This window comes from Pseudomonas saxonica, from assembly GCF_007858365.1.
Classification (GTDB): domain Bacteria; phylum Pseudomonadota; class Gammaproteobacteria; order Pseudomonadales; family Pseudomonadaceae; genus Aquipseudomonas; species Aquipseudomonas saxonica.
This window is the reverse complement of record NZ_VFIO01000003.1, coordinates 171,021-401,706: the sequence shown is the minus strand read 5'-3', so window position 1 is coordinate 401,706 and position 230,686 is coordinate 171,021. Positions and strand designations below refer to the sequence as shown.

At 56.2% G+C, this 230,686-nt stretch carries 205 protein-coding genes, 1 tRNA gene and 2 pseudogenes (2 of these 208 only partly in view); 125 read left to right on the top strand and 83 right to left on the bottom strand.

The genetic code is table 11. The features are described from left to right. From hmgA to FJD38_RS11520, 4 genes are all read left to right on the top strand, one after another. Positions 1–877: the 3' portion of a homogentisate 1,2-dioxygenase gene (hmgA, locus tag FJD38_RS11535; RefSeq protein ID WP_146385400.1), read on the top strand. 428 nt of this gene lie to the left of the window's left edge; 877 of the gene's 1,305 nt are visible here — the last part of the coding sequence; the start codon falls outside the window, past its left edge; it ends in the stop codon at positions 875–877. 3 nt (positions 878–880) lie between these two features. Further along, a complete protein-coding gene (fahA, locus tag FJD38_RS11530) occupies positions 881–2,185 on the top strand; it encodes a fumarylacetoacetase (protein WP_146385398.1) in 1,305 nt (434 codons plus the stop codon). Positions 2,186–2,196: 11 nt separating this feature from the next. Further along, positions 2,197–2,835 carry a maleylacetoacetate isomerase gene (gene maiA / locus FJD38_RS11525; protein ID WP_146385396.1) on the top strand — a complete coding sequence of 213 codons (639 nt, stop codon included), beginning with the start codon at positions 2,197–2,199 and terminating at the stop codon, positions 2,833–2,835. A 249-nt stretch (positions 2,836–3,084) separates the two neighbouring features. Beyond that, a complete protein-coding gene (locus FJD38_RS11520; RefSeq protein ID WP_122786442.1) occupies positions 3,085–4,116 on the top strand; it encodes a Leu/Phe/Val dehydrogenase in 1,032 nt (343 codons plus the stop codon). An 82-nt stretch (positions 4,117–4,198) separates the two neighbouring features. On the opposite strand, the gene FJD38_RS11515 is transcribed toward FJD38_RS11520, so the two are convergent. After that, positions 4,199–4,456 (bottom strand): YebG family protein, encoded by a 258-nt coding sequence (locus FJD38_RS11515; RefSeq protein WP_019410845.1) that lies wholly within the window; start codon positions 4,454–4,456, stop codon positions 4,199–4,201. A gap of 427 nt (positions 4,457–4,883) precedes the next feature. On the opposite strand from FJD38_RS11515, the gene FJD38_RS11510 reads away from it, so the two are divergent. Further along, positions 4,884–5,384, top strand: a complete 501-nt coding sequence (locus FJD38_RS11510) for a phosphate-starvation-inducible protein PsiE (RefSeq protein ID WP_146385394.1) — start codon at positions 4,884–4,886, stop codon at positions 5,382–5,384. Positions 5,385–5,461: 77 nt separating this feature from the next. On the opposite strand, the gene FJD38_RS11505 is transcribed toward FJD38_RS11510, so the two are convergent. From FJD38_RS11505 to FJD38_RS11490, 4 genes are all read right to left on the bottom strand, one after another. Then, entirely contained in the window at positions 5,462–5,890 is a 429-nt protein-coding gene (locus FJD38_RS11505) for an HPF/RaiA family ribosome-associated protein (RefSeq protein ID WP_146385393.1), read from the bottom strand. A 202-nt stretch (positions 5,891–6,092) separates the two neighbouring features. Continuing rightward, complete coding sequence (gene fecA, locus FJD38_RS11500) at positions 6,093–8,432, bottom strand: TonB-dependent Fe(3+) dicitrate receptor FecA (RefSeq protein ID WP_146385391.1); 2,340 nt, start codon at positions 8,430–8,432, stop codon at positions 6,093–6,095. A 233-nt stretch (positions 8,433–8,665) separates the two neighbouring features. After that, positions 8,666–9,631, bottom strand: a complete 966-nt coding sequence (locus FJD38_RS11495; protein ID WP_122786446.1) for a FecR domain-containing protein — start codon at positions 9,629–9,631, stop codon at positions 8,666–8,668. Further along, positions 9,628–10,116, bottom strand: coding sequence for a sigma-70 family RNA polymerase sigma factor (locus tag FJD38_RS11490; protein ID WP_122786447.1), 489 nt, complete (start codon positions 10,114–10,116; stop codon positions 9,628–9,630). The genes FJD38_RS11495 and FJD38_RS11490 overlap by 4 nt, the downstream gene beginning before the upstream one ends. Positions 10,117–10,300: 184 nt before the next feature. Between FJD38_RS11490 and FJD38_RS11485 the strand changes: the two genes are divergently transcribed. The 3 genes from FJD38_RS11485 (at position 10,301) to FJD38_RS11475 (ending at position 14,388) form a co-directional block, all read left to right on the top strand. Beyond that, entirely contained in the window at positions 10,301–10,855 is a 555-nt protein-coding gene (locus tag FJD38_RS11485; protein ID WP_122786448.1) for an RNA polymerase sigma factor, read from the top strand. Then, positions 10,852–11,841 carry a FecR family protein gene (locus tag FJD38_RS11480; RefSeq protein WP_146385389.1) on the top strand — a complete coding sequence of 330 codons (990 nt, stop codon included), beginning with the start codon at positions 10,852–10,854 and terminating at the stop codon, positions 11,839–11,841. The genes FJD38_RS11485 and FJD38_RS11480 overlap by 4 nt, the downstream gene beginning before the upstream one ends. 126 nt (positions 11,842–11,967) lie before the next feature. Beyond that, on the top strand, positions 11,968–14,388 hold the full coding sequence (locus FJD38_RS11475; protein WP_425281168.1) for a TonB-dependent siderophore receptor: 2,421 nt from the start codon (positions 11,968–11,970) through the stop codon (positions 14,386–14,388). An 8-nt stretch (positions 14,389–14,396) separates the two neighbouring features. On the opposite strand, the gene FJD38_RS11470 is transcribed toward FJD38_RS11475, so the two are convergent. Continuing rightward, on the bottom strand, positions 14,397–15,272 hold the full coding sequence (locus FJD38_RS11470; RefSeq protein WP_146385385.1) for a helix-turn-helix domain-containing protein: 876 nt from the start codon (positions 15,270–15,272) through the stop codon (positions 14,397–14,399). A gap of 118 nt (positions 15,273–15,390) precedes the next feature. Here FJD38_RS11470 and FJD38_RS11465 point away from each other — a divergent pair, with 118 nt between their 5' ends. After that, positions 15,391–16,287, top strand: a complete 897-nt coding sequence (locus FJD38_RS11465; protein ID WP_146385383.1) for a DMT family transporter — start codon at positions 15,391–15,393, stop codon at positions 16,285–16,287. Positions 16,288–16,331: 44 nt separating this feature from the next. Here the strand turns inward: FJD38_RS11465 and FJD38_RS11460 are convergent, their stop codons facing one another. Continuing rightward, on the bottom strand, positions 16,332–17,321 hold the full coding sequence (locus FJD38_RS11460) for a 2-hydroxyacid dehydrogenase (protein WP_146385381.1): 990 nt from the start codon (positions 17,319–17,321) through the stop codon (positions 16,332–16,334). Positions 17,322–17,473: 152 nt separating this feature from the next. Here FJD38_RS11460 and FJD38_RS11455 point away from each other — a divergent pair, with 152 nt between their 5' ends. Continuing rightward, positions 17,474–23,902 (top strand): NEL-type E3 ubiquitin ligase domain-containing protein, encoded by a 6,429-nt coding sequence (locus FJD38_RS11455; RefSeq protein ID WP_146385380.1) that lies wholly within the window; start codon positions 17,474–17,476, stop codon positions 23,900–23,902. A 90-nt stretch (positions 23,903–23,992) separates the two neighbouring features. Here FJD38_RS11455 and FJD38_RS11450 read toward each other — a convergent pair whose 3' ends face one another. After that, positions 23,993–24,925: a LysR family transcriptional regulator gene (locus FJD38_RS11450; RefSeq protein WP_122786454.1), complete on the bottom strand. Its 933-nt coding sequence runs from the start codon at positions 24,923–24,925 to the stop codon at positions 23,993–23,995. 223 nt (positions 24,926–25,148) lie between these two features. Between FJD38_RS11450 and FJD38_RS11445 the strand changes: the two genes are divergently transcribed. The 4 genes from FJD38_RS11445 to FJD38_RS11430 are packed head-to-tail and all read left to right on the top strand — an operon-like array spanning position 25,149 to position 29,952. Continuing rightward, positions 25,149–26,660 (top strand): efflux transporter outer membrane subunit, encoded by a 1,512-nt coding sequence (locus tag FJD38_RS11445; RefSeq protein WP_122786455.1) that lies wholly within the window; start codon positions 25,149–25,151, stop codon positions 26,658–26,660. A gap of 36 nt (positions 26,661–26,696) precedes the next feature. Further along, complete coding sequence (locus FJD38_RS11440; RefSeq protein WP_122786456.1) at positions 26,697–28,883, top strand: FUSC family protein; 2,187 nt, start codon at positions 26,697–26,699, stop codon at positions 28,881–28,883. After that, positions 28,873–29,073 (top strand): DUF1656 domain-containing protein, encoded by a 201-nt coding sequence (locus FJD38_RS11435; protein ID WP_122786457.1) that lies wholly within the window; start codon positions 28,873–28,875, stop codon positions 29,071–29,073. The genes FJD38_RS11440 and FJD38_RS11435 overlap by 11 nt, the downstream gene beginning before the upstream one ends. 9 nt (positions 29,074–29,082) lie before the next feature. Beyond that, positions 29,083–29,952 (top strand): efflux RND transporter periplasmic adaptor subunit, encoded by an 870-nt coding sequence (locus FJD38_RS11430; protein ID WP_122786458.1) that lies wholly within the window; start codon positions 29,083–29,085, stop codon positions 29,950–29,952. A gap of 7 nt (positions 29,953–29,959) precedes the next feature. Here FJD38_RS11430 and FJD38_RS11425 read toward each other — a convergent pair whose 3' ends face one another. The 15 genes from FJD38_RS11425 to yaaA form a co-directional block, all read right to left on the bottom strand. Further along, a complete protein-coding gene (locus tag FJD38_RS11425) occupies positions 29,960–30,352 on the bottom strand; it encodes a DUF4440 domain-containing protein (RefSeq protein WP_122786459.1) in 393 nt (130 codons plus the stop codon). 163 nt (positions 30,353–30,515) lie between these two features. After that, positions 30,516–31,340 (bottom strand): SDR family oxidoreductase, encoded by an 825-nt coding sequence (locus FJD38_RS11420; protein ID WP_146385379.1) that lies wholly within the window; start codon positions 31,338–31,340, stop codon positions 30,516–30,518. 170 nt (positions 31,341–31,510) lie between these two features. Beyond that, entirely contained in the window at positions 31,511–32,962 is a 1,452-nt protein-coding gene (locus tag FJD38_RS11415) for a mannose-1-phosphate guanylyltransferase/mannose-6-phosphate isomerase (protein WP_122786461.1), read from the bottom strand. A gap of 31 nt (positions 32,963–32,993) precedes the next feature. Continuing rightward, positions 32,994–33,650, bottom strand: a complete 657-nt coding sequence (locus FJD38_RS11410) for an alginate O-acetyltransferase AlgF (protein ID WP_233609116.1) — start codon at positions 33,648–33,650, stop codon at positions 32,994–32,996. A gap of 31 nt (positions 33,651–33,681) precedes the next feature. Then, the gene (locus FJD38_RS11405; protein WP_122786463.1) at positions 33,682–34,860 is read right to left on the bottom strand and encodes an alginate O-acetyltransferase; all 1,179 of its coding nucleotides are present in this window, start codon (positions 34,858–34,860) and stop codon (positions 33,682–33,684) included. Positions 34,861–34,872: 12 nt separating this feature from the next. After that, entirely contained in the window at positions 34,873–36,312 is a 1,440-nt protein-coding gene (locus FJD38_RS11400) for an MBOAT family O-acyltransferase (RefSeq protein ID WP_122786464.1), read from the bottom strand. A 290-nt stretch (positions 36,313–36,602) separates the two neighbouring features. Beyond that, complete coding sequence (locus tag FJD38_RS11395) at positions 36,603–37,724, bottom strand: mannuronate-specific alginate lyase (RefSeq protein WP_122786493.1); 1,122 nt, start codon at positions 37,722–37,724, stop codon at positions 36,603–36,605. Between the two features lie 8 nt (positions 37,725–37,732). Beyond that, entirely contained in the window at positions 37,733–39,151 is a 1,419-nt protein-coding gene (locus FJD38_RS11390) for an alginate O-acetyltransferase (protein ID WP_122786465.1), read from the bottom strand. Positions 39,152–39,162: 11 nt separating this feature from the next. After that, positions 39,163–40,734, bottom strand: a complete 1,572-nt coding sequence (gene algG, locus FJD38_RS11385; RefSeq protein WP_122786466.1) for a mannuronan 5-epimerase AlgG — start codon at positions 40,732–40,734, stop codon at positions 39,163–39,165. A gap of 26 nt (positions 40,735–40,760) precedes the next feature. Further along, positions 40,761–42,233, bottom strand: coding sequence for an alginate export family protein (locus FJD38_RS11380; protein ID WP_122786467.1), 1,473 nt, complete (start codon positions 42,231–42,233; stop codon positions 40,761–40,763). After that, complete coding sequence (locus FJD38_RS11375; protein ID WP_244302721.1) at positions 42,230–43,543, bottom strand: alginate biosynthesis protein AlgK; 1,314 nt, start codon at positions 43,541–43,543, stop codon at positions 42,230–42,232. Before FJD38_RS11375 ends, FJD38_RS11380 begins: the two co-directional genes overlap by 4 nt. Positions 43,544–43,545: 2 nt before the next feature. Further along, positions 43,546–44,715, bottom strand: a complete 1,170-nt coding sequence (locus FJD38_RS11370; RefSeq protein ID WP_122786468.1) for an alginate biosynthesis protein Alg44 — start codon at positions 44,713–44,715, stop codon at positions 43,546–43,548. Between the two features lie 34 nt (positions 44,716–44,749). Next, entirely contained in the window at positions 44,750–46,231 is a 1,482-nt protein-coding gene (alg8, locus tag FJD38_RS11365) for a mannuronan synthase (protein WP_122786469.1), read from the bottom strand. A 101-nt stretch (positions 46,232–46,332) separates the two neighbouring features. Beyond that, a complete protein-coding gene (locus tag FJD38_RS11360) occupies positions 46,333–47,649 on the bottom strand; it encodes a nucleotide sugar dehydrogenase (protein WP_122786470.1) in 1,317 nt (438 codons plus the stop codon). Between the two features lie 660 nt (positions 47,650–48,309). Continuing rightward, positions 48,310–49,089 (bottom strand): peroxide stress protein YaaA, encoded by a 780-nt coding sequence (yaaA, locus tag FJD38_RS11355; RefSeq protein ID WP_122786471.1) that lies wholly within the window; start codon positions 49,087–49,089, stop codon positions 48,310–48,312. A gap of 949 nt (positions 49,090–50,038) precedes the next feature. Between yaaA and FJD38_RS11350 the strand changes: the two genes are divergently transcribed. Together FJD38_RS11350 and FJD38_RS11345 are read left to right on the top strand one after the other, a co-directional pair. Continuing rightward, entirely contained in the window at positions 50,039–51,163 is a 1,125-nt protein-coding gene (locus FJD38_RS11350) for a polysaccharide deacetylase family protein (protein WP_146385377.1), read from the top strand. 309 nt (positions 51,164–51,472) lie between these two features. Next, positions 51,473–52,369, top strand: a complete 897-nt coding sequence (locus FJD38_RS11345) for a lipid II-degrading bacteriocin (RefSeq protein ID WP_146385375.1) — start codon at positions 51,473–51,475, stop codon at positions 52,367–52,369. Between the two features lie 489 nt (positions 52,370–52,858). On the opposite strand, the gene FJD38_RS11340 is transcribed toward FJD38_RS11345, so the two are convergent. Then, positions 52,859–53,179 carry a hypothetical protein gene (locus tag FJD38_RS11340; protein ID WP_146385373.1) on the bottom strand — a complete coding sequence of 107 codons (321 nt, stop codon included), beginning with the start codon at positions 53,177–53,179 and terminating at the stop codon, positions 52,859–52,861. 474 nt (positions 53,180–53,653) lie between these two features. Between FJD38_RS11340 and FJD38_RS11335 the strand changes: the two genes are divergently transcribed. Together FJD38_RS11335 and FJD38_RS11330 are read left to right on the top strand one after the other, a co-directional pair. Beyond that, the gene (locus FJD38_RS11335; protein ID WP_122782527.1) at positions 53,654–55,048 is read left to right on the top strand and encodes a PhoH family protein; all 1,395 of its coding nucleotides are present in this window, start codon (positions 53,654–53,656) and stop codon (positions 55,046–55,048) included. 232 nt (positions 55,049–55,280) lie between these two features. Further along, positions 55,281–56,261, top strand: coding sequence for a LysR substrate-binding domain-containing protein (locus FJD38_RS11330; RefSeq protein WP_122782526.1), 981 nt, complete (start codon positions 55,281–55,283; stop codon positions 56,259–56,261). On the opposite strand, the gene FJD38_RS11325 is transcribed toward FJD38_RS11330, so the two are convergent. After that, positions 56,178–56,624 (bottom strand): DMT family transporter, encoded by a 447-nt coding sequence (locus tag FJD38_RS11325; RefSeq protein ID WP_122782525.1) that lies wholly within the window; start codon positions 56,622–56,624, stop codon positions 56,178–56,180. The genes FJD38_RS11330 and FJD38_RS11325 overlap by 84 nt on opposite strands. 158 nt (positions 56,625–56,782) lie before the next feature. Here FJD38_RS11325 and moaC point away from each other — a divergent pair, with 158 nt between their 5' ends. The 4 genes from moaC (at position 56,783) to FJD38_RS11305 (ending at position 59,541) form a co-directional block, all read left to right on the top strand. Further along, positions 56,783–57,256, top strand: coding sequence for a cyclic pyranopterin monophosphate synthase MoaC (moaC, locus tag FJD38_RS11320; RefSeq protein ID WP_122782524.1), 474 nt, complete (start codon positions 56,783–56,785; stop codon positions 57,254–57,256). Further along, complete coding sequence (gene moaD / locus FJD38_RS11315; protein WP_146385371.1) at positions 57,253–57,498, top strand: molybdopterin converting factor subunit 1; 246 nt, start codon at positions 57,253–57,255, stop codon at positions 57,496–57,498. Before moaC ends, moaD begins: the two co-directional genes overlap by 4 nt. A gap of 2 nt (positions 57,499–57,500) precedes the next feature. After that, positions 57,501–57,953 carry a molybdopterin synthase catalytic subunit MoaE gene (gene moaE, locus FJD38_RS11310; protein WP_146385369.1) on the top strand — a complete coding sequence of 151 codons (453 nt, stop codon included), beginning with the start codon at positions 57,501–57,503 and terminating at the stop codon, positions 57,951–57,953. Positions 57,954–58,947: 994 nt separating this feature from the next. Next, positions 58,948–59,541 (top strand): hypothetical protein, encoded by a 594-nt coding sequence (locus FJD38_RS11305; RefSeq protein WP_146385367.1) that lies wholly within the window; start codon positions 58,948–58,950, stop codon positions 59,539–59,541. Between the two features lie 86 nt (positions 59,542–59,627). Here FJD38_RS11305 and rhlB read toward each other — a convergent pair whose 3' ends face one another. Continuing rightward, on the bottom strand, positions 59,628–61,118 hold the full coding sequence (gene rhlB / locus FJD38_RS11300) for an ATP-dependent RNA helicase RhlB (protein WP_122782520.1): 1,491 nt from the start codon (positions 61,116–61,118) through the stop codon (positions 59,628–59,630). Positions 61,119–61,203: 85 nt separating this feature from the next. Continuing rightward, positions 61,204–61,860, bottom strand: coding sequence for an alpha/beta hydrolase (locus FJD38_RS11295; RefSeq protein WP_146385365.1), 657 nt, complete (start codon positions 61,858–61,860; stop codon positions 61,204–61,206). 420 nt (positions 61,861–62,280) lie between these two features. Between FJD38_RS11295 and FJD38_RS11285 the strand changes: the two genes are divergently transcribed. The 4 genes from FJD38_RS11285 to FJD38_RS11270 all read left to right on the top strand — a co-directional run bounded on the left by FJD38_RS11285 (position 62,281) and on the right by FJD38_RS11270 (position 66,441). After that, positions 62,281–63,309 (top strand): amino acid ABC transporter substrate-binding protein, encoded by a 1,029-nt coding sequence (locus FJD38_RS11285; protein WP_122782519.1) that lies wholly within the window; start codon positions 62,281–62,283, stop codon positions 63,307–63,309. Between the two features lie 68 nt (positions 63,310–63,377). After that, positions 63,378–64,559: an amino acid ABC transporter permease gene (locus tag FJD38_RS11280; RefSeq protein ID WP_122782518.1), complete on the top strand. Its 1,182-nt coding sequence runs from the start codon at positions 63,378–63,380 to the stop codon at positions 64,557–64,559. 10 nt (positions 64,560–64,569) lie between these two features. After that, the gene (locus FJD38_RS11275) at positions 64,570–65,667 is read left to right on the top strand and encodes an amino acid ABC transporter permease (RefSeq protein WP_122782517.1); all 1,098 of its coding nucleotides are present in this window, start codon (positions 64,570–64,572) and stop codon (positions 65,665–65,667) included. A 9-nt stretch (positions 65,668–65,676) separates the two neighbouring features. Beyond that, positions 65,677–66,441: an amino acid ABC transporter ATP-binding protein gene (locus FJD38_RS11270; RefSeq protein ID WP_122782516.1), complete on the top strand. Its 765-nt coding sequence runs from the start codon at positions 65,677–65,679 to the stop codon at positions 66,439–66,441. A 103-nt stretch (positions 66,442–66,544) separates the two neighbouring features. Here the strand turns inward: FJD38_RS11270 and FJD38_RS11265 are convergent, their stop codons facing one another. Both FJD38_RS11265 and FJD38_RS11260 read right to left on the bottom strand, forming a co-directional pair. After that, entirely contained in the window at positions 66,545–67,036 is a 492-nt protein-coding gene (locus tag FJD38_RS11265) for a type II toxin-antitoxin system MqsA family antitoxin (RefSeq protein ID WP_122782515.1), read from the bottom strand. After that, a complete protein-coding gene (locus tag FJD38_RS11260) occupies positions 67,036–67,344 on the bottom strand; it encodes a type II toxin-antitoxin system MqsR family toxin (protein WP_146385363.1) in 309 nt (102 codons plus the stop codon). Before FJD38_RS11260 ends, FJD38_RS11265 begins: the two co-directional genes overlap by 1 nt. A gap of 165 nt (positions 67,345–67,509) precedes the next feature. Between FJD38_RS11260 and FJD38_RS11255 the strand changes: the two genes are divergently transcribed. The 4 genes from FJD38_RS11255 to FJD38_RS11240 all read left to right on the top strand — a co-directional run bounded on the left by FJD38_RS11255 (position 67,510) and on the right by FJD38_RS11240 (position 70,282). Next, entirely contained in the window at positions 67,510–68,169 is a 660-nt protein-coding gene (locus FJD38_RS11255; RefSeq protein ID WP_122782513.1) for a FadR/GntR family transcriptional regulator, read from the top strand. Next, complete coding sequence (locus tag FJD38_RS11250; protein WP_146385361.1) at positions 68,159–69,457, top strand: CynX/NimT family MFS transporter; 1,299 nt, start codon at positions 68,159–68,161, stop codon at positions 69,455–69,457. The genes FJD38_RS11255 and FJD38_RS11250 overlap by 11 nt, the downstream gene beginning before the upstream one ends. Positions 69,458–69,522: 65 nt before the next feature. Beyond that, entirely contained in the window at positions 69,523–69,987 is a 465-nt protein-coding gene (locus FJD38_RS11245) for a nuclear transport factor 2 family protein (RefSeq protein WP_146385359.1), read from the top strand. Further along, positions 69,974–70,282 (top strand): GIY-YIG nuclease family protein, encoded by a 309-nt coding sequence (locus tag FJD38_RS11240; protein ID WP_122782510.1) that lies wholly within the window; start codon positions 69,974–69,976, stop codon positions 70,280–70,282. Before FJD38_RS11245 ends, FJD38_RS11240 begins: the two co-directional genes overlap by 14 nt. Positions 70,283–70,629: 347 nt before the next feature. Here the strand turns inward: FJD38_RS11240 and FJD38_RS11235 are convergent, their stop codons facing one another. Together FJD38_RS11235 and yejK are read right to left on the bottom strand one after the other, a co-directional pair. Beyond that, entirely contained in the window at positions 70,630–71,004 is a 375-nt protein-coding gene (locus FJD38_RS11235; protein ID WP_122782509.1) for a glutaredoxin family protein, read from the bottom strand. Further along, positions 71,004–72,008 carry a nucleoid-associated protein YejK gene (yejK, locus tag FJD38_RS11230; RefSeq protein WP_146385357.1) on the bottom strand — a complete coding sequence of 335 codons (1,005 nt, stop codon included), beginning with the start codon at positions 72,006–72,008 and terminating at the stop codon, positions 71,004–71,006. The genes FJD38_RS11235 and yejK overlap by 1 nt, the downstream gene beginning before the upstream one ends. Positions 72,009–72,406: 398 nt before the next feature. On the opposite strand from yejK, the gene FJD38_RS11225 reads away from it, so the two are divergent. Beyond that, positions 72,407–72,688 carry an HU family DNA-binding protein gene (locus tag FJD38_RS11225; RefSeq protein ID WP_122782507.1) on the top strand — a complete coding sequence of 94 codons (282 nt, stop codon included), beginning with the start codon at positions 72,407–72,409 and terminating at the stop codon, positions 72,686–72,688. A 71-nt stretch (positions 72,689–72,759) separates the two neighbouring features. On the opposite strand, the gene rlmF is transcribed toward FJD38_RS11225, so the two are convergent. The 5 genes from rlmF to FJD38_RS11200 all read right to left on the bottom strand — a co-directional run bounded on the left by rlmF (position 72,760) and on the right by FJD38_RS11200 (position 79,317). After that, positions 72,760–73,776 (bottom strand): 23S rRNA (adenine(1618)-N(6))-methyltransferase RlmF, encoded by a 1,017-nt coding sequence (gene rlmF, locus FJD38_RS11220; RefSeq protein WP_146385355.1) that lies wholly within the window; start codon positions 73,774–73,776, stop codon positions 72,760–72,762. Between the two features lie 89 nt (positions 73,777–73,865). Continuing rightward, positions 73,866–76,712, bottom strand: a complete 2,847-nt coding sequence (locus FJD38_RS11215; RefSeq protein ID WP_122782505.1) for a valine--tRNA ligase — start codon at positions 76,710–76,712, stop codon at positions 73,866–73,868. Positions 76,713–76,944: 232 nt separating this feature from the next. Further along, a complete protein-coding gene (locus tag FJD38_RS11210) occupies positions 76,945–77,319 on the bottom strand; it encodes a DNA polymerase III subunit chi (RefSeq protein ID WP_122782504.1) in 375 nt (124 codons plus the stop codon). 7 nt (positions 77,320–77,326) lie between these two features. Beyond that, positions 77,327–77,767 carry a DNA polymerase III subunit chi gene (locus FJD38_RS11205; protein ID WP_146385353.1) on the bottom strand — a complete coding sequence of 147 codons (441 nt, stop codon included), beginning with the start codon at positions 77,765–77,767 and terminating at the stop codon, positions 77,327–77,329. Positions 77,768–77,826: 59 nt separating this feature from the next. Next, positions 77,827–79,317 (bottom strand): leucyl aminopeptidase, encoded by a 1,491-nt coding sequence (locus FJD38_RS11200; RefSeq protein ID WP_146385351.1) that lies wholly within the window; start codon positions 79,315–79,317, stop codon positions 77,827–77,829. 318 nt (positions 79,318–79,635) lie between these two features. Between FJD38_RS11200 and lptF (FJD38_RS11195) the strand changes: the two genes are divergently transcribed. From lptF (FJD38_RS11195) to pdxJ, 8 genes are all read left to right on the top strand, one after another. Continuing rightward, positions 79,636–80,754: an LPS export ABC transporter permease LptF gene (lptF, locus tag FJD38_RS11195; RefSeq protein WP_122782501.1), complete on the top strand. Its 1,119-nt coding sequence runs from the start codon at positions 79,636–79,638 to the stop codon at positions 80,752–80,754. Beyond that, positions 80,747–81,808, top strand: a complete 1,062-nt coding sequence (lptG, locus tag FJD38_RS11190; protein ID WP_122782500.1) for an LPS export ABC transporter permease LptG — start codon at positions 80,747–80,749, stop codon at positions 81,806–81,808. The genes lptF (FJD38_RS11195) and lptG overlap by 8 nt, the downstream gene beginning before the upstream one ends. 162 nt (positions 81,809–81,970) lie before the next feature. Next, positions 81,971–83,770, top strand: coding sequence for a translation elongation factor 4 (lepA, locus tag FJD38_RS11185; protein WP_122782499.1), 1,800 nt, complete (start codon positions 81,971–81,973; stop codon positions 83,768–83,770). Positions 83,771–83,775: 5 nt separating this feature from the next. Further along, positions 83,776–84,630 (top strand): signal peptidase I, encoded by an 855-nt coding sequence (gene lepB, locus FJD38_RS11180; RefSeq protein ID WP_122782498.1) that lies wholly within the window; start codon positions 83,776–83,778, stop codon positions 84,628–84,630. Between the two features lie 259 nt (positions 84,631–84,889). Then, on the top strand, positions 84,890–85,579 hold the full coding sequence (gene rnc / locus FJD38_RS11175) for a ribonuclease III (protein WP_122782497.1): 690 nt from the start codon (positions 84,890–84,892) through the stop codon (positions 85,577–85,579). Then, positions 85,572–86,474, top strand: coding sequence for a GTPase Era (gene era / locus FJD38_RS11170; RefSeq protein WP_122782496.1), 903 nt, complete (start codon positions 85,572–85,574; stop codon positions 86,472–86,474). The genes rnc and era overlap by 8 nt, the downstream gene beginning before the upstream one ends. 144 nt (positions 86,475–86,618) lie before the next feature. Beyond that, positions 86,619–87,308 carry a DNA repair protein RecO gene (recO, locus tag FJD38_RS11165; RefSeq protein ID WP_122782495.1) on the top strand — a complete coding sequence of 230 codons (690 nt, stop codon included), beginning with the start codon at positions 86,619–86,621 and terminating at the stop codon, positions 87,306–87,308. A 50-nt stretch (positions 87,309–87,358) separates the two neighbouring features. Then, positions 87,359–88,102 carry a pyridoxine 5'-phosphate synthase gene (pdxJ, locus tag FJD38_RS11160; protein WP_146385349.1) on the top strand — a complete coding sequence of 248 codons (744 nt, stop codon included), beginning with the start codon at positions 87,359–87,361 and terminating at the stop codon, positions 88,100–88,102. Between the two features lie 174 nt (positions 88,103–88,276). Here pdxJ and mltF read toward each other — a convergent pair whose 3' ends face one another. Beyond that, a complete protein-coding gene (gene mltF / locus FJD38_RS11155) occupies positions 88,277–89,734 on the bottom strand; it encodes a membrane-bound lytic murein transglycosylase MltF (protein ID WP_122782493.1) in 1,458 nt (485 codons plus the stop codon). Between the two features lie 285 nt (positions 89,735–90,019). Between mltF and purL the strand changes: the two genes are divergently transcribed. Continuing rightward, positions 90,020–93,916: a phosphoribosylformylglycinamidine synthase gene (gene purL, locus FJD38_RS11150; RefSeq protein WP_146385347.1), complete on the top strand. Its 3,897-nt coding sequence runs from the start codon at positions 90,020–90,022 to the stop codon at positions 93,914–93,916. A 20-nt stretch (positions 93,917–93,936) separates the two neighbouring features. Next, positions 93,937–94,248 (top strand): YqfO family protein, encoded by a 312-nt coding sequence (locus tag FJD38_RS11145; RefSeq protein ID WP_122782491.1) that lies wholly within the window; start codon positions 93,937–93,939, stop codon positions 94,246–94,248. Positions 94,249–94,319: 71 nt separating this feature from the next. Here the strand turns inward: FJD38_RS11145 and FJD38_RS11140 are convergent, their stop codons facing one another. Together FJD38_RS11140 and FJD38_RS11135 are read right to left on the bottom strand one after the other, a co-directional pair. After that, a complete protein-coding gene (locus FJD38_RS11140) occupies positions 94,320–94,886 on the bottom strand; it encodes a L,D-transpeptidase family protein (RefSeq protein WP_122782490.1) in 567 nt (188 codons plus the stop codon). A gap of 33 nt (positions 94,887–94,919) precedes the next feature. Further along, on the bottom strand, positions 94,920–95,477 hold the full coding sequence (locus FJD38_RS11135; RefSeq protein ID WP_122782489.1) for an NUDIX hydrolase: 558 nt from the start codon (positions 95,475–95,477) through the stop codon (positions 94,920–94,922). Between the two features lie 145 nt (positions 95,478–95,622). On the opposite strand from FJD38_RS11135, the gene FJD38_RS11130 reads away from it, so the two are divergent. The 5 genes from FJD38_RS11130 (at position 95,623) to purT (ending at position 98,981) form a co-directional block, all read left to right on the top strand. Then, a complete protein-coding gene (locus tag FJD38_RS11130; protein WP_122782488.1) occupies positions 95,623–96,225 on the top strand; it encodes a CoA pyrophosphatase in 603 nt (200 codons plus the stop codon). A gap of 40 nt (positions 96,226–96,265) precedes the next feature. Next, complete coding sequence (locus FJD38_RS11125; RefSeq protein WP_122782487.1) at positions 96,266–96,793, top strand: gamma carbonic anhydrase family protein; 528 nt, start codon at positions 96,266–96,268, stop codon at positions 96,791–96,793. Further along, the gene (locus tag FJD38_RS11120; RefSeq protein ID WP_122782486.1) at positions 96,786–96,989 is read left to right on the top strand and encodes a DUF1289 domain-containing protein; all 204 of its coding nucleotides are present in this window, start codon (positions 96,786–96,788) and stop codon (positions 96,987–96,989) included. Before FJD38_RS11125 ends, FJD38_RS11120 begins: the two co-directional genes overlap by 8 nt. 248 nt (positions 96,990–97,237) lie before the next feature. Next, a complete protein-coding gene (locus tag FJD38_RS11115; protein WP_146385345.1) occupies positions 97,238–97,702 on the top strand; it encodes a 7-cyano-7-deazaguanine/7-aminomethyl-7-deazaguanine transporter in 465 nt (154 codons plus the stop codon). Positions 97,703–97,799: 97 nt separating this feature from the next. Beyond that, positions 97,800–98,981 (top strand): formate-dependent phosphoribosylglycinamide formyltransferase, encoded by a 1,182-nt coding sequence (gene purT, locus FJD38_RS11110; protein ID WP_146385343.1) that lies wholly within the window; start codon positions 97,800–97,802, stop codon positions 98,979–98,981. 151 nt (positions 98,982–99,132) lie between these two features. Here the strand turns inward: purT and FJD38_RS11105 are convergent, their stop codons facing one another. From FJD38_RS11105 to FJD38_RS11095, 3 genes and pseudogenes are all read right to left on the bottom strand, one after another. Next, on the bottom strand, positions 99,133–100,449 hold the full coding sequence (locus FJD38_RS11105; RefSeq protein ID WP_122782483.1) for an MFS transporter: 1,317 nt from the start codon (positions 100,447–100,449) through the stop codon (positions 99,133–99,135). Between the two features lie 257 nt (positions 100,450–100,706). Next, positions 100,707–101,399: pseudogene (locus FJD38_RS11100) on the bottom strand (transporter associated domain-containing protein); the annotation flags it as partial. Positions 101,400–101,597: 198 nt separating this feature from the next. Then, positions 101,598–102,410: a cytochrome C assembly family protein gene (locus FJD38_RS11095; RefSeq protein ID WP_122782481.1), complete on the bottom strand. Its 813-nt coding sequence runs from the start codon at positions 102,408–102,410 to the stop codon at positions 101,598–101,600. A gap of 207 nt (positions 102,411–102,617) precedes the next feature. On the opposite strand from FJD38_RS11095, the gene ffh reads away from it, so the two are divergent. The 6 genes from ffh (at position 102,618) to FJD38_RS11065 (ending at position 106,714) form a co-directional block, all read left to right on the top strand. Continuing rightward, on the top strand, positions 102,618–103,994 hold the full coding sequence (gene ffh, locus FJD38_RS11090) for a signal recognition particle protein (protein WP_122782480.1): 1,377 nt from the start codon (positions 102,618–102,620) through the stop codon (positions 103,992–103,994). Positions 103,995–104,243: 249 nt separating this feature from the next. Beyond that, the gene (gene rpsP, locus FJD38_RS11085; protein WP_095028900.1) at positions 104,244–104,501 is read left to right on the top strand and encodes a 30S ribosomal protein S16; all 258 of its coding nucleotides are present in this window, start codon (positions 104,244–104,246) and stop codon (positions 104,499–104,501) included. 5 nt (positions 104,502–104,506) lie between these two features. Then, positions 104,507–105,046, top strand: coding sequence for a ribosome maturation factor RimM (gene rimM, locus FJD38_RS11080; protein WP_146385341.1), 540 nt, complete (start codon positions 104,507–104,509; stop codon positions 105,044–105,046). Between the two features lie 2 nt (positions 105,047–105,048). After that, the gene (trmD, locus tag FJD38_RS11075; protein WP_003440270.1) at positions 105,049–105,801 is read left to right on the top strand and encodes a tRNA (guanosine(37)-N1)-methyltransferase TrmD; all 753 of its coding nucleotides are present in this window, start codon (positions 105,049–105,051) and stop codon (positions 105,799–105,801) included. Positions 105,802–105,846: 45 nt separating this feature from the next. Next, entirely contained in the window at positions 105,847–106,197 is a 351-nt protein-coding gene (gene rplS, locus FJD38_RS11070; RefSeq protein ID WP_003175895.1) for a 50S ribosomal protein L19, read from the top strand. Positions 106,198–106,294: 97 nt separating this feature from the next. Beyond that, positions 106,295–106,714 carry an acyl-CoA thioesterase gene (locus FJD38_RS11065; RefSeq protein WP_122782534.1) on the top strand — a complete coding sequence of 140 codons (420 nt, stop codon included), beginning with the start codon at positions 106,295–106,297 and terminating at the stop codon, positions 106,712–106,714. A gap of 67 nt (positions 106,715–106,781) precedes the next feature. Here FJD38_RS11065 and FJD38_RS11060 read toward each other — a convergent pair whose 3' ends face one another. After that, the gene (locus FJD38_RS11060; RefSeq protein ID WP_146385339.1) at positions 106,782–108,587 is read right to left on the bottom strand and encodes a cation:proton antiporter; all 1,806 of its coding nucleotides are present in this window, start codon (positions 108,585–108,587) and stop codon (positions 106,782–106,784) included. 122 nt (positions 108,588–108,709) lie between these two features. Here FJD38_RS11060 and xerD point away from each other — a divergent pair, with 122 nt between their 5' ends. From xerD to FJD38_RS11030, 6 genes are all read left to right on the top strand, one after another. Further along, positions 108,710–109,606, top strand: a complete 897-nt coding sequence (xerD, locus tag FJD38_RS11055) for a site-specific tyrosine recombinase XerD (protein ID WP_146385337.1) — start codon at positions 108,710–108,712, stop codon at positions 109,604–109,606. Positions 109,607–109,733: 127 nt separating this feature from the next. Then, positions 109,734–110,465: a thioredoxin fold domain-containing protein gene (locus tag FJD38_RS11050; protein WP_122782477.1), complete on the top strand. Its 732-nt coding sequence runs from the start codon at positions 109,734–109,736 to the stop codon at positions 110,463–110,465. Between the two features lie 137 nt (positions 110,466–110,602). Further along, a complete protein-coding gene (locus tag FJD38_RS11045) occupies positions 110,603–111,907 on the top strand; it encodes a homoserine dehydrogenase (RefSeq protein ID WP_122782476.1) in 1,305 nt (434 codons plus the stop codon). Between the two features lie 106 nt (positions 111,908–112,013). Next, positions 112,014–113,423 (top strand): threonine synthase, encoded by a 1,410-nt coding sequence (thrC, locus tag FJD38_RS11040; RefSeq protein WP_122782475.1) that lies wholly within the window; start codon positions 112,014–112,016, stop codon positions 113,421–113,423. Positions 113,424–113,542: 119 nt separating this feature from the next. After that, the gene (locus FJD38_RS11035; protein ID WP_146385335.1) at positions 113,543–115,636 is read left to right on the top strand and encodes a transporter substrate-binding domain-containing protein; all 2,094 of its coding nucleotides are present in this window, start codon (positions 113,543–113,545) and stop codon (positions 115,634–115,636) included. 127 nt (positions 115,637–115,763) lie between these two features. Continuing rightward, entirely contained in the window at positions 115,764–116,180 is a 417-nt protein-coding gene (locus FJD38_RS11030) for a response regulator (protein WP_122782533.1), read from the top strand. A gap of 165 nt (positions 116,181–116,345) precedes the next feature. Here the strand turns inward: FJD38_RS11030 and FJD38_RS11025 are convergent, their stop codons facing one another. Both FJD38_RS11025 and FJD38_RS11020 read right to left on the bottom strand, forming a co-directional pair. After that, positions 116,346–117,227, bottom strand: a complete 882-nt coding sequence (locus FJD38_RS11025) for a TIGR02285 family protein (RefSeq protein WP_146385333.1) — start codon at positions 117,225–117,227, stop codon at positions 116,346–116,348. 33 nt (positions 117,228–117,260) lie between these two features. Beyond that, entirely contained in the window at positions 117,261–118,460 is a 1,200-nt protein-coding gene (locus FJD38_RS11020) for a CaiB/BaiF CoA transferase family protein (RefSeq protein WP_122782472.1), read from the bottom strand. 191 nt (positions 118,461–118,651) lie between these two features. Between FJD38_RS11020 and FJD38_RS11015 the strand changes: the two genes are divergently transcribed. From FJD38_RS11015 to FJD38_RS11000, 4 genes are all read left to right on the top strand, one after another. Then, complete coding sequence (locus FJD38_RS11015; protein WP_122782471.1) at positions 118,652–119,194, top strand: YaeQ family protein; 543 nt, start codon at positions 118,652–118,654, stop codon at positions 119,192–119,194. Positions 119,195–119,237: 43 nt separating this feature from the next. Further along, positions 119,238–120,947: a single-stranded-DNA-specific exonuclease RecJ gene (gene recJ, locus FJD38_RS11010; RefSeq protein ID WP_122782470.1), complete on the top strand. Its 1,710-nt coding sequence runs from the start codon at positions 119,238–119,240 to the stop codon at positions 120,945–120,947. 206 nt (positions 120,948–121,153) lie between these two features. Continuing rightward, positions 121,154–122,260: an NADH:flavin oxidoreductase/NADH oxidase gene (locus tag FJD38_RS11005; protein ID WP_146385331.1), complete on the top strand. Its 1,107-nt coding sequence runs from the start codon at positions 121,154–121,156 to the stop codon at positions 122,258–122,260. 44 nt (positions 122,261–122,304) lie between these two features. Further along, positions 122,305–123,069 (top strand): tellurite resistance TerB family protein, encoded by a 765-nt coding sequence (locus tag FJD38_RS11000; RefSeq protein ID WP_146385329.1) that lies wholly within the window; start codon positions 122,305–122,307, stop codon positions 123,067–123,069. Positions 123,070–123,529: 460 nt separating this feature from the next. Here FJD38_RS11000 and FJD38_RS10995 read toward each other — a convergent pair whose 3' ends face one another. Further along, a complete protein-coding gene (locus FJD38_RS10995) occupies positions 123,530–124,849 on the bottom strand; it encodes an IS4 family transposase (RefSeq protein ID WP_146385530.1) in 1,320 nt (439 codons plus the stop codon). A 601-nt stretch (positions 124,850–125,450) separates the two neighbouring features. Between FJD38_RS10995 and FJD38_RS10990 the strand changes: the two genes are divergently transcribed. Genes FJD38_RS10990 through FJD38_RS10960 form a run of 7 tightly spaced genes read left to right on the top strand, consistent with a single transcriptional unit; the run spans position 125,451 to position 133,889 of the window. Further along, on the top strand, positions 125,451–127,073 hold the full coding sequence (locus tag FJD38_RS10990) for a methyl-accepting chemotaxis protein (RefSeq protein WP_146385327.1): 1,623 nt from the start codon (positions 125,451–125,453) through the stop codon (positions 127,071–127,073). Beyond that, complete coding sequence (locus FJD38_RS10985; protein WP_122782466.1) at positions 127,073–127,588, top strand: chemotaxis protein CheW; 516 nt, start codon at positions 127,073–127,075, stop codon at positions 127,586–127,588. Before FJD38_RS10990 ends, FJD38_RS10985 begins: the two co-directional genes overlap by 1 nt. Further along, positions 127,585–128,859, top strand: coding sequence for a CheR family methyltransferase (locus tag FJD38_RS10980; RefSeq protein WP_146385325.1), 1,275 nt, complete (start codon positions 127,585–127,587; stop codon positions 128,857–128,859). The genes FJD38_RS10985 and FJD38_RS10980 overlap by 4 nt, the downstream gene beginning before the upstream one ends. Continuing rightward, on the top strand, positions 128,856–129,542 hold the full coding sequence (locus FJD38_RS10975; protein WP_122782464.1) for a chemotaxis protein CheW: 687 nt from the start codon (positions 128,856–128,858) through the stop codon (positions 129,540–129,542). Before FJD38_RS10980 ends, FJD38_RS10975 begins: the two co-directional genes overlap by 4 nt. Beyond that, complete coding sequence (locus FJD38_RS10970; protein ID WP_146385323.1) at positions 129,539–131,830, top strand: hybrid sensor histidine kinase/response regulator; 2,292 nt, start codon at positions 129,539–129,541, stop codon at positions 131,828–131,830. The genes FJD38_RS10975 and FJD38_RS10970 overlap by 4 nt, the downstream gene beginning before the upstream one ends. Beyond that, positions 131,827–132,837, top strand: a complete 1,011-nt coding sequence (gene cheB / locus FJD38_RS10965; protein WP_122782462.1) for a chemotaxis response regulator protein-glutamate methylesterase — start codon at positions 131,827–131,829, stop codon at positions 132,835–132,837. Before FJD38_RS10970 ends, cheB begins: the two co-directional genes overlap by 4 nt. A 50-nt stretch (positions 132,838–132,887) precedes the next feature. Continuing rightward, positions 132,888–133,889: a response regulator gene (locus FJD38_RS10960; RefSeq protein ID WP_122782532.1), complete on the top strand. Its 1,002-nt coding sequence runs from the start codon at positions 132,888–132,890 to the stop codon at positions 133,887–133,889. A 111-nt stretch (positions 133,890–134,000) separates the two neighbouring features. Here FJD38_RS10960 and FJD38_RS10955 read toward each other — a convergent pair whose 3' ends face one another. After that, positions 134,001–134,363, bottom strand: coding sequence for a DUF3077 domain-containing protein (locus FJD38_RS10955; RefSeq protein ID WP_146385321.1), 363 nt, complete (start codon positions 134,361–134,363; stop codon positions 134,001–134,003). 572 nt (positions 134,364–134,935) lie between these two features. Here FJD38_RS10955 and prfB point away from each other — a divergent pair. The 7 genes from prfB to FJD38_RS10920 all read left to right on the top strand — a co-directional run bounded on the left by prfB (position 134,936) and on the right by FJD38_RS10920 (position 141,746). After that, positions 134,936–136,031 (top strand): peptide chain release factor 2 gene (gene prfB, locus FJD38_RS10950; RefSeq protein WP_122782459.1). Its coding sequence is split into 2 segments (ribosomal slippage): positions 134,936–135,007 and positions 135,009–136,031, totalling 1,095 coding nucleotides; the frame shifts between segments, so codons are not numbered across the junction. Between the two features lie 114 nt (positions 136,032–136,145). Beyond that, positions 136,146–137,648: a lysine--tRNA ligase gene (gene lysS / locus FJD38_RS10945; RefSeq protein ID WP_146385319.1), complete on the top strand. Its 1,503-nt coding sequence runs from the start codon at positions 136,146–136,148 to the stop codon at positions 137,646–137,648. Between the two features lie 95 nt (positions 137,649–137,743). Continuing rightward, positions 137,744–138,460, top strand: coding sequence for a TetR/AcrR family transcriptional regulator (locus FJD38_RS10940; protein WP_146385317.1), 717 nt, complete (start codon positions 137,744–137,746; stop codon positions 138,458–138,460). Between the two features lie 12 nt (positions 138,461–138,472). Then, complete coding sequence (locus FJD38_RS10935) at positions 138,473–139,021, top strand: hypothetical protein (protein ID WP_122782456.1); 549 nt, start codon at positions 138,473–138,475, stop codon at positions 139,019–139,021. A 23-nt stretch (positions 139,022–139,044) separates the two neighbouring features. Continuing rightward, positions 139,045–140,322, top strand: coding sequence for a flavohemoglobin expression-modulating QEGLA motif protein (locus tag FJD38_RS10930; protein ID WP_122782455.1), 1,278 nt, complete (start codon positions 139,045–139,047; stop codon positions 140,320–140,322). Between the two features lie 183 nt (positions 140,323–140,505). Next, on the top strand, positions 140,506–141,423 hold the full coding sequence (locus tag FJD38_RS10925; protein ID WP_146385314.1) for an alpha/beta hydrolase: 918 nt from the start codon (positions 140,506–140,508) through the stop codon (positions 141,421–141,423). Further along, entirely contained in the window at positions 141,420–141,746 is a 327-nt protein-coding gene (locus tag FJD38_RS10920) for a PA3694 family proteiin (protein ID WP_122782453.1), read from the top strand. Before FJD38_RS10925 ends, FJD38_RS10920 begins: the two co-directional genes overlap by 4 nt. Before the next feature lie 31 nt (positions 141,747–141,777). Here the strand turns inward: FJD38_RS10920 and FJD38_RS10915 are convergent, their stop codons facing one another. The 4 genes from FJD38_RS10915 to FJD38_RS10900 form a co-directional block, all read right to left on the bottom strand. Further along, positions 141,778–143,160 carry a lytic polysaccharide monooxygenase gene (locus tag FJD38_RS10915; RefSeq protein WP_146385313.1) on the bottom strand — a complete coding sequence of 461 codons (1,383 nt, stop codon included), beginning with the start codon at positions 143,158–143,160 and terminating at the stop codon, positions 141,778–141,780. Between the two features lie 45 nt (positions 143,161–143,205). Next, positions 143,206–144,648, bottom strand: a complete 1,443-nt coding sequence (locus tag FJD38_RS10910) for a glycosyl hydrolase family 18 protein (protein WP_244302720.1) — start codon at positions 144,646–144,648, stop codon at positions 143,206–143,208. A 258-nt stretch (positions 144,649–144,906) separates the two neighbouring features. After that, entirely contained in the window at positions 144,907–145,686 is a 780-nt protein-coding gene (gene lptF, locus FJD38_RS10905; protein WP_122782451.1) for a lipotoxin F family OmpA-related lipoprotein LptF, read from the bottom strand. Positions 145,687–145,751: 65 nt separating this feature from the next. Further along, entirely contained in the window at positions 145,752–146,153 is a 402-nt protein-coding gene (locus tag FJD38_RS10900) for a DUF4398 domain-containing protein (protein WP_199750899.1), read from the bottom strand. A gap of 283 nt (positions 146,154–146,436) precedes the next feature. Between FJD38_RS10900 and ppc the strand changes: the two genes are divergently transcribed. The 5 genes from ppc (at position 146,437) to FJD38_RS10875 (ending at position 152,034) form a co-directional block, all read left to right on the top strand. After that, positions 146,437–149,067: a phosphoenolpyruvate carboxylase gene (ppc, locus tag FJD38_RS10895; RefSeq protein ID WP_146385311.1), complete on the top strand. Its 2,631-nt coding sequence runs from the start codon at positions 146,437–146,439 to the stop codon at positions 149,065–149,067. 274 nt (positions 149,068–149,341) lie between these two features. Continuing rightward, positions 149,342–149,989 (top strand): adenylate kinase, encoded by a 648-nt coding sequence (gene adk, locus FJD38_RS10890; protein ID WP_122782448.1) that lies wholly within the window; start codon positions 149,342–149,344, stop codon positions 149,987–149,989. Positions 149,990–150,084: 95 nt separating this feature from the next. Beyond that, a complete protein-coding gene (tsaB, locus tag FJD38_RS10885) occupies positions 150,085–150,762 on the top strand; it encodes a tRNA (adenosine(37)-N6)-threonylcarbamoyltransferase complex dimerization subunit type 1 TsaB (protein ID WP_146385309.1) in 678 nt (225 codons plus the stop codon). 101 nt (positions 150,763–150,863) lie between these two features. Continuing rightward, entirely contained in the window at positions 150,864–151,160 is a 297-nt protein-coding gene (locus FJD38_RS10880) for a hypothetical protein (protein ID WP_146385307.1), read from the top strand. Between the two features lie 4 nt (positions 151,161–151,164). Continuing rightward, entirely contained in the window at positions 151,165–152,034 is an 870-nt protein-coding gene (locus FJD38_RS10875) for a DUF72 domain-containing protein (protein ID WP_146385306.1), read from the top strand. Here the strand turns inward: FJD38_RS10875 and FJD38_RS10870 are convergent. Further along, on the bottom strand, positions 152,031–152,651 hold the full coding sequence (locus FJD38_RS10870; RefSeq protein ID WP_146385304.1) for an energy transducer TonB: 621 nt from the start codon (positions 152,649–152,651) through the stop codon (positions 152,031–152,033). The two genes, FJD38_RS10875 and FJD38_RS10870, sit on opposite strands and share 4 nt — an antisense overlap. 93 nt (positions 152,652–152,744) lie before the next feature. Here FJD38_RS10870 and FJD38_RS10865 point away from each other — a divergent pair, with 93 nt between their 5' ends. After that, on the top strand, positions 152,745–153,527 hold the full coding sequence (locus tag FJD38_RS10865; protein WP_122782443.1) for a class I SAM-dependent methyltransferase: 783 nt from the start codon (positions 152,745–152,747) through the stop codon (positions 153,525–153,527). A gap of 193 nt (positions 153,528–153,720) precedes the next feature. On the opposite strand, the gene FJD38_RS10860 is transcribed toward FJD38_RS10865, so the two are convergent. Further along, positions 153,721–154,359 (bottom strand): TetR/AcrR family transcriptional regulator, encoded by a 639-nt coding sequence (locus FJD38_RS10860; protein WP_146385302.1) that lies wholly within the window; start codon positions 154,357–154,359, stop codon positions 153,721–153,723. Between the two features lie 90 nt (positions 154,360–154,449). Between FJD38_RS10860 and FJD38_RS10855 the strand changes: the two genes are divergently transcribed. Together FJD38_RS10855 and FJD38_RS10850 are read left to right on the top strand one after the other, a co-directional pair. Continuing rightward, a complete protein-coding gene (locus tag FJD38_RS10855; RefSeq protein WP_146385300.1) occupies positions 154,450–155,550 on the top strand; it encodes an efflux RND transporter periplasmic adaptor subunit in 1,101 nt (366 codons plus the stop codon). 5 nt (positions 155,551–155,555) lie between these two features. Beyond that, the gene (locus tag FJD38_RS10850) at positions 155,556–158,621 is read left to right on the top strand and encodes an efflux RND transporter permease subunit (protein WP_146385298.1); all 3,066 of its coding nucleotides are present in this window, start codon (positions 155,556–155,558) and stop codon (positions 158,619–158,621) included. A 132-nt stretch (positions 158,622–158,753) separates the two neighbouring features. On the opposite strand, the gene FJD38_RS10845 is transcribed toward FJD38_RS10850, so the two are convergent. The 3 genes from FJD38_RS10845 to plsB all read right to left on the bottom strand — a co-directional run bounded on the left by FJD38_RS10845 (position 158,754) and on the right by plsB (position 162,131). Then, positions 158,754–159,155: a YbaY family lipoprotein gene (locus FJD38_RS10845; protein WP_146385296.1), complete on the bottom strand. Its 402-nt coding sequence runs from the start codon at positions 159,153–159,155 to the stop codon at positions 158,754–158,756. A 170-nt stretch (positions 159,156–159,325) separates the two neighbouring features. Next, positions 159,326–159,490: a hypothetical protein gene (locus FJD38_RS24455; protein ID WP_158637860.1), complete on the bottom strand. Its 165-nt coding sequence runs from the start codon at positions 159,488–159,490 to the stop codon at positions 159,326–159,328. Positions 159,491–159,635: 145 nt separating this feature from the next. Beyond that, positions 159,636–162,131: a glycerol-3-phosphate 1-O-acyltransferase PlsB gene (gene plsB, locus FJD38_RS10840; RefSeq protein WP_122782438.1), complete on the bottom strand. Its 2,496-nt coding sequence runs from the start codon at positions 162,129–162,131 to the stop codon at positions 159,636–159,638. 239 nt (positions 162,132–162,370) lie between these two features. Here plsB and FJD38_RS10835 point away from each other — a divergent pair, with 239 nt between their 5' ends. Continuing rightward, positions 162,371–162,580 carry a cold-shock protein gene (locus FJD38_RS10835; protein WP_122782437.1) on the top strand — a complete coding sequence of 70 codons (210 nt, stop codon included), beginning with the start codon at positions 162,371–162,373 and terminating at the stop codon, positions 162,578–162,580. 57 nt (positions 162,581–162,637) lie between these two features. On the opposite strand, the gene FJD38_RS10830 is transcribed toward FJD38_RS10835, so the two are convergent. From FJD38_RS10830 to FJD38_RS10815, 4 genes are all read right to left on the bottom strand, one after another. After that, complete coding sequence (locus FJD38_RS10830; RefSeq protein ID WP_146385294.1) at positions 162,638–163,018, bottom strand: hypothetical protein; 381 nt, start codon at positions 163,016–163,018, stop codon at positions 162,638–162,640. A gap of 79 nt (positions 163,019–163,097) precedes the next feature. Then, positions 163,098–163,907, bottom strand: coding sequence for a putative RNA methyltransferase (locus FJD38_RS10825; protein WP_122782435.1), 810 nt, complete (start codon positions 163,905–163,907; stop codon positions 163,098–163,100). Beyond that, a complete protein-coding gene (dapE, locus tag FJD38_RS10820; protein WP_122782434.1) occupies positions 163,907–165,058 on the bottom strand; it encodes a succinyl-diaminopimelate desuccinylase in 1,152 nt (383 codons plus the stop codon). Before dapE ends, FJD38_RS10825 begins: the two co-directional genes overlap by 1 nt. A 107-nt stretch (positions 165,059–165,165) precedes the next feature. Further along, positions 165,166–167,757, bottom strand: a complete 2,592-nt coding sequence (locus FJD38_RS10815; RefSeq protein ID WP_122782433.1) for a glycosyltransferase — start codon at positions 167,755–167,757, stop codon at positions 165,166–165,168. A gap of 262 nt (positions 167,758–168,019) precedes the next feature. Between FJD38_RS10815 and tcdA the strand changes: the two are divergent. Then, positions 168,020–168,820: pseudogene (gene tcdA, locus FJD38_RS10810) on the top strand (tRNA cyclic N6-threonylcarbamoyladenosine(37) synthase TcdA); the annotation flags it as partial. Positions 168,821–169,060: 240 nt separating this feature from the next. Here tcdA and FJD38_RS10805 read toward each other — a convergent pair. Genes FJD38_RS10805 through FJD38_RS10790 form a run of 4 tightly spaced genes read right to left on the bottom strand, consistent with a single transcriptional unit; the run spans position 169,061 to position 172,170 of the window. Then, positions 169,061–169,468: a SufE family protein gene (locus tag FJD38_RS10805; RefSeq protein WP_146385292.1), complete on the bottom strand. Its 408-nt coding sequence runs from the start codon at positions 169,466–169,468 to the stop codon at positions 169,061–169,063. Next, positions 169,465–170,670 carry an aminotransferase class V-fold PLP-dependent enzyme gene (locus FJD38_RS10800; RefSeq protein WP_146385290.1) on the bottom strand — a complete coding sequence of 402 codons (1,206 nt, stop codon included), beginning with the start codon at positions 170,668–170,670 and terminating at the stop codon, positions 169,465–169,467. Before FJD38_RS10800 ends, FJD38_RS10805 begins: the two co-directional genes overlap by 4 nt. A 57-nt stretch (positions 170,671–170,727) precedes the next feature. Then, complete coding sequence (gene dapD, locus FJD38_RS10795; RefSeq protein WP_122782430.1) at positions 170,728–171,762, bottom strand: 2,3,4,5-tetrahydropyridine-2,6-dicarboxylate N-succinyltransferase; 1,035 nt, start codon at positions 171,760–171,762, stop codon at positions 170,728–170,730. A 45-nt stretch (positions 171,763–171,807) separates the two neighbouring features. After that, entirely contained in the window at positions 171,808–172,170 is a 363-nt protein-coding gene (locus tag FJD38_RS10790; protein WP_122782429.1) for an ArsC family reductase, read from the bottom strand. Positions 172,171–172,401: 231 nt separating this feature from the next. Here FJD38_RS10790 and FJD38_RS10785 point away from each other — a divergent pair, with 231 nt between their 5' ends. Beyond that, complete coding sequence (locus tag FJD38_RS10785) at positions 172,402–174,048, top strand: Na+/H+ antiporter (protein ID WP_146385288.1); 1,647 nt, start codon at positions 172,402–172,404, stop codon at positions 174,046–174,048. Positions 174,049–174,152: 104 nt separating this feature from the next. Here FJD38_RS10785 and dapC read toward each other — a convergent pair whose 3' ends face one another. The 3 genes from dapC to map form a co-directional block, all read right to left on the bottom strand. After that, a complete protein-coding gene (dapC, locus tag FJD38_RS10780) occupies positions 174,153–175,352 on the bottom strand; it encodes a succinyldiaminopimelate transaminase (protein ID WP_146385286.1) in 1,200 nt (399 codons plus the stop codon). A gap of 26 nt (positions 175,353–175,378) precedes the next feature. After that, positions 175,379–178,081, bottom strand: a complete 2,703-nt coding sequence (locus tag FJD38_RS10775) for a [protein-PII] uridylyltransferase (RefSeq protein ID WP_146385284.1) — start codon at positions 178,079–178,081, stop codon at positions 175,379–175,381. A 64-nt stretch (positions 178,082–178,145) separates the two neighbouring features. Continuing rightward, positions 178,146–179,006 (bottom strand): type I methionyl aminopeptidase, encoded by an 861-nt coding sequence (gene map / locus FJD38_RS10770; RefSeq protein ID WP_122782425.1) that lies wholly within the window; start codon positions 179,004–179,006, stop codon positions 178,146–178,148. A gap of 821 nt (positions 179,007–179,827) precedes the next feature. On the opposite strand from map, the gene rpsB reads away from it, so the two are divergent. The 23 genes from rpsB to ispD all read left to right on the top strand — a co-directional run bounded on the left by rpsB (position 179,828) and on the right by ispD (position 206,229). Then, on the top strand, positions 179,828–180,571 hold the full coding sequence (gene rpsB, locus FJD38_RS10765; RefSeq protein WP_122782424.1) for a 30S ribosomal protein S2: 744 nt from the start codon (positions 179,828–179,830) through the stop codon (positions 180,569–180,571). A gap of 206 nt (positions 180,572–180,777) precedes the next feature. After that, positions 180,778–181,647: a translation elongation factor Ts gene (gene tsf, locus FJD38_RS10760; RefSeq protein ID WP_122782423.1), complete on the top strand. Its 870-nt coding sequence runs from the start codon at positions 180,778–180,780 to the stop codon at positions 181,645–181,647. Positions 181,648–181,854: 207 nt separating this feature from the next. After that, complete coding sequence (pyrH, locus tag FJD38_RS10755; RefSeq protein WP_003440426.1) at positions 181,855–182,598, top strand: UMP kinase; 744 nt, start codon at positions 181,855–181,857, stop codon at positions 182,596–182,598. Beyond that, positions 182,595–183,152 carry a ribosome recycling factor gene (gene frr, locus FJD38_RS10750; RefSeq protein ID WP_122782422.1) on the top strand — a complete coding sequence of 186 codons (558 nt, stop codon included), beginning with the start codon at positions 182,595–182,597 and terminating at the stop codon, positions 183,150–183,152. The genes pyrH and frr overlap by 4 nt, the downstream gene beginning before the upstream one ends. Before the next feature lie 15 nt (positions 183,153–183,167). After that, positions 183,168–183,923 carry a polyprenyl diphosphate synthase gene (uppS, locus tag FJD38_RS10745; RefSeq protein ID WP_122782421.1) on the top strand — a complete coding sequence of 252 codons (756 nt, stop codon included), beginning with the start codon at positions 183,168–183,170 and terminating at the stop codon, positions 183,921–183,923. Next, complete coding sequence (locus FJD38_RS10740) at positions 183,923–184,729, top strand: phosphatidate cytidylyltransferase (RefSeq protein WP_146385282.1); 807 nt, start codon at positions 183,923–183,925, stop codon at positions 184,727–184,729. Before uppS ends, FJD38_RS10740 begins: the two co-directional genes overlap by 1 nt. Then, complete coding sequence (gene ispC / locus FJD38_RS10735) at positions 184,726–185,913, top strand: 1-deoxy-D-xylulose-5-phosphate reductoisomerase (protein WP_146385280.1); 1,188 nt, start codon at positions 184,726–184,728, stop codon at positions 185,911–185,913. Before FJD38_RS10740 ends, ispC begins: the two co-directional genes overlap by 4 nt. 45 nt (positions 185,914–185,958) lie before the next feature. Beyond that, entirely contained in the window at positions 185,959–187,311 is a 1,353-nt protein-coding gene (gene rseP, locus FJD38_RS10730) for a sigma E protease regulator RseP (RefSeq protein WP_146385278.1), read from the top strand. Between the two features lie 76 nt (positions 187,312–187,387). Next, entirely contained in the window at positions 187,388–189,736 is a 2,349-nt protein-coding gene (gene bamA / locus FJD38_RS10725; protein WP_122782417.1) for an outer membrane protein assembly factor BamA, read from the top strand. A 45-nt stretch (positions 189,737–189,781) separates the two neighbouring features. Further along, positions 189,782–190,285 (top strand): OmpH family outer membrane protein, encoded by a 504-nt coding sequence (locus tag FJD38_RS10720; protein WP_122782416.1) that lies wholly within the window; start codon positions 189,782–189,784, stop codon positions 190,283–190,285. A 2-nt stretch (positions 190,286–190,287) separates the two neighbouring features. Next, positions 190,288–191,343 carry a UDP-3-O-(3-hydroxymyristoyl)glucosamine N-acyltransferase gene (gene lpxD / locus FJD38_RS10715; RefSeq protein WP_146385276.1) on the top strand — a complete coding sequence of 352 codons (1,056 nt, stop codon included), beginning with the start codon at positions 190,288–190,290 and terminating at the stop codon, positions 191,341–191,343. A 109-nt stretch (positions 191,344–191,452) separates the two neighbouring features. Continuing rightward, positions 191,453–191,893 carry a 3-hydroxyacyl-ACP dehydratase FabZ gene (gene fabZ / locus FJD38_RS10710; RefSeq protein ID WP_122782414.1) on the top strand — a complete coding sequence of 147 codons (441 nt, stop codon included), beginning with the start codon at positions 191,453–191,455 and terminating at the stop codon, positions 191,891–191,893. Beyond that, positions 191,890–192,666, top strand: a complete 777-nt coding sequence (lpxA, locus tag FJD38_RS10705) for an acyl-ACP--UDP-N-acetylglucosamine O-acyltransferase (protein WP_122782413.1) — start codon at positions 191,890–191,892, stop codon at positions 192,664–192,666. The genes fabZ and lpxA overlap by 4 nt, the downstream gene beginning before the upstream one ends. A 2-nt stretch (positions 192,667–192,668) precedes the next feature. Then, a complete protein-coding gene (gene lpxB, locus FJD38_RS10700) occupies positions 192,669–193,796 on the top strand; it encodes a lipid-A-disaccharide synthase (RefSeq protein WP_146385274.1) in 1,128 nt (375 codons plus the stop codon). A gap of 14 nt (positions 193,797–193,810) precedes the next feature. Next, positions 193,811–194,428, top strand: coding sequence for a ribonuclease HII (rnhB, locus tag FJD38_RS10695; protein WP_122782411.1), 618 nt, complete (start codon positions 193,811–193,813; stop codon positions 194,426–194,428). A 78-nt stretch (positions 194,429–194,506) separates the two neighbouring features. Then, positions 194,507–198,028 (top strand): DNA polymerase III subunit alpha, encoded by a 3,522-nt coding sequence (gene dnaE, locus FJD38_RS10690; protein WP_146385272.1) that lies wholly within the window; start codon positions 194,507–194,509, stop codon positions 198,026–198,028. Between the two features lie 184 nt (positions 198,029–198,212). Beyond that, positions 198,213–199,160, top strand: a complete 948-nt coding sequence (locus FJD38_RS10685) for an acetyl-CoA carboxylase carboxyltransferase subunit alpha (RefSeq protein WP_122782409.1) — start codon at positions 198,213–198,215, stop codon at positions 199,158–199,160. A gap of 407 nt (positions 199,161–199,567) precedes the next feature. Beyond that, entirely contained in the window at positions 199,568–200,884 is a 1,317-nt protein-coding gene (gene tilS / locus FJD38_RS10680) for a tRNA lysidine(34) synthetase TilS (protein ID WP_146385270.1), read from the top strand. A 272-nt stretch (positions 200,885–201,156) separates the two neighbouring features. After that, entirely contained in the window at positions 201,157–202,788 is a 1,632-nt protein-coding gene (locus tag FJD38_RS10675; protein WP_122781855.1) for a CTP synthase, read from the top strand. 5 nt (positions 202,789–202,793) lie between these two features. Beyond that, positions 202,794–203,639, top strand: coding sequence for a 3-deoxy-8-phosphooctulonate synthase (kdsA, locus tag FJD38_RS10670; RefSeq protein WP_122781857.1), 846 nt, complete (start codon positions 202,794–202,796; stop codon positions 203,637–203,639). A 152-nt stretch (positions 203,640–203,791) separates the two neighbouring features. Continuing rightward, the gene (gene eno / locus FJD38_RS10665; protein ID WP_122781859.1) at positions 203,792–205,081 is read left to right on the top strand and encodes a phosphopyruvate hydratase; all 1,290 of its coding nucleotides are present in this window, start codon (positions 203,792–203,794) and stop codon (positions 205,079–205,081) included. A gap of 168 nt (positions 205,082–205,249) precedes the next feature. Beyond that, positions 205,250–205,528, top strand: coding sequence for a cell division protein FtsB (gene ftsB, locus FJD38_RS10660; protein ID WP_003440483.1), 279 nt, complete (start codon positions 205,250–205,252; stop codon positions 205,526–205,528). Further along, positions 205,525–206,229 (top strand): 2-C-methyl-D-erythritol 4-phosphate cytidylyltransferase, encoded by a 705-nt coding sequence (ispD, locus tag FJD38_RS10655; RefSeq protein ID WP_146385268.1) that lies wholly within the window; start codon positions 205,525–205,527, stop codon positions 206,227–206,229. Before ftsB ends, ispD begins: the two co-directional genes overlap by 4 nt. Before the next feature lie 153 nt (positions 206,230–206,382). Here ispD and FJD38_RS10650 read toward each other — a convergent pair whose 3' ends face one another. Continuing rightward, positions 206,383–207,282: a LysR substrate-binding domain-containing protein gene (locus FJD38_RS10650; protein ID WP_146385266.1), complete on the bottom strand. Its 900-nt coding sequence runs from the start codon at positions 207,280–207,282 to the stop codon at positions 206,383–206,385. A 107-nt stretch (positions 207,283–207,389) separates the two neighbouring features. On the opposite strand from FJD38_RS10650, the gene FJD38_RS10645 reads away from it, so the two are divergent. From FJD38_RS10645 to rpoS, 8 genes are all read left to right on the top strand, one after another. Next, complete coding sequence (locus tag FJD38_RS10645; protein WP_122781864.1) at positions 207,390–208,502, top strand: S-(hydroxymethyl)glutathione dehydrogenase/class III alcohol dehydrogenase; 1,113 nt, start codon at positions 207,390–207,392, stop codon at positions 208,500–208,502. Between the two features lie 100 nt (positions 208,503–208,602). Beyond that, entirely contained in the window at positions 208,603–209,448 is an 846-nt protein-coding gene (gene fghA, locus FJD38_RS10640; RefSeq protein ID WP_122781865.1) for an S-formylglutathione hydrolase, read from the top strand. Between the two features lie 43 nt (positions 209,449–209,491). Beyond that, positions 209,492–209,965, top strand: coding sequence for a 2-C-methyl-D-erythritol 2,4-cyclodiphosphate synthase (gene ispF, locus FJD38_RS10635; RefSeq protein WP_146385264.1), 474 nt, complete (start codon positions 209,492–209,494; stop codon positions 209,963–209,965). Further along, on the top strand, positions 209,962–211,020 hold the full coding sequence (gene truD, locus FJD38_RS10630) for a tRNA pseudouridine(13) synthase TruD (protein ID WP_122781869.1): 1,059 nt from the start codon (positions 209,962–209,964) through the stop codon (positions 211,018–211,020). Before ispF ends, truD begins: the two co-directional genes overlap by 4 nt. After that, the gene (surE, locus tag FJD38_RS10625; protein WP_146385262.1) at positions 211,008–211,757 is read left to right on the top strand and encodes a 5'/3'-nucleotidase SurE; all 750 of its coding nucleotides are present in this window, start codon (positions 211,008–211,010) and stop codon (positions 211,755–211,757) included. The genes truD and surE overlap by 13 nt, the downstream gene beginning before the upstream one ends. A 41-nt stretch (positions 211,758–211,798) precedes the next feature. After that, positions 211,799–212,434 carry a protein-L-isoaspartate(D-aspartate) O-methyltransferase gene (locus tag FJD38_RS10620; protein ID WP_167654264.1) on the top strand — a complete coding sequence of 212 codons (636 nt, stop codon included), beginning with the start codon at positions 211,799–211,801 and terminating at the stop codon, positions 212,432–212,434. A 209-nt stretch (positions 212,435–212,643) separates the two neighbouring features. Then, entirely contained in the window at positions 212,644–213,471 is an 828-nt protein-coding gene (locus tag FJD38_RS10615; RefSeq protein ID WP_122781872.1) for a peptidoglycan DD-metalloendopeptidase family protein, read from the top strand. A gap of 106 nt (positions 213,472–213,577) precedes the next feature. Further along, positions 213,578–214,582, top strand: coding sequence for an RNA polymerase sigma factor RpoS (gene rpoS / locus FJD38_RS10610; protein ID WP_122781874.1), 1,005 nt, complete (start codon positions 213,578–213,580; stop codon positions 214,580–214,582). 86 nt (positions 214,583–214,668) lie between these two features. Here the strand turns inward: rpoS and FJD38_RS10605 are convergent, their stop codons facing one another. The 4 genes from FJD38_RS10605 to FJD38_RS10590 all read right to left on the bottom strand — a co-directional run bounded on the left by FJD38_RS10605 (position 214,669) and on the right by FJD38_RS10590 (position 218,208). Next, on the bottom strand, positions 214,669–214,881 hold the full coding sequence (locus FJD38_RS10605; protein ID WP_233609093.1) for a DUF2790 domain-containing protein: 213 nt from the start codon (positions 214,879–214,881) through the stop codon (positions 214,669–214,671). Positions 214,882–215,657: 776 nt separating this feature from the next. Further along, a complete protein-coding gene (locus FJD38_RS10600) occupies positions 215,658–216,707 on the bottom strand; it encodes an alkene reductase (RefSeq protein WP_146385260.1) in 1,050 nt (349 codons plus the stop codon). Positions 216,708–216,727: 20 nt separating this feature from the next. Continuing rightward, positions 216,728–217,894: an MFS transporter gene (locus FJD38_RS10595; protein ID WP_122781879.1), complete on the bottom strand. Its 1,167-nt coding sequence runs from the start codon at positions 217,892–217,894 to the stop codon at positions 216,728–216,730. 11 nt (positions 217,895–217,905) lie between these two features. Beyond that, positions 217,906–218,208 carry an ArsR/SmtB family transcription factor gene (locus FJD38_RS10590; protein WP_122781880.1) on the bottom strand — a complete coding sequence of 101 codons (303 nt, stop codon included), beginning with the start codon at positions 218,206–218,208 and terminating at the stop codon, positions 217,906–217,908. 156 nt (positions 218,209–218,364) lie between these two features. On the opposite strand from FJD38_RS10590, the gene FJD38_RS10585 reads away from it, so the two are divergent. Beyond that, the gene (locus FJD38_RS10585) at positions 218,365–218,979 is read left to right on the top strand and encodes an acyl carrier protein phosphodiesterase (RefSeq protein WP_146385258.1); all 615 of its coding nucleotides are present in this window, start codon (positions 218,365–218,367) and stop codon (positions 218,977–218,979) included. Here the strand turns inward: FJD38_RS10585 and FJD38_RS10580 are convergent. Continuing rightward, positions 218,976–219,773 carry a lysophospholipid acyltransferase family protein gene (locus tag FJD38_RS10580; protein WP_146385256.1) on the bottom strand — a complete coding sequence of 266 codons (798 nt, stop codon included), beginning with the start codon at positions 219,771–219,773 and terminating at the stop codon, positions 218,976–218,978. The two genes, FJD38_RS10585 and FJD38_RS10580, sit on opposite strands and share 4 nt — an antisense overlap. Further along, on the bottom strand, positions 219,773–220,528 hold the full coding sequence (gene olsB, locus FJD38_RS10575) for an L-ornithine N(alpha)-acyltransferase (protein ID WP_146385254.1): 756 nt from the start codon (positions 220,526–220,528) through the stop codon (positions 219,773–219,775). Before olsB ends, FJD38_RS10580 begins: the two co-directional genes overlap by 1 nt. A 251-nt stretch (positions 220,529–220,779) precedes the next feature. On the opposite strand from olsB, the gene FJD38_RS10570 reads away from it, so the two are divergent. The 4 genes from FJD38_RS10570 to FJD38_RS10555 all read left to right on the top strand — a co-directional run bounded on the left by FJD38_RS10570 (position 220,780) and on the right by FJD38_RS10555 (position 224,661). Further along, entirely contained in the window at positions 220,780–221,370 is a 591-nt protein-coding gene (locus tag FJD38_RS10570) for a YceI family protein (protein ID WP_146385252.1), read from the top strand. Between the two features lies 1 nt (position 221,371). Further along, positions 221,372–222,529, top strand: coding sequence for a phospholipase D-like domain-containing protein (locus FJD38_RS10565; RefSeq protein ID WP_122781885.1), 1,158 nt, complete (start codon positions 221,372–221,374; stop codon positions 222,527–222,529). A gap of 143 nt (positions 222,530–222,672) precedes the next feature. Beyond that, positions 222,673–223,308, top strand: coding sequence for a LysE family translocator (locus FJD38_RS10560; RefSeq protein WP_146385250.1), 636 nt, complete (start codon positions 222,673–222,675; stop codon positions 223,306–223,308). A gap of 72 nt (positions 223,309–223,380) precedes the next feature. Then, a complete protein-coding gene (locus tag FJD38_RS10555; protein ID WP_146385248.1) occupies positions 223,381–224,661 on the top strand; it encodes a diguanylate cyclase domain-containing protein in 1,281 nt (426 codons plus the stop codon). A gap of 88 nt (positions 224,662–224,749) precedes the next feature. On the opposite strand, the gene FJD38_RS10550 is transcribed toward FJD38_RS10555, so the two are convergent. The 3 genes from FJD38_RS10550 to FJD38_RS10540 form a co-directional block, all read right to left on the bottom strand. Further along, a tRNA-Gly gene (locus tag FJD38_RS10550) sits at positions 224,750–224,823 on the bottom strand. Between the two features lie 160 nt (positions 224,824–224,983). Further along, positions 224,984–225,676, bottom strand: a complete 693-nt coding sequence (locus tag FJD38_RS10545; protein WP_122781888.1) for a pseudouridine synthase — start codon at positions 225,674–225,676, stop codon at positions 224,984–224,986. A gap of 33 nt (positions 225,677–225,709) precedes the next feature. Then, a complete protein-coding gene (locus FJD38_RS10540) occupies positions 225,710–225,931 on the bottom strand; it encodes a cysteine-rich CWC family protein (RefSeq protein ID WP_146385526.1) in 222 nt (73 codons plus the stop codon). 231 nt (positions 225,932–226,162) lie between these two features. On the opposite strand from FJD38_RS10540, the gene ung reads away from it, so the two are divergent. Then, a complete protein-coding gene (gene ung / locus FJD38_RS10535) occupies positions 226,163–226,855 on the top strand; it encodes a uracil-DNA glycosylase (protein ID WP_122781925.1) in 693 nt (230 codons plus the stop codon). Positions 226,856–227,316: 461 nt separating this feature from the next. On the opposite strand, the gene FJD38_RS10525 is transcribed toward ung, so the two are convergent. Continuing rightward, a complete protein-coding gene (locus tag FJD38_RS10525) occupies positions 227,317–227,592 on the bottom strand; it encodes an Ogr/Delta-like zinc finger protein (RefSeq protein WP_122781890.1) in 276 nt (91 codons plus the stop codon). Between the two features lie 339 nt (positions 227,593–227,931). Here FJD38_RS10525 and FJD38_RS10520 point away from each other — a divergent pair, with 339 nt between their 5' ends. After that, the gene (locus tag FJD38_RS10520) at positions 227,932–228,351 is read left to right on the top strand and encodes a helix-turn-helix domain-containing protein (protein WP_122781891.1); all 420 of its coding nucleotides are present in this window, start codon (positions 227,932–227,934) and stop codon (positions 228,349–228,351) included. Position 228,352: 1 nt separating this feature from the next. Here FJD38_RS10520 and FJD38_RS10515 read toward each other — a convergent pair whose 3' ends face one another. From FJD38_RS10515 to FJD38_RS10495, 5 genes are all read right to left on the bottom strand, one after another. After that, positions 228,353–228,706, bottom strand: coding sequence for a putative holin (locus FJD38_RS10515; protein ID WP_122781892.1), 354 nt, complete (start codon positions 228,704–228,706; stop codon positions 228,353–228,355). Next, a complete protein-coding gene (locus FJD38_RS10510; protein WP_146385247.1) occupies positions 228,696–229,106 on the bottom strand; it encodes a head completion/stabilization protein in 411 nt (136 codons plus the stop codon). Before FJD38_RS10510 ends, FJD38_RS10515 begins: the two co-directional genes overlap by 11 nt. 34 nt (positions 229,107–229,140) lie before the next feature. After that, positions 229,141–229,410, bottom strand: a complete 270-nt coding sequence (locus tag FJD38_RS10505) for a response regulator transcription factor (protein WP_233609091.1) — start codon at positions 229,408–229,410, stop codon at positions 229,141–229,143. Positions 229,411–229,555: 145 nt separating this feature from the next. Then, positions 229,556–230,590 carry an AbrB family transcriptional regulator gene (locus FJD38_RS10500; RefSeq protein WP_146385245.1) on the bottom strand — a complete coding sequence of 345 codons (1,035 nt, stop codon included), beginning with the start codon at positions 230,588–230,590 and terminating at the stop codon, positions 229,556–229,558. After that, positions 230,583–230,686, bottom strand: the 3' portion of a protein-coding gene (locus FJD38_RS10495) for a tripartite tricarboxylate transporter permease (RefSeq protein WP_122781895.1). Its footprint extends 1,411 nt past the window's final position; only the last 104 of its 1,515 coding nucleotides appear in the window; the start codon falls outside the window, past its right edge; the stop codon is at positions 230,583–230,585. Before FJD38_RS10495 ends, FJD38_RS10500 begins: the two co-directional genes overlap by 8 nt.

The window sequence follows — 230,686 nt, the reverse complement described above, 5'->3', positions numbered from 1 at the left end:
CGTGTTCTTCGATGCCGATGGTGAACTGCTGCTGGTGCCCGAGCACGGCCGTTTGCGGATTGCAACCGAGTTGGGCTGTCTGGACCTTGAACCGCTGGAAATTGCCGTGATCCCGCGCGGTATGAAATTTCGGGTTGAACTGCTCGACCCGAGCGCCCGTGGCTACGTGGCCGAGAATCATGGCGCACCGCTGCGCCTGCCCGACCTGGGGCCGATCGGCAGCAACGGTCTGGCTAACCCTCGGGACTTTCTGGCGCCGGTTGCCTGTTACGAGGACGCCCAGCAAAGCACCCGGCTGGTACAGAAATTTCTGGGTGAGCTGTGGGGCTGTGAGCTGGACCACTCGCCTCTGAACGTGGTCGCGTGGCATGGCAACAACGTGCCCTACAAATATGACCTGCGACGCTTCAACACCTTGGGCACGGTCAGCTTCGACCACCCCGACCCGTCGATCTTCACCGTCTTGACCTCGCCCACCAGCGTGCCGGGCCTGGCCAATCTCGACTTCGTTATCTTCCCGCCGCGCTGGATGGTGGCTGAAAATACATTCAGGCCCCCGTGGTTCCATCGCAACCTGATGAACGAATACATGGGCCTGATTCAGGGCAGCTACGACGCCAAAGCAGAAGGCTTTCTGCCCGGTGGCGCCTCGCTGCACAGTTGCATGAGCGCCCACGGTCCGGACGCCGAAACCTGTACCAAAGCCATTGCAGCCGACCTGCAACCGAGCAAGATCGACAACACCATGGCCTTTATGTTCGAGACCAGCCAAGTGTTGCGCCCCAGCCGGTTCGCCCTTGAGTGCCCGCAATTGCAAACCAGTTATGACGCGTGCTGGGCCTCGTTGCCTGCAACCTTCAACCCGAATCGGAGATAACCCATGACCCAGTCCTCATTTGCCCGCAGTTGGGTGACGTCTGCCAACGGACACAGTGATTTCACACTGCAAAATTTGCCGCTGGGCGTGTTCAGTCACAAGGGCTCTGCACCCCGTAGCGGTGTCGCCATTGGCGAGCATATCTTTGATCTGGAAGCTGCACTGGCTGCGGGTTTGTTTGAAGGTGAGGCCAAAGCAGCTGTTGAAGCTTCGCTGGGTGGCACGCTGAATGCTTTCTTTGCATTGGGCCGCAGCGCCCGAGTCGCATTGCGCCAGCGATTGCAGGAACTGCTCAGCGAAGGCAGCACCCTGCGCGGCAAGATTGAAGCTCAAGGTGCGCGCCTGCTGCCTTTAGCCTGCGAGTGTGAAATGCACCTGCCGGCCAAAATTGGCGATTACACCGATTTTTATGTCGGTATCGAGCACGCCAAAAATGTCGGCAAATTGTTCCGTCCCGATAATCCGCTGCTGCCTAACTACAAATACGTACCGATTGGCTACCACGGCCGTGCTTCGACCATTCGCCCGTCCGGTGTCGAGGTGCGGCGTCCAAAAGGTCAAACCTTGCCTGCCGGGCAGACAGAGCCGAGCTTTGGCCCGTGCGCCCGGCTGGATTACGAGCTGGAACTGGGCATCTGGGTGGGCCAGGGCAATGACATGGGCAGCGCGATCCCTGTGAGTGAGGCGGGCGAGCACATTGCCGGTTTCTGCCTGCTCAATGACTGGTCGGCGCGTGATATTCAAGCGTGGGAATACCAGCCGCTGGGGCCGTTCCTGTCCAAGAGTTTTATCACCAGCATTTCGCCGTGGGTGGTCACAGCCGAAGCGCTGGAGCCGTTCCGCCGTGCACAACCGGCTCGTCCTGAAGGCGACCCGCAACCGCTTGCCTACTTGCTGGATGCTCATGATCAGGCCAGTGGCGCGCTGGACATCGAACTGGAGGTGCTGTTGCTGACCGAGTCGATGCGTGAGCGTAACCTGCCAGCCCATCGTCTGGGGTTGAGCAACAGCCTGAACATGTACTGGACCGCTGCGCAGTTGGTGGCGCATCACAGTGTCAACGGTTGCCAGTTGCAGGCGGGTGATCTGTTCGGCTCAGGCACATTGTCGGGGCCTCAGCGTTCGCAACTGGGCAGCCTGCTGGAAATCACCGAGGGTGGTAAGCACCCGATCGAGCTGCCGGGTGGCGAGATTCGCCGGTTTCTGGAAGATGGCGACGAAATCATCCTGCGCGCACGTTGCGCCCGTGAAGGTTTCGCCTCCATCGGGTTTGGCGAGTGCCGTGGCAAGGTCGTGGCCGCGCGCTAAGGGAGAGAGTCATGCAGCTCTTTACTTACTACCGCTCCACGTCGTCTTACCGGGTACGCATCGCGCTGGCGCTTAAAGGTCTGGATTATCAATCGATACCGGTCAATCTGATTGCTTCGGGAGGGGGCGAGCATCACCAGCCTGAGTACCTGGCAATCAACCCACAAGGCCGCGTACCGACATTGCGCACCGATGAAGGCAGCCTTTTGAGCCAGTCGCCGGCGATCATTGAATACCTTGAAGAGCGTTACCCTCAGGTACCGTTGCTGTCCGCAGACTTGATCACCCGCGCTCATGAGCGGGCGGTGGCGGCATTGGTGGCGTGCGACATTCATCCGCTGCACAACGTCAGTGTGCTTAATCAACTGCGTCAGTCGGGGCAGGATGAAGAGCAGGTGATGCAGTGGATCAGCCTCTGGATCAGCCAAGGGCTGGCGGCCATTGAACACATGATTGGCGACAGCGGTTACTGTTTTGGTCCTGAGCCCGGATTGGCCGATGTGTACTTGATTCCACAGGTATACGCCGCGCAACGGTTCAAGGTTTCGTTGCACGCCTGCCCGCGCATTGCGCGGGTGGTGGCTCTGGCACAGCACCATCCGGCCTTTTTCAAGGCCCATCCCTCGCAACAGCCCGATACACCGGTTTAAAACTGCGTAGCAGCTGCCGAAGGCTGCGTTCGGCTGCACAGCAGTCGTAACACCGGAGGGTGCGGTGCTTCAGTCAAACCCTAAGCTTGGCATTTATGGCCGCTTCGCGCCCAGACGCAGCCTTCGGCAGCTGCTACGGGGTTATGTCCGAAAATCGGAAAAGGGTGCGCAGATATTCCTGCGTACTTCGGCGAAGTTTTACCTGCCGCCTATACTGCCGATTACCTGAAATCGTTCGAGGGCTTGTGAATGTTTGCTCTCATGCAAAGCGCTCATGTTGAGTCGCTGCACCTTAGTGTTGATCCCGTTACGGGGCTCAAAGCCGTGATCGCTATTCATAGCACCCGCTTGGGGCCAGCGTTGGGAGGGTGCCGGTATTTGGCGTATCCCAATGATGAAAGCGCGGTCAGCGATGCCATTCGCCTGGCTCAGGACATGAGCTATAAAGCGGCGCTCGCCGGTCTGGCGGTGGGAGGAGCCAAGGCCGTGATCATGCGTGCGCCTCATGTCGAAAGCCGTGCCGCATTGTTTGAAGCGTTTGGGCGTTGCGTTGAGCAGCTTGATGGCCGCTACATCACAGCCATCGACAGCGGCACGTCCACCGTGGACATGGACTGCATCGCCCAGCATACCCGGCATGTTGCCAGCACCACGGCGGCGGGTGATCCCTCTACGCATACGGCCATGGGGGTATTTGCCGGTATTCGAAGCACAGCCTCTTCGCGCTTGGGCAGCGACAACCTTGAAGGTTTGCGTGTGGCCATTCAGGGGTTGGGCAAAGTTGGTTTTGCCCTTGCGGAGCAACTGCACATGGCAGGGGCGGAGCTGCTGGTGTGCGACATTGATCCCGCAAAAGTGCGTATGGCCATGGAGCAGTTTGGGGCACACCCCATCGCGTGCGAAGCCTTGCTCAGTACACCCTGCGATATTTTGGCACCCTGTGGTTTGGGTGGGGTGCTCAACTGGCACAGCGTTGCTCAATTGCGGTGTTCGGCAGTGGCCGGTTGTGCCAATAACCAGCTGACCAATCTGCAAGTAGCCGATCAACTGGAGCGGCGGGGAATTTTGTATGCCCCCGACTATGTGATTAATTCAGGCGGGTTGATTTATATGGCTCTGACCTATCAGGGCGCTGCCCCTGAGGCAATCAATCAACAGTTGTTGCGCATCAGCGAACGGCTGACGGGTATATACGCCCACGCTCAAGCTGAAAAACGTTCGCCGGCCAGGGTGTCAGACGAACTGGCGCAACGCCTGCTTTACGGCAAAGATATTCACTAGCGGCTCAGGAAAAGCTAAAGGATGTGCCCAACCTGAAAGACCGTCTTTCAGGGTAGGGGCAGCGAGCGAATCCGTGGTGCGGTTATTCGCTATCGACCAGCAACTCGGACAGGGCGTCCGGCTGGCTTTTAAATGCCTTGGCAAAAACATCGCGATTCTTCGCCATGTAAATACCGGCTTCTTCTACTTGCTGTTCGCTCAACGACGGCACAGCTTTTTGCAACACTTCGGCCAGCAGTTCGGCCAACTCCAGCATTTTGTCATGACGGTCAGCTTCGGCTTTATCCATGAACAAGCGCTCCAGATCTCGGCTGCTGCGGTATACCACTTCGACGGCCATTTACCACCTCGTATGCCTTCACGATAATTTATCCAGGATCTGTACGGAATGTATGTGCGGTCGGTTATGCGGCGTTGAAAACAGGCTCGTGTGCGAGTCCGATCGGAATGCTCATTTACACCCCGTAGAGTCGTGCGCGACCCCGGCCGTTCCTCGCCTGTTTTCGCCTGCCTAACCTTCGCTCGAAAACATTTCGTACAGACCCTAATGATTACTGTATTTATATACAGCTAAAAGGATAAGCCAATCCTTTGATTTTGAATAGTGCCTTTTTAATCTAGCTGCAATTGATGCGTGCAATGGCGACTGACGTGCCGAATCACCGCCGTCCATCATCTCATTGGCGATGGCTGGCCTTTTTTCTGCATGCAGAAAGTGTCATGTGCATCGCGGATGATCCGTTTGAGTCGATTCAAGGAGCTGCATCGTGAGAATAAACAAAGCTGAAAAGCTACGTCGCCAGGTACACGAGCTGGCGGAATCGATGGGCAATTTGTTCGTTGAAACCTTCCACTATCTGGCGTTGTTCGCCATTGGTGCGGTGACCGCCTGGGCCGCGGTGATGGAATTTTTGCAGATGGTCGAGAAGGGCAATATTTCGATCGACGATATTTTGCTGCTCTTTATCTACCTTGAGCTGGGCGCCATGGTCGGGATTTATTTCAAGACCAATCACATGCCTGTGCGCTTCCTTATTTATGTGGCAATCACGGCCTTGACCCGCTTGTTGATTTCCAACGTGTCTCACCATAATCCGCCGGACATGGGCGTGGTGTATTTGACCGGGGCAATCCTGTTGCTGGCGATCGCCATTCTGGTGGTGCGCTATGCGTCTTCGCAATTCCCGTCGGTAAAGATCGAAAACCCGCGGCGTAAAACCGGTGCAGGTTCCAGTGAGCATCCGGAAGTGGAGAAGGGCGAGCTGTAGGGGCTCGCTTCAGGCAAGTAAAAAGGGCGGGCCTACCGAAGTAGGCCCGCCCTTTTTTATGCGTCCTGAGCGATGAATCAACTGATTTTATCGAGTTCTTTTTCTTTCTCTAAAAACTCTTCTTCGAGCAAGTCGTCAGCGGATTGTTTGGGTTCTTTCTCTTCGAACCCTTCAGCGGGAAGTTTTGGCGTGTGTTTGCCGCGCAGTTTGCCGAACAGGTGTTCCAGCTTGTGTTCCAGTTTGGTCGCGGCACCGTGCACCGCTTCGGTCAGCGAGTCAGCATCGTGGGAGACCAGTACAGGCTGATGCCCTTTAGGCCGGGCCTCCATTTTGCAGCGTTTGTCCTTAGGACCAGACTTGCCACCATTTTCATCGCTGAGATGAACTTCGACCCGAGTCAAAAATTCCAAATGGCGTTCGAGCGTTACTTCAACAGTCGCGGTGACCCAGTCTTGGGTGCGTTTGTCACTGTCGATGTGTTTATCGGAAAAGACGTGAGTAAGCATAGTTCTTCCCTTATATAAGCGTGCTCGTGTGAGGTCTGACGGCCTCGAGTAGTCAAAGGTTCATCGTCATCGCTCAATTACAGTGTTTGGGCCGATGGGCAAATATTTCAAGCACTATTTTCAGGAAGTCATGCGGGTTGTGACCCGCGTCAGTCTTTGATGCAGGCCAAGACCCGCGTGGCCGGGCCTTTGCCGATTCATATCAAAATGCAACAGAGGTCTGGACGTATAAGGTTCGTGGCTCACCCACGTATTTGCCTTTGTTGTTGTCGTCAAACGAGCGGGTGTAGTACTCGTGGTTGAGGATGTTTTTAACCCCGAAGGCCACATTCAGGTCAGCCAGTTTTGGGCCGAAATCGTAGGCGACGCGACTGTTGAAAATCATGTAGCCAGGGATCAGACCCGTGCTGCCGTCAGCACTTTCTGCGCGGGTGTTGGCGTTATCGGCGAACTGATTGCTCTGGAAGTTGCTGTCCAGGTTGGCCTTCCATGGGCCCTGGGTGTAACCAACGCCCAAGGTGCCCTTGTTTTTCGAGGAGAACGGCACACGATTGCCCTTGTTGGGGCCATCTTCGCGGATAGTTGCGTCAACGTAGGCGTAGCTGGCGTACACATCAAAACCGGACAGTATCGGGCTGACGTCGTCGAGCGCGTAGTTGACGCTGGCCTCGATGCCTTGATGGCGGGTTTTGCCTCGCGCGATCACCGTGTCGGTTGTCTGGTTGCTGTCATATTGATTATTGAAGTTGATCAGAAATGCGCCGATTTCCGCTCTCAGGTTGCCATTGTCGTAGCGTGTGCCGATTTCCCAAGTGCGTGCTTTTTCCGGTTTTACTTCACCGCCGGTGACACGGTTGGGCATCTGGCTGTACTGCACGCTGCCGAATGAGCCTTCAGTGTTGGCGTAAATATTCCAGGAGTCCGTGACGTGGTACATCACGTTCAGGGCTGGCAGCGGGGTGTTGTAATCGCCCTTGTACTTCACGTTGGTCAGCAGGTTGGTTTGCTGTTGCTGGATCATTTCATAGCGAATGCCGGGCGTGAACGTCCATTTTCCGATGTCGATTTTGTCGTCGATAAAGAACGCGTGGGCTTCAGTGGCGCCACGGGTGTCACGGTCATTGCGGCTGTTGGTGGTTGGCAGTTCGTTGGCGGCTATCGGTGTGCGGTAGCGCAACTCGTGACCGGCTTCGTTGATGTAGCGATAGCCCATACCCACTTCATGTTGGCTATTGCCCAGGTCAAAGCCTTGGGCCAAGCGTGTTTCAATGCCGCGTACCCAGTACTCGCGCGGTGACAGCGACAGGAAGGTGCCCTGATCCAGATAACCGCTGCGCAGGGTCTTGGTGAAGAAGCTGTTGACCGTGAATTCGCGGCGGTCCTGCTGGTAGCGATAGCCGAAGTTAACCAGTGTGCGACGGCCCCAGAATTTGTCGTTCGGGCGTGTGGACTGATACGGGTCTGCCTTGAAGGCCGCAGTGCTCAGGCCGCCGGGCATGTCAGCTTCGCCATCGTAATACTGGGCCATCGCATTAAAGCTATTGGCTTCGTCGAGCTGGTAGTTGCCTTTGAGAATCAGGTCATCAATGCGCGTGTCGCTGTGTTCACGCCAGTCGCCGCCGCGCACGCCGGAATACAGCAACGCACCCCCGAGCCCATTGTCGGCCGTTCCCCCCGCCAGCAGGTTGGCGGTTTTTTTGAAGCCGTCTTGGGTCGACGAGGGACTGGTCTCCGTTTGGAAGCCGGCTTTGACAGTCGGTTCGTCGGGAATCGCTCGGGTCACAAAGTTGACGATGCCGCCGACGTTTTGCGGCCCATAACGTACCGCGCCGCCGCCGCGTACGACGTCTACCGCGTCCATATTGCCCATGCTGATGGGGGCGAAGGACAGTTGCGGTTGGCCGTAAGGAGCGAAGGGTACGGGAATGCCGTCCATCAGCACTGTCGAACGGGTGGCAAGGCGCGGGTTCAGCCCGCGAATGCCGAAGTTCATCGCCATGTCATGGCTGCCGGTGCCGTTGTTTTCCGGCGCGTTGACACCTGGGATACGGTTGAGCACTTCACGGGCGGATGTCGCGCCCTGACGCTCAAACTCCTCGCGGCGGATCACGTCACGCGCGCCGGCGTGCTCGAAAACATTGGTTTGCTCGGCATCGCCCAACCAGTCGCCGACAACGGTCGAGGCGCCCAATTCAACGCTTTGCGGGGCGCTCTGCTCAGGCACGGGTTGCAGGCTGAATGCGCCTTGCCCTTCGGCGCGGGCTTGCAGGCCGGTGCCTTCAAGCAGCGTCTGCAAGCCCAGCTCAGGGCTGTAGTCGCCATTGAGGCCCTTGCTCTGAATACCGCTGGCAACTTCGGAGCTGAATGAGATCATCACGCCCGCTTCGCGACCGAACTGGTTCAACGCGTTTTCCAGGGTAGACGGGGCAATGTGATAGTTCTTTGCGGATTCGGCAAATGCCATCGGCAGGGCGCTGAAGCTCAAGCTGGCGCCTAACAACAAGCGGGCCAAAGACGTGAGACGAAAAGGCTGGGCGGGCATGAAAACATCCTGAGAAGGTCAAAATTGAAGGGGCTTACCTTCTCTGTCACGCCAGATTTGAAAACAGCTCATGTTTTTTAAACAATAAGTTCCGTAACCCGTAGCAGCTGCCGAAGGCTGCGTCCGGCGGCGAAGCCGTCGTAAAACCAGAAGACCGCACGCTCAGGTTTACGATTGCTGCGCAACCGAACGCAGCCTTCGGCAGCTGCTACGGGGATGTGCAGCGCATTCACTCAGGCTTTTGCTTCAACTGTTACCCAGTACCGTGTGAAGCGTTTGACCCGCACGGGCAAGCTGACCGTTAGCAAGTCGAGTACCCGCTCGCTGTCATCTACCGGGTAGGTGCCGGAAATGAGCAGGTCAGCCACCTTGGGGTCGCAGTTCAACTGGCCACGGCGATAGCGTCCCAGCTCAGTCAGAAAATCCCCCAGACGCATGTGCGCGGCCACCAGCATGCCGTCAGCCCAGGCCCCACTGCCGGCGTCCAGCGGACGCGGGGTACTCCATGCCTGACGGTTAAAACTGACTTGCTGATGGGCTGACACAAGCAGCGGGCTGCCCGAGTGGGCCGTTGGCGCAAGGGCAACCTGGCCCTCAAAGATCGACAGCTCTGTGCGCTCTGCAAACTGACGCACGTTCAGGCGTGCCACCTGTGGCTGCACGCTGCCGTGGGCGGTCAACACGTGGAAAGGGCGTACATCTTGGGCTGCGGTGAGTTGCATCTCGCCTTCGAGCAAGCGAATCACGCGTTGTTGCCCATCAAAACGCACATCCACGGAACTGGCAGTGTTGAGCTGAATCTGGCTGCCGTCGTGCAGGTGCAGCGTGCGCCGCTGGCCGACCGGGCTGCTGAAGTCCGCCAGCAGGGGCGTGATGGGCAATTGATCGCGCAAGCTGTAGGTCAAAGCTGAACCAGCCCCCAACAACAGCAATAATTTCAGCGCTTGACGTCGGTTGTGGCTTTGCGGTGCATTCAGGGCCGCGTGGGCGAGGGGAGAGGATAAGCCGCGCAAGCGCTGGTTGATCCGCTGAATATGCTCCCACGCACGTTGGTGCTCACTGTGGGCCTGCAACCAGTGTTCCCAAGCGTGCTGGCGGTGCGGGTCAAGCGGACCCTCTTGCATTTCCACCAGCCAACTCACGGCCTGTTCGGCGACGCCCGAAGAAATATCGCCCGGGCTATTGAACGCGCCGTTCACAGGGCGAAGTAGCAGCGCAGGGCGGCTTTATTCAAATGGCGCTTTACAGTGGCAATCGAAATGCCGAGTTGCGCGCCGATGGCGGCGTAACTCAAACCATCGACCTGAGCCAGTAAGAAAGCGCGCTTAACGGGGGTGGGCAGGCCGTCGAGCAATTGGTCCAGCTCCATCAGGGTTTGCAGAATGATGGCCCGTTCTTCTTCAGAGGGCGCGAGCTGTTCGGGCATGTCGGCCAGTGCTTGCAGATAAGCGCGCTCCAGGTCCTGACGGCGGTAATGGTTGGACAGTACGCGCTTGGCAACCACGGTCAAAAATGCCCGGGGCTCGGCAATGCTGGGTGTTTCGCGAGCGCTCAGCAGTCGCATGAAGGTGTCCTGAGCCAGATCGGCAGCACTGTGCGGGCAGCCGAGCTTGCGCCGTAGCCAACCGGTGAGCCAGTTGTGGTGGTCCATATACAGGACTTCGACGGTATTTGACGGCGACAACGACCACTCCATGGCGCGCGGATAACGCTTTAGAGAACAAGAATTGTTCGCATTGTAGGGTCGGGGGATTGTATTGGGCAATCACCGCTGATCAAACACGGGCACGCAGGCCGTCATCTGCTTTTGCATATGAGAATATTTATCATTAGTATCGCTTTCCCTTTCGACCTGTACTGCGACGTTCATGAATCCTCCCGAACTCAAGGATGGCCCCGACCGCGAAGCGCGCCACGGGCGAGCGTATTTTTTGCAGGTGTTTTTGTCTCAACGTTTGCAGATGGAAGCGCTGGTCAGTCGCCGTGTCGGCTGCCGGGCCACGGCGGCGGATCTGGTGCAGGATTTGTTTCTGCGTTTTTGGCGCAGGCCGCTGGTGCAGGTTGAAGAACTCAGCACCTATTTACTGCGCAGTGCTGGCAACATCGCGATTGATCACCTGCGCAACGAAGGTGTGCGCGGGCGGCTGGATCAGCACTGGCAATGTGAACCGGATGCCCACGGCAGCGAACCTCAAGCCGCCCTGGAGGCGGGCAATGATTTGCGCCAGGTCGAGGCCGCCTTGCGCGGTTTGCCTGAGCGCACGCGACATATTTTTTTGCTTAACCGCATTCACGGTCGCACCTATGCCGACATCGCCAACGTCATGGGCGTGTCCCAAAGCGCCGTCGAAAAACATATGATGCGCGCCCTGGAGGCCTGCAAGGCCAGTTTGCGTGAGCCCAGTGCAGGGAAAGTGTTGTGACCAATCGTTCGAGTATCCCTGTCACCCCGGAGCAGGAGCGCACGGCGCTTGCCTGGCTCAGTGTGCTGCATGATCAGCCCGGCAGCGGTGATCAAGCCACCTTCAGTCGCTGGCTTCAAGCCGACCCGGCCCATGCCCAAGCGTACGCGCAGGCGCAGGTGGTGTGGGAGTTGAGCGAAGTGGCTGGCACGACGCTGGCGGATGAAGAGGCATGGGTGTTGCAGCGTTACCTGTCTGCAATGGACGTGACCCGGCGCAACAGGCGCAGGTCTTGGTCGGGTGGGTTGGCGATCGCGGCCAGCGTGTTGCTGATGGTGGGCGTGCTGGCGGGCTGGCAGCCCGGGCGTTGGGTCGATGATCTGGGCGCGGATTACGTCAGTGCGCCGGGGCACGTGCAAACTGTGCAACTGGCCGATCAATCGCAGGTCACGCTGGATGCCGACAGCGCCATTGCCGTTAACTTTAGCGGCGGTGAACGCCATGTAGAGCTGCGCCGCGGTGCGGCGTATTTTCATGTCACCCACACCGGTGCACCTTTTGTCGTGGAGGCTCACGGCGGTGAAGCGCGAGTGTTGGGCACCGAGTTTGAAGTGCGTTTGCAGCCTGAGGGCGCGCAAGTGACGGTGCTGTCCGGGCGGGTGGGGGTAAAGGCCGATAAAACCGCGACGCAGCAGATAGTCACCGGCGATCAACAAGTTGCTTATGACGCGGGTGTTGTAAGCGATGCGGTGCATCGAGTCGACAGCCAGAGCCGTCTGGCCTGGCGCACGGGCTGGTTGACCTATGCCAATACGCCGCTGGCGGAGGTTGTGGCGGATCTCAAGCGCTATTACTCAGGGAATATTGTGCTGCTGAACAGTCAGTTAGGTACGCGGCGAATCAGCGGCAGTTTCCCCAGCCATGACCCTCAGGCGGTGCTCAATTCGTTACAAGGTGTGCTCGGGTTTGAGCAGCATCGAGTGTTCGGGCTGATAGTGTTGCGTTGATGTGAACCCGTGAGGGTAAAAATTTATTTTCACTGCGTAAGTGAGGTAAACCCCAGGCTCATTCGTGTAGTGCTTGAAAATGCGAAAAATTCGTATTCCGTATCAGGTCGCACACAGGTCATGAGCATGAAGTACAGGGCAAGTTCGGTGAAGCAGTGGTTGGGAGCTTCGGCACTCGTGATGGCCGGGTTGGCGTTGAACCCGCTGTACGTGGCAATGGCCAGTGAGGCGCCGCAGCATCAAACCAGTGCACTGTTTGATTTCAATCTGGCAGCCCAACCCTTGCCGCAGGCCTTGAACGATTTCAGTCGTCTGACGGGGCTCAGCGTGGTCTACACCGATCAAGCGCCCCTTGGCCTGCAAGCTCCGTCGGTTAAGGGCCGCATGACGGCTGACAAAGCCTTGCAGCAGTTGCTTGCGCTGTCAGGCTTCAATGCCCGGCGCACGGACGCCAATACCTTTGCCCTCGAACCCTTGCCCACAGTCGGTGCGCTGAACCTGGGTGCTACCAGCATCACCTCGCAAACCTCCATCGACACCAGTTACCAGCCCCCCGCCGTGTCATCGGTGATGCGTGGCAGCGGTTCGTCCATGGAAGTCCCGCAGACCATCAACGTGGTCGCGGCACAGGTGATTCGCGATCAAGCGCCACGTAACTTGGATGATGCGCTGAACAATATCAGTGGCATCACCCAAGGCAACACATTGGGCGGCACACAGGACTCGGTGATGAAGCGCGGTTTCGGCGACAACCGTGACGGTTCGATCATGCGCGATGGCATGCCGCTGGTGCAGGGGCGGGCATTGAATGCCGCCACCGAGCGCGTTGAGGTGCTCAAAGGGCCAGCCTCGCTGCTCTACGGTATTCAAGATCCGGGGGGCGTAGTGAACGTGGTCAGTAAAAAACCGCAACTTGAGCAGTACAACGCGCTGACCGTGCGTGGCTCAACTTACGGCTCGGGCAAAAACGGCAGCGGCGGCAGCCTGGACAGCACCGGCCCCTTGGGCGATTCGGGGCTGGCTTACCGGATGATCATCGACCACGAAGATGAAGATTACTGGCGCAATTTCGGTCTGCACCGCGAAACCTTGATCGCCCCGTCGCTGGCCTGGTTTGGCGATAACACACACGTGCTGCTGGCGTACGAGCACCGCGAATTTCTGACCCCTTTCGATCGCGGTACGGCGATCAACCCGGCCACCAATCACCCGCTGGATATTCCGGCCACACGCCGACTCGATGAACCGTTCAACAACATGGAAGGACGTTCTGATCTGTACCGCCTTGAAGTCGATCACGACCTTAACGATGATTGGAACGCCCACCTTGGTTACAGCTGGAACCGCGAAACCTACGATGCCAGTCAAGTGCGAGTCACGGCGGTCAACCCGACGACGGGCACCCTGACCCGGAAAATGGACGGCACTCAAGGCGCCATCACCACAGACCGTTTCGCCACCGTCAGCCTGCAAGGCAAGGTGCAAGCGGCCGGCATGCAGCATGACCTGGTGTTTGGGGTGGATGATGAGTACCGCAAAATCTACCGCGCCGAATTGATTCGACAAAACAGCGCGTCCAACTTCAGCTACCTGAACCCGGTGTACGGCAATGAAGTGGCCGGCACCACGGTGAGCGCCAGTGACAGCAATCAGACCGATCTGCTGCGCAGCGACTCACTGTTTGCCCAGGATTCAATCCATCTGACCGATCAATGGATTCTGGTGGCGGGTGCACGCTTTCAGAAGTACGACCAACTGGCGGGCAAAGGTATTCCGTTCAAGGCCAACACCGACACCAACGGTGTGAAGTGGATACCGCGAGCCGGCCTGGTGTACCGCTACACCGATGAGCTGTCGTTCTATGGCAGCTACACCGAGTCGTTCAAACCCAACTCCACCATCGCCCCGTTGACCGGTGGCCTGGTGCTGGATTCGGCCATTGCCCCGGAGCAATCCAAGTCCTGGGAGCTGGGCGCCAAGCTGGATATTCCTGGGCGCATCACCGGCACCGTGGCCCTTTACGACATTAAAAAACGCAACGTGCTGGTGTCGACTACGGTGGGTGAAGATACCGTCTACTCAACCGCCGGACAGGTGCGTTCGCGGGGGCTGGAGCTGGATGTCAGCGGTCAGTTGAGCGATCAGTGGAGCCTGATCGGCAGCTATGCCTACACCGATGCCGAAGTGACCAAAGACGCGACCTATCAAGGCATGCGGTTGCAGAACGTGGCGAAAAACAGCGGCTCGTTGTCGGCGGTGTATGACTTCGGCAATGTGGTGGGTGGCGACAAATTGCGCGTGGGCGGCGGGGCGCGTTATGTGGGTGAGCGCGCGGGTGATGCGCTGAATGACTTCGAACTGCCGGCCTACACCGTGGCGGATGCGTTTGCCACCTACGACACCCATGTTGAAGGGCAAAAAGTCAACGTGCAGCTCAACGTCAAGAACCTCTTCAACCGCGTGTATTACACCTCGGCGGCCAGCCGCATGTTTGTCTCCATGGGCGATGCAAGGCAGGTGTCCATTTCCACCACGTTGGAGTTTTAGAGTCAGGTTTATGGCTTGAACGCCGCGCGGAACTCGCTCGGCGTGGCGCCCAGGCTCTGCCTGAAGCGATTGGCAAAATGGCTGGCGTTGGCAAAACCGCACGCCAAGGCGATGTCTCCCAAACCCAAGGTGCTGTTGCGCAGCAGTTCGCGGGCCCGGGCCAGTCGACGCGTTAACAGGTATTGATGCGGCGGCACACCGAAGCTTTCTCGAAACATGCGCGCAAAGTGATAGGGCGACAGCGCGCACTGGTCGGCCAGTTGACCAATGCTCAGTGGCTCGGCCAAGGAATGTTCAATGCGCTCCACCAGCTGGCGGCGTTGCCAGGCGGCCAGCCCACCCTTGAGTTGCAGCCCGTTGCGCATCCCCACCTGAGTCAGCAGGGCATGATCGAGCAGGGCGCTGGCCAGGCTGCTGGTGAGCAATCGCTCGCCCGGTTCACTCCAGTTCAACGTCAGCAGTTGATGAAACCGCTGAGTCTGGCGCGCATCATCCAGAAACGTAAACTCACGCAGTTGCAGGGTACGCGGCTCTTTATCCAGCAGGCTGATGCACCCCAGCGCGAACTGCTCCTGGCTGACATAGACATGGGCCAAGCGAATCTCGCCATTGATGACCCACGCCGATTGATGCTCGGCAGGCAACACGCAGAGCTTGCCCGGCGCGCCCTTGGCACTTGGCTGGTCGCGGCGAAACGTACCGGTGCCACCCGATATGTAGCAAGACAAAGTGTGATGACTCGGCGCCTCATAATCGCGGGCGTCGTGATGGTTGGTCCATAAGGCCGCAGCCATTCCGTCACCGAGCTCGGCACTGTGCTCAAGGCGAGCATTGGGCGAGCGGCTCATGGATTGAAAGACTTGCAGGGTATCGAAAACGGGCATGTGGCCATCGTACTCCCTCGCCTCACGACTGCCAGCCCCGGCGCTACAAAAGCGCAAGAATCTGCAAATGCAGGTGCGCATCAGGACGCACACTGAAGGTCATCTTCAGGAGCGTGCCATGAACCTATCTTTGTACTTATTGACTGTGTTGATTTGGGGCACCACCTGGCTGGCGCTCAAGCTGCAATTGGGCGAAGTGGCCATTCCCGTATCGATCGTCTACCGCTTTGGACTGGCTGCACTGGTGTTGTTTGCCCTGCTGTTGCTGAGCCGAAAATTGCAGGTGATGAACAAACGCGGGCACTTGATTTGTCTCGCACAAGGGTTGTGCCTGTTTTGCGTCAACTTCATGTGTTTTCTGACTGCCAGCCAATGGGTCACCACCGGCCTGATTGCCGTGGTGTTTTCCACGGCCACCCTGTGGAATGCCTTGAACGCACGGATCTTCTTCAAACAAAAGATCGCCCGCAACGTGCTGCTGGGCGGTGCGCTGGGCTTGCTGGGACTGGGCTTCCTGTTCTGGCCGGAACTGAGCGCACACACCGCCACCCCGCAAACGCTGCTGGGGTTGGGGTTGGCATTGCTCGGCACGATGTGTTTTTCAGCTGGCAACATGCTGTCCAGCCTGCAGCAAAAGGCCGGCCTCAGACCCCTGACCACCAATGCATGGGGCATGTTGTATGGCGCAAGCATGCTGGCGCTGTACTGCGCGCTGAGCGGTATCCCGTTCACGATGGAATGGAATGCGCGCTACATAGGCTCATTGCTGTATCTGGTGATCCCGGGATCGGTGATTGGCTTTACCGCCTACCTCACGCTAGTGGGTCGCATGGGGCCGGAGCGGGCTGCGTATTGCACCGTATTGTTCCCGTTGGTGGCGCTGAACGTATCGGCCTTTGCTGAAGGTTATCAGTGGACGGCACCTGCACTGATGGGGCTGATACTGGTCATGTTGGGCAATGTGCTGGTGTTTCGTAAGCCCAAACCTGTATTGATGAGCGCCAAGCTGGCTTGACCTCACCTGCGCCGGAGCGAGCATTGCCCGCCCCGGCGTGGTTGTCAGCCTTTGAATACCTGCGGGTTGACCAGATCCTGCGGGCGTTCACCCATCAGCGCACTGCGCAGGTTGCCCAGCGCGCGGTTGGCCATTGCCTCGCGGGTTTCATGGGTGGCCGAGCCAATATGCGGCAACGTCACGGCATTTTTCAGTTGAAACAAGGGCGACTCGGACAGTGGCTCTTTTTCATAAACATCCAGCCCGGCGCCCCGGATCGTGTTGGTTTGCAAGGCGTGAATCAACGCGGCCTCATCCACCACCGGGCCACGGGAAATATTCACCAGAATGGCACTTTTCTTCATCAGGCCCAGTTCGCGGTGGCTGATCAGGTGCTTGGTTTTCTCGCTTAACGGCACGACCAGACACACAAAGTCCGACTCGGCCAGCAACTGATCCAGCGTTCGGAACTGTGCGCCCAGCTCATGCTCAAGCTCGGTCTTGCGGCTGTTGCCGCTGTACAGAATCGGCATATTGAAGCCCAGACGGCCCCGGCGTGCCACGGCGGCCCCGATATTGCCCATGCCGACAATGCCCAATGTCTTGCCATGCACATCGCTGCCGAACAACGCGGGCGGCACACTGGCCTGCCACTGACCGGCCTTGGTCCAGGCGTCGAGTTCGGCGACCCGGCGGGCCGTGCTCATGATCAGCGTAAAGCCCAGATCGGCTGTGCTTTCGGTCAGCACGTCCGGGGTATTGGTGAGCATGATCCCGCGTTCGTTGAAGTAGTCGACATCATAGTTGTCGTAGCCCACCGACACACTGGACACCACTTCAAGCTGTTTGGCATTTTCCAGTTGTTGGCGGCCCAGCTTGCGACCGACACCGATCAAACCGTGGGCATGTGGCAATGCTTCCTCAAACTGCGCGTTGAGGTCGCCGCGTTTGGGGTCTGGCACGATGACGTTGAAATCCTGTTGCAGACGCTCGACCATCTCGGGGGTGACGCGGCTGAAGGCAAGTACGGTTTTCTTGGTGCTGGAAAGACTCATGTGAACAAGACTCATCGGCTGTCGGGAATGTAAGCACGCTAACATTCCTTGCCGCGTTTTGCAGCGTCTGGTGTGTAGGGTGGTAGTTGTTTGACTTATTTCAGGTGTAACGCCCTTTAGGCTCATGATTATTTAAATCATGAGCATCGACCATGACCACCCTCACTGCAGTATCTTCAGAATCATCTTTGCTATCAGAACCGCAACAGGCGGCTCTTGAAGTGATCAATCATGTTCGCACGCAGATTTATGCCCGGATGGGCACACTCACTCAGTCCGAAAAAAACAACTACCTCAGGCTCCAACATCAATATGCCAGCGCTTTTCTGGCAGTTGAGAAGGAAGATAAAAGAATAAAAGATAGGTTTTATACCGAGGGGCTCGAACGCCTTAAATCGCGCTTGCTGGCAGTGACGGGCAAAGTGATTGACCCTGAAAAAACATATTTTCATGCCCTGTACCTACACATTCCGAACACGCGAGCCACACGAGAGACGCCATCAGAGCCCGGTCTGGAAACATTGCCCGACCCTCAAGCGATAAGAGACGAAAATGCTCCCGGTGTGCATGTGGCGAGCATGACCCTGTGGCAGGCAGCCTGCATGAACTTTGGATTTCTCGCTTATTTCGCAAGCTTTCGCAGCGGTAGCCAGGTCAGTGCAAGTTTCATCAATAACCGGCCCGGTGGGAATTTCCGGCAGAGCCGAACCCCTGAAAGTATTGATCGCACTACCTTGATAGACGTCACCGCGTTCGTTGATATCGCCCGTTCGTTAAATCTTGGGGCGCGGTTAAAGAATGATCTGGTCACCGCTTTATCCGAGGAGGGTGCGCTCAAGACATGCATGCGCCACAGTATTAAATCGCACCTGCGCTTCAGTGTGATGGAGCTGTATAGAACGTCGAGTCACACCCCCGCGATAAAAGAAAAGCTGATTAAACTTTCCAGGGAGTTAGACCAGGCTCGGTCAGCCTTGAAAATAAAAAAAGTCATTATGACCATGGAATTCACCCCCCTTGAATTGCTATCAGGCAGTGGGTTTAACCCGCAGTCGGGGTTTTCAATGGCAAGGCCTCATTCGCCCGACCGAGAAAGTACGGCGCACCATATCAATATGCCGTTGTATCAAATAGAGGACGTGGAGAGCGGGGCACTTTACAGTTTTTTTCCGGGGCGCCCAGGGGGCGAATTACGTTTTCAAACGTCAGAGCGTCAATTGCAGGATGAGTTTAAAGCGCAGTATCTCAGTGCTCAGACCCGCAAAGAGTTGTCATGGTTTGATCGTCAGTTAACACCGTTGGCACTGCGTAAAATCACTCAAATCACCCGTGTTCCTACCCGCCCGGCCAATCTGACTCCGGCAGCTGAGTGGCTCTATGATGTTGTACAAATGGTCAATAAACGCCAACCGCTTAAAGAACTGGGCTTTCGAACATGGACGATCGGACGATCTCTGGCGAGCGATTTGTATGAGCATCAATCAGGTCTCTATTCCAATCGTCTGGGGCAGCTGGCTGTCGAAAAATCGGATGTGGATCTGGAGGAGCTGACGAATGCACTGCTGACTTTTTTCGAAGAAACCCTGGGCGTTCTATTAACGCCCGTTCCGGGAGCACTCAAAGGTTTAACCCGTACGGTTCGCTATTTATTTCTTGGCGTGACGGCCCAAGGTTTGATCCGGGGTCTGGAGCAGGCTGCTCAGGATGACAGTACCGAGATACTGCAAACCCTCACTGATGTGCTGGACATGGTGCTCAGTGTGCCGCTGCATACTCAGTTGGGCAAAATCGCCCTTGCCCGGCATATGAAGGCGCTGAATCGCATTGGAAACCCGCGAAAGATTATTCGCCCCAGTGGCCAAGCCGAGTTTTGGCACACAGACCTGGCTGGCTATGTACTGGCTGCCCCACAATTAATAGAGAAGCTTGAGGGGGATGCCCACGGGATCTATCGCTTTGAAAACCGCGACTATGTCGTGCTGGATAAAGATGGCCGCCAGTATGTTGTCGAAGTTCATGCTCGTGAAGAAGGCGGTAAACGCTTCCTCATGCACGCCGATGCCACTGTTTATCAACCGCCAGTTGAGTTTGATCCGGTAACGCGTCATTGGCATTTAAGTGTTGATGACAGTCCCACCCTGAACGATCAGCAACTGCTCTGCCGAATGCTCCCTGGTTTAACCGAAGTTGAAGCCCGGCCAATACTCAACATCAGTGCTGTGAGCCGTCGAAGTTTGGAGCGGGTCTGGTCTGGCGACGTACCAGAGGGGGCATTGATTGACGCGGTCACGCGCTATATGGCCGACAAGCGAATTGAACGCATGATTGAGGGGTTAGCCCAGCACCCGCAAACCCTTGTAGAGCTAGACCGCCCTGTATTGGCACTGTTGACCCAAATAGAGCACTGGCCAGCAGACATGGCATTGAAGGTGTTCGATGAGCGGGGAAGACTGAGTGAGGTCTATGGCAAAGGCATGAGTCTGGAAGGGCTGGCTCGCTCGATAGACCTCAAGCGCCTGGACGATGGTGAGCTGGTACTGAACGCCACTGTACTGTTCGAGCCTTTTCCTGGGTCAATTTTGTCGCAAATCGTAGACGTGTTGCCGCTGCCCCCTCCAGACAGGCGCCTTGAATCACTGGATGAAACGTTACTGGCCCAGATGCTGTTGCTGCGGCTGCGGCTCAATAAGCAGAGCGTATTCAATAGCCTGACGCTGAGCAGCGATCGAGTCCGTCAAGACCCTGCTGTGCAGGGCCTGCTGGAGCGCGTTTATTATCCGCTGCAACTTAACCCGCTCATCCCTTCTTCAGCGCTGGTCAGTTCATTGCGCACATTCCATCCCGAATTGTCACAGGCACGTTGTGCCCAGTTAGTGAGTGACTATCCACAGTTGCAGCACTATCAACACCTGCTGATCAATTCTGCCGCATCCCGCTCGAGCCCATATTCTCGTTTGATACCCGAAGACTTGTACGACGCCATACACCGTGTCAAAACATGGGTGCGTCGTGAGCGTTTACTGGATGCTATCTATTTTCCCCGTGCCTTCAATGCCGATGCCGATGGGTGGTTTCGGGCAATGATGACGGCCCTCATCAAGCGCGAGTGGGGTCTTGATTTAGTGATCCATTCAGTGGAACACAACACAGAGGGCACCCTGGCGGTCTATCAATATTCCAGTCAACAGGTGCTCTTGCTGGATCACGGACATGGGGTTTATAGCGCTTATAACAAACAGGCATCTTCACTCCCTGACCGTGGCGCAGATAGCTTCTTTAACGCCCTCCGGCTAGAACTACAGGCTTTGCCGCGAGCTGGCAGCCTGTCCCGTTTACTTGAGTACCGTGCCTCTGACTGGAGAAAAATAGTGGGGGACGAACTCGTGCAGTATCGGGCGCCTGATGGCCGATTCGCCATGGCCAACCCCCAGATAGAAAGCTATGCACATCCGACATTAACGTGGACCGGGGAAGAGTTTAGAAATACCGCGGGTATTTACAACATCGAGGCGACCCCTTGCCTCGTATTGGAAGGGCACGTGTATGAAGTCGAGTCTTTTGATCGCTCGTTCACTAACAGGATTGTGCATCCCACCCTGTTTTCAAGTGTGCCTGTTTTGGTCTATGGCAATGGGGCTGGCGCTTGGAGGCATGAATATGAAAGGCCTCTAGAATGGCAAGGTCATCAATTGTTCAGACGGTTGGGCCAAGCCGAGGGCCGGTTTAACAGCGAGCAAATCGACGCCATCATGAACGTCAGTGGCATCACCGAGGACATCATAAGAAGGGTGCATGTCAACCAAGAACCACCGCCGCCCCTCTTGATCGATACCATGCGCCGTTTCGCGCATGTTCAGCGGCTTGAAAACTTCCTTTTAAAATGCACAACCGACAGTGACCTGGGGGTTGTGAGCGAACTGATGCTGTCATTTGATGAGCCTGATCGCTCCCGAATCACCGCGCCTTTAACCACCACTCAACTTCACGCGTTGCGTCGTGTAGTTGCGCCCGGCGACACCCTGGCTGAAATGCTGACTCATCGTGCGGAGCATTTGAACTATGCGCATGTGCTCTTTCATCATTTGAGCCACGCCAATAATGTCATGACCCCTGCTTTATTTGATCTGATGCTTCAGGTCTCTGAGCACATGGCCACCCCTGCGTTGAGTTTAATTAGACGGGTATTTCCAAGCCTTCCGACTTATATCGCAGAAGATTTGATTAACGCAGCCAATCAGCTTGAAACGGACCAATTGGCCGAGGGGCGTATTCCTTTAAGGTTGGCCGAGGAGGCGCGCTGGTATGTACGCCACATACGAATGAACCGGGCACTGGAGGGTTTTTATTTTCCGGCGCTGCAAAACAACGACAGTGTGAAATTGCTGTTTCACAGTCTTGGGCAACAACCGGATTGGCCTGAGGAAATGTGCATTGAAGTGCGTGAAAACAGTCTTTCCGGTGCGTTGATCTGTCGGCTGGGGGGCGAAAAGGCTCCAGTCCAATTGAGCTTGTTGAAAACAGCGACGGGCTGGAAAGCTATCTCGCCACGCGCCAACGGTGGCACTGCTCAGGGGCGCGATATTTTCACCCTCTTGTGGGCCACACTTTCAGAACGCCAGCGGAGCGTGTTGAAGTTCAATTACCCTGGCGGCGAGGCTTTGCTCAAGGAACAGTTGACGTTAAGAGCCGTCGAAAGCCGAGACGCCTATTTTGGCGTGTTGGGCGTCGTCGTGAACCGGCCCTGGTTTTCGCCCCCCAAACGATTGGCAGACGGTCGTATTGGTTACTCACTAAGCGGTCGCGGTTCTGCAACGGATCAATTTTTTGCAGACAGTGAGTTGCGCCAACGCTATGAAAAGATATACCCCGCCAGTGTTAATGGGGAATCAACGCGAGCCATCCTACGCATGCGAACGAGTGGGCTCAATATTGACCAGGAGCTTGCCCGGCTTGAAGGTGAAGCCCGCACGCTCGTGCACCAACTCAATACGTGGGTTGAGCAAAGGCCAGACGTCGACACCTTCGATGTGGGGGCGCAATACCACAAGCATGATTTGAGCTTGGCTCTGACTAAGGCGTGGCGCAAAGAAATACCTGCGGTCACGGATTCCAGAGGAGCAGTACTGGGCTATAAGTTGGTGCTTCAAAATTGGCGTGTCAGTACCTTGCCCGTACTGAGTGCCGACTTTTCTCATATCCGTGAATTGCACATGACGGGACTAAGAGTCGGCGCTGGCATGGCGTTTGGAGTCGAATCCAATATCAATCAGTTCATACGCAGCTTTGTGTCTTTGACGTCCTTGAAAATAGATGACAGCAGGCTCGCGCGCTTTCCAGAGGCCATAGGTGCACTGTCAAATCTCAAGGAGCTTTCACTTTCAAATAATGGGCTGCGTCTATCTCAAGAGGATCAAGCCAAGGTGGCTGGGCTGGTTCATTTACAGTCCTTGAATCTAAGTGGTTGTCTGTTGACGGGGCGATTCAATGTCACGACGCTCACCGAGCTGCGAGAGTTAAACCTGTCCCGTACACAAGCCATTATCTGGCCGTTGGGCGTTATGCAATTGAACAACCTGAGCCACTTGGATTTAAGCGATAACAACATCCTCACGGTGCCGCAAGAGGTCTTGAATGGCTCGCTCACCCTCAACAGAGGCACGTCCCTTGCGGGTAACGAACTGGCGCCTGCCGGCATCCAGCAACTGCAGGTTTATCAGATGCGCACCGGTATTGATTTTGGGCTGCATCTTGAGGCCAATCATCCACCGTTGCAGGCGTTTAACGATGGGGTGTGGCTCGAAGGACTTGAGCCGGATGAGAGGCAGGCCATGTTTAAACAATGCCAAATGCTTCGTCAGGACCCCCGTGCCGAACGCTTTTTCAAGTTGATCGAAGCACTGCAAACAACAGCTGATTTCGGCAATGCCCCTCAAGATTTGGTAAGCCGTGTTCAACAAACACTTGAAGCGATCGCTGAGGATGAACGTGTACGCAGCTTGGTGTTCGCTCAGGCTTCAAAGCCTACGTTGTGCTGCGATTCGATCGCCGTGCGCTTTAGCCAGTTGGAAATTCAGGTACAGGTGTCCAGAGCCCTGGCGGACGATGATCCTGATCGCGCTGAATTGAGTCTGGCGCGCCTTATCAGGGGGCAATTTCGTTTAAAAGTCTTGGATAACATTGCTGTCGAAGAGGGCCGCAAGCGAGGGGGCGCAGTGGATGTACTCGAAATTGGGCTCACTTACAGACTGGCACTGGCTGATGCGCTGGCGCTGCCCGCTCAACCCAAAAAAATGATGTTTCCAGCGCTTGGCCACGTGGAGCCTGATGAGATTGAGCGAGCCAAGGTTGCCATTTTGGCCATGGACAATGGTGAGTTGATGTTGGACCACATGACTCGCGATCCATTTTGGGATGAGTTTCTGAGGGGGCGTTACGCGGATCAATTTGATGCGGTGTATAGCGAGAACCATCAAGTCGTTGACGGCAGCGATGTCTACGACGTTGAACGCTACGACAAAAAAATTCAGACGTTACAGAACACACTGACCCTTGCCGCATTGGCCAGGCTGAGCAGCAATTGAAGGCAGGCGCCTGTGTGATCCAGGCGCCACCCTGACGTGCTCTTCCAGAGCTGCGGGAATCCGGCTGCCCTGGAGTGTCATCCCCGGCCTTTAGCTATACGCCGCCAGTTCTGTCTGGTGCGCAGCCAAGATTTCAGGCAGTGACCCTTTCAGGTATTCGACCCAGGTTTTGATCTTCGCATCCAGATACTGACGAGACGGGTAAATGGCATACAGGTTCAGTTCTTGCGAGCGGTACTTGGGCAGCATGCGCACCAATGTGCCGTTGCGCAGGCCATCAATCGCCGCGTACACCGGCAACACGCCCACGCCCATGCCGCTGGTGATCGCCGTTTTCATCGCATCGGCCGAGTTGACCAGAAACGGCGAAGAATTGATCAGCACCATTTCCTGACCTTCGGGGCCTTCAAACACCCACTTGTCCAGCGCAATCACCGGACTGACCAGACGCAAACAGGCATGGTTGAGCAGGTCGCTGGGTTTGTCCGCGGTGCCGTTGGCTTTTACGTAGCCCGGGGAGGCACAGACGATGCTGTACGTAATGCCCAGGCGCTGGGAGACAAACCCCGAGTCCGGCAACTCGCTGGCCAGCACGATGGACACGTCGTAACCCTCGTTGAGCAAATCCGGTACACGGTTGGCCAGCGTCAGGTCAAAGGTCACATCGGGGTGGGTTTTGCGGTAGCGGGCAATAGCGTCGATCACAAAGTGCTGACCGATGCCGGTCATGGTATGCACTTTGAGTTGGCCAGCAGGGCGTGAGTGAGCATCACTCGCCTCAGCTTCTGCTTCTTCGACATAGGCCAGAATTTGCTCGCAACGCAACAAATAACGTTTACCGGCTTCGGTCAGGGCGATGCGCCGGGTGGTGCGGTTGAGCAGGCGGGTTTGCAGGTGGGCCTCAAGGTTGGAGACCGCGCGCGATACGTTAGCGGTAGTGGTGTCCAGCATCGCCGCCGCCGCCGTGAAACTTCCGGCTTCGGCCACGCAACTGAAGGCGCGCATGTTTTGCAAAGTGTCCATGAAGTGCTCTCAAGGGGCTAAAAGGGGACAGCAACCAGTTACACAGCGTCAAATTGTGACACGAAGTTTCAAGCATTACCGACAGGTTTACATTCGACTAACGGATTATCCCAGTAACGGTAATAAAGATTCACCGTTTTGCCAGCTTATCGTTGTGATAACCACGTCCTAAACTAGTCTCCTTCATTACTTACCCCCCCCTCCTTTTCAGGAATCAGCAGCAGTGCCACGTCGCATGAGCAGGGAGCTTAAAACACTGAGTGTTTTGGCTTTATCGTTAGCATTAAATGGTTGCATCGGTTTCGGTGGCATCGGCCCCAAAGGCACAATGCTCGCACCCAATGCTTTAGCTACCGACGAGGCGATTCAAAACGCCACGCAAGACGCACATTGGCCCAAAGCCCAGTGGTGGAATGCCTATGGCGATCCACAACTCAATGAGTGGATCAACATGGCCGTGCAGGGCAGCCCAACCATGGCCATGGCCGCTGCGCGCGTGCGTCAGGCCAAAGCAATGGCGGGTGTAGCTGAATCGGCCGAGTCTGTGCAGGTCAACGGCGAAACTGCTCTTAAACGTCACAGATGGCCTTCGGACAATTTCTATGGCCCCGGCGATCTGGACAAGACCACTACGTGGGATAACGCCGCCTCATTGGGCTTCAGTTATTCCCTCGACCTGTGGGGCCTTGACAGCAACACCACAGAGAAAGCCGTGGACATGGCGCACATGACGGCTGCCGAAGCCCGTCAGGCTCAGCTCGAATTGCAGAACAACGTGATTCACGCCTACATCCAGTTGTCGCTGCACTATGCCCAGCTCGACATCATCGAGTCGACCTTGCATCAGCAAGAGCAGATTCTCGATCTGGCGCAAAAACGTCTGGATGGCGGTATCGGTACGTATTTCGAAGTCAGTCAGGCGCAAGCGCCACTGCCCGAAATTCATCGCAAGATCGACGCTCAGGAAGAAGAAATTGCCCTGACGCGCAATCAGTTATCAGCGTTGGCGGGTAAAGGTCCGGGCGAAGGCGCACGCCTCAAACGCCCGACACTGATGCTGGGCACCGCCCTTAAATTGCCTTCCAACCTGCCGGTTGAATTGCTGGGCCAACGCCCCGATGTGGTTGCCAGTCGTTGGGAAGTGGCCGCACAGGCACGGGGTATTGACGTTGCTCACGCCGGTTTTTACCCTAACGTCAATTTGATGGCCAGCTTGGGTTTTGTGGCCACAGGTGGCGGGGCGCTGGAGTTCCTGGCTGCTAAAAAGCTCACCTACAACGTTGGCCCTGCGATCTCGCTGCCCATTTTCGACGGAGGTCGTCTACGCTCCGAACTGGGTGTTGCCTCCAGTGGTTATGACATGGCCGTGGCCAAGTACAACCAGACGCTGGTCAATGCGCTTAAAGGGATTTCTGATCAGTTGATCAAGCGTGAGTCCATGGACAAACAGCAAGTGTTTGCCCGTGAGTCGGTTGAAGCCGCGCAGAAAACCTATGACATCGCCATGGTCGCTTACCAACGGGGCTTGACCGACTACCTCAACGTGCTCAATGCGCAAACCCTGTTGTTCCAGCAGCAGCAGGTTCAGCAAGTGGTCGAAGCCTCGCGCTTGAGTGCCCATGCCGAGCTGGTGACGGCATTGGGTGGTGGTCTTGGCGCCGGTAACGATGTGCCAAAAGCCGATCGTTACGCGCCCGACAAACCACCGGCAATCATGAAGATGTTCAGTCGCTGATATTCAACCCTGATGGCTAATTTTGAGAGCCTGTAGATGAACCATTTACCCGCCCCGGTACGCTGGTTGCATTCCCTGGAATGGCGCCGAGGCTTTTACGAATGGGCACGCACTGACGGCGTGACCTGGGTCCATATTTTCAAGGTGCTGACAGCCGCGTTTCTGACGTTGTGGCTGGCCATGCGCCTTGAGTTGCCACAGCCGCGCACCGCGATGATCACCGTGTTTATCGTGATGCAACCACAAAGCGGTCAGGTCTTTGCCAAAAGTTTTTACCGGTTTTTAGGCACCCTGACCGGCTCGGCAGTCACCGTTGCGTTGATCGCCCTGTTTGCCCAGAACACCGTGTTGTTCCTCGGTGCGATGGCGATCTGGGTCGGTATATGCTCGGCGGGTGCGGCCCGTTGCCGTAACTTTCGCGCCTACGGATTTGTGTTGGCCGGTTATACCGCCGCCATGGTCGGCTTGCCTGCCCTGGCGCATCCGGACGGTGCGTTCATGGCGGCCGTGTGGAGGGTGCTGGAAATCTCGCTGGGCATCCTCTGCTCAACCCTGGTGAGTGCCGCCATCCTGCCTAAAACGGCGGGTGCTGCGATGCATGACGCGTTGTACAAACGCTTTGGCGTGTTCGCCGGCTTTGTCGCTGAAGGCCTGCGCGGCAAGTCTTCGCTGGAAGACTATGAAGCCAAGAATGTGCGCTTCATCGGCGAGAGCGTCGGTCTGGAAGGCATGCGCAGCGTGACCGTTTTCGAAGACCCGCATATGCGTCGTCGTAGCGGGCGATTGAGCCGTCTGAACAGCGAATTCATGGCCATCACCACGCGCTTCAATGCCTTGCACCAATTGCTCGCCCGTCTGCGCAGTCGCGGGGTGGTGCAAGTGGTAGAGGCCATTGAGCCGGAGCTGGAGTTACTCGCCCAGTTGCTCGACACCTACGCCGGTCGCTCTTTGACGGATAAAGACGCCTCTGTTTTAGCCGAACAGCTGAGCGCGTTCAAAGCCGGCTTGCCTGGTCATGTGCGGGCACTGCGGGTGAAGTTTCTGGAAAGCGAACCCAGCCCTTCGGACTTCCTCGATTTCAACACGGCGTATGAGCTGTTATTCCGCTTCGTGGACGACATGCACAACTACGCGTTGACCCATGCGTCGCTGGCCGATCACGTTCATGAGCGTGAACGCTGGGACCAGCCTTTTGTTTCGCAGACCAACTGGTGGTCGGCGGCAGCGTCGGGCATACGGGCGGCGTTTATTCTGGCCGTGCTGGGCACCTATTGGGTCATGACGGCGTGGCCTAGCGGCGCCACCATGACCCTGATCGCAGCAGCCACGGTCGGCTTGTCGGCGGCCACGCCCAACCCCAAACGCATGTCGTTTCAGATGGCCTGTGGGACTTTCCTGGGCGCGATCATCGGCTTTGTTGAAATGTTCTTCGTGCTGCCCCATATCGACGGTTTCGCGTTGCTGTGTGTCGTGCTGACGCCCGTCATCATGTTGGGTTCGTTCCTGACCTCACGGGCCAATTACGTCGGCGTAGGCTTGGGCTTGCTGATCTTTTTCACATCAGGCTCGGTGCCCGACAACCTGACCATCTACAACCCGTACCAATTCATCAACGACTATATTGCGATGGTGCTGGGGATGCTGGTCTGTGCAGCGGCAGGTGCGATTATTCTGCCGCCCAACAGCCGCTGGTTGTGGAGCCGTCTGGAGCAAGACCTGCGTGAACAAGTGGTGTACGCCATCAGTGGCAAGTTGCGTGGCTTGAGCTCCAGCCTTGAAAGCCGTACCCGTGACCTGATGCACCAGGCCTACGGTCTGGCCGCGGGGAATCCGCAAGTGCAACGCACGTTGCTGCGCTGGATGTTTGTAGTGCTTGAAGTGGGGCACGCCATTATCGAGTTGCGTAAAGAACAGGCTGTGTTGCCGGTTCACCCGGCGTATGCCGAGTCTCAACCCTGGCGTCAGGCCATTCGGGTCATGGGCCGGGCGCTGGTTCGGCTCTTTATTGCCCCGAGTGAAAGCAACCTGGAACGTGCGCTGATAGCGGTCGATCATGCAATCAACCGAGTGCAAGCGACCGACGAACCCTTTGCCCGTAACTTTGATACTTCGGCACTGGTGCGCGTGCAGAGCTACCTTCACTTCATACGTTCGTCACTGCTTGACCCGCAATCACCGCTGGCGGCTTATGCCCAGCCGCAAGGAGTTGAACATGCCTCGTGAAATCGCCTTTCATGGCGTCTACATGCCGACCATGACCCTGATGTTTTTTATCGCGGCCGTGCTGGCCTGGGGCTTTGACCGACTGTTTTCCGGCTATGACCTGTACCGCTTCTTCTGGCATCCGGCGCTGTTGCGTCTGAGCCTCTTTGCTTGTCTTTTTGGCGCCATGGCGCTCCTTGTTTACCGTTGAGACCGATCGATGAAAAAGTTCTTTAGCCTGCTTGCCACCTTGCTGGTTCTGGCCCTTGCGATATGGATCGGCCGGACCTTATGGGTGCATTACATGGAAACCCCGTGGACCCGTGATGGCCGGGTGCGCGCCGACATTATCAATGTGGCCGCGGACGTAAACGGCTATGTGGTCAACGTGCCAGTCAAAGATAACCAGCTGGTGAAAAAGGGCGACGTACTGCTGGAAATCGACCCCGAGCATTACGAGATTGCTGTCAAACAAGCCGAAGCGCTGGTTGCCTCGCGTAAAGCCACATGGGAGATGCGCAAGGTCAACGCTTCACGCCGGGCGCAGATGGACAATCTGGTGATTTCCCGCGAAAACCGCGATGACGCCAGCAACCTGGCCAGTGCCGCGTTTGCCGATTACCAGCACGCGCTGCAACAACTGGAAGCGGCAAAACTCGACCTCAAGCGCACCAAGGTGGTGGCGACGGTGGATGGTTACGTGACCAACCTCAATGTGCACAAAGGCGACTATGCCCGCGTCGGCGACCCGAAAATGGCCGTGATCGATAAGGACTCGTTCTGGGTGTATGGCTTCTTCGAAGAAACCAAATTGCCGCATATCCGGGTGGGCGACAAAGCTGACCTGCAAATGATGAGCGGTGAAGTGCTCAAGGGGCACGTCGAAAGCATCTCGCGCGGTATCTATGACCGCGACAACCCGGTGAGCCGTGAGCTGGTGGCGGACGTGAACCCGACCTTCAACTGGGTACGACTGGCCCAACGGGTACCGGTGCGTATTCACATTGACGAAATACCCGACGGTTTCTTGCTGGCGGCGGGCACCACCTGCACCGTGATCGTCAAACCGACGGATGAAACAGCGCAGTGATCGTTCTTTAATCCGCGATAAACGTTTCATGCAAATGACGCCAGAGCACCTTGCCGCTGGCGTCTTTTTCAAACACTACGGTGGCTCGGCGGTCGTTGAGTAGGGTGTTGTCGACTTCTTGCAGCTCTCGATAGCTGATCACTGCGCCCTCGTTGTAGAGGGCGATGCCTTTGAGCTCGCTGAGGGTAATCACCAGCCCGGGGCGGGTGCCTCGCAGTTGCTCGAACAACTCCTCCATCCCGTCTAGATCAAGCACCTTGGCGCTAGGTGTGATCATCGAAAACTCATCTGAAAAGCGCGCCAGCAGCGTCGGTAACACGCTGGAAAGGCCGCTGAACCAGTTCTCGATCTCGGCGAGTGTTTCTTCGACTAGGTCAAAGTAGGGCGAATAGTCAGTCATAAATCTCTCTTCGAGCAGGGCAGCACTGTGAAGGTGCAAGCATAGGGCATGGCGAGAGAGCTGCCAGCCCGAAGTTACGACGGGGGGAGGGTACTGGCGTAGCCGTTGCCGAAGGCGACGTCCGGTTGCGAAGCGACCGTAAAAAGGATGACACGGTCAGCGGTTACAACGAGGTGGTCAAGCCAAAGCGCTTCATCAGGATTTTTTGCAGCAGCGCACGGGGCAGTAATGCGGCCAGCAAGGGCATGGCCCTGCTGCCGTTTCCCACGCGCAGCAAGGCCGGTGGGCGGTTTTTTTGCGCAGCCTTAAACACCGCCCTGGCACATTCTGCGACGGGGGTAGGGTTGTCTTGCGAAGCGTTGGCTCTGGCGCGAATACCCTCACGCACGGGCCACCACGGCGAATCTTCAGCGATCAGTTGCTCGGCCTGCGCGCTGGCATTTTTGCCAAAGTGAGTGTCGATGGCGCCCGGCTGGACCTCCATCACCCTGATCCCGAAAGGGGCCAGTTCCATGCGCAAGGCATCACTCAAGGCATGCACGGCAGCTTTGGAGGCACAGTAAGCACCGGCAAAGGGCGTGATCAGCACCCCGGAAACGCTGCCGATATTGACCACCAGCCCCCGATTACGGCGCAAGGGGTCAAATAACGCCCCGGTGATGCCCACCACGGAGAACACGTTGGTTTCGAACTGTTGCTGCAAGCCCTTCACTGCGCCATCCAGCAGCGGCCCCATAGCGCCATACCCGGCATTGTTGATCAGCACATCCAGGCCTTTGCCGTGTTGCTTGAGGCGGGCACTGAGTTGATCCACTTCAAGGCTGTCATTGACGTCCAGTTGTACCGCGACAAAGCCGTCGGCCTTTAGCTGCGCTACATCCTCAGGCTTTCGGGCCGTCGCCCACACCTCATAACCGGCGTCCTTGAAAAGGTTGGCCAAGGCACGGCCTATTCCACTGGAACATCCGGTAATGAGGGCGATGGGCATAAATGAATCCTGACTGGATGGAAAAAGCGAAAGTACGCCGTCGGCACGGGTGCGACAAGCATACGCGTCCAGATGCCGTAGACGAGGAGATTGAGCGGGGGGGTTAGAGGGGGCGAAAAAAAGGCCAATCACAAGCAGATGCTGTGATTGGCCGCAATTATTGCAAAAATTTACTGTGCGATGGTTTTGATCGAAACGCCGCGTTCAATCGGCGTCAAACGTCCGTACACATCTTCAAAGCGTTCAATGTCGTCTTCGCCCAGGTAGCTGCCGGACTGGACTTCAATGATTTCCAGCGGGATCTTGCCCGGGTTGCGCAGGCGGTGAACCGAAGCAATCGGAATGTAGGTCGACTGGTTCTCGGTGAGCAGGAATACATTTTCGTCGCAGGTCACTTCGGCCGTGCCTGACACCACAATCCAGTGTTCAGCGCGGTGGTGGTGCATTTGCAAGGACAGCGAGGCACCCGGCTTGACCGAAATATGTTTGACCTGGAAGCGGCCGCCCATGTCCACCGAATCATAAGAACCCCACGGACGATAGACTTCACAGTGGTTCTGGGTTTCGCTGCGGCCCTGCTCGTTGAGGGTGTTGACCATCTGTTTGACGCCCTGAACGCTGTCTTTGTGGGCAATCATCATGGCGTCTTTGGTTTCGACCACCACGATGTTGTCCAGGCCGATCACCGACACCAGCTTGCCATTGCCGTGAATCATGCAGTTGGTGCTGTCCTGAATCACCACATCGCCTTTGCTGACGTTGCCGTTAGCGTCCTTTTCATTGACGTCCCACAGCGACGACCAGCAACCCACATCGCTCCAGCCCGCCGACAACGGCACCACACACGCGTGCTCGGTTTTTTCCATCACGGCGTAGTCGATGGAGTTGTCCGGGCAGCAGGCGAAGGTGGCTTCATCAATGTCCACGGTGTCAGCGTCCTGATGGCTTCGTTCCAGCGTCAGCAGGCAGGTGTCGTAGATGTCCGGATCATGCTTTTTCAGTTCTTCCAGGAAACGGCTGGCGCGGAACATAAACATGCCGCTGTTCCAGAAGTAACCGCCGCTTTTGACGAATTCAGAGGCGCGCTTGGCATCCGGCTTTTCGACAAACGACTCGACCCGGCTAACGCCTTCTGGCAACTGAGCGTCAGTGGTTGACTTGATATAGCCATAGCCGGTTTCAGGCTTGAGGGCCGGAACGCCGAACAGCACCAGCTCGCCACGCTCCGCCGCGACAGTGGCCAGCGCCAGCGCACGCTGCAGGGCTTTCTGGTCTTCGAGCACATGGTCAGCGGGCAGCACCAGCATCAATTCGTCGCGACCTTCGTTAACCAGCATCATCGCGGTCAGGGCCACGGCGGGTGCAGTGTTGCGGCCAAACGGTTCCATCAGGATGCGCTGAGTGTCGAGCTTACGGTTAGCCAGTTGCTCGTTGACGATAAAGCGGTGTTCTTTGTTGCAGACCACAATTGGCGTGTCCATGCCGTCAAACACCAGGCGCTCCAGGGTTTGCTGGAACAGGGTCTGTTCGCCGGTCAGGGCCAGAAACTGCTTGGGAAATTGCTTGCGCGACAAAGGCCACAGACGCGAACCGCTACCACCTGAAAGAATTACCGGAATCATGTTGTCTCTCCAAAAATTTAAAAAAGGGGAATTAACGGGTCGATACCGGGCGTTTTACCCAGGTCGGTGCCAGGCTGCTGCCGCTGCCCGTGATGTACAGAACGGCGGCTTCACCGCGCTCCAGCGCTACCGGCTTGAGGTCGCTGACTTTCTTGTCGCCGTCATACAGGGCGAAGCTGACCTTCACCGGGTTGATCTCGCGTTCGCCACGGCCTTTGGCCGCGACGGTTTTCACCACCTCGGTCTTGCCGTCTGCGGTTTTCAGGGTCAGCGCCTTGTCGGTCAGGTTCTGCACCCGTACCAGCGACTTTTGCTTGTTCTTGAACGGGGGTTCTTCAATCAGCTGCGGTTGGCCGCTGCCGGTGTTGACCAGGGTGTAGTAGTGATCTGACGCCAGTTTGACCGGCACGTTTTGGCTACCGATCTTGGCGCTGTAATCGCCCTGGGGCATAAAACTGAAATCGCTGCTGCCCAATGGCGCCACATCGTTCAGTGCGGTGTTGCCCACGGTGGCGCTGACTTCCTGATTGCTGGCATTGAAGATGCGCACAAAGCTCGACCCTTTGGGTGCGCTTGGGCCGTAGAGCGCGGCATCGCCACCGGCCCAGGCCTGCAGTGACAACAGGCTGAGGCCGGCCATCAGTGCGAAAGATTTGGCGAGACGACGTGGAGCAGGTTTGAACGGCATCGCTTTAATGGACATAAGTTGAACCTCTCTTTCAGTTTTGCGCCCGGTTGGGCGTCTCGGATTTGGCTGTGTTCTGTGCAAGTTGCGGCGCGCGCGCGCCGGCTTCTTTCAAGCTCGCGACCCATTTCGGATCGGCGTCGCCGATTTCGTTGTCCACCGGCAAGTAGCGCTCCGGGAATTCCCAGATCAGTACTTGTGGCGGGGTGTTCTTGAAGGCGTCACTTTTCAGGTAGGCGAGCATCGGCAGGATGGGGCCGTGGCCGTCCTTGGAGTCATTGATCACGTCGCTGCGCAGCGCTTGTTTCAAGGCACCGACAAAGTTCCAGTTGGCGTTGGCGCTGTAGCTGGTGCCTACCAGCGTGACCGGCACTTCGCTGTCGGCGAACAAACTGTCGGCGCTTTCTGGGGCGTCGTCAGCGACGCGGGTGCTGCGTTTTTCCAGCGGTTCGGACGGCGGCAGCAAATGGCTGAACAGCGGGTCCAGTGGCAGGAAGCGCTCCAGGTCACCGTTGTGCTGCTCGGTGGTTTCAACTTCAGTGACAAACTGTTGCGGTTCACCACTGAGCGGGAACTGAGTGCTCACGGCCTTGGCCAGTTGTTGTGCGGCGATTTGCGCCCCGTCTGGCGTCCAGTGCGTGTCAGTGCGCAAAAACACCTGCGCGCCTGCCTGTTTGGCCTGTTGCAGCGGGCCGAGCAGATCAGGGGCGATTACCTGGCTGGCAGCCAGTTGCGCATGAAAGTCGCGGTACAGGTCGGCATGGATCGATGCGGGGCGTTTGTCACCCATGTGCTCGGGGTACAAGCGCACTTTGGACGGCACCACAGCCATCACCAGCTTAACGCCGTGGGCTTTCAAGGTTTGGCGTACGCCTTCAACCAGGGCGTAATTGCTCGACACGTTGTGTTCGGCATTTGGCCAGGGTTTGAACTCTTCATCGCTGAACAGCCATTGATCGCGGCCCAGAATCACACCCGGACGCCCTTCATTGAACAGGGTGAAATCCAGCGCGGCCCAGAGGTTGGTGCCCAGTCGCTTGATCGGGAACTCGTCGTCGTAATGGGTCTCGACCGCTTTGCTCCAATGACCGTTGAGCACGGTGGTTTCGGGCGGCGTGTTGAAGCCCATAAAGCTGCGCAGCGAGACCGCTCCCAAACCCAGTAACAGGCCGCAGAAGCTGGTGACGTAGACGATGCGTAATGTTCGGTTCATGGTCGGCTCCCCTTAGAACTGGAAGTACAGGAACGGCGAGAAGCTTTGCGCCGAAAGTTTGAAAATCGAGGCCATAAACAGCAGCCCGATAACACTGCGCAGGGCATAGCGTGACCAGTCCGCCGGCAGTGTCTGCGCCTTGCTGACGTCCAGTTCGGTAGGGCGGCGGTACAGGTCACGCAGGCCGAAGAAGGCCAGCGTCAGGTAAGCCACTACCAGCGTTGCCACTTGCAGACCGGTGAGGTTGGCGCGGGTCAGTTCCGACAGCGACCACTCGTTGAAGCTGAACATGGCGCCATACATGCGAGCGGCGACGTGCAGGTTTTCGGCGCGGAAAATCACCCAGCCAATCACCACGATCAGGAAGGTCAGGGCCCAGCGAATCGGATTAAGCACACGTGGGTTGGTGTTCAGGCCCAGAGCTTTTTCAATCGCCAGCCAGATGCCGTGCCAGGCACCCCAGAGGATGTAAGTGATGTTCGCGCCGTGCCACAGACCGCCCAGCAACATGGTCAGGAAGAGGTTGCGGTAGGTGGTCAGCGTGCCTTTACGGTTACCGCCCAGCGTGATGTACAGGTAGTCGCGCAGCCAGGTGGAGAGGCTGATGTGCCAGCGCCGCCAGAACTCGGTGATCGACTGACTGATGTACGGCTGTTTGAAGTTTTCCATAAAGCGGAAACCCATCATCAAGCCCAGGCCGATGGCCATGTCGCTGTAACCGGAGAAGTCAAAATACAACTGCGCGGTGTAGGCCAGTGCGCCGAGCCAGGCATCGCCCGTGGTCGGGTTCTGCAAGGCGAAGCAGTGATCGGCGACCACGGCCAGGGTGTCGGCAATAAACACTTTTTTGATGAAGCCCTGCATAAACCGCGTGGCACCTTCGCTGAACTTGTCGAGGGTGTGGGTGCGGTTGTTGAACTGATCGGCCAAGTCACGAAAGCGCAGCACGGGGCCGGCGATCAGGTGCGGGAAGATCGCCACAAACGCGGCAAAATCGATCAGGTTGCGGGTGGCCGGGGTGTCACCGCGGTACACGTCGATGATGTAGCTGATGGACTCGAAAATGTAGAACGAGATACCGATCGGCAGCAGCACGTGAGTGAGGATGAACGGGTCGAGGCCGGCCGAATTCATCATCGCGTTGATGCTGTCGACGCCGAAGTTGGCGTACTTGAAGTAACCGAGAATCGCCAGATCGACCACCACGCCCAGCAATAGCCAGCGTTGTGCGGGTTTGGTACGCACACCGGCGGCTCCGACTTTGAGGCCGATCCAGTAGTTCCAGATGGTGACACCGATGAACAGCGCCAAAAAGTCCACGCGCCACCAGGCATAGAACACATAGCTGGCGATCAGCAGCAGCAGGTTGCGGTAGCGTTGGCCGCTCAAGTAATAGAGGGCGAGAAACACCGGTAAAAATAAAAACAGAAACACATTGGATGAAAAAACCATCCTGACCTCTCCGTGTTGACCAACAGTAAAGGGCTCAGCCCCCCCAAACCCCCCCGTGAATAATGGGGAGGGTGTTTGTGTTTCTTTGGGGGGAGGGTGTCGTTTGATCGACCCTCACCCCAACCCTCTCCCAGAGGGAGAGGGGGCAGATGTGTGGTGTTGCGCAGATCTGCTTTTGCTTTTAGTCCCCCTCTCCCAGAGGGAGAGGGGGCAGATGTGTGGTGTTACGCAGATCTGCTTTTGCTTTTAGTCCCCTCTCCCTCTGGGAGAGGGCTAGGGTGAGGGCTGCGTTATTTGCCTTTGTCGTGAGCCGGGTCGTACACCTTGGTCAAATCCCCGCCCAGTCGAAATGTCTTGAACGGTTGCATCTCGCGCTTGCGCTCAATCACATCAGGCGCACAGGTGTAGAGGGTGCAGAACGGCTCCAGCCAGGCGAACTTGGCGTCCACCTTCAGGTCGGTCATGTCCTGTTCCTTGCCGTTCTTGTCTTCAAACTCATCCGGGTCTTTGACCCCGCTCAACACCCGTTCGCCCAGCCGTTTGAGCGCCGCATTGTTTTCGTTGCGCAGGTCCACGCCATTGACCAGAGCAAAGCTGGCGATCATCGCCAACGGTGGCAGGGCGTAGTTGTGGTAAGCGAGCGCCCGTTGCTGACGCTTCATTTCGTTAGGCAAATAACCTTGGGCGTCGACCTGATTGGCCCCCACCTTGAACTCTTTCACCGACCAGTCGAACAGGTCACGGCGGTTGGTGGCGATGGACGTGGCCATCACTGACCAGGCGGCCCAATACGAGTGATTGTTGGTTTTGGCCAGCGGCAGGTCATCCCAGTCACTGACCACTTGATCGGCCATTTTGCTGAACCAGGCCTCGATCATCTGCGCCTGCTCTGGGTGTTTGGCCAACGGTTGCGACTCGGAAAACTTCAGGCGCAAGTAAGACGAGGCCATGCTGCCCAGCGCCCATTTGCGCATGGACTTGCCGGTGTGGTTGAAGTCCTTGCTCATCAACGCATCGGCCTGAGCCCAGGCGCTCAGCCAGTTCAATGTGCAATCGAGCTGCTCGGGGCGGCCGTCGCGCATAAATTGCATCACCTGTTTACTGGTGCCGCGCTCCAGTGTGGTGATGCCTTTGGTGGCATCACGAAAGGCTTTTTCCGATTCCACGTTCAAGGTGGAACGGGCCTTGTCCGAGCCTTCGTACTTGCTGCGAAACTCCAGCTTGTCGGTATACGGCTGCGGCATGGCCGTGCAGTCGTTTTTGAAATCGCCGGTTTTGAAGGCTTCGATCGGGGCGTAATACCCCTGTGGTGGCCGCAGGGGCGCGGCCGCGTGGGCGTTGCTGGCAAACATCGCCAAGCCCAATAGGGTCGGCGCCAGCAGTGTGCGTAAGTTGATCGGTGCAGTAGGCATCAGAAACCTCATCGTCCAGCCTGCGCGGTGTGCTGCGCAGGGGAGGGGAATACGTTGCGGGTGCAGAGTTTGGCTTCGACTTGCTGCGCGTCACCCGCGTCATCCGGGCCCTGAATTTCAAGGGCCAGCAGGTTCTGGTCGGCCCAGTCTTCATCGGTGCGCAGTTCAAAGGCGAAACGTCCGTCTGTGTCGGAGGTTGTCGGCTTGTCGATTTTCAGAGTCTCGTGGCGACCGTTCATGTACCAGAGGGTGGCTTGCAAGGTTTTCACCGAGGGGTCGGCGAAGCGGATGTCAATTTGATGGTTGGCGTTGTGCAACGGCTTGTTGGTGCCATTGACCAACAGCTGGTTGGTGCCGGGCTTGAGTGTGGTGCTTTTGCTCAGCAGTGCAGGCTTGCCTTCACAACCGTTGTCCAGCAGCGACATCATTTGGCGGTAGGTGACTTCCTGATCGAGGCGATACAGCGGCGAGAACTCCCAGATCAGTACCTTGGGCGGGGTCTTCTGAAACTCATCGCTGCCCAGGTACTGCAACATCGACCCTTCCAGACCGCCGCCCGGAAAGGCGACATTGAGTACGTCAGCGCCGATGTATTGCTCCAGGAACCCGGCAAAGTTGTAGTTCTTGCCGCTGTGGCTGGTGCCCACCAAGGTGATTTGCGGGTTGGCCGAATCGCTGAACAGATCGTCGTCGCCCGCTTCGCCTTTAGGCTCGGTGCTGAACTGATCCATGTATTGCACGGCGTAGCTGGTGCCGCACAGTTGCCCGGCCATGTTATGCAGGGTGCCGGTTTTGCCCATGCGCCCGGAAATTTTGGTTTCAAACTCGCGCTTTGGGATGTCCGCGAAGCCGGGGATTTTTTTCACTGTTTCGGCGACGATTTTGGCCGTGCGCTCGGCGCCGTAAGGCGTCCAGTGCTGGTCACCGCGGAAGTAGAAGTCGTGCGCCTGTTGCTCGTCGGTCAACGGTGACAGGTCAGGCACGTAGTAACCCATTTTGGCGAAGCGTGCGAGCATGGCCTGATAGTTTTTCAGGGCCGTGTCGTAGTCGAATGAGGCGCGCTCGGCTGGCATCAATTTACTGCGATTGACCAGCCCGCGAGTCGGCTGGTAGACCACGACCAATTCCACCCCTTTGCTTTTGAACGCATCGTGCAGTTGCTGCATGCGCTTGTAGCCTGCGGGCGTGGTTTCGAATTGGGTGCGCAGGTCTTCCTGGGTGCGGAACAACCAGTCACCTTTGGCTTGCACCAACGTGGTGAAGTTTTGCTGGTAACGCGTGGTGTAGTTCTTCGCGTCGTGGGCTTCGGGGCACAGGTTGCAGCACTCCTCGGCGGTGAACGTCGGCGCTTCGATTTCATCGGCTTGCACGCCTGCGCTGGCAAGCAGAAGGCCGGCGGTCAGCAACGTGATCAAATGGGGGGGCATAACAGTCATCCTCAGTCGTGCAATTCGGTCTGGCGTTCAACGGGGTCGATCAGCACGGCTTTTTGCTGGCGCACCATCAGGTCGAGGATCTCGTCCTGACGTTCACCCAGAATCCCGTTCAGGCTGATACCGCTGGATTTGGTCGGGGCCAGCATCGACACCCGGTACAGCTCGATGCTCAGGGGCGAATCGATGCTTAATGGGCCGCTGCCGTTACCGGCCAGCTCGCCACCCACCAGAATCAGCGACACTTCGGTGTCGAACGGGTCGAGGTGAATATCGCGGTCGGTGTCGCTCAGGTCTTTGATGTGGCCGTACACGCCCGTCAGGCCGTTGGCCATCGAGAGGTTTTCGTACAGGCGAATATTCACGCTGTTGCGCACCCGAATGCCGTGACGACGGTTGTTGAAAACCTTGTTGCCCCACAACAGGTTGTCGCCGCTCTCATAGAGGGTGATGCCGTCGGTGTGGTTCTGGAAAATGTCGTTGTCGGCAATCAGGTTGTTGACGCTGTTACGGTCGATCACCAGGCCCGACAATTTGTTGTTGTGGCTGCGGTTGTTGAAGATGAAGCTGTCGTCCACTTCACGGGAAATGATGATTCCGTGTTTGCGTTTAGTGCCGAACACGTCGTTCTCGGCAATGATCAGGCCGTGCGAACGGTCATGGGGGTCAATGCCGTAGACGATGTTGTCGCGGTAAGTGCTGCCCTTGACTACAAAGTCGCGGGTTTCGTAGCAGTAGAAGCCGTACCACATGTCCGAGAACTCGGAGTCGACGATCCAGCCGGTGGGCTCATCGCGTTTGACCACCTTGGCCATGTTGGGCGTGTACTGAGAAATACTCACCCCGTACGACTTACTGTTGGCGTAGCCAAAGCTGGCCATCTTGCTGTTGACGATGTAGGTCTGGGTGCCGCCCCAAGCCAGCAGGAACGGACGGAATTCTTTTGCGTCGCGGAAAGTGGCCGGACCATTGGCCTTTTCACGCCAGCCAGTGACTTGGGTGTCACGCACAAACAACTGGCCATCGTTGACCAAAAAGGAGCCGCCTTCTTCGGACAGACGCAACTCTTTGGTGCTGCTGTCGATGTCCAGAATGCCTTGATGCCCGACCACAATCGGCAAGCGCGCCAGGTACACACCCGGTGCGGTTTCGCTGAAGTACTGTTTGGGCAGGCGTTTGGCCAGATCCTTGAGGTTTACATAGCCGTCGTCGATGAAAATCGCCTGGGGAATACCGCCTTGGCGCACTACCCATTCGGCCATTTTGTTATCGCCACCGATAAAGTCTTTCAGGGCGTTCTCTTGCATCATGCGGCGCACGCTGACTTTGCCGGCTTTGCTGCGCACAATCTTGGCCGCTGCGGCTTCACGGGTGTAACCCGACAGGTCGGGCAGGGCGGGCTTGGCAATGTCCAGCGGCGCCGACGGGGCCGTGCTGACGGTGTAGGTTTTGGCTTGTTGCAGCTCTTTGGCCACCGTCTGCTCTACCGGCGAGACGGAGGCAAAGGCGGCCGAACTGGCCAGCAGCAGCGCGCCAGCCAGCAGGCTGATCGCGCCTTTGTGGGCAGGATGATTCATGTCACGCACTCCCGTTGGCGTAGTCATCAGAAGCGCCAGATCACGTCAACAAACGCGCGGTGCATGTACGAGTCGACGTTCTTGCCGTAGGCATCGCCCGGCTTGAACACGCCGCCACGAAAGCGCACCAGCGCTGAAGGCTCGTCAATCGACTGGCTCAGTGCCGCTGGCAGCAGGCCTTGTTTGAAGTACTTGGTGACCACCAGATCCATTTCCTGACCCAGGTCGTTTTTACCGTCGATCAACGGCAGTGACGTGCTGGACAGCAAGCCGCCAGTCGGGTCTTCGGTATTTTCGACGGCGTTGATGCCGTTGCTGCCCACCGGCTTGCTGGCGTCTACGCGCCAAAACTTGTGGTAGACCAGCGAGGCGTCGTAGTCGTCGCGCAGCTGCCAGGAGGTGAACAGGCTGGCGCTTTGCATGTTCTGCATTTCGCCACGGAATGCTTCACCAAAACGGTGAACCCGCGAGCGGGTGCCGGTGTAGTTCGAGCGGTTGCTCTCAAGGCCGGTCTGCTGGTAGTCAGCGCTGGCCCGGGAATAGGCCGCACCGACTTGCCAGTTCGGGTCAAGGCGCAAACGAATGCCCAGATCGGTGGCCCAGCCGTCTACGTTGTCACTGGTTTTGGCGCCCGCCAGCGTGCGCCCGTCCACACTGGAGGTGGCCAGGTTGTCGCGTTTGCCGGTCATGCCGGTGAGGCTGGCCCAGTAATTGACGGTGTTGGTGTTGCGGTAGTTGTAGGCGTCGCTGTTGGCTTCAATGCCGAGCCAGGTCAGGTCGCCGTTCTCGGTTTTATCCAGCGCGTCGACTTCTTCGCCTTGATGCTTGAGCTTGCCATCGTCGTGGGTGTGATGCGCACGCAGGCCGACCCACTGGCCGGGTGTCCACTGTGCTGAAATATCACCGAACAGGTGCAAGCGATCCTTGTCATCCGGGGCCAGATCGTGGAGGTCGGTGCGGTACTCGCTGAAGCGTTCAGCAACGCCCAGATTAGCCTTCAACAAGGTGGTATCGAACGTCCAGTTCAGCGCTTCGATATTGGTGTCGCGCCACAGGCCGTCGTCGTTGCGCAGGCGCTGGCGACCCAATCGCAGCTCTTCGCCGGGGTAAGCGGTGAAACCTTTGTAACCGAGCCAGAATTCACGCAGGGCCAGGTAGCTTTTATCCGGTTGGCGCGAATCGCTGCTGCTTGATTGCTGCTCATCAGCCTGTTGCAGGGTGTCGGTTTCGATGATGTCGCTGGACGTCACCGCCTGCCCCATCACGTAGGCGCTCCAGTTGCCGTGTTCGAAATACGCCCATGGGCGCAGGTCAAGGGCGATACCGTTTACGTCGCCGCCGTCACGGGTGCCGAGGTCGCGGTCGTCTTCGGACTGCACGGTGATTTTCGTCTCAAGGCCGAAGTTCTTTTCATCGGTCATGGCGGCCAGGGTCGGGCATGACCACAGCAGCGCGAAAGACAGGCCAATGCCCGCTTTCACAAAGGGATTGAGGGTCATAGGGCTTCCTCGCCGTGTTCTTGTTCTAGCTGTGCACGCAGCAACAGGTTGGCGCGCAGGGTGCGTTCTTTTTCCAGCAGGCGCTCGGCGTCGGCGCGTTGTTCAGGCGGCAGTTGCTCGTCGAGCTGGCTCGCCAGTTCATTGCCCTGCGGGGTGTCCTGGAGTTTCGCCAGTTGGCCGAACACATAAGCGTTCAGCAGGTTGGGCTGAGTGCCTTTGCCTTGGGAGAACAACTGGGCGATGGCGAAGTCGGCGCTGTTTTGGCCGTTACGCGCAGCCTTGAGCAAATGGTCGAGGGCTTTTTGCGGATACACCTGACCCAGATAACCGCGACGGTAAATCTGACCCAGGTAGTAATCCGCCGCGACTTCTTTGTCCACGGCACGCTGGAAGTGCGCCTCGGCCTTTTTCGCATCCGGGGTCATCCACTTGCCGTCGTAATACATGCGTCCCAGCAACAGCTCGGCGCGGGGCAGATCGGCAGCGCGGCCGTTGTCCAGGTATTCCTGCAACTGCGCGGTGTCGCCCTGATCCGGGAAGTCATAGAGCAATTGCGCCAGGCTCACCCAGGCTGCGGGGTAACCGGGGGCGATGTTTTCCAGCAACGATTTAGCCGTTTCGGGATCAGGCGTGCCCAGCGTCGGATCGGCCAATACCCGGGCGACACCGTCGACCTTCTTGGCCGAGGCTGCGCCACTGCGATACGCGCCTTGCAACTGCTTGACCAGCTCGGCCAGTTGTTCGGTTTGACCGCGTTTCTGGTAGATCGCGGCCAGCTCGGGGTAATAGCCGGCGTTGCCCAGGGATTGTTCGAGCAAGCCCTGTGCTTCAAGCAGCTCGGCCTCGGTCGCATCGGGCTTGGTTGCCAGCAGGCGGCCAAGACGGCCCTGAGCGCGAGGTGAAGTTTTTGCGGCCGCGCGGTAAGCGGCTTCGGCTTTCTTCAGCTGATCGGCGTCTGGATTTGTCATCCAGATGTCCGCCAGTCCGACCTGCGCTTCGGTGTAGCCCAGATCCGACAACGCTTGATAGTTACGCTGAGCGGTGGCGGTATCGCCACGCTTCAAGGCTTCATTGGCCAGACGCTGATCGGGCAGGCCCGCACAACCGGCCAATGCGATGGCTGCAACCAGTGGTAGCAACGCCTGCCCCCGTAGCAGCTGCCGAAGGCTGCGTTCGGTTGCGAAGCGACCGTAAAACCCTTTGGCACGGTGTGTCAGAACCTGCGCGTGCTCAGGAGGGCGAGCGCTGCGCACTCGGACGCCGCCTTCGGCAGCTGCTACGGGAAATGGCATGGGGGATGGGCTTGTCATGCTTACAAACCCGCAGCCGAGGCTTTGTCGATCAACCAGTTCAACGATGGGCCACGGTCGCTGCGCACGTCTACTGGACGGCCAGCCAACGCGCTGTCCAGCGGGGCGTCAGGTTTGATTTGCACGCGAATGTCAGATGACAGGTCATCGCTGTTAAGGCTGGTGCTGCTGATGATCTTGCCGCTGCGCTGGCCATCTTCACCGGCAATCTGGAAGTTCACACGGGTGCCCGGCAGTACGTCACCGAACTGGCGATAGCTGAAACGTGCAGCAATACCGGCTTCGCTGGTGCGCGGTACCAGTTTGAAGATCACGTCGCCCTTGCTGGCGTATTGACCATTGGCAACCACTTGTTCCGCCACCACGCAATCACATGGCGAGGTCAGGGTGCCGGTCATTTGCTTGCCGAACAGGGTTTCGATGTTCTGTGGTTGCAGCTGGTTTTCGTCCAGATGCCCCTTCAGGACGTCGAGCATGCTGGTGCTGAAGGTCGCAATCGGCGCGCCGCTGGCGGCCAGTTGGTCGTCTTTGATCAGGCTTTGCACCGTGCCGTCACGGGGCATAGTGATGTTCAAGGCGGGCACGCTGACCAGCGCCGATTGCGCGTGGGTGACGAAATACAGGCCGTACACCGATTTGACGATAAAACCGAACGCCACCAGACCGACGACAAACACACCGGCGCTCAGTACTACGGCTTTCATACGACCGAACGGGCTCATGCCGCTGCCGCCATCTTTGACCTTGCGCGCTTTGGTGAAGTTGTCACGTTGCAGGGTGGCGAGCATTTCGCCCATGGTCACGATGTCGCCACTCAAGTGCGAGGTGATCAAGTGACGCAAGGTGGCGATGTCTTGCAGGTCCAGGTTCTGGAACTGGCAACCGACGCGGCCGGTCTGGCGGTCAACATTGCGCACCAGCAGGTCGACGTCCATGGTCAGGCCGAGGTTATCCACCAGAAATTGCAGGCGGCCTTTAAACACGTCGCCGACCTTGAAGGTCTGGTTGGCCGCATTGAAGCTCAGGCCACCGGCCGAGAGGTCGATCAGGCTGACTTCCATCGGCGCGCGCTCGGCCGTGAGAAAGCGCAGCTTGGCCGGGATTTTGACCCGCGCATGCTGGCGCTGGGCTTCGGATTCGTGGACAACGTTGGCGTTAACTTGAGTGTTCATGGGTCTTATTCCTGATTAATTCGGTCGGGTCGGTTCAGACCATCGTCAGCAGCACAGCAACAAAAATGCTGGCAGCGGAGAAGGTCATGGTTCGAGACGACCAGGTGTTGAACCAACGTTGAAAGCTGGCCAGATCACGGGTCAATTTAGTGTCCTGACGGGTCCAGGATTGTTGGTCGAGGCGGAAGAACACGTAGATCTTCACCAGTGCCCCAACGATCTGGTTGTAATAAAGAATCACCGGGTAAGCCGGGCCGATGCTGTGACCCGAACAGGCCAGCAACAGGGTCAGAATCAGGCGGGTGATGCCAATCCACAGCAGGTAGGCAATAAGGAAGGTGATGCCGTATTTGGCCGTGGCAATCAGCGCTACCGTCAGGCCCAGCAGTGAGGTCCACATCGACACACGCTGGTCGAACAGCACCAGGCTGGTGAAGGCGCCGAGGCGTTTAACACCCAGCCCTAACGCGCGGGCGTTCTGGCGCAGGTTGTTGCCGTACCAACGGAACATCAGCTTGCGACTGGCCTTGATAAAGCTCTTTTCCGGCGGGTGTTCCACGGTATGGATCGCCGCGTCTGGCACGTAAAAGGTGTCGTAGCCCAGACGCATCAGGCTGAACCAGCTGGACTTGTCGTCGCCGGTCAAAAACTTGAAACGGCCCAGACGCCAGTGTTGCAGCGAGTCACTTTCCACATCGGCAATAAAGTCGGGGTCAGTCACTACGTTGGCACGGAACACTGACATGCGTCCGGTCATGGTCAAGACGCGCTTGGACAGGGCCATCGAGCACATGTTGATGTGGCGTTGAGCAAAGCGCAGCTTGTGCCATTCGCTCATGATGTAGCCGCCGCGTACTTCGCAGAACTCGTTAGTGGTCAGGCCGCCGACATTGCCGAACAGCTGGAACCACGGCACGGTTTTGCGCACCACGCCTTGGGCGAGCACGGTGTCACCGTCGATCACTGCTACCACTGCGCGGTTGTCGGGCATGTGCCGCGAGATGGCGCGGAAGCCATAGGCCAGGCCGTCGCGTTTGCCGGTGCCGGGAATGCGCACAAAGTCCAGCTTGACGCGGTCAGGCGGGTTGAGGCGCTGCCACATGCTCTTGACCAGCAGCTCATCGGACATTTCCACCAGCGAACACACCACGGTGGTAGGCAAGCCGCAGTCAATGGCTTCGCGAATGACCGAGCTGTACACCTGCGCGGTGGTCAGTGCGTCGATTCGAAAGCTGGTGACCATCAGAAACACATGAGACGGGTCAGCCGCCTTGCCCAGCTTGCGTACCTTGCGGCGCAAGTGGGGGTACACCACATATAAAAACAGCATGCCGCGCAGAAAATGCGTGGCACCCATTGAGTAGCGCCAGATACCCACGGCGCCAATCAGGAAAATAAAGTTCTTCGACTCGGAGTCAAAGGTAGAGGTCGGCAACGCTAGCGCGAGGCCCATCAACAGGCTTAGAAAAAACAGCCAGCCCGCGGATTGAAGTAACACGTTTTTTAACTTGGACATTTGCGTCATCCGAAGGTGAAGAGGGCTTCGAGCTGCAAGCCGCAAGCTACGAGTGAAGCGCTGTAAACTTGCGACGTGCTGCTTGAAGCTGACGGCTGCTGTTACCAGCAGATGCCTTCGGTGCGGCTGGTGGTGCTAGTGGCCTTGGCCATAAAGCCGACCAGGTCGATGACTTGTTTACCGGCCGGTGCGTTTTGCGCCAGGGCACGGAATTTCTCGTCGCGGTTACCCAGAATGATCACGTCGCTGTGATTGATCACTGCGTCGAAGTCCGAGTTGAGCAGGGACGACACGTGAGGGATTTTCGATTCGATGTACTCTTTGTTCGAACCGTGAACACGGGCGTATTCGACGTTGGTGTCGTAGATGGAGAGGTCGTAGCCCTTACCGATCAGCATTTCTGCCAACTCGACCAGCGGGCTTTCGCGCAGGTCATCGGTGCCGGCCTTGAAGCTCAAGCCGAGCAGGGCGACTTTGCGTTTGTCGTGGCTGGCAACGATGTCGAAGGCGTTCTGCACTTGCGATTCGTTACTGCGCATCAGGGAGTTGAGCAGCGGCGCTTCAACGTCCAGCGAACCGGCGCGGTAGGTCAGGGCGCGAACATCTTTAGGCAGGCAAGAGCCGCCGAACGCGAAGCCCGGACGCATGTAGTACTGCGACAGGTTGAGGGTTTTGTCCTGGCAGACCACGTTCATCACTTCACGGCCATCTACACCCACTGCTTTGGCAATGTTGCCGATTTCGTTGGCGAAGGTCACTTTGGTGGCGTGCCATACGTTGCAGGTGTACTTGATCATCTCGGCCACTTCGATGTCCTTGCGGATGATCGGTGCGTCGAGTTCTTCGTACAGCGATTGCAGCACATCGCCAGAAGCGGTATCGAACTCGCCGATGACAGTCATTGGCGGCTGGTCGTAGTCGGCAATGGCCGTGCTTTCACGCAGGAATTCAGGGTTTACGGCGACGCCGAAATCAACGCCTGCTTTCTTGCCCGAGCATTCTTCGAGAATCGGGATCACGACATTTTTCACGGTGCCCGGCAATACGGTGCTGCGCACCACGATGGTGTGACGGCTGGTTTTTTCACGCAGCACAGCGCCGATTTCGCGGCATACGGCTTCGATGTAGTTAAGTTCCAGATCACCGTTTTTCTTGCTCGGCGTGCCGACGCAGATCATCGACAGGTCGCTGTCACGGATGGCCGAAGCAAAGTTGGTGGTGCCGCGCAGACGGCCTGTTTGAATACCCTGAGCCAGCAGCTCGCCAAGGCCCGGTTCAACGATGGGCGATTTGCCGAGGTTGATCAGGTCAATCTTGTCTTGAGAAATATCAACGCCAATAACTTCATGGCCGCGGGCAGAAAGACAACCGGCACAAACGGCGCCGACGTAACCCAAACCAAATATGCTGATGCGCATCGTAATTGACCTCTGTCATGTTCAAGCCACTGAGTGGCCTAAGTTAAAAAATAAGGGCGAACTTGGAATTACGGCATAACTAACCCGCAATACCGTGAACAGGCACTGTTATGTTTCAACGCTGCTAAAGTTGCACTTTTAAAGTGCAGCTACTTATTGTCTTGTAGGACAATTTGGCTCGAAGCCCTCCGCGGATACACGCAGGGGCATACCTCAAGCCATTGATTTATATGGCACGAAGGCGTTTAGCAGGTGATTCGCTTTTGATCGCCACACCCCGGCTGGCCAGAGCGTGTTAAGCGTTTATTTTATGAGTGCTGCGTAAGTCATTTCCTACAAGCTCGGTAATAATTGTTACGGATTCTATGAGCGGTGCTTCGGTACATAGTTCCAGCCCGCTGATCTCGTTTTTACATATTGCTGAATGTGTTTCAAAAGATGGCACTAGTTGCAAAGTGATGGCCCCGAAGGTTTCGCCCTTTATTTGTAGGGAGTTCATTCGTTGCGATAGTTAAGTGCCACTATCCAAAAAAAAATTAAGTGCCACTATGAAAAAAAGTCACATTTGTCGAGTGAATTTATATTTATCGAAGGGTTGGGAGGGCGAAATCAGGTGCGACGCACGCTCAGGGAGCTGAGGTGCGTCGAAAAAGGGAGGGGTTATTCGGGGGCGTGATCGCGTAGGAAAACCAGCAAGTCGGGTTTCGAGTGCTCGGCACTGTAACGATAGCCCTGAGCGTCAAATTGCTTGAGGTGTTCAGGGTTGTTGATACGTTCCTTGATCACAAAGCGGCTCATCATGCCTCGGGCCTTTTTCGCGTAAAAGCTGATGATCTTGTGCTGACCGTTTTTCAGGTCCTTGAATTCGGTATTGATGATGCGCGCGTTCAAGGCTGATTTTTTGACGGCTGAAAAGTATTCGTTAGACGCCAGATTGAGCAACACATCATCGCCTTGTTCCGCCAGTGCTTCATTGAGCCACTCGCTGATGCGTGTACCCCAGAAGGCGTACAAATCCTTGCCGCGAGCGTTGGCCAGCTTGGTGCCCATCTCCAGTCGGTACGGCATCATCAAGTCCAGCGGACGCAAGAGTCCGTAAAGGCCTGAGAGCATACGCAGATGGGTTTGGGCATAGTCAAAGTCGTCTTCATTGAAGTCCACGGCATTGAGGCCGGTGTACACATCGCCTTTAAAGGCCAGCAGTGCCTGCTTGGCATTTTCGGGAGTAAAGGCTGGGGTCCAGCTGCCGAAGCGAGCGGCATTGAGGCCTGAAAGCTTATCGGACAGGTGCATCAGCTCGCCAATCTGTTGCGGGCTTAACTCACGCAATTGCTCGATCAACACCTGCGAGTGGTCCAGGTACTGAGGCAAGGTAAAGCGCGCAGTGGCTGGCGGCGTTTCGTAATCGAGGGTTTTAGCGGGTGAAATCACCATCAGCATAAGGTCGTCTCCTTTATAGGCAGGGGAGCAATTCTAGGGGGTAGGAGGGTTTGACTCCACCTATCACCTTCATAGAAGGGTGTTGAGGTGTAGTTGCTGACGAGGAATGAAGGTTGAGATGGGCTGCTTGCCGCAGCCTCGTGACGAGGCAACGAGCCTGTGATCTGTTTTTGATCTGGCTTGTGATCTGGTTTTTGATCTGGTTTTTGATCTGGTTTTTGATCTGGTTTTTGATCTGGTTTTTGATCTGGTTTTTGATCTTGATCTGCCGCCCCTTCGGGAGGCCGAATGGAGGTTTCGCGGAGTGGGTCGACCGGCATGGATGCCGGGAGAGCTGCGATCGGGCCATGGATGGCCCGTCGCAGCGTGCCCACGGAGCGGGACCGGAGTGAGGGACACCTGAGCGAAGCGAGGGCCGTACGCGGGGGCGGAAGCGTTTTGGTTACTTTGCCGCTTTTGCAAAGTGACACGCCGTAAGGGCGTAACCATTACGTCAGCTAGACGCTAAAAATGGATATGTACTCGAAGCCTTCAATTGGCCAGCGTACATATCCATTAGATGAATTAAACCTTTCTACGGGTTTCGCCCTTACGGCGAGTTCCTTTTGGCAGACGCCCCAAAAGGAACCAAAAGGTCTGCGCCCTACCATACGGCCGAGCTCGCCTAGGCTCGCCCGGTGCCTTCTCTCCGGCACTGTTATGGGGGCCCGCCGCGACGGGCCATCCTTGGCCCGATCGCGGCTGGCTCGGCGTCCTGCCTCGCCACCCCCATAACAGCACCTACGTTCAGCCTCCTGTGATGGGCCCCAGTGTCGCTCCCCCTGTTTCGGTGGCGGCAGGGGCATTGTTTTAGAAGCAACAAGCAACAAGCAACAAGCAACAAGCATCAGTCTTAAAGCGCTGCAAGCAAGGTTATAGTGCTGGCAGTTTTTTATTGGGAGAACAACCCGTGCGTGTGGCTCTTTTTTTATCGACCTGGCTGATGTGTCTGGGTGCAATGGCGGCGCCCAACGAACCGGCAACGCTGGACCGCAGCACTTGGCCGGAACAACTGAACAGCCCGGCCTTGTTCGACGTGGCCTCACGCGCAGAAATCCTCACCTTCGCTCATGCTTTACTGGCCACCGAAGCGCTGGATGAAAACGCCCTGAAACAGCGTCTTAACCTTAAAGCCATTAACCTCGACTCAATCGATAGCGTTCGTCAGCGCCTGTGGCAGCAGCTCTTGCTTAACTACAACGCCGCCCAACAGAGCTGCGATCAGGATGCATCGTTTTGTTACTACGTCGAAGACATGCCATCGTTGCGCGAACAGGCCGGCAAATTTGTCGTGGCCGACGACTCGTTTTACGCGGCATGGGCCGAGCCGAGCCGTGAGTTCCATCGTCGTTATCTGGATGAACAGCTGCGAATGGCAGCGTTGTTCCCGCAAATTGCCAGTGAAGTCGCTGTGTTCGGTGAGCAGGAGTTCAACGGCGAACAAATGAGCGACCGACTCTTTATGTTGACGCTCGACAGTGGCCCCAGCCAGTCATCGGGCACAACAGACTGGCTCACCGACTACTTGCGCAAGCAATCCATGAGCGCGACCTTCTTTGTGCTCGGCAATAGTCTGCAAGCGCGCCTCGGTAAAACCTCTGAACAGGCCGTTCAGTCGCTGTACAAGGGCCAGTGCGTCGGTGTGCAAGGCTGGGAATACCGCTCGCACAGCCATTGGCAAGACTGGCAGGACTCGATTGTGCGCAGTGCCGCATTGGTCAAACAGCAGCTACCAGACAATTACGTGCCTGTGTTCAGCCCCCCCTATGGGCATCGACGCGCAGACAGCGGCGCATTTTTCAAGTCGCAAGGTTTGCAAGTGGCCTTGTGGAACATTGATTCGCAAGACATGGCCGCCAGCCTGACCGGCGAGCAGTCGGCGCATCGGGTGCTGACCTTGATGCTGTTGTGGCGTCATGGGGTGATTGCCTTTCACGACACTCAAGACAAAGTGCGCAGCGCATTGCCCTGGTTGTTGAAAGCGACGGCACAGAGCGGTTTGGGCTGGCAAAATTGTGAGGCTATTGCACAGTGACATCTTATCGTAGGGTCTGATATTTGATCATAGTTTGTAAGCATGTTCTTGATTCTTATAGGTGCCATTTTATTTATTGACGTATTGAGTGGTAAAGCAGAGATTGGGTTCGGCGATAGGCTAGGCATAGGGTATTTCGATACAGCTCCTGGAAATAAATGTATCGAGATTCTAGATAATTAATTTAATTACTTATGCCTTTTTTATACAAATGTAACCCGTTTTGTAGTGAGTAGCTTCACTGCATGGTTTTGGGTGTGTTTAAATCGATTACTATTTTTTACGTTGATTATTGATCAAAGGAATGATATGAAAGGCTCCCTCGAACTTCCAAATACATACGTCACCTGGCCAGAAGCGAAGCCGTCTTCTGGTTTTAACTATAGCCCCAATACTTACATCAAAAATATGCCGCCGCATCTCTCTTTTCAGAAAAAAAACGGGATCCGGAAAGTTTATGCAAATGGCGAAAAAATGTTTCCCCTTTCGTCAGCCGGGGATGTTGAGGGTGTACTCAAAGCTGCTTTCGATGGCTTTAATGGGCTGAGTGCCGCCGATATTTATAAACAACTAAAAATGCACGCTGACGCCCAGAATATTTTGCAGCAACACGATCATCAAGCACTGGGCGACTCGTTTGGCGCTAAGAAAAATGGTTTTACACAAGTGTTGTACTCATCGGCTTGGTGGCATCAGCACTCCGGAACTTTTGCACCCCAAGAGTCAGCAGCGCACGATTTCTATGGAACGGCCCTGATGCCAATTGCTGGTATTTACTATTGGCTTTGGGGGCAGGGGAAAACGCGTTACGTCAATATTGGTTCTTTGAATCTGTCTATGGTCGCTTCTGATTTTTCACCGATGATTGAAACTGTGAATAAAAATGGCCCAGGTGTTTACACTATAAATAAGCCATTCACTTACAATGCCTTCAGGTTTTCTCTCAATCTTTGGGCTGCAGGTTTGCTCGGACGAGTGAGTGGTAATGTGAACGGTACGTTAAATATATCAGCGAACGGTTCTTGGTCATTTGACGGTGCCTTCACACTCAATCCTGATACTTATGACTCTGATCATAGCAATCGGACATATATGCAAGAATCACTGACTAATTTCCTGCGATATTTAGGTGATAAGTTTGGGCACGCTGATTATCAGATTGTTGTTAGAGGTAGTCAGAAAATTCAGTTCAGTGGCAGAAAGTAGAGGGTAGGATGATAGATAAGAAGCGTGTATTTTTTTCAGTAATAGTGATCGCCCTATCGGGATGTAATGATAGTCAAGTGGCCTCTTGCCCATCCGCAGGGCAATCCTTCTTTGAGCGATCTGTACATGCCTACTTTTCTAAGCATCCGCCAGCGATTGATCTTGAACAGATAAAGATACTCCCAGGGGCTCGGTATGACGAACACACCCATTGGTGGATAGTGCCAATCGAAATGGGTGAAGTCAAACTTGATGCTCTCCTAAGTTGCGACGGGCATTTAGAGTTATCTGGTCGAAGATAATTGAGGGGGCTCGCTTCTCCCCTTTGTATTATTACCTGTGAGGCTCCTTGCCTCTTCTAAGTGAATGTGCGCAGCTCATTGCCCTGGTTGTTGAAAGCGACGGCGCAGAGCGGTTTGGGTTGGCAAGAATGCGGGGCAATGGGTCACCCGTGAAGGGAGTGCCCGCCGGTGAAGGCGGGCGAGGGGGTTACAGAAGGCGTAAGGCCATGTCGGTGCCGACGCGAAGGTATTCAACTTGAGCCACGATGGCGTCTTTGACGATGGCCTCACCGGTGTCAGTGAGCTGGGCTTTTTTGGCATCAATGACCGAAAGCTGAAGCAACTGCATGGCAACGTCCATCGCCTTTTGGAAGGCAGTGATGTTGTTGTGCAGGCCAAACTCGCGAATGACCGCCTCCATGCGCTCGTCTGCATTGTCACGAAGTTGTTGGTATTCGGTAAAAGACACGCTGCCGTCTTTGTAAATATCGAGCAGCAGGTGTTCCAGGGTTTTGGAAATTGGGGTCATACGGCCTCCTTCGGCATAAGCATTGAGGAATCAGGCTGAAAGCAGCCTGCCACGAAGCTTACGTGCGCCTTGAAGGAGGGCAGACAAGACGCATCCGCGCTTTTTGTCAGAGGGCTCTGGCATTTCTGTCAGCAGAATAAATTCCGCTTTTTGTATCCGAGATAGCCGATTTTCGGTTCAAAAACGTATGACTATGTTTCAGGTAATTACTAAGCCTAGTAGCGATTTGAGATGGCGCCAAGTCCATTTGGCCCGTTAGAAAAAAATAGTTAAAAAGCGCAAGAAAAGCTTTTTTTTGTCACACAATTTGGAGTATTACGAAGACAGACAGCCGAAACCTGCAACACAGGTGGCGTCTTCCAAGACCCATCGGGCAGGACATTCATCTGGCAGGTTCAGATGAATAGGCAGTCACTTCGAGGCGCAACACTGTTGAGGTATTGCGTCGAATGGCTCCCACAAAGGTGACCGAGTATGGATGATCACGGACGCATTCCTTCTTCCAACAAACCGATCCTTTATGTACTCGATACCAATGTTCTGATTCACGATCCCAATGCGTTGCTCAACTTCGAGGAACACCACGTCGCAATCCCGATGACGGTGCTCGAAGAACTCGACAAACTCAAGGCCGGCAAGTTGCTGGTGGCTGCGGAGTGCCGCCAGGCAATCAGGCTGATCGATCAGTTATTGGGCGTTGCTTGCCCCGAAGATGTCGAAAAAGGCGTGCCCATCCAGCGTGGTAAAAGCGGCCCTAAAGGCTTCCTTTCCATCTTGATGAACAAGCGCAGAGAACCCAACACGCTGCTGCCCGAAAACCTCAACGACAACATCATCATCAACCAGTTGATCGACTTGCATGCCCGCCGACCGGAATGGCATGTGGTGCTGGTGACCAAAGACATCAACATGCGCCTCAAGGCGCGTGCCTGCGGAATCGAAGCCGAAGATTACAGCACCGACCAATTGGTTGATGACGTGTCGATGCTGTCTCGCGGCTATCACACCATGACCGGCTCCTTCTGGGACCGTGTCAGCAAAGTTGAAACCCGTCAGGGGCATGGCCGTACCTGGCATCAGGTACAGCTGGTGGATAATTTACCCGCGGTGCATATCAACGAGTTCATCATCGACGAACAGGGCTTTGTCGGCTGGATCAAGGAGATTCGCAAAGACCACCTGTTGATTCTCGACCTGCATCAAGAGCCTTTATTGCATCAGGAAGCCTGGGGGCTCAAACCTCGGGACATTTATCAGGGGCTGGCGTTGTTTGCCTTGCTGGACCCGGATATTCACCTGGTCAATCTGTCGGGTGCGGCGGGTTCGGGTAAAACCATTCTGGCGCTGGCGGCGGCTATTGAACAAACCATGGTCAGCAAACGCTACCGGCGCATCATCTGTACCCGCAGCGTGCAAGGGCTGGATCAGGAAATCGGCTTTTTGCCGGGCACCGAAGCCGAGAAAATGGAACCTTGGCTGGGCGCTATCACCGACAACCTTGAAGCTTTGCATATGGAGGACGAAAGCACCCACGGCAGCGTTGATTACATTCTTAGCAAAGTGCCTTTGCAGTTCAAATCCCTCAACTACATACGGGGCCGCAGCTTCCAGCAAAGCCTGATTTTGATTGATGAATGCCAAAACCTGACACCGCACCAGATGAAAACCATCATCACCCGTGCGGGTGCAGGTTCTAAAGTGGTGTGCCTGGGCAACCTGGCGCAGATTGATACGCCTTACCTGTCGGCCACCAGTTCAGGGCTGACCTACCTGACGGAGCGTTTCAAAGACTTCCCCAATGGTGTGCACATTGCCCTGCAAGGGGTGCCTCGTTCGATTCTGGCCGAATACGCCGAATCCCATCTGTGACCCAGCCCCGGGCGGCCCTGAGCCGCCCGGTTTCACCCGATTTCATCACGAGTCACCTCCTACCCGTAGCAGCTGCCGAAGGCTGCGTCCGGCGACGCAGTCGTCGTAAAACCGCAAAGCAGGGTTTCAGGATCTACGGTCGCTTCGCAACCGCACTCCGCTTTCGGCAGCTGCTACGGGTATGACCAAATCGCGTTAAGCTGCACGGCACAGGCATGACAGGATCGTCAGGATGTTACTGCGCAACATCGATTTAAACCTGCTGGTGGTGCTCGACGCGTTGCTTACGGAGAAGCACGTGACCCGCACCGGCATCCGCCTGCACCTCAGCCAACCGGCCATCAGCCACTCATTGAACAAACTCCGGGTGCTTTTGGACGATCCCTTGCTGATCCGTCAGGGCAACGAGGTGGTGCTCAGTGTGCTGGCACAAAACCTTCAGGCCCCACTCAAAGCCATCCTCGGGCAGATCGAATCCTTGCTCGGCCAGTCCATCGACTTTGTTCCTGCCGAGTCGCAACGCACTTTTCGTGTCGCCATGTCGGATTACGGTGCCTCGATTGTGTTGCCGAAGTTACTGGTGCAACTACGCGCCCAAGCACCCGACACCTCGTTGGTGGTGGTACAAGACAGCCGCGCCGGCATGCTGGAGCAAATTGAACAGGGCAAGATTGACCTCGCCCTGGGGGTGTTTACCCACCTGACCGATGAGGTCTGCAGTGAGTTGCTGTTTGAAGAGACCTTCACTTGCCTGTTAAACCGGCGCTCGCTGCCTGAGCAGGGCGAGCTGGATCTGACGGGTTATCTGGCGCGTCCGCACCTGCTGGTCTCCACTGACGGCAGCACCCAGGGCGAAGTCGATAACGTGCTGCGTGCGCGGGGTTTGCAGCGTCGGGTGGTGGTCAATGTGCCGCACTGGAGCGCGGCCCCGGCCATGATTGTCGACACAGACTTGATCCTCACCGTGGCCACCCGCACCCTCGACAATCGGGTGATGGGCGACGGTCTCGTCACAATGCCCCCGCCCTTGGCCATTGCGCCCTTTAACTACGTGCAGGTTTGGCACCCGCGTTTAAACGAAGACCCGGGCCATCGCTGGCTGCGTGAGTTAGTCAAACAGGTGACGGCATCAACCCCGAGAAGCGATGAAAAACCCGGCCAGCACCACGCTGACGCCGATCAGCTTTTGCAGGCTGGGCGTGTGCCTGGGTAAGCCGAGCAACCCGAAATAGTCCATCAGCACTGAAATCAGCAACTGGCCGACCACCACCGCCATGATGAAATTCAGCGCACCCAGACGTGGCACGATCATCAGCGCCACGGTGATGTAAAACACCCCGGCCAGCCCGCCCAACCACACCCACCAGGGTGCACCGAGAAGCGCGGCTGCATTGGGGCGGGGCACTTTGATCAGTAGCATCACCACGGCAATGGCGGCACCACTGACACACAACGACATTGCCGTTGCCCAGAACGGGTGGCCCAGCAGCACCCCCAGGCGGGCGTTGCTCCCAGCTTGCAAAGGCACGGCGGCACCGGCCAGCAGACTTAACACAATCGCAATAAAAAACGGCATCACTGCATCCTCCAAGGTTTGCACCGTTGTACGGCGCAGGAGGGCGGGTGACCAATTCGACGATCTGATGTGCGCTATTCGCGGGATGGATAGCCCGGCGGACGTGGGCAAACCGTACGCTCGGGTTTAAACTCGACCTTCCTGTCTGGAGTATTCCCGTGCTGACTCATTTAGATTCCCAAGGCCGTGCCAACATGGTCGACGTTACCGATAAAGCCGTGACGTCCCGTGAGGCCGTGGCTCAAGCGGTGGTGCACATGCGCCCCGAAACCCTGGCCATGATTGTTAGTGGCGGTCACCCCAAGGGTGATGTTTTCGCCGTGGCCCGTATCGCCGGCATTCAGGCAGCGAAAAAAACCGCTGATCTCATTCCCTTGTGCCATCCGTTGATGCTCACCAGCGTTAAAGTTGAACTCAGCGCTCAAGGCACCGAGGCAGTTTTGATCGTCGCGCGCTGCAAGCTGGCCGGGCAGACCGGGGTTGAAATGGAAGCCCTGACGGCCGCCAGCGTGGCTGCGCTGACCATTTACGACATGTGCAAAGCGGTCGACCGCGGCATGACCATCGAAGGCCTGCGCGTACTGGAAAAGCTCGGCGGCAAGAGCGGTCACTTCAAGGCTGACCAGGCATGAAACTGAACGTCATGTACTTCGCCCGCTACCGTGAAGCATTGGGGGTTGATAGCGAAACGGTCGAAGGCGAGTTCGCCACCCTAGAGCACTTGCGTGCGCATTTGCTGCAACGCAAAGACGTCTGGCAGGTACTGGCAGAGCCCAACCTGATGTGTGCGCGCAATGAAGAGCTTTGCAAGCTCGATGAACCCTTGGCGGAAGGCGACCACGTGGCGTTTTTCCCACCGGTCACGGGAGGCTGAACATGTCGATTCGGGTACAAGAGGCGGCTTTTGATCCGGGGGCCGAGGTCAACGCCCTGCACGCGGCCAATCTGGGCGTCGGCGCGGTGGTGAGCTTTGTGGGCTATGTGCGCGACTTCAATGACGGGCGCGACGTGGCGGGGCTGTTTCTGGAGCATTACCCCGGCATGACCGAAAAAGCCTTGGCCAAGATCATGGCCGAAGCCGAGCAGCGCTGGCCGTTGCTCAAACTGCACGTGCTGCACCGTGTGGGCGCGCTGGAGCCGGGTGAACCCATTGTGTTTGTTGGCGTGGCCAGTGCCCATCGTCAAGCCGCCTTCGACGCCTGCGCCTTCGTCATGGACTACCTGAAAACCCGTGCGCCGTTCTGGAAGAAAGAACAGACCTGCGATGGCCCGCGCTGGGTCGAAGGGCGGGCCAGTGATGAAGCCGCAGCGGAGCGCTGGCTGAAATGATGGTTTACGAGCACCAGTCGGTGCTCCGCAACGATCCAAGACGTATCTTTTAAAAATTTCAGAATCCTCCTACAACCTCCTCACCTGTCTATCCGTTAGCGTTCAGCCCTTTATTTAGGGAGGAGCCCGGATGCTTACGTCAGCCCGTTGTGTACACCGGTCAATTTCAGATAAGCAGGAGAAACTTGTCGCAATGGATGATGCGTCTCTTGAAGTGGGTGGCCCAACTGGGAAGTACTAGAGCAGAGGGATGCTGCTAATGATTGCTTTCGGTCTGCCGGTATCAGTTTTTCTGTTGGTTCAACTTCTAAGTTGAACACGCCAAAACGTAACGCATGGGTTTCAAAGAGTCAGTGTGATACGGCTTCAGCAGTCGGGCTTTACAATGGGTTAACAGAGCACGACTTTTTCGGCAACTTGTAAATCGGCAGGGTTGTATTGAGTGCTTAATCATAAGAATTTCAAGAAAGGACACACATGAATAACCTTTCGTCATTTTCTGTAGCGGATCGTTGTCCGTTTATTGTTTCTACTGCTCACGTTGCGAGTGCGTGTGGCCATCTACTTATGGAGCTCTTTGTCAGTTGTTGGGGGGGCAGCATATACCGTGTATTAACTGTAACGCTCATTTGCATGCGGCTTTTGACCAAAGAAAGAAAATTAGATATGCCCTGGCCAGACAGATGTTGATATGGAACCTTATGGTGGTGGGCGCGTTAATAGGGACAGTGGCTGTAGGCGCAGTATTTCAGTGGGTCGGCAATTTGGCGGGGAATATGGTGTTGGTCGCTGGCTTTTTTTTGGTGTGGGCGTTTAAAGTCACTTGTGTCGGTCATAAAATATTTGATGTGCGGTTGGAAGAAGTTTGAGGGAGTGATTGGCTTTACGTTGTCTGCTTGTAGAAACATCCTACGGATTAAAAAGAAGTGTTCTGCATACTCTGTAGGTTGTTGTGTGGTTTATTGCTGGCTTTTTATAAAGTGAAGGTCAGTGTATGTGCGATGAAAATAAACACGATGTCCTTTTATCCAAGGGTGAGAGCGCAACGAGTTCTCACGCGGATTTATATGTCGTGTCCATCAATAAGTTTTTGATCTTGTTTGTGATCACTATAGGTGGTTACGCAGTGTATTGGTCTTATCGAAACTGGGTGTTTTATAGAGATGCCAGAGGCGCTGAGGTCACTCCCTTTATGCGTGGCATTTTTTGGCCATTCTTTATTGTGCCGTTGTTTGAACGAATCAATGCTGGGCTCCAAACAACCGGCGAAGTGTATCGTTGGTATCCAACATTACGAGGCGTGTCGCTTATAGGAGTGACTGTCCTATCGTTTATAGCCCCTTTATTTCTCGATGCCCCTGCAGACCCTCGGCTGGCTTTCGCAATCAGTGCCACAACCCTTGCTGTAACGACCACTTGCTTTATCGGCGCTCAGCGGGCGATCAATCGACTTGCCGGTGATCCTGAAGGCACAAGCAACCGTGAGTTCACGACAGCCAATATTGTTTGGATCATGTTGGGAGGGGTGTATTGGGTGGTCGCGTTCGGCATTATGCTTTTCGGCGATGTTGGTTACGGTGACGTGTAGAGGTGCCTGCGCCTTCATTGACGGTGCTGGTCAAAACACCTGTAGGAGCGAGCACGCTCGCTCCTACATAACCAGCGAATCGAGTATTACGCCGTTTCTGTTGGGTCCTGCGGCTTGCGCACGGCGCGTACCACCGGGCGCAGCAGTTCTGTCGGCGGGGTTTCGCAGCTGATTTTGCGGCCCAGCATGGCTTCGATGGACGGCAGTTGGTAGGAGTCATCTTCGCCCGCGAAGCTGATGGAGACACCGCTGGCGCCCGCACGGCCGGTTCGGCCAATGCGGTGTACGTAGTCGTCCGGCACTTCAGGCAGGGTGAAGTTGATCACGTGGCTGATGCCGTCGATATGGATGCCGCGACCCGCGACGTCAGTGGCCACCAGGACGCGAATTTTGCCTTCGCGGAAACCTTCGAGGGTCTTGATCCGCTTGTGCTGCGGCACGTCGCCGGACAGTTGCGCAGCGTTGATGCCGTCGCGCACCAGGCGCTCTTCAATGCGGCGCACTTCGTCTTTGCGGTTGGCGAACACGATCACGCGTTCCCAGCCATTGTCGTTCACCAGGTTGAACAGCAATTTGTATTTGTCAGCACCGGCCACGGCATAGACATGCTGTTCCACCAGTTCGTTGGCACGGCTTGGCGCTTCGATTTCAACAATGGCCGGGTCGGTGGTCCATTGTTTGGCCAGGTTCATCACGTCTTCCGTAAAGGTCGCGGAGAAGAGCAGGGTCTGGCGCTCGGCTTTCGGCGGGGTCTGACGAATGATCTGACGCACTTGGGGGATGAAGCCCATGTCGAGCATGCGGTCGGCTTCGTCGAGCACCATGACTTCGACCATGTCCAGGTGAACTTCGCCGCGCTGGTTGAAGTCCAGCAAGCGGCCCGGTGTGGCGACCAGGATGTCGCAGTGGCGGGCTTCTAGCTGTTTCAGCTGTTTATCGAAGTCCATGCCACCTACGAACGCCATGACGTTGAGGTCGGTGTACTTGGTGAGGTCGGCAGCGTCTTTGGCGATTTGCACCACCAGCTCGCGGGTCGGCGCAATGATCAACGCGCGCGGCTCACCCATGTACCGCTCTTTGGGCGGTGGGGTTTGCGTCAGCTGGCTGATGATCGAAATCAGAAAGGCTGCGGTTTTGCCAGTGCCGGTCTGGGCGCGGCCAATAGCGTCACGGCCGCTCAGGGTATAACCCAGAACCTGAGCCTGAATCGGCGTGCAATACGGGAAGCCCAGGTCCTGAATGGCGTGCATCAGTTCGGGGGCCAGGTTGAAATCGTGAAAGCGGGTTTTGCCTTCTTGCGGCTCAACCACGAAGTCTTCGAGTTTCCAGGGAATGACCGGCGGCTTGGGCGCCACTTCACGGCGTGGTTTTGTCACTTTGGGTTTTTCGATGCGCTGCGGTTCAGGTGCCGAAGGGGCTGCGGGGGTATTCACCGCGGCGGGTTCAGGCTCCGGACGGGCAGGCTTTTGTGCATCAGTACGCGGGCCTTGGCTGGCTCCAGGCGTGGTTGAAGCTGGCGCGAGCGGCTCAGCCTCGCTTTTACCAAAAATTTTTTTGAGTGCTTTGAGCACGGTCATCTCATCAGTTGGTTAAGGAGTGTACGCCGGGCAGTGTAATGCAAGTCGCGTGCTCGGCGTAGGTGAACGACAGGATGTTTCAGTTTTAGCCCAGACGGTCTTTCAGCCAATCACCTATGTGGGTGATTTCGTCCAGTAACACTTCATGGCCCATTAGGTATTCCTGCCATGTAACCGATACACCCCGTTGCTTCAAATGCTCATAAGCCGAACGGCCCATCGCGTATTGAACGACTTCATCCTTCTGGCCATGCAGGCACAAAGCAGGAATGCGTTGCTGACTGGCGGACAGTTCCAGCTGATCGTCGAAGGTCGGTGCATAGGTGGACAGGGCAATAACGCCACCCAGTGCGCCCTGCCATTTCACGTAAGCGGTGTGATAGACCACGGCCCCGCCCTGGGAGAAGCCTGCGAGAAATATCCGGCTGGCGTCTATTCCGGCGCTCTTCTGCGCTTCGATCAAGGCAATCACCGTCTCGGCCGACGTTTCCAGCTCATCCATGCTGATGGAGCGTGCCGGGCTCATGGCCTTGATGTCGTACCAGCTGGGCATGGCATATCCGCCATTGATGGTGACGGGGCGCTTGGGCGCTTGAGGTAAAACAAAGCGCGTCGTCGGTAGCGTCTGCACCAGTATTTGAGCCACTGGCTGGAAGTCAGTCTGGTCGGCACCCAAGCCGTGGAGCCAGATAACACAAGCGTCTGCGGTCTTTGGTGGCTGGATAATCAGGGGGTCGGTCATGGCTGCTCCATCGTTGTGCGTGCGCGCGAATTGGGTGCGCGACAAAGGTGCGTAATCGTTCTGGTTGTGAAAAATCTGGGTATTGCCTGAAAGTTTTTTCTGAAAAATAGGGCGCAATGCCCTGTGGCGCAAGAGTGGTACGCGCTTTGCTAACGAGTCAGGGATGTTAATGCATTCACCCTCGGCGGTAACACTAACAGGCAACTGTCGACGTGGGGGCTGCAAAAAGCTGGACGGTGAAGTTAGACAGGGACAGCAACAGCTCAAGTGAGCGCTTCAGTGTGAAAGTTCGTGCGATGCACCCATCGCTCAAGGCTTATGCCGCTTGACCCAATAAAAAGCCAACACGGGTCAACAGTGCCTCACAAGGGGGCGGCGGGTCTTGTTCAAACACAACATAAGCAGCACTTGGAGGTTTGAATGAAGCAACTGAAATCCACCCTGGCTTTGGCCACTGCCGCCATCGTGTTAAGTGTCAGCGGTTTTGCCAACGCCGGCGCGACGCTCGATGCGGTTAAAAAGAAAGGGTTTGTGCAGTGTGGTGTCAGCGATGGCTTGCCGGGCTTTTCGGTGCCTGACAAAGACGGCAAGATTTTGGGGATCGATGCTGATATTTGCCGTGCCGTAGCGGCAGCCGTGTTTGGCGATGCGACCAAGGTCAAATTCAGCCAGCTGAATGCCAAGGAGCGTTTTACTGCGCTGCAATCCGGTGAAGTGGATGTGCTGTCGCGCAACACCACCTGGACCAGCTCTCGTGACGCGGGCATGGGCATGGTCTTTGCCGGTGTGACTTATTACGACGGCGTTGGCTTTTTGGTCAACAACAAGCTGGGCGTAAAAAGTGCCAAGGAACTGGACGGTGCGACCATTTGCATCCAGGCCGGTACCACCACTGAACTGAACGTGTCGGATTACTTCCGCGCCAATAATCTGAAATACACCCCGATCACCTTCGACACGTCTGATGAAAGCGCCAAGTCGCTTGAAAGCGGCCGTTGCGACGTACTGACCTCCGACAAGTCCCAGCTCTACGCACAACGCAGCAAGCTGGCCAACCCGAACGATTACGTGGTGTTGCCTGAAACCATCTCCAAAGAGCCTTTGGGGCCAGTGGTTCGCAAGGGCGACGAAGACTGGTTCAGCATTGTGAAGTGGACGCTGTTTGCCATGCTCAATGCCGAAGAAGCCGGTGTGACCTCGAAGAACGTAGTGGAAGAAGCCAAATCCACCAAAAACCCGGACGTGGCCCGTTTGCTGGGTGCTGATGGTGAATACGGCAAAGACTTGAAACTGCCGAAGGACTGGGTGGTGCAAATCGTCAGCCAGGTCGGTAACTACGGTGAAGTTTTCGAGAAAAACCTCGGTAAAAGCACTCCGCTGGCCATTGACCGCGGGCTGAACGCCCTGTGGAACAACGGCGGCATCCAATACGCACCGCCTGTGCGCTGATAGCCCTGTTACCCGGCAGGCCAACTGCCGGGTGATGTTGTGTTGATCCATCTTTCCTGGGGCATTTCATGCAGACAAAAGTCGGCGCACCCAAGCCGAGGCTCAGCCTCAGCGATCCACGTGTGCGTGCGTGGTTATTTCAGATCATCACCGTCGCGTTGGTGGTCTTCATGGGCTGGTATTTGTTCAACAACACCCAGACCAACCTGCAACACCGCGGTATTACTTCGGGTTTTGACTTTCTTGAACGCAGTGCCGGGTTTGGCATTGCGCAGCATTTGATTGATTACACCGAGTCTGACAGTTATGCCCGCGTATTCGTTATCGGGTTGTTGAATACGTTGCTGGTATCGGCCATCGGTGTGGTTCTGGCGACGATCCTCGGGTTCATCGTCGGCATTGCGCGGCTATCGCCGAACTGGATGATCAATAAACTGGCGACGGTGTATGTGGAGGTGTTTCGCAATATCCCGCCATTGCTGCAAATCCTGTTCTGGTATTTCGCTGTCTTTCTGACCATGCCAGGCCCGCGTAACAGTCATAACTTCGGCGACATTTTCTACATGAGCAGCCGTGGCCTGAATATGCCGGCAGCCATTGGAACCGACGCCTTCTGGCCTTTTGTGGTCAGTGTGGTACTGGCGCTGGTAGCGATTGTGCTGATGGTTCGTTGGGCCAACAAACGCTTCGAAGACACGGGTGTGCCCTTCCATAAGTTTTGGGCCGGTTTGGCGCTCTTGCTGGTGATCCCGGGGCTGTGCGTGCTGGTATTCGGGTCGCCGGTGCATTGGGAAATGCCACAGCTCAAGGGTTTCAACTTTGTGGGCGGCTGGGTGCTGATCCCTGAACTGTTGGCTTTGACCATTGCCTTGACTGTTTACACCGCTGCATTCATCGCCGAGATCGTGCGTTCGGGCATCAAATCGGTCAGTCATGGCCAGACTGAAGCCGCGCGTTCTTTGGGGCTGCGCCCCGGGCCGACCTTGCGCAAGGTCATCATCCCTCAAGCATTGCGGGTGATTATTCCGCCGTTGACCAGCCAATACCTCAACCTGGTGAAAAACTCGTCGCTGGCGGCGGGCATCGGGTACCCGGAAATGGTTTCTCTGTTTGCCGGTACGGTGCTGAACCAAACCGGGCAGGCCATTGAAGTCATCGCCATCACCATGAGCGTTTACCTGGCCATCAGCATCAGCATTTCGCTGTTGATGAACTGGTACAACACGCGCATTGCGCTGATCGAGCGATGAGGACGCGACTATGACGACTCATGTTTTCAAACCTGACATGCCGCCACCGGGCAATCGCATCGGCATCGTCGCCTGGGCGCGGGCCAATCTGTTTTCCAGCTGGCTCAACACACTGCTGACCCTATTTGCCTTTTACCTGATCTGGCTGATCGTGCCGCCGCTGCTGAGCTGGGCGATATTCGATGCCAATTGGGTCGGCAGTACCCGGGCGGACTGCACCAAAGAGGGCGCCTGTTGGGTGTTTATCCAGCAGCGTTTTGGCCAGTTCATGTACGGCTATTACCCGCGTGAACTGCGCTGGCGGGTCGACCTGACGGTGATTTTGGCCGTGGTCGGTGTGGCACCGCTGTTTATCTCGCGGTTCAAGCACAAGGCCATCTACGGGCTGAGCTTTCTGGTGGTGTACCCGATTGCGGCGTACAGCCTGTTGCATGGCGGTTACTTTGGCCTGAGCAACGTGGCCACCAGCCAGTGGGGCGGTTTGATGCTGACGCTGGTGATTGCCACAGTCGGCATTGCCGGTGCTTTGCCGCTGGGGATCTTGCTGGCGCTGGGACGGCGTTCGGACATGCCGGCCATTCGCGTGGTGTGTGTGACCTTCATCGAGTTCTGGCGCGGTGTACCGCTGATTACCGTGCTGTTTATGTCTTCGGTGATGTTGCCGCTGTTTCTGCCCGAGGGCATGAACTTCGACAAACTGCTTCGCGCGTTGATCGGAGTGATTCTGTTCCAGTCGGCCTATGTGGCGGAAGTGGTGCGCGGGGGCTTGCAAGCTATCCCCAAGGGGCAGTACGAAGCCGCGGCAGCGATGGGCTTGGGGTATTGGCGCAGCATGGGCCTGGTGATCTTGCCGCAAGCCTTGAAACTGGTTATTCCCGGCATCGTTAACACCTTTATTGCCCTGTTCAAGGACACGAGCCTGGTGATCATCATCGGCTTGTTTGACTTGCTCAACAGCGTCAAACAAGCGGCCGCCGACCCGACGTGGTTGGGTATGGCGACGGAAGGCTATGTGTTTGCGGCGTTGGTGTTCTGGATTTTCTGTTTTGGCATGTCCCGCTACTCCATGCATCTGGAGCGCAAGCTGGACACTGGTCATAAGCGTTAGGAGTGCGACATGAGTGAAGCCATCAAAAAACCTGCGAGCGCTGAAGGCATTATTCAGATGCAGGACGTTAACAAGTGGTACGGCCAGTTTCACGTGCTCAAGGACATCAACCTGAACGTGCAGCCGGGGGAACGCATTGTATTGTGCGGGCCTTCGGGGTCTGGCAAGTCGACGACCATTCGTTGCCTCAATCGCCTCGAAGAGCACCAGCAAGGGCGCATCGTGGTTGACGGCGTTGAGTTGACCAACGACATCAAGCAAATCGAAACCGTGCGCCGTGAAGTGGGCATGGTGTTTCAACACTTCAATCTGTTCCCGCACCTGACCATTTTGCAAAACTGCACACTGGCACCGATGTGGGTGCGCAAGATGCCAAAGCGTCAGGCTGAAGAAATTGCCATGCACTATCTGGAGCGTGTGCGAATTCCGGAGCAGGCGCACAAGTACCCGGGGCAGTTGTCGGGTGGTCAGCAACAGCGGGTAGCGATTGCCCGGGCGTTGTGCATGAAGCCCAAGATCATGTTGTTCGATGAACCGACGTCAGCCCTTGACCCGGAAATGGTCAAGGAGGTTCTCGACACCATGATCGGGTTGGCCGAAGACGGCATGACCATGCTGTGTGTGACTCATGAAATGGGCTTTGCACGTACGGTGGCCAACCGGGTGATCTTTATGGACAAGGGTGAAATCGTGGAGCAGGCCGCGCCGAATGAGTTCTTCGATAACCCGCAAAATGACCGGACCAAGCTGTTTTTGAATCAGATCTTGCATTGATCCAAACGCACTACGTGTAGCCGCTGCCGCAGGCTGCGATAAGGGCCGAAGGACCTTCGGTTGTCGGGGTCGCTTCGCAACCCATCGCAGCCTGCGGCAGCGGCTACAGGGCGATGGGGTGGCGTGCTTTCTCGCGCTGCTGTTGCTTTTGCTCCAGCAGCGTATTGATATCTGCACATTCATTGAGGGTCTCTAATTCAGCCACCAGTTCGGGGTGGCGATCGAGTAGGCGCATCAGCACAAACAAGGGCTTTGGAGGCTCCACTTCGGCCCGTTCGTATCGGCTAAATGCGTTGTGACCACCGCCGGACAATAGTTGTACGGCGCTTTTTTGGGTGAAATGCAACTTGCGACGAATGCGTTTCATCTCATCAGCCATGACCCGCTTGGCATCTTCTATCAGTTCATCTCCTGCCTGGGCATAGCGCTCTGCGCTGGGAGCGTCGAACTCGACTTCGCCGCACTTCGCGCATTCATGGCCCGCCAGACCGTGGACCGATCGAGTCAATTGTTTGAAACATACGGTGAAACTGCGATCTTGAAATGCTTGCAATGCGTTAGGCGCACCGCAGGTGTAGCAATCGTGTCTGTCCATCAGTGTTTTTCCTTGAAGGCAATGACAGGCGGCCCTCCACCGGGTCGGTAAGTCACCTTGATGTAAATAAATAAGCCGTAAGCATCGGTGTGGTAAACGTCCTGCCACACCCGGTGGTCGGCATGAGTGGTCATCGACTTGTATAGCTCCCTGCGCTCCAGTGAGGTAATCACTCGCTGCATTTGCGCCAGTGTCAGGCCCATCGTCCGCCCGCCATCCAGTGCGCTTTTAGTGAATGCCACAGCACCAAGCCGGCGTACGTCGTCCTGAATGCAAAAGAGATCGTAGTGAGGTGTTTTCTTTTCCATAAGAGGCGGCCTCGATAAGTGTGAAACTACCCTTTAAGGGTGTTTTTTGCAACGTATAACCGTCATTTACTGTTGACCACTTATCTCTAGCGGATTGCCCGATCGCGTGGGTCTGACTAACATGTCGGAAAATTCATCCAATGATTGGATGAAAAGGCGAATTTCATGACAGAAGCTTCCCCACTGATTAAACGCTCACTGGTTGACCAGGCCCTTGAACAACTGCGCACGCGAATAAAAGAAGGCGCCTGGGAGGTCGGGCAGCGTTTGCCAACCGAGCCCGAACTGGCAGCAGAGCTGGGTATCAGCCGTAATACCGTGCGCGAAGCCATGCGCGTGCTGGCCTTTGCCGGTTTGATCGAGATCCGCCAGGGCGACGGCAGTTATTTACGAGGACGCATCGATCCGATGGATACCTTGCGCGCGTTGTCTTCCTGCTCGCTGGAGCAAATACGCGAGACGCGGCACATCCTGGAAGTTGAAGCCATTGGCTTGGCGGCTTTGCGGCGCACGGATGAAGATCTGCGCCTGCTGCATCTGGCTCTGAAGGAAAGTGCCCAGCATTACCACGGTGAGCTCGATACGTTTATTGGCTGCGATTTGCTGTTTCACCAACGCTTGATTGATGCCGCGCACAACCCCGCACTGAGTGAGTTGTATCGCTACACCTCAAGCATCGTCACCAGCCAGATACGTTCGACTTTGGCAGCCCAGCCTCGTCGCCAGTCGGTGTTTGATTTGCACATTGACCTGCTGGCGGCTGTTGAACAGCAAGATCCGCAACGGGCGATGGCGCTTTGCCGGACGTTGATCAATGAACCCTGAACCGGAGAAAACCATGGCCCGCTTCACCGAGCCTGTTCGCCCTGTGGACGATCTGGAAGAACTGCTGATTGACGCCGAAGTCGATGACGAGCAGGTGCCGCCCATACCTCCCGTTGTCGTGCGGCCGTGGTTGCTGTTGCTGGGTTTGGTGCTGGTGGCGTTGAATCTGCGCCCAGCCCTGTCGAGCATGGCGCCTTTACTCTCGCAAGTGTCTGACAGCCTGGGTTTGTCTGCGGCTCAGGCGGGTTTGTTGACCACCTTGCCGGTGCTCTGTCTGGGGCTGTTCGCACCTTTGGCGCCAGTACTGGCGAGGCGTTTCGGGACTGAGCGAGTAGTGTTGGGAATATTGCTGACGCTGGGCGGCGGCATTGCACTGCGCAGTTCGTTGGGAGACGTGGGGCTGTTTGCCGGGAGCATTTTGGCGGGCGCCAGTATTGGCGTGATCGGTGTATTGCTGCCGGGCATCATCAAGCGTGATTTTGCCGGGCATGCGGGCACGATGACGGGCGTGTACACCATGGCATTGTGTCTCGGTGCGGCATTGGCGGCAGGTGCCACGGTGCCGTTAAGCCATGCAATGGGCAATAGCTGGGCATTGGGCTTGGGCTTTTGGGCATTGCCGGCACTGATCGCGGCCATCTTCTGGTTGCCGCAAACGGGCAAGCGGCAAGGCGCGCATAAAGTGGCTTACCGGGTGCGGGGGTTGCTGCGTGATCCACTGGCGTGGCAAGTGACGTTGTACATGGGCTTGCAATCGTCGCTGTCGTACATTGTTTTTGGCTGGTTGCCTTCCATTTTGATGGGGCGCGGTTTGACGGCAACTCAGGCCGGGCTGGTGATGTCGGGTTCGGTCATCGTGCAATTGATTACGGCACTGACAGCGCCCTGGTTGGCCACGCGCGGCAAGGACCAGCGGTTGGCGATCGTGTTGGTGATGAGCATGACCCTGGCCGGCCTGTTCGGCTGTCTGTATGCGCCGCTTGACGGTTTATGGGGCTGGGCGATTGTGCTGGGGTTGGGGCAGGGCGGAGCATTCAGCCTGGCGTTGACTTTGATTGTGATGCGTTCGCGCGATGCTCACGTGGCGGCCAACCTGTCGGGGATGGCTCAGGGCATTGGTTACACCGTGGCGTCCATGGGGCCGTTGGCCGTCGGCGTGGTGCATGAAGTGACAGGGGGCTGGAGTGCGCTGGGCTGGATTTTCGGGGTGATTGGTGTCGCTGCCATCGTTGCCGGACTGGGAGCGGGGCGCATGCGTTATGTGAATGTGCAAAGCGAACGACTCTGAAGGCGTAGTGTTTCTGCGGATTGCAGATTATCGTGCTCAGATACTCCAATGGAACGGACCTTGTCATGAGCCAAGCGTTGATCACCCATTTCTATGAAGCTTTCCAACGCCTTGATGCCGAAGCGATGGCAGCCTGTTACACCGACGACGTGGTGTTCAGCGACCCGGTATTCGGTGAGCTGCGTGGCCGCAATGCTGGCGATATGTGGCGCATGCTGACGGCCCGGGCCAAAGACTTTACGCTGACCTTTGACCGAGTGCAGGCCGACGCGCAGACGGGCAGCGCTCATTGGGTGGCGACCTATGTGTTCAGTCAGAGCGGGGCGGTGGTGATCAATGATATTGAGGCCCGGTTTGTATTTCGGGACGGCAAGATTTGCGAACACCATGATCATTTTGATCTATGGCGTTGGTCGCGTCAGGCCTTGGGTATCAAGGGGCTGCTGTTGGGGTGGACGCCGTGGGTAAAAAACGCGATACGGGGGCAGGCGCTAAAAGGCCTTAAAGCCTTTCAGGCTGGCCGTGAGTAAACCCTGGTTTGTGTATTTGGTCAGGGCGGCCAATGGTTCGTTGTATTGCGGGATCAGCGATGATCCGGTGCGCCGTTTTGCCAAGCATCAAACGGGCAAGGGCGCGCGATTTTTTGCCTCGAGCCCGGCAGTGGCGCTGGTGTATGTCGAGTCCTGGCCTGATAAAGGCGAAGCGTTGCGTCAGGAACGGCTGATCAAAAAGCTCAGGAAGAGCGCCAAGGAGTGTCTAGTGCTGAGTCAGGTGGGGTGCGCAAACCCTCACCCCAGCCCTCTCCCAGAGGGAGAGGGAGCTTGATCTGAGGCGTAGCGCGAATCTGCTTTTATTCCCCTCTCCCTCTGGGAGAGGGAGCTTGATCTGAGGCGTAGCGCGAATCTGCTTTTATTCCCCTCTCCCTCTGGGAGAGGGAGCTTGATCTGAGGTGTAGCGCGAATCTGCTTTTAGTCCCCTTTCCCTCTGGGAGAGGGAGCTTGATCTGAGGTGTAGCGCGAATCTGCTTTTAGTCCCCTTTCCCTCTGGGAGAGGGAGCTTGATCTGAGGTGTAGGGCGAATCTGCTTTTAGTCCCCTCTCCCTCTGGGAGAGGGAGCTTGATCTGAGGTGTAGGGCGAATCTGCTTTTAGTCCCCTCTCCCTCTGGGAGAGGGTTAGGGTGAGGGCGCTTTTGCGGGTGACTTCAACGCCGCCTCTATCGCTTCCGGCTTGAAGTCTCTGATCAACGTCCCGTTGACATCCAGTATAGGTATCCCGCGTCCGCCCAGCGCCTCGTAGGCCTCACGTGCGGTTGCATCCTTGTCGATATCGAACTCTTTGAACGGGATACCTTTCTCGTCTAGAAAACGCCGCGTGGCCTTGCAGTAACCACACCACTGCGTGGCATACAGCACGACCCGGGCGTCGGCCCGGGTTTGCTCGGATACAACACCCGAAGGGTTCAATACCCGCTGGATTTTGCCCCAATTCTGAAACACCACCACCACGATCAGAACAAACAGGACTTTCTTCAGAATCCCGTTGAACATTATTTGCTGCGCTTGAGCTGGTCGAGCAGTTGGGTCGGCAGGCCTTTGATGACCAAGGTACCGGCTTCTTCGTCGAACTCGATCTTGGAGCCCAGCAGGTGCGCTTCAAAACTGATGGACAGGCCTTCAGCACGGCCAGTGAACCGACGGAACTGGTTAAGGGTGCGTTTGTCAGCCGGGATTTCTGGCGACAGGCCGTAATCCTTGTTGCGGATATGGTCGTAAAAGGCTTTGGGGCGCTCTTCGTCAATCAGCTCGGACAATTCTTCGAGGCCCATCGGTTCACCGATCTTGGCCTGGCTGCTGGCGTAATCAACCAGTGTTTTGGTCTTTTCGCGTGCGGACTCTTCCGGCAGGTCTTCGCTCTCAACAAAATCGCTGAAGGCTTTGAGCAGCGTTCGGGTTTCGCCCGGGCCGTCGACACCTTCCTGGCAGCCGATAAAGTCGCGGAAGTATTCCGAAACCTTCTTGCCGTTTTTACCTTTGATGAACGAAATGTATTGCTTGGACTGCTTGTTGTTTTGCCATTCGGAAATGTTGATGCGGGCGGCCAGGTGCAGTTGGCCAAGATCCAGATGACGCGAGGGGGTCACATCCAGCTCCTGGTTCACTGCCACGCCGTCACTGTGGTGCAGCAAGGCGATGGCCAGATAGTCAGTCATGCCTTGCTGGTAGTGAGCAAACAGCACGTGCCCGCCCACTGAGAGGTTGGATTCCTCCATCAGCTTTTGCAGATGCTCGACGGCGACGCGGCTGAACGCGGTGAAATCCTTGCCGCCGTCCAGATACTCTTTGAGCCAGCCACTGAACGGGTGCGCGCCAGACTCAGCATGGAAAAAACCCCAGGCTTTACCTTGCTTGGCGTTATAGCTTTCGTTGAGGTCCGCGAGCATGTTCTCGATGGCTTGGGACTCGGCCAGTTCAGAGTCGCGGGCGTGGAGAACAGCGGGCGTACCGTCGGGTTTTTTTTCAATCAAATGGACGATGCAGTGACGGATCGGCATGGGCTTCTCGGTGAGTAATGAGAGGGCAGGGCGCACACCCCGCAAAAGCGCCAAGTGTAACCCACCTGAGCGCCGGGGCAGTCTTTGCGGCCGTGTTTAGGGGGCTTGTGATCGCCCGTATGGGCTTTTTTACTGATTTAGAGCGATAAAGCTGACCAAATGGCTAGGTAGAGGCGGATATTTAGCCGTCTCTGTGCTAGTTTTGCCCGGTCTTGCGCTGTGTAATGGCGCAAAGCATGCATTCAGCAAGTGTCAGGTCGAACCAAACCCCGTTTTAGCACTCTACATCCGCGATTCGTCGTGAAAGCCAACGGGCGTGCCAGACCCCTGAGATCTGGCTCGATAGCTGACTTTGCACTCTGCAAACCAAATGAATTTGATAGGGAAGGACCATCTCAATGGCTATGACTAAAGACCAACTGATCGCTGATATCGCTGAAGCTATCGACGCGCCGAAAACTACCGCGCGTAATGCTCTGGACCAACTGGCTCAGATCGTTGCTGATCAATTGGAAAATGGCGGCGAAATCACTCTGCCAGGTATTGGCAAACTGAAAGTGACCGAGCGTCCTGCCCGTACTGGCCGTAACCCTTCGACTGGCGCTGCCATCGAAATCGCTGCCAAAAAAGTTATCAAGCTCGTTGTGGCCAAAGGCCTGACTGACGCTGTTAACAAGTAAGACTGTTGTAAAAAAGCCGCGCTTCGGATCACTCCGAAGCGCGGCTTTTTTATGCCCAAGCTATTGCGCATTTACTTCCAGTTTTTCTCGCGCCACATCTGCTGCTGCTCTTTGTCATGGAATGTCCAGGCGACAAAGCGGCTTTGCTTGTTGCCCTGTGACATGTCGACCACCTGGCTTTCGCGCGCACCGGCTTTTTTCAGGGCAGTCTGGATCGCCGGCAAGTTGGACGCCTTGGACACCAGCACGCTGAACCACAGCACCTGACGGCCCACTTGTACGCTTTCACGAATCAGCTGGGTCACAAAGCGCTGCTCACCACCTTCGCACCACAATTCAGCCGCTTGACCGCCAAAGTTCAGTACGGGCAGTTTGCGCTTGGGATCAGCCTTGCCCAGTGCGCGCCATTTACGCTCGCTGCCCCGTGTGGCTTCGTCGATAGACGCGTGGAACGGCGGGTTGCACATGCTCAGTTCAAAACGCTCGGTGTTGTCCAGAACGTCCAGCAGGATCTTCTTCGGGTCAGGCTGCAAACGCAGGCTGATGGCTTTGTTCAACCCGTTGGACTGCACGATCGCCTTGGCGGCCTTGACCGCTGTGGGGTCAACTTCGGTGCCCAGGAACTGCCAGCGGTATTCGCTGTGACCAATCAGCGGGTAAACGCAGTTTGCACCCATGCCGATGTCCAGCACGCGCACGCTCGGGCCACGCGGGATGACGCCATCGTTCATGGAAGCCAGCAGGTCGGCCAGGAAGTGCACGTAGTCAGCGCGACCGGGCACAGGCGGGCACAGGTAGTCAGCCGGAATGTCCCAGTGGGCGATACCGTAGAACGCCTTGAGCAGCGCACGGTTGAAGACGCGCACGGCATCCGGGTTGGCGAAGTCGATGCTCTCTTTGCCGTACGGGTTGATGATCACGAACTCTGCCAGCTCAGGGCAGACCGATATCAACTGCGGGAAGTCGTAACGGCCCTGATGGCGGTTGCGCGGGTGCAGGCTCGGCTTGACCCGAGGGGCAGCCGGCGTGTTATCGCTGGCAGCCTTGGGCTTGTGGCGTGTGGCTTTGGAAGTGCGTGGGGTTGTCATGTTCAATTCATTCCACAAAAGCAATCGCGGGCAAGGCCTTGGTTCCTTTCAGAACTAAGGCCTTGCCCGCGATCAGGTGCGCAGCTTTTTTACAGGCTGGAAATCCGCGCGTGCTGTTCGGCCAGTTTGCTCAAGGCCTGTTCGGCTTCGGCCAACTTGGTTCGTTCTTTTTCGATGACTTCGGCCGGAGCTTTGTCAACGAACGCGGCGTTAGAGAGTTTTCCACCTACGCGGGCCACTTCGCCGTTCAGACGCTGGATTTCCTTGTCCAGGCGCGCCAACTCTGCATCTTTGTCGATCAGGCCGGCCATGGGCACCAGCACTTCCATCTCGCCTACCAGTGCGGTAGCCGACAGTGGTGCTTCGGCGCCGTCTTGCAGCACGGTGATCGATTCGAGTTTAGCCAGCTTTTTGAGCAGGGCATCATTCTCGGTCAGGCGGCGTTGATCTTCGCTGCTGACGTTTTTCAGGTAGATCTGCAATGGCTTGCCCGGGCCGATGTTCATTTCGCCACGAATGTTGCGAATACCCAGCATCAGGCCCTTGAGCCATTCGATATCGTCTTCGGCGGCCTGGTCGATGCGCGCCTCGTTCGGTACTGGCCACGGTTGCAGCATGATGGTTTTGCCTTCAACGCCGGCCAGCGGCGCGATGCGCTGCCAGATTTCTTCGGTGATGAATGGCATGAACGGGTGAGCCAGGCGCAATGCCACTTCCAGCACCCGAACCAGCGTGCGGCGGGTGCCACGCTGACGTTCAACCGGGGCGTTCTCGTCCCACAGCACAGGCTTGGACAGTTCCAGGTACCAGTCGCAGTACTGGTTCCAGATAAACTCGTACAGGGCCTGTGCCGCAAGGTCAAAACGGAACTGGTCGAGGTGACGGGTCACTTCGGCTTCAGTGCGTTGCAACTGCGAGATGATCCAGCGGTCTGCCAGCGACAGCTCATAGGCTTCGCCGTTCTGGCCGCAGTCTTCGCCCTTGTCCAGCACGTAGCGTGCAGCGTTCCAGATCTTGTTGCAGAAGTTGCGATAGCCTTCAACGCGGCCCATGTCGAACTTGATGTCGCGACCGGTGGACGCCAGCGAGCAGAAGGTGAAACGCAGGGCATCGGTGCCGTAGCTGGCGATACCGTCAGCGAATTCGTCGCGGGTCTGCTTTTCGATTTTCTTCAGCAGTTTTGGCTGCATCAGGCCCGAGGTGCGTTTAGCCACCAGGTCTTCGAGTTCAATGCCGTCGATGATGTCCAGCGGGTCCAGTACGTTGCCTTTGGACTTGGACATCTTCTGGCCCTGACCGTCACGCACCAGACCGTGTACATACACTGTCTTGAACGGAACTTGCGGGGTGCCGTCTTCGTTTTTCACCAAGTGCATGGTGAGCATGATCATCCGGGCAACCCAGAAGAAAATGATGTCGAAGCCCGTCACCAGCACGTCAGTGGAGTGGAAGGTTTTCAGCGCGTCGGTTTTTTCCGGCCAGCCCAGGGTGGAGAAGGTCCACAGACCCGAACTGAACCAGGTGTCGAGTACGTCGTTGTCCTGTTGCAGCGCAACGTCCGGGCCCAGGTTGTTCTTGGCACGCACTTCAGCTTCGTCGCGGCCCACATAGACCTTGCCCGACTCGTCATACCAGGCCGGAATGCGATGGCCCCACCACAGTTGACGGCTGATGCACCAGTCCTGGATGTCGCGCATCCACGAGAAGTACATGTTTTCGTACTGTTTAGGCACGAATGCAATGCGACCGTCTTCAACGGCAGCAATGGCAGGCTCGGCCAGCGGCTTGGTCGATACGTACCACTGGTCGGTCAACCATGGCTCGATGACGGTGCCCGAACGGTCGCCTTTTGGCACTTTCAGGGCGTGATCATCGACGCTGACCAGCAAACCAGCAGCATCCAGATCGGCGACGATTTGCTTGCGCGCTTCGAAGCGATCCAGGCCGGCGTACTTGGCCGGCAGGGTGCCGTCGACGCTGTCGTTCAACGTGCCATCAAGGTTGAACACTTGAGCGGCAGGCAGTACGGCGGCGTTTTTGTCGAAGATGTTGAGCAGCGGCAGGTTGTGGCGCTTGCCGACTTCGTAGTCGTTGAAGTCGTGAGCCGGGGTGATTTTCACACAACCGGTACCGAACTCAGGATCACAGTAGTCGTCAGCAATGATCGGAATGCGGCGGCCGACCAGCGGCAGCTCGACGAATTTTCCGATCAGGGCTTTATAGCGTTCATCTTCGGGGTTCACGGCTACAGCTGCGTCGCCCAGCATGGTTTCAGGGCGGGTTGTAGCCACGACCAGGTAATCCAGGCCATCAGCGGTTTTCGCACCGTCGGCCAGTGGGTAACGCAGGTTCCACAGGAAACCTTTCTCGTCGTGGTTTTCCACTTCAAGATCGGAAATGGCCGTGTGCAACTTGGTGTCCCAGTTGACCAGACGCTTGCCGCGGTAGATCAGGCCGTCTTCGTGCAGGCGCACGAACGCTTCCTTCACGGCTTCGGACAGGCCGTCGTCCATGGTGAAACGTTCGCGGCTCCAGTCTACGGACGAGCCGAGGCGACGAATCTGACGGCTGATATTGCCACCCGATTGATCTTTCCATTCCCAGATTTTGTCGAGGAACTTCTCGCGGCCCAGATCGTGGCGGTTCAGGCCCTGGGCTTCAATTTGGCGCTCAACCAGCATTTGGGTGGCGATGCCCGCGTGGTCGGTGCCCGGCTGCCACAGGGTGTTGCGACCCTGCATGCGGCGGAAACGGATCAGGGCGTCCATGATCGCGTTGTTGAAGCCGTGACCCATGTGCAGGCTGCCGGTGACGTTCGGCGGCGGAATCATGATGGTGTACGGGTCGCCCGCGCCTTGCGGGGCAAAATAATTCTCTTCTTCCCAGGTTTTGTACCAGGAAGTTTCAATGGCGTGCGGCTGGTAGGTCTTATCCATGCGCGGCGGGACCCTATTGGCATTAATTCAGGAAAGCCGGCAAGTATAGCGGGGCGGGACGCGAAGGGCGAGTTGTACGCGGCCGCGAATGATTAGCCGCTACTGCTGGCTGCGTTCGGCGGTGTAGCCGTCGTGAAATCAGGCAATGCAATCCGTCAGATGGGACGCGTTGTCAGGGTGGCGATCGCTTGGCAATCGGACGCAGCCTTTGGCAGCGGTTACGAGAAATCGCTCAGCTCTGGTGCTGCGCCAGCAGGCGCTCCATGTGCGCTTCAAGGCGGCGTTTAATTTCGGTTTCGATATGCGGCGTGAAGTCGTTGATCACGTCTTGCATGATCGAGTGCGCCGCTGTGCGCAGCTCGTTGTCCAGGTGCACGAGCAGGGCGTCCGGCTGTTTTTGCGCCTTCGGTGCGGGTGCAATACCGACCAGCGGCATCTGGTTCTCGTCGTCGATGGCTTCAGACAGCAGGGGGATCTGGGCCCCTTCGGCGCCCACCATTTCGGTCAGTAGCGGCGGCTGCAGACCATCATCGCCCAGCAATTGGCGAATGGATTCAAGGTCGTCGAGCAGGTGCGCAGCTTTTTGTGAGGAGTTGGAGGTGTCCATCGTGTGCTCAAAGTCGTTGCAGCTTGTGGTCTTGCAGAGGATAGCCCTGTTCGCGGTAGAAGCGGAAACTCTCTCGTGCCGCCAGTCGCACGACAGGGTCTTCGACCACGACTTCGGCCACACGGGCAAAGCGTTTAAAAAATTCAGGGACTTTAAGGTCCAGGTTGATCAATAAATCCTGATGGCTGGCCGGTGCTTCGCTCAGGCCCATGACAATTACGCCATCGGGTTCATCTTCGAAGTGGCTGTGGGGCACAAAGCTCTCGCCCTTGAAGCGCCATAAGCGCTCATCCAGATCCTGGCGTTGCGCGGCGTCGCTACAGTGCAGGTAGACCCGATGCCCGAGGCGCCAGGCTTTTTCGGTGAGCTTGCAGGCAAAATCCAGCCGCGCCGATGTGGCCGCGCTTGGAAGAATATAGAAGTCGATTTTGGTTGTTTCAGTGGTCATTGCGATTCCTGAATCGAGGCTGCGCGGCCATCAAGCCGCGCAGTCTTCGATTGTCAGCGTCAAGCGTTGGCGCGGTCCAGCAGGTACTGGGTCAGCAGAGGCACTGGGCGGCCGCTGGCGCCCTTGTCCTTGCCGCCGCTCACCCATGCGGTGCCAGCGATGTCCAGGTGCGCCCAGTGATAGGCCTTGGCGAAACGCGACAGGAAGCAGCCTGCGGTGATTGCACCGGCTTTCGGGCCGCCAATGTTGGCCATGTCGGCAAACGGGCTGTCCAGTTGCTCCTGGTATTCGTCGAACAACGGCAGTTGCCAGGCGCGGTCGTCGGCTTGTTTGCCGGCTTCGAGCAGTTGGCCGATCAACTCGTCGTTGTTGCCCATCAGGCCGGACGTGTGAGCGCCCAAGGCAACCATGCAGGCGCCGGTCAAGGTAGCAATGTCGATAACGGCTTGCGGCTTGAAGCGTTCGGCGTAGGTCAGGGCGTCGCACAGTACCAGACGGCCTTCGGCATCGGTATTGAGGATCTCGACGGTTTGACCGCTCATGGTCGTGACGATGTCACCTGGGCGAGCTGCGCCGCCGCTTGGCATGTTTTCGGCGCAAGCCAGAATGCACACCAGGTTGATCGGCAACTTCAGCTCAAGCACGGCGCGCAGCGTACCAAACACGCTGGCAGCGCCACCCATGTCGTACTTCATTTCGTCCATGCCGGCGCCCGGCTTGAGGCTGATGCCGCCGGTGTCAAAGGTGATGCCTTTGCCGACCAGTACGTATGGCTTCTCGGATTTTTTGCCGCCCGAGTAGTTCATGACAATCAGGCGAGGCGGCTGGTCGCTGCCCTGGCCCACGGCGTAGAACGCGCCCATGCCCAGGTCCTTGATCTTTTTCTCGTCAAGGATTTCGACTTTCAGGCCTTTGTATTCCTTGCCCAGCTCCTTGGCCTGTTCAGCCAGGAAAGTCGGGTGGCAGATGTTCGGCGGCAAGTTGCCCAGATCGCGGGTGAACGACATGCCGGCAGCAATCGCCTGAGCATGGGTTACAGCCAGTTGCACTTCAGCCTGTGCAGCCTTGATGGTCAGCAGGGTGATTTTTTTCAGCGCGCGCGGTTCGGCTTTCTGGCTCTTGAAACGGTCGAACGTGTATTCGCCATCAACCAGTGTTTCTGCCAGCAGACGGGTTTTGCCGTAGCTGTCGCGACCCTTGACGACCAGTTCGTCCAGCGCCAGAACGGCATCGCTGCCGCCCAGACCTTTCAGTACGTTGAGGGTACTGCTGATAATTTTGCGAAACGGGCGATCACCCAGTTCGGCATCTTTACCGGTACCCACCAGCAGTACGCGCTCGGCTTTAAGGTTGGGCAGGCTGTGCAGCAGCAGGGTTTGACCGGTTTTGCCGGCGATGTCGCCGCGCTTGAGTACGGCGCTGATGGCGCCGCCCGTGAGTTCGTCAATGGCCTTGGCTGTGTTGCCGAGTGTGTGGTCTTCACCGATGGCGACCACTAGAGTGGCCGTTTTCAACGTTTCTGGGCTAACGCTTTTTACAACCAGTTCCATGTCCGGGTCCCTGAATCAAATGGTCAACGTGCGTACAAACGAAGTGTTTGCTTGCTTATATAGATGAAGCGCTTCACCTGCCGTTCGGGCAAGCGTCAAGGCGGGCAGTTTGAACCTCGTCGGCAGACCCTGACAACCCTCGATTGCCGTGTCATTCACGCTTTGAAGCCTTGGGTGAGCATGCGCAGTGACAGGCGCACTCATTCACAGGATAATGCGCCATCTTTTTTAACGGCTAGGCTCTTCATCGGAGTCTGTGTCCACTCGTTATGCCGTTTGTTTGGCCGCCTTTGCCTGACGACCCCTGGAGTGTCTGGTTTGATCGTCTTCCGTTATCTATCCCGCGAAGTCATGGTTACCTTGAGTGCAGTCAGTGCTGTGCTGCTGGTCATCATCATGAGTGGTCGTTTCATTAAATACTTGGCGCAGGCTGCTTCCGGCGCGCTCGATCCTGGTTCGTTGTTCCTGATCATGGGGTTTCGACTGCCGGGGTTTATGCAACTGATCCTGCCACTGGGTCTGTTTTTGGGTATTTTGCTGGCGTATGGCCGGTTGTACCTGGAAAGCGAGATGACCGTGTTGTCGGCCACCGGCATGAGTCAGCAGCGTTTGCTGGGCATGACACTGGTGCCTGCGGCTTTTGTTGCGCTGGTGGTGGCATGGCTGAGCCTGAGTCTGGCCCCGCAAGGTGCCAATCAGTTTCAGTTGCTGCTGAACAAGCAAGATGCCCTGACCGAGTTCGATACGCTGGAGCCGGGGCGTTTTCAGTCCTTGAGTGACGGCTCGCGGGTGACCTACACCGAAGAGCTGACCAACGACCGTACTAACCTGTCGGGCGTGTTCATCTCTCAGAAAAACCTTGGGCAAGATGCCAAGGATCGTGGCATTTCGGTGCTGGTGGCTGAAAAAGGCCGTCAGGAAGTGCGCCCCGACGGCAGTCGCTGGCTGGTGCTGGACAACGGCTATCGCTATGACGGGCAGCCCGGGCTGGCCGACTATCGCGCCATTCAGTACGACACGTACGGTGTGTTGCTGCCCAAGCCGGACGTCAGTGATGAAGTGACTGACCGCGATGCGATTCCGACGCTCGACCTGATAGGCAATCCTGAGCCGCGTGCCATTGCCGAATTGCAGTGGCGTATTTCCTTGCCGTTGCTGGTGTTTGTCGTGACCTTGATTGCGGTGCCTCTGTCGCGGGTTAATCCACGTCAGGGTCGATTCCTCAAATTATTGCCGGCCATCCTGCTGTATATGGGGTATCTGACCATGCTGATTTCGGCCCGTGGTGCCCTTGAGAAGGGCAAGCTGTCCCCGGTGCTGGGTTTGTGGTGGGTGCATATTCTGTTCCTGGCGGTTGGTCTGGGGCTGTTGTATTGGGAACCGTTGCGCTTGAAGTTGGCGAGTCGTCGTAGCGTGAAGGAGATGGCCCGTGGTTAAGCTCGATCGCTACATTGGTAAAAGTGTGTTGTTGGCGATCCTGGCGGTACTGGGGATTATTCTAGGACTGGCCACGCTGTTTGCGTTTATCGACGAAATGGGCAGCGTCAGTGACACCTACACCGTCATGGATGTGCTGAGTTTTGTCTTGCTCACGGCGCCGCGCCGCATGTACGACATGCTGCCGATGGCGGCCCTGATCGGCTGTCTGATCGGCCTGGGCAGCCTGGCGAGCAACAGTGAATTGACCATCATGCGGGCGGCCGGTGTTTCTATCGGGCGTATCGTTTGGGCGGTCATGAAGCCGATGCTGGTGCTGATGGTGGCCGGCCTGTTGATCGGTGAGTATGTCGCGCCAGCCACTGAAACCATGGCTCAGGCCAACCGCGCCCTGGCGCAGGGCGGCGGTGATGCGCAAAGCTCCAAGCATGGCTTGTGGCACCGTCAGGGTGATGAGTTCATCCATATCAACGCGGTACAACCCAATGGTGTCTTGCTGGGTGTTACCCGCTACCGCTTTGATAAAGAGCGCCACATGCTGTCGTCCAGCTTCGCCAAAAGAGCGCAGTTCGATCAGGATCACTGGCAGTTGACCGACGTTGCCACCACGGTTTTCCATGATCGCAGCACTGAAGTCGTCAAAGTCCCCGCAGAGCGTTGGGACGTACTGTTGAGCCCGCAGTTGCTCAATACCGTGGTCATGGCGCCTGACGCCCTGTCCATCAGCGGCTTGTGGAGCTATATCCACTACCTCAAGGATCAAGGCCTGAACAACGGTCGTTACTGGCTGGCGTTCTGGGTCAAGGTGTTGCAACCCTTGGTCACGGCTGCGCTGGTGTTGATGGCGATCTCGTTCATTTTCGGTCCGTTACGCTCTGTCACACTGGGGCAGCGAGTATTCACCGGGGTGCTGGTCGGCTTTGCATTCAAGATTGCCCAGGACTTGCTGGGCCCCTCCAGCCTGGTGTTTGGCTTCTCGCCACTGTTTGCGGTGCTGCTACCGGCCGCTATCTGCGCATTGGCGGGGCTGTGGCTGTTGCGCCGAGCGGGTTGATGCGTCGTTATTGAGTCACTCAAAAGCCTCTATCTCACGGTAGGGGCTTTTTTGTCGGTGTACCTTGGCCAGTGAACGTGACGCTTGGCGCGATCATCAGGTACAATTCCCGGCTATTTTTCGGCGGGCAGTCTGCCTGCGACTTTTTTTGAGTGTTGACCCGTGAGTGATTTGAGTCATATCCGCAATTTCTCCATCATCGCCCACATTGACCATGGCAAGTCGACGCTGGCCGATCGTTTCATCCAGATGTGTGGCGGGCTGAGTGCCCGTGAAATGGAAGCCCAGGTGCTGGATTCCATGGACCTCGAGCGTGAGCGCGGGATCACCATCAAAGCGCACAGCGTCACCTTGTATTACACGGCCAAAGACGGCATTACCTACCAGCTGAACTTTATTGACACCCCGGGCCATGTTGACTTCACCTATGAAGTCAGCCGGTCTCTGGCGGCGTGTGAAGGTGCGTTGCTGGTGGTGGATGCGGGGCAGGGCGTTGAAGCTCAGTCCGTAGCCAACTGTTACACCGCTATCGAGCAAGGCCTTGAGGTCATGCCGGTACTGAACAAGATCGACCTGCCGCAGGCCGATCCTGATCGTGTAAAAGACGAAATCGAAAAAATCATCGGTATCGATGCCACTGATGCGGTGACGTGCAGTGCCAAAACTGGCCTTGGCGTCGACGAAGTGCTCGAACGTCTGGTGCACACCATTCCAGCCCCGACCGGTAATTACGAAGATCCGCTGCAAGCGTTGATCATCGACTCCTGGTTCGACAACTACCTGGGCGTTGTGTCTCTGGTTCGCGTGCGCCACGGCCGCGTGAAAAAGGGCGACAAGATTCTGGTCAAGTCCACCGGCAAGATGCACTTGGTGGACAGCGTGGGTGTATTCAACCCCAAGCACACAGCGACCGTTGACCTCAAAGCCGGTGAAGTGGGCTTCATCATCGCGGGCATCAAGGACATTCACGGCGCGCCAGTGGGCGACACCCTGACCTTGAGCAGCACCCCTGATGTTGACGTTCTGCCTGGCTTTAAGCGCATTCAGCCTCAGGTCTATGCCGGTCTGTTCCCGGTCAGCTCCGACGACTTTGAAGACTTCCGTGAAGCGCTGCAAAAGCTCACGCTGAACGATTCGTCGCTGCAGTACACCCCGGAAAGCTCCGACGCACTGGGCTTCGGCTTCCGTTGCGGGTTCCTCGGCATGCTGCACATGGAGATCATCCAGGAGCGCCTTGAGCGCGAGTACGACCTGGACCTGATCACCACCGCGCCGACCGTTATTTTTGAGCTGCTGCTCAAGTCCGGCGAAACGATTTACGTGGATAACCCATCCAAGCTTCCGGATGTGTCGTCCATCGAAGATATTCGCGAACCGATCGTGCGCGCCAATATTCTTGTGCCTCAAGAGCACCTGGGTAACGTCATTACCCTGTGCATTGAGAAGCGTGGCGTTCAGCACGACATGCTGTTCCTCGGCTCGCAGGTGCAAGTGACTTACGATTTGCCGATGAACGAAGTGGTTCTGGACTTCTTTGACCGTCTCAAATCCACCAGTCGCGGCTATGCTTCGCTGGATTACCACTTCGACCGTTATCAGTCGGCGAATCTGGTCAAGCTCGATGTATTGATCAACGGCGAGAAGGTTGATGCCCTTGCACTGATCGTTCACCGCGACAACGCTCACTACAAAGGGCGCGCGCTGACCGAGAAAATGAAAGAGCTGATTCCGCGTCAGATGTTCGATGTAGCAATTCAGGCTGCAATTGGTGGCCAAATCATTGCGCGCTCGTCGGTTAAAGCGCTCAGAAAAAACGTACTGGCCAAATGCTACGGTGGTGACGTTAGCCGTAAGCGCAAGCTGTTGGAAAAGCAGAAAGCCGGTAAAAAACGCATGAAGCAAGTGGGTAATGTGGAGATTCCACAAGAAGCCTTCCTTGCAGTGCTCAGGTTGGATAGCTAGGTCCTATGTCACTAAATTTCCCGCTGTTGCTGGTCATTGCTGTTGCCGTCTGTGGTTTGCTGGCGCTGCTCGATCTGGTCTTTCTGGCACCTCGCCGGCGCAAGGCCATCGCCCAGTATCAAGCCAGCGTCAAGCCGGCTGATGCTCAGGTTATCGAGAAGCTCAACAAGGAACCGCTGCTGGTTGAATACGGCAAGTCGTTCTTCCCGGTGTTGTTCATCGTGCTGGTGCTACGTTCGTTTCTGGTTGAGCCGTTCCAGATTCCGTCCGGCTCGATGAAACCGACCCTGGATGTGGGCGACTTCATCTTGGTGAACAAGTTTTCTTACGGTATCCGCTTGCCGGTCATCGACAAGAAAATCATCGAGGTGGGTGATCCGCAACGCGGCGATGTGATGGTGTTCCGCTACCCAAGCGATCCGACCGTCAACTACATCAAGCGTGTAGTCGGCCTGCCGGGTGACAAGATTCGTTACACCAGTGACAAAAAGCTGTACATCAACGACCAACTGGTTGCCGAGCAACTGGTGGGTACTGAGCCTGGAACATTGGGCAGTGCAGAGCTGTACAAAGAAAAGCTGGGCGAAGTCGAGCACATGATCCGCAAGGAAATGAGCCGCTATCGTGCGCCACCTGGCAAGGAGTGGACGGTTCCGGCCGGGCACTACTTCATGATGGGTGACAACCGCGACAATTCGAACGACAGCCGTTACTGGGACGATCCCAACATTCCCAAGAACGAGTTGGGCATGGTTCCTGACGAAAATATCGTCGGCAAGGCCTTCGCTGTTTGGATGAGCTGGCCAGAACCTAAAATGAGCAACCTGCCGAGCTTGTCGCGGGTTGGTCTGATCAAGTAGCCAAGACGGCGCTGTTAATAACAGCGCCGACTGCTTTTCAGGCGAACGAACAGGTTCGCAGATCAGTCGTCTCAAGATTGCTTTGCCGCTTCAGGTGAGCGATCAACTGTATTCAGGATGTGGATTTGAACAAAGCGTTAAGTGTGACGGCGGCGAACTGCCGGTTCCCGGTCCATTTGCTATGCGATAAGAGAGCATCACTGATCCCTTATATCGGTCCGGTGGTGACATTCGGCCACGAACTCAGCGTGGGTAAATCGTGAGTTTTCCATTAAGTCGTTTAGAGCGTCAGCTCGGTTACACCTTCAAAGACCAGGAACTGATGGTTCTGGCCCTGACACACCGCAGTTTTGCGGGGCGCAATAACGAGCGTCTCGAATTTCTGGGTGATGCCATCCTCAATTTTGTTGCCGGCGAAGCCTTGTTTGACCGCTTCCCGTTGGCCCGTGAAGGCCAGCTGTCGCGTCTGCGTGCCCGTCTGGTTAAAGGCGAAACCCTGGCTGTACTGGCCCGTGGTTTCGAGTTGGGCGAGTATCTGCGCCTGGGCTCGGGCGAGCTCAAGAGCGGTGGTTTTCGTCGTGAATCGATTCTGGCCGACGCCCTTGAAGCGTTGATCGGCGCCATTTATCTGGACGCCGGCATGGAAGCTGCCCGTGATCGGGTATTGGCGTGGCTGGCCAGCGAATTCGAGACCTTGACTCTGGTCGACACCAACAAAGATCCAAAGACCCGCCTGCAAGAATTCTTGCAGTCGCGTGCCTGTGAGCTGCCACGTTACGAAGTGGTAGATATCCAGGGCGAACCGCATTGCCGCATCTTCTTCGTTGAATGCGAAATTGCCCTATTGAATGAAAAAAGCCGAGGTCAGGGTGTGAGTCGTCGTATTGCCGAACAGGTAGCGGCCGCCGCAGCATTGATTGCCCTTGGCGTGGAGAATGGCCATGAATGATACAACTGCAACACGCTGTGGCTATGTCGCCATTGTTGGTCGACCAAACGTGGGTAAATCCACACTGCTGAACCACATCCTCGGTCAAAAGCTGGCGATTACTTCGCGCAAGCCTCAGACCACCCGCCACAACATGCTGGGCATCAAGACCGAAGGCAACGTGCAAGCGGTGTATGTAGATACCCCCGGTATGCACAAAGGCGGCGAAAAGGCCCTGAACCGCTACATGAACAAAACCGCGTCGGCCGCGTTGAAAGACGTGGACGTGGTGATCTTCGTTGTTGACCGCACCAAGTGGACCGACGAAGACCAGATGGTGCTGGAGCGCGTTCAATACGTGACCGGGCCGTTGATCGTTGCGCTGAACAAGACCGACCGTATTGAAGACAAGGCCGAGCTGATGCCGCACCTGAGCTGGCTTCAGGAGCAACTGCCGAACGCCCAGATCATCCCGATTTCTGCTCAGCACGGTCACAACCTTGACGCGCTTGAGCGCGTGATCGCTGAACACTTGCCGGAAAACGAACACTTTTTCCCGGAAGATCAGATCACCGACCGCAGCAGCCGCTTTCTGGCCGCTGAGCTGGTGCGCGAAAAAATCATGCGCCAAATGGGTGCCGAACTGCCGTACCAGATCACGGTCGAGATCGAAGAATTCAAGCAGCAAGGTAAAACCTTGCACATTCACGCGCTGATTCTGGTTGAGCGTGATGGTCAGAAGAAAATCATCATTGGCGACAAGGGCGAGCGTATCAAGCGTATCGGTACCGAAGCGCGCAAGGATATGGAGCTGCTGTTCGACTCCAAGATCATGCTTAACCTGTGGGTGAAAGTGAAAGGCGGCTGGTCCGACGATGAGCGCGCCCTGCGTTCACTGGGTTACGGCGACCTGTAATCCGTTGCTCTCACCCCAACCCTCTCCCGGAGGGAGAGGGGGCTGAATGTCGGTGTTTTCGAACCCGCATGCGCTCAGTGCCCTCTTCCTCCGGGAGAGGGCTAGGGTGAGGGAAGCTTTAGTGTCCAGAGATACCTGACACCCATGTCCAGCAATCCCCCAGTCGCACAACTCGCCTACGTCCTGCACAGTCGCCCTTACCGCGAAACCAGTGCTCTGGTGGACTTCATTACGCCACAAGGTCGGTTGCGCGCGGTCTTGCGCAGCGCGCGAGGCAAAGCAGGCACATTGGCCCGGCCCTTTGTTCCGCTCGAAATCGAGTTTCGCGGCCGTGGTGAGCTTAAAAACGTGGGCCGCATGGAAAGCGCCGGTCTCTCTACCTGGCTCAATGGCGAGGCGCTGTTCAGCGGCTTGTACCTTAACGAGCTATTGATTCGCCTGTTACCCGCCGAAGATCCCCACCCCGGTTTATTCAACCACTACGCCGCTACTTTGTTGGCACTGGCCGAAGGTCGGGCGCTGGAACCGTTGTTGCGTGCTTTTGAATGGCGGCTGCTGGACGACATCGGTTACGGCTTCTCTTTGACTCAGGACATTCATGGCGAGCCGGTGGCCATTGATGGCATGTACCGTTTGCAAGTGGATGCCGGGCTTGAGCGTATTTATCTGATCCAGCCAGGGCTTTTTCATGGCGCCGAACTGCATGCAATGGCTCAAACCGACTGGGCCGTCCCAGGCGCGTTGTCGGCGGCCAAGCGCTTGATGCGTCAGGCCCTGGCCGTTCATCTGGCAGGTAAGCCGTTGGCCAGTCGTGAGTTGTTTCGCAAGCCCTGAATAGATCGGTATGCTGTGCGCCGAATCTTCAGCTCTTCAGGAGAGCCTCCGTGACCACAAGCAATCGCATTCTTCTCGGCGTCAATATCGATCACGTTGCCACACTGCGTCAGGCACGCGGCACGCGTTACCCTGACCCGGTCAAGGCCGCGCTGGATGCCGAAGAGGCGGGCGCTGATGGCATCACTGTGCATCTGCGTGAAGATCGTCGTCATATCCAGGAGCGCGACGTGTTGCTGCTCAAGGATGTGCTGCAAACCCGCATGAACTTCGAGATGGGCGTGACTGAAGAAATGATGGCGTTCGCCGAGCATATTCGCCCTGCGCACATCTGTTTGGTGCCCGAAACCCGTCAGGAACTCACCACCGAAGGCGGTCTGGATGTGGCGGGTCAAGAGGCGCGCATCAAGGCGGCCGTCGAGCGTTTGGCGAAAATAGGCTGTGAAGTGTCGCTGTTCATTGATGCTGACGAGCGCCAGATCGAAGCATCCAAGCGCGTAGGTGCTCCGGCGATTGAGCTGCACACCGGGCGTTATGCCGATGCGCAAACGCCGACTGAAGTTGCTGAAGAATTACAGCGCGTCGCAGAAGGCGTGGCTTGTGGTCTGGCCCAGGGGTTGATTGTGAATGCCGGCCACGGCCTGCATTACCACAACGTAGAAGCGGTAGCGGCCATCAAGGGCATCAACGAGTTGAACATCGGCCATGCCTTGGTGGCGCACGCCTTGTTTGTGGGCTTCAAATCGGCAGTGGCCGAAATGAAAGCGCTTATCGTGGCGGCTGCGAAGGTTTAAACCAGACTTTGAAAATCGCCCAACTCCGGTAGCAGCTGCCGAAGGCTGCGTCCGTGGGCGTAGCCCACGTAAAATCTGCGAGTGCGATCTGTCAGGCTTTCCCAAAACTCTGATTTACGATCGCTACGCAATCGGACGCAGCCTGCGGCAGCTGCTACGGGATTTGTGTTGAATCTACAACGCAGGCTCTTCTTTAGGCTTGGTCTTGTCGATACCGGGGATGTGCAGCTTGCCGTCGGTGACTTCGTCGCCTTCGAGCTGCGGTTGAGTGGCCCACGTCAGAATGTCGTAGTAACGACGGATGTTGGCCACGAAGTGCACCGGCTCCCCGCCGCGGGCGTAGCCATAGCGGGTTTTGCTGTACCACTGCTTCTGCGCAAGGCGAGGCAGCATTTTTTTCACATCCAGCCACTTGTTCGGGTTCAGGCCTTCTTTTTTGGCCAGCTTGCGCGCGTCGTCAAGATGCCCGCCGCCCACGTTATAAGCCGCTAGGGCAAACCAGGTGCGATCGGGCTCCTGGATGTCGTCGTCGAGCTCGCTTTTGATCTGGGCGATGTATTTGGCCCCGCCCATAATGCTTTGTTTTGCGTCCAGCCGATTAGAAACGCCCATGGCTTGGGCGGTGTTCTGGGTCAGCATCATCAGGCCGCGAACGCCCGTTTTGGAGGTGACCGCGGGTTGCCACAAGGACTCTTGGTACCCCATGGCTGCCAACAACCGCCAGTCAATCTGTTCCTTTTTGGCCGCTTCCTTGAAGAATTTTTCGTATTTGGGCAGACGCTCTTGCAGGTGCTGGGCGAAGGTGTACGCGCCCACGTAGCCCAGCACGTCTACGTGCCCGTAGTAACGATCCTTCAAGCGTTGCAGGGTGCCGTTTTTCTGAACCTTGTCGAGGTAGGTGTTGATCTCGTTCAGCAGGCTGTTGTCTTCACCGGCCTTCACCGCCCAGCGCTGGCTGCGTGCATCACCCAGGTCGAACGCCACACGTACATTGGGGAAGTACACCTGATTCATCGCCACTTCGTTGGAGTCGACCAGCGTCAGGTCAATCTGGCCTTCATCGACCATGCGCAGCAAGTCGACGACTTCAACGGCGTCAGACTCTTCATAGTCGATACCCGGATACTGCTTTTTGAGCTCGGCGAGCTGCTCTGCGTGAGAGCTGCCTTTGAGGACGGTGATGCGTTTGCCCACCAGGTCTGCCGCAGAGGTGGGGCGCGATTGGCCGTTGCGATAGATGATTTGCGGCGTGACTTCGAGGTAAGGGTGAGAAAACTTCGCTTGCTGCAGGCGTTTCTCGCTGCTGACCAGTCCGGCAGCAGCCAGAGCCGGGCCGTCAGGTTGGCCCAGCTTGGTAAACATGTCGTCCAGGTTGTCAGCAGTTTCGATCTTGAGTTCGACCCCCAGATCGTCGGCAAAGCGCTTTACCAGCTCATATTCAAAGCCGGTTTCGCCGTTGCGGTCCTCAAAGTAAGTGGCCGGGCTGTTACGGGTAATGACCCGCAGTACACCGTCCTCCTTTATGCGCTCAAGGGTGCTGGGTTTTTCAACGCAGGCACCGAGCATCAGGAAGAGTCCGGTTGCGATAAGCCATTTGGCGCAGCGCGGGCGGAATTCGGTTATAGAAAACATTCGCGCAGTATACGCAAAGCAGCGCGGGTGCCATATCTCGACAATGTGTGGTCATTCTGATAACAGCAGGGAAAACAGCCTTAACCCCCGTGGAATGGGGGGTAAGGCAGGGTTTAAAGAGCTGATTGCTCCATGTCTGATGCCTCTGATAGCCATAAAGAATAAGGCCTTTGTCGGTTAGTGACGCCAGGTGTGTGAGAGGTGTGCCGTTTCGGGTGCCGTCAGCGATGGTTTACGCTAGAATGCCGGGCCTCAAAGCATACCCCTCCCGAGGCTGTCCCGAAGATGTTGATCCTGCGCGGCGCTCCTGCCCTTTCTGCCTTTCGCCACAGCAAACTGCTTGCACAACTGAACCTCAAGGTTCCGGCTGTCACTGGTTTGTATGCTGAATTCGCCCACTTTGCCGATGTCACCGGTGAATTGACCAGCGATGAACAACAGGTCCTGGCTCGTCTTTTGAAATACGGCCCGAGCGTGCCGGTTCAAGAGCCAAGCGGACGACTGTTTCTGGTGTTACCGCGGTTTGGCACTATTTCCCCTTGGTCGAGTAAGGCCAGCGACATTGCCCGTAACTGTGGCCTGGCTAAAATCCAGCGCCTGGAACGCGGTATTGCTTTCTATGTGGCGGGTCAATTCAGCGATGCTGAAGCCGAGCTGATTGCTGGCGCATTGCATGACCGCATGACGCAAATCGTGTTGGGCAACCTTGAACAGGCTGCCGGCCTGTTCAGCCATGCCGAACCGAAGCCACTGACGGCGATTGATGTGTTGGGTGGCGGGCGCGCAGCGCTGGAAAAAGCCAACGTCGAGCTGGGCCTGGCTTTGGCAGAAGACGAAATCGACTATCTGGTCAATGCTTTCAACGGTTTGGGTCGTAACCCTCACGACATCGAACTGATGATGTTTGCTCAGGCCAACTCCGAGCATTGCCGCCACAAGATCTTCAACGCCAGTTGGGACATCGACGGTCAAAGCCAGGAAAAAAGCCTGTTTGGCATGATCAAGAACACCTACGTGATGCACAGCGAAGGCGTTCTGTCAGCTTATAAAGACAACGCCTCGGTGATTGTCGGCAGCGTAGCGGGGCGCTTCTTCCCCAACTCTGAAACCCGCCAGTACGGTGCGGTACAAGAACCCGTGCATATCCTGATGAAAGTCGAGACGCACAACCACCCGACCGCCATTGCTCCGTTTCCGGGGGCGGCGACGGGTTCGGGGGGCGAGATTCGTGACGAAGGTGCAACCGGTCGTGGTGCCAAGCCAAAAGCAGGCCTGACCGGCTTCACCGTGTCCAACCTGCAAATTCCAGGTTTCGAACAGCCGTGGGAAGTGCCTTACGGCAAGCCTGAGCGCATCGTTACCGCGCTGGATATCATGATCGAAGGCCCTCTGGGCGGCGCCGCATTCAACAACGAATTCGGTCGTCCTGCTCTGACTGGCTACTTCCGTACGTTTGAGCAATCCATCACCACGCCGCACGGTGATGAAGTGCGCGGTTACCACAAGCCGATCATGTTGGCGGGCGGCATGGGCAACATCCGCGCCGAACACGTTCAGAAAGCCGAAATCACTGTGGGCTCCAAGCTGATCGTGCTGGGCGGCCCGGCCATGCTGATCGGTCTGGGCGGCGGTGCCGCGTCTTCCATGGCCACTGGCGCAAGCTCGGCTGACCTGGATTTCGCTTCGGTACAGCGTGAAAACCCGGAAATGGAACGCCGCTGTCAGGAAGTCATCGACCGCTGCTGGCAGTTGGGTGACAAAAACCCGATCAGCTTTATCCACGACGTGGGCGCGGGTGGCCTGTCCAACGCCTTCCCGGAGCTGGTCAATGACGGCGACCGTGGTGGCCGTTTCGAGCTGCGCAACATTCCAAACGACGAGCCGGGCATGGCCCCGCACGAAATCTGGAGCAACGAATCCCAGGAACGTTACGTTCTGGCCGTGGGCGTTGAAGATTTTGCCCGCTTCCAGGCCATCTGTGAGCGCGAGCGCTGCCCGTATGCAGTAGTCGGTGAAGCCACTGCTGAGCCGCAACTGACCGTGACCGACAGCCATTTCGGTAACAACCCGGTCGACATGCCGCTGGAAGTATTGCTGGGCAAGGCGCCACGCATGCACCGTTCGGCTGTTCGCGAGCAAGAGCTGGGCGACGACTTCGACCCGGCTGAGCTGAACATCGCTGAGTGTGTCGAGCGCGTTCTGCACCACCCGGCGGTGGCCAGCAAAAGCTTCTTGATCACCATTGGCGACCGCACCATCACGGGTCTCGTGGCTCGTGACCAAATGGTTGGCCCGTGGCAGGTGCCCGTGGCTGACGTTGCCGTGACGGCGACCAGCTTTGACGTGTACACCGGTGAAGCCATGGCGATGGGCGAGCGTACGCCGCTTGCGCTGCTGGATGCTCCGGCATCGGGCCGTATGGCCATCGGCGAAACCCTGACCAACATCGCTGCTTCGCGCATTGGCAAAATTTCTGACATCAAAATGTCTGCCAACTGGATGTCCGCTGCCGGCCACCCGGGTGAAGACGCGCGTTTGTTCGATACCGTCAAAGCCGTTGGCATGGAATTGTGCCCGGAGCTGGGCATCACCATTCCAGTGGGCAAAGACTCGATGTCGATGCAGACCCGCTGGAACGAAGACGGCACTGAAAAGAGCGTCACCTCGCCGATGTCGCTGATCGTCACCGGCTTCTCGCCTGTGCTCGATATTCGCCAGACCTTGACCCCGGAACTGCGTATGGATAAAGGTCAAACCGACCTGATCCTGATCGACCTGGGTCGTGGCCAAAACCGCATGGGTGCCTCGATTCTGGCCCAGACGTATGGCAAGTTGGGCAAAGTGGCCCCGGACGTTGATGACGCAGAAGACCTCAAGGCCTTCTTCGCCGTGATTCAGGGGTTGAATGCTGACGGTCATCTGCTGGCTTATCACGACCGCTCCGACGGTGGTTTGCTGACCAGCGTGATGGAAATGGCGTTTGCCGGTCACTGCGGTCTGAACCTGAACCTGGATTGCCTGACTGAGAACGTCAGTGAAATCCCGGCCATCCTGTTCAACGAAGAACTGGGTGCCGTGATTCAAGTGCGTCATGACGAAACCCCGGACGTGTTGACCCAGTTCAGCGTTGCCGGTTTGGGTGAGTGCGTGGCCGTGATTGGCCAGCCGTTGAACAACAGCGAAATCAACATCAGCTTGAACGGCGAGACCGTCTTCGAAGGTCAGCGCGGCGCCTTGCAGCGTCAGTGGGCCGAGACCAGCTACCAGATCCAGCGCCTGCGTGATAACGCCGAATGTGCAGATCAAGAGTTCGATGTGCTGCTGGAAGAAGACAATCCGGGTCTGACCGTCAAGCTGGGCTTTGACGTCAATGACAACATCAGCGCGCCGTACATCAAGAAAGGCATTCGCCCTCAAGTGGCTGTGCTGCGTGAACAGGGTGTGAACGGGCAAGTTGAAATGGCGGCGGCATTCGACCGTGCCGGTTTCAATGCCATCGACGTGCACATGAGCGACATTCTGGCGGGCCGTGTTGACCTGAACGAGTTCAAGGGGCTGGTTGCCTGTGGCGGCTTCTCCTACGGCGACGTTCTGGGTGCCGGTGAAGGCTGGGCCAAGTCAGCCTTGTTCAACACCCGGGCACGCGATGCGTTCCAGGGCTTCTTTGAGCGCTCCGACAGTTTCTCTCTGGGTGTGTGCAACGGTTGCCAGATGATGTCCAACCTGAGCGAGTTGATCCCGGGCAGCGAGCTGTGGCCACACTTTGTGCGCAACCGCTCCGAGCAGTTCGAAGCCCGTGTAGCGATGGTTCAAGTGCAAGAGTCGAACTCGATCTTCCTGCAGGGCATGGCCGGTTCGCGCATGCCAATCGCCATTGCTCACGGTGAAGGTCATGCCGAGTTCGCCAGCGAAGAGGCCATGCTGCAAGCGGATCTGTCCGGTTCAGTGGCACTGCGTTTCGTCGATAACCACGGCAAAGTGACTGAAAACTACCCGGCTAACCCGAATGGCTCGCCGCGCGGTATTACCGGTCTCACCAGCCGTGACGGCCGTGTGACCATCATGATGCCGCACCCGGAGCGTGTGTTCCGCGCCGTGCAGAACTCGTGGCGCCCTGAAGATTGGAACGAAGATGCACCGTGGTTGCGCATGTTCCGTAACGCGCGTGCTTGGGTGAATTAAAGGCTGGATGGATTATCAGGATGTACAAGCTTAGCTTTTTTGTTCCACCCAGCCATGTGGATGGCGTTAAAGAGGCCGTATTCGCTGCCGGTGGTGGGCGAATCGGCAACTACGACCATTGCGCCTGGCAAACCATGGGGCAGGGCCAGTTTCGTGCGCTGGACGGCAGTCAGCCGTTTATCGGGCAAACCGGTCAGGTCGAGTATGTTGGGGAATGGAAGGTTGAGCTGGTCGTTGCCGATGATCTGATTCAGGCGGTTGTGGCTGCCCTCAAGCTCAGCCACCCGTATGAAACCCCTGCGTATGAGGTGGTGCAACTGGCTGATTTCTAGTCGCTTGCCCATTAAAAAACCCGCTGAACCGGTAACGGTCAGCGGGTTTTTTATTGCCGGTTCGAGAGGCGTTAAGGGCGAATCTCGACCATTGTGCCGTTTTTGACCAGGCTCCAGACTTCGCGCATTTCGCTGTTTTTCATGGCAATACAGCCATCGGTCCAATCCAGCGTATGAAACAGTGATTCGGGGTTTTCTTCGGTGTCTGGCGTGCCGTGGATCATGATCATTCCACCTGGGTCCACACCCTCGCGCCGCGCGGTCGCGGCGTCACTGACATTGGGGTAGTCAATGTGCATCGCCAGGTTGAACTTGTCGCTTTTTTTGCGCCAGTCGATCCAGTAGATGCCCTCAGGCGTGCGCTTGTCGCCTTCGCGCAGCTTATGTCCCTTGGGTTGTTTGCCCAATGAAATGCGATAGGTCTTGATGGCCCGACCGTTCTGTATCAGCTGCAATTTACGCGCTGATTTGAGAACCAGGATTTTTTCGACGCTTGTGCTGATAGTTTCGGGCAGCGGCGCGAGCTTCGGTTTAATCACTTCATATTTATTGACGGGTTTGCCGTTAACGGTGACGACAACAGCAGCTTGGCAGATAACGGCAAATGACAAGCAAAGGGCAGCAAGCAACCAGCGCATTGGAGCGGTATCCCTGATGGGTGACGGACAACATTATTGTTTGGGGGTGACCAGGCCGGCCAGAGGCGGCACGGCCTCACTGCGCACGGGATAAGCGTTCTCGTGGCGATCGGAAAAAAAGCATTCTAAGGTACGGCTGACCGTGCGGAAAGCCAGCTCAGACCAAGGGATGTCTGCTTCATCGAAAAGGCGAACGTCCAGGCTTTCATCGCCTGCGGCAAAGTCGGGGCTTTGCAGTTCGGCCCGGTAGAAAATATGCACCTGATTGATGTGGGGCACATCGATCAGGGTATAGATGTTCAAGTTGATGACTTCGGCACAGGCTTCTTCGCGGGTTTCGCGCTGGGCGGCTTGTTCGACGGTTTCGCCGTTTTCCATAAACCCGGCTGGCAGCGTCCAGTAACCCTTGCGCGGCTCAATTGCGCGCCTGCACAACAGCACCTGGCTGCCCCAGGTCGGCAAGCAACCGGCGACAATATTGGGGTTCTGATAATGGACGGTCTGGCACTGTGGGCAGACGTAGCGCAGGCGTGAATCGCCTGGCGGGATATGTTGGCTGACAGAATGACCGCACTGGCTGCAAAATTTCATGCTGGGATCTCGGAGGCGTCCCCTATCTTGGGGGGTATTACGGTGTAACGGCAAGCTTCACTTGTCAGCCTGCGACAGCGTGGAGCTTGGGTGCCGCGAGTGAATTGGTGCATGATGCCCGATAAGTGACGGATCGAGATGACCTATGCTGGACGAGCTACTTAGCCGAGTGAGTCGTTACACACCGAGGACGCTGGAAACAGACCGCCATTTTCCTGAGGCTGCGGTGTTGTTGCCAGTGACGCGAAGCGCTGAGCCCGAATTGATTTTGACCCTGCGTGCCAGCGGGTTGTCGACTCACGGCGGCGAGGTGGCGTTTCCTGGCGGACGCCGTGATCCTGAGGATCCTGACTTGGTGTTCACCGCCCTGCGTGAAGCTGAAGAAGAAATTGGCCTGCCGCCGGGCTTGGTCGAAGTGATCGGGCCGCTCAGTCCTCTTGTGTCGCTGCATGGGATACGCGTCACGCCGTATGTCGGTTTGGTGCCGGACTACGTTGAGTACGTGGCCAATGACGCCGAAATTGCCGCAGTCTTCAGTGTTCCGTTGAAGTTTTTTCGTGAAGACCCGCGTGAGCATACGCACCGGATTGATTATCAGGGGCGCAGTTGGTATGTGCCCAGCTACCGTTTTGGCGTTTACAAAATCTGGGGGCTGACGGCAATCATGATCGTTGAACTGATGAACCTGCTGTACGACGACGTGAACATCAATCTGCACACCCCGCCGCAACGGTTTATCAATATTTAGAGCTGTCAGCACACAGCCGCGCCTGCTTGAGGACAAACGCATGAAATATCGCCTGGGTGATTCACTCGTCGAGACCCACCCTGACAGCTGGATTGCTCCCACCGCCGTGTTGATCGGCAAAGTACGTCTGGAGCAGGGCGCCAGTGTGTGGTTTAACACGGTGTTGCGCGGTGACAACGAACTTATCCTGATCGGCAAGCACAGCAATGTGCAGGATGGTGCCGTGATGCACACGGACATGGGCTACCCGTTGACGATCGGGACAGGTGTCACCATTGGCCATAAAGCCATGTTGCACGGCTGTACGGTCGATGATTACAGCTTGATCGGCATAAATGCGGTAATCCTCAACGGCGCGCGTATCGGCAAGCACTGCATCATTGGCGCTAACGCCCTGATTGGCGAAGGCAAGGTTATTCCCGATGGCTCGCTGGTCATGGGCTCGCCGGGCAAAGTGGTGCGCGAACTGACCGAAGCGCAAAAGCTCAAGTTGGAGGCCAGTGCGGCGAATTACGTCAAGAATGGCCAGCGATATGCCCGTGACCTTGAGGTGCAGGACGATGAGTGAGGTGGAGCGTCCGGTTGCCTCGCCTTGCGTCAATATCTGTGCGCTTGATGACGATGATGTGTGTTCGGGGTGCCAGCGTACCGTTGCCGAAATCACCTGCTGGAGCCGCATGACCAACGTGGAGCGTCGCGAGGTGCTTGTGTTGTGCCATGAACGGGCGAAGGCCAGTGGTGTGGTGTGGATGCTGGGTTCTTAAACCTGAGAGCGCCCTCACCCTAACCCTCTCCCGGAGGGAGAGGGGACTGACCGCGCGCAGATTCAAGAACACCGCCAATCGGCTCCCTCCCTCCAGAAGGAGAGGGGACTGACCGCGCGCAGACTCAAGAGCGCCACCAATCAGCTCCCTCTCCCTCTCCCTCTGGGAGAGGGTTGGGGTGAGGGTCTTGGCCCCGCACGCGCCCTCAAGTACCCTGTGCGCCTTACTCAGAGGTGTCCCACGCTGCCATGCTGTTTCTTATCGCTTATATCGCCAGCGTCGTGCTGATCAATTACGCCTTTTCCTCGGCGCCCGATCTGGACATTATCTGGTCAGCGTGGGGCGGGCTGGTGTTTGTTCTGCGCGACATGGTGCAAACCCGCTTCGGCCACGGCGCACTGCTGGCCATGCTGGCGGCGCTGGTACTGTCTTACATCACCTCCGACCCCTCGATTGCGCTGGCCAGTGCCACCGCCTTTGCGGTGTCCGAATGCATTGACTGGCTGGTGTTCAGCATCACCAAGCGTCCGTTGCATGACCGTCTTTGGATCAGCTCGGCGCTCAGCATCCCAATTGATACCTTCATATTTTTCGGCATGATTGACGCCTTTACGCCGGCCGTGATTTTGACTGCGATGGGGTCCAAATTCGCCGGCGTGACCTGCGTGTGGCTGGCGATGGCCTGGCGCTTGCGCAAAGCCGCAGCTCAATAAGGCCAGAGCGCCCGGATCATGTAAGATGCCGGCCTTCTACCCAGCAGGCGCAAGCGTTGCGAGCGCCTTCGATGATTTGCTTCCTTGAGGACCTGAAATGACCCGTATCGGAACTCCATTGTCGCCGACTGCGACCCGTGTATTGCTGTGTGGTTGCGGCGAACTGGGCAAAGAAGTCGTCATCGAACTGCAGCGTTTGGGCGTTGAAGTGATTGCCGTTGATCGCTATGAAAACGCACCGGCCATGCAGGTTGCGCATCGCAGCCACGTGATCAACATGCTTGATGGTGCTGCCCTGCGGGCGGTGATCGAGTTGGAAAAGCCGCATTTCATCGTTCCGGAAATCGAAGCCATCGCCACCGCGACCTTGCTTGAGCTGGAGGCTGAAGGCTTTACTGTGATCCCGACCGCACGGGCCACCTCGCTGACCATGAACCGCGAAGGCATTCGTCGTCTGGCGGCAGAAGAGCTGGACTTGCCAACCTCGCCTTACCATTTTGCCGACACCTTCGAGGACTACAGCAGCGCTGTGCAGGACTTGGGTTTCCCGTGTGTGGTCAAGCCGGTGATGAGTTCATCCGGTAAAGGCCAGAGCCTGCTGCGCGGTGCCGAGGATGTAAAAGCTGCTTGGGACTATGCGCAAGAAGGCGGCCGTGCAGGTAAAGGCCGGGTCATCATCGAAGGCTTTATCGATTTCGACTATGAAATCACCTTGCTCACCGTGCGCCATGTCGGTGGCACCACGTTCTGTGCCCCGGTCGGTCATCGTCAAGAGAAGGGCGACTATCAAGAGTCCTGGCAGCCGCAGGCCATGAGCCCGGTTGCACTGGCAGAATCCGAACGGGTCGCCAAGGCCGTTACCGAAGCGCTGGGTGGCCGTGGTTTGTTTGGGGTTGAGCTATTTATCAAAGGCGATCAAGTGTGGTTCAGCGAAGTGTCGCCGCGTCCTCATGACACGGGTCTGGTCACGCTGATTTCGCAGGATCTTTCGCAGTTTGCATTGCATGCGCGAGCCATTCTGGGATTGCCGATTCCGCTGATTCGCCAGTTCGGCCCGTCGGCCTCAGCAGTGATTCTGGTCGAAGGCCAATCCACTCAAACGGCCTTCGCTAATCTTGAATTGGCCTTGAGCGAGCCAGACACGGCGTTGCGCCTGTTCGGCAAGCCAGAAGTGAATGGCCAGCGCCGCATGGGCGTAGCCCTGGCGCGTGACGAGTCGATTGAGGCCGCTCGCGCCAAGGCGACCCGTGCTGCTCAAGCGGTTGTTGTAGAGCTGTAACACACTCCTGCGCGTAGCAGCTGCCGAAGGCTGCGTCCGGCGACGCAGTCGTCGTAAAGTCAGAAATTGCGGTAGTCAGATAAACCGCATTCTGAGGTTTACGATTGCTTCGCAATCGGACGCCGCCTGCGGCAGCTGCTACGGGGGGGCCTCAAACCACCTTGTTCAGGTCGGCTTCTTTGGTTTCTTTCAGGCATAGCACAGCGATCAGGCTGAGGATCGCGGCACCTGACACGTACCCGCCCACCCAGCTCAATCCCCCCATGCTCACCAGCTTTTGCGCAAAAAACGGTGCAGCGGAAGCCCCGACAATGCCGCCCAGATTGTAGGCCGCCGACGCGCCGGTATAGCGCACGCGGGTCGGGAACAGTTCAGGGAGCAGGGCGCCCATCGGGGCAAACGTCACGCCCATCAAGAACAGTTCAATACACAAAAACAGCGCTACGCCCCACGTAGAGCCTTGTGTCAGCAGCGGCTCCATCAAAAATCCCGACAAAATCGCCAGAATGCCGCCAACAATCAGCACCGGTTTACGCCCGTAACGGTCGCTGGCCCACGCTGACAAAGGCGTCGCGGCAGCCATGAACAACACGGCAAAGCACAGCAGCCCGAGGAACGTCTCGCGGGTGTAGCCCAGCGTGGCGACGCCGTAACTCAGCGAAAATACCGTCGAAATATAAAACAGTGCATAGCACACCACCATCGACGCCGCGCCCAACAGCATGGGGGCCCAATATTGGCTAAACAGCTCGATGATCGGCATTTTTACCCGTTCGTGCTGCGCAACGGCTTTGGCAAATACTGGGGTTTCTTCCAGCTTGAGGCGCACATACAAACCGACCATCACCAATGCAGCGCTGAGCAGGAACGGAATCCGCCAGCCCCAGGCGCGGAATTGTTCATCGCTCAAGCTCATGGCCAGAATCAAGAACAGGCCGTTGGCCGCCAGAAAGCCAATTGAAGGGCCCAACTGTGGAAACATGCCGTACCAAGCGCGTTTACCCTTCGGGGCATTTTCGGTTGCGAGCAAAGCCGCACCGCCCCATTCGCCGCCCAACCCCAGCCCTTGGCCAAAGCGCAGCACACAGAGCAGTATCGGTGCCCAGGCACCAATTGTGGCGTACCCCGGCAGTACACCAATCAAGGTGGTGCACACGCCCATCAACAGCAAAGAGGCGACGAGTGTCGATTTGCGGCCGATGCGGTCGCCGAAATGGCCGAATAGAAAAGAGCCCAGCGGGCGGGCGAGAAAGGCGATGCCAAATGTCAGAAACGCCGACAGCATTTGCGCTGTGCCAGATGTCTGCGGGAAAAAAACCGGGCCGATCACCAGTGCAGCGGCGGTGGCATACACATAGAAATCATAGAACTCGATGGCGGTACCAATAAAGCTGGCCGTGGCAACGCGGGTGGCAGAATTTACCGGTTTCTCGGCCGAAGCTTCGCTGTACGTGGTGCTGGTGCTCATGTGTTTATCCCTGACAGTTATGCGCTCTGTGCCGATGTCTGCCTTTGCAGCGTGACGTGGCGAGCAATTTTTATGGTCGTTGGCCCTGATGGATGACAGGGTGCAAGCGCAGTTCAGGATGGGAACGTACGCAGGTACTGCGCAAAGCATCGCGCCGACAGCGCTGAATGTGGGTAACACGCGTGTCGGCGAGGCTTGGGTAAGCGAGAAAGAGTATAGGGAGGCCCGTTCGAATGTAACAAGACCCTGCGCGGTGATTAAACCGCGGGTTTGACGCTGTTGTGCCAGATCAGTACACGGCTGACGCGGTTCTCTTCAGTTTCAAGAATTTCCAGTCGATAGCGGCCGATTTTCACGCAGACAGTGGTTTCCGGAATGGTTTCCAGCGCTTCGGTGACCAACCCGTTGAGGGTCTTTGGGCCGTCGCAGGGCAGATGCCAGCCCAGGCATTTATTCAGCTCCCGAATCGATACGGCACCATCGACCACGTAACGGCCGTCGGGCAAAGCATCAATCAGCGGGTTATTGATGTGCTGTTCGTCCTCGAACTCGCTCACGATTTCTTCGAGAATGTCTTCAAGGGTCACGATGCCCAGTACTTCGCCGTACTCATCCACCACCACTCCGAGTCGCCGTTGCTGCTTGTGGAAATTCAGCAGTTGCAGTTGCAGCGGGGTGCTCTCGGGGATGAAGTACGGTTCGTGGCAGACGGCCAGTAACGCTTCTTTGGTCAGGCTGGCATCGGGCAGCATATGTTGGATGTGGCGGGTGTTGAGGATGGCTTCGACCTGGTTGATGTCGTTGTGAAACACCGGCAAGCGCGTGCGCTGGGTCTGGCGCAGTTGCTCGATCAGGTCTTCGATCGGTTCGTCGAGGTTAAGCCCTTCAACTTCATTGCGCGGGATCAGGATGTCATTGACCGTGATGTTGTCCAGCGCATGAATGCCGGTGAGCAGGTGCGGGCGGTTGTTGGTTTGCTCGTCATTCTGCTGTGGGTGTTCGTCGCGAAGCTCTTGGGCTTGGGCGCGCTGAGCCACTGTGCTGCGTTTGCCAATAAAAAAGCCGGCGAGTAACCCGGCTCCAGCGATCAGCAAAGCCGAGAGTGCAAGCAATGGCCCGGGGGGCAAGCTATCCATAATAATCGCCCGTCAGATATGCAAAATGTATTCGCGAACCAGCTTGCTGCCGAAGTAGGCCAGCATCAGCAGGCAGAAGCCGGCAAATGTCCATCGAATGGCTTTGTGCCCACGCCAGCCAAGGTAATGGCGCCCCAGCAGCAACACGCTGAACACGACCCATGCCAGACAGGCCAACAGGGTTTTGTGGACGAGGTGCTGGGCGAACAGGTTGCCCAGAAATAGCCAGCCGGAGATCAACGACAGGGACAGCAGCGACCAGCCAGCCCATAAAAAGCCAAACAACAGGCTTTCCATGGTTTGCAGGGGCGGAAAGTTCTTGATCAGGCCTTTGGGGTGTTTGCGTTTGAGCTGATAATTTTGCAGCGACAGCAGCAAGGCCTGGAACACCGCGATGGTGAACATGCCATAGGCCAGCAGCGACAGCAGGATATGGGCGAGAATGCCCGGCTCTTCATCAATGACCTGAACGGTGCCAGGCGGGGCAAATTGGGACATCAATACCGTGAGTATGCCCAGCGGGTATAAAAGCAGCAGCAGGTTTTCGACCGGGATGCGTGCGCAGGCTACCAAGGTCACGGCAATGACCGCGACTGCGATCAGGCTGGCGGCACTGAAGAAATCCAGTTCAAGGCCGGCTGGCGTCATCAAGTGGGTGAACAGGCTGATGGCATGGGCGATCACGGCAATAATGCCGAGCGTCACCAGCAGGCTTTTATTTGCCTTCACGCCTTGGCGCAGGCAAGTGCCTTGATAGAGGGTCGCAGCGGCATATAAGCAGGCGGCGGCGAGACTGGGTAGCAAACTGGGTGACAAGGGGAGCATAAATCCTGTTAGGCAAGCCCGAAAGGGATGAGTTTGGCATACAACCGGCCATGCACGAAAGCCACATAAGCCGACGGTAAGGTGTCGGACACGGCCAGTCTTCGCTATAATCCGCGACCTGCCCACGCCGCAGGCTCGCCGAGCATCAGTTTTACACGGGCTGGGCCGCAATAACCCCGGTCTACTTTGGGCCTGAAAGGATCGCGCATGTTTGAAAATTTAACCGACCGTCTTTCGCAGACGCTGCGCCATGTCACCGGCAAGGCCAAGCTGACCGAAGACAATATCAAAGACACCCTGCGTGAAGTACGCATGGCGTTGCTGGAAGCCGACGTGGCTTTGCCAGTGGTCAAGGACTTCGTCGCTGCGGTCAAAGAGCGCGCTGTCGGCACTGAAGTGTCGCGCAGCCTGACGCCGGGCCAAGCGTTCGTAAAAATCGTCCAGGCTGAACTTGAAAGCCTGATGGGCGCTGCCAACGAGGACCTGGTCCTCAATGTGACGCCACCTGCCGTTGTGCTGATGGCAGGTTTGCAGGGTGCAGGTAAAACCACCACTGCGGGCAAGCTGGCGCGCTTCCTTAAAGAGCGTAAAAAGAAAACCGTCATGGTCGTGTCGGCGGACATCTACCGTCCGGCGGCGATCAAGCAGTTGGAAACACTGGCCAACGAAGTCGGTGTGACCTTTTTTCCGTCCGACCTGAGTCAGAAGCCAGTAGACATCGCTCGCGCCGCCATTGCGGAAGCCAAGCTGAAGTTTATTGATGTCGTGATTCTCGACACCGCCGGTCGTCTGCACATCGACGCCGAGATGATGGCCGAGATTCAGGAACTGCATGCGGCCGTCAAACCGGCAGAAACGCTGTTTGTCGTGGATGCGATGACGGGCCAGGATGCCGCCAACACGGCCAAGGCCTTTGGCGACGCGTTGCCGCTGACCGGTGTGATCCTGACCAAGGTTGATGGTGATGCCCGTGGCGGTGCGGCCTTGTCCGTACGCTCGATCACTGGCAAGCCGATCAAGTTCATCGGTATGGGCGAGAAGAGCGATGCGCTTGAGCCCTTCCACCCGGATCGTATTGCGTCGCGCATCCTGGGCATGGGCGACGTGCTCAGTCTGATCGAGCAGGCCGAACAGACCCTCGATAAAGACAAAGCCGACAAGCTGGCTAAAAAGCTCAAGAAGGGGAAGGGCTTCGACCTCGAAGACTTCCGCGATCAACTGCAACAGATGAAGAACATGGGCGGCCTGGGCGGTCTCATGGACAAGCTGCCGAACATGGGCGGCGTCAATCTGGCTCAAATGGGTAATGCCCAGGGCGCAGCAGAAAAGCAGTTCAAGCAAATGGAAGCCATCATCAACTCCATGACCCCGGCCGAGCGCCGCGACCCTGACCTCATCAGTGGTTCGCGCAAACGCCGTATTGCCATGGGTTCCGGCACTCAGGTGCAGGACATCGGCCGCTTGATCAAGCAGCACAAGCAGATGCAAAAGATGATGAAGAAGTTCTCCACTAAAGGTGGAATGGCCAAAATGATGCGCGGCATGGGCTCGATGATGCCCGGCGGCGGCATGCCAAAAATGTAATTTACCTGCCCGGGCGCTTGCGTCCGGGCAGCTCGCAGTGATGCGAGACACCCGGCAAACCCGCACTGTGCGGGAGCTGACCCTTCGCCATTCGTGGCGATCTCGCTGCAAATCTGTAGGGCATGCCGGCAGGCGCCAGAAAAAGACATTTGCAAAAGTCCGGATATTCCTTAGAATATGCGGCCTTTCGGGCACCTATGCCCGCTGTGCCTTTAGATTTGCAGCACCGACTACAGGAACGATGTTCACATGCTAACAATCCGTCTTGCCCTTGGCGGCTCCAAAAAGCGCCCGTTTTACCACTTGACCGTTACCGACAGCCGTAACCCACGTGACGGTTCCCACAAGGAACAAATTGGCTTCTTCAACCCGGTTGCCCGTGGTCAGGAAGTTCGTTTCTCCGTTAAAGAAGACCGCCTCGCCTACTGGCTGAGCGTTGGTGCTCAACTGTCTGAGCGTGTTGCTCAGCTGGTTAAAGAAAACGAAAAAGCTAAGGTTGCGGCCTGAGCAATATGAGCGTGACGCCTGAAACTGCTGATGATTTGATCGTTATCGGCAAAATCTACTCAATTCACGGCGTGCGCGGCGAAGTGAAGGTTTATTCCTTTACGGATCCAATTGATAACCTGTTGGACTACAAAAAGCTGACGCTTCGGCGCGGTAATGATGTGCGACAGGCAGAGCTGGTCAGTGGCCGTTCTCATAACGGCAAGTTTCTGGTTGTAAAGCTCAAAGGTCTCGATGACCGTGATGAAGCTGGTCTTCTTCGCGAATTCGAAATCTGCGTGCCGCGTAACCTGTTTCCTGAGCTGGCCGACGGCGAGTACTACTGGTACCAGCTGCAGGGACTGAAAGTGACCAACCTTGAAGGGCAATTGCTCGGCAAGATTGTTGATCTGATGGAAACTGGCTCGAACGATGTCATGGAAGTCAAACCTTGCCCAGGTAGCCTGGATGATCGTGATCGCTTGTTGCCCTATACAGAGCAGTGTGTGTTGAGCGTTGACCTTGCAGCTGGCGAGATGAAGGTGGATTGGGATGCGGACTTCTAAGCGTGGCTAAATTGCGCGTAGAAGTGATCAGTTTGTTTCCCGAAATGTTTTCCGCCATCAGCGACTACGGCATCACTAGTCGTGCGGTGAAACAAGGGCTCTTGCAGCTGACTTGTTGGAACCCGCGAGACTACACAACGGATCGGCATCACACTGTGGACGATCGCCCATTTGGCGGTGGTCCGGGCATGGTGATGAAGATCAAGCCTCTGGAAGATGCACTGGTTCAGGCCAGAGAAGCAGCCGGAGAGGCGGCGAAGGTTATTTACCTGTCGCCCCAAGGCCGTCAACTGAATCAGTCGGCGGTACGCGAACTGGCGAATGAGGAAGCATTAATCCTTATTGCAGGTCGCTATGAAGGCATTGACGAGCGTTTTATAGATGCTTATGTCGATGAAGAGTGGTCGATTGGTGACTATGTACTTTCCGGTGGCGAGCTGCCGGCGATGGTTCTGATTGATGCGGTTACACGACTGCTGCCTGGAGCTTTAGGGCATGCGGACTCCGCGGAGGAAGATTCCTTCACGGATGGTCTGCTGGATTGCCCGCACTACACCCGACCGGAGGTGTATGCGGATCAGCGTGTTCCCGACGTATTGCTAAGTGGCAATCATGCACACATCCGGCGTTGGCGTTTACAGCAGTCCCTTGGGCGGACCTTTGAACGACGCGCCGATCTTCTGGAAAGCCGCTCGCTTTCTGGAGAAGAGAAGAAGCTGCTCGAGGAATACATCCGCGAGCGGGACGATAGTTAACAACGTATCGATGGTAGGTCCGATGACCTACCTTAGGAGCACAGCATGACTAACAAAATCATCCTTGCACTCGAAGCAGAGCAGATGACTAAAGAGATCCCTACTTTTGCCCCGGGCGACACTATTGTCGTTCAGGTGAAAGTGAAGGAAGGCGATCGTTCGCGTCTGCAAGCTTTCGAAGGTGTAGTGATTGCCAAGCGTAACCGTGGCGTGAACAGTGCTTTCACTGTTCGTAAAATCTCCAACGGTGTTGGCGTAGAGCGTACTTTCCAGACCTACAGCCCGCAAATCGACAGCATGGCTGTTAAGCGTCGCGGTGACGTTCGTAAAGCCAAGCTGTACTACCTGCGTGACCTGTCGGGTAAAGCAGCTCGCATCAAGGAAAAACTGGCTTAAGTCCAGCTTCCCGATGCAGAAAAAAGCAGCCTTCGGGCTGCTTTTTTGTTGCCTGAAATTTGTCAGACCTTTGTTCAGTTGTAAGGTTGTAGAAAGCATGAATTCACGTGAAAAAGAGATTCAACGTCGTACAGAGCTGTCCGTTACGCGCATTACCAAAGCTGTATTTCCTTCGACCACCAATCATCACAACACCTTGTTTGGTGGCACAGCATTGGCCTGGATGGACGAAGTATCGTTTATCGCCGCCACACGCTTTTGCCGCCTGCCGTTAGTCACCGTTTCGACCGATCGCATCGATTTCAATCATCCGATCGCCGCGGGTTCCATTGTGGAGTTGGTTGGGCGTGTGGTGAAAGTGGGCAATACCAGCCTCAAGGTTGAAGTAGAGGTGTACGTTGAGAGCATGAGTTGCGATGGTCGCGAACTGGCCATCCAGGGTCTGTTCAGCTTTGTTGCCATCGACGAAGACAAGCGCCCGGTACCGGTGTTACCCGGTTTTGCGCAGGCTTCGTAGATAACTCCCTCTGCTGCTGACGAATAGAGCGCGGCTGCGTTCGGCGGCAAAGCCCTCGTAAAACCCGTCAATTCGGTGCTTCGGGTTTTACAAGTGCCAATACCGTCCAGCCCGTATCCGGCGTTACCTCACTGTCGGGTGTTATCACGTGCACCCAGCCGCTACTGTCGCGCGCGAACAGAAGTGTTGCACGTTGACCGTGCAGTGCCTGGTAATCGTCCCAGGAGAAGCTGTCAGTCAGGTGCGTGCTGTAAATTTCTGCCCCTTGATGTAACTCGTTTATCAGTTGGCTATAAGTGATTGCAGGCTTACCAAACACTTGGCCGCGATGTTCATGGCTGGCGCGATGCTTGTCAGAGCGGCGGCTTTCCTGACTGTTGGTCAAGGTGTAAAGACGTTGCGCGCCAAACTCGTGACGAAAGCGGGTGACCGCCAGTGTGTTCAGTTCACCTGACGGTGACAGTGCAAGCAAATGGCCTAAGCCCACCAGGTCCAGATGTGACTCCGCATGTTCAGAGGCCGGGTTGCCAAAGTAGGTGGGCAGGTTTTCCATGCGCGCGGCGCGGATGTTCTCCCAATTGGAGTCCGTTAATAACACCCGGATACCCAGTTGTTGCAACGCTTTGGCAATCACCCGTGCCGGACCGTTTGCGCCCACGATCAAAAAGCCGCTGGGTGGCGGCTCTGCCACTTTCAGCAGTCGTGCCAATGGGCGAGCGGTGGCACTTTGCAGCACCACCGTGCCGATGATGACGGCAAAGGTTAATGGAACCAGCAGCAAGGCGCCTTCGTGACCTGCTTCATCCAGTCGTATCGCAAAAATGGCAGATACAGCTGCCGCGACGATGCCCCGTGGAGCGATCCAGGCCAGCAACGTCCGCTCACGCCAGCTCAGCTTTGAACCGGCTGTCGACAGCAATACGTTCAAGGGGCGTGCAATAAATTGAATAATCAGTAACAGAACCAGCACAACGGGCCCTAGCGCCAGCATGGCATGCAGGTCGAGGCGGGCGGCGAGCAAGATAAACAGCCCTGAGATCAGCAGTACGCTGAGGTTTTCCTTGAAGTGCAGGATATGCCGTACGTCTACGCCCTTCATGTTGGCCATCCACATGCCCATCAGCGTGACAGCCAGCAAGCCGGACTCATGCATGATCTGGTTGGAGGCAATGAAAATTCCCAGCACCGCCGCCAGGGTCGCCAGGCTATGCAGGTATTCGGGCAGCCATTGACGACGCAATACGTTACCCAATGCCCAGCCCCCGGCGATGCCGAACACACTGCCGCAAATGATGACCCCGGCAAAGGTCAGCAAGCTATGACTCAAGCCATCACCGGCGGCGCGGGCAATGATAAAGCTGTACACCACCACGGCGAGCAAGGCGCCAATCGGGTCGATGACGATTCCTTCCCAGCGCAGGATGTTGGCAATCGAGGCTTTGGGCCGCACGACGCGCAGCATTGGCACAATCACGGTGGGGCCGGTCACCAGTGTCAAGGTCCCGAACAGCAGGGCCAGCAACCAGTCAAACCCGAGCAGCCAGTGCGTGGCCAAGGTAATGACCGCCCATGTGGACAAGGCGCCGATCGTCACCAGTCGATGCACCACGCTGCCAATCTCACGCCATTCAGACAGGTGCAGCGTGAGGCTGCCTTCAAACAGAATCAGTGCGACAGCCAGTGAGACCAGCGGCATCAGCAATGGGCCAAACAGCGTTTGAGGATCAAGCCATCCCAGCACCGGCCCGATCAGTATTCCCGTTAGCAGCAAAAACAGAATGGCGGGTAATTTCAGCCGCCAGGCCAGCCATTGGCAGCCCAGCGCGGCGACACCTATACCGCCAAACGTCAGCAGGATCTGTTGTTCGTTCATAGGGCATCCTTTACGGGCATTTTGTCTAGGCCATTGCGGGCGGGCTATGAAAGACTAGCGGTCACTTTGAACGTTCACCTTTTATTTGTGCGCAGTTTTTTACACCTGCGCTTAGAGAGCCAATGCCCGCTATAGATGATCCACTTATCGACCGTTTTCTGGATGCCTTGTGGCTTGAAAAAGGCCTGTCCGATAACACCCGCGATGCTTACCAAAGTGATTTGGCGCTGTTTAACGGCTGGTTGCAGGAACGCGATGTAGCACTCATCAACACGGGGCGCGACATGATCCTTGATCACTTGGCATGGCGACTTGATCAAGGGTACAAACCCCGTTCAAGCGCGCGATTCCTGTCCGGTGCTCGTGGCTTTTACCGATATTTACTGCGTGAAAAACTGATTGGTGTAGACCCGACCTTGCAAGTCGATATGCCGCAGTTGGGCAGGCCACTGCCTAAGTCCCTGTCGGAAGCCGATGTGGAAGCCTTGCTGGCGGCGCCTGACATGAGCGAAGCCATTGGCCAGCGTGATCGGGCAATGCTGGAGGTGCTGTACGCCTGCGGCCTGCGAGTGACCGAACTGATCAGTCTGACGCTGGAGCAGGTCAACTTGCGCCAGGGCGTCTTGCGAGTAATGGGCAAAGGCAGTAAAGAGCGCCTGGTGCCTATGGGGGAAGAAGCCATTGTTCAGGTTGAGCGGTATATGCGCGATGCGCGACATGAGCTGCTGGGGGGGCGCCCCAGCGATGTGCTGTTTCCCAGCCTGCGCGGTGAGCAAATGACCCGCCAGACCTTCTGGCACCGGATCAAGCATCAGGCCAAAGTGGCAGGCATCGACAAATCACTGTCACCGCATACGTTGCGGCATGCCTTTGCCACCCATTTGCTCAACCACGGTGCTGACTTGCGCGTGGTGCAGATGCTGCTGGGCCATAGCGATTTATCGACCACGCAGATTTACACCCATGTGGCGCGCGCTCGCCTGCAAGACCTGCATGCCCGCCATCACCCTCGGGGTTAGTCGTGTCTCAGGGTCGGCCCGGCAAACCATCTGTGGTAGGCTTTGCCGGTTTAGAACGCGAGCTGTTGCGACTCTGTTTTAGGGAGTCGTTCAAGCTTGGTCGTTTTGTCCGCCTTCAGGAGTTCTCATGCGCGTGACCCGAATTTTAGCCGCCGCAGCCATTGCGTTGGTCAGTACCTTCTCGTTTGCCGACACCGGCGCCGAACAAGCTATCCGTAAAAGCCTGGAAGCACTGAAACTGGATGTTCCTGTCGAGAGCATCAGCGCCAGCCCGATGGCCGGCCTGTATGAAGTCAAGCTCAGCGGCAGCCGTGTGCTGTATGCCAGCGCCGATGGTCAGTTCATCGTGCAGGGCTACATGTTTCAGCTTAAAGACGGCAAGCCGGTCAACCTGACCGAGCAAGCCGAGCGTGTGGGCGTGGCGAAATTGATCAATGGTATTCCGGTAGCCGAAACCGTCGTTTACCCTGCAATCGGTGAAACCAAGTCGCATATCACCGTTTTCACCGACACCACGTGCCCGTATTGCCACAAGTTGCATGAAGAAGTGCCTCAGTTGAACAAAATGGGCATTGAAGTGCGTTATGTTGCGTTCCCGCGTCAGGGCTTGGGTTCTGCGGGTGACCAGCAGTTGCAAGCGGTCTGGTGTTCGGCTGACAAGAAAAGCGCGATGGACAAAATGACGGCAGGCAAAAAGGTTGAAGCGCCCAAGTGCGCCAACCCGGTCGCCAAGCAGTTCGCCATGGGCCAATCGATTGGTGTGAACGGTACGCCAGCCATTGTTTTGGCTGACGGCCAGGTTATTCCGGGCTATCAGCCTGCTGCACAGGTTGGCAAGCTGGCCCTGGGTGCTAAATAATCCTGCATCGCCAGGCTAAACGCTTGGCGATCAAGGCCGTGCAGCTCAGTTGTGCGGTTATTAAATAGAGAACCGTGGCAATCCACGGTTGTGTTTCACGGCCGACCTTGAGTCGGCCGTTTTATGGGGAGTTCAGTGTGAATCCGGTCAAAGTAGGTATCTGTGGGCTCGGGACCGTCGGTGGCGGCACCTTCAACGTACTAAAGCGTAACGCCGAGGAGATTGCCCGCCGTGCCGGGCGTGGTATCCAGGTTGCGCAAATTGCCATGCGTACGCCAAACCCTCAGTGCGACATTGCCGGTACCCCCATTACCAACGATGTCTTCGCTGTAGCAACCAACCCCGAAATCGACATCGTTATCGAGTTGATCGGCGGTTACACCATCGCTCGAGAGCTTGTGCTCAAGGCCATCGAAAACGGTAAGCACGTCGTCACCGCCAACAAAGCGCTGATCGCGGTTCATGGCAACGAGATTTTCGCCAAGGCTCAGGAAAAGGGCGTGATCGTTGCGTTCGAAGCCGCGGTGGCCGGTGGTATTCCGGTGATCAAGGCGATTCGTGAAGGTCTGTCGGCCAATCGCATCAACTGGGTGGCTGGCATCATCAATGGCACGGGTAACTTTATCCTGACCGAAATGCGCGAAAAGGGCCGCACGTTTGAAGACGTATTGGCTGAAGCGCAGGCCCTGGGTTACGCCGAAGCAGACCCGACCTTCGACGTGGAAGGTATTGATGCGGCGCACAAGCTGACTATTCTGGCGTCGATAGCGTTTGGTATCCCGCTGCAATTCGACAAGGCCTACACAGAAGGCATTACCAAACTGACTACCGCTGATGTGAATTACGCAGAAGCGCTGGGCTATCGCATCAAACACCTGGGCGTGGCACGCAGCACCGCCAATGGCATTGAACTGCGCGTACACCCGACACTGATCCCGGCAGACCGTCTGATTGCCAACGTCAATGGCGTCATGAACGCCGTCATGGTCAATGGTGATGCAGCGGGCTCCACTCTGTTCTACGGTGCAGGCGCTGGCATGGAGCCAACGGCTTCGTCAGTAGTGGCCGACCTGGTGGACGTTGTGCGGGCGATGACGTCCGATCCTGAAAACCGTGTGCCGCACTTGGCCTTCCAGCCAGATTCGTTGTCTGATCACCCGATCCTTCCGATTGAAGCCTGCGAAAGTGCTTACTACCTGCGCATCCAGGCCAAGGACCATCCGGGTGTATTGGCTCAAGTGGCCAGCATTCTGTCCGAGCGCGGTATCAACATCGAATCGATCATGCAGAAAGAAGTCGAAGAGCATGACGGCCTGGTGCCAATGATCTTGCTGACCCACCGTGTGATCGAGCAGCACATGAACGACGCGATTACGGCGCTCGAAGCGTTGCAAGGCGTTGTCGGCTCTGTGGTTCGCATCCGCGTTGAGCATCTTAATTAATTAACAGCTGCAAGCGATCCGCTACTCGCGGCAAGCAAGAGCCAGACTGCTTTTACTTGCCGCTTGCCGCTGAACCGCTTGCCGCTCAAACCGAAGGTTTGAAACCATGCGCTATATCAGCACCCGTGGCCAGGCACCGGCCCTGAATTTTGAAGATGTATTGCTGGCCGGTCTGGCCACCGATGGCGGTTTGTATGTGCCGGAAAACCTGCCGCGCTTTACTCAGGAAGAAATCGCTTCCTGGGCTGGCCTGCCGTATCACGAGCTGGCGTTCCGGGTCATGCGCCCGTTTGTGACCGGCAGCATTCCTGACGCAGATTTTAAAAAAATTCTGGAAGAAACCTACGGTGTTTTCTCCCACGCAGCCGTTGCTCCCTTGCGCCAGTTGAATGGCAACGAATGGGTACTGGAGCTGTTTCACGGGCCTACCTTGGCATTCAAGGATTTTGCCCTGCAACTGCTCGGCCGTTTGCTCGACTACGTGCTGGAGAAGCGTGGCGAGCGCGTTGTGATTGTCGGTGCTACTTCCGGCGATACCGGCTCGGCAGCGATTGAAGGCTGCAAGCATTGCGAAAACGTCGATATTTTCATCCTGCACCCCAATAACCGGGTGTCGGAAGTCCAGCGTCGGCAAATGACCACGCTGTTTGGCGAAAACATCCATAACATCGCCATCGAAGGCAACTTCGATGACTGCCAGGAAATGGTCAAGGCCAGCTTTGCCGATCAGGGTTTCCTCAAGGGCACACGTCTGGTGGCGGTCAACTCGATCAACTGGGCGCGCATCATGGCTCAGATCGTTTACTACTTCCACGCAGCCCTGCAGTTGGGTGGGCCACACCGTTCGGTATCGTTCTCTGTGCCGACGGGTAACTTTGGCGATATTTTTGCCGGTTACCTGGCGCGCAACATGGGCTTGCCGATCAATCAGTTGATCGTGGCGACCAACCGTAACGACATCCTGCACCGTTTCATGAGCGGCAATCAGTACGCCAAAGAGACATTGCATGCCACTCTGTCGCCGTCGATGGACATCATGGTGTCCTCGAACTTCGAGCGCTTGCTGTTCGATCTTCACGGCCGCAATGGCGCAGCAGTCGCTGGCCTGATGGACACCTTCAAGAAAACCGGCAACTTCAGCGTTGAAGACGACCGTTGGACTGAGGCCCGTCGTTTGTTCGACTCGTTGGCTGTTGATGACGAGCAAACCTGCGAAACCATTGCTCAGGTGTTTGCTGAAACCGGCGAAGTGCTGGACCCGCATACTGCGATCGGTGTCAAAGCTGCCCGCGAGTGCCGCCGTAGCCTGGATATTCCGATGGTGATTCTGGGAACCGCTCACCCGGTCAAGTTTCCGGAAGCGGTCGAGAAAGCGGGTGTAGGAAAGGCACTTGAGCTGCCTGCACATCTTTCTGATCTGTTTGATCGAGAAGAGCGTTACACCGTTTTGAACAATGACTTGAAAGCCGTACAAGCCTTTGTCAGCCAGCATGGCAATCGTGGAAAAGCGCTTTAAAGGCACTTCTCCTACGTAATGTGAAGCCCGTCATCTGACGGGCTTTTTTGTACGTGCATGGCAAACTTGCCCCGTTTTCGCCTCTGAATGCTGGCGAGTAGTCGGTCAAGGAGGCTGTCATGTCACGATCTAGTCGCGAGCTCAAGGATTGGTTTCTAAGCGTATTGTTAGTCACGCTGGCCTCACTTGGTTCAGTGGCCCATGCTGCGCAAGCAGTGCCTTTGCAACTTCCTCAAAGCTTTATTTCTCCCAAATCCTTGACCTTTGATCACGCGCAACAGCAATTTCTGGAGCAGCGTGGGCTTTTGCGCGTGGGTGTCTTCGTGGGTGACTATGCCCCGCTGGACATTACTGGCGGTCGCAATCGCTATCAGGGCATCAGTGCCGACTATTTAGGCCTCATTCGAGATACGCTCGGGATCAAAGTGAGTGTTTCTGGATTCAGTAAACGTGAGCAGGCTGTAGCTGCCTTGCTCTCGGGCAAGATCGATCTGTTAACCAGTGCCGGTGGCTATGAGCGCGGTGTCGAAGGGCTGATTTTTTCAGCGGACTATATGGCCGATCGGTCAGTGGTGGTTGGGCGAGGAAGTGAAGTTAATGGCACGGATAATTGGGACCGAAAAAAAATAGGCTTTCTGGAGGGCCAGGTCGACAGTCTGGTTGCCCATGCGTTTTACCCTAAAAGCCAGATTATCCTCATGCCTGATTTAAACAGTGCGCTAGAAGCCCTGGCAGAGGGTGAAGTTGATGCGTTCATCGGTAATGAGGTGGTTGTACGGTCTTTCAAAACCTTAAGGCCAAACTCGGGGCTACGTATTGTGGGGGAGAGCAATCTGCCCGTATCGGGCTTTGCCTTTGCTACCCGACGTGATGAAGAGCAATTACGCAGGCTGATTGATCGTGTCTTGAGCAGCCTGGATACCGGGTTGACGCAAGTAATCCACGCGCGCTGGACCACCGGGCTGGGCGGGGGCATAGGTCATAAGCAGATCAAGCTGTCTTCCAGAGAGCGAGACTGGATCAGAAAAAACCCTGTGGTCACCGTCGCGTCTCAGCAATACCCGCTTTATACGTTCAAAACCGGAGATGAGCGGTGGGTGGGTTTGAGCCAGGACATCCTCTATCGCATCTCGCGCATGACCGGTCTGGAGTTTGTACACCGGGAGAGTTTCTCCACGGCACAAACCCTGGAGCTGCTGCAAAGCGGCCAGGCCCATATGAATACGACGTTGACCGAGAGTGCGGAACGTAAAGCCTTCTTGAACTTTACCTACTCGTTTGGCGGTGCGCCTTGGGTCTTTGTTGTACGCATCAATGACGCCCGGTTGGGTGCCTTGTCTCAACTGGCAGGCCAGGTACTGGTGCTGCCAGCGCGTCATGCCTTAGTGCCGATGATTCGTAGTGAGCATCCGCAAATACAATTAAAGCTGGTTGAAAATTATGCCCAGGCCCGCCATCTGGTTGAGCGGGGCGATGCTGTAGCCACGATTCAGAATGAAACCCAGGCTTATCTTTATCCCCCGGGGCGCTTGAAAGTAGGCCGAAGTGTTGAGGGGCGGTGGTCCGCTGATAATTTTGCTGTCTCGGCCCGGCACCCGGAGTTACGCGACATACTCAACAAGGGGCTTGAAGCTTTGTCCATGGCCGAAGTGCGGGCTTTGCGCGTCAAGTGGCTGGGCGGGGTGGGCAGTGCGCCCGTTATCGAGCCCAGTGACGGGGCGTCACCGTGGGTATTTTGGCTATCGGTTGCGGGGACTGCGTTAGGCGTAATCTGTGCTTTTTGGTATTGGCATCTGATCAAGCAGCTGCGAATAATCCGTTTAGCCTTTCATCATTTGCAAGAACGTCAGGCGTCACATCAACGTTATGTTGATGCCGTGCCCAATCCGATGTTTATAAGGGGGCTGAAGGGCGAAATCATTGCCTGTAATCGTGCCTACTCTGAATGCTTTGCCACCCAGGCCGAACTCATGAGCGGGCAACGGGTCACCGAAGTGGACATGTTCACCGCCGAAGTGGGCGAGCTATTTCATGCCGAAGTGATGCAAGTGCTGGAGAGTCGAAAACCGCTGTATGAAAAGCGTCGAGTTACATTCAAAAAACACAGTGTTGAGATTTACCGCTGGATCGTGCCTGTCTACTCGGGTTCTGGCCATTTAGAAGGTGCCATGGGGGGGTGGTTCGATATTTCTGGGCACAAAGCGTGGGAGTGATGGCTCTTCTTGATTTATTGGTGACACGTCCTACTGATATTTAGGAATTATCCTATGTTGGTTTTCACTCAACCTCTCTAGAGTCATTTTCCCGCGCCAAGTACGCGTTATGTTTCAAAGGCCCGTGATGCGTTCTCTTAAAGTGTTGATACTGGAAGACAACCCTTTTCAACTGATGGTGCTGCACCAAATGTTGAATGCCTTTCACATTTTTGATGTGCTGGCTGCCGAAGACATCGAGTCTGCCCGTTGTTCAATTGCCAAGCGCGGGATCATTGATGTGGCTATTTGCGATCTGTATCTGGACGGGGCCAGCGGCGTGGAGTTGATTCGCGAAATGGCCATCAACCATGAGGCGCGCGCGTTGATTATTCTTAGCTGTGCAGCGCCTGAAGTCATGGCGCGTGCGGTTCATGCTGCGCGCGAAGAAGGGCTCAGGGTATTGGGCTGTTTGTCCAAACCGGTGACCGTCAGTCACTTGGGGCGCTTGTTGGCCTTGTACGAGCAGTCAGGCAGTGCGGAGGAGGCTGAGCGTCAAAATTGATGACGCATCACAGGGAACCTTTAATGGCGCCTGCAGGTCTTATTTTTCATCAACAGGATCATGCATATTGCTCCGATGCGTGCAGCCTGTTGAGCAGGTCATCAGACCCTGTTAAGCCCCGAGTTGTCTCCCCACTGCTCGGGGCTTTTTTTTGCGTTTTTTTTGTCAGCGCTCAATGACGGAGGGCACGACTGAGCCCGATTCCTGATACTCCTCGGTATGATCAGGAATGGCCCATTGCGCTTTTAACGTATTCAGGACGTTATCGCCCAGGTTGGCCAATACGGCGTTAATCGTATGAATGGCTTCGCGGCCTTGTTCAGTGTCCGAACAACCGATATAGATCAGTTGATACTTGGGGGCTCCCTTTACCGGATAAAAAATCAATGCGTCCTTTGGCAGCCCTACCTGGTCGGCTTTGGACTGGATTTCCGGCCAGTACCCCAGGACGGCCTGCACTCGTCCAACGCGTTGCATTTGCAACAAACTACCCAGTGGGTCGCTGCCGTAATGCTTAAAGAGTTGCTGCTGCGGGCCATGTGACACTTGTTCATCGATCCACTCGCCATAACTGCGCTGGGCAATCACCCCGAGCTTTACCGTCTTGGTATTGAGCAGGGCCAGCAGGTCTAACTCTTGGTCGTGGACGAAAGGCTCCAGCAGTGGCTGGTTCTCGCGGCGGATGGCGAGGCCGTTGCTGTGCAAACCGGTTATGGGAGTGGAGTAAATGATTGAGTGAGCGCGAGCCGAGCTCCATATCAATGTGGGGTCGCAGGCCAGCGGCTGATCTTTGAGCATCTGAATGGCACGTGCCTTGTTCACCCGCAAAACAACGTGTTCATAGCTTGGCATGCTGGCGATCAGTGCAGGCATCAGTTGATCAATCATGCCTTGGCCTTTTTTCGGGCCATCAAACACCGTCAGGGGTGCAAGGTCACGCAGCAGCCAGATGAGTTTCTCAGCGCCCCGACTCTCGGCAGCGCAGGCAAGCAATGCCACAACGATCAGGCCTGCCCACAGGCCAGGCAAATTCCTGGTCTTAGCCATTTGCTGTTTCCTTCAAGCCAATCAACATGCTGCTTAAATAGCGCCTGTTAGCTTCAGGTGAGCTATGGCGCTGGCGTCATAGCCCAAATTATTCAGGACTTCGTTGTTGTGGGCGCCCAACTCGGGGCCGACCCACTCGGCAGAGCCTGGGGTGTCGGACAGCTTTGGCACGATGCCGGGCATTTTGAACGCTTTGCCGTCAGGTAATTTGGCCTGTAAAAACATTTCTCGGGCTAAAAATTGCGGGTCACTGAACATGTCCTCGGCCGAAAAGATCCGGCTGGCAGGTACTTGGGCTGCACTCAATTGCTCAAGTACGCGCTCCAGCGACTGGCTGGCTACCCAGCGATCAATCACCCCGTATAACTCGTCACGGCGCTCGTCGCGGCCGTCATTGCTGCTTAACTGAGGGTCATTGGCCAGATCCTCACGTCCGATGATGAGCATGAAGCGCTTGAAGATGGCGTCGCCATTGGCACCAATCTGGACGTGCTTGCCGTCCTGGCTGGTATGAATCGAGGAGGGCGTGATGCCCGGCATGATGTTGCCGGTGCGTTCCCTGATAAATCCGAACACATCGAACTCAGGCACCATGCTTTCCATCATGGCAAAAATGGCTTCATACAGCGCTACGTCAACAACCTGGCCTTTTCCGCCATTGACCTCACGGTGACGCAGAGCCATCAGCGCGCCTATCACTCCCCACAGCGCCGCAATCGAATCGCCGATAGAGATGCCCGTGCGCACGGGAGGCCGGTCTTCAAAACCGGTGATGTAGCGCAACCCGCCCATTGATTCGCCTACGGCGCCAAATCCCGGTTGATCTTTCATCGGGCCGGTTTGGCCGAAACCGGAAAGCCGCACCATTACCAACTTGGGGTTTAGGGCATGCAGCACTTCCCAGCCCAGACCGAGTTTCTCCAATACGCCGGGGCGAAAGTTTTCGATCAGGATATCGGCGTCTGCCAGCAAGGCTTTGAGAATACTCAAGCCTTCAGGGTGTTTGAGATTCAGGGTCAGAGACTTTTTGTTGCGGGCCTGAACAAACCACCAGAGGGAGGTGCCCTCATATAATTTGCGCCATTTGCGCAACGGATCGCCGCCATCCGGGGATTCAACCTTGATCACCTGAGCACCGAATTCAGCGCAGATACGCGACGCAAAAGGTCCTGCAATCAGTGTGCCCAGTTCAATGACTTTGACGCCTGAAAGCGGGTGGGTGGCGATTGGCATTTGGAATCCTTGTCCGTGGAGGCGAGTACAGACTTTTAACATAGGTGGCCGTACAAATCCTGCTGAGGGTCTGGTTGGCACGATGCGCCGCGCCTGCGGCATCCCGGTCAAGTCCGTTCACAGGATATGTTCGGCGCATGGCAGCGTATCGGTTAGACTTGCCGCCTTTCTCTGTATCAAGAAGCCCGTTCATGGCCCAGCCGTCCACGACCTACAAGTTTGAACTCAATCTCACCGATCTCGACCGTAATGTGTACGAAAGCGTAAAGCAGACCATTGCGCGTCACCCTTCGGAAACGGAAGAGCGCATGACCGTGCGCCTTCTGGCGTATGCCCTGTGGTACAACGAACAGCTGTCATTTGGCCGTGGTCTCTCAGATGTTGACGAACCCGCGCTCTGGGAAAAAAGTCTGGATGACCGTGTTCTTCACTGGATCGAAGTGGGCCAGCCCGATGCCGACCGCCTAACCTGGTGTTCGCGTCGTACGGAACGCACCAGCCTGCTGGCCTATGGCAGTTTGCGTGTTTGGGAAGGCAAGGTCATTCCGGCCATCAAAAACCTGAAAAACGTCAATATCGCTGCGGTACCGCAAGAGATTCTTGAGGTATTGGCCAAAGACATGCCCCGCGTTATCAAGTGGGACGTGATGATCAGTGAAGGCACGATTTTCGTGACCGATGATCGCGGTCAGCACGAAGTGCAATTGCAGTGGCTGCAAGGCGACCGCGGTTAAGTAAACGCCCCTTTATTCCTTCAACGAGAAACGCCCACCGCTTATGCGTATTGAACCCCGTCCACTGCCTGAAACCCTGCCTTTTTTGGGCGAAATGCCGACTTTACTGACGCGTCTATACGCGGCACGGGGTGTGCAGTCGCAAGCTGAACTGGACAAGAGCCTGGCGCGGTTGATCCCGTACCAGCAGCTCAAGGGCATCGACGCCGCGGTGGACTTGCTGGTGGTTGCACTTGAGCAGCGCCAGCGCATTCTTATCGTCGGCGACTTTGACGCCGATGGTGCGACGGCCAGTACGGTAGGCATGCTTGGCTTGCGGTTGCTGGGCGCAGCCCATGTCGATTATCTGGTGCCCAACCGGTTTGAATACGGTTATGGCTTAACGCCAGAAATCGTTGAGGTGGCGCTGACTCGCAAGCCGCAGTTATTGATCACGGTGGACAACGGCATTTCCAGTGTCGAAGGCGTAGCGGCGGCGAAAAAAGCCGGTCTGAGTGTCTTGGTCACCGACCACCACTTGCCGGGTAATGAATTGCCGGCGGCGGATGCCATCGTCAATCCCAACCAGCCGGGTTGCGAGTTTGCGAGCAAGGCGCTGGCCGGGGTCGGGGTGATTTTCTATGTCCTGATTGCCTTGCGTGCACGTTTGAACAGCCTGGGTTGGTATCAAAACAGCAAGGCCCCCAACATTGCCGAGTTGCTTGATCTGGTCGCCTTGGGCAGCGTGGCTGACGTGGTGCCGCTGGATGCCAATAACCGCATTCTGGTGCATCAAGGGCTTGAGCGGATTCGCGCCGGCCGTGCGCGGCCGGGATTAAAAGCCATTCTGGAAGTGGCCAAGCGCGATCATTCGCGCATCACCTCCACAGACCTTGGCTTTATTCTGGGCCCACGGCTCAATGCCGCTGGTCGGCTCGATGACATGAGTTTAGGCATTGAATGCCTGCTCACGGATGACGCGAATGCCGCGCGAGAAATGGCCGTACAACTGGATGAAATGAACCAGGATCGCAAGTCCATCGAGCAAGGCATGCAGCGTGAAGCGCTGGCCCAGCTCAAGGAACTGCCTGTCGACAGCATGCCATTTGGTTTATGCCTGTTTGATCCCGAATGGCACCAAGGGGTGATCGGTATTCTGGCTTCACGCCTTAAAGAGCGCTATTTCCGTCCGACATTTGCGTTTGCCGATGCAGGAGACGGTTTGCTTAAAGGCTCGGGGCGTTCGGTGCCGGGGTTTCACATTCGTGATGCGTTGAGCGTGGTCGCAGCACAACATCCTGACTTGATCGCCAAATATGGTGGCCATGCCATGGCGGCGGGGTTGACCTTGCCAGCGGCGAACTTTGAGGTTTTCTCCCAGGCATTTGACGAAGAAGTGCGCCGTCAGCTGAACCAGGAAGACCTCACAGGCCGCTTGCTTTCTGATGGCAGCCTGGCCGTCGAGGAGTTTCATCTTGAACTGGCGCGTGCCCTGCGTAATGCCGGGCCTTGGGGCCAGCACTTTCCAGAACCGCTGTTTCATGGTGTGTTCCAGCTCGTAGAGCAACGCATCGTAGGTGAGCGGCATTTGAAAGTCGTTCTCAAAACTGAATGTGGCAGCGTAAAGCTGGACGGTATCGCCTTCGGTATTGACCGCGAAGTGTGGCCCAACCCGACCATCCGCTGGGTAGAACTGGCGTACAAGCTCGATCTCAATGAGTTTCGCGGCAACGAAACCGTGCAACTGATGATTGCCCACATTGAACCCCGCTGAATAAACCTCTCTGTCGATCCTGTAATCGCAGCCTCGTCCGCGACTACAGGTCGATGCTCAGGCGGGTTACTGGCAGTTTCTCCTCGTCTTGGGGCACCCGCCCGCCAGCCCTCTTAATTTGAACCCTGCCTCTTTCAGTGTTGTCGACTAGGCTTCTAGGTAATGCTTGATGCCTGGAGCCTGCCAACTGCAATGAGAGGTGACCCATGAGTCTGCTGCTCGAACCCTATACCCTGCGCCAACTGACCCTTATTAACCGTATTGCCGTTTCACCCATGTGCCAGTATTCCAGCGTTGATGGGCTGGCCAATGATTGGCATCTGGTTCACCTCGGCAGCCGTGCAGTGGGGGGCGCGGGACTGATTTTTACCGAAGCGACCGCTGTCACCCCGGACGGGCGTATCACAGCCCAAGACCTGGGGTTATGGCATGACGATCAAATCGAACCGTTGCAGCGCATCACCCGTTTTATCCGGGCTCAAGGTGCTGTAGCGGGTATTCAGCTAGCCCATGCCGGGCGCAAGGCCAGCACTTATCGCCCCTGGCTGGGCAAGCATGGCAGCGTCAAGGAGGAGGAGGGCGGTTGGGTGCCTGTAGGCCCTTCCCCTATTGCTTTCGACCCTCGCCATACGGTGCCCACGCAGTTGGACGAATCTCAGATCAATGATCTCGTACAGGCCTTTGCCGACGCTGCCAAGCGGGCGCTTGAGGCCGGGTTTTCAGTGGTCGAGGTGCACGCGGCTCACGGCTATCTGTTGCATCAATTCCTCTCGCCCCTGAGTAATCAAAGGCTCGATCAATACGGCGGTTCCTTTGAAAACCGCATTCGTCTGGTGCTGCAAGTCACCGAGGCCGTGCGTGAAGTGTGGCCCGAAGAACTGCCCGTGTTCGTGCGGGTTTCGGCAACCGACTGGGTAGAGGACGGTTGGAACCCTGACGAAACCGTCGAGCTGGCGCGACGCCTCAAAGGCCTTGGGGTTGACCTGATCGATGTCTCTTCGGGCGGTACGGCGGCCAATGCCGAGATTCCTGTCGGGCCTGGCTATCAAACCCGATTCGCCGAACGCGTGCGTAAAGAGTCAGGCATTGCGACGGGGACCGTCGGCATGATCACCGAGCCTGCACAGGCCGAGCACATTCTGCGCACCGGTCAGGCCGATTTGATTTTGCTGGCACGCGAACTGTTACGTGACCCGTATTGGCCTTTGCACGCAGATGATGACCTTGCGGGACGACAGGCCATTTGGCCGGCCCAGTATCAACGTGCGACCCATCGCGATCAGCCGATTCATGAGTCTGATTTGCGAGATTGAAACAACGTGTTGTTCCCTTCACCCCCTCAAGCAAGAGGTTTCTCATGAACACCATTGGATTGCTCGAACAGTTACTCAAGTCCGGTCAGCAAATGATGCAGGACAAGACCGGCGCTCAAGGCAGCGCGGCAGGTTCTGCGGGTACAGGAGGCCTGGGGGGGCTGGGTGGTTTAGGCGATTTGCTGGGCGGTGCGGGTGGAACCGACCGTTCAGCAGGCGCTGGAGGTTTGGGCGGTTTACTCTCGGGCGCCGGGGGCGGCGCGATGGTTGCCAGCGTTCTGGGCATGTTGCTGGGTCGCAAGGGGGGCAGTGGTCAGGCATTGACCTATGGCGGGTTGGCGGCTTTGGGTTCGCTGGCTTACAAGGCCTATACCAACTGGCAAGCCAATCAGGCTGCGGCCCCTCAGGCCGAGCCGCAAACCCTTGACCGCCTGACGTCACCGCAACAAGTTGAGGAGCACACGCTGGGTATTCTCAAAGCCATGATCGCGGCCGCCAAGGCGGATGGTCAAATCGATGAACGGGAGGATCAGTTAATTAATGAGCGGGTGAAGAATCAGAGTGGCAGCTTCGCCATCAAGCAGTGGCTGGATCAGGAGTTGCAATCGCCACTGGATGCGGCAAGCGTGGCAGCTTATGCGACGGACATGGGCATGGCGGTCGAAATGTACCTTGCCAGTGTGCTGGTCGCTGATGAAGAAAACTACAAGGAACGTAAGTATCTGGACGAGTTGGCTACGCACTTGAAGCTCAATTCAGACTTGAAGCTCGCGCTTGAGAAAGAGGTCAGACAATCTGCCGCCGTTTAAGGCAGTACCTGTAGTCGCTGAAGAGGATCGAGGCTACGATCGGCCCATGTGATCTGCTTTTGATTTGGCTTTTGATCTGGCTTTTGATCTGGTTTTTGATCTTGATCTGCCGCCCCTTCGGGAGGCCGAATGGAGGTTTCGCGGAGTGGGTCGACCGGCATGGATGCCGGGAGAGCTGCGATCGGGCCATGGATGGCCCGTCGCAGCGTGCCCACGGAGCGGGACCGGAGTGAGGGACACCTGAGCGAAGCGAGGGCCGTACGCGGGGGCGGAAGCGTTTTGGTTACTTTGTCATGGTCCGACACTCGGCTTTTGCAAAGTGACACGCCGTAAGGGCGGAACCATTACGTCAGCTAGACGCGAATAATGGATATGTACTCAAAGCTTTAAATTGGCCAGCGTACATATCCATTGGGTGTATTGAACCTTTCTACGGGTTCCGCCCTTACGGCCAGCGCTTTCAAGGTCTTGGTTTAAGCTGTTTATCTGCCTTAGCTGCCTTGAGCACCCGCTCTGTGGATACATGAGCCCGCGCCGCTTGACCTTCCAGCCATTCCTTTGGTTTGGCGACCTTGGGGCCACGTGGGCTTTTTGCTATTTGTTTGGGTTTGAGTAGCCTCGCCAACGCCAGCAGGCGTTCTGCAAGGCCTTGAGAGGTCTTTTCAATCGGGAATTTTTCTGATGGCACAGCGATCAACATGCCCTCGTAACCAGCACGAACCTGCACCGCCAAATGGAAAATTGAGGCCTCCCATCCTTCTGGTTGTGCGTCTCGATGTGCCTGTTCAACGCTACGTTTGAGAACAGATAAGACGTTGTAGGCCAGGACTGCCGAAGCAAAACCCAGCAAAGCTGCCTTGGGATTTCCAAGGCTCGATATCTCACTATCCAGTACCGACTCCAAGCGCTGGAACATGCCTTCGATAGTCCAGCGACGTCGGTACAAATCAGCGATCTGCTGGGCACTGACCGTGTCGGGTAAATTGCTCCAAAACCACATTATTGAATCGCCGGATTCGGTAGTTGTTTGGAGTCTCAGCTCAATGCGGCGCCAGCGGCGACCGCTTTTGACTTCAATGACTTGCTCACGCACCGCACCACTTTCGATTGAGCCACATGTTTGCCAGGCACCTTGCTCAACCATTGTTGGGTGTTTGCTGGGCTCGCGGACGATGAATGAAGCTCCTCTATCCTCACAAGCCTGTAAAACAGGCAGCGTGCAATAAAGTCGATCAGCCAGCCATAACTGCCCAGCACATGCACTTCTCAACAGGGGTAGAACGCCGACACGCTCACTAGCATAGGCGTCTTCACAAGGCTGAAGGTCAACGACCAGGTCAAGATCAGGGTCATAGACCACAACCGAAAACCCTGGACGAGCAGCACCTCGCTCACGACGCAAAGGGCCTAAACGTTTCTCGGTGGAAGGTAAGTGATTGCCGTCAACAATGCGTAATTGCCAGCCGGGAAAAACCGGCGAGCAGCCCAGCGTTTCTACAGTAGGGGCCAAGCGTTCTGCACTACCACTGACTAATGCCCGAAGGAGCTCAGGCTCGGTTCGACTGATCTTGTCGTAGAGCGCTGCAATGGTGACCGGAAGATCCTCCATTTGACGTGCAGCAGCATGTAAAGAAGGCCTTAAGCCCAATGAAACAAGGGACATGAGCTCAACAATAGTGGAAAAAAGCAGCTCACGTGGGTACTGACGTTGTCGGTGCTCCGCGAATACCTTGTCGACCCACTCGGCCGGTACGGCTTGTTCCAACACAAGCTTGGTCATCACGCTGGCGGGCGTCTTTTTTTCAAACCTATCGAGAACCGCATCCCACATAGTTTCTTCATCCTGACAGAAGTTGTTGAGGGATTTTAAACCAAGACCTTGAAAGCGCTGGCCCTTACGGCGGCTCACTTTTGTCAAACAGCCGAGTGTCGGACCACCACAAAAATAAGCAAAAAGTCCTTGCCCTACCATACGGCCGAGCTCGCCTAGGCTCGCCCGGTGCCAGAACGAAGGCACTGTTATGGGGGCCCGCCGCGACGGGCCATCCTTGGCCCGATCGCGGCGGGCTCGGCGTCCTGCCTCGCCACCCCCATAACAGCACCTGCGTTCAGCCTCCTGTGAGGGGCATTCGCGTCGACCCAAAAATCGCGTGGCTACAGCAAAGACAAAGACAAAGGCAAAGGCAAAGGCAAAGGCAACTCCTCACGTTGAGTGGCTGCGCGCTTGATTCCAGCCCTCGTTTCTCGTCAGCGTCTACAAGGAGGAAATTACATGTAGGTTTTTTTGCCGAACGCTGTGAGATTGGTCTCAGAGTTCGTGCGAATCATAGAGTACCCTCGGCTATACTCCCCTTCATTTGAATGGCCTCCGAGGATTGACTGTGAAGAACTGGACGTTGCGCCAACGCATTTTGGCGAGCTTTGCGGTGATCATTGCCATCATGTTGTTGATGGTTGTGGCGTCTTACTCACGCTTGTTGTCAATCCAGACCAGCGCAGAAACGGTACGCACCGATTCGATCCCCGGGGTCTACTACAGTTCGATGGTCCGCAGTGCCTGGGTGGACAGTTTTGTTCTCACCCTGCAATTGGTCGGTTCGTCCAATCAGCGTGATCTCACCAGTGAAGATCGAAAGCTTTACGCCAGTTATGAAGAACGTCTGAATCGCGAGCTGGAAAACTACCGAGGCACCATCTTCGATAATCAGGATCGGGCCGAGTTCAATGAATTTGAGCGGCTTCACCAAGTGTATGGCAAAACCTTGGCTCAAGTACTCCAGTTGTACGAAAACAAGGAGTTTGCCCAGGCCGAGACCCTTGTCAGCGAACAGTTGGCACCCGTATGGGCGAGTGGCCGCAAACAGCTCAACACACTGATTGACAGCAATCGGTCTTCGGCCACCACCGCGAGCGAAAACATCTCCCAAGCCGTGACTGCCGCGAAAGTCAGTATGCTGATTTCGTTGGCAATCGCTGTTCTGGCGGCCGCGCTGTGCGGCTTCCTGTTGTTGCAAGCCATCATGTCGCCCATGAAACGCATCGTGGCCATTCTTGAAGTCATGCGCTCCGGAGATTTGAGTTCGCGTTTGAACCTGGAGCGTAAAGACGAATTTGGCGCCGTAGAAACCGGCTTCAATGACATGATGACCGAACTGACTGCCTTGGTATCGCAAGCCCAGCGCTCCTCGGTACAGGTCACGACGTCAGTCACCGAAATCGCGGCCACCTCCAAGCAGCAACAAGCCACCGCGACCGAAACGGCCGCCACCACCACTGAAATTGGCGCCACCTCACGGGAAATTGCCGCCACGTCCCGCGACCTGGTCCGCACCATGACCGAAGTCACCTCAGCCGCCGATCAAGCTTCAATTTTGGCGGGCTCCGGGCAACAAGGCCTGGCCCGTATGGAAGAAACCATGCATTCGGTCATGGGGGCTGCTGATCTGGTCAACGCCAAGCTGGCGATTCTTAATGAGAAGGCCGGCAACATCAATCAGGTGGTGGTGACCATTGTCAAAGTGGCGGATCAGACCAACCTGCTGTCGCTCAACGCCGCTATCGAAGCGGAAAAAGCGGGTGAATACGGTCGTGGTTTCGCAGTGGTAGCGACCGAAGTTCGACGCTTGGCCGATCAGACCGCCGTGGCGACGTACGACATTGAACAAATGGTGCGTGAAATCCAGTCTGCCGTTTCTGCGGGCGTCATGGGCATGGACAAGTTTTCTGAAGAAGTACGCCGTGGCATGTTCGAAGTGACGCAGGTCGGCGAGCAATTGTCGCAAATCATCCACCAGGTTCAGGCCTTGGCTCCGCGCGTGTTGATGGTCAATGAAGGCATGCAGGCCCAGGCTACCGGTGCTGAGCAGATCAATCTGGCCTTGGTGCAATTAGGCGATGCCAGCAGCCAGACCGTCGAGTCCTTGCGTCAGGCCAGCTTTGCGATCGACGAACTCAGTCAGGTCGCGGTGGGACTGCGCAGCGGCGTTTCGCGATTCAAAGTCTGATGAGCGAACCTCTTGCTAAACGCGCAGCCGGGGCCGCGGTAAAAACACGTCTCTTTCTGGTGTTTTACATCGGCGACGAACGTTTTGCCTTACCCGCCACTGATGTAGTGGAAGTGCTGCCGCGTTTGCCGCTCAAACCGGTTGCTCACACGCCAGTCTGGGTGGCCGGGGTTTTTTCGCATCGTGGGCAAATGGTGCCGGTGATTGATATAAGTGCCATGACCTTCGGTCAGGCCTCGGTGGCCCGAACCAGCACCCGGTTGGTGCTGGTCAATTATCGGGGGCAGGTGCTCGGGCTGATGCTCGAACAGGCCAGCGATACAGTGCGCTGTGATCCGGCAGAGTTTCAGCCTTATGGCGTGGATAACCATGACGCGCCCTATCTGGGCCCTGTGCGCAAAGATCATCAAGGCCTGTTGCAATGGCTCAGTGTGGATGACTTGCTGAGTCCGGCCGAGTCTGCGTTGTTATTTGCCATCGGCCCCGATGATGTCGGCGCGCAGGTGCCCGCATGAGTAGCGATCAACGATTTTTCGATTACCTGAAAAGGCGCATTGGCCTGGACGTGGCATCCGTTGGCCCGGCCATTATCGAACGCGCCGTGCGCCAGCGTTGCACAGCGCTGAAAGTCGCCGATAACGACCTTTACTGGCAGCATTTGATCAGTTCTGAAGACGAGCAGCAGGCACTGATCGAATCCGTAATCGTGCCGGAAACATGGTTTTTTCGTTACCCGGAATCGTTTGCCACACTGGGCCGACTGGCCAAAAAACGTCTGGCCGAAATGAGCAGCCCTCGCACCCTGCGTATTTTGAGTTTGCCGTGCTCGACGGGCGAAGAGCCGTATTCAATTGTCATGGCGTTGTTTGATGCCGGGTTATCTGCCCACCAGTTCAGTGTTCAGGCGCTGGATGTCAGCCCTCACTCCGTGCAGAAGGCGCAGCGTGCGCGGTACGGCAAAAATTCATTTCGAGGCCAACTGACTGATTTTCGCGAGCGCTATTTCAGCGCCGACGAGGACGGTTACGTCGTGTCTGACCGCGTGCGTGATCAAGTCAGTTTTAACGTGGGTAACTTGCTGGATCCGGCGATTTTGGCCAGTCATGTTCCCTATGACTTTGTGTTCTGCCGCAATCTGCTGATTTATTTTGACCTCAAGACCCAGCAGCAGGCACTGGACGTGCTCAAGCGTCTGACCCGCGATGACGGTGTTTTATTTATTGGCCCGGCAGAAGGCAGTTTGTTGAGCCGTCTGGGAATGCGTTCAATCGGCGCGCCACAGTCGTTTGCTTTTTCTCACAACCCGCAGCCCGAGCCCGCACCCGCACCGTATCTAGTGGCGGCCAAGCCCAAACCCGCTGTGCGCTCAACATCGCCTCTGGCTGCTGTGGCCCCTCGGCCCTTTATTTCGCCTTCCCAAGCCCCTGCCGAACACGCCCCGCGCGCCAAGCCCCACGAGCTGAAATCAGAGCTGGAGCATATCGCCACCTTGGCCAACGAAGGCAAAAGCACGGAGGCGCGCTTGGCCTGTGAGCAATTATTGAAACATCACGGCCCTCACGCGCAGGCATTTTACTGGCTGGGCTTGCTCAGTGACGTCGACGGGCAGGCGGCTCAAGCGCAAACTTATTACCGCAAGGCGTTGTATCTGGAACCCCAGCATTCAGAGGCGTTGGCGCACCTTGCCGCCTTATTGGAATCGCGCGGTGATGTCGCCGGGGCCAAGCGTCTGCAAGAGCGTGCTGTGCGTAGTCGGCTATCTGATCAGAGTGAGGGTAAGCAATGAGCGCTCTATCAGCCCAGAGTTTGATCCACACCGAAGCACTCGCCATTGATGACTGCTGGAACCGCATCGGTATCTATGGCGACAAATCTTGCCCGGTACTGCCCGAACATATTCATTGCCGAAACTGTTCTGTCTACTCGGCTGCCGCGACGCGTTTACTGGATCGCTATTCTTTTGAGCAAGAGCATGTCGAGCAGTACGCCACGCGAGTCGATGAGCGCAAGGTGGCGACGCGATCACTGATGATCTTTCGCCTGGGCGACGAGTGGCTAGGGCTGGCCACACGCTGTCTGGATGAGGTGGCGCCGATGCAACCCATTCATTCACTGCCGCACCAGCGTTCGCGTGCCCTGCAGGGGGTCGCCAACGTGCGGGGAGCGTTGGTGCCGTGCTTGTCGCTGATTGAACTGTTGGGCCTGGACCCTACGCTAGCGGGCCCGACATCGTTACGGGTGATGCCGCGAATGCTGATTCTGGCCGCCCACGGCGGGCCTGTGGTGGTGCCGGTGGATGAGGTGGATGGCATCCATAACATTGAAGAACGCGTGCTCAACGCCGCATCCGCGTCGGGCGAACACGTCAGCGCAAAATACACCCGTGGGGTGTTGCAGTGGAAAACCCGCAGCCTGCGCTGGCTGGATGAAGAGCAACTGCTTGGCGCCATTACCCGGAGCCTGACATGACCCCCGAGCAAATGCGCGATGCCTCGTTGCTTGAACTGTTCAGCCTTGAGGCCGAGGCGCAGACTCAAGTGCTCAGTGCTGGGTTGCTGGCGCTTGAGCGTAACCCGACGCAGGCTGACCAACTGGAAGCCTGCATGCGTGCCGCGCACTCGCTCAAGGGGGCTGCGCGTATCGTCGGTGTCGATGCTGGCGTCAGCGTTTCTCATGTGATGGAAGATTGCCTGGTCAGCGCCCAGGAAGGCCGTTTGTACCTGCAGCCGGAACATATCGATGCCTTGTTGCAGGGCACTGACCTACTAATGCGCATTGCCACGCCCGGCAGTGCCAACGCCGGTCCGCAGGATGTTGACGCCTATGTCGCGCTCATGAACCGGCTGCTGGACCCCAATTCGATCTCGGCACCGGTTACGCCACCTGAGTTCGATGTATCGCAACTCTTGCTGCCACCAACACCGGACGCGCCTGCGGTCGTAGCTTACGAGCCGCCGCAGCAGCCAGAGCCCGCACCCGCCCCGCGCTCCCAACGCCTGACCGAAAGCGGCGAACGCGTTCTACGCGTCACCGCGCAACGGCTTAACAGCCTGCTCGATTTGTCCAGCAAATCATTGGTCGAAACCCAGCGGCTGAAAACCTGGCTGTTCAATTTGCAGCGTATCAAGCGCATGCAAGGCAACAGCCTGCGAGCGCTGGACATGCTCAATGAACAGCTCAAGTCGGTGGGTCTGAGCCATGAAGCCGAAGAGGCCTTGATCGAAGCGCGGCGGATACTGGCAGATTCACAGCAGCTGTTCAGTGAGCAGATCGCCGAACTGGACGAATTTAGCTGGCAGGCTGGCCAGCGTGCGCAATTGCTCTACGACACCGCTTTGGCGTGTCGCATGCGACCCTTCGCCGATGTGCTGGTCGGGCAGGAGCGCATGGTTCGTGATCTGGGCCGTGCCTTGGGCAAGCAAATTCGCCTGGAAATAGAAGGCGAGAAAACCCAGGTTGATCGCGATGTACTGGAAAAACTCGAAGCGCCTTTGACCCATCTACTGCGCAATGCCGCTGACCACGGCATCGAAACACCTGAGCAGCGCCTGTTGGCCGGTAAACCCGCAGAAGGTGTGATTCGCCTGCGCATTTCACATCAAGCGGGATTGTTGGTGCTGGACCTGAGTGATGACGGGGCGGGTGTCGACCTTGACCGTTTACGCAGCGCTATTGTCGCGCGCCAATTGTCGACCGCTGAAACCGTGGCGCAGTTGAGCGAAGAAGAATTGCTCAGCTTTCTGTTTTTACCGGGGTTTAGCCTGCGCGACACCGTCACCGAGGTCTCGGGGCGAGGTGTCGGGCTGGATGCTGTCCAGCACATGGTGCGCTTGCTTCGGGGGGCCATCGTGCTGGAGCAGACCTCGTCGCAGGGCAGCCGTTTTCATCTGGAAGTACCGCTGACGTTGTCGGTGGTGCGCAGCCTGGTGGTTGAGGTGGCGGATGAAGCCTATGCCTTCCCGTTGGCGCATATCGAGCGCATGTGTGAGCTGCAATCGGATGACATCGTCCAGCTCGAAGGGCGTCAACACTTTTGGTATGAAGGCCGGCACGTAGGGCTGGTCGCTGCCAGTCAATTGCTCCAGCGTCCACCGGCTCAAGGCGATGACGAAACCCTCAAAGTCGTGGTCATTCGCGAGCGCGATGCGGTCTACGGTGTGGCGGTCGACCGGTTTATCGGTGAGCGCACCCTGGTGGTATTGCCTCTCGATCATCGTCTGGGCAAGGTGCAGGATATTTCGGCCGGAGCCTTGCTCGACGATGGCTCTGCTGTACTGATCGTGGATGTCGAAGACATGCTGCGTTCGGTGGACAAGTTACTCAACACGGGGCGTCTGGAACGCATCGATCGACGTCATCGACAGGCTGCCGAGTTGACGCGCAAGCGCATTCTGGTCGTGGACGACTCGCTGACCGTTCGCGAATTGCAGCGCAAGCTATTGATCAATCGCGGTTATGACGTGGCGGTGGCGGTGGACGGCATGGACGGTTGGAACGCGTTGCGCGCCGAACACTTTGATTTGTTGATTACAGACATCGACATGCCGCGTATGGACGGCATCGAATTGGTCACGTTGTTGCGCCGTGATAATCGTCTGCAATCCATGCCAGTCATGGTGGTTTCTTATAAAGATCGTGAAGAAGACCGTCGGCGAGGCCTGGACGCAGGCGCCGACTATTATCTAGCCAAAGCCAGTTTCCATGACGATGCCCTGCTCGATGCAGTGGTTGAACTCATTGGAGGAGCCCAGACATGAGAATCGCCATCGTCAACGACGTGCCCATGGCCGTTGAAGCGTTACGCCGGGCGGTGGCCTTTGAGCCGGCACATGACGTTGTTTGGGTCGCCAGCAATGGGGCGGAGGCTGTTCGGCTGTGTGCTGAAAACACTCCGGATTTGATCTTGATGGACCTGATCATGCCCATCATGGACGGGGTAGAGGCCACGCGCCGGATCATGGCCGAAAGCCCATGTGCGATTGTGATTGTGACCATTGACCGGCAACAGAATGTGCATCGAGTCTTCGAAGCCATGGGCTTTGGTGCGCTGGATGTGGTCGACACACCGGTGTTGGGCGGGAGCAATCCTAAAGAAGCGGCTGCACCCTTGCTGCGCAAAATTCTCAACATTGGCTGGCTGATAGGCCAAAGTGAAAAACGGGTCAAAACGGTGTCGGCGCACCCTCGTGTGCTGGACGCTTGCGGACGGTTAGTTGCCATTGGCTCGTCTGCCGGCGGCCCGGCGGCGCTCGAAAGCTTGCTTAAAGGGTTACCCAAAGACTTTAACGCCGCCATCGTGCTGGTTCAGCATGTCGATCAGGTTTTTGCTGCCGGCATGGCTGAATGGCTAGGCTCGTCGTGCGGCCTCGATGTTCGTTTGGCCCGCGATGGTGAAGCGCCGCAACAGGGAGTTGTATTGCTGGCCGGTACCAACCACCACATCCGCTTATTGAAGAACGGGACGCTGGCGTACACCGCAGAACCGGTTAACGAAATTTATCGACCCTCGATCGATGTTTTTTTTGAAAGTGTTGCCCAGTATTGGAACGGTAACGCGGTTGGCGTGTTATTGACCGGCATGGGGCGCGACGGCGCACAAGGTCTCAAGCTGATGCGCGAGCAGGGTTTCCTCACGATCGCTCAAGATCAGCAAAGCAGCTCTGTGTATGGCATGCCCAAAGCAGCGGCAGCCATTGATGCTGCGGTAGAAATTCGCCCTTTGGGCAACATTGCGTCACGCCTGCAGGAGGTATTCGGCAAATGACTGACAAAACTCGGCAGGACTGGCTGGAGACTAGTAATTCAGGTGAGCGCATGAGCGATTTACAGTTGGACGACACTAAAACTGACGAAAATTCCGCCATGGTGTTGCTGGTAGACGATCAAGCGATGATCGGTGAAGCCGTGCGTCGTGGGCTGGCACTTGAGCAAAATATCGATTTTCACTTCTGCTCTGACCCTCACCAAGCTATCGCACAAGCGATCCGGATAAAGCCAACCGTTATCTTGCAGGATCTGGTAATGCCGGGCCTGGACGGGCTGACCCTGGTGCGTGAATACCGCAACCACCCGGCCACGCAGAACATTCCGATTATCGTGCTCTCAACCAAGGAAGATCCGCTGATCAAAAGTGCTGCGTTTGCGGCAGGCGCCAATGATTACTTGGTGAAACTGCCCGACAACATCGAATTAGTCGCGCGTATTCGCTATCACTCTCGCTCTTATACGACCTTGTTGCAGCGTGATGCGGCTTATCGCGCACTGCGCGTCAGCCAGCAACAACTGCTGGACACTAATCTGGTTCTGCAACGATTGATGAACTCTGATGGCTTGACCGGGCTGTCCAATCGTCGACATTTTGATGAGTACCTGGAGCTGGAGTGGCGCCGCGCCATGCGCGAGCAAACGCAGATGTCGTTATTGATGATTGATGTGGATTACTTCAAGTCATTCAACGACACGTTTGGTCATCTGGAGGGCGATGAGGCGCTGCGAAAAGTTGCGTCAGCGATCCGTGAAGCCAGTTGTCGCCCTTCGGACCTGCCGGCCCGTTATGGCGGGGAAGAGTTTGCCCTCGTACTGCCCAACACCTCTCAGGGCGGCGCTCGCTTGGTTGCTGAAAAACTGCGTCAGGCAGTAGAAGCGTTGAAAATCCAGCATATCTCCCCGACTGAAGGCTGCTACCTGACTATCAGCATTGGCTTGTCGACCGTGACCCCGCAGCAGGGAAGCAGTTGTCGTGAGCTGATTTCGGCCGCAGACAAGGGCCTGTACCTGGCCAAGAAAAACGGGCGCAACCGGGTAGGGCTTGAGTAACGACGCAAAACCACACGGTTGGCAGGTACTGTCGAAGCTCGAAGGCTGCGATCTTTTGGGTTTTAAAAGCAAAAAATCTCAGCCTCTGGCAGCGCCTGCGAGGTCGCCTCTTTAAACAGGCGACGCCCTATCCAGCATCGAATCCACTACCGCACGGGCCATTTCGACCGAGTGCACCATCGACCAGATCAATCCGCGCTCCACACCACTGCCCAGCTCTGAGATTTCATCACTGGTCTGTTCTGCGCATAACAGCAACAGCGACACATGCATCAAGGCGTCGTGAGCACTGATCCCGGCACGCAGGCTGAACATGGGTTGTAAGGTCGAATCCACAGGGCCAAAGGCGCGATGACTAGTGTTGGGCAGGGTTGAATCGAGTTGGGGGGAAGAGGCGTTAAGGGCTGTGAGGATGCGTTGTTGAGTGATTTGGAGTGCTTCGGTGGTAGGGAGCTGAGAGTCTGGCCTTTTCATAATTTGTCACTTTTCCTTTAGCAAATTTAGAAAAGCTGCTTTATCCACTTCCACATGGATAGGTGGCAGCTGTGCGCAGGTGTGGAAGACCGGGCTAAAGAACCGGCGCACCCGAAGATGCCCTACGCACAACCGCCATAACTCGAACTCGATAAACCAAGTTCAATCAGGTTAATGCGCCTTTAACACCGGACTTCCACATCCGTCCGTTGAAGATTCAACGAAGGGCGCAGACTAAACCCCGATTTTGCCAAGGCGCAAGCGACTCACGAGCGGGGGCAATCTTCTAGGAAGTGTCCTGCATTGGGAAGTGGAAATTGCTGACGGAATGCGTCAAAAAGCTATCGTCACGCAGCTGAACGTAGCCTCGCAACGCTCGGTAAATGCTACGGGTTCAGCGTGCACTGCACCTCTTCAGGTTCAGGCTTGCTCGCGATCTTTTGAGCTTCACCGCACCGGATAGGAACACCAATCAAATCAACACCCGTCCCCCCGCCAAGCGGGCTGCTGATAAGCAACGTTTACGGTATACTCCCCGGCTTTGTAAAAATCGCCTACGAGTGCCGCCAGTCATGGAAATCAACCCGATCCTTAACAGCATCAAGGACCTGTCAGAGCGCTCCGAAACTATTCGGGGGTATCTTTGACTACGATCAAAAGCATGAGCGTCTGACCGAAGTCAATCGCGAGCTTGAAGATCCGAGTGTCTGGAACAACCCTTCTTATGCCCAGGAACTGGGGCGCGAGCGCTCCTTGCTGGCGCAAATCGTTGAAACCCTCGATGAGATGCACACCGGTCTGGCCGACGCCAAAGACCTGTTGCTGATGGCCGCCGAGGAAGAAGATCAGGCCGCTGTGGATGACGTTGCCGCTGAGGTAGAACGTCTGCGCGAAGCCCTTGAAAAACTCGAATTCCGCCGCATGTTTAGCGGTGAAATGGATGCCAACAACGCTTACCTGGACATCCAGGCAGGTTCCGGTGGCACCGAAGCGCAAGACTGGGCCAATATCCTGTTGCGGATGTATTTGCGCTGGGCCGACAAGCGCGGCTTCGATGCCACCATCATGGAATTGTCCGCCGGTGAAGTCGCCGGTATCAAAGGTGCAACTGTCCATATCAAAGGCGAATACGCGTTTGGTTGGTTGCGCACCGAAATTGGCGTCCATCGTCTGGTTCGTAAAAGCCCGTACGACTCGGGTAACCGTCGTCACACCTCGTTCTCGGCCGTGTTTGTTTCGCCGGAAATCGACGACAACATCGAAATCGACATCAACCCGTCTGACCTGCGGATCGACACCTATCGCTCCTCCGGTGCAGGTGGTCAGCACGTAAACACCACTGACTCGGCCGTGCGTATTACCCACGTTCCGACCAACACCGTGGTGAGCTGCCAGAACGAACGTTCGCAGCATGCAAACAAAGACACCGCCATGAAAATGTTGCGTGCACGTCTTTATGAGCAAGAAGTGCAGAAGCGCAATGCGGCTTCTCAAGCACTGGAAGACACCAAAAGTGATATCGGCTGGGGGCATCAGATCCGCTCTTATGTTCTCGACGCCTCGCGCATCAAAGATTTGCGTACCAATATTGAGCGCAGCGATTGCGACAAGGTTCTCGATGGCGACATCGACGAGTACCTGGTAGCCAGCCTGAAACAAGGGCTGTAAGTCGCGCAACACCTTCAAGTGCGCAGCTGACGCGATGCCCACAGGGCGCGCTGAAGCCCGCTTCCCCCTGCCGCAAGGCGGGGGCAACAGAACTGTGACGGAATTTTTAAAGCTATGAGCGACCAACAACTCGATCCGCAAGACCTGCAACAGGAAGAAAACACCCTGATCGCCCTGCGCAAGGAAAAACTTGCAGCTCAGCGCGCCAAGGGCAATGCCTTCCCGAACGACTTCCGCCGTGAAAACTACTGCGCTGACTTGCAGAAGCAGTACGCCGAAGCGACCAAGGAAGAGCTGGCAGAAGCCGCGATCCCGGTCAAGGTTGCTGGTCGCATCATGCTTAACCGTGGCTCGTTCATGGTGATTCAAGACATGACCGGCCGCATTCAGGTCTATGTCAACCGCAAGACCCTGCCGGAAGAAACCCTGGCCGAAGTCAAAACCTGGGACCTGGGCGACATCATCGCCGCTGAAGGGACCTTGGCCCGCTCCGGTAAAGGCGACCTGTACGTTGAAATGACCAGCGTGCGCCTGCTGACCAAGTCGCTGCGTCCGCTGCCGGACAAGCACCACGGTCTGACCGACACCGAGCAACGCTATCGTCAGCGTTACGTTGACCTGATCGTTAACGAAGACGTGCGTCACACCTTCCGTGTGCGCTCGCAAGTCATTGCCCACATCCGCAGCTTCCTGATGGCACGCGACTTCCTGGAAGTTGAAACGCCGATGCTGCAAACCATTCCGGGCGGCGCGGCAGCCAAGCCTTTCGAAACCCATCACAATGCCCTTGATATGGACATGTACCTGCGCATTGCGCCGGAACTGTTCCTCAAGCGTCTGGTTGTCGGTGGTTTCGAGAAAGTGTTCGAGATCAACCGTAACTTCCGTAACGAAGGCGTTTCGACTCGTCACAACCCAGAATTCACCATGTTGGAGTTCTATCAGGCTTACGCCGATTACGAAGACAACATGGACCTGACCGAAGAGTTGTTCCGCGAACTGGCGCAACTGGTTCTGGGCACAACCGACGTGCCGTACGGCGACAAGGTGTTCCACTTCGGCGAACCGTTCGTGCGTCTGTCAGTGTTCGACTCGATCCTCAAGTACAACCCTGAGCTGACCGCTGACGACCTGAACGACATCGACAAGGCTCGCGCCATTGCCAAGAAAGCCGGCGCCAAGGTGCTGGGCTTTGAAGGTCTGGGCAAGCTGCAGGTGATGATTTTCGAAGAACTGGTCGAGCACAAGCTGGAGCAGCCGCACTTCATTACTCAGTATCCGTTTGAAGTGTCGCCGCTGGCCCGTCGTAACGACGAGAACCCGAACGTGACCGATCGCTTTGAGCTGTTCATTGGTGGCCGTGAAATTGCCAACGCGTACTCCGAGTTGAACGACGCAGAAGACCAGGCTGAGCGTTTCATGGCTCAGGTTGCGGACAAGGACGCCGGTGACGACGAAGCCATGCACTACGACGCTGATTTTGTACGTGCTCTGGAATACGGCATGCCACCGACCGCCGGTGAAGGCATTGGTATCGACCGTCTGGTCATGTTGCTGACCAATTCCCCCTCGATTCGTGACGTAATCCTGTTTCCGCACATGCGTGCGCAGGCGTAACATTGCCCTATCAAGAAGCCGCCGTTAAAGGCGGCTTTTTATTGTCTGTTTGACGGTAGCTGCGGGATGACTTTCAACCTTAAAAGGAATTTATCGTGAACCTTGTCAGGTCTTCAGAAGGTGCGGTCGATGTCGCGGTGGCCGTGGCCGAAAGTGTTCAATACCAAGGCCGCAAGGCCAGCCGCCAGGGCAGTGAGCAGCGCCGCCAACTGATTCTCGATGCAGCCATGAGAATTGTGGTGCGTGACGGGGTGCGTGGTGTACGGCACCGGGCGGTCGCCGCAGAAGCCGGGGTGCCATTATCGGCAACGACTTACTACTTCAAAGACATTGACGACCTGCTCAACGACACGTTCGCTCAGTACGTGGAGCGCAGCGCAGCCTTCATGGCCAAACTGTGGGAAAGCACAGAAGGCAAATTGCGCGAACTGGTGGCCAAGGGTAATGGCAGTGCGCAATCACGCGCTGCGCTGGCCGATGAAATTGCCTTGATGGTTGCAGAGTACCTCCAGCATCAATTAATCACCCGCCGTGATTATTTATTGGCAGAGCAAGCCTTCCATCAGGCGGCGTTAATCAACCCGAGATTGGCCACGCTGGTGCGTTCGCACCAGCAAATTTTCCTGCAGGGCACCGGCCAGATATTTGAGGTGCTAGGCTCCACGCAACCTCAGCAGGATGCCAAAGTGTTGACGGCGATTATCGGACGGATGGAGTATCAGGCGCTACTGGATGGCGCGCAGCTCGAGGCGGATGATGACCGGCTGGCTATTCTCACGCGCTACATGCACTTGGTGTTGGCCGCTCTATAGAAGGAAGCAGGCATGAAAGTTTGGCGCGTAATGCTCATGGCATTGTCGTTTTTAATGTTGAACGGTTGCCTGGTGACCTTTAGTCAGGCGCCGTTGATTGCACAGCCGGCGCCAAAGCAGCTGTTGGGTAAGTGGGTCAGCAAGGATGCCTGGGGCCAGGCGCGTAATCTTGAGATCAGTGCCGTCGACAAAACGCACTATCAGGCGGTTGCGTATCCCAAGGGTGAGCCCAAAGTCCGCGAACGTTATCCGTTTATCGTCGCTCGCCACGGCAGTCGTTGGTATGCCTCGGCAGCGCTGCCGGCAAAACTGGGGGGGCATTACACGTTGAGCGGTTTTGAACTGACCGATAACGGTGAGCTGGTGATTTACGATCTGGACCTTGATCAAATCAAGCAGGCCATCGGTCAGTCGGTATTGAGTGGCGAGCCGGTCGAAACCGCCGAAGGCGCCGGGACTGTAATCCAAAGCCCCTCAGCCGAAGTGTTTGCCTACCTGGACGACCCGGCCAACTCTGACGTCTTTGTCGAAGCGGCCCGCTATAAGCGCGTGGCCAAGTAAGCCATTTATTGAAGGAGCTGCGGGTGGACGACTACCAGCGCACGATACGCACACTGTCAGACCGTATTGTGCTGGCACAAACCCCTATCCGTGTTCTGGATGCGGTGAAGTGGGATGACAGCATCCGTCAGGGCTTTCTCAAGTCCAAGGGCAAGGAGATGCCGGCCGTCACGCGCGAGTATTACCAAGGGCGGCCACTGTCGTTTGATTCTGCGGCGGTTAAATCCGAATTTCAGAACATCGAACGAGACATCACTCGCCAGCTGGGTCAGTTCAACCCGGTCGGGCAGATTATGCGACGTATGTGCAAAGAGTACCGAATGGTGGTGCGCATGCTCGAAGCGCGAGGCACTGAAGACTTCGGGCTGATTTCCCAGGAGTTGTATGGCGCCGCATCCGACGCCTTTCATGCCGGAGACCCGACGCTGGCTGATTTGGGGCTGATGATGTCGGATTACCTGGACAACATTGACGGGCATGGTGCACTCAAGGACGAAGCTAAAACCTTGACCGCCAAAGATGCCGTGAACATGCTGCAAACCCGTTTGAACAAAGTGTTTGGCGAGGCCGAAGAAACCATTCGCGTGTTTGAATCGGATGGCATCGTCGCGGACGCTGCGGCGGGTGCGGACTACATTAAAATTCGCAGTGATGCGATGTTCAACGAGCGTGACGTTCGAGCGCTGGAAGTGCACGAAGGGCTGGTGCACGTGGGCACCACGTTAAACGGGCAAAATCAGCCCATCTGTACCTTTTTATCCAAGGGGCCACCGTCGTCCACGGTCACTCAGGAAGGCTTGGCGATCCTCATGGAAGTCATCACCTTTGCCTCGTACCCCAGCCGTCTTCGCAAATTAACTAACCGCACGCGTGCCATTCATATGGTGGAGGAGGGCGCGGATTTTATGCAGGTGTACCAGTTCTTCCGCGAGCAAGGCTTCGAGATGTCGCAAAGCTATGGCAATGCGAGTCGAGTTTTTCGTGGATCGGTGCCAAATGGCCTGCCATTCACCAAAGACTTGTCCTACCTCAAAGGCTTCATCATGGTTTACAACTACATTCAGTTGGCCGTGCGCAAAGGCAAACTGGAGCAAGTGCCGCTGTTGTTCTGCGGCAAGACCACACTGGAAGACATGCGAACCTTGCGCCAATTGGTCGATGAGGGGCTGGTGGTTGCGCCCAAGTATTTGCCGGATCAGTTCCGCGACATGAACGCGCTTTCGGCCTGGATGTGTTTCTCCAACTTCCTCAACCACCTGAGCCTGGATCGTATCGAGGCGGACTATTCCAACATTCTTTAAGGCTTGCTTGCTTCGTTTCGTAGCAGCTGCCGAAGGCTGCGTCCGATTGCGCAGCGATCGTAAACCCTCAGGTTGTGGTCAACCTGAAGCTGCGCGCCGCTTGATTTCACGACGACTCCGTCGCCGGACGCCGCCTGCGGCAGCTGCTACGGGGTATGCCATCCTCACGCGAGTATTCAATTGATGAAAACCTTGGCTGCACTCTGCCTGCTGTTAGCCCTCAGCGGATGCAGCTCACTGCTGTTTTATCCTGAGCCTGGCCAGCCGATCACGCCTGCTGCGGCCGGTCTGGACTATCGCGAGGTCACGCTGACTGCCGCTGATGGCACGCGCCTGAGCGGTTGGTGGCTACCGGCCAAAAAAGGCGTGCCCCTTAAAGGCACCGTGCTGCACTTGCATGGCAATGGCGGCAATCTGGCCTATCACCTGGGCGCTACCGCCTGGTTACCCGAGCAAGGCTACCAAGTGTTGATGCTTGATTATCGCGGTTACGGCTTGTCCGAAGGCTCGCCCACGTTGCCAGCGGTGTATCAGGACATCGATGCCGCTTTCAAATGGTTGCAGCAACAGCCTCAAGCTCAAGGTCAGCCGTTGATCGTGCTGGGGCAAAGTTTGGGCGGGGCAATGGGCCTGCATTACTTGAGCCAGCATCCTGAACAGCGCCAGCGTATTAAAGCGATGATCCTCGATGGGGTGCCGGCCAGTTACCGCGAAGTAGGGCAGTTCGCCTTGAGCACGTCGTGGTTGACCTGGCCCCTGCAAGTGCCGTTGTCGTGGTGGGTGCCGGATGCCGACAGCGCGGTGTATGCGATACCGCAAGTCACGGGTGTGCCCATGCTGATCTTCCACAGTCTGGATGACCCGATCGTACCGCTCTCCAATGGTCTGCAACTGTATAAGGCGGCGCCGCCCCCCAAAGTGCTGCAGCTGACCCGCGGCGGTCATGTACAGACGTTTGCCGACCCCATCTGGCGTCAGGTGATGCTGCGCTATCTGGATGACCCGCAGCATTTCGATGGCGTACGTCGACTGGGAGAAATCCCCAATTACCCAGCTCCCCTGAATTCCAATAAAGCGATCCAGCCAGAGAGTCCGCAATGAGTGAAGAGCGTAACGCTATTCCCCTGATCATCACCGGTATATGCAGCATCATCGGCACGGTTGGTTGCCTGTGGTATTACGGCTACCTGCACTTCGCCAAGCCCGAAGACGCGTTGTTGCTCAGTGATTACACCATGCTCAAAACCATTCCTGGCGAAGACTACAAAGTGTCGCTGACCCCGGCCAAGGAAGTGGCGCAATGCATTGACGGGGTTATCGTGCTGTTTGATACCGAGCAAAAAGGCCTGACGGGGGTGTTGGTGAACAACAAGAAACAGGCGGTTCGCTGTGTGGGTCAGGAAACCCCTAAACAGTCTCAATAAAAGCAGGGGAGCATTAAGCTCCCCCTGTTTTTTATCGTTTTGCTGCCGCTGCCCACAGGACCTCGCTGGAGGCCTGCCCGGGAGCCCAGTCTTCGGTATATGAAGTATGGGACTGCAAGCAACGCCAGTTAGTGCCTTTGTGGCTTACCAAATCTGCAGTTTGATAAAGGGTATTAAGTTTCCAGGCAGGGTTATCCTCGCCGCCTCCCTGATCTGCCTCTGTTTTGACGCTGATCACATTACTGGGAACCGACCATTGGGCTCGTTGGTCAAGAGCGGCTACGAAATAGCGATATTCGCTTTCCGGCGTCAAGCCTGCATCTTCATAGGACGTTTGAGTACCACTCACCCGGCTCACTTCTCGTCCATCGCGAAAGATGATGTAGTGCGTAACAGGTGAGGGGCCATTGGACACTCCCCACATCAGGCTCACGCTGTTAGCCGTTTGTTTCATACTGTGCAAGCTTTTCGGCGCAGTAGGTGGCCCATCTTGCCCCCCTTCACCCAACGTAAGAACGTTGATAGCTCGACTTGGAGCAGAAATATTATTGAGTTCGTCAATAGCACTGATGAAATAGGTATAAGACGTATCCGGGGCAACACTGTTGTCAGTCCAGTCAAGCAGTGGAGCATCAATATCAATTGTCGTGACGCCATTGCGCGTTATGCGGTAAGTAGCAATCGGGGTTGTACCCGTTGAGGCACTCCACGTTAATGCGACGTGCTTGTCAGTAACATCGCTGGCGGTGAAGTCGGCAGGCGTAGTCGGGCGCTCCCCCCCACCTTCATCAGCGATGAAGTCGAGGTCCAGTATGTGGTAGAACGCATTTCCAGTGTTTGCCACTTCCCATACAGCCAGCAAAACATGGTAGCCCTCACGCAGTGGCAGAGGCACTTCATGGGTGGTGGGCGACGAAGGCATCATCGCATCCCCATGCTCCCAATAAGGTTTAAGGTTGATCTGGACGGTATAAAAGGGTTCAGGTTCAAATTGATCCCGGGCCAATACCTGTTGAGGGTCCCACCCTGGTTTTGTGATGAAGTAATTCCAACGACGTGTGGTATGGGCCGCCGAAAAATTCCAGGAAATATCCAGCACCTCCCCCCCACGAACTTCATGTTTTTGCCAATGAGTACCGGCTTTATCCAGAAACTCTCCGTTGCCCTGGTTGGCACTGGCAATCTTTCCATCAGGGGGCGGCGCCAGGTTAACAATGTCTGAAGGGGCATAGGCATCCTGTAACTTTTCGACCCTGGCTGGAAAAAATTTACCGGATTCGCGCTGATTTAATTGCCCTGTTTCCAGGTCGCCTGCTTCCCACGCAAAATACGCACGTGATGCGGGCGAAAAAACGTGACCGTGGCGCAGCTGTTTGCCTCGGCTAATTACATTTTTGGCTCGAACTTTTAACATGGTAGGCCTCAGGTGTAAAAGAGAGTGAGAGCAATAACGCGGGTTTTACGTGCGCTGCCAAAGTGACGTGGCTTTATCCGGTGTCCAGAACTCGATAGCGGTGTGCTGCATCACACAGCGATACGCCAGCCCGAGATAGGTGACGCTTGAGTTATCCGCATACCAGGTTTCTTGCTTCCACTCACTCTCACTGTCGCCTGAACCTGCCGTGCGTACAGGCAGAATGGCGCTTAATTCAGAGCTGTTACCCAGACTGTCTCTTGCCAGTATTTGATAGTTGTAAAGCGTGTCGGGTTGTAAGTTTCTATCGGTAAAAGGGGGGGCTTGGTTCTGACCTGCGGGTTTACCGTCACGGTAAATCCAATAATGAACAATCGGATTAGGGCCTGTTGACAGTTTCCAGTCCAACGCAATTTCAGTTTTCGTTATGGCAATCGATAGGACGTCACTCGGCGTTGAGGGTTTTTCCGGGTTCGGCGTTTCACCGCCCGCTATAAATCCGTAGCGTGTTATAAACTCCCAATCATAAGGGACGCCTGATTTAGTCTTCCCAGCGTCCCAATTAATCGACCACGTCATAAGGCCTTTTATTGGCAGTTCGGCGGCTTTAAGACGCTCCAGTGCCTTTATCACATCTTGTGGATTTGAGGCGTATCCATTGGCGGCGCCATCATTGTTGCTCGGCAAACCAATAACAAACTTTTCGTGAGGGATTTTTATATAGCCGCGTGTGCCTGTCACGATACTTTCGGTTAAATAATAGAGGAAGTCCTCTTTCACGGTGTCATCGTTTTGTTTTAAGTTGCCAAGTCCGTCAACCCATACGCCATCAGCGCCCTGATTATAAAATTGCGGCGCAATGAAATCATAATCACCTTCTAACGACGTGATGTAGGGGACGTAACTATTGTCGTTGCGCAAGTAGGGAAACTCAGGCGCCATGCTCACAATAAAGTTTTTGCCCTGTTCGCGATATAAAGATTTCACTCGCTTGAGGGCAGCGGGGATAACAGTTTGGTTGTCCCTGGCTATAATCGCCGCTTGCTCAAGATCTATATCAAGGCCATCAAAACCGTAAGTGTCTGTCAGATAAATAATGCGCTCAACCAATGCGTCTTCATCGGCGTTCGACAGTTCGATGTGTGCATCTGCTCCCCCTAAGGAGATGAGTACTGCACGGCCTTGGGCGTTCAGTACGCCTATTTGTCGACGGAACTCTTCATCCGTTTCGTTATAGGGTTTAAAGGTGGGGATGGGGTCTGTACTGCCTGCCGCAACTTTCATAAAGGCTACCGCTACGACATTGTAGTGTTCAGGTATATCGAGCAGTGACATGTTCTTGAAGGAGCCTTGCTGATAACCACTTCCGCTCCATTCGCCTTCTGCCCAATTATGCCAAAAGCCCATGATGATTTGTCGGTTACTCATGTCGGGCATTGTTGAGGCAGATAGTTGGTGGGGTACTGTGTTTTTAGATTTGGCAGGCATGTTGATCCCTCGACATAACAAAGCTCGGTAAGTTATCTGGTGCAATCAACGTGTTTATGAGTGCAATCAGATCGGTGATCTGCGAGCACTATTTATAAGCGTTTTGAAGACAGGGATCACTGTCAGAAATACCAGTTGGTTAGTGTTTTTTCGAATAGCCCGGTAATTTTAAAGACCGCTGAATAGCGCGCCGTGCTTTTTCTTTCGAACAACAAAAAGCCCCGCCTGATTTCTCAGGCGGGGCTTTTTCTCAAGCGCTTACTGCATCGACGAACGCGGCGCTACCGGCTGGTTGTCGTTGGAGATGGTCACTTCAACGCGGCGGTTTTGAGCACGGCCCGAATCAGTAGCGTTGCTCGCTACCGGGTATTCCTTGCCATAGCCCTGGGCCACGATGCGGGTAGGATCTACACCAGCCTTAACCAGAGCCGCACGCACTGCCTCAGCACGACGCTCAGACAAGGTCTGGTTGAAAGCAGCCGAGCCGACGCTGTCGGTGTAACCCTCAACAATCACCTTGCGATCCGGGTTCTGGATCAGGTAGTTGGCCAGCGTGTTGATGTTGTTGCGCGAGTTGGGTTGCAGATTGGACTTGCCGAACTGGAACAGTACGTCGCCAAAGGTCACCAATGTACCGCGTTCAGTTTGCTTGGCATTCATACCGCGAAGCGCTTTGATCTGGGCGTCACGCGCATCCAGCAGGGCCTGTGCACGGTCGGAGCCGGAGTTCTTCAGTTTGTTTTCAGCTGTGCGCAACGCGATGGTTTGCTTGGCGACTTCAACACGCTGGTTGGTCAGGTAAGCCAACTGGTCGACTTTCGAGTCGTCCTCTTTATTCATGTAGGCCTTTTCAGCCTTGTCCAGCCACTCGCTGGCGTCTTTGGTTTCCAGAGCGGCAACCTTGGTGGCTTCAGGGTTGGTTTGCAGGGCCGAGAAGTTGGTCTTGGCATTTTCCAGGTTGACGTTTGGCTGGTGCGAGCACGCGGCCAGACCTACGCTCAGGGCCAACAGGGCAGGAATCATGACTTTATTGCGCATAATGTTTAGTCCTTTCTATCAATTAGGAATGCTGGGTCGTCAGGTGCAGTCAAAAAGGGCGGCGATTACTTATTAAGGCCGCGCATGCCTTCTTGACGCAGTTGCTGAACGGCTGTCTGAGCATCCTGTGCAGCTTTCTCGGCTTTTGCAGCCTGCGCTTTGCGTTCTGCTACACGAGCATCCCACTCCGCCTGTTCGGACAGGCGACGGGCGTCTTCGTAGTTTTTGTCATGCATGGCAAGCTCTGCTTCTTTGAGCTTGTCCTGGGCCGCTTTCATTTCTACCGGGGCGTATTCCGTAGCCCCGGCACTCACGGCGTTATTCACAGCGGACTGAGTGACGGCGTATTGCTCTGTCGGTGGGTTACCCGCGCAACCGGCCAGAACGAAGCTGGTACCGATTGCCAGGGCAGCCAGTTTCAGACCGCGCAGGCGAGGTGAGGTGGTTTTGACAGTGCGGGTCATCATGGTCTTCAACTCCATTGGGAAGCTCCTTAAAAAAACTGATTCCATCACCCCGAAGCGCCAGCCAGAGGGTTGGAACACACGTTCCAGCAGTGATGGTTAATGGGTGTGACCCGAGCGGTTTTTGAATAGTTCAAAATAAAAGGTGGCAATTGGCCTAAAAAATTCCTGACTGATTGGTCAGGCATTTAATCCCCCATTTCACGCTTCAGCGCCTTGTCAAAAGCAGCCTTTGCAACGACTCTTGAGGCACGAACATCCCCGCTCACTGCCGGAGAATTTGCTGATGACCGATATTGATGCACGCTTGCGCGATGATGTTCACCTTCTGGGTGAGCTGTTGGGCCATACGATTCGTGACCAATACGGCGACGCATTTCTCGCCAAGATCGAGCGGATTCGCCAAGGTGCCAAGGCAGACCGGCGCGGCACTACCGGTGAGGAATTAAGTGAGATTCTGGACGCCCTGAGCGACGATGAAGTGCTGCCTGTAGCGCGGGCGTTCAACCAGTTTTTGAACCTGGCCAATATCGCCGAGCAATACGAACTCATCCATCGGCGTGAAGAGGGTCAAGCCCAGCCCTTTGAAGCTCTGGTGTTGCCTCAGTTGCTCGATCGTCTGCTGGCTGAAGGGCATGAACCCGAGGCGCTGGCGCGGCAAGTCAGTGGTCTTGAAATTGAACTGGTACTGACGGCGCATCCCACTGAAGTGACCCGGCGTACGTTGATCCAAAAGTACGACGCGATTGCCGAACAGTTGGCCGCTCAAGATCACCGTGATCTGACCCTTGCCGAAAAATCCGAGATTGAACAACGCTTGCAACGGCTGATTGCCGAGGCTTGGCACACCGAGGAAATTCGTCGTACCCGGCCAACGCCGATCGATGAAGCCAAGTGGGGCTTTGCGGTGATCGAACATTCACTTTGGCACGCCGTACCGCACATGTTGCGCAAGGCAGACAAAGCGCTGCATGCGGCCACCGGCTTGCATTTGCCGCTGGAGGCCGCACCGATCCGCTTTGCTTCCTGGATGGGCGGCGACCGCGATGGCAATCCGAATGTGACCGCCACCGTAACCCGCGAAGTGCTGTTACTGGCTCGCTGGATGGCCGCTGATTTATACCTGCGCGACATCAACAAACTGGCGGCCGACCTGTCGATGCAACAGGCTACGCCGCAATTGCTGGCGCAGGCGGGGGAGAGTGCCGAGCCGTATCGTGCGGTCTTGAAACAACTGCGTGAACGCTTGCGGGCCACCCGCAACTGGGCGCATAGCGCGTTGGGCACGTCGCAAGACGCTGGGCCAGAAGTGCTTCAAGACAATCGCGACCTGTTGGCGCCGTTGCAGCTGTGCTATCAATCGCTGCACGCCTGTGGCATGGGCGTGATTGCAGACGGCCCGTTACTCGATTGTTTGCGCCGCGCCGTGACCTTCGGCCTGTTTCTGGTGCGCCTTGATGTGCGTCAGGATGCAGCACGACACGCCTCGGCCATGACAGAAATCACCGATTATCTCGGGCTGGGACGCTATGAAGACTGGGACGAGGATGCCCGTCTTATTTTCCTGTTGCGCGAGCTGAGCAACCGCCGCCCGCTGTTACCCGGTTACTTCAAGCCCAGTGCAGATACCGCAGAGGTGCTGGCTACGTGCCGTGAAGTGGCGGCTGCCCCGGCCGCTTCTTTAGGCTCCTATGTCATATCGATGGCGGGCTCGGCCTCGGATGTACTGGCGGTGCAATTACTGCTTAAAGAGGCCGGCCTTGAACGCCCGATGCGCGTTGTTCCGCTCTTCGAAACCCTGGCCGACCTGGACAATGCCGGGCCCGTGATTGAGCGATTGTTGCTGTTGCCGGGTTATCGGGCGCACCTGCAAGGGCCGCAAGAAGTGATGATCGGTTACTCCGACTCGGCCAAGGATGCAGGCACCACGGCGGCCGCCTGGGCGCAATACCGTGCACAGGAAGCGTTGGTCAATATCTGTCACGAACAAGGGGTTGAATTGCTGCTGTTCCATGGCCGTGGGGGCACAGTGGGCCGTGGCGGAGGCCCGGCGCACGCAGCTATCCTGTCGCAGCCGCCGGGCTCGGTGGCGGGGCGCTTCCGTACCACTGAACAAGGGGAAATGATCCGTTTTAAGTTCGGCCTGCCGGACATTGCCGAGCAAAACCTCAACCTGTATCTGGCGGCAGTGCTCGAAGCCACCTTGCTCCCGCCACCTCTGCCAGAGCCCGCTTGGCGGACGTTGATGGACGAGTTGGCGGCCGACGGGGTCAAGGCTTACCGTGGGGTCGTGCGCGATAATCCGCAGTTCGTCGAGTACTTCCGACAGTCCACTCCGGAGCAGGAATTGGGCCGCTTGCCGCTGGGCAGCCGCCCCGCCAAACGTCGCGCTGGTGGCATTGAAAGCCTGCGAGCCATCCCGTGGATTTTTGGCTGGACCCAGACTCGCCTGATGTTGCCCGCTTGGCTCGGCTGGGAAACAGCGCTGAATCAGGCCCTTGCGCGCGGTGAAGGTGAGCAGTTGGCGCGCATGCGTGAGCAGTGGCCGTTCTTTCGCACGCGTATCGACATGTTGGAAATGGTGTTGGCAAAAGCGGACGCTGACATCGCGCGGCTCTATGACGAGCGTCTGGTGTCTGCCGAGTTGCTGCCATTGGGTGTGCAGCTACGCGACTTATTGTCGCAGGCGTGCTCCGTGGTCTTGGGTTTGACCGGCCAGTCTCAGTTAATGGCGCATAGCCCCGAGACACTGGAATTCATCCGTTTGCGCAATACCTACCTTGACCCTCTTCATCTGTTGCAGGCCGAACTTCTGGCCCGCTCTCGACGCCAGGAAGCCACTCAGGACAGCCCTCTGGAACAAGCGTTGCTGGTCACTGTGGCCGGGATCGCAGCGGGCTTGCGCAATACCGGTTAAGCCCTGTCGACGCGTCTGCGCGCAGAGCCAAGGGCTGTTTTGAGGCCGATCTCGGCGCGCAGACGATTCTTTTCAGTGGGGTTGCACCCTGTGACACCAGGCCGCAAGGGTGCATTTCCTAGTACTTTTTCCTACTTTGGCCCGCTTGTGTGGGCCGGGACGGCTGTGTATCTTGGTCAGCCCTTGGCCGTTTTGACGACCATAATCCGATTTTGAGATTGGCCCAAAGAGGCGAGTCTGCTGTCACTTAAATAAAAAATTGAGGAGCACATCGATGCGCGTAATTCTGCTGGGAGCTCCCGGGGCCGGTAAAGGTACTCAGGCAAAGTTCATCACTGAAAAATTTGGCATCCCGCAAATCTCCACCGGCGACATGTTACGTGCAGCCGTTAAAGCCGGAACCGAACTGGGTCTGATCGCTAAAAGCGTAATGGACAGCGGTGCTCTGGTTTCCGATGACCTGATCATCAATCTGGTCAAGGAACGTATTGCTCAGGACGACTGCAAAAACGGTTTCCTGTTCGACGGTTTCCCACGCACCATTCCGCAAGCTGAGGCGCTGGTCAAAGCGGGCGTTGAACTGGATCACGTGGTAGAAATCGCAGTCGAAGACGAAGAAATCGTTCAGCGTATTGCTGGTCGTCGCGTTCACGAAGCGTCGGGCCGTGTTTATCACACGATCTACAACCCGCCTAAAACAGAAGGCAAGGACGACGTGACGGGCGAAGCGCTGGTACAGCGTAAAGACGACACCGAAGAAACCGTTCGCCATCGTCTGTCTGTTTACCATTCGCAAACCAAGCCGCTGGTAGATTTCTATCAAAAGCTTTCGGCTGCCCAAGGCAAGCCAAAGTACAGCCACATCGAAGGTGTTGGTTCAGTAGAGGCGATCACGGCCAAGGTGCTTGAAGCCCTGAGCTGATAAGTCGGTTTTGCTTTGTGACAACAGCCCGCTTGCGGGCTGTTGTTGTTTATACTGCTGCACTTTTTCCACTTTTGATTTTGACGGGAACACCGATGAGCACCTTGCTGGCCCTGGATACCGCGACTGAAGCTTGCTCTGTTGCCTTGCTGCACGATGGCAAGGTCACGAGTCACTACGAGGTGATCCCGCGCCTGCATGCGCAAAAGCTGTTGCCGATGATCAAAGACCTGCTGGCCGAGGCTGGTATCGAGTTGTCAGCGGTGGATGCGATTGCCTTTGGTCGTGGGCCGGGCGCCTTCACCGGTGTACGGATCGCCATTGGCGTGGTGCAGGGCCTGGCCTTTGCACTGGAGCGTCCGGTGTTACCGATCTCCAACCTGGCGGTACTGGCCCAGCGGGCTTTTCGTGAGCATGGCGCGACTCAGGTGGCGTCGGCGATTGATGCGCGCATGGACGAAGTGTACTGGGGCTGCTATCGCGAGCAGGCAGGCGAAATGTGCCTGGCCGGTGTCGAAGCGGTATTGCCGCCCGAGGTGGCCGCTTTGCCTGATGGCGCCAGTGGTGAATGGTTTGGCGCGGGCACCGGCTGGGGTTATGCCGAGCGCTTGAGCCTCAAGCCTTATGCGATGGACGCAGGCATGTTGCCTCACGCCGAAGACCTGCTGGCCCTGGCGCGCTTTGCTTGGGCGCGTGGTGAAGCCATTCGCGCAGATGACGCGCAGCCCGTGTATCTGCGCGACAAGGTAGCGACCCCCAAAGCCCGGCCGTAAACCGTACTTCCGGCGCGAGCCCGTTGCGGTGCCATAGCGGCGTATTTGCTAACTTCGGCCAACGCCGCTAAATTGCCGTTATCGCTCCCGAGCATGCAGTCATGCGCATAGACGGCTTTTCCTCACAGTCTTACCCCATCAAGCGCAAGCCGCGTAAAGGCCAAACGCTGATTGATGAGTCGGTGGACGACCAAGACACGGCGTTTGAAAGTGCCCCCCAAGCCACTCGAGCGTCACCTTCGGGTGATCGTGCCAGTCCGCTTGCGGTGCGCTCACAAGACATGATTTTTCAGCGCGGCATGAGTAAAAATGCGGCCAGTGCATTGGCCAGCTACCTGACGACGGCAGGTTTTGTCGATTGGGAAATAGAAGTGCTGGGGTTGGACCTGTACATTTGAGCGCATGAATGATGCCCCTCTGCCTTATTACCTCGGTTGCCCGTCCTGGAGTGAAAACGCCTGGCGCGAAGGCCTGTACCCACACAATGCCCGCCCAGCCGATTTTTTAAGTCTGTACGCGCAAGTCTTCAATGCGGTGGAAGGCAACACGACCTTCTATGCCCGTCCTGCACCTGCCACGGTGACGCGTTGGGTGCAAAGCTTGCCGGAGCACTTCCGGTTTACCGCCAAGTTTCCCCGGGATATCAGTCATGGGGGGGACTTACGCCAGCACCTTCATGCTGCGCAAGACTTTGTGCACTTGTTACAGCCCTTGGGAGGGCGTGTAGCGCCATTTTGGCTACAATTCCCGGCCAGTTTCGGGCCACAGCGTTTGGCCGAGTTGGTGAGCTTTATAGACGCTCTTGAGCGGCCATTGGCCATAGAAGTGCGTCACCCGGAGTTCTTTGCCAGGGGCGATGCCGAAAAGCGGCTTAACCGATTGCTTTTGGAGCGTGGGGTCGAGCGCATTTGCCTTGATCCACGGGCGCTGTTCAGTTGCACCTCAACCGACCCCGCCGTGCTTCACGCTCAAGCGAAAAAACCCAGAGTGCCGCCACGTCCGGCAGCTTTCACGAATTTTCCGCAAGTGCGCTTTATTGGTCGGCCAGAGCTGGAGGCCAACGATCCGTATTTAATCCCATGGGTTGAAAAAGTAGCGGGCTGGATTGAAGAAGGGCGTACCCCTTACGTGTTTCTGCACACCCCAGATAATCATCGGGCACCTGAGTTGGCGCGACGATTCCATCAGCAGTTGAGCGATCGATTACCCGGGTTGCCTGCGCTACCCCATTTGTCTGACCCGCACGCGAGCGAGCAGTTGGGGCTGCTTTAGGCCGCCAAACGCAGGTTGTTGATGATCAATGGCCGTGCCCAGCCCATATCGAAGTCCATCGCCCGTTGTTGTTCAATCAGCGTCAGGGGGTCGTATGGCTCGGCGGGCTTGTCGAGCAAATCCAGCTCGAATTCGGCAATGGGCAGGTGTAACGGTCGCGGCTCAGGAGCCGGGCCGGGATCAGGCAGAGGATGGCCCAAAGCCATAACGATGGGGCGTACCCAGGTCGTTGTGAAATCCTGCTGACGTTGTTGCTCGATGAGTTCTTCGGGTGGCCAGGGCGTGGCGGGCGGCGGTAACAAGTCCAGCTCAAACTCGGCGATGGGTAGAAACAAGGCTTCGGGCGGTTGTAGCTCGGTGTCCTCGACCTCGCACTGACGTTGGGTCACGATAGTGCCCAATACCTCACTGCCGCCTTGAGGCTCAACATTGTCATCTACGGCCAGTGGCTCGCTGCCCGTTGTGGGTGCGTCTTGGGTTGTACCCTGTTCGGCCAACGCCTGGGCGTAGAAGTCCCTCCACAGGTGATTGACGCTGCCTGTGATCTGCGAATTGTGCCGGCCAAAGTCGCCAATCGGGGCGATAAAGCCAATAGATGTGGAATGAATGTCTGACATAGCTCTCGGTCGACGCCCAGCTCTGGCAAAATGCCGGATATTTCATTTATCGGCAGCGTTTGCCGATCATTAAATTTTTGAGCGTGTTTTTAGATGATTGAGCAAGCAGCGGGCTGTCGTATCAAAGTCGAAGCATTGGGCGAGGCGTATCAGGCCTTGGCCGAGCAGTGGGCTGAACGTCTGGTTCTGCCCTTGGACGAGGCGCAAGCCGACTTTGCGTTGCAGGTTGGGGAGCAAGGTTTGCAGTTGCAACAGCTGGGCCCTGATGCACCGGGGCCGGTGCGGGTCGATTTTGTCGAAGGCGGTGCGGCTCATCGTCGTTTGTTTGGCGGCGGCACCGGGCAAATGATTGCCAAGGCTGTCGGTATTCAGCAAGGCGTTCGCCCGCGGGTGCTGGACGCCACGGCGGGTTTGGGTAAAGACGCCTTTGTGTTGGCCAGTCTGGGGTGCGAGATGAGCCTGATTGAACGTCAGCCATTGATTGGTGCGCTACTGGAGGATGGTCTGGCGCGCGGGCTTGATGACTTTGAGGTGGCGCCCATTGTGTCGCGTATGCGTTTGCTCAAAGGCAACTCGATTGACGTAATGCGCAACTGGGAGGGCGAGCCGCCACAGGTGATCTACCTTGACCCCATGTTTCCGCACCGTGAGAAAACGGCATTGGTGAAGAAAGAAATGCGTCTGTTCAGGCCTTTGGTGGGGGATGACAATGATGCGCCGGCGTTGCTGGAGGCTGCATTGGCCTTGGCGAGTCACCGTGTTGTGGTTAAACGACCGCGCAAGGCGCCGTGTATTGCCGGGCCCAAGCCGAGCCATGCGCTGGATGGTAAATCGAGCCGTTACGATATTTACCCGAAAAAAGCGCTGAAGCCTTAAAGCCCCTCACCCTAGCCCTCTCCCAGAGGGAGAGGGGACTAAAGGCAAGAGCAGGTCTTCGCAACACCGCTAATCAGCCCCCTCTCCCAGAGGGAGAGGAGACTAAAGGCAAGAGCAGGTCTTCGCAACACCGCTAATCAGCCCCCTCTCCCTCTGGGAGAGGGTTGGGGTGAGGGCAGCGCCTAATGCGGTTTCAATCCGGCCGATAAGCCCTCATAAACATCCCCACCACATCCCGCACATGCGCCTCGCCAGCCTCTGCACTTAAGGGTTCACCATAGCCATACAGCAGGCGAAAGTTAGGCCCGCCCTTGATCAGGCAAAAGAAATGCTCCGCCGCATTGAGGGGCTTTTCAATCTGCAACTCACCCGTGTGGTGAATCTTGCTCAGCAGACGCTCCATCTCCAGCACGACCCGTTGAGGCCCCGCCTCAAAGAAAATTTGCGACAGTTTCGGGTCTTGGCTACCCAGGGTCATCATCAGCCGATGCAGGTTGAGTGACTCTTCGCTGTTGATCAATGTGTAAAAACCCCGGCCAATGTTTAACAGCACTGAATCAATCGGGGCACCTGCAGGCAACTCAAAAAACAATTCTGGTAACTGCTCTGAACACTTGGCCATGATCGCCGCCGAGAACAGGGTCTCTTTGTCGGTGAAATGGCTGTAAACCGTGAGTTTTGATACCCCCGCAAGGCCAGCCACCGCGTCCATGCTGGTGCTGGCAAAGCCTTTGCTCAGGAACAAAGTTTTAGCCGCTTCAAGGATTAGGTGGCGTTTTGCCATATCCTTGGGGCGCCCGGCAGAATTGGGGTTTAAACGATTGTCAGACATTTCTGTTTATTACTGGACTGGTGAGTTTGGTATTAATAACATGCCGCCCAGTATAAATATTCCAAGCCCTATTTGCGAAAGGTCATCTCCATGTTGCGCCACGCCTTGCCCCGCGCCGTGCCTGTCTTTTTGGTGTTTCTGTTAACCGCGTGCGGGCAAGAGGAGCCAGTACACGTCAGCACCAGCCCAGTGTTGGTGGTGCAACCGCAACCTTTCGCATTGGCCAGTCAAAGCTATCCCGGCGAGGTGCGCGCACGTTTCGACCCGCAATTGGCTTTTCGCATCGGCGGTAAAGTCACCCGGCGACTGGTCGACGAAGGGGAGCGGGTCAAGGCTGATCAACCCCTGGCAGAACTGGACCCGCAAGATGTGCGCTTGCAGTTGCAAGTCAACCGCGCGCAGGTTGCTGCCGGTCAGGCCAATTTGAATCTGGTGCGTGCAGAGCGTGATCGTTACAAAACCTTGCTCGATCGGCAGATGGTCAGCCGATCGCAATTCGATAACGCCGAAAACCTCTACCGCTCCGGTGAAGCCAAACTCCAGCAGCTCAAGGCAGAACAGGAAGTGGCCAGCAATCAGGCCAGCTATGCCGTGTTGCGCGCGCCTCAAGATGGCGTCATCGCCCAACGTCAGGTCGAAGTCGGGCAGGTGGTGGCCGCCGGGCAGACAGTGTTTACCCTGGCAGCCGATGGCGAGCCTGAAGTGCTGATCAGCTTGCCTGAGCAAGATTTCGCGCGCTTCAAGTTGGGGATGCCTGTTTCCGTAGAGCTGTGGTCTCAGCCTGACCAACGCTTCAGTGGTCGCATTCGTGAGCTGTCACCTTCGGCCGATCCAAAATCGAGAACCTTTGCGGCTCGTATCGCCTTCCAGGCAGGCAAAGTGCCTGCCGAGCTGGGGCAAAGTGCCCGTGTTTACATACAGGGCGAAGGGGCCAGCGCTCTCTCGGTGCCGCTGTCTGCCTTGAGTGCTGAAAATGGCGCTACGTATATCTGGCGTATCACTAAGGGCAATACGCTGGAACAGGTGCCGGTTCAGGTCGGGCCGTTTGGCGAGAAGAGTGTGCCTGTGCTCGCAGGCCTCAAGCCTGACGACTGGATCGTGGCTGCGGGGGGGCATGTGTTGCACTCAGGGCAAGAGGTGCGGCCGATTGATCGCTCCAACCGAACGATCAACGTGGCGGCCAAGGAGTAAGCCTGATGGGTTTCAACCTCTCCGCCTGGGCGTTGCGCAATCGCCAGATCGTGCTGTTCTTGATGCTGTTGTTGGCCATTGTTGGGGGCATTTCCTATACCAAGCTTGGGCAAAGTGAAGACCCGCCGTTTACGTTCAAGGCAATGGTCATTCGCACGTTATGGCCTGGGGCCTCGGCCGAGGAAGTCTCGCGGCAAGTCACTGAACGCATCGAAAAGAAGCTCATGGAAACCGGTGAGTACGAACGTATCGTCTCGTTCTCGCGCCCCGGTGAATCGCAAGTGACCTTTATGGCACGCGACTCGATGCACTCGGACGAAGTCCCTGCGCTTTGGTATCAAGTGCGCAAAAAAATCAGTGATATTCGCCAGACGTTGCCGCCGGATATTCAGGGGCCTTTTTTCAATGATGAATTCGGCACTACGTTCGGCAACATCTACAGCTTGAGTGGTGAGGGCTTTGACTATGCGCTGCTCAAGGACTACGCCGAGCGTATCCAGATCCAGCTGCAACGGGTCAAGGACGTTGGCAAGGTAGAGCTGCTGGGCCTGCAAGACGAAAAAATATGGGTCGAACTGTCCAATCTTAAACTCGCGACCCTGGGGTTGCCGCTAGCGGCCGTTCAAAAAGCCCTTGAAGAGCAGAACGCGGTATCAACGGCAGGCTTTTTTGAGACCCCGACCGATCGCGTGCAATTGCGGGTCAGCGGCAATTTCAAAACGGTTGAGGAGATTGAGCGTTTCCCGATTCGGGTGGGGGAGCGAACGCTGCGCATCAGTGACGTGGCCGATGTGCGCCGTGGTTTCAGTGACCCACCGGCACCGCGCATGCGCTTTATGGGCAACGACGCTTTAGGCCTGGCCGTGGCGATGAAAGACGGTGGCGATATTCTGGTGCTGGGCAAGGCTCTGGAAGCTGAATTTGAACGGCTTCAGAGGCAATTGCCGGCCGGGATGGTGTTGAGCAAAGTGTCGGATCAGCCGGCAGCGGTGAAAACCAGTGTGGGTGAATTCGTTCAGGTGCTGGTAGAGGCGCTGGCTATTGTCTTGCTGGTGAGTTTCTTCTCGTTGGGTGTTCGCACTGGCATGGTGGTTGCGCTGACCATACCGCTGGTGTTGGCGATGACCTTCGCCACGATGCATTATTTTGGCATTGGCTTACACAAAATCTCGCTGGGTGCGCTGGTGCTGGCGCTGGGCTTGTTAGTGGATGACGCGATCATTGCCGTTGAAATGATGGCAATCAAAATGGAGCAGGGCTACGACCGGCTCAAAGCGGCCAGCTTTGCATGGACCAGCACGGCGTTCCCGATGCTGACCGGTACGCTGATTACGGCGGCGGGTTTTTTGCCGATCGCAATGGCGCAGTCGAGCACCGGTGAGTACACGCGTTCGATTTTTCAGGTGGTGACCATTGCGCTGCTGGCATCGTGGATCGCCGCCGTGGTGTTTGTGCCGTATCTGGGCGCTTTGTTGTTGCCGGATCTGGCGAAACAGCATGCTGAAAAACACGGCGCGGCGGCGGGAGCTCCCGACCCGTATGCGACCCCGTTTTATCAGCGGATACGGCACTTGGTGGAGTGGTGTGTGCGTCGGCGCAAGACGGTCATTGCGCTGACCGTAGCGTTGTTCATCGGCTCGGTCATGCTGTTCAAGCTGGTTCCGCAGCAGTTCTTCCCGGCGTCGAGCCGACTGGAACTGATGGTGGACTTGAAACTGGCCGAAGGTGCCTCGTTGAGTAACACCACGGATCAAGTCAAGCACCTGGAAAAACTGCTCAAGGATCATCCAGGCATCGTCAACTATGTGTCATATGCCGGTACAGGCTCACCCCGGTATTACCTGCCGCTGGATCAGCAATTGCCGGCGGCCAGCTTTGCCCAGTTTGTGGTGCTGGCCAAGACTATTGAAGACCGTGAAAGTCTGCGCACCTGGTTGATCGAAACCCTGAACGAGCAATTCCCTGGTGTTCGTTCGCGGGTGACACGTCTGGAAAATGGGCCGCCTGTGGGTTACCCGGTTCAGTTTCGGATTACGGGTGAGCACATCGAGGAGGTGCGGGCCTTGGCGCGCAAGGTGGCGGTCAAAGTCCGTAAGAACCCGCATGTGGTCAATGTTCACCTGGACTGGGAGGAGCCGAGCAAGGTGGTGTACCTCAATATTGATCAGGATCGGGCGCGGGCCTTGGGTGTCAGTACGCAACAGGTATCGCGTTTCCTGCAAAGTACGCTGCTCGGCTCTACGGTCAGCCAGTACCGGGAAGATAATGAGTTGATCGAGATTCTGTTGCGCGGCACGGCTCATGAGCGCACAGAGTTGTCGTTACTGCCGAGTCTGTCGGTGCCGACCGACAATGGACAGAGCGTAGCGTTGTCGCAAATTGCGACGCTGGAATATGGTTTTGAAGAAGGTGTTATCTGGCACCGCAACCGGCTGCCAACGGTGACGGTGCGCGCCGATATTTATGGCAAGGAGCAGCCGGCGACACTGGTCGCGCAAATATTGCCAACCCTTGAAGACGTGCGTGCCGAACTGCCTGATGGCTATTTGCTGGAAGTGGGGGGCACGGTGGAGGATTCAACGCGCGGGCAGGATTCGGTAAAAGCGGGAGTGCCGTTGTTTATTGTGGTGGTGCTGACCTTGTTGATGGTGCAACTGCGCAGCTTCTCGCGCATGGTCATGGTGTTTCTGACCGCGCCATTGGGCTTGATCGGGGTGACGTTGTTCCTGTTGCTGTTCGACAAACCTTTTGGCTTTGTCGCGATGCTAGGCACCATTGCCTTGTCAGGGATGATCATGCGCAACTCGGTGATTCTGGTTGACCAGATCGAGCAGGATAAAGCCGCGGGGCTGGACACCTGGCAGGCCATTATCGAAGCGACGGTGCGGCGCTTCCGGCCGATCGTACTGACGGCGCTGGCGGCGGTGCTGGCGATGATTCCGCTGTCACGCAGCGTGTTCTTCGGGCCGATGGCGGTGGCAATTATGGGCGGGCTGATCGTGGCGACAGCGCTGACGTTGCTGTTTTTGCCAGCGCTGTACGCGGCGTGGTTCAGAGTGAAGAAGGTTTAAAGAAGCGCCCCCTCACCCTAACCCTCTCCCGGAGGGAGAGGGGACAAAAGCTAAAAGCCAATATACGCCGCACCCGAGATCAAGCTCCCTCACCCTTTGGGAGAGGGGTGGGGTGAGGGAGTTCAGGTGCAGTCAGTAGGCGACTGGGTTGACGCGCACCCGAATCGGCTGCAACGACTTGGCATTGAGATCGACGCCGTGGTGTTCGGTGTTGATAAACAACAAGCGACCATTATTTTCGATTCGTGCGCTGATCGCATACCGATGGCCCGGCTTGATGTCGGCAGGGTCATAGGTCAGGTGAAAGGGCAGCGGGATCTGGCCTTTTATCTGGCCGCTTTGCTTGGCCAGCGTCACCGCAGGGGCATCGGCCAGAGATACATCCTGAAGGCTCACTTCCACGGTGGCCGTACTTGGCAGGCCGATACGTTCCAGGTAATACACTTCGCCATCCAGTGTGGCGTGGGGGGTAGAGTTCATCGTGCTACAAGCTCCGAGCAATACCGTCAGTGCGAGCAATAGAATTTTATTCATGGGGTGTAAATCTCCTTTTTTCTGGCGCAGATAGTTCGCACCTTATTCAGAAAAGTTTTTTACCATGAATTTCTGTCAGCACCCTCATTGACGATAGTAATGAAGATAAATACGTCAACACGCCAACTATGAGGCAATGCCCATTCAGCGTGCTCCGACTTAATGGTTGGTCAGGCTGGGGCAAATACCGAGAGTTTGACTTCACCCATGCTGATGGTGAACACCGGATTGGCGATGGCCTGTTTTTGCGAGGTGGAGGCGTGTGCGCCAATGCTGCCAGTTGCTGGACTAATGCCATTGCCGCCATGAACGCCAGTTGTATTTTGTGGGGTCATAAAAGATGTCCTTATCTTTGTTGAGTAAAGGGTTTATGCCGCTTAAACCGGCATGTAACTCAGCCTAGCGAACGTTCAGGGCGTTGAATCAGGCAGAGACGCTTCCATGCATCTTTGCTGATATATCCTCGTGGAACGGCCAGCCTTATCCGACGTTTTCGGGCTGATCCGCGGCATCTTCGCTGCGGTGCAAGGCCACCTGACGGATCGACAGGCGAATTTCGGCCGGCAATACACGTTTGGCAGCCCCTTCGGCCAGCTCCCCCAGCATCTCGTGATAGCTCAACTTGCCGTTGGCATCACGACGCAACACATCCTCTTCAAGCAATGTTTCGATAAAGTGCCGAAACAGGCTTTTATCGAAGAACTCGGGTGCGTTGAGGCCGTGCAGGATCGACAGGCGCTGGGCCATCATCGTGCACAGGTCTTCCAGCTCTTCAGCGCTCAAGGTATTTTGGCCACTGTTGAGCAACAACGAGATGGCCATGTAGAAGCGCTGCAAGGTTTGCGCAATGCTTTTAGACAGCAGCGTCAGCAATACGAAGTGGCGTGAGCTAGGTGCAGGGCGCAGGTAGACCTCACCTTCAAAACGCAACAACCCTTGCTCGACAAAGGCTTCTAACCATTGATCGACCACAGCGTCGAGCTCCTCCCGTGACCAGCGAATGAACAGCTCCGATTGCAGGTACGGGTACAGCGCATGGGTGTAGCGCAGGATTTGTTCGCGGGTCATGCGCGAAGCGCTCTGGAAGAAGCTTGAGAGCAACGATGGCAATGCAAAGATATGCAGCACGTTGTTGCGGTAATAGGTCATCAGAACCGCATTCTGCTCATCCAGATACAGGATTTTACCCAGCGCATCGCTCTGTTCCGAGAGCAGATCCATGCCTTTTACGTGCTCAATCAACGCGCGGCCATCGCCTTCAGGCAATGTGGTGTACGGCGAGTAAGGGACACGACGCAAGAGGGCCAGATACAAGTCCAGAACGCGCGCCAAGGCACGGTCATCAAGGGCCAGCTTACTGGTGGACAGCAATGCCAGTGCCACCAGATTGACGGGGTTGATAGCGGCGGCTTCGTTGAGTTTTTGTGCAACTTTCTCCCCCAGGCGATGGGTGGCGGCGTTTAACCACTGCGGGCGATACAGCGGGGCAAGTTCCTGCTGGCGCCAGTCCGGCTGCTCGTTGTCCAGGAAATCGGCGAGCTTGATTGGCTCGCCAAAGTTGACGGCGACCTGGCCAAACTTTTGTTTGAGTGCGCCGATGACCTTGAACATGTCGAATATCGATTCTTTCTTCTTGCTCGCTCCGCGTAGCTCTCCCAGATAAGTGCGACCTTCGAGCACGCGCTCATAACCGATATAGACCGGCACAAAGACAATGGGCATACGCGATGAGCGCAAGTAGCTGCGCACGGTGATCGCCAGCATGCCGGTTTTGGGTTGCAGCATACGGCCGGTGCGCGATCTGCCGCCTTCGACGAAGTACTCAACCGGAAAGCCTTTGGTGAACAGGGTATGCATGTATTCGTTGAACACCGAGGTGTACAGCGGATTGCCCTTGAACGTGCGGCGCATGAAAAACGCTCCGCCGCGGCGCAGTAAAGGCCCCACCACGGGCATGTTCAGGTTGATCCCCGCGGCAATATGCGGCGGGGTCAGGCCGTTGCGAAAAAGCAGGTAGGACAGCAGCAAGTAGTCGATATGGCTGCGGTGGCAGGGCACGTAGACGATTTCGTGGCCTTGAGCGACGTTCTGTACGCCCTCGATGTGGTTGAGCTTGACCCCGTCGTAAATCTTGTTCCAGAACCAGCTGAGCACCACTTCAAAAAAGCGGATGGCGGTGTAGGTGTAGTCCGAGGCAATTTCATTGGCGTAGCGCAATGCCTGGGCACGGGCCTTTTCTGGCGAGATGTTCTCGCGCTGGGCTTCATCGAGAATCGCCTGGCGCACTGCCGGTTCGTTGATCAAGCCTTTGACCAGATTGCGGCGATGAGACAGGTCGGGCCCGATGGTGGCGGTTTTGAGGTTGCGAAAGTGCACCCGCAAAATACGTTGGGCCATACGCACGGTGCGCTCGTGGCCTTTATTGAGGTCTACCAGCTCGCGTAAATGAATAGGCGCTGAAAACTGCACCCGGGTTTTTCGGCCCAGAATCAGAATGCGCAGTAAGCGACGCAAGCGCCCGGTGACGGCCCAGCTGTCGGCAAACAGCAGTTTCCATGGGCTGGACTCGCTGTCGGGCGATTGACCCCAGAACACGCTGACCGGGATGATTTGTGCATCCTCGGCCGGGTTCAGGGTCAGGCCATCGACCAGGCGGGTCAGTGTAGGCGGGGCTCCGCGCTTGTCTTGACGTCCCACCCAATCAGGCTCGGGGGTCAGGTAAAAGAACGCCGCAGGCTCCATCATAGGGCCAACAGAAACGGGCAGTACCGGGCGCGGTAAACCGACTTTGGTGCACTCGGTGTCAACCACCGCCAGTTCCGTGATGGAGGGGGATTGCAAGACGTAGAAAACGGGCCGGCTGCGATCCAGGTTGAGGGACAAAGACGATTGATTGATCGTCTCTGAGCGCACCCACAGGTACAGCAAGCGACGCAGAGCGCCAAAAACAAGGCGGCGGAATGGGGAACGGGTCATACGGCTTCTGCGTGAGTGGATTTAACGAGTATTTACTCGGCCCGGTAGTGTGCCGTATCTCTGGAAAATCGGCAAAAAAGCAGCGAAGTAATATTGATTGAGTGTTTTTCGGGCTGACTTATACTCGAAGCTCTTTCGCTATGCAGTGTAAGACCTGATTTCAAAAAGGTAAGTTCTAGCGAAAGTTCTTAACGGGCCACTAATGTGCCCAATTAATAACAAAAAGGGGGAAGTGATCTATGGCTACGCGTTTGACAGGCAGTGTGAAGTGGTTCAATGACGCCAAGGGCTACGGTTTCATTCAGGGCGAAAGTGGCGGTGATGTGTTCGTGCATTACCGTGCTATTCGCGGTGAAGGCCATCGCTCTCTGGCCGAAGGTCAGCAGGTGGAGTACACCCAGGTGACGGGTGAAAAAGGTTTACAAGCGGATGATGTGGTAGGGCTTTAACGTCCTTTGTAGCAGCTGCCGTAGGTTGCGGCAGCTGCTACAAGGCTTGATTGCACCTCAGGAATTGGTTTTCCAGGTGATTTCTTCCTGGCCATCCTCGCTGATGCGGATCCAGCGATCGGCGTCTGCTTCACCTTGCTCCTCTTCCCATGTGCCCGGTGCGCAACGCACTTCGACATTTAGCGCTTTGAATGCAGCTTGAGCACAGGCGATGTCATCGTCCCAAGGCGTTTGGTCACTGTCCAGGTACAAGCTGTTCCATTTACCCACGGCGTTGGGCATCCAGGTGACGGGTATGCCGCCTGCGGTGCATTTCCACACCTGCCCCTTTTTCACCCAGGGTGTACAAGGGCCCAGAGCCTTAGAAAGCCATTCAACAACGTGTTCGTGACCAGACTTAGCCTCTTTCAGGTAAATCTCGATATCGGGCTGGCGCATGGATGTCCTCACTGCGTGTCTGAAAAATCCATTCGCGGATTCGTCGGGTCTGCGGCGTGTGCCGCAGGCCGTAAATTGATTATTGAAGAACGAAGTAATCGTAGCGCATCGAGACCGTCACCACTAAAGGCTGCGGGTGTTCGATCACTTGCGCGCGACGTTCAGCGCTGGCGCGCCAGCCGTGGGGTGTCATGGCCAGCAGATTGGCGCGATCCTGAGGTTCGCTCAAGCTTAGGGTGAACTCCAGTATTTCACTGTGTTGCAACTGCATCCCTTCAGGGACTAGCGCCAAGTGCTTGTCATCGGTGTATTCGCGTACTTCGTCGTACAAACGCTCGCGCAATTCCATCAAGTGACCGCGAGTCGGGCCTACACGCATCAAGCCGCCACCGGGGCTGAGCAAGCGCTTGGCTTCGAGCCAGTCCAGGGGGCTGAAAACACTGGCCAGAAACTGGCAACTGGCATCGGCTAAAGGTACTCGGGCCATGCTGGCGATCAACCAGGTCAGGTGCGGGTTGCGCTTGCAGGCACGTTTGACGGCTTCGCGGGAAATATCCAGCGCGTAGCCATCGGCGTTGGGCAGGGCTTCGGCCACTTGAGCGGTGTAATAACCTTCGCCACAACCGATATCAAGCCAGCGTTGTGGTGCGCGTTCGGCGGCCAGTTCGGCCAGGCGCTTGGCAACCGGAGCGTAATGGCCCGCGTTGAGGAAGTCGCGGCGGGCTTCGACCATCGCCTGATTATCGCCCGGGTCGCGGCTGTTTTTGTGCTGCACCGGCAACAGGTTCAGGTAACCCTGACGCGCACGGTCAAAGCGATGGCCGGCGGGGCAAACAACGCCGTTTTCCACCGCGCTCAGTGGCTCACTGCAAATGGGGCAGGCAAGCATCAGGCGAGCAACTTGATCAGAGTTTGGTAGTAGATCTCGGTCAGAACATCGAGATCGCTGGCCAGCACCCGCTCGTTGACTTGGTGGATGGTGGCATTGACCGGCCCCAGTTCTACCACTTGCGTGCCCAGGGTCGCGATAAAGCGTCCGTCCGAGGTGCCGCCACTGGTGGAGGCCTGGGTTTCGCGGCCCGTGACCTGTTTGATGCTTTGCGACACCGCGTCCAGCAGAGCTCCCGGCTCGGTTAGAAAGGGCAGGCCAGACAGCGCCCACTCGATGTGCCAATCCAGACCGTGCTTGTCGAGAATGTCAGCGACACGCTGTTGCAAGCCTTCGACGGTGGATTCGGTCGAGAAGCGGAAGTTGAACACGGCCACCAGGTCGCCGGGAATGACATTGGTCGCGCCCGTGCCGGAGTTAAGGTTGGAAATCTGGAAGCTGGTCGGCGGGAAGAACGCATTGCCGTTGTCCCAATGCTCGGCAGCCAGTTCGGCCAGCGCAGGAGCCGCCAGATGAATCGGGTTTTTGGCCAGGTGCGGGTAGGCCACATGGCCCTGGATGCCGCGAACGGTCAGCTTGGCGCCCAGGGAGCCACGGCGGCCGTTTTTGACCACGTCGCCCACCAGAGTGGTGCTTGAGGGTTCGCCAACGATGCACCAGTCCAGACGCTCGTTGCGCGCAGCAAAGCGTTCGACCACGGCTTTTGTGCCGTGATGTGCAGGGCCTTCTTCGTCGCTGGTAATCAGAAATGCCACCGAGCCTTTGTGGTCCGGGTAATCGGCGACGAACCGTTCTGCGGCGACCAGCATGGCTGCCAGGCTGCCTTTCATGTCGGCGGCCCCACGGCCACAGAGCATGCCATTTTCGTCGATCAGCGCGTCAAACGGGTCGTTCTGCCAGGCTTGCACCGGGCCGGTCGGCACCACGTCGGTATGGCCAGCGAAGCACAGTACAGGGCCGTCGTGCTTGCCGTGGGTGGCCCAAAAATTATCGACGTCTTCAATGCGCATGGGCTCCAGCTTAAAGCCCGCATCGCCCAGACGCTGCATCATCAGCTTCTGGCAATCGGCGTCGATGGGCGTCACTGAAGGGCGACGGATCAGATCGCAGGCAAGTTGCAGGGTCGGCGAAAGGTCGGCGTGGGCCGTCATGGTATGAGCTCCGAAGCGGGTCAAGTGCGGGCGGGCAGGGCACAAAAGGGCGGTTATCTTAAAGCAAAACGGCGGCCATAGGCCGCCGTTTAGTGGTTGCAGTCAATTTATGTCGCGGGGTGCTGCTCAGGTGCTTCCACCGGTTTGGGCAGCGAGGACATAAAGGCCATGATCAGCGCGGCCAGATACGGCAGCGATTGCACCAGCAGCATCACCACCCAGAAGCGCATGTCATTGCTCGGCAGACCTTGGACGAAGAAGATCCCCAAGGCCGCGCCCCACAGCAAGAGCATGATGAACACTTCTTCGCGGGCTTCCGAAATGGCAACCCAAAAGCCGTGGTTGTCGGCGTTTTTGGGGGTGCGAAAGAACGGAATGCTACTGGTGAAGAAGCCATACAGAACGGCTTTGGCGATGGTATGGGACAACGCGAGCCCTGCCAGTGCCGCTGCAAATGCGTCTTTGAGGTTAACCCCCACAGCGCGGCGGTACAGGAAGATGATCTTGCCGACCTTGAAGACAAACAGCGCCAAAGGCGGAATTGCGAAGATCAGCAACGGCGGATCTACCCGCGTTGGCACGATGATCATTGCCGCCGACCACAGCAAGGCGCCTATGGTGAAGAAGATATTCATGCCGTCAGCAATCCACGGTAGCCAGCCCGCGAGGAAGTGGTAACGCTGGCCTCGTGTCAGTTCGGAATCTTTACCGAATATGAGGCTGGAGGTGTGGCGCTTGATGATCTGAATAGCACCGTAGGCCCAACGGAAGCGCTGCTTCTTGAAGTCGATAAAGGTATCAGGCATCAACCCTTTGCCGTAGCTATTGTGGGAATAGGCAGCTGAGTAGCCTTTTTCAAACACACGTAGGCCCAGTTCGGCGTCTTCACAAATGCACCAGTCCGCCCAGCCAAGTTCTTCAAGCACAGAGCGACGGGTCATGGTCATGGTGCCGTGCTGAATAATCGCGTCGCGGTCGTTGCGGGTCACCATACCGATATGGAAAAAACCTCGGTATTCCGAATAGCACAGCTTTTTGAACGTGCTTTCGTTGTAGTCGCGATAGTCCTGAGGCGATTGCACAATGGCGATTTTCGGGTCTGCGAAGTGCGGCACCATGTGCTTGAGCCAGTTGCGATCAACGCAGTAGTCCGAGTCGATCACGGCAATCACTTCGGCGTCAGGCGCGGTGTGCGGGATCAGATAGTTCAGCGCGCCGCCCTTGAAGCCTGCCAGCGGAGCCACATGGAAGAACTTGAACCGCGGGCCCAGTGTGGCGCAGTAGTCGCGCACCGGTTCCCACACGGCCGGGTCTTTCGTGTTGTTGTCGATAATCAACACTTCGAAGTCCGGGTAATCGAGGTTCGCCAGTGCATCGAGGGTCTGTTTGACCATTTCCGGCGGCTCGTTGTAGCACGGCACGTGGATCGAGACTTTCGGGCGATAAGCGTCGTCGCTTTCGACGGGTAAAAACTCTCGGCGACGCTTGCGAATCCATACCGCTTCAGCCAGTTCGTGGGCCTCTGTCAGCAAGACGATAAATACCCCGAATGCCCCTAGACCCAGCAGGATACCCACCGTCACGCTGAACCAGGTGCTGTATTGCTGGCTGTAGTCGTACGCAATCCAGACCAATGCCGAACCGCACAGAAAGGCGGTGAAGGTCAGGAAGGTACGGCCACGCTGGCGCAGTGCGGAACCGTCGATCAGTAGCAAGGCCAGTGATAACAGGCCCATAACAGCCGAGCCAATCGCCAGTACTCGCCATTGCGGAATAGCGACCACTGGGCCTTCGAAATTGAATTTTTGCTGGCGGGCCGCGTTGAATACACCCCAATACGCGCCCACGGAGCCTTCATCGCTGGCCTTCCACGGTTGGTCAAAGGCTTCGATCACAAAGTAGTTGTAGCCGCGCCGGTTCAGCGTGTTGACCAGTGTGCGCAGATAAATGGCTTGGTCAGCCTGGGTCGCATCGGCGCCACCGCGCATGCGGCCATTGCTTGGCCAGCCAACCTCCGAAAGAAGCAGTGGTTTTTTCGGGAACATTTTTTTCAGGTCGCGCGCCCGGTCCAATACGAACTCGCCTGCTTCTTCCATGGGAATAAATTCCCAGTACGGCAGGATGTGCGCGGCGATCAGGTCAACGTGATTGGCCAGTTGCGGGTACTTTTCCCAGATGTGCCATTGCTCGGAGGTGGTCACGGGGACTTTGACGGCGGCCCGCACCCGATCCAGCAGCGTGATCAATTCTTCTGGCGTGATTTCTTCACGGAACAAGGCTTCGTTACCGACCACAACCCGCACCACGCTGCGTGAGTTATTGGCGAGCTCAATGGCCTTCTGAATTTCGCGCTCGTTGCGCTCTTTATCCGGACTGATCCAAATACCGATGGTCACCCGTAAACCGAACTCTTCGGCCAGTTTGGGAATGTCGCCCAAGGTGCCGTCTACCGAGTAGGTCCGAATGTTATCGGTGAGCTTGCTCATGATCTCCAGGTCTCGACGCATCTCCTCGTCGGACGGGTATTGGTCTTTCTGTGGGTACTGGCCTTGTTGGAACGGCGAGTACGAAAAACCGGAGATCTGATCAGGCCAGTTGGGCGCTGAAACCGGGCGATTGATAAGCGCCCAGAAGCCCGTGAAGAGTGCAGCGATGGCAAGCACCACCACCAGGTTGAGTCCAAATTTACGCGATGACATAACTATTTCGGGTTCCAAAGGGAGTGGAACGAAGATCGTTCGGCAAAGACCAAGCGGCGCGCATCCTACACTGCGCTTCGACCTAGCGTACAGCACGTGGAGTCTGATCCAGAGAGGGTTGTTGAAGCTGCCTAAATATCTCTATCGATTGCTTGTAGGTCTAATCTTCTAACTTTGAGAGTTATTAAAGCAGGCTTGGTAGGAAAAGTACTCAATGCTATGTAGTCCCCCTATAATGCGCGCCGGTTTTAGGGTGATGTTCATGAGTACAGAAGATCCGAGGTTTGCCGGTGTAGCCCGGTTATATGGCATTGAAGGCCTGGCACGCTTGAAAGCTGCGCATGTCGCGATCGTGGGTGTGGGCGGCGTTGGCTCGTGGGCGGCTGAAGCCATAGCCCGTTGCGGCGTTGGCGAAATTTCGCTGTTTGATCTGGATGATGTGTGCGTCAGCAACAGCAATCGGCAGTTGCACGCGCTGAGTTCGACCATTGGTCGGGACAAAGTCGAAGTGATGGCTGAGCGTCTGCGTCAGATCAACCCCGATTGCACCGTGCATGCGGTGGCGGATTTTGTGACCCGCGAGACCATGGCTGAGTACATCACCCCGGATATGGATTGTGTGATTGACTGCATCGACAGCGTCAATGCCAAGGCAGCGCTGATTGCCTGGTGCAAGCGCCGCAAGATTCAGATCATTACGACGGGCGGTGCGGGCGGGCAAATTGACCCGACGCTGATTCAGGTGTGTGACCTGAACCGCACGTTCAATGATCCGCTGGCATCGAAAGTGCGTTCCACGCTGCGTCGTGATTATGGTTTTTCGCGCACTGTGACTCGACATTACAGCGTGCCGTGTGTGTTTTCGACTGAACAGCTGCGCTATCCCAAGCCGGACGGCAGTATCTGCTTGCAGAAGAGTTTTGTCGGGGACGGTGTGAAGCTGGACTGTGCTGGCGGGTTTGGTGCGGTGATGATGGTGACGGCCACGTTCGGCATGGTTGCGGCGACCAAGGCCGTGGACAAGATCGTGGCGGGTGTGCGGCGGCCATCAGAGAAGGTTAAGGCTAAGCAAAGCCCTCACCCTAACCCTCTCCCAGAGGGAGAGGGGACAGACCGCGTTGTTCCAACGGATTCGGCGACCTGAACCACCGCGTCGAACACACTTTACAAGCGGCCTCGATTAGCCCTTATCCCTTTGTTGTTCAGCCTGATCCGGGGCACTGAAATAGTGCGTCGATTACGGCTTTACAGCATCCCCGATTAGCCCCCTCTCCCTCTGGGAGAGGGTTGGGGTGAGGGGCTTTCAGCTCAATGCCAATTCCCGCATCCGCTGCAAAACGGCATTCAGCCCGTTGCTGCGCGAAGGCGAAAGCTGGCGGCTCAAGCCCAGTTGGTCGAACCAGTCGGGCAAATCGACCTGCTTCAACTCCTGCGTAGTCAAGCCATTGACCCGTGCCAGCAGCAGCGCCACAAGGCCACGAATCAGCCGTGCATCGCTACTGGCAGCAAACTGCCAGTAGCCGTCTTTGCATTCACCCACCAGCCATACCTGGCTTTCGCAGCCATGCACGCGGTTAGCCTCGATTTTGTCGTGCTCATCGAGCTCCGGCAAACGCTGGCCCCATTGCATCAGCAAACGTGCTCGTTGCTCCCAGCTGGAGCAGCTTGTAAAGCTGTCCAGCGCCGCTTGGGCTTGTACAGGCAAAGTCATTGCAGCAGCTCCAGCGCTTTATCGAGTGCATCAAAGAAGCGTTCTACATCGCTTGAGTCGTTGTACAGCGCCAGCGAGACACGTATAGCTCCGGCCAGCCCCAGGCTTTTCAGTAGCGGCATGGCGCAGTGATGTCCGGCCCGCACGGCAATACCTTGCTCTGTCAGCAAGTGGGCGAGGTCTGCATTGTGTACGCCCTCAACGACAAAACTAACCAGTGCGACGTGCGCAGAACCGAGCAGACGGATGCCTTTGCGCTGTTTCAAGCCATCGACCAGTAAAGAGTGCAGGGCCGTTTCGTGAGCTTCAACGGCTACTTGATCGAGGTTACTCAGATAACTCAGGGTCGCCCCAAAACCGATAACGCTGGCAATGGGCGGTGTACCCGCTTCAAAGCCCAGCGGGGCCGGGCGAAAGGTCGCGTGCTGGTAGTCGGTGTCTTGCACCATCTCGCCGCCGTATTGCCAGTGCTTCAAACGGCTCAGTGCGTCATGGCGGCCAAACAGCAGGCCCAGCCCGTCGGGGCCGTACAGTTTGTGGCTGGAAAATACATAAAAATCACACCCTAACGCTTGTACGTCATGGCGGCCGTGAACGATGCCTTGTGCACCATCGACGACGGTGATTGCGTTGTGCACCTTGGCCAGAGCCAGCAGGGCGTGCAGTGGCTGCCAAACGCCGAGCACGTTGGACAGTTGGCTGACGGCCAGTAAGCGGGTGCGTGAGGTGATCAGGCGTGCAGCGGCATTTAAATCAATGGTGCCGTTGTCTTCCAGCGGCAATACCACCAGATTCAGGCCTTTGCGCAGTGCCAACTGTTGCCACGGCAGCAGGTTGGCATGGTGTTCCAGGGCGCTGATGACGATCTCATCGCCTGGATTGAAAAGATGCTCCAGGCCATAGGCCAGAAGGTTCAGTGCCGAGGTGGCACCGTGGGTGAAAACAACCTGCCCGCTGTCGCCGGCATTAAGCCATCGCGACACTTTATGGCGGGTGTTTTCAAAGGCCTGGGTCGCCAAAGCGCCCGGCAGGTGTTGGGCCCGGTGCACATTGGCTGCGCCATTGGCGTAGTAGTGCATCAGTGCGTCAAGCAGGGCTTGGGGTTTTTGCGTGGTAGCAGCGTTGTCCAGATAGGTCTGGTCCTGACGTTGCATGGCCGCGATGGCTGGAAAGTCAGCGCGCCAGGGGGAAGGCAAAAGCATGGGTTCCGGGCTCTGATGACGGGGCCGCACGCAGCCCCGTCAGTGGCAGAAAGACGCTTAGTTGTGAGCGTGCAGCGCTTCGTTCAACTCGATGGCCGATTTGTGGGTTTTGCATTCCACAGCGCCAGTTTCCGAGTTGCGACGGAACAACAGGTCAGGCTGGCCAGCCAACTCACGGGCTTTGACCACTTTAACCAGTTGGTTGTTTTCATCCAGCAAGGCCACTTTGGTGCCAGCGGTCACGTACAGACCCGACTCTACGGTGTTGCGGTCGCCCAACGGGATGCCGATACCGGCATTGGCGCCAATCAGGCAGCCTTCGCCAACCTTGATCACAATGTTGCCGCCGCCCGACAGGGTGCCCATGGTCGAGCAACCGCCGCCCAGGTCCGAACCTTTGCCAACAAACACGCCCGCCGAAACGCGGCCTTCGATCATGCCCGGGCCTTCGGTGCCCGCGTTGAAGTTGACGAACCCTTCGTGCATGACGGTGGTGCCTTCGCCAATGTAAGCGCCCAGACGAATACGTGCGCTGTCTGCAATACGCACACCCGCCGGAACGACGTAGTCGGTCATCTTCGGGAATTTGTCGACGGAGAACACTTCGAGCAAATCGCCACGCAGGCGAGCTTCAAGTTGGCGCTCGGCCAGCTCACTCAGGTCGATCGCACCCTGGCTGGTCCAGGCCACGTTGGGCAGCAGCGGGAACACACCCGCCAGGCTCAGGCCGTGCGGCTTGACCAAACGATGGGACAGCAAGTGCAGCTTGAGGTAGGCCTCAGGCGTGGAGGTCAGTGCAGCGTCTTCGGCCAGCAGAGTGGCGACCAGTGGCTTGTGGCTTTCAGCCAGACGGGTCAGCAGCGCTGCTTGAGCAGCATCGACCGGTTTGACCGCTTCAGCCAATTGCGCGGCTTGTGCGGTGGTGAAGGTGATTGCCTGATTGCCGCCGGTGTAGCCCAAAATGGGGGCGATGGCTTCGATCAGCTCGGCCGACGGGTTGATCAGGGGGTGTGCGTAGAACACTTCCAGCCATGCGCCTTGACGGTTCTGGGTGCCGACGCCGAAGGCTGCGCTGAACAGGGTAGTAGACATGCAATTACCTCTTTACAAAAATAATGGGCGGTTTTGGCTCACAGGTTAAAGAAGGGCCGCCGCATAAAGATCTGGCTTGAAGCCAATCAGGGTTTTGTCACCGAGTTCAAGCACCGGGCGCTTGATCATCGAGGGTTGGGCGAGCATCAGTTCAATCGCTTTCGCTTGGTCGAGATCGGCTTTTTGTTCGTCGTCGAGTTTGCGAAAGGTCGTGCCGGCACGATTGAGCACCACTTGCCAGCCGTGCTCGTTGCACCACCGAGTGAGGTGTTCACGGTCGATACCGCTGCTCTTGTAGTCATGAAAGTCGTAACGTACAGCATGTTCATCCAGCCAGGTGCGAGCCTTTTTCATGGTGTCGCAGGCTTTGATGCCGAAAAGGTGCAACGTTTTGTCTGATTCGGTCACTGAAATTGCCCCTCCTTTGGAGATGCCTGAAATGAGCGGTGGCGGATTATGCCATGAGCGACGACCTTGGGCGTGCACCGCTGCAAGCTTGGCACGGACTTGTGACATGTCGTCGCACTGCTACTTTTGTTCAGGCTCGGGTTGATCCGTTAAACGCTACTATGGTCTGCAATGCCAAAATGTTGCTAGCTGTGTCTAGTTGAACGCTGATTGTTTGGGAAACCTGTTGATATGCAAACCGCTTATACCGTCCTCATCTTATTGATGTTGGTGGGAGTCTCGCGTTTATTGGGGCGTGTTATCCCGCTGCCATTACCGCTGGTCCAAATTGCTGCCGGGGCCGCGCTGGCCTGGCCAACCCTTGGGCTGCATGTGGCGCTGGACCCGGAGTTATTTCTGTTTCTGTTTTTACCGCCGTTGCTGTTTTCGGATGGTTGGCGCATTCCCAAGCGTGAGTTCTGGCGCTTGCGCGGGCCGATTTTGACCCTGGCGGTGGGGCTGGTGCTGTTCACGGTCGTGGGCGCTGGCTACTTTATTCACTGGTTGTTGCCGACCATACCCTTGCCTGTGGCCTTTGCGCTGGCCGCCGTGTTGTCGCCCACCGATGCCGTGGCCGTCTCGGCGATTGCGCAAAGCCGCTTGCCTGCACCGCTGATGCATATGCTGCAAGGCGAAGCGTTAATGAATGACGCAACCGGCCTGGTGACGTTCAAGTTCGCATTGGTTGCCGCCATTACGGGCGTTTTTTCGCTGGCCAATGCCAGTGTCACTTTCCTGCTGGTGGCCTGCGGTGGTCTTGCCATCGGGGTTGCGTTGAGCTGGGTCGTGGGACGTATGCGTTCGTGGATGATTGCCCGTGGCTGGGATGACCCGGCCACCCACGTCGTATTTATGTTGCTGCTGCCTTTCGCGGCCTATGTACTGGCTGAGCGTCTGGGCGCCTCAGGCATTTTGTCCGCAGTGGCGGCGGGCATGATGCAGAGCTGGCTGGATTTGCTGCCGCGCCAGACCAGTACCCGATTGCTCAACCGAAGTGTGTGGTCGCTTCTGGAGTTTGCGTTTAACGGTCTGATCTTTTTGCTGTTGGGTCTGCAACTGCCTGACATCATCAAGGCAGTTGTGCATCTGGAAACCCATCTGTGGCCGACCTTGATGTATCGCTGCTTTGATGTAGTGGTGATTTTCCTGGTGCTGATCGCCTTGCGCTTTATCTGGGTGCAGAGCATTTGGCGCTTGTCCGGTCTGCTGCGCCGCTGGCGTGGCAAGCAAGAGCTGACCATGGTACCGACAGCACGCTCTTGCTGGATCTTGACCGTGGGCGGTGTGCGCGGTGCGGTCACGCTGGCGGGCGTGATGTCGATCCCCTTGTTGATTAACGAAGGTCTCGACTTCCCTGAGCGTGAATTGCTGATCTTTATTGCGGCAGGTGTGATTCTGCTGTCGTTGATCGTGGCCTGCATCGCGTTGCCGCTCTTGTTGCGCGGCATTTCCAAAACGTCAGACGACGCCAAGCACAATGAAGTGCGTGAGGCCTGGCGCCGTACGGCCGAGGCAGCCATTCATGCCCTGGAAACCGAAGAGGTGGTTGACCCCAACGAACAGCCGGATGCGGCTCAGGCAGCGTTGGCGTCTGAATTGAAGGCGCAGATCATGTCTGAGTACCGTCATCAACTCGACGTGTTCAATGACTCGGCGGAAGCACAGGCTTTGGCGTCGAAAATGGATGAGCTGGAGGGGCGTCTGCGTCTCAAGGCGCTTCGTGCGCAGCGACTGGAGCTGTATAGCATGCGTCGTCATCACGAAATTGGCGATGAAGTGCTGGGCGAGATTCTGCGTGATCTGGATTTGAGCGAAGCGAATCTGGGAGCGGTTAAGTAGGGGATAGCCCCTGCCTGGGTAGCACGCTGGCGCAGGCTGCGTTCGATTACGACGAATTCGTCGCCGAACGCAGCCTGCGCCAGTTGCTATGGGGCGCGGATTAACTAGCGGCGACGCAGGATGAAGTCGCGAATCCGCCCAGCGGCTTCGACGCATTCTGCCAACGGTGCAACCAGCGCCATGCGCACTCGACCAGCACCGGGGTTGAAGCCCTCAACGTCACGGGACAGGTAAGAGCCCGGCACCACCGTCACGTGTTCTTGCGCGAACAGGTCGCGGCAAAACTCGGCATCGTCGCCTTCTACTTTGGGCCACAGATAAAAACCGCCATCCGGGCGCTGTACGTCCATCACGGGCGTCAGAATTTCCAGCACCGCATCGAACTTCTCGCGATAAAGATCACGGTTAGTGCGCACGTGGGCTTCGTCATTCCAGGCGGCAATGCTGGCCAGCTGGGTTTGCACCGGCATCGCGCAGCCGTGGTAGGTACGGTACAGCAAGAAGGCCTTGAGGATCTCGGCATCGCCCGCTACAAACCCTGAGCGCAGGCCTGGCAGGTTCGAGCGTTTGGACAGGCTGTGGAACACCACGCAACGTTTGAAATCTTCGCGGCCCAACGCCACGCAGGCGCTGAGCAGGCCAACAGGCGGTGTGTGTTCGTCGAAATACAGCTCGCTATAGCATTCATCTGCAGCGATTACGAAGTCATGTTCATCCGCCAGTGCGATCAGCTTTTTAAGCGTGTCCAGCGGGATCAATGCACCGGTCGGGTTGCCCGGTGAGCACAGGAATAAAATCTGACAGCGCTTCCAGGTCTCGGTCGATACGGCGTCGAAGTCCGGGTTGAAGCCGTGTTCTGCCAGGCAAGGCAGGTAGTGCGGGGTGGCACCGGCCAGGAACGCTGCACCTTCGTAGATCTGGTAGAACGGATTCGGACTGATCACCAGCCCGTTATCCTCGCGGTTGACCACGGTTTGCGTGAACGCGAACAGCGCTTCGCGTGTGCCGTTGACCGGCAAGATGTTACGCGCCGGATCGAGCCAGCCTTTAGGCACGTTAAAGCGGCGTTCTGCCCAGCCAGCGATGGCTTCACGCAGGGCTGGAATGCCCAGGGTGGTCGGGTAGACCGCCATCTGGTCGAGGTTGTCGGCCAAGGCTTTGGCGACGAACTCGGGTGAGCGGTGTTTAGGTTCGCCAATCGACAGCGCAATCGGACGTTTGTCGGCGTTGGGCTGCACGCTGCCAAGCAAGGCGCGCAGCTTTTCGAACGGGTAAGGCTGTAACTGGTTTAGAGCATTGTTCATCGGGTACGGGTCTCACACAGCGGCGGTCAGATACTCAGGCGCCAGGCTTCAGGGGATGAGTTTTTGTCGACGGTCAGCTGTTCAACGATGGCTTCTTGCAAGCGCATGCACAGTTGCGGGTCAGACAAGGGCTGATTGTTTTCGTCGGTAATAAAAAAGACGTCTTCAACGCGCTCGCCCAGCGTGGCGATCTTGGCGTTTTGCAGCGACAGATCGAATTCCAGAAAGATCATGCCAATACGCGCCAGCAGTCCGGGGCGGTCGGGAGCACTGAGTTCCAGTACGGTCACCGGACGTTGCGCATCATTGTGAATGGTCACTTGTGGCGGGAACGCGAAGTGTTTCAGTTGGCGCGGGACTCGGCGTTGAATGATGTTGGGGTAATCATCCGGGTTGCGCAGGGCTTCAGTCAGCCCTTTGCGGATTTTCTCTATGCGCTCGGGGTTGTTGCCGATCGAGTCGCCGTCATTGTCGAGCACGATGTAGGTGTCGAGGGTGAACTGGCTGCTGGAGGTGATGATGCGCGCGTCATGGATGTTCAGATTGAGCTGATCCATCGCGGCCACGGTCACGGCGAAAAAATCATGCTGGTCGGGTGCATAGATGAATATCTGTGTGCCGCCCTCGAATTCGCGCTGGGTGGTTTCTTTGATCAGGACCAGCGGCCCGCCATCACTGGGTTGTTGCAGGATGGCTTCGGTGTGCAAGGCCACATCTGCAGAGGTGTGGCGCAAAAAGTAGTCATCGCCCAGCTGCGACCAGAGTTGTTCGACGTCATCCTGGTCATTGCCGTTGCGCACCAGGATGTCCAGCGCTGCACGCTGGGTCTGGCGGATCTGCTCTTCGCGGTCGACGGGGTTTTCCAGGCCACGACGCAGAGCACGCTTGGTTTCGGTGTAGAGCTGGCGCAACAGGCTGGCGCGCCATGAGTTCCACAGCGTCGGGTTGGTGGCGTTGATGTCGGCGACGGTCAATACATACAGGTAGTCGAGATGAGTTTCGTCGCCTACAAACTGGGCGAAGTCATGGATTACCTGAGGGTCCGACAAGTCTTTGCGCTGAGCGGTGGTGGACATGACCAGATGGTTTTGCACCAGCCAGACAATCAGACGTGTGTCCCACTGAGGCAAGTGGTGACGAATGCAGAACGCTTCGGCATCTACTGCACCAATTTCGGAGTGGTCACCGTGACGGCCTTTGCCGATGTCGTGATACAGCCCGGCGAGGTAAATCAGCTCGGGTTTGGGCAGCTTGGCCATCAACTTGCTGGCCAGCGGGAATTTCTCCGAGACCTGGGTGTACTGCAACTTGCGCAGGTGCTTGATCAGGTTAAGGGTGTGGGCATCGACCGTATAGATGTGGAACAAGTCGTGCTGCATCTGCCCAACGATAAAACCGAACTCGGGCAGGTAACGTCCCAGAATGCCGTAGCGGTTCATCCGGCGCAGGTTGCGGTGGATACCGATCTTGCATTTGAACAGCTCGATAAACAGGCTGGTGTTGCGAATGTCGTTGCGAAAATCATCGTCGATCAAATAACGGTGTTCGCGCAGCAAGCGAATGGTGTCAGCGCGTACGCCTTTGATTTCCGGGTGTTGGGCCATCAGCAGAAAAATTTCGAGCATCGCAAACGGCGTGCGTTTGAACACATGATCGCTGGTGGCTTCTATATAGCCGTCGTGTAGCTGGAAGCGCGAGTTGATCGGCGTTGGCGGCGCTTCGTCATCCGGAGCGAGAATGACTTCTTCGAAATGCTGAATGATCAAGTCACTCAGTTGCGCAATGCTCATGACCACGCGGTAGTACTGCTGCATGAAGTTTTCGATGGTCTGTTTGGTGTCTTCGCCTGTATAGCCGAGCAGCTCGGCAATACTGCGTTGATAGTCAAACAAAAGGCGGTCTTCGGCTCGCCCGGCCAGCATGTGCAGGGCATAACGAACCTTCCACAAGAACTCTTGCGAGGAGGCAAGCAGCGCGTGTTCGCTTTCGACCAGAAAACCCTCATTGGCCAGGGCGCGCAGGTTGAGCGTGCCGTATTGGCGGCGGGCTACCCACAAAATGGTCTGTATATCGCGCAGGCCACCGGGTGAACCTTTTACGTTGGGCTCCAGGTTGTACTCGGTGTCGTTGTATTTGTGGTGGCGAGCTTTCTGCTCGGCACGTTTGGCCAGAAAGAACTCTTTGCTGGGCCACATATGGGCGGTGCTGGTGACCTCCAGCATGCGCTGGCGCAGGCGTTCAGGGCCGGCCACGGTGCGGCTTTCCATCAAGTTGGTGATGACAGTCAGGTCGGCACGGGCCTGTTCGGCGCACTCATTCACTGAGCGGACACTTTGGCCGACTTCCAGGCCAATATCCCAAAGCAGTGTCAGAAAGCGCTCAATGGAATCACGAAAAATCTCGTGATCGTCGTTCTCGAGCAGGATCAGCAGGTCGATATCGGAGTAGGGGTGGAGTTCGCCACGGCCATAGCCTCCGACGGCCACCAATGCGATATCGGCCTGATCGCTCCAGGTGAACTGACTCCACGCTTGTTGCAGGATATTGTCGACGAACCAGGCGCGGTCTTCGATCAAGCGTCGAATATCGCGCCCTTTACGAAAGCGTTCATCGAGCACCTCGTGTGCCTGGCGGATCGTCTTTTTGAAAGCGGCAATGGGACTTGCCTTCAACGCCAGTTCGGCCTGGAACTGGCCGCGGTCAAAAAGTTCGGGATCCACCTGCGGCATCGATTGGCTTTCCTTGGGGTAAATACGTTCGTTTTATAGAGGCGCGTGTCAATGAAGCTGCGGATCAGCCGGAAACGCGCGGGATCGTGTCATCGCTGCGCAAGGTGAAGATCTCGTAACCCGTTTCGGTCACCAGCAGGGTATGTTCCCACTGTGCGGACAGCTTGCGATCCTTGGTGATTGCGGTCCAGCCATCACCCAGGACTTTGGTGTCGGCCTTGCCCTGATTGATCATCGGCTCGATGGTAAACGTCATGCCGGCTTTCAATTCCATGCCCGTGCCTGCGCGGCCGTAATGCAGGATTTGCGGTTCTTCGTGGAACACCTTGCCGATGCCGTGGCCGCAGAACTCACGAACCACCGAAAAGCCGTTCTTTTCTGCGTGCTTCTGAATCACTTCACCAATATCGCCCAGGCGGCAGCCGGGTTTAACGATTTCGATGGCCTTGTACATGCATTCCTGGGTCACCTGCGACAGACGCTCAGCCCAGACCGGCACTTTGCCAACGTGGAACATGCGGCTGGTGTCGCCGTGGTAACCATCTTTGATAACAGTGACATCGATGTTCAGGGTGTCGCCGTCTTTCAGGGCCTTGTCACCGGGTATGCCGTGGCAAACCACGTGATTGATCGATGTGCAGATCGACTTCGGGAAGCCCTTATAGTTGAGCGGGGCAGGGATGGCCTTTTGCACATTGACGATATAGTCATGGCAAATGCGATCCAGCTCTTCAGTCGTGACGCCCGGCTTGACGTACTCGGCGATCATTTCCAGCACTTCGGCGGCCAGTTTGCCGGCGACACGCATTTTTGCGATGTCCTCGGGGGTTTTGAGGGTGACGGTCATACAGGCTCTCTTCGCGCGTTGGCGCTCATCAACGGGATTGCGGGTGTGTGACAAGACATTACAGCTACACACCGCCATAAAAACGCGATTCTAACAGACGGTCGGCTTCAAACATGAGCCTTGTGCCATCGCTTCTATTAACAGAGTGGGGCATTCTGGCGCTATTCCAAGCCCTGTGCAAAAGGCTGCAAGCCACAAGCGCTGCTTGTGAACTGCTTTTGATCTGGCTTTTGATCTTGATCTGCCGCCCCGTCGGGAGGCCGAGTGTAGGTTTCGCGGAGTGGGTCGACCGGCATGGATGCCGGGAGAACTGCGATCGGGCCAAGGATGGCCCGTCGCAGCGTGCCCATGGAGCGGGACCGGAGTGAGGGACACCTGAGCGCAGCGAGGGCCGTACGCAGGGGCAAGGACCTTTTGCTTACTTTTGGGGCTGTTTGCCAAAAGTGAGCCGCCGTAAGGGCGGAACCCGTAGAAAGTCTTAATACATCCAATGGATATGTACGCGGTTTATATAACTGGAGCACTGAGTACATATCCATGCTTGCCCGGTGCCATAACCGCACCAGCGTGCAGCCTCCTGTGAGGGGCCTCAGTGTTCGGTGGCGGCAGTAGCATTGAGCGGCAAGCGAGAAGCGCCAAGCAACAAGCGAAAAACGTGGGTGCTTCAACCTTCAGGGGAAGCGTAAACCCTTGTAGGGCAACGAGTTAGCAATAAAGTCCAAATCCACGCTTCGTTTTTTGCGCGTCTTGTGGTATAAAATGCGCCGCTTTGCGGGTATAGCCCGCAGAGCACAAACCCACACACGTATCGACACGATGACCTGGGTGCCTTCAGCTCGAAGCTGCTGGTTGGTCGTTGGGATACGTGGAGGCCTAACCCGACTTACTAAGGAACTACCATGTCCCAAGTCAATATGCGCGATATGCTGAAGGCCGGTGTGCACTTCGGTCACCAAACCCGTTACTGGAACCCGAAGATGGGTAAATACATCTTTGGCGCGCGTAACAAGATTCACATCATCAACCTTGAAAAAACCCTGCCAATGTTCAACGAAGCTCTGACTTTCGTAGAGCGTCTGGCCCAGGGCAAAAACAAGATTCTGTTCGTCGGCACCAAGCGTTCCGCTGGCAAGATCGTTGCTGAAGAAGCAGCACGTTGCGGTTCGCCGTACGTTGATCACCGCTGGTTGGGCGGCATGCTCACCAACTTCAAAACCATCCGTGCTTCCATCAAGCGTCTGCGTGACCTTGAAATTCAAGCCGAAGACGGTACGTTCGCCAAGCTGACCAAGAAAGAGGCGCTGATGCGTACTCGCGATCTGGAAAAGCTGGACCGTAGCCTGGGTGGTATCAAGGACATGGGCGGTCTGCCAGACGCACTGTTCGTTATCGACGTTGACCACGAGCGTATCGCGATCACCGAAGCTAACAAGTTGGGTATCCCGGTTATCGGCGTTGTCGATACCAACAGCAGCCCAGAAGGCGTTGACTACATCATCCCAGGCAACGATGACGCAATCCGCGCCATCCAGCTGTACATGGGTGCGATGGCTGATGCTGTTATCCGTGGTCGTAACCACGTTGCTGGCGGCACCGACACTTTCGTCGAAGAAGCTCCAGCTGCAGCGGTAGTTGAAGGCTGAGTCATTAACGCCTAGCGTTTACTCAGTACGCAAAAAGGGGGCTTGGCCCCCTTTTTGCCACCTCGAAATCCATTTGTTGTAACTATGCTCGTCGTATCTGTATCAGATGGCGCCTGGCAATGTTGTATCGAGGTGCGCTTCAAACGAATTGAACGCCCGTTCGATCGGGTGGAATGGTTGAAAACCTATCCAAGAGGAATTTTGAAATGGCAGAGATTACTGCAGCGTTGGTTAAAGAACTGCGTGAGCGTACCGGCGAAGGCATGATGGATTGCAAGAAAGCCTTGACCAAGGCTGGCGGCGACATCGAAAAAGCCATTGATGACATGCGTGCTTCGGGCGCCATCAAGGCTGCCAAAAAAGCAGGCAACGTTGCTGCTGAAGGCGCTATCGCAGTTAAAGTTGCGGACGACAACAAGTCGGCCGTTATCCTTGAAGTCAACTCGCAAACCGACTTCCTGGCTCTGCAAGACGACTTCAAGCAATTCGTTGCTGCCAGCGTAGAAAAAGCATTTGCTGACAAAATGACCGACGCAGCTCCGCTGATCGCCGCTCAAGAATCCGCACGTGAAACACTGGTAGGTAAAGTTGGCGAGAACGTCAATATTCGCCGCCTGGTGCGTGTTGAAGGCGACGTTGTTGATGCTTACCTGCACGGCAACAAAATCGGTGTTGTGGTTGCTCTTAAAGGCGGCAACGCTGAGCTGGCTCGCGACATCGCTATGCACGTTGCTGCAAGCAACCCGGAATTCCTGCTGCCATCGCAAGTTTCCGCTGATGCCATCGAACGCGAAAAAGCTGTGTTCATGAGCCTCAACGAAGACAAGATCAAAGGCAAGCCAGCAGAAATCGTTGAGAAAATGGTTGCCGGTCGTATCAGCAAGTTCCTGGCTGAAGCCAGCCTGGTTGAGCAAGCGTTCGTTAAGAACCCGGAAATCAAAGTCGGCGATCTGGCTAAAAAAGCCGGTGCTGAAATCGTTTCTTTCACCTACTTCAAAGTAGGCGAAGGCATCGAGAAGCCAGTTGATAACTTCGCTGAGGAAGTTGCTGCTCAGCTGGCTGCAGCCAAGCAATAAGACGGTTTTAAACTGTCGACCCGAAGAGGCTGCCCGCTCACGCGCGCAGCCTCTTTTCAAATGGGAGAGGCTTTTGCCTGTCCTTGCGGAACCGACCGCTAACGTCGTGTTCCGATGGTGCTGCTGTGCAGCGCCAAGCTAGAGTAAGCGCAGGCCGCACATGGCCTCGCACAGATTTTTTATAAAACGCGGCAGGAGAGATTCGCAATGGCTCAGCAGGGCAGTGGTTATCAAGCTCGCTATAAACGCATTCTACTCAAGCTAAGCGGCGAAGCCCTGATGGGCTCTGAAGAGTTCGGGATCGATCCCAAGGTGCTCGACCGCATGGCGCTGGAAGTTGGCCAATTGGTCGGCATTGGCGTTCAGGTCGGATTGGTGATTGGTGGTGGCAACTTGTTCCGTGGTGCTGCGCTGAGTGCTGCCGGTATGGATCGCGTTACAGGCGATCATATGGGCATGCTGGCAACCGTAATGAACGCCCTGGCGATGCGCGACGCGCTGGAACGTGCGAATATCTCCGCCATCGTAATGTCGGCCATTTCCATGGTGGGCGTGACGGATCATTACGACCGTCGTAAAGCCATGCGCCACTTGAACGCAAAAGATGTGGTGATTTTTGCGGCAGGTACGGGCAACCCGTTCTTTACAACGGATTCGGCCGCTTGCCTGCGTGCCATTGAAATTGACGCTGATGTGGTGCTGAAGGCAACCAAGGTTGACGGTGTGTATACCGCTGATCCATTCAAAGACCCGCATGCCGAGAAGTTCGATCATCTGACTTACGATGAAGTGCTGGATCGCAAGCTGGGCGTAATGGATCTGACGGCCATCTGCCTGTGCCGTGACCATAAAATGCCACTACGTGTATTTAATATGAACAAGCCCGGCGCCTTGCTTAATATTGTCCATGGCGGCGCTGAAGGCACTCTGATCGAGGAAGGTCAACAATGATCAACGAAATCAAAAAAGACGCTCAAGCGCGCATGCAGAAGTCGCTTGATTCCCTGCACCATGCATTCGGCCAAATCCGTACTGGCAAGGCGCACCCAAGCATTCTGGGTAGCGTGATGGTGCCGTACTACGGCGCTGATACGCCATTGAGCAGCGTTGCCAACGTGACGGTTAAAGATTCGCGCACTCTGCAAGTTGTAGCGTTCGAGCGCAACATGCTGGCAGCAGTCGACAAGGCGATTCAAAGTGCAGGTCTGAACCTCAACCCGACCAACCTCGGCGAGTTGTTGCTGATTTCCATGCCGGCGCTGACTGAAGAGACCCGTAAGGGCTTCACCAAGCAAGCGCGTAGCGCAGCTGAAGATGCACGTGTTGCGGTGCGCAACATTCGTCGCGATGCATTGGGCGAGCTTAAAAAGCTGGTTAAAGACAAAGCCATCAGCGAAGACGAAGAGCGTCGTGCTGCAGCTGATATTCAAAAGCTGACGGATAAAGCCGAAGCCGATATCGATGCAGCTACCAAGCAGAAAGAAGCGGACCTGATGGCCGTATAAGGGCCTGGGCGTTTTATGGAAAAGACCAAGCAGTCTGAACCATCATCGGTGCCGCGTCATGTCGCGATCATCATGGATGGCAATAATCGCTGGGCGAAAAAACGCTTTATGCCGGGTGTGGCCGGGCATAAGGCGGGAGTGGATGCTGTTCGTGCAGTGATTGAGGTATGCGCAGAGGCCAAGGTCGAAGTGCTTACTTTGTTCGCGTTTTCCAGTGAGAACTGGCAGCGTCCCGCAGCTGAAGTCAGCGCCTTGATGGATTTGTTCTTCAGGGCGCTACGTCGAGAGGCCAAGCGTCTCAACGAAAACAACATCAGCTTGCGGATCATTGGCGACCGCACACGTTTCCACCCTGATTTACAGGTTGCGATGCGTGAGGCGGAGCAGATCACCGCAGGTGCCGGGCGTTTTGTTCTGCAGATTGCCGCCAACTATGGTGGCCAGTGGGATATCGCGCAGGCTGCGCAGCGTCTGGCCCGGGAGGTTCAGGCAGGTCATCTGCAGCCTGAGGACATCACTCCGGGGCTGCTCCAAACCTGTCTTGTAACCGGTGATCTGCCTTTGCCGGACCTGTGTATTCGCACGGGGGGCGAGCATCGCATCAGCAACTTCTTGCTGTGGCAGCTTGCTTACTCCGAGTTGTATTTTTCCGACCTGTTCTGGCCGGACTTCAAACACGAGGCCATGCGTAATGCATTGGCTGATTTCGCTTCTCGCCAGCGTCGCTTCGGTAAAACAAGCGAGCAGGTTGAGGCTGGAGCCCGGGTTTAATGCTTAAACAACGAATCATTACAGCTCTTATTCTGCTGCCAATCGCCTTATGCGGTTTTTTCCTGCTCGAGGGTTCCGGCTTTGCGCTGTTTATCGGCCTGGTCGTAACCCTGGGTGCATGGGAGTGGGCGCGTCTGGCAGGTTTTGACGCACAGATTGCGCGCGTTTCATTTGCGGCCGTTGTTGCTGTGCTCTTGTTCGGACTGCACATTTTTCCTGATCTGGCGCCTTGGGTGCTGGGTGCAGCGGTTTTGTGGTGGGCGGTGGCTACGTATTTGGTGCTGACGTTTCCGCAATCCGCGGTGCATTGGTCTACAACGGCAACCAAACTACTGATCGGTTTGTTGATTCTGCTGCCTGCCTGGCAGGGCCTGGTGCTTATCAAGGCTATGCCGCTGGGCAATTGGTTGATCATGGCCGTGATGGTTCTGGTTTGGGGGGCCGATATCGGCGCTTACTTTTCAGGGCGCAAATTTGGCAAGCGCAAACTCGCCCCTAAGGTCAGCCCGGGCAAAAGCTGGGAGGGCGTATTGGGTGGCTTGTTATTGAGCTTGTTAATCACTGCGGTAGTGGGTGTGGTGCGTGGTTGGAGTGCTAGCCAGATGTTCGCCGCTTTGGCAGGCGCAGCCCTTATTGTCTTGATTTCGGTGGTGGGTGATCTCACTGAAAGCATGTTCAAGCGTCAGTCCGGCATTAAAGACAGCAGTAATTTGCTGCCAGGCCATGGCGGTGTTCTGGATCGTATTGACAGCCTGACAGCGGCTATTCCGGTATTTGCGGTATTGCTGTGGATGGCAGCGTCATGAGTCATGTGCAAAATATTACAGTTTTGGGGGCTACAGGCTCGATTGGTCTGAGCACCCTGGACGTGATTGCGCGTCATCCTGATCTCTATCAGGTGTTTGCCTTGAGCGGTTATAGCCGGCTCGCTGAGCTGCTTGCATTGTGTGTGAAACACAGGCCGCAGGTGGCAGTGGTGCCGGATGATCAAGCTGCAACCCTGTTGCAGGCGGATTTGCGTAAAGCCGGACTTAATACCGTAGTGCTGGTGGGGGAGGAGGGCTTGTGCCAGGCCGCCGCTGCGCCAGAGGTCGATGCTGTTATGGCTGCCATCGTCGGTGCTGCTGGCTTGCGTCCGACATTGGCTGCGGTCAATGCTGGCAAGAAAATTCTGTTGGCCAATAAAGAAGCGCTGGTAATGACGGGCGCTCTGTTTATGCAGGCCGTGCGGCGCAGTGGCTCAGTACTGCTGCCTATCGATAGTGAGCACAATGCTATTTTCCAGTGCTTGCCTCAGGATTATGCTCGCGGCTTGGGGGCTGTCGGGGTGCGTCGCATTCTGTTGACGGCGTCCGGCGGGCCTTTTCGAGAAACGCCGTTGGCAGCGCTTGAGAGTGTGACGCCAGATCAGGCTTGTGCTCATCCGAACTGGTCGATGGGGCGCAAAATCTCCGTAGACTCCGCCAGCATGATGAACAAAGGTCTTGAGCTGATTGAGGCCTGCTGGTTGTTTGATGCCAAGCCGAGTCAGGTCGAAGTGGTCATTCATCCGCAAAGCGTGATTCATTCATTGGTCGACTATGTCGATGGTTCGGTATTGGCGCAGCTCGGTAATCCCGATATGCGCACACCTATTGCCAATGCATTGGCATGGCCCCTGCGCATTGACTCGGGGGTCGCGCCTCTGGATTTGTTTGCCGTGGCGCGTCTGGACTTCCAGCGGCCTGATGAACAGCGCTTTCCTTGTCTGCGTTTGGCTCGCGAAGCTGCCGAGGCGGGTAACAGCGCGCCGGCCATGCTGAATGCGGCGAATGAGGTGGCGGTAGCGGCTTTTCTCAAGGGGCAAATCCGTTACCCGCAGATTGCCGGGTTGATTGAAGATGTCCTGAGCAGTGAACCAGTGGTTGCCGTAGACGAGCTGGATGCGGTATTTAGCGCTGATAGCAAAGCAAGATTGCGGGCTGAACAGTGGTTAAGCCGTAACGGCTAATAGGTGGTGCTTGCCGAAACCGGACGTGAATGCGGAGAAAAGTAGATGAGTGCGCTCTATATGATTGTTGGCACCCTGGTGGCATTGGGGGTGCTGGTCACTTTTCATGAATTCGGCCACTTTTGGGTGGCGCGCCGGTGTGGCGTCAAGGTTCTGCGTTTTTCTGTGGGCTTCGGCACGCCTTTGGTTCGTTGGCATGATCGTCAGGGCACTGAGTTCGTAATCGCCGCCATTCCGTTGGGCGGTTACGTCAAAATGCTCGACGAGCGCGAAGGTGACGTGCCTTTGGAGCTACGCGACCAGTCTTTCAACCGCAAGACCGTCGGGCAGCGCATTGCCATTGTAGCGGCCGGGCCGGTTGCCAACTTTCTGCTGGCCATCGTGTTCTTCTGGATATTGGCCATGATGGGCAGCCAGCAAGTGCGCCCCGTCATTGGTGCAGTTGAAAGCGGCAGTCTGGCTGCGCAGGCCGGTTTAGTAGCGGGTCAGGAAATTGTTTCCATTGATGGCGAGCCAACCGGCGGCTGGTCGAATGTGAATCTGCAGCTGGTGCGTCGCCTCGGCGAAAGCGGCTCCATAAAGGTTGCAGTGCGTGGTCCTGACTCAGAGGTGGAATCCACCCATCAGCTGACGCTTCACGACTGGCTCAAGAATGCAAACGAGCCAGACCCCATCAAGTCGCTGGGTATTCGGCCTTGGCGTCCTGAATTGCCTGCCGTACTGGCAGAACTTGACCCGAAAGGCCCGGCGCAAGCCGCGGGCCTTAAAACCGGTGACAAGCTCTTGTCCATGAACGATCAGCCGGTCAAGGACTGGCAGCAAGTCGTCGACTGGGTGCGAGAGCGTCCGGATGCCCGCATTGTGTTGCGTGTTGAGCGTGATGGTGTTCCTGTCGAGGTGCCTGTCACGCTCGCTTCTCGCGGCGAGGGCAAGGACGCTGCGGGTTACCTGGGCGCTGGCGTCAAAGGCGTCGATTGGCCACCAGCAATGATTCGGGAGGTCAGTTTTGGCCCGGTCGCCGCTGTCGGCGAGGGGGTAAAGCGGACTTGGACCATGAGCGTATTGACGCTCGATTCCCTGAAGAAAATGTTGTTCGGCGAGCTCTCGGTAAAAAACTTGAGTGGACCGATAACCATTGCTAAAGTGGCGGGCGCTTCTGCCCAGTCGGGTGTCGCGGATTTCCTGAATTTCTTGGCTTATCTGAGTATTAGCCTTGGAGTTCTGAACTTGTTGCCCATCCCGGTACTGGATGGGGGGCATTTGTTGTTTTATCTGATCGAGTGGGCGCGTGGTCGTCCCTTGTCAGATCGGGTGCAGGGTTGGGGGATGCAGATTGGCATCAGTTTGGTGGTTGGGGTGATGCTTCTTGCCCTGGTCAACGATTTGGGCCGTCTGTAAACACTTCGCTGAATTGCGAATCTGCCGCATTTTGCGGCAGTTTGTTTATTGCCAGTTGGAAATAAGAAAGGACTTCATGAAACGTCTGCTGCTAACTGCGGTTCTCGCCGTACTGATGATCACCGAAGTTCACGCCGAGTCCTTCACTGTCTCTGATATCCGTGTCAACGGGCTGCAGCGGGTTTCCGCCGGCAGTGTGTTTGGTGCGTTACCGCTGAACGTGGGTGAAGTAGCGGATGACCGCCGTTTGGTGGAATCCACTCGTGCGTTGTTCAAAACCGGGTTCTTTCAGGATATCCAACTGGGTCGTGATGGCAATGTGCTTGTCATTACGGTTGTCGAGCGTCCTTCCGTCTCCAGCATCACGATTGACGGTAACAAGGCCATTTCCACTGATGACCTGATGAAGGGTCTGAAGCAGTCGGGTCTGGCCGAAGGTGAAATCTTCCAGCGTGCAACCCTTGAGGGCGTACGTAACGAGCTGCAACGTCAATACGTTGCACAAGGTCGTTACTCCGCTACGGTAGACACCGAAGTGGTGCCTGAGCCACGCAACCGTGTTGCATTGAAGGTCAACATCAATGAAGGCACCGTTGCCTCTATCCAGCACATCAACGTGGTGGGTAACACCGTCTTCCCTGAAGACGATCTGGTTGATCTGTTCGAACTGAAAACCACGAACTGGTTGTCGTTCTTCAAGAACGACGACAAGTACGCACGTGAAAAACTGTCGGGTGACCTTGAGCGTCTGCGCTCTTACTACCTCGATCGTGGCTATATCAATATGGATATTGCTTCGACGCAGGTATCGATCACACCTGACAAGAAAAACGTCTACATCACGGTCAACGTGAACGAAGGCGAAAAATACAATGTCGGCGAAGTGAAGCTGAGCGGTGACCTCAAGGTGCCGGAAGATCAGATCAAGTCGCTGTTGCTGGTTCAGCCGGGTCAGGTCTTCTCGCGCAAGCTGATGACCACCACTTCCGAGCTGATTACTCGCCGTCTGGGTAACGAGGGCTATACGTTCGCTAACGTGAACGCCGTGCCGCAACCCGATCCTGAGAATCACACCGTTGCCATTACATTTGTAGTCGATCCGGGCAAGCGTGCTTACGTTAACCGTATCAACTACCGCGGCAACACCAAGTCCGAAGACGAAGTGCTGCGTCGTGAAATGCGCCAGATGGAAGGTGGCTGGGCATCGACGTACCTGATCGACCAGTCCAAGGTGCGCCTTGAGCGTCTGGGCTTCTTCAAGGAAGTGAACGTTGAAACCCCGGCAGTGCCAGGCACTGATGACCAGGTAGACGTGAACTACGCCGTAGAGGAACAGGCTTCGGGTTCCATTACCGCCAGCGTTGGTTTCGCGCAGAGCGCGGGCTTGATTCTGGGTGGTTCGATCACACAGAACAACTTCCTGGGTACCGGTAACAAGGTCAGCATCGGCCTGACGCGCAGCGAATATCAAAGCCGTTACAACTTCAGCTACGTTGACCCGTACTGGACTGCGGACGGTGTGAGCCTGGGTTACAACGTTTTCTACCGTACCACTGACTACAAAGAGCTGGACGTTGACGTTGCCAACTACTCCGTTGACAGCCTGGGTGCCGGTATCACGATGGGTTATCCGATCAGTGATACCTCGCGTCTGACCTACGGCTTGAGCGTGCAGCAAGATGAAATCAGCACAGGTCAGTACACCGTTGACGAGATTTTCGACTTCGTAAACCGTGAAGGCGACAAGTACCTCAACTTCAAGGCGTCGGTAGGCTGGTCTGAGTCGACCCTGAACAAGGGCGTATTGCCAACCCGCGGTACCTCGCAGAGTCTGGTGCTTGAATCGACCATCCCGGGCAGCGACTTGCAGTTCTACAAGCTTGATTACCGTGCTCAGTTGTTCCAACCGTTGAACGACACCTACACCATGCGTCTGCACACTGAGTTGGGCTATGGCGACGGTTACGGTTCGACCTCGGGGCTGCCGTTCTACGAGAACTACTACGCCGGTGGTTTCAACTCGGTACGTGGTTTCAAAGACAGCACCTTGGGCCCTCGCAGTACGCCGAGCTCGGGTAAAAACCCAGGCACCATCGCTGACCCGGATCAAGATCCGCTACCATTTGGTGGTAACGTGCTGATCCAGGGTGGTGTTGAAGTCCTGTTCCCGATGCCGTTCGTGAAAGATCAGCGCTCCCTGCGTACGTCAGTATTCTGGGATGTCGGTAACGTGTTCGACACCAACTGCAAAGGCGACACTAAGGATTGCGACATCGGCTTCAGTAACATGGCCAGCTCTGTGGGTCTTGGCGTGACGTGGGTGACGGCTCTGGGCCCGCTGAGCTTCAGCTTGGCCATGCCGATCAAGAAGCCTAATGATGCAGAAACCCAAGTGTTCCAGTTTTCCCTCGGCCAGACTTTCTAAAAGCCTGACCTTAGCGACAGATAACGGATTTTTTAGGAGTGCATCGTGCGTAAGTTGACTCAATTGGTTCTCCTGGCTTCGCTTTTAGTGGCTGGCCCGGCATTCGCCGACATGAAAATTGCCGTCCTGAACTATCAGATGGCATTGCTCGAATCAGACGCAGCCAAGCGTTATGCCGTTGATGCCGAGAAGAAGTTCGGCCCGCAACTGACCAAGCTGAAAAGCCTGGAAAGCAGCGCCAAAGGCATTCAGGACCGTCTGGTAAAAGGCGGCGACAAAATGGCCCAGGGCGAGCGTGAGCGTCTGGAGCTTGAATTCAAGCAAAAGGCCCGTGACTTCCAGTTCCAATCCAAGGAGCTGAACGAAGCCAAAGCCGTTGCTGACCGTGAAATGCTGAAACAGCTCAAGCCAAAACTGGACAGCGCTGTTGAAGAAGTCATCAAGAAAGGTGCCTTTGACCTGGTGTTCGAGCGTGGTGCTGTGATTGATGTCAAACCTCAGTACGACATTACTCGCCAGGTTATCGAGCGCATGAACCAGCTGAAGTAATTATGACTGCGACTATAAAACTCGGCCAATTGGCCGAGTTCCTCGGTGCCACGTTGCGTGGCCCCGCGGAGAAAGAAATCACTGGGCTAGCCACTTTGCAAGAGGCTGGCCCAGCTCAGTTGAGCTTTCTGGCCAACCCTCAGTACCGAAAGTTCCTGGTCGACTGCCACGCCGGAGCCGTTTTGCTCAAGGCCGCTGACGCTGAAGAATATGCCGGTGATGCGCTGGTTGTGCCCGATCCTTATCTGGCTTATGCGCGAATTTCACACCTGTTTGATCCCAAGCCAAAAGCCTCTGCCGGTGTTCACCCGACAGCGGTAATTGCTGAGGATGCCATGGTTGACCCTGGTGCAAGCATTGGGGCTTTTGCTGTGATCGAAAGCGGCGCGCGAATAGCCGCCGGGGTTACGGTGGGGGCTCAGTGCTTCATCGGTGCGCGCTGTGAGATCGGTGAAAACGGCTGGCTGGCGCCTCGTGTGACGCTTTATCACGATGTGCGCATCGGCAAGCGAGTGGTCATTCAATCGGGTGCTGTGCTCGGCGGTGAAGGCTTTGGCTTTGCCAATGAGAAAGGTGTCTGGCAAAAAATCGCCCAAATCGGTGGTGTGACCGTCGGTGATGACGTCGAAATTGGCGTTAATACGGCAATCGATCGTGGTGCTTTGGCCGATACAGTCATCGGTAATGGCGTCAAGCTCGATAACCAGATACAAATCGCTCACAACGTGCATATCGGTGACCATACGGCGATGGCCGCCTGTGTCGGAATTTCCGGTAGTACTAAAATTGGCAAACATTGCATGTTGGCCGGTGGCGTCGGTTTGGTCGGACACATTGAAATCTGTGACAACGTATTTTTGACCGGCATGACGATGGTGACCCACTCGATTACCGAGCCGGGCGCCTATTCTTCAGGCACTGCCATGCAGCCAGCAGCCGAGTGGCGCAAGAGCGCTGCACGGATTCGTCAGCTTGACGATATTGCCCGGCGGCTAAAACATCTGGAGAAGCGCGTAGGGGAAGTGACCCCGAACAGCAAAGCTTCTTCAGAGGGCTAGTACATTTTCCATATCAAGAGTGCATAGCCACTGGTTTGCCTCCTTGATTTGCTAGAGGAGCGCGCCTTAGTTGCGCGCGCCCAATCTTTATTACAGGCTTCCCCACGAAATGATGGACATCAACGAGATTCGCGAATATCTGCCCCACCGTTACCCGTTCCTGCTGGTGGACCGAGTGGTGGATCTGGATGTCGAGAACAAGCGCATTCGTGCCTACAAGAATGTCAGCATCAACGAACCTTTTTTCAACGGTCATTTCCCGGCGCATCCAATCATGCCGGGCGTTCTGATCATTGAAGCGATGGCTCAGGCTGCTGGCATTCTGGGTTTCAAGATGATGGATCTGAAGCCGTCTGACGGCACACTCTATTATTTCGTAGGCTCTGACAAACTGCGTTTCCGTCAGCCGGTGTTGCCAGGTGATCAACTGATTCTGGAAGCCAAGTTCCTGAGCAGCAAGCGCTCTATCTGGAAATTCGAATGTCAGGCCACAGTTGATGGCAAGCCTGTCTGTTCGGCTGAGATTATCTGCGCGGAACGCAAACTATGAGTTTGATTGACCCTCGCGCAATCATCGATCCGACGGCCGTACTGGCCGACGACGTCGAGGTCGGCCCTTGGTCGATCATCGGCGCAGGTGTGGAAATCGGCGAGGGGACTGTGATTGGGCCGCATGTGATCATCAAGGGCTCAACCAGGATCGGTAAGCACAATCGCATCTACCAATTTTCTTCGGTAGGCGAGGACACGCCTGATCTCAAGTACAAGGGTGAAGACACTCGCTTGGTCATTGGCGACCACAACGTTATTCGTGAAGGGGTCACCATACACCGCGGGACGATCCAGGATCGCGCCGAAACGACATTAGGCGATCACAATCTGGTCATGGCCTATGCCCATATCGGTCATGACAGCGTGATCGGCAACCACTGCATTCTGGTCAATAACGCCGCGCTGGCGGGCCATGTGCATATGGGCGACTGGGCGATACTGTCGGGCTTCACCCTGGTTCATCAGTTCTGCCACATCGGTGCTCACAGCTTTTCGGGCATGGGTACGGCGATTGGCAAGGATGTACCAGCGTTTGTGACGGTGTTTGGCAGTCCGGCAAAAGCGCGCAGCATGAACTTCGAAGGCATGCGTCGCCGTGGATTTAGCGATGATGCCATTCATGCGCTGCGTCGCGCCTATAAAGTGGTTTACCGTCAGGGTCTGACCGTTGAACAGGCGTTGGTCGAATTGGCCGAACCTGCTGCACAGTTCCCGGAAGTGGCTATTTTTGTTGAGTCCATCCGCTCCTCAACCCGCGGCATTACACGCTAATTATGGCCAGATTGCGCATAGCATTGGTGGCGGGCGAGGCCTCGGGCGACATTTTGGGTTCGGGGTTGATGCGAGCGCTCAAGGCTCAGCATTCGGATATCGAATTTATCGGTGTGGGTGGTCCGTTGATGGAAGCCGAGGGCATGACCTCTTACTTCCCGATGGAGCGCCTGTCGGTAATGGGCCTTGTTGAAGTGCTGGGGCGCTTGCGAGAACTGCTCAAGCGGCGCAAGGATCTGGTACATACCCTGATCGCTGAAAAGCCTGATGTATTTATCGGTATTGATGCTCCTGACTTCACACTCAATATTGAGCTTCAATTGCGTCGTGCGGGAATCAAGACTGTGCATTACGTCAGCCCGTCCGTATGGGCGTGGCGCCAAAAACGGGTGCTGAAGATTCGCGAAGGCTGCGATTTGATGCTCACGCTTTTACCGTTCGAAGCTAAATTCTACGAAGAGAAGGGTGTGCCGGTGCGTTTTGTCGGTCACACACTCGCCGATACGATTCCGCTTGAGGCTGATAAGGTCGCTGCTCGCGCCGAGTTGGGCTTGTCTGATGGGCCGCTGGTCGCGTTGATGCCCGGCAGTCGTGGTGGAGAAGTCGCCAAACTCGGTGGGCTGTTTCTCGATGCTGCGCAGATCATTCGTCAATCTCGTCCAGATGTTCGCTTTGTACTGCCTTGTGCCAATGCTGCGCGACGTGCACAGATCGAGCAAATGCTGGTGGGGCGTGATCTGCCGCTGACGCTGTTGGACGGGCGTTCGCATCTGGCTCTGGCCGCCTGCGATGCCGTGTTGATTGCATCAGGCACCGCGACTCTCGAAGCGCTTCTGTACAAACGTCCTATGGTTGTGGCTTATCGCCTGGCCCGCCTGACTTTCTGGATTCTCAAGCGTTTGGTCAAAAGCCCTTACGTCTCGCTGCCCAACCTGCTTGCTCAACGGATGCTGGTTCCTGAGCTTTTACAGGACGATGCCACGCCAGAGGCATTGGCTAGCGCGTTGTTGCCTTTACTGGATGGCGGTGAAGAGCAGACTCGCAGCTTTGACGAGATCCATCGAACTTTGCGTCTCGACGCTTCCAATCAGGCCGCCCATGCGGTACTGGACCTGATAGCAAAACCTTAATGAGTAAAGTGTCTATGCAAATCGGATTGGATTTCAATCTGGTCGAAGAGCTCGTGGCCGGTGTTGATGAAGTTGGCCGTGGTCCGCTATGCGGTGCGGTAGTCACGGCGGCGGTCATTCTCGACCCCAATCGTCCTATTCTTGGCCTCAATGACTCGAAAAAACTCACAGAAGCACGCCGTGAAAAGCTGTTTGATGAAATTTGTGAGAAGGCGCTGAGCTGGCATATCGCCCGTGCAGAGGTCGAGGAAATTGACGAGCTCAATATCCTGCACGCTACGATGTTGGCCATGCAGCGAGCGGTTGAAGGGCTTAGCATTACCCCTAATCTGGCCATGATCGACGGTAATCGCTGCCCTGTATTGACGATGCCCGCTGAGGCAGTGGTCAAGGGCGACAGCAAAGTACCTGCTATTGCAGCCGCTTCTATATTGGCCAAGGTCAGTCGCGACCGTGAAATGGCGGCGTTTGAATTGCAATATCCGGGTTACGGGATTGGTGGCCACAAAGGCTATCCGACCTCTGTACACCTTGAGGCGTTAGAGCGTCTGGGCCCAACACCGATTCATCGGCGTTCGTTTGGTCCGGTGCGTCGTGCCTATGAAGCCCGCGAAGGGTTTGCCAAGGTTTAGCCGCGAGGCTGATGTTTTTGCCAAGGCCCGGTACAATCCGGGCCTTGTTGTTTTTCAAAGCTTATAGACAGGATCACCATGCCGGCTTCATTCGTTCACCTGCGCCTGCACACCGAATACTCACTGGTCGATGGCCTGGTGCGGATCAAGCCGCTGATCAAAACCCTGGTCGGTATGAACATGCCTGCTGTGGCGGTGACTGACCAGAACAATATGTGTTCCCTGGTCAAGTTCTACAAAGCCGCCATGGGCGGTGGGATCAAGCCGATCAGTGGTGCTGATCTGTGGCTGTCGAACAAAGACCCGGAAAACCCGCTAAGCCGAATCAGCCTGTTGGCGATGAACCCTTTGGGCTATCGCAACCTCACCGAGCTGATCTCCCGGGGGTACATCGAAGGCCAGCGCAATGGTCAGGTGATCATCGAGCGTGAGTGGGTCGCTGAAGCGGCTGAAGGTTTGATCATGCTGTCAGCCGCCAAAGAGGGTGAAATTGGCGTCGCACTGATCAGTGGTAATACGCAAGAGGCCGAAATGCTGACCCGGGAATGGATGTCAGTATTTCCGGACCGCTTCTACCTAGAGGTGCAGCGCACCAAGCGTCCCAATGATGAGGAGCACTTGCACGGTGCTGTCGCATTGGCGGACAAGCTCGGCGTTCCACTGGTGGCCACCAACGATGTGCGGTTCTTGCGCCAGCAAGATTTCGAAGCTCACGAAACCCGCGTATGCATTGGTGAAGGCCGGGCTCTTGATGACCCGCGCCGCTCCAAGAACTACAGTGATCAGCAGTACCTGAAAAGCGCCGATGAAATGGCTGAACTGTTCAGTGACTTGCCTGAGGCACTGGCAAACTCGGTTGAAATCGCCAAGCGCTGCAATATCGACGTGAAGCTGGGCACTCACTTTTTGCCCAACTTCCCGATTCCCGATGGCATGACCATTGACGAATATTTCCGCAAGGTGTCGTTTGAGGGGCTTGAAGATCGCTTGAGCGTTCTGCTGCCCAAAGACACCACCGAAGACTACGACACCAAGCGTCAGGTGTATGTCGACCGTCTGAATTTTGAGCTGGATATCATTATCCAGATGGGCTTCCCCGGTTACTTCCTGATCGTAATGGACTTTATCCAGTGGGCTAAAAGCAACGGCGTGCCTGTAGGCCCGGGCCGTGGGTCGGGTGCCGGCTCGCTGGTGGCCTATGTGCAGAAGATTACTGACCTGGACCCGTTGGAATACGATCTGCTGTTCGAACGTTTCCTTAACCCGGAACGGGTATCGATGCCCGACTTCGACGTCGACTTCTGCATGGATGGTCGCGATCGGGTCATTGAATACGTGGCTGACAAGTACGGCCGTAATGCTGTAAGCCAGATCATTACCTTCGGTTCGATGGCTGCGAAAGCGGTTATTCGAGACGTGGCGCGGGTTCAGGGCAAGTCCTACGGACTGGCGGATCGTCTGTCGAAGATGATTCCGTTTGAAGTGGGCATGACGCTGGAAAAAGCCTACGAGCAAGAAGAGATTCTGCGCGATTTCATCAAGGTTGATGAGGAAGCGGCAGAAATCTGGGAAATGGCTCGAAAGCTTGAAGGCGTTGTGCGTAACGTCGGTAAGCACGCCGGTGGTGTGGTAATTGCGCCAACCAAACTCACCGACTTTTCGCCGATTTATTGCGATGAAGAGGGTGGCGGCCTGGTCACCCAGTTCGACAAGGATGACGTTGAATCTGCGGGTCTGGTGAAGTTCGACTTCCTCGGCCTGAGAACCTTGACGGTTATCGACTGGGCGCTGAAAACCATCAACCGCGATCGCGCCAAAGTCGATGAGCCGCCGCTGGATATCGCCTTTATCCCGCTGGACGACAAGCCGACGTATCAACTGCTGCAAAAAGCTGAAACCACCGCGGTGTTCCAGCTAGAGTCGCGCGGCATGAAAGAGCTGATCAAAAAGCTCAAGCCCGACTGCCTGGAAGATTTGATCGCACTGGTGGCCTTGTTCCGTCCGGGCCCTTTGCAATCCGGCATGGTGGATGACTTCATCAACCGTAAGCACGGCCGTGCCGAGCTGGCTTACCCGCACTCCGATTATCAATACGAAGGCTTGAAGCCTGTCTTGGCGCCGACCTACGGCATCATCCTGTATCAAGAACAGGTGATGCAGATTGCTCAGGTCATGGCGGGTTACACGCTGGGCGGCGCAGACATGCTGCGTCGGGCGATGGGTAAGAAAAAGCCCGAAGAAATGGCCAAGCAGCGTGGCGGCTTTATTGAAGGTTGCGCCAACAACAATATTGATGCCGATCTGGCCGGTAACATTTTCGACCTGGTAGAGAAATTTGCCGGCTATGGCTTCAACAAATCTCACTCCGCAGCCTATGGCCTGGTGTCCTACCAGACCGCATGGCTGAAAACCCATTACCCGGCGCCTTTCATGGCCGCGGTACTGTCGGCGGATATGCATAACACCGACAAGGTTGTGACCTTGATCGAAGAAATTCGCACCATGAAGCTGCGTCTCGACGCGCCGGATGTGAATGCTTCGGAGTTCAAGTTCACGGTAAACGATGAAGGCCGGATTATTTACGGCCTTGGCGCGATCAAAGGTGTCGGTGAGGGCCCGGTAGAGGCAATTACTGAGGCGCGACAGAATGGTCCGTTTACGGATTTGTTCGATTTCTGTGCGCGGGTTGACCTTAAGCGGATCAATAAACGTACCCTTGATGGTCTTATCCGCAGTGGTGCACTGGACCGGCTTGGGCCGTTTTTTCATGATGAGCCCAAAGCGTGGCAAGCGAGCATTGACCAGAATCGCGCGGTGTTGCTGGCGGCCATGGAAGAAGCCATCAAGGCCGCTGAGCAGACGGCGCGTACCCATGACAGTGGGCACGCCGACCTGTTTGGCGGTCTGTTTGTCGAGGAAGACGCCGACGTCTATGCCAATCATCGCAAGGCTAAGGAACTGACGCTTAAGGAGCGTCTCAAAGGTGAGAAGGACACCCTCGGTCTGTACCTGACGGGGCACCCGATCGATGAATATGAAGGTGAAATTCGTCGTTTCGCCCGCCAGCGCATTATCGACTTGAAGCCGGCTCGTGATACTCAGACTGTGGCTGGCATGATTATCGCCTTGCGAGTGATGAAGAATAAAAAGGGCGACAAGATGGGCTTTATCACCCTCGATGACCGCTCGGGCCGGATTGAAGCCTCGCTGTTTGCTGAGGCATTTCATTCAGCTCAATCCTTATTGCAGACGGATGCGATGGTGGTGGTCGAGGGTGAAGTCAGCAATGATGATTTCTCGGGCGGCTTGCGACTGCGGGTCAAGCGCGTGATGAGCATGGAAGATGCGCGCACCAATCTGGCCGAAAGCCTGCGATTGAAAGTGGCGCAAGCGGCGCTCAAGGGGGATCAGTTGCGTTGGTTGGGCGAATTGTTCAAGAAACACCGTGGCGCGTGCCCGATTACCATGGAGTACACCGGGGAAGGCGCCAAAGCCATGTTGCAGTTTGGCGAGACCTGGCGAATTGATCCGGCGGATAGCTTGATTCAAGCCTTGCGTGACCAGTTTGGGCGAGACAACGTCTTCCTCCAATACCGTTGATGGTCAGGGGCGATAGCCGCGTCCTGACCTTGACCTGAATTTTTAATCTCGACCTGAGAGCGCCTGTCCCTTAAGGTAGGCGCGATACAGATCAACCGGCTGCCCCAGTGAGGCGCTATACACCAGCAAATGCTGGGTTTTAGACCTCCTGGCATGCTTTGCCGCCGACCCAAGACGGATGCTTATGAACCCGAATTTTCTTGATTTCGAACAGCCGATTGCTGACCTGCAAGCCAAAATCGAAGAGTTGCGCTTGGTTGGTAATGATAATTCGCTGAATATCAGTGATGAAATCTCTCGTCTGCAAGACAAAAGCAAAACGCTGACTGAAGATATTTTCGGCAAACTGACCAGCTGGCAGATTGCCCGTCTGGCCCGTCACCCGCGTCGTCCTTACACGCTTGACTACATCGAGCATATCTTCACCGAGTTTGATGAGTTGCACGGCGACCGTCACTTCTCTGACGATGCGGCGATCGTGGGTGGTATTGCGCGTCTGGACGATCAGCCAGTAATGGTGATTGGTCACCAGAAAGGGCGTGAAGTGCGCGAAAAGGTTCGCCGCAACTTCGGCATGCCGCGTCCTGAAGGCTACCGCAAGGCCTGCCGTCTGATGGAAATGGCCGAGCGCTTCAAAATGCCGATCCTGACCTTTATCGATACGCCGGGTGCCTACCCTGGGATTGACGCTGAAGAGCGCAACCAGAGCGAAGCAATTGCCTGGAACCTGCGCGTCATGTCGCGTCTGAAAACACCGATTATCGCCACGGTTATTGGTGAAGGCGGTTCGGGCGGTGCGTTGGCGATCGGTGTTTGCGATCAGTTGAACATGTTGCAGTACTCGACCTACGCGGTTATCTCGCCTGAGGGCTGTGCTTCGATTCTGTGGAAAACGGCCGAGAAGGCGCCGGACGCTGCTGAGGCGATGGGCATTACGGCCGATCGTTTGAAAGGCCTGGGCATCGTGGACAAGGTGATTGGCGAGCCTTTGGGCGGCGCGCACCGTGACCCGGCTGCTGCATCTGCCACCATTCGTGCCGATCTTATTTCCCAGCTCGACATGCTGAACAAGCTGGATCACGAAACCTTGCTTAAGCGTCGTTATGATCGCTTGATGAGCTACGGTCTCTGATTAACGGCTGACCCTCACCCCAACCCTCTCCCAAAGGGAGAGGGAGCTGATTGGAGGTGTTCTTGACGCCCCGTGCAGTCAGTTGCCCTCCCAGAGGGAGAGGGAGCTGGTTGGAGGTGATCTTGGAGTCGCGCGCAATCAGTGCCCTCTCCCTCCGGGAGAGGGCTAGGGTGAGGGGCTTTTGATCTTGATTAACGGCTGACCCTCACCCCAACCCTCTCCCAAAGGGAGAGGGAGCTGATTGGAGGTGTTCTTGACGCCCCGTGCAGTCAGTTGCCCTCCCAGAGGGAGAGGGAGCTGATTGGAGGTGATCTTGGAGTCGCGCGCAATCAGTTCCCTCTCCCTCCGGGAGAGGGCTAGGGTGAGGGGCTTTTGATCTTGATGGCTTTTTTCCGCGGGATTGTGTGATGCCCAACCTCTCAATCCAGCTCCTTCAAGCCTTGAAAGCCTGGCGCAAAGCCAAAGCTTGGCACGTCGCCTTCTCCGGCGGTCTTGACTCTACCGTTCTGCTGCATCTTCTCGTTCAACTCCGTCAAACCCATTCACTCCCCCCGATCACCGCTGTCCATGTCCATCATGGTCTTCAGGCGACAGCTGACGCGTGGCCGGCCCATTGCCAGGCGTTGTGTGATGAGTTGAATGTTCCATTACAGGTCATTCGCGTACAGGTGCAACCTGGCGCAAGCGTTGAGCGGGCTGCGCGGGAGGCGCGCTATCAGGCGTTTGTGGCCTGCACTCGTGCCGATGAGGTGTTGCTGACAGGGCAGCACCGTGATGATCAAGCTGAAACCGTGCTCTTTCGTCTGTTACGTGGCGCTGGGGTGAACGGTCTGGCAGGTATGCCGCGCCAGCGCCGTTTGGGGCAAGGTTCACTGTGTCGACCTTTACTGGACGTGTCTCGAGCCGAACTGGAGGCATACGCTCATGACCAGCGCCTGACATGGGTTGAAGATCCCTCCAACAGTCAGACAAACTTTTCCCGCAATTATTTGCGTCATGAAGTGCTTCCGGTTCTCGAACGTCGCTGGCCGCAAGCCACCACCACGCTCGCGCGCAATGCCGATCACTGCGCTGAAGCTCAAGGCTTGCTGAGCGAATTGGCTGAACAGGATTTGCAGGCCGCTGTTTCGCCCACAGCGTTCGACTGGCTAGGCGTTCCATCGCTGGAGCTGGCTCCACTTGCCCGTATGTCGCCTGCACGTCAGCGCAACGCCTTGCGTCATTGGCTCAATGCATTCAGTCCCATGCCTGATACGGAGCATTGGGCCGGGTGGGAAACCCTTCGTGATGCCCGTGAAGGGGCGCAGCCGATATGGCGCCTGGCGGGTGGGGAAATGCATCGTGCGAGTGGGCGAGTGTGGTGGCTTTCAGGTGATTGGCTAAAGCCACCTGTTGCGCCCGGATTGTGGATGCAGCCGCAGCATCCGCTCGTCTTGCCGGGTAACGGTTTGCTCAGCCTGCACGGAGAAATTCCCGCTGGCTCTGTGCAAGTGAGCTATCGTCAAGGCGGTGAAGTGATGGAGTTGGCACAACGGGGGCATCGCGACCTCAAACGTCTGTTGAACGAGCGCGGTGTTCCGCTGTTTGCCCGTGGCAGATTGCCGCTTGTGTCTGTAAATGAGCAGTTATTGGCGGTGGCAAACGTGCCCGGACTGGACTCCAGCCCCTGTGGACGCTGGAAATTACAGTGGCTGCCAACTTCCAGCGATCAAGGTTTGAGCTGAAAGGGGGTTTCCGGTAGACTACGCTCCCTTCTTGATACAACTTCTGTAGATTCACCAGAATTACAGAAGTTGCCGATTACCAAGCAGTCTTTGCTGGGCGATTTTAAAAAAATGTGTGGCTTGTATCGAACCGGTGGTTGCCATCGGTCTGTTCCAACGCAGCAGTTTTTCAAAAGGTGCACTGTGACTAATGCTGGTGATTGGGGGCTTCGGCCTTCCTTCGCTTTCCCCGGCGGCTCTGACCGCTTTAACGCAGACTTCTAGGGTTTTTCATGACGCGCTACATCTTCGTCACGGGCGGTGTTGTTTCTTCATTGGGGAAAGGCATTGCCTCGGCTTCATTGGCAGCCATCCTGGAGGCGCGGGGACTTAAGGTCACCATGCTGAAGCTGGACCCCTACATCAACGTTGATCCGGGCACCATGAGCCCGTTCCAGCACGGTGAAGTGTTCGTCACACACGACGGCGCAGAAACCGACCTGGACTTGGGTCACTACGAGCGGTTTATCCGCACGACGATGACCCAGAACAACAACTTCACCACGGGCCGTGTTTACGAGCACGTTCTGCGCAAGGAGCGCCGTGGTGATTACCTGGGTGCAACCATTCAGGTAATTCCGCACATCACCGACGAAATCAAACGTCGGATCATCAAGGGCGCCGGCGATGCCGACGTAGCGATGGTTGAGATTGGCGGCACTGTGGGTGACATTGAGTCGCAACCGTTCCTCGAAGCAATCCGTCAGTTGCGCATCGAAGTGGGCGCCAAGCGCGCCATGCTGATGCACCTGACACTGGTCCCGTACATCGCCACCGCAGGCGAAACGAAAACCAAACCTACACAGCACTCGGTTAAAGAGCTGCGTTCGATCGGCTTGCAGCCAGATGTTCTGATCTGCCGTTCCGATCACCACGTTGATGTGTCCTCGCGTCGCAAGATTGCGCTGTTCACCAACGTAGAAGAGCGCGCCGTTATTTCGCTGGAAGACGCCGACACCATCTACAAGATTCCGGGCATGCTGCACGCTCAGGGCCTGGATGATTTCGTCGTTGAGCGTTTCGGTCTGGAATGCAACAGCGCTGACCTGTCCGAATGGGACAAAGTGGTCGACGCCAAGCTGAACCCGGAGCACGAAGTCACCATCGCGATGGTTGGCAAGTACATGGAACTGCTGGACGCGTACAAATCGCTGATTGAAGCGATGAGCCACGCCGGTATTTCCAACCGTACCAAGGTCAACCTGCGTTATATCGACTCCGAAGACATCGAAAACAAAGGCACTGAACTGCTTGAAGGCTGTGATGCCATTCTGGTTCCGGGCGGCTTCGGTCTGCGCGGCGTCGAAGGCAAGATCACCGCGGTTCAATATGCACGTGAAAACAAGGTGCCATACCTGGGTATCTGCCTGGGCATGCAGGTAGCGGTTATCGAGTTCGCACGTAATGTGCTGGGCTGGAAAGACGCCAACTCCACCGAGTTTGATCGCAACAGCGGCCATCCGGTAGTGGGTCTGATCACCGAGTGGGAAGACGCCACTGGTGCAGTCGAAACCCGTACCGAAACCTCGGACCTGGGCGGCACCATGCGTCTGGGCGCGCAGGACTGCCAGTTGGCACCCGGCTCCAAGGTGCACGACTGCTATGCCAAAGACGTGATCGTTGAACGTCACCGTCACCGCTACGAAGTGAACAACAACCTGCTGCCTCAGCTGATGGAAGCGGGCCTGAAAGTGACGGGTCGTTCCGGCGACGGCGCGTTGGTAGAAGTGGTTGAAGCACCGGATCATCCTTGGTTCGTCGCTTGCCAGTTCCACCCGGAGTTCACCTCGACGCCACGTGATGGCCATCCATTGTTCACAGGTTTCGTCAAAGCAGCACTGGCGCAACACGAGAAGAAGGCATAAACAGCATGGCGCAAAAGATTATCCGTGTAGGCAATATCGAAATTGCCAACGACAAGCCAATGGTCTTGTTCGGTGGCATGAACGTGCTGGAAAGCCGTGATATGGCCATGCAGGTGTGTGAAGAGTACGTGCGGGTTACCGAAAAGCTCGGTATTCCTTATGTATTCAAGGCCAGTTTCGACAAGGCCAACCGCTCATCTGTCAGCTCGTACCGTGGCCCCGGCCTCGAAGAAGGCATGCGGATTTTCCAGGACATCAAGGCCGCCTTTGGCGTGCCTGTGATCACCGACGTCCACGAGCCTGCGCAAGCAGCCGTGGTCGCGGAAGTTTGCGACATCATCCAGTTGCCGGCTTTCCTGTCGCGCCAGACTGATCTGGTCGTGGCCATGGCCAAGACCGGTGCTGTGATTAACATCAAGAAAGCCCAGTTCCTTGCACCTCAGGAAATGAAACACATCCTGAGCAAATGCGAAGAAGCCGGCAACGATCAGTTGATCCTCTGTGAACGTGGTTCCAGCTTTGGCTACAACAACCTTGTAGTCGACATGCTGGGCTTCGGCATCATGAAGCAGTTCGAATACCCGGTGTTTTTCGACGTGACCCACGCGCTGCAAATGCCCGGTGGTCGCGCCGATTCGGCCGGTGGTCGTCGTGCTCAAGTCACCGATCTGGCCAAGGCTGGCATCAGTCAGAGCCTTGCAGGTCTGTTCCTTGAGGCACACCCGGATCCAGACAACGCCAAATGCGACGGCCCTTGTGCCTTGCGTCTGGACAAACTGGAGCCTTTCCTGGCCCAGTTGAAAGCGCTGGATGAGTTGGTTAAGAGTTTTCCGACAATAGAAACCGCGTAAACCCCGTTTCTCCGGTAAAGTACCGCACGATTTCTCGGGCCTCAGGGCCCGAGCCTTATCGTCCGCAAGGTTGCCTGTCATTTACCCCTTGCCGCCGATAACGAAATTTCCCTCAGCTGCGTGTTTTCGTCAACTTTGGAGTATTTACAACAATGGCAAAGATCGTCGACATCAAAGGTCGTGAAGTTCTCGACTCCCGTGGTAACCCCACCGTGGAAGCGGACGTGCTTCTCGACAACGGCATCATCGGCAGCGCTTGCGCGCCGTCCGGTGCTTCCACCGGTTCCCGTGAAGCATTGGAACTGCGTGATGGCGACAAGAGCCGTTACTTGGGCAAAGGCGTGCTGAAAGCCGTTGCCAACATTAACGGCCCTATTCGTGATTTGCTGCTGGGTAAAGACCCGGTTGATCAAAAAGCGCTGGACCACGCGATGATCGCGCTGGACGGCACTGAAAACAAAGGTTCCCTGGGTGCCAATGCCATCCTCGCCGTCTCTTTGGCTGCGGCCAAGGCTGCTGCTCAGGATCAGGACCTGCCGCTGTACGCGCACATTGCCAACCTGAACGGCACGCCGGGTGTTTACTCGATGCCTGTGCCGATGATGAACATCATCAACGGTGGCGAGCACGCTGATAACAACGTCGACATTCAAGAGTTCATGGTGCAGCCAGTCGGTGCCAAGACTTTCTCCGACGCGCTGCGCATGGGCACTGAAATCTTCCATCACCTCAAAGCTGTGCTCAAGGCCCGTGGCCTGAACACTGCTGTAGGCGACGAAGGTGGTTTTGCGCCTGACCTGGCGTCGAACGAAGAAGCGCTGAAAGTGATCTCCGAAGCTATCGCCAATGCCGGTTACACCCTCGGCACAGACGTAACGCTGGCGCTGGATTGCGCTGCCAGCGAATTCTACGAAGACGGCAAGTACAATCTGTCGGGCGAAGGTCAAGTGTTCGATTCCGAAGGCTTTGCTGAATACCTGAAAGGTCTGACTCAGCGTTACCCGATCATCTCTATTGAAGACGGTCTGGACGAGTCTGACTGGGATGGCTGGAAAATCCTGACCGACAAAATTGGTGAGAAGGTTCAGTTGGTCGGTGATGACCTGTTCGTTACCAACACCAAGATTCTGAAAGAGGGCATCGATAAAAAGATCGCCAACTCGATTCTGATCAAGTTCAACCAGATCGGCACCTTGACCGAAACACTGGAAGCTATCCAGATGGCCAAGGCCGCGGGTTACACGGCGGTCATTTCCCACCGTTCGGGCGAAACCGAAGACTCCACCATTGCCGATCTGGCCGTGGGCACGTCGGCTGGGCAGATCAAAACCGGCTCTCTGTGCCGCTCTGATCGCGTTTCCAAGTACAACCAATTACTGCGTATCGAAGAGCAGTTGGGGGCGAAAGCCAAGTACAACGGTCGCAACGAGTTTCGCGGCTAAGCGGTAGATGGTAAAAAGTCCTCAGATAGTGTCAGAAAATTCGCCAAGTACGGTTTTTTGACACTAGTCTGATGCTTCTGTATACCAAGCCTGGTTCGTCCAGGCTTTGTACTATTCGTTGTTTACGTTTTCGGCATGGCTGTCTTTTCACTGGATACCTGATATTCGATGCGCAGTCCCAATTGGTTGTTTCTCATCTTGCTCTTGCTGCTGGCTGGCCTACAGTATCGTCTGTGGGTGGGAAATGGCAGTTTGGCGCAGGTTACCGACCTGACACAGCAAATCGCTGATCAGCATGCTGAAAATGAAGTGTTGCTGGAGCGTAACCGCGTGCTGGATGCGGAAGTGCTTGAATTGAAAAAAGGCATGGAGACCGTTGAAGAACGAGCCCGCCATGAATTGGGTATGGTCAAGGAGGGCGAAACCCTCTACCAGTTGGCCCAATGAGCTTTTCATCACCGGCCTTCTGGGCCGTGATTCCTGCCGCGGGCGTCGGTGCCCGTATGGCCGCAGACCGTCCCAAGCAGTATTTGCAATTGGGCGGGCGCACTATTCTGGAACACAGCCTTGGCTGTTTTCTCGATCATCCAGGCCTTAAAGGGCTGGTGGTCAGCATTGCTTCTGATGATCCCTTCTGGCCTTTCTTGCCGTCAGCTGCTGACCCGCGTGTGGTGCGGGTTGACGGTGGGCGCGAACGTGCCGATTCGGTGCTCAATGCACTTTTGCATTTACATGCGCACGGCGCGTGCGATGACGATTGGGTATTGGTTCACGATGCGGCCCGGCCGAATCTTTCTCGCGAAGACCTCGACAAACTCTTGGGTGAGTTAGCCGATGATCCTGTAGGTGGCTTGTTAGCCGTGCCTGCACGGGACACCCTTAAAAAGGTGGATAAACAAGGGCGTGCCGTTGCGACGATCGACCGTAGCTTGATCTGGCAGGCATACACACCGCAGATGTTCCGACTGGGTGCATTGCATCGAGCCTTGGCTGATAGCTTGGTGGCTGATGCGAACATTACGGATGAGTCGTCGGCAATGGAGTGGGCAGGTTTGGCCCCGCGCCTGATCGAAGGCCGTTCGGACAACATCAAAGTCACCCGCCCCGAAGACCTGGAATGGCTTCGGTTGCGTTGGGTAAATCGCTGATCAGACCTATAATTCGCGATCGCTTTGTAGCAGCTGCCGAAGGCTGCGTCCGGCTGCGAAGCAGTCGTAAACCCTGAGAATCTAACCTACCTGACACTCCGCGCAATCTGAGTTCACGGCCGCTTCGCAGCCGGACGCAGCCTTCGGCAGCTGCTACAGGTCTGTGTATTCCACCCGTTTGGCCAATCCTTCTTTTAAGTAGTCCACCAGTTTTCTGACTTTGGGCGACAAGTGCCGCTGTTGCGGATACAGCGCCCAAACTGCGGTGTTAGGCGGTTGATGGGTCTGCAGTAAAGACACCAATGCCCCGGTCTTTAAATGCTCCAGCACGTAATAATCTGGCAACTGGCAAAGACCTACGCCGAGCAACGCCGCATCCAGAACCGCCTGCCCGCTGTTACACCGCCAATTGCCCTGTACACGCTGTGAGAATTCGCGGCCATCTTGCTGCAATTGCCATTGATCGGAGCTGCCAATCAAGCAGTTATGACGGCTCAATTCCGACACGCTATGGGGCCTCCCGTAATGCTCCAGATAGGACGGAGCCGCGCATACGTACATCCGTCTCGGCGCAAGGCGGGTGGCCACCAATCTGGAGTCCTGCAAGCGACCCAGTCGTATGGCGAGATCGAGACTCTCATGTACCAGATCCAACGTGCGATTGGTCAACTCAATGTCCACCCGTAGCTGGGGGTACATGCCCATAAAACGTGTGACCAACGGCACAATAAAGCGCTCCCCGTAAGCCACCGCGCAGGTCATGCGCAACATGCCCTTGGGTTCGCTGGATAAGTCGCCCACAGCCCGTAGTGCCTCTTCGCGTCCGTCTTGCAAACGCTGACAGTGTTGCAAAAAAGTTTGGCCTGCCTCCGTCAGCGTGACCCGTCGCGTACTGCGATAAAACAATCGGGTCTGTAAACGCTCTTCGAGGCGCGCCACCTGGCGGCTGATATGGGATGAAGAAACGCCAAGTCGCTCGGCCGCTGCAGTGAATTGGCCGCATTCAGCCACCGCAACAAACTCATCAATACCTTCCCAGCGGTTTTCATTCACGCTTATTGTCCCTGTGTAGCAATAATGTTTTGCTTTTAACTGGATTATTTATCAAACAGCGCTCAACTACACTGTCCGTCTTGTTTGTACTTTGTTGGAGACGATTGATGATCAAGTCCCGTGCTGCTGTAGCGTTCGAAGCCAAAAAACCGCTTGAGATCGTAGAAGTTGATGTTGCCATGCCCAAGGCGGGTGAAGTACTGCTGCGGGTGGTTGCCTCAGGTGTCTGTCATACCGACGCATACACCTTGTCGGGCGCTGACCCGGAAGGCATCTTCCCCTCGATTTTAGGCCACGAAGGCGGTGCTATCGTTGAGGCCATTGGCGAGGGCGTTACCTCTGTTGCGGTCGGTGACCATGTAATCCCGCTTTACACGCCTGAGTGCGGCAAGTGCAAATTTTGCCTGTCTGGCAAGACCAACTTGTGTCAGGCCATTCGTGCGACTCAAGGCAAAGGCCTGATGCCTGACGGCACTACGCGCTTCTCCTATAAAGGTCAGCCTATTTTCCACTACATGGGTACCTCGACATTCTCTGAGTACACCGTGGTGCCAGAAATTTCTGTGGCCAAGATTCAAAAAGAGGCGCCGCTTGAGAAGGTGTGTCTGCTTGGGTGTGGCGTGACCACCGGGATTGGTGCAGTCCTCAATACGGCCAAGGTCAAGCCGGGTGACACCGTGGCCATTTTCGGTCTGGGTGGCATTGGCCTGTCAGCGGTTATTGGTGCGGTCAAAGCCAAGGCGGCGCGGATCATCGCCATTGATATTAACCCGGCCAAATTTGAAATTGCCCGTCAGCTGGGCGCAACCGACTGCGTCAATCCAAAAGACTTTGATCGTCCGATTCAGGAAGTGATCGTGGATATGACAGACGGTGGCGTCGACTTCTCTTTCGAATGCATTGGCAATGTGCAGCTTATGCGTGCGGCACTGGAGTGCTGCCACAAGGGCTGGGGCGAGTCAGTCATCATCGGCGTGGCCGGTGCTGGCCAAGAAATTTCGACCCGTCCATTCCAATTGGTCACCGGTCGCGTCTGGCGTGGTTCGGCATTTGGCGGCGTACGTGGTCGCAGCGAGTTGCCAAGCTATGTGGACATGGCACAGAGCGGCGAGATCCCGCTGGATACGTTCATCACCCACACCATGGGTCTGGAAGACATCAACAAGGCTTTCGACCTGATGCACGAAGGCAAAAGCATCCGCACGGTTATCCACTTCTAACCCATAGCTGAAAGTTGCAAGCCTCAAGCGACAAGTGGGAGATACACCCCCGCCTGCTTTTAACTTGAAGCTTGCAGCTTAAAACGTGGAGCTGCTTCTTATGCCCTTAACAAATATTTCCTGCCAGAAAAGCTTTGGCGGTTGGCACAAGCGTTACAAGCACCGTTCTGAGGTGTTGGGTTGCGACATGGTGTTTGCCGTGTACTTGCCACCGCAAGCGGAGCAGGGCGCAACTTTACCTGTGCTGTATTGGTTGTCGGGTCTGACCTGCACTGACGAGAACTTCATGCACAAGGCCGGTGCAATGAAAATGGCCGCTGAATTAGGGCTGATTATTGTTGCGCCGGACACCAGTCCTCGTGGCGAAGGCGTACCGGATGACCCCCAGGGCGCGTGGGATTTTGGCCTGGGAGCCGGTTTTTACCTGAACGCCACACAGCAGCCGTGGGCCCAGCATTACCAGATGCACGATTATGTGGTGCACGAGTTGCCTGCATTGGTTGAAGCCCACTTTCCAGCCTCGCAAAAGCGTGGCATCAGCGGCCATTCGATGGGTGGGCATGGTGCTTTGGTGTGTGCATTGCGTAATCCAGGGCGCTATCAATCGGTGTCGGCTTTTGCGCCGATCAGCAACCCGATGGATTGTCCTTGGGGGCAAAAGGCTTTTTCCCACTATTTGGGTGATGAGCGTGCACGCTGGCGTGAGTGGGATGCCAGTGTGTTGATAAGCGAGGCCAAGGAAAAGCTGCCGCTGCTGGTGGATCAGGGCGATCGTGATGACTTCTTGACGGTGCAACTCAAGCCAGAAGCGCTTCAACAAGCGGCAAAGTTGGCCAATCATCCGCTGACCTTGCGTCTGCAACCCGGCTATGACCACAGCTATTTTTTCATTGCCAGTTTCATTGACGACCACTTGCGTCACCACGCAAGCGCACTAAGTGCTTAATAGTAGGTAGAATCACGCCCTGACTTAATCGGGGCGTTTTTTTATGCGTATTGGCCACGGCTATGATGTGCACTGTTTTGCTGAAGGCGACTTTATAACCTTGGGCGGTGTACGAATCCCCCATAAATTCGGGCTGTTGGCCCACTCCGATGGCGACGTGCTGTTGCATGCACTCAGCGATGCTTTGCTGGGGGCTGCGGCACTGGGCGACATCGGCAAGCATTTCCCTGACACCGACCCGCAATTCAAGGGCGCTGACAGTCGCGTCCTGTTGCGCCATGTCGTGGGTCTTATCCATGCCAAGGGCTGGAAGGTCGGCAATGTCGACAACACGATCATTGCTCAGGCGCCAAAAATGGCGCCGCATATCGAAACCATGCGTGCGTTGATTGCCGCGGATCTAGAGGTTGATTTGGACCAGGTAAACGTAAAAGCCACTACCACTGAAAAGCTGGGCTTTGTAGGGCGTGAAGAAGGTATTGCCGTGCACGCCATTGCTTTGTTGGTTCGCGCATGAACGAGTTTGATCTGCTGGGGCCGCTGGCTTACGGCGAGCCTTTAGGCTCGGCAGTGCTCAAAGCCACGGCTGAAGATTTTCAGGTAGATGAAGTGCTGGACATACCGTTGTCCGGAGACGGCGAGCACCTGTGGCTGTGGGTTGAAAAGCGTGGTCTGAACACCGAAGAAGCGGCACGGCGTATCGCCAAGGCGGCCGGTGTTCCCTTGCGCACAGTCAGCTATGCAGGTCTCAAGGATCGCCAGGCACTGACGCGTCAATGGTTCAGCGTACAGCTGCCAGGCAAGGCTGATCCTGACTTGTCGGCCGCTGAAAATGACACGCTGAAGATACTCAAAACCTCCCGGCATAAACGCAAATTACAGCGTGGCGCCCATGCGGCCAACGGTTTTACCTTGCGTCTGACGCAGCTGGATGCCGACAAGGAGGCGTTGCAGCAGCGTCTGGAATTGATTAGCCGGCAAGGCGTGCCGAACTATTTTGGCAGCCAGCGTTTTGGCTGGCAGGGCGGAAATGTGGGCGAGGCACGCGATTACGCCGCTCGCAAAGCATTGCCTGAGCAGCGCAATGTCCGTTCGCGTCTGCTGTCCACGGCCCGCAGCTACCTGTTCAATCAGGTGCTGGCCGCGCGGGTAGCCGATGGCTCCTGGCAGCGTGCTCAAGTCGGTGACTTGCTGGCTTTTACCGACAGTCGAAGTTTCTTCCCTGCGGGCGAAGCCGAGTGCAACGATCCGCGACTGGCGATTCTTGATCTTCATCCAACCGGCCCTCTGTGGGGCGAGGGTGAGTCTGCAACCACCCACGCGACCCATGTGCTGGAGCAGTCGGTCGCCGCACGTGAAGCCGACCTGCGTGACTGGCTGGTGCGTGCCGGCATGAGCCATGAGCGACGTATTTTGCGACTGCCCATTGGGCGGTTGACGTGGCATTATCCGGAGCCTGACATTCTGCAACTCGAATTTGTTCTGCCGGCCGGATGCTTCGCCACTGTTCTGGTGCGCGAACTTGTTGATCTGGTGCCTTTGGGTCAAACGGACAACTTATGCGTATTCTGATTTCTAACGATGATGGGGTCACCGCTCCGGGCTTGGCTGCGCTTTATGGCGCGCTTGAAGATTATTGCGAGTGCGTGGTAATTGCTCCTGATCAAGACAAAAGCGGTGCGAGCAGCTCATTGACGCTTGATCGCCCGCTGCACCCGCAGACCCTGAGTAATGGCTTTGTCAGCATTAACGGGACCCCCACCGATTGCGTCCATCTGGGTATTCACGGCTTGTTGAATCAGCAGCCGGATATGGTGGTGTCGGGCATCAATCTGGGCGCCAATCTGGGTGATGACGTGCTGTATTCAGGCACTGTAGCGGCAGCGCTAGAAGGGCGTTTTCTCGATCTTCCTTCGTTTGCCTTCTCGTTGGTTTCACGTCAGGTCGACAACTTGCCAACGGCGGCTCATTTCGCCCGCAAGTTGGTAGAAGCCCATGCATCGCTGAATTTACCGCCACGTACGGTTCTCAACGTCAACATCCCTAATTTGCCCCTCGATAAAATTCGCGGTATCCAGCTCACCCGCTTGGGCCACCGTGCCCGAGCATCCGCGCCGGTACGGGTTGTCGATCCTCGGGGTAAGGCGGGCTACTGGATTGCAGCGGCCGGGGATGTCGAGGATGGCGGTGAAGGCACGGATTTCCATGCAGTAATGCAGGGGTATGTTTCTATCACTGCGCTGCAACTGGACCGTACGTTTGGCGATGGTTTCAAAAACCTTGCCAGCTGGTTGGAGGGTTTGGGTTGAAGGGGCGTGAGCAAGATGGGCTGATGCACAGAGGCATTGGCATGACCTCGGAACGTACCCGTGAGCGTCTGATTCAGCGCTTGCTTGAAGAGGGTATTGTCAACCGCAACGTATTAGAGGTCATTCGCCGTACACCGCGTCATCTGTTTGTCGATGAAGCACTGGCGCATCGTGCCTACGAAGACACCGCGCTGCCGATTGGAAATAACCAGACCATCTCCCAACCCTACATGGTGGCGCGCATGAGCGAGCTTCTACTGGAGGACGGGCCGCTGGACAAGGTCATGGAGATCGGCACCGGTTCAGGCTATCAAACAGCAATCTTGTCGCAGCTGGTGGAGCGGATCTTTTCGGTCGAGCGGATCAAGGTGCTTCAGGATCGTGCCAAAGAGCGTCTGCTCGAACTGAACCTGCGTAATGTCGTGTTCCGTTGGGGGGATGGCTGGGAAGGCTGGCCGGCTTTGGCTCCCTACAACGGCATTATCGTGACCGCTGTGGCGACCGATGTTCCTCAGGCCTTGCTGGATCAGTTGGCCCCGGGTGGACGGCTGGTCATTCCGGTAGGCGCTGGCGAGGTTCAGCAGTTGATGCTGATCGTGCGCGAGGAGCACGGTTTCGCCCGGCGGGTTATTGGCAATGTCCGATTTGTGCCCTTACTCAATGGGCCGTTGGCCTAGCCTTTATTCAAGCCTAGTGAATTATAGGGTGGGCCGCAGGTCATAAAGGCCATTGGCCGGCCCTGCTGAGTGTGTGTTTGTGCGTATAAACGCTTTGTTTATGGGGCGGCTTTGCTCTTAGCAAAGCTGTACAGCCAGTTATACTTGCGGTTGAACGAAGCCAGTACTGGCACTCTAATATTTAACCACCATCTAAAAGGGAGCGGCGGGTGAGTCTCACAGTCATTGCGCAGCGTATGGATATCAAAAGCTATCAGAGGCTGGTGGTCGGTCTACTCCTGAGTGCGACTCTGCTTTTGTTGGCGGCGTGCTCCAGCACACCGAAGAATGGCGTACGGGTCGTTGATCGCAATGGCGTTGCTCAGCGTCCTGCTGTAACGACCGGGCAGTACGTCGTTCGACGCGGCGACACGCTGTTTTCGATTGCCTTCCGTTACGGCTGGGACTGGAAAGCATTGGCCGCCCGGAACAAGATTGATCCGCCCTTTACGATTGTCCCTGGTCAGACGATACGTTTCGATGGGCGTGCCGGAACCGTGCCTTCCGGGGGTACTACAACCACCGTGGTGTCTTCCTCAGCAGGTACTAAAACCACCGTAATCAAGCGTCCGGCCACCACGTCTAAAGCGACTGTGGCGCCAGCCCCATTACCCGCAGGCCCTGCTCCCAAAGGCTGGGGATGGCCTTCTGATGGCATTTTGATAGGTAAATTTTCTTCAAACGGTAGTTTGAATAAAGGTATTGATATCGCCGGAGATTTGGGACAGCCTGTTTTGGCTGCGTCTGATGGGTCAGTTGTTTACGCCGGCAGTGGATTGAGGGGCTACGGCGAATTAGTCATCATCAAACACAGTGACACCTACGTCAGTGCCTACGGTCATAACCGCAGGTTGTTGGTTCGGGAGGGGCAGCAGGTCAAGGTCGGACAGACAATTGCCGAAATGGGGTCAACTGGTACAGACCGGGTGAAACTTCACTTTGAGATTCGCCGTCAGGGTAAACCTGTAGATCCACTGCAATTCCTTCCACGACGTTGATCGGTTACCAGCCTGTTCCTGATGTAGCTAAGGAGCAGGTTCCAGCATTGCCAAGGATTAAGGCGATGCTTGAGCTTGAGGTCGAACTCACCAAAGGACTATATCAATGGCTCTCAACAAAGAAGTGCCGGGGTTTGACATCGACGATGAGGTGCTCCTTATGGACGCCGACATCGATAACGACTTGATGTCAGAAGAAGACGATTCACCCCCTGCATCCCGCACCAAGTCTAAGAAAACTGTAGCAGCCAAACAGCACAAGTACATTGATTACACCCGGGCGCTTGATGCAACCCAGCTGTACCTCAATGAAATTGGCTTTTCGCCGCTGCTCTCTCCTGCAGAAGAAGTTCACTTTGCACGCTTGTCGCAAAGCGGAGACCCTGCCGGACGTAAGCGCATGATTGAAAGTAACTTGCGACTGGTGGTGAAAATTGCCCGGCGTTATGTCAATCGTGGCTTATCGCTGCTCGATCTGATTGAAGAGGGCAATCTGGGGCTGATTCGGGCTGTCGAAAAGTTTGATCCCGAACGAGGGTTTCGTTTTTCGACGTATGCAACGTGGTGGATCCGTCAAACAATTGAGCGGGCCATCATGAACCAGACCCGTACCATTCGTTTGCCCATCCATGTCGTCAAAGAGCTTAATGTCTACCTGCGAGCCGCTCGCGAACTGACACAAAAACTCGATCATGAACCTTCCCCTGAAGAAATCGCCAATCTGCTCGAAAAACCTGTCGCAGAGGTCAAGCGCATGCTTGGACTCAACGAGCGGGTATCGTCTGTTGACGTGTCTCTGGGGCCAGATTCCGATAAAACGCTGCTTGATACCCTTACCGATGACCGTCCTACAGATCCGTGTGATCTGCTGCAGGATGTTGACTTGTCGCAAAGTATTGATCAGTGGTTATCTGAACTGACCGACAAACAACGTGAAGTGGTGATTCGCCGCTTCGGTTTACGTGGCCATGAAAGCAGCACGCTGGAGGACGTTGGTCTTGAGATTGGCCTGACACGCGAGCGTGTACGCCAGATTCAGGTCGAGGGGCTTAAGCGTCTGCGAGAGATCCTTGAGCGTAATGGTCTGTCGAGTGAGTCGCTGTTTCAGTAATACCGGTTTTTGATATGACTTAAATGCCCTGGGCTGATGGCTCAGGGCATTTTTTTATGTTCGATAACCCTTGTTGGGGCTCGGCTCTAGCTATTTGAGCAGCCGTTACCCATCGCACTGTATTGCATGGTGTGCTCTTGGCCCTGGTGGTCAAGGTAAGTCATTTGCAGGGAAACCACGCCGCACACATCTTCAGGAACGGGATCCATGTGTACCACTTTGGCAATGTCCAGATTAGAGCTGTACGTGTATTGCTCTGCAGCGGGTTGATCGGCAAAGGCCATTTGGCTGCCCAGCATGACGAAAGAAGCGGCAACCAACGTTCTAAACAGTTTCATTATCTATGTCCCAACAGTGCAAACGAATGACGTCTTCAGTCGCAGGTAAATAGGCTGAAGGCACTACGAAACGTGGGTGGGTGGTTTGCTTGGACCCTGACAGGCTGGCGTTTCGTGGCTTTGTTTGGAAGCTGTACCCATTTTAGGCTCATGGCGTTTTGGATAAATCCCAAAGACTGGAAAGCAATGTTGGAGAAACAGTAACAATCCGTTGTGCAGGTTCAGAGGGTGCCTTTGTGATCTTTTAGCCGCTGGAGCTGGCATTCGTTCCGCGCGAAGCGGTGGAGGGTTATGGGTTAAACGGGCCTTTGCTGTCGTTGGTTGTAAGCCTTTGCTTACATCTGATGTAAGTGAAGCGCTTAAAAAACCGTCATAAACTTGTTGTCTCTGGATTTACTAATCTATCTCATTGATTTTAAACGGTTTTTATTTTATCAAAGTCGACAATAGGTAATAAGAACCTGTAACTGATGCGCTTGCGCCAATTTTTTAAAACTTTAATATCTCAACTGTGTCGACGGATTGATACGGCGCTCAAGGATGAACGTCAGAGGACATCGCAGGACGCGATTCATCAGGATGATGAGAAGGAAAAAAGGGACTAGGGAAAAAATGTGGGCGGGTCAAACCGCCCCTTTTTTTGCCAGAATTAAAGCAAAACGCCCAAGACTAAAATCTTGGGCGTTTTGCGTTGCGCGGGTTTAAAGGCTGTCTGATTTCGCCTTTATGATGGCGCCTTACAGCGTTGGGTAGTCGATGTAGCCGACTGGGCCTTTGGCATAAAACGTTTCAGGGTGCGCCTCGTTGAGAGGAGCATCGGCCTTCAGGCGCGCAGGCAAGTCTGGGTTGGCGATAAAGGGTACACCGAACGCCACAGCGTCCGCTTTCCCCGCAGCTATCCAGGCATTTGCGCTTTCTTTGGTGAACTGCTCATTGATGATGTAAGGCCCGCCAAATGCAGCTTTAAGCTGTGGTCCGAGGCTGTCGGTGCCTTCTTTTTCACGCGAGCAAATAAATGCGATACCACGCTTGCCCAATTCACTGGCCACATAGCTGAAGGTTTCAGCCAGATTGTCATCGCCCATGTCGTGCAAGTCGGCACGTGGCGAGAGGTGTACGCCAACCCGACCTGCGCCCCAGACTTCAATGGCGGCATCGGTGACTTCCAGCAGCAGACGTGCTCGGTTTTCCAGGCTGCCGCCGTATTGGTCCGTACGCTTGTTGGTACTGCTTTGCAGGAACTGATCAAGCAAGTAGCCGTTGGCGCCATGAATTTCCACGCCGTCAAAACCTGCTGCCTTGGCGTTTTCGGAACCTGTGCGATAAGCCTCCACGATCTCGGCTATTTCGGCGGTTTCCAGAGCGCGCGGTATCGGGAAATCAGCCTTTGGGCGAACCAGGCTGACATGGCCCTTGGCTGCAATGGCGCTCGGTGCTACAGGAGCTTCCCCATTCAGATACATCGGGTGTGAGATCCGGCCTACGTGCCACAGCTGCAACATAATGCGCCCGCCGGCAGCATGAATGGCCTTGGTGATGTTGGTCCAGCCGCGCACCTGATCGTCAGACCAGATGCCAGGCGTATCCGGGTAGCCGACGCCCATTGGCGTTACCGAAGTGGCTTCGCTGAGAATCAGCCCGGCAGATGCGCGTTGAACGTAATACTCCGCCATTAGCGCATTCGGGACGCGTCCTTCATCAGCGCGGCAGCGGGTTAATGGAGCCATGATGATGCGGTTGGGCAGTTCAAGGTCGCCCAGCTTGATCGGATCGAAAATAGTCGTCATTTATACAGCCCTCTCAAGAGTCAATGTGTGGCAGTCGCCAGCTCGGGGTTGCCGGCCTGGCGAAATGTAATCAATGTGATCAGCAGCGCGAGCACCGCCAGGGCAGCCGCTGCGAGTGGCACGCTGGTGAGGCCAAAGCCGTGGGCAATGACGCTGCCCCCAACCCAGGCACCCAGTGCGTTGCCAATGTTGAAAGCGCCAATATTCAGGGTCGATACCAGGTTGGGCGCGGCTTTGCCGAAGGTCACAACGTTCACTTGCAGGGCAGGCACGGCAGCAAACGCTGCAGTGGCCCAGAGGAACAGCGTGATCTCAGTCGGGATCACGGCTACGGCGGTCCAGCTCAATGCAGTTGAAATGACTGCCATTGCGATAAATACGCCGATCAAGGTCGCAGCCAAACGCTTGTCTGCCAGTTTGCCGCCGATAATGTTACCCACCGTCAGGCCCAGGCCGATCAACAGCAACGTCCAGGTCACGCCTTTGGGCGACACCCCTGTCACATCGCCAAGCAAGGGGGCGACATAGGTGAACAGGGTGAACATCGACGCAGAAAACAACGCGGTCATACTCAACGACAGCCAGATGCCTGCGCCTTTTAGCGCTGCCAATTCAGCACGCATGTCGAGCTTCTCTTCGTCGCGTTTGGCAGGCAAAAAGCGGATCAGGCCGATTAGCGCTACAACACCAATAACGGTCACTGCAAAGAAAGTCGATCGCCAGCCCGCTGCTTGCCCCAGCGCAGTACCCAGCGGCACGCCCAGTACGTTGGCCAAGGTCAGGCCGGTAAACATCAATGCCACTGCCGAAGCGCGTTTGTTGGCGGGCACCAGGCCAGCAGCGACCACGGAGCCAATCCCGAAAAACGCACCGTGACACAGAGCAGTGACGACGCGTGCAAACATGAGCACGTTGTAATCACTGGCCAGTGCGCAGAGCAGGTTGCCAATGATGAAAATCACCATCAATGCAACAAGGGCGGCCTTGCGCGGCAGTTTTGCAGTTGCCAGCGCCATGAAGGGAGCACCGATAGCCACGCCCAACGCATAACCGGTTACCAGCCAGCCCGCTCCGGGAATAGAGACACCAAGATCAGCTGCGACATCGGGCAGCAAACCCATGATGACGAATTCCGTGGTGCCGATGGCAAAAGCGCTGAGCGCCAGAATAAGTAGCGAGAGGGGCATGAATATCCTTGTTAAAGCTCTTGGCTCAATGTGGCGAGAAACGCTTGAATGGTTTCTTCGTTACGTTTAAAAAAATGCCACTGACCTACCTTCTGGCTGCTGATCAGGCCAGCGCGCTGGAGGGTGGCCAGGTGGGCGGACACCGTGGATTGCGACAGGCCCAGGCATTGGTCGAACTGCCCGGCGCAGACACCGTGTTCGGTGCTGTGAAGCTGGTCCGGAAATTCGGTTTTAGGGTCTTTGAGTAAACGGATGATTTCTCGGCGTACTGGGTGTGCCAGCGCTTTTATTATTTCGTCGAGGTCGATCGGCATGGTGGCAGTGCTCAATGAAGTGCAGCGTTATATCGCGATGAGGCGAACTTTAAATCGTTATATCGCGATATACAAATATGAAATCGATCTGAGGTCAGCTCGAATCGGTATATCGGGTTATAACGATATTGGAGTGGCAGTGCTAAACTGCGCGGCATGAATTATCTCGCACATCTGCACCTCGGCGGCCAGCGGCCTGAAGAATTGCTCGGTAGTCTTTATGGCGACTTCGTCAAAGGCCGCTTGCAAGGTGAATACAGCCCAGTCATTGAATCAGCGATACAGCTGCACCGCAGCATCGATGTATTCACTGACGCCCATCCTTTAGTCGATCAATCCCTGTCTCGCTTTAGCCATACCCGCCGTCGCTATGCGGGCATTGTGCTGGATGTTTTTTTCGATCATTGCCTGGCGCGGGACTGGGCGTTCTACGCCGAGGTCCCATTAGAGCGTTTTACTTCAGGTTTTTACCGCGTGCTGGAGGCACAACCGCAATTGCCCAAGCGCTTGGCTGCAATCGCGCCCCACATGGCTGCGCATGACTGGCTGGGTTCGTATCGGCAGTTTTCGGTTCTGGAGCGAGTGTTCAACGGGATTGCGCGGCGTCTGTCGAAGCCTGAGGAGCTGGCGGGGGCCATGCAGGATTTGCGGGTTCTGTATGAACCCCTCAGTGAGGATTTTCGAGCTTTTTATCCGCAATTGCAGGCGTTTGCCGCCTCTCAGCTGACCGCCATAGGTGAGCCTGCAGGAAATGCAGGCTCTTCTTCTTAAGCGTTCTGAAGGCTGAGCCCATCATCCAGAGGCTCTTTAGTAGAGGTTGTTGATCCTGTTAAAGCCTGTTTTATGGCTTCTTGTGCCCTATGGGCGAGCACAGCTCGGGATTGGTGTTGGCTGTCGATCGGTTCAAGCAGATGGATTTCTACGCTGGCTTGACGGTGAGCACACAAGCGCAGCAGGTGTGACAGCAAATCGTCATCACCTATAAAGGGTGCAACCCGGTCATTCTCGCCATCGCGTAAATAGCGAATGGCGACGGGTTGTATGTGCACTTGGCTTTCAGTGGCTGCCGACAATAACCGACCATGAAATGTGCGCACTGAGCGCCCGTCGGTGGTGGTGCCTTCGGGGAACATCAGCAGGGGTAGTTGTTGTTGCAGATGGCGCTTCATCTGATCGCGTATGTGATGACTCTCGCCCGCACCTCTGCGAATAAAAAGGCTCCCGGCCTTGGCTGCCAGCCAGCCTGCTACAGGCCATGAACGCACTTCTGCCTTGGATAGAAAAGACACTGGCGTCAGTTGCCCGAGCAGCGCAATGTCGGTCCACGATACGTGGTTACTGACCCATAGCATGGGGGTTACTGGCAGTTCGCCCACTAGCGTGATGCGAAAGGGCAGGGCATTGCTCAGGCGAGCCATAAAGAACTGTGACCATCGTTGCCGCAGCGCCGGCGTCTTGCTCGGCCGCACATGCGCCAGCAGCCCAAAGATGCAAGCCATGCCCAATCCCAACACTACAACGCCCAGAACCCGTGTGAGCCGAGTGTATTGACGCAGGCGGTTCATTACATCGCCGCCTTGAAGTGACGCGCGTAACGCGGGCACAACTCGTCACGTTTGAGCAGAATAAATACATCGGCGACCTGAAAGTCTTCATCCCAGCAGGGCTCGCCGCAAATTTTTGCGCCCAGACGCATGTAGGCTTTGAGTAAGGGCGGCATTTCGGTGATCACGTTGGCCGGTATATCCAGTGGCGGCAACGGCTTTTTCGGCTGTGCGTGCAAATGCTCGGTGCATAAATACCGCTCCCGCAGTCGTTGCATGATGGCCTGGGCCTGCATGCCGCCGTCTTGCATCGGGATGCTTGCGCAGCCCATCAGGTAGCGATAGTCACCTTGATTGAGGACTTCAGCCAGTTCCCCCCAGAGCACGGCGATAGTGCCACCATTACGGTAAGCAGGATCGACACAGGTTCGACCAATCTCAAGCACCGGTCCTTTTAAGTGAGCAAGACCGTTAAGGTTGAACTCTTGCTCACTGTAAAAGTTGCCCACCCTCTGTGCTGCTTCATGATCCAGCAAGCGAGTGGTGGCGACCAATTGGCCGCTATTGAGGTCGCGCACACCGATGTGGGCGCAATGAGCGTCGTAAGTGTCGATGTCCAACCCAGGCACGGCACTTTTGAGGGCTGCCTTCAGTTCCCCACTGAATACACGAAAGCGCAGGGCTTGAGCTTCACGCACAGCGTTGCAGGTGGTCAGGCGTTCTGCCTGCAAGCGTCGTTCTGGGGACGTGGCGCGAATACGGGCGATCTGAGACATTGCGAATCTCCGTGCATGCTTTTTGCCCGCTTTGGGTTTCTGCCAATCGACTGAGGTGTGCAACTTCAAGCTAGGCAGGCGCAATGTCATCAGCATGACGCAGAGATGACGCTTGTATGACAGAGGTTACGCAAACACGTGCAGGTTGAACTGTGGGTATGCGTCAGCGTCATAGGGCAGTGTTAGAAAATTCTGCCCATACTGTGATCTCAGGGTAATGTTCGCCCACGTTTAACTGCCGATGAGTTTTTATGTTTAAAACGCTCCTATCTTCTATGTGTGCCTTGTTGCTGACGCTCGGGGTGAGCCTGTCGGCTCAAGCCAGCTGGTACCTTGACGGAGAGTCGTCGCGGCTGTCTTTCATTACGACGCAGAATGCGAACGTCTCCAATCTTCATCGTTTTCTGGTGTTGCACGGCAAAGTAGAGCGCAATGGCCGTGCGCAATTGCGTATCGAAATGGATTCATTCAATAGCGCAGTGCCTTTGCGCGATGAGCGCATGCGCGACGTGTTATTTGATTTCAAGCACTTCCCGGAAGCGCAGGTCACCACCCAGATTGATTTGCAGCCTATTAATGATTTGGCCAACGGGGCACAACTGGAGTTGCACCTTCCTGTTACGGTCAGCTTGCGAGGCAAGCAACACACCTATGAAGCCCAATTGCTGGCTACCCGTCTCGATGAGCGCCGCTTTCAAGTGGTGACCCTTGAGCCGTTGATGCTTCAGGCTGAAGATTTTGGTTTGCAACCAGAGCTTGAGGCGTTGCGCAAAATAGCGGGTTTGTCGGCCATCAGTTTTTCGGTACCGGTGGGTGCGGTACTGATCTTTACGGCGCGCTGACATGGCGGGCGCAGTGTTCCCGTGGCGTGGTGCCAATCAATTTGATTTGCTGATTGACGGGTCTGAATTTTTCCCTCGAATGTTGGCTGCTATAGATCAGGCGCAAGCCCATGTTGATCTGGAGCTGTATCTGGTTGAGGCAGGTCGTTGCGCAGAAGCCATTGTTCAGGCGCTGGAGCAGGCTGCCCGGCGTGAAGTGAGAGTGCGCTGCTTGTTTGATGGCTATGGTTGCCTGGCATTTACCATGGGGCTGCGTCGTCGCTTGACGGATGCAGGCGTAGAACTGCGTTTTTACAATCCCCTGAGCTGGCGCCGAGGGGTAAACAACCTCTATCGCGATCATCGCAAGTTGTTGCTGGTAGACCAGAAGTTGGCGGTGGTCGGTGGCACGGGCGTTACGGATGAATTCTGGCAGCCTGACGACAACAGATGCGAGTGGCATGAGGTAATGGTTGCGATTAAGGGCCCCTTGGTTCAAGACTGGCAGATGCTGTTCGATCGTCAATGGCGCGCCAATATAAGTCGTAAGGCGTGGCGGCCAGCCACTCACTTTGGCTTGCCGCGTTTGCCGAGCGCACCTCGGGAGCGCGAGGGCATGGGGCGTGTGGCCTATGCCGATGCGCATCAACACCGCGATATCCTGCACTCGCTGATACAAGCTATCAACGGTGCAAAGGAGCGCATCTGGTTGGCGACCCCGTATTTTCTGCCTACATGGGGCGTGCGCCGCTCTTTGCGGCGTGCAGCCAGTCGAGGGGTGGATGTGCGGCTGTTATTGACTGGTCCACGCACTGATCATCCGTCTGTACGTTATGCGGGGCACCGGTATTACCCTCGGCTACTTAAGTCAGGCGTACAAATATTCGAATATCAGCCGTGTTTTTTGCATCTGAAGATGGTCTTGGTCGACGACTGGGTCAGTCTGGGCTCTTGCAATTTTGACCATTGGAATTTGCGCTTCAACCTTGAGGCCAATCTTGAAGCACTCGATCCTGTGTTGACGCAGGCCGTGGTCGTCAGTTTTGTGAACGATTTTAGTCAAAGCCAGCCAATCAGTTTGCAAGCCTGGCAAACAAGGCCGCTGTGGGGGCGAGTCAAACAGCGAATTTGGGGGTGGGTGGATCGTCTGGTGGTGAATATTCTGGGTCGTCGACAATAAGCCTTAAGTGTTCTGGCTTCTTTTTAGGCATCAACGCAGACATTTGCTCAACATGCGGTTACATAGTTTGGCAGAACGTGCAAAATCGAGCGCACCTTGCAAGCGCTGGAGAGTGGCAGGGATGATCTCAAGGAGCATTTTGCATGACTGCATCGCTATTAATCGCTGTACTGGCATCTGGCTTTATTTATGGCATCACTCCGGGGCCTGGAGTGTTGGCGGTCTTTGGTATTGGAGCCGCTCGCGGGCGGCGTGCCGGAGCCGGTTTTTTATGCGGGCATTTGCTGGGCGATGTGTTGTGGTGCAGTACCGCATTGATTGCCATCGTGGGCGCGCGTGAATTTGGCAGTACCACTTTCAATGTGCTTGGCTTAATCAGTGGGCTTTATCTGTTTTGGTTAGGGCTGCGTGCAGTGCGTGCTCAACACAGCAGTGGCGGCCAGCAAGGACCGTCTCGTCAACCCTTTGCCCACGGAGTGGTCTTTGGCCTGACCAACCCTAAAGCCTATCCGGTTGCAGTGGCTACGTTTACTGCGCTGCTTTCCAGTCGAGCACAACTTTTGACTTGGGATATGTTGCCGTGGCTCATTGCGTTGAGTTTTGTGGGCGGCGCGGCTGCTTACCTGATTTTGATCGGTGTTGTAGGTGCGGGGCACGTCCGTGCGGTGTATCAGCGCCATGAGGTACTGATTACCCGGTTGTGCGGGGTTATGTTTATCGGTTTTGCTATCAGTGCGTTGATGCACGCTTTGCCCGGCTTGCTGTACGCGGTTCGGTGAAACGGCGACTCGTTTGTGGCTCGTTTTAGGCTGAAAGTTAACAATGTAAAATCTTGAGGCGCCAGGTTGGCTATGGACTTAAAAGGATATCTGTCTCAAGTCAGTTTTATTGACCTGTTACTCGATGCTATATGCGTGGTCGACCGTAATGGTCGCTTTGTATATGTCAGTGCGGCTTGCGAGCGTATTTTCGGTTACGAGCAAGATGAACTGATTGGTCAGCCCGTCATGGCGCTTGTACATCCAGCTGATCGTGCCCGTACATTGCAGGCTGCCGCTGAGATCATGGCCGGCGAACCCAAGTTTAACTTTGAAAACCGATATGTGCGCAAGGATGGTCGTGTGGTGCATATTTCGTGGTCTGCACGCTGGTCGCAGACCTATCAGTTGCGTGTGGCCGTGGCTCGCGACATTACTGAGCGAAAGAATGCCGAGTTGCGCCAGCAGGCTATTTTTGCGATCTCAGAAGCTGCTCACGGGGCCGAAGATTTGCTTGAGTTGTTCAAGTGCGTCCATATGCTCATCGGGCAGTGGCTCCCGGCCTTGAACTTTTCAGTAGCACTCTGTGATCAGGATCAGGGCACGATAAGTTTTCCTTATCACATTGATGACCATAAGCACCTGCAACTCACTGAAGTCCGTGTGTTAAGTGAGGAAGTCATCCGCAGTGGCCAGGCCGTGTTGCGCTGCGGCGAAGCCTCCAGTTCGTGGTTGTGTGTGCCGCTGGTTACCCCCAGTGGCATTATTGGGGCGTTGGTAGTCAAAAGCTCCTTGGGTGATGAACGCTACAGTGAATCCCATAAAGAGCTTTTGCAGTTCGTATCGACCCAGGTGGCAGCCGCGATTGAGCGAAAACAGCTCATTAACAGGCTGCAGTTTTTGGCTCAATACGATGCATTGACTCAGTTGCCTAACCGAGAGTTTTTTTATGAGCGCCTGAAGAGTGCGCTAGCCCGAGCACAGAGGGAACAGGCGTGCTTGGCGGTACTTTTTATCGATCTGGATCACTTCAAGGCCGTCAATGATAACTATGGGCATGCTATCGGTGATGCGTTATTGCAGCAGATTGCCCAGCGTTTGAAGCAGAGCGTACGTGAAAGTGACACGGTGGCAAGGATGAGTGGCGATGAGTTTGTTTTGATACTGGAAAGCCTCAGGCAGCCTGAAGACGCTTCGATTGTCGCCGAGAAAATACGCCAAAATCTTAGTCAGCCATTACTGATTGAAGGGCAAACACTCAGCATATTCCCCAGTATTGGGTTCGCGGTGTATCCCGATCATGGAGAGCAATTCCGGCAGCTGTTGTGTCATGCAGACACGGCGATGTACAGGGATAAAAAGCTGAGGCGTTGAGCAGGCTGGAGTGGCAATGGATGCCGGAGGTTGAGTGTTGCAGATGCCCACCACTAAAGGTTTCTTAGGGGTTAAAGCCATAAAGAAGTGGAGCGGGTAGAGGGAATCGAACCCTCAACTAAAGCTTGGGAAGCTTTCGTTTTGCCACTAAACTATACCCGCTTGAAGCGGCTGACTTTGTACCAGAAGTCAGAGCATATGAGAAGTTTTTATTCTGGTAATGAGTCATTTACAGGCATTTCGAGAGCGTCAGCTCGAACATTGACTTTATCAAGTTGACCACAGAGCAGGAGGCTCTCTCCTGGAGCAGCCCTCATTGGGTTTAAAACTGTGCGATTTCTTCAGCGGTGAGTGCCCGGTATTGCCCAGGTGCCAGTCGGCTGTCCAGTACCAATGGGCCTATGCTTTCACGGTGCAGATGAACGACTTTGTTATTGAAAAAACCAAACATGCGTTTGACCTGATGATAGCGACCCTCAACGATGCTCAAACGAGCACTGTGCGGCGTCAGCAATTGGAGCTGTGCGGGCAGGGTTGTTAGATCTTCATAGGCGAAATAGACGCCCTCGTAGAACTTTGCAATGTATTCGACACCTATAGGCTGCTCGGTCTCGACGTAGTACACCTTGGGCATTTTGGTGTCGGGTTGGGTCAGGCGTCGCGACCAGTGCCCGTCGTTGGTAATCAGCATCAATCCACTGGTATTAAAATCCAGGCGGCCAGCGATATGCAGCTCTTGCTTGTCAGGTTCATTGAGCAAATCAAGAACGGTTGGATGCTCAGGGTCTTGAGTAGCACTGACACAGCCGGGCGGCTTATGCAGCATGAAGTAACGCGCAGACTTGCCAGCTTGCAAGATTTGCCCGTCGTACTCGATACGACAGAAAGGTCTGATGTCATGGTGTGGATCGCTAACGATCCGCCCATCGACCTTGATACGTTGTTCAGCAAGTGCCAGCCGAGCTTGTGCACGGTTGAATTGGGGCAAGTTGCTCAGAAAGCGGTCTACACGCATAGCGATCAATCATTTGAGATTCAAGCGAGTATCTTACGCGAGGCCTTGAGGGGGCGCAGACGGTAATTGCCTTTGTACATCTGCGCAGCGCGGGCAGAGGCAGGTGACGTTTAGCTGCTCGACTGGCAGCGCTTTCAGGCGTTCCGGATTTATGCTGACGTTGAAGCACCAGCAAGGATGAGCAGCCAGGTCGGGACTTGCCAGTGCGCAATCATTTCGCGCCCCGCATACGGGGCAAAGGGAGGGGGATATCATGGCAGTCAGTCCGGTGGTCAGTTCGCAGGCGTGAGTTTTATTGTATGCGTCGTGTGCCGCGTGTGAGTCAATATCTTTGAAATCAGGCAGGTTGATCAGGCTGCAGCATGAATGCATTGGCACGCAGGGGCGATGACTAATGTGCTCATTCATAGCCATTTCCGTACAGATCAATTGACAAGCGTGTTGAGCTTTTTTAGTGTCCGCTCCATTGATTCTCAGGGTGTACCCATGACGTCGGATGACCGTATAAAACTTGAGCCAGTCTGGAAACAGGCTTTGCGTGATGAATTTGAAAAGCCTTATATGGGCTTGTTGCGCGAGTTTTTGCGTCAAGAGCATGCAGCGGGAAAAGAAATTTATCCCCCAGGGCCGCTTATTTTCAATGCGCTTAATTTGACGCCTCTGGATGACGTCAAAGTAGTCATTCTTGGGCAGGATCCCTATCACGGTCCAGGCCAGGCGCACGGGCTGTGTTTTTCAGTTCCACCGGGTGTTCCAGTACCGCCTTCGTTGGTCAATATTTATAAAGAGCTCAAGCGTGATCTGAATATCGATATTGCCCCTCATGGTTGCTTGCAACACTGGGCAACGCAGGGGGTTTTATTGCTCAATACGACGATGACGGTAGAGCGCGCCAATGCCGCTTCCCACGCTAAAAAAGGCTGGGAGCACTTTACGGATCAAATTATTAAGGTCGTAAGTGAGCATCAGGAAAAGTTGGTCTTTTTGCTATGGGGCGCCCATGCACAAAGCAAACAGAAACTGATAGATGCGACCAAGCATCTGGTGCTCACGTCAGTGCATCCATCGCCGCTTTCCGCGTATCGCGGGTTTATAGGGAATGGACACTTTAGTCGAACTAACAAGTTTCTTGAGCAGAATGGTTTGACCCCTATCGACTGGAAATTACCCGTCGATTAAGTGTGAGTTGTCATCGGCATGCGTGGTGTGCAGGGTAAGCCAAAGGCCTTGGTTTTTTGCACACCAGGTAAGACTGCCTGGTGTGAGGTGGGAACGTTATTTAAGTTAAACGAGTCGCAGTCGACAATTATCCAGAGTGTCTATCAGGTTTTCTGCAATAACAGCAACTGGGACGGCCCACGTCATACTGCTGCAAGGATCAGTGATAACTGCAAGCGTATCGCTACTGGCGCTTAAGTCCAGGCGTTGTCGCTCATGGACGATTTTCAAATCACTGTAGGCAAGGCTGGTCAGTTTCTGCGCAACGGAACGGCTAATTCCATAACTTGAGCTCAAATGATTAACCGTGTTGCAAAAAAGTACCTGGTCGTTTCCTATGTGTCGAACGTGGTGGCGCTGTAAGAACGCAAGCGCAGATTGTTGGATATGTTCATATCTATTAATGTCTGAATGGTTATATGTCATAACCTCACCCCTGCGGCTTCTTCGACAGGTTGTGTGGAGGGCAGTGCAGCCTGACGCAGTTCCCTGTTAACGCAGGGAAGATGAACGTTGGGGTTTGGCATGCCACTGGGAGAGAGCTCATGGGTCATTTCAAACTCGGCCCTGACAGACCAGCCGCAGGCTTCTGTGGTGCATTGTAAATAGGCCACGCGTAAGAAAATATGCCGACCCTCGCTCGTGCGAATACGCATTTTGCTTAGGCAGTGCGGACAAACCATTTTGTAGGTACTCATGATTGACTCCAATTGAACTAGCGTTGAGTGCTTATTTAAATAAGCAAATTAATTTCAAAAAAAGACCAATCCGTTGATCCTGCCTCGGTTCAGGTGTATTAGGTTTAGGCGCGCTTTACGTGATAAGTACGCCGTTTTGACTTTTCGTGTAAGGAAAATGGTAATGGCTTAGGGTATTCTTCGCGTATTTTGAGATTATTGGATGTTTCCCAGGTTTGTATTTTCTTTTCGGCTTTTTTATCGTTGACGTATCAAGTTGCATATCGACGGTCTTAAAACTATTCATTAAGCGTAAATTCTGCCGAAAAACTCAGTAAAGTCAAATTGGAATAATTCAAAGTGAGTAACAAAAAATCTATTGAAATACTCGAAAGATTGAAAAAAATAATTCAGGTGAAGACCGATGTTGGTCTTTCTGAAGCCCTTGGCGTAAGCCCCCAGACACTTAGTAGCTGGAAAGGGCGCGACAGCATTCCCTACTCCATATGCATAGACTTAGCCCGGGAGCGTGGTGTATCTCTTGATTGGTTATTGGCCGGACGAGGCGATATGTTCTTGTCATTACATTCTGACCCTCTCAGTGCCACCCATACCCTCGCGGCTCATGAACAAAAGATGTTGGTGATGTTTCGCGTTCTAGAGGCTTCGGATCAGCGCAATATTTATAAGCTTGTTGAGGATAAGCGTCACCTTCAGGAGTTAACCAATCGCGTTGAGGAGTTGTCTGCGCGCTTAGAGATTTTAATAAGTCACGCGTAACTTATTTGGGGCCCTTGAAGCGACGCAAGATATCTGATATGTCGGTTACGATCACCCATTTCATTATTTTTATGCTGATGGGTATAACGACCAACGCGCAAAAAAAAGCGGTAGCACCTGCCGAAAAACCCGTCAGGTGTGGCAGCACAACAGGTGTAAATAAATAACCGACACAGGCGCTCAGAAGAAATGACCCGAGTTGCTGCCAAGCCTTCATGCCTCGACGGGTACCTGCCGCCACCCAGGCTCCCAGGCAGGCTCCAAATATCACTTCGTTATCGATAATGGTGACGAAAATGCTCAGTGTTGCATCAAGTAACCAGTGATGAGTGAGGTCGACTATTTCAATCGTCATAATGTCGCGCCTCACCCGTTGAAAGGCTTTTTTCTCTAAACGGGTCAGGCGGGCAAGGTCGTCCGCACTCTGCCACTCTTACCAACTGGTAGAGTTCGCTGGCCGTGGCTGTTTCAATGGCATTGAAATAATGGGTGACGAGTATTGAGCAATTATTGACGGTGGGTGCGGGTACGTCATTTAAATGCCGGTAGCCCTGTTGGCGTAATTTGAAACGCCAGGTGGCCAGCAGTCGATGAATTTTTGAAGTGGCACCCATCATTGCTACTTTAAGCCGCGCCTCACTAATAGTTGAGCTTAATGTAAGTACTCGCCGTAACTCTGCCACATCAATGGCTGGCCAGAACGTATCATCATCGAGGTAGTGAGAGGAGGGCGTGACAGCTGTATGTAGGGTCATGGCAATGTCCGTTGGCTACGTTTGCAAGTCCCGGTCAGGGCAGTAGAGGCATGCCGTATTTAATGGCCTTTAGTACGGCAGCATGGCGTGACGTAACGCCAAATTTGACCCGCAAGTTGGCAATGTGGAAGTTGATCGTTGTTTCAGATCTATTCAATATGATTGCCATTTCAGCACTGGTTTTACCCAGGGCGCACCAGCCAAGTATTTCTTGTTCTTTTTGAGTGAGCCTTGGCATCAATGGTTGAGAGGAGTGGGCTATAGGCGTGCTGCCAGACTCTTTTGGGTGTGAGAAGTATTTCATATGTATCCTTTGCTTCAGCCGTTGTGTAGAGCATGAAAGCTCTGGAGCTTTAAAAATAATCGCTCTTATGGCGCGTCAACAACGAAGCAAGGTTGTAGGAACGGCATTCACATTTTGAGAATTTTCCTACAGATAAGTGGCGGGTTTATCGGGAGTCGGCTCGCACCCAGTATTTAAATAAGGGCTCTGCCAGAAACAACACGAAGAGCAAGCGCATGACCTGCAAGGCTGTGACCAAAGGAACTGAAAGTTGCAGCATTTCTGCAGTCAGGCTCATTTCAGCAATGCCACCCGGCATCATGCCGAGTGTCATGGAGCGCAAATCCAGTTGGGTCAGGCTGCTTAAACCGACTGCGCACAGACCCGCTATCAGCATAGTCATAGCGGTGCCCAATAAAGTACGGCCTATGAACGAAGGTGCCCTACGGAAAAAAGCCCTGTTGAAGTGGCAGCCCAGTCCACTGCCTATCAGCCACTGGGCCATTTGGCTGCTGCCCTCGGGCAGGCCGATATGTAAATCCAACGCAATGCTGACACTGGCGCTGACCAAAAGCGGGCCGAATAACCAAGGATTGGGTTGGTGCAAGCGCTGCCATATCCAGGCCATGAGCGCGCCCGCTGGGAACAACAGGGGTAGCCAGTAGACATTGACCGGTGCGCTTTGCAGAGCAGGGACTCCGTCACCGAGCAAGTACTTGAAAGCCGCTGGAATGCAGAGCACAACCGTCAGCACTCGCAAGCTCTGCCCTGCGGCGACACGGCTTAATACGGCGCCATTGCGCGCACCGAGATTGACCATTTCGCCTGAGCCACCGGGCATGCTGGAGAAGAATGCAGTTGCACGGTCTTCACCACTTCGGCGCATCAGCCACACACTTATAAGGCTCGACGCGCTTGTAAGCAGCGCGCCGATAAAGATCAGCCCAAAATGCGCCAGCACTTGCTCCATGACCACCGGAGTGAAGTGCAAGCCAATAGCAATGCCGACAATCCATTGTCCGCATTTACGCCCGCCTGGAATCTCCTCCAATTGCCAGGGCGTCAGGCAACGTACGAGGATGATGGCAAGCAAGGAGCCAACCATCCAGGGCAATGGCCAGCCGATCAGACTGGCGAGATAGCCGCCCGCCAGTCCTGTCAGGGGCGTCCCCCACCAGCGCTTGAACCCGTATTCAGGCATGGGTCAACGCACGACGTTGCTTGCTGCGTTTACGCCAGATTCGGATCAAAGGCATCAACAGCATGATGATGGTCAGCGCCCAGACGCCCATGGTGA

What these genes read in the sequence shown, in the direction of transcription:
- fahA (WP_146385398.1), top strand. Translation starts at nt 881, where the DNA reads ATGACCCAGTCCTCATTTGCCCGCAGTTGGGTGACGTCTGCCAACGGA.
- maiA (WP_146385396.1), top strand. Translation starts at nt 2,197, where the DNA reads ATGCAGCTCTTTACTTACTACCGCTCCACGTCGTCTTACCGGGTACGC.
- FJD38_RS11520 (WP_122786442.1), top strand. Translation starts at nt 3,085, where the DNA reads ATGTTTGCTCTCATGCAAAGCGCTCATGTTGAGTCGCTGCACCTTAGT.
- FJD38_RS11515 (WP_019410845.1), bottom strand. Translation starts at nt 4,456, where the DNA reads ATGGCCGTCGAAGTGGTATACCGCAGCAGCCGAGATCTGGAGCGCTTG.
- FJD38_RS11505 (WP_146385393.1), bottom strand. Translation starts at nt 5,890, where the DNA reads ATGCTTACTCACGTCTTTTCCGATAAACACATCGACAGTGACAAACGC.
- fecA (WP_146385391.1), bottom strand. Translation starts at nt 8,432, where the DNA reads ATGCCCGCCCAGCCTTTTCGTCTCACGTCTTTGGCCCGCTTGTTGTTA.
- FJD38_RS11485 (WP_122786448.1), top strand. Translation starts at nt 10,301, where the DNA reads ATGAATCCTCCCGAACTCAAGGATGGCCCCGACCGCGAAGCGCGCCAC.
- FJD38_RS11475 (WP_425281168.1), top strand. Translation starts at nt 11,968, where the DNA reads ATGAAGTACAGGGCAAGTTCGGTGAAGCAGTGGTTGGGAGCTTCGGCA.
- FJD38_RS11470 (WP_146385385.1), bottom strand. Translation starts at nt 15,272, where the DNA reads ATGCCCGTTTTCGATACCCTGCAAGTCTTTCAATCCATGAGCCGCTCG.
- FJD38_RS11465 (WP_146385383.1), top strand. Translation starts at nt 15,391, where the DNA reads ATGAACCTATCTTTGTACTTATTGACTGTGTTGATTTGGGGCACCACC.
- FJD38_RS11460 (WP_146385381.1), bottom strand. Translation starts at nt 17,321, where the DNA reads ATGAGTCTTTCCAGCACCAAGAAAACCGTACTTGCCTTCAGCCGCGTC.
- FJD38_RS11455 (WP_146385380.1), top strand. Translation starts at nt 17,474, where the DNA reads ATGACCACCCTCACTGCAGTATCTTCAGAATCATCTTTGCTATCAGAA.
- FJD38_RS11450 (WP_122786454.1), bottom strand. Translation starts at nt 24,925, where the DNA reads ATGGACACTTTGCAAAACATGCGCGCCTTCAGTTGCGTGGCCGAAGCC.
- FJD38_RS11440 (WP_122786456.1), top strand. Translation starts at nt 26,697, where the DNA reads ATGAACCATTTACCCGCCCCGGTACGCTGGTTGCATTCCCTGGAATGG.
- FJD38_RS11435 (WP_122786457.1), top strand. Translation starts at nt 28,873, where the DNA reads ATGCCTCGTGAAATCGCCTTTCATGGCGTCTACATGCCGACCATGACC.
- FJD38_RS11430 (WP_122786458.1), top strand. Translation starts at nt 29,083, where the DNA reads ATGAAAAAGTTCTTTAGCCTGCTTGCCACCTTGCTGGTTCTGGCCCTT.
- FJD38_RS11425 (WP_122786459.1), bottom strand. Translation starts at nt 30,352, where the DNA reads ATGACTGACTATTCGCCCTACTTTGACCTAGTCGAAGAAACACTCGCC.
- FJD38_RS11420 (WP_146385379.1), bottom strand. Translation starts at nt 31,340, where the DNA reads ATGCCCATCGCCCTCATTACCGGATGTTCCAGTGGAATAGGCCGTGCC.
- FJD38_RS11415 (WP_122786461.1), bottom strand. Translation starts at nt 32,962, where the DNA reads ATGATTCCGGTAATTCTTTCAGGTGGTAGCGGTTCGCGTCTGTGGCCT.
- FJD38_RS11410 (WP_233609116.1), bottom strand. Translation starts at nt 33,650, where the DNA reads ATGCCGTTCAAACCTGCTCCACGTCGTCTCGCCAAATCTTTCGCACTG.
- FJD38_RS11405 (WP_122786463.1), bottom strand. Translation starts at nt 34,860, where the DNA reads ATGAACCGAACATTACGCATCGTCTACGTCACCAGCTTCTGCGGCCTG.
- FJD38_RS11400 (WP_122786464.1), bottom strand. Translation starts at nt 36,312, where the DNA reads ATGGTTTTTTCATCCAATGTGTTTCTGTTTTTATTTTTACCGGTGTTT.
- FJD38_RS11395 (WP_122786493.1), bottom strand. Translation starts at nt 37,724, where the DNA reads ATGCCTACTGCACCGATCAACTTACGCACACTGCTGGCGCCGACCCTA.
- FJD38_RS11390 (WP_122786465.1), bottom strand. Translation starts at nt 39,151, where the DNA reads ATGCCCCCCCATTTGATCACGTTGCTGACCGCCGGCCTTCTGCTTGCC.
- algG (WP_122786466.1), bottom strand. Translation starts at nt 40,734, where the DNA reads ATGAATCATCCTGCCCACAAAGGCGCGATCAGCCTGCTGGCTGGCGCG.
- FJD38_RS11380 (WP_122786467.1), bottom strand. Translation starts at nt 42,233, where the DNA reads ATGACCCTCAATCCCTTTGTGAAAGCGGGCATTGGCCTGTCTTTCGCG.
- FJD38_RS11375 (WP_244302721.1), bottom strand. Translation starts at nt 43,543, where the DNA reads ATGACAAGCCCATCCCCCATGCCATTTCCCGTAGCAGCTGCCGAAGGC.
- FJD38_RS11370 (WP_122786468.1), bottom strand. Translation starts at nt 44,715, where the DNA reads ATGAACACTCAAGTTAACGCCAACGTTGTCCACGAATCCGAAGCCCAG.
- alg8 (WP_122786469.1), bottom strand. Translation starts at nt 46,231, where the DNA reads ATGTCCAAGTTAAAAAACGTGTTACTTCAATCCGCGGGCTGGCTGTTT.
- FJD38_RS11360 (WP_122786470.1), bottom strand. Translation starts at nt 47,649, where the DNA reads ATGCGCATCAGCATATTTGGTTTGGGTTACGTCGGCGCCGTTTGTGCC.
- yaaA (WP_122786471.1), bottom strand. Translation starts at nt 49,089, where the DNA reads ATGCTGATGGTGATTTCACCCGCTAAAACCCTCGATTACGAAACGCCG.
- FJD38_RS11345 (WP_146385375.1), top strand. Translation starts at nt 51,473, where the DNA reads ATGAAAGGCTCCCTCGAACTTCCAAATACATACGTCACCTGGCCAGAA.
- FJD38_RS11340 (WP_146385373.1), bottom strand. Translation starts at nt 53,179, where the DNA reads ATGACCCCAATTTCCAAAACCCTGGAACACCTGCTGCTCGATATTTAC.
- FJD38_RS11335 (WP_122782527.1), top strand. Translation starts at nt 53,654, where the DNA reads ATGGATGATCACGGACGCATTCCTTCTTCCAACAAACCGATCCTTTAT.
- FJD38_RS11330 (WP_122782526.1), top strand. Translation starts at nt 55,281, where the DNA reads ATGTTACTGCGCAACATCGATTTAAACCTGCTGGTGGTGCTCGACGCG.
- FJD38_RS11325 (WP_122782525.1), bottom strand. Translation starts at nt 56,624, where the DNA reads ATGCCGTTTTTTATTGCGATTGTGTTAAGTCTGCTGGCCGGTGCCGCC.
- moaD (WP_146385371.1), top strand. Translation starts at nt 57,253, where the DNA reads ATGAAACTGAACGTCATGTACTTCGCCCGCTACCGTGAAGCATTGGGG.
- moaE (WP_146385369.1), top strand. Translation starts at nt 57,501, where the DNA reads ATGTCGATTCGGGTACAAGAGGCGGCTTTTGATCCGGGGGCCGAGGTC.
- FJD38_RS11305 (WP_146385367.1), top strand. Translation starts at nt 58,948, where the DNA reads ATGTGCGATGAAAATAAACACGATGTCCTTTTATCCAAGGGTGAGAGC.
- rhlB (WP_122782520.1), bottom strand. Translation starts at nt 61,118, where the DNA reads ATGACCGTGCTCAAAGCACTCAAAAAAATTTTTGGTAAAAGCGAGGCT.
- FJD38_RS11295 (WP_146385365.1), bottom strand. Translation starts at nt 61,860, where the DNA reads ATGACCGACCCCCTGATTATCCAGCCACCAAAGACCGCAGACGCTTGT.
- FJD38_RS11285 (WP_122782519.1), top strand. Translation starts at nt 62,281, where the DNA reads ATGAAGCAACTGAAATCCACCCTGGCTTTGGCCACTGCCGCCATCGTG.
- FJD38_RS11280 (WP_122782518.1), top strand. Translation starts at nt 63,378, where the DNA reads ATGCAGACAAAAGTCGGCGCACCCAAGCCGAGGCTCAGCCTCAGCGAT.
- FJD38_RS11275 (WP_122782517.1), top strand. Translation starts at nt 64,570, where the DNA reads ATGACGACTCATGTTTTCAAACCTGACATGCCGCCACCGGGCAATCGC.
- FJD38_RS11270 (WP_122782516.1), top strand. Translation starts at nt 65,677, where the DNA reads ATGAGTGAAGCCATCAAAAAACCTGCGAGCGCTGAAGGCATTATTCAG.
- FJD38_RS11265 (WP_122782515.1), bottom strand. Translation starts at nt 67,036, where the DNA reads ATGGACAGACACGATTGCTACACCTGCGGTGCGCCTAACGCATTGCAA.
- FJD38_RS11260 (WP_146385363.1), bottom strand. Translation starts at nt 67,344, where the DNA reads ATGGAAAAGAAAACACCTCACTACGATCTCTTTTGCATTCAGGACGAC.
- FJD38_RS11255 (WP_122782513.1), top strand. Translation starts at nt 67,510, where the DNA reads ATGACAGAAGCTTCCCCACTGATTAAACGCTCACTGGTTGACCAGGCC.
- FJD38_RS11250 (WP_146385361.1), top strand. Translation starts at nt 68,159, where the DNA reads ATGAACCCTGAACCGGAGAAAACCATGGCCCGCTTCACCGAGCCTGTT.
- FJD38_RS11245 (WP_146385359.1), top strand. Translation starts at nt 69,523, where the DNA reads ATGAGCCAAGCGTTGATCACCCATTTCTATGAAGCTTTCCAACGCCTT.
- FJD38_RS11235 (WP_122782509.1), bottom strand. Translation starts at nt 71,004, where the DNA reads ATGTTCAACGGGATTCTGAAGAAAGTCCTGTTTGTTCTGATCGTGGTG.
- yejK (WP_146385357.1), bottom strand. Translation starts at nt 72,008, where the DNA reads ATGCCGATCCGTCACTGCATCGTCCATTTGATTGAAAAAAAACCCGAC.
- FJD38_RS11225 (WP_122782507.1), top strand. Translation starts at nt 72,407, where the DNA reads ATGGCTATGACTAAAGACCAACTGATCGCTGATATCGCTGAAGCTATC.
- rlmF (WP_146385355.1), bottom strand. Translation starts at nt 73,776, where the DNA reads ATGACAACCCCACGCACTTCCAAAGCCACACGCCACAAGCCCAAGGCT.
- FJD38_RS11215 (WP_122782505.1), bottom strand. Translation starts at nt 76,712, where the DNA reads ATGGATAAGACCTACCAGCCGCACGCCATTGAAACTTCCTGGTACAAA.
- FJD38_RS11210 (WP_122782504.1), bottom strand. Translation starts at nt 77,319, where the DNA reads ATGGACACCTCCAACTCCTCACAAAAAGCTGCGCACCTGCTCGACGAC.
- FJD38_RS11205 (WP_146385353.1), bottom strand. Translation starts at nt 77,767, where the DNA reads ATGACCACTGAAACAACCAAAATCGACTTCTATATTCTTCCAAGCGCG.
- FJD38_RS11200 (WP_146385351.1), bottom strand. Translation starts at nt 79,317, where the DNA reads ATGGAACTGGTTGTAAAAAGCGTTAGCCCAGAAACGTTGAAAACGGCC.
- lepB (WP_122782498.1), top strand. Translation starts at nt 83,776, where the DNA reads ATGTCACTAAATTTCCCGCTGTTGCTGGTCATTGCTGTTGCCGTCTGT.
- era (WP_122782496.1), top strand. Translation starts at nt 85,572, where the DNA reads ATGAATGATACAACTGCAACACGCTGTGGCTATGTCGCCATTGTTGGT.
- recO (WP_122782495.1), top strand. Translation starts at nt 86,619, where the DNA reads ATGTCCAGCAATCCCCCAGTCGCACAACTCGCCTACGTCCTGCACAGT.
- mltF (WP_122782493.1), bottom strand. Translation starts at nt 89,734, where the DNA reads ATGTTTTCTATAACCGAATTCCGCCCGCGCTGCGCCAAATGGCTTATC.
- purL (WP_146385347.1), top strand. Translation starts at nt 90,020, where the DNA reads ATGTTGATCCTGCGCGGCGCTCCTGCCCTTTCTGCCTTTCGCCACAGC.
- FJD38_RS11145 (WP_122782491.1), top strand. Translation starts at nt 93,937, where the DNA reads ATGTACAAGCTTAGCTTTTTTGTTCCACCCAGCCATGTGGATGGCGTT.
- FJD38_RS11140 (WP_122782490.1), bottom strand. Translation starts at nt 94,886, where the DNA reads ATGCGCTGGTTGCTTGCTGCCCTTTGCTTGTCATTTGCCGTTATCTGC.
- FJD38_RS11135 (WP_122782489.1), bottom strand. Translation starts at nt 95,477, where the DNA reads ATGAAATTTTGCAGCCAGTGCGGTCATTCTGTCAGCCAACATATCCCG.
- FJD38_RS11130 (WP_122782488.1), top strand. Translation starts at nt 95,623, where the DNA reads ATGCTGGACGAGCTACTTAGCCGAGTGAGTCGTTACACACCGAGGACG.
- FJD38_RS11125 (WP_122782487.1), top strand. Translation starts at nt 96,266, where the DNA reads ATGAAATATCGCCTGGGTGATTCACTCGTCGAGACCCACCCTGACAGC.
- FJD38_RS11120 (WP_122782486.1), top strand. Translation starts at nt 96,786, where the DNA reads ATGAGTGAGGTGGAGCGTCCGGTTGCCTCGCCTTGCGTCAATATCTGT.
- FJD38_RS11115 (WP_146385345.1), top strand. Translation starts at nt 97,238, where the DNA reads ATGCTGTTTCTTATCGCTTATATCGCCAGCGTCGTGCTGATCAATTAC.
- purT (WP_146385343.1), top strand. Translation starts at nt 97,800, where the DNA reads ATGACCCGTATCGGAACTCCATTGTCGCCGACTGCGACCCGTGTATTG.
- FJD38_RS11105 (WP_122782483.1), bottom strand. Translation starts at nt 100,449, where the DNA reads ATGAGCACCAGCACCACGTACAGCGAAGCTTCGGCCGAGAAACCGGTA.
- FJD38_RS11095 (WP_122782481.1), bottom strand. Translation starts at nt 102,410, where the DNA reads ATGCTCCCCTTGTCACCCAGTTTGCTACCCAGTCTCGCCGCCGCCTGC.
- ffh (WP_122782480.1), top strand. Translation starts at nt 102,618, where the DNA reads ATGTTTGAAAATTTAACCGACCGTCTTTCGCAGACGCTGCGCCATGTC.
- rpsP (WP_095028900.1), top strand. Translation starts at nt 104,244, where the DNA reads ATGCTAACAATCCGTCTTGCCCTTGGCGGCTCCAAAAAGCGCCCGTTT.
- rimM (WP_146385341.1), top strand. Translation starts at nt 104,507, where the DNA reads ATGAGCGTGACGCCTGAAACTGCTGATGATTTGATCGTTATCGGCAAA.
- rplS (WP_003175895.1), top strand. Translation starts at nt 105,847, where the DNA reads ATGACTAACAAAATCATCCTTGCACTCGAAGCAGAGCAGATGACTAAA.
- FJD38_RS11065 (WP_122782534.1), top strand. Translation starts at nt 106,295, where the DNA reads ATGAATTCACGTGAAAAAGAGATTCAACGTCGTACAGAGCTGTCCGTT.
- FJD38_RS11060 (WP_146385339.1), bottom strand. Translation starts at nt 108,587, where the DNA reads ATGAACGAACAACAGATCCTGCTGACGTTTGGCGGTATAGGTGTCGCC.
- xerD (WP_146385337.1), top strand. Translation starts at nt 108,710, where the DNA reads ATGCCCGCTATAGATGATCCACTTATCGACCGTTTTCTGGATGCCTTG.
- FJD38_RS11050 (WP_122782477.1), top strand. Translation starts at nt 109,734, where the DNA reads ATGCGCGTGACCCGAATTTTAGCCGCCGCAGCCATTGCGTTGGTCAGT.
- thrC (WP_122782475.1), top strand. Translation starts at nt 112,014, where the DNA reads ATGCGCTATATCAGCACCCGTGGCCAGGCACCGGCCCTGAATTTTGAA.
- FJD38_RS11035 (WP_146385335.1), top strand. Translation starts at nt 113,543, where the DNA reads ATGTCACGATCTAGTCGCGAGCTCAAGGATTGGTTTCTAAGCGTATTG.
- FJD38_RS11030 (WP_122782533.1), top strand. Translation starts at nt 115,764, where the DNA reads ATGCGTTCTCTTAAAGTGTTGATACTGGAAGACAACCCTTTTCAACTG.
- FJD38_RS11025 (WP_146385333.1), bottom strand. Translation starts at nt 117,227, where the DNA reads ATGGCTAAGACCAGGAATTTGCCTGGCCTGTGGGCAGGCCTGATCGTT.
- FJD38_RS11020 (WP_122782472.1), bottom strand. Translation starts at nt 118,460, where the DNA reads ATGCCAATCGCCACCCACCCGCTTTCAGGCGTCAAAGTCATTGAACTG.
- FJD38_RS11015 (WP_122782471.1), top strand. Translation starts at nt 118,652, where the DNA reads ATGGCCCAGCCGTCCACGACCTACAAGTTTGAACTCAATCTCACCGAT.
- recJ (WP_122782470.1), top strand. Translation starts at nt 119,238, where the DNA reads ATGCGTATTGAACCCCGTCCACTGCCTGAAACCCTGCCTTTTTTGGGC.
- FJD38_RS11005 (WP_146385331.1), top strand. Translation starts at nt 121,154, where the DNA reads ATGAGTCTGCTGCTCGAACCCTATACCCTGCGCCAACTGACCCTTATT.
- FJD38_RS11000 (WP_146385329.1), top strand. Translation starts at nt 122,305, where the DNA reads ATGAACACCATTGGATTGCTCGAACAGTTACTCAAGTCCGGTCAGCAA.
- FJD38_RS10995 (WP_146385530.1), bottom strand. Translation starts at nt 124,849, where the DNA reads ATGACCAAGCTTGTGTTGGAACAAGCCGTACCGGCCGAGTGGGTCGAC.
- FJD38_RS10985 (WP_122782466.1), top strand. Translation starts at nt 127,073, where the DNA reads ATGAGCGAACCTCTTGCTAAACGCGCAGCCGGGGCCGCGGTAAAAACA.
- FJD38_RS10980 (WP_146385325.1), top strand. Translation starts at nt 127,585, where the DNA reads ATGAGTAGCGATCAACGATTTTTCGATTACCTGAAAAGGCGCATTGGC.
- FJD38_RS10975 (WP_122782464.1), top strand. Translation starts at nt 128,856, where the DNA reads ATGAGCGCTCTATCAGCCCAGAGTTTGATCCACACCGAAGCACTCGCC.
- FJD38_RS10970 (WP_146385323.1), top strand. Translation starts at nt 129,539, where the DNA reads ATGACCCCCGAGCAAATGCGCGATGCCTCGTTGCTTGAACTGTTCAGC.
- cheB (WP_122782462.1), top strand. Translation starts at nt 131,827, where the DNA reads ATGAGAATCGCCATCGTCAACGACGTGCCCATGGCCGTTGAAGCGTTA.
- FJD38_RS10960 (WP_122782532.1), top strand. Translation starts at nt 132,888, where the DNA reads ATGAGCGATTTACAGTTGGACGACACTAAAACTGACGAAAATTCCGCC.
- FJD38_RS10955 (WP_146385321.1), bottom strand. Translation starts at nt 134,363, where the DNA reads ATGAAAAGGCCAGACTCTCAGCTCCCTACCACCGAAGCACTCCAAATC.
- lysS (WP_146385319.1), top strand. Translation starts at nt 136,146, where the DNA reads ATGAGCGACCAACAACTCGATCCGCAAGACCTGCAACAGGAAGAAAAC.
- FJD38_RS10935 (WP_122782456.1), top strand. Translation starts at nt 138,473, where the DNA reads ATGAAAGTTTGGCGCGTAATGCTCATGGCATTGTCGTTTTTAATGTTG.
- FJD38_RS10925 (WP_146385314.1), top strand. Translation starts at nt 140,506, where the DNA reads ATGAAAACCTTGGCTGCACTCTGCCTGCTGTTAGCCCTCAGCGGATGC.
- FJD38_RS10920 (WP_122782453.1), top strand. Translation starts at nt 141,420, where the DNA reads ATGAGTGAAGAGCGTAACGCTATTCCCCTGATCATCACCGGTATATGC.
- FJD38_RS10915 (WP_146385313.1), bottom strand. Translation starts at nt 143,160, where the DNA reads ATGTTAAAAGTTCGAGCCAAAAATGTAATTAGCCGAGGCAAACAGCTG.
- FJD38_RS10910 (WP_244302720.1), bottom strand. Translation starts at nt 144,648, where the DNA reads ATGCCTGCCAAATCTAAAAACACAGTACCCCACCAACTATCTGCCTCA.
- lptF (WP_122782451.1), bottom strand. Translation starts at nt 145,686, where the DNA reads ATGCGCAATAAAGTCATGATTCCTGCCCTGTTGGCCCTGAGCGTAGGT.
- FJD38_RS10900 (WP_199750899.1), bottom strand. Translation starts at nt 146,153, where the DNA reads ATGATGACCCGCACTGTCAAAACCACCTCACCTCGCCTGCGCGGTCTG.
- ppc (WP_146385311.1), top strand. Translation starts at nt 146,437, where the DNA reads ATGACCGATATTGATGCACGCTTGCGCGATGATGTTCACCTTCTGGGT.
- adk (WP_122782448.1), top strand. Translation starts at nt 149,342, where the DNA reads ATGCGCGTAATTCTGCTGGGAGCTCCCGGGGCCGGTAAAGGTACTCAG.
- tsaB (WP_146385309.1), top strand. Translation starts at nt 150,085, where the DNA reads ATGAGCACCTTGCTGGCCCTGGATACCGCGACTGAAGCTTGCTCTGTT.
- FJD38_RS10880 (WP_146385307.1), top strand. Translation starts at nt 150,864, where the DNA reads ATGCGCATAGACGGCTTTTCCTCACAGTCTTACCCCATCAAGCGCAAG.
- FJD38_RS10875 (WP_146385306.1), top strand. Translation starts at nt 151,165, where the DNA reads ATGAATGATGCCCCTCTGCCTTATTACCTCGGTTGCCCGTCCTGGAGT.
- FJD38_RS10870 (WP_146385304.1), bottom strand. Translation starts at nt 152,651, where the DNA reads ATGTCAGACATTCATTCCACATCTATTGGCTTTATCGCCCCGATTGGC.
- FJD38_RS10865 (WP_122782443.1), top strand. Translation starts at nt 152,745, where the DNA reads ATGATTGAGCAAGCAGCGGGCTGTCGTATCAAAGTCGAAGCATTGGGC.
- FJD38_RS10860 (WP_146385302.1), bottom strand. Translation starts at nt 154,359, where the DNA reads ATGTCTGACAATCGTTTAAACCCCAATTCTGCCGGGCGCCCCAAGGAT.
- FJD38_RS10855 (WP_146385300.1), top strand. Translation starts at nt 154,450, where the DNA reads ATGTTGCGCCACGCCTTGCCCCGCGCCGTGCCTGTCTTTTTGGTGTTT.
- FJD38_RS10850 (WP_146385298.1), top strand. Translation starts at nt 155,556, where the DNA reads ATGGGTTTCAACCTCTCCGCCTGGGCGTTGCGCAATCGCCAGATCGTG.
- FJD38_RS10845 (WP_146385296.1), bottom strand. Translation starts at nt 159,155, where the DNA reads ATGAATAAAATTCTATTGCTCGCACTGACGGTATTGCTCGGAGCTTGT.
- FJD38_RS24455 (WP_158637860.1), bottom strand. Translation starts at nt 159,490, where the DNA reads ATGACCCCACAAAATACAACTGGCGTTCATGGCGGCAATGGCATTAGT.
- plsB (WP_122782438.1), bottom strand. Translation starts at nt 162,131, where the DNA reads ATGACCCGTTCCCCATTCCGCCGCCTTGTTTTTGGCGCTCTGCGTCGC.
- FJD38_RS10835 (WP_122782437.1), top strand. Translation starts at nt 162,371, where the DNA reads ATGGCTACGCGTTTGACAGGCAGTGTGAAGTGGTTCAATGACGCCAAG.
- FJD38_RS10830 (WP_146385294.1), bottom strand. Translation starts at nt 163,018, where the DNA reads ATGCGCCAGCCCGATATCGAGATTTACCTGAAAGAGGCTAAGTCTGGT.
- FJD38_RS10825 (WP_122782435.1), bottom strand. Translation starts at nt 163,907, where the DNA reads ATGCTTGCCTGCCCCATTTGCAGTGAGCCACTGAGCGCGGTGGAAAAC.
- dapE (WP_122782434.1), bottom strand. Translation starts at nt 165,058, where the DNA reads ATGACGGCCCACGCCGACCTTTCGCCGACCCTGCAACTTGCCTGCGAT.
- FJD38_RS10815 (WP_122782433.1), bottom strand. Translation starts at nt 167,757, where the DNA reads ATGTCATCGCGTAAATTTGGACTCAACCTGGTGGTGGTGCTTGCCATC.
- FJD38_RS10805 (WP_146385292.1), bottom strand. Translation starts at nt 169,468, where the DNA reads ATGACTTTGCCTGTACAAGCCCAAGCGGCGCTGGACAGCTTTACAAGC.
- FJD38_RS10800 (WP_146385290.1), bottom strand. Translation starts at nt 170,670, where the DNA reads ATGCTTTTGCCTTCCCCCTGGCGCGCTGACTTTCCAGCCATCGCGGCC.
- dapD (WP_122782430.1), bottom strand. Translation starts at nt 171,762, where the DNA reads ATGTCTACTACCCTGTTCAGCGCAGCCTTCGGCGTCGGCACCCAGAAC.
- FJD38_RS10785 (WP_146385288.1), top strand. Translation starts at nt 172,402, where the DNA reads ATGCAAACCGCTTATACCGTCCTCATCTTATTGATGTTGGTGGGAGTC.
- dapC (WP_146385286.1), bottom strand. Translation starts at nt 175,352, where the DNA reads ATGAACAATGCTCTAAACCAGTTACAGCCTTACCCGTTCGAAAAGCTG.
- FJD38_RS10775 (WP_146385284.1), bottom strand. Translation starts at nt 178,081, where the DNA reads ATGCCGCAGGTGGATCCCGAACTTTTTGACCGCGGCCAGTTCCAGGCC.
- map (WP_122782425.1), bottom strand. Translation starts at nt 179,006, where the DNA reads ATGGCGGTGTGTAGCTGTAATGTCTTGTCACACACCCGCAATCCCGTT.
- rpsB (WP_122782424.1), top strand. Translation starts at nt 179,828, where the DNA reads ATGTCCCAAGTCAATATGCGCGATATGCTGAAGGCCGGTGTGCACTTC.
- tsf (WP_122782423.1), top strand. Translation starts at nt 180,778, where the DNA reads ATGGCAGAGATTACTGCAGCGTTGGTTAAAGAACTGCGTGAGCGTACC.
- pyrH (WP_003440426.1), top strand. Translation starts at nt 181,855, where the DNA reads ATGGCTCAGCAGGGCAGTGGTTATCAAGCTCGCTATAAACGCATTCTA.
- frr (WP_122782422.1), top strand. Translation starts at nt 182,595, where the DNA reads ATGATCAACGAAATCAAAAAAGACGCTCAAGCGCGCATGCAGAAGTCG.
- uppS (WP_122782421.1), top strand. Translation starts at nt 183,168, where the DNA reads ATGGAAAAGACCAAGCAGTCTGAACCATCATCGGTGCCGCGTCATGTC.
- FJD38_RS10740 (WP_146385282.1), top strand. Translation starts at nt 183,923, where the DNA reads ATGCTTAAACAACGAATCATTACAGCTCTTATTCTGCTGCCAATCGCC.
- ispC (WP_146385280.1), top strand. Translation starts at nt 184,726, where the DNA reads ATGAGTCATGTGCAAAATATTACAGTTTTGGGGGCTACAGGCTCGATT.
- rseP (WP_146385278.1), top strand. Translation starts at nt 185,959, where the DNA reads ATGAGTGCGCTCTATATGATTGTTGGCACCCTGGTGGCATTGGGGGTG.
- bamA (WP_122782417.1), top strand. Translation starts at nt 187,388, where the DNA reads ATGAAACGTCTGCTGCTAACTGCGGTTCTCGCCGTACTGATGATCACC.
- lpxD (WP_146385276.1), top strand. Translation starts at nt 190,288, where the DNA reads ATGACTGCGACTATAAAACTCGGCCAATTGGCCGAGTTCCTCGGTGCC.
- fabZ (WP_122782414.1), top strand. Translation starts at nt 191,453, where the DNA reads ATGATGGACATCAACGAGATTCGCGAATATCTGCCCCACCGTTACCCG.
- lpxA (WP_122782413.1), top strand. Translation starts at nt 191,890, where the DNA reads ATGAGTTTGATTGACCCTCGCGCAATCATCGATCCGACGGCCGTACTG.
- lpxB (WP_146385274.1), top strand. Translation starts at nt 192,669, where the DNA reads ATGGCCAGATTGCGCATAGCATTGGTGGCGGGCGAGGCCTCGGGCGAC.
- rnhB (WP_122782411.1), top strand. Translation starts at nt 193,811, where the DNA reads ATGCAAATCGGATTGGATTTCAATCTGGTCGAAGAGCTCGTGGCCGGT.
- dnaE (WP_146385272.1), top strand. Translation starts at nt 194,507, where the DNA reads ATGCCGGCTTCATTCGTTCACCTGCGCCTGCACACCGAATACTCACTG.
- FJD38_RS10685 (WP_122782409.1), top strand. Translation starts at nt 198,213, where the DNA reads ATGAACCCGAATTTTCTTGATTTCGAACAGCCGATTGCTGACCTGCAA.
- tilS (WP_146385270.1), top strand. Translation starts at nt 199,568, where the DNA reads ATGCCCAACCTCTCAATCCAGCTCCTTCAAGCCTTGAAAGCCTGGCGC.
- FJD38_RS10675 (WP_122781855.1), top strand. Translation starts at nt 201,157, where the DNA reads ATGACGCGCTACATCTTCGTCACGGGCGGTGTTGTTTCTTCATTGGGG.
- kdsA (WP_122781857.1), top strand. Translation starts at nt 202,794, where the DNA reads ATGGCGCAAAAGATTATCCGTGTAGGCAATATCGAAATTGCCAACGAC.
- eno (WP_122781859.1), top strand. Translation starts at nt 203,792, where the DNA reads ATGGCAAAGATCGTCGACATCAAAGGTCGTGAAGTTCTCGACTCCCGT.
- ftsB (WP_003440483.1), top strand. Translation starts at nt 205,250, where the DNA reads ATGCGCAGTCCCAATTGGTTGTTTCTCATCTTGCTCTTGCTGCTGGCT.
- ispD (WP_146385268.1), top strand. Translation starts at nt 205,525, where the DNA reads ATGAGCTTTTCATCACCGGCCTTCTGGGCCGTGATTCCTGCCGCGGGC.
- FJD38_RS10645 (WP_122781864.1), top strand. Translation starts at nt 207,390, where the DNA reads ATGATCAAGTCCCGTGCTGCTGTAGCGTTCGAAGCCAAAAAACCGCTT.
- fghA (WP_122781865.1), top strand. Translation starts at nt 208,603, where the DNA reads ATGCCCTTAACAAATATTTCCTGCCAGAAAAGCTTTGGCGGTTGGCAC.
- ispF (WP_146385264.1), top strand. Translation starts at nt 209,492, where the DNA reads ATGCGTATTGGCCACGGCTATGATGTGCACTGTTTTGCTGAAGGCGAC.
- truD (WP_122781869.1), top strand. Translation starts at nt 209,962, where the DNA reads ATGAACGAGTTTGATCTGCTGGGGCCGCTGGCTTACGGCGAGCCTTTA.
- surE (WP_146385262.1), top strand. Translation starts at nt 211,008, where the DNA reads ATGCGTATTCTGATTTCTAACGATGATGGGGTCACCGCTCCGGGCTTG.
- FJD38_RS10620 (WP_167654264.1), top strand. Translation starts at nt 211,799, where the DNA reads ATGACCTCGGAACGTACCCGTGAGCGTCTGATTCAGCGCTTGCTTGAA.
- rpoS (WP_122781874.1), top strand. Translation starts at nt 213,578, where the DNA reads ATGGCTCTCAACAAAGAAGTGCCGGGGTTTGACATCGACGATGAGGTG.
- FJD38_RS10605 (WP_233609093.1), bottom strand. Translation starts at nt 214,881, where the DNA reads ATGCTGGGCAGCCAAATGGCCTTTGCCGATCAACCCGCTGCAGAGCAA.
- FJD38_RS10600 (WP_146385260.1), bottom strand. Translation starts at nt 216,707, where the DNA reads ATGACGACTATTTTCGATCCGATCAAGCTGGGCGACCTTGAACTGCCC.
- FJD38_RS10595 (WP_122781879.1), bottom strand. Translation starts at nt 217,894, where the DNA reads ATGCCCCTCTCGCTACTTATTCTGGCGCTCAGCGCTTTTGCCATCGGC.
- FJD38_RS10590 (WP_122781880.1), bottom strand. Translation starts at nt 218,208, where the DNA reads ATGCCGATCGACCTCGACGAAATAATAAAAGCGCTGGCACACCCAGTA.
- FJD38_RS10585 (WP_146385258.1), top strand. Translation starts at nt 218,365, where the DNA reads ATGAATTATCTCGCACATCTGCACCTCGGCGGCCAGCGGCCTGAAGAA.
- FJD38_RS10580 (WP_146385256.1), bottom strand. Translation starts at nt 219,773, where the DNA reads ATGAACCGCCTGCGTCAATACACTCGGCTCACACGGGTTCTGGGCGTT.
- olsB (WP_146385254.1), bottom strand. Translation starts at nt 220,528, where the DNA reads ATGTCTCAGATCGCCCGTATTCGCGCCACGTCCCCAGAACGACGCTTG.
- FJD38_RS10570 (WP_146385252.1), top strand. Translation starts at nt 220,780, where the DNA reads ATGTTTAAAACGCTCCTATCTTCTATGTGTGCCTTGTTGCTGACGCTC.
- FJD38_RS10565 (WP_122781885.1), top strand. Translation starts at nt 221,372, where the DNA reads ATGGCGGGCGCAGTGTTCCCGTGGCGTGGTGCCAATCAATTTGATTTG.
- FJD38_RS10560 (WP_146385250.1), top strand. Translation starts at nt 222,673, where the DNA reads ATGACTGCATCGCTATTAATCGCTGTACTGGCATCTGGCTTTATTTAT.
- FJD38_RS10555 (WP_146385248.1), top strand. Translation starts at nt 223,381, where the DNA reads ATGGACTTAAAAGGATATCTGTCTCAAGTCAGTTTTATTGACCTGTTA.
- FJD38_RS10545 (WP_122781888.1), bottom strand. Translation starts at nt 225,676, where the DNA reads ATGCGTGTAGACCGCTTTCTGAGCAACTTGCCCCAATTCAACCGTGCA.
- FJD38_RS10540 (WP_146385526.1), bottom strand. Translation starts at nt 225,931, where the DNA reads ATGATATCCCCCTCCCTTTGCCCCGTATGCGGGGCGCGAAATGATTGC.
- ung (WP_122781925.1), top strand. Translation starts at nt 226,163, where the DNA reads ATGACGTCGGATGACCGTATAAAACTTGAGCCAGTCTGGAAACAGGCT.
- FJD38_RS10525 (WP_122781890.1), bottom strand. Translation starts at nt 227,592, where the DNA reads ATGAGTACCTACAAAATGGTTTGTCCGCACTGCCTAAGCAAAATGCGT.
- FJD38_RS10515 (WP_122781892.1), bottom strand. Translation starts at nt 228,706, where the DNA reads ATGACGATTGAAATAGTCGACCTCACTCATCACTGGTTACTTGATGCA.
- FJD38_RS10510 (WP_146385247.1), bottom strand. Translation starts at nt 229,106, where the DNA reads ATGACCCTACATACAGCTGTCACGCCCTCCTCTCACTACCTCGATGAT.
- FJD38_RS10505 (WP_233609091.1), bottom strand. Translation starts at nt 229,410, where the DNA reads ATGAAATACTTCTCACACCCAAAAGAGTCTGGCAGCACGCCTATAGCC.
- FJD38_RS10500 (WP_146385245.1), bottom strand. Translation starts at nt 230,590, where the DNA reads ATGCCTGAATACGGGTTCAAGCGCTGGTGGGGGACGCCCCTGACAGGA.